Below are 227,086 nucleotides of genomic sequence, written 5' to 3'. Positions count from 1 at the left end.
GGGACAGGGACATGCCTATTTTCGGCTTCCAAATGCAACCGAGAAAGAAGGAAAAGATATGAAATCCCTGGAATTGCTGGTCGAGCGCATCATTCTCTCCAGTCGCTGGCTTCTGGTGATCTTCTATCTCGGTCTTGCCGCCTCGCTCGCCGTCTACGCCGTCTCGTTCGCCTATAAGTTCTACAAGGTCGCGATCAACGCACTCGTCTATGAAGAAGCCGACATGATCCTGGCGATCCTCGGCCTTATCGACGCCGCCCTGGTGGCGAGCCTGATCGTCATGGTGATGATTTCCGGTTATGAAAATTTCGTCAGTCGTTTCGACGAAGCCGAAGGTGAGGTTTCCTTCCTCGGCAAGCTTGATTCAGGCAGCCTCAAGATCAAGGTCGCCTCTTCGATCGTCGCCATTTCCTCGATCCACCTGCTGCAGATCTTCCTGAACGCTACTCAATACGACAACGCCAAGCTGATGTGGTTCACGATCATCCATCTCGCCTTCGTCGTTTCGGCGGTACTGCTGGGCCTTCTGGAAAGGATCATGGCGAAAAGCAAAGCCAAGGACGCTTGACGCCAAAATCGGCTATTTGCCGGCCATAGCCGAAGCGCTGCTCATCGGCGGCGGGGGTGCGGCGCAATCGGAGATCGATTGCCCGTCCTTGCAGTTGCGCGCGGAAACCAGCGCGTCCGCATCGGCAAGTTCCGTCGTCAATTTCAGCCTTAGCGCCTCCATCTGCGACATCAGATGGATCCCGCTCGGCTCGGTTCCAAGCATCACATCGACAAGTCCCTTGTCGACACCCATCGTGTCGAGGAAGCGGACCAACCGCGTCCGCTGGGCCTTGTCGAGCTTCGTCGTGTCGTATTTGCCGACGAATTTCCGCCCGATCTCCTTCTTGGAAAGCACCTTGCGCTTGCCATCCACCATTTCATATTCAGTGCGGTATTGGACGCGCACCTCGCTATAGGTCGTGGTGATCTGGTGGACGCCCAACAATGCGAAGGGGCTGGAAACACGCTGGACGCCGCCTGCGAAAAACAGCGGGCATGCCGAAAAGCAGATCGCGTCTGCGGAAAAGGCCTGTCCCTTGATCGAACCGTCCTCGGCAAAGGCTGCCGGGCAGATCGGCTCGGCATAGGGACATGCCCGCGAGCGGGTGCGGCCGACGGCGATCGAAAGCTTCTGTTTGCGGATGGTGCGCGCCATCTCCATCGCCGCCTTGACATCGCCCCCCGGCGAACTGACCACGATGGGCAATCGCCGACTGCCAAGCTGCTTCAGGAATTTCTGCAGCTTCCTCGGCGTGTCGGACATGATCTGTCCCTCGGCGGAGATCCAGTCCGGACACGTATTGTCGGCGCGGCATTGGCCCATCTCGCCGTGGACGAGCAGGAAGCGCATCGGCGTGCCGCCGGTGCCATCCGCCGCTTCGGCAAAGGCTGGCGCAACGAGCAGAAGCGAAACGGCCGTGACAATCCGCAACGCCGTTCGGCAGCACCGCATCGCAAGCTGCGGGAAAAAACGAAAATTCATGAGATATACGCCTGGAAGCGATTGCTTTGCCAAGACCGATAGCAACCGCTTTGGGCCTTCGCAAGGCATGCCGGCGCAATGGCGCATCATTTGCGAAAACGGCTGGCCCAGGGGCGTCGAAAACTGCCAGACGGAGAACGGCTGCAAGATGGAAGCAGACGGCCATGCATGCACACTGCGCAGGCACCACCTCGACCTTTTCTTCCATTCGTCGCAACACTTAGGCGGCAAATATCGCGATGCAGGACGCCCCCTCCTGTATCAAATTGCGACCTTCAGGCGGTCGCCGTCGTGGCATTTGAAGGGTCGTTTCAGATAGATTTTCGCTATTCCGAGACGCTCTTCGGTCGTCCGTCCTTGACACCGCAACACCGGCATCTGTACAGCGCCGTCGTTATAAGATCAGCGAAACAGCATTTTTTTGCGTTTAATGCCCTTTCTGGGCGAAGATTTATGTAAATACACACGTCCGAATATTAAAATATATGAAAATGAAATTATTTCTGGTCCTGTGATATTTTTGCGTCTAGCATTCACTCATAAATCCGGTATTTGATAACGATAACACGCTGTGGGCGCTTCAACCTATATGTCCTATATCATCACCGCCGAGAGACAATTGCTGCTTTCTGCCGAGCTCGCTGCTGCTCGGACACAAGCAGCGTTTGCGCTGGCGCTGGAGCAGGCGGGGTTAGCTTTTGGCTTCAGCTACATGGCATTCATGAATGCCCCGGTTCCTGACGATACCATGATGACGCCGCTGCTGATCGAAGGTACCGTGCCGGCGCAGTTCGTGCGTGATTTCGATCGTCAACAGCTGGTGCGGCGCTGCCCGATGTTGCTGCGCACGCGGGACTCGGTGCTGCCGCGCTCCTGGCATCTGTTGGAAAAAGACCTCGAACTCGACAGCGATCTTCCGCGCGAGCTCCATATGCTTTTGATCAACTACAATTGCCCAATGAGCGTGATCGTTCCGGTCAATTCACCGGATGGGCAGCGTCTTCTCTTCTGGTTCATGGGCAATCGCAACAGCCTCGGTCAAAGCGAAATCAATGAACTCACGCTGATCATGCTGCAGGCGCTGGATTCCTATAATTGTCTGAAGCGCAGCGATAGCGCCGTGCCGCATTCGCTCTCGGCCCGCGAACTCGAAGTGGTCCGCTGGACGGCCCAGGGCAAGACCTCGGTCGAAATCGGCCAGATCCTTTCCCTCTCCGACCATACGGTCAATGCCTATATGATGAACGCTATCAAGAAGCTCGATTGCGTTAATCGCACGCAGCTCGTCGCCAAGGCCATCCGCCTCAAGTTGATCAGCTAAGCAACTTTTTGCTTTCTTCAGATCGCGCCGACGTTTCATCTTTTTATTTTAGGCAGTCCGGACCGAAGACGGCTCCGCTCTCGAAATGCTCCGCTCAATATCCGCCTCGCCCTTAGCGGCCTCCAAGCACCGTTCGGATTTCGACGAGGTTTGAACGCACCCGGAGGATGTGGAAGCCCATCGTCGCGAGGTGGCTTGGCATGAACGAGCTGTCTTCGCGGCCGTTGGAAATGATCATCGGCTGAATGCGGAGCGCCGTCTGCAGCATCCCGAGCGTATCGTTCCAGAGCCTGCCGATGTTGCGTTCCGCGATCACCTGCTGAAAATCCGCGCCGGCCGCGCTCAGAATGCCGTAATTGGCATAAAGCTGGCCATAGGCAAACCAGAACCGATCGTCCGCGCGCGTGTCGAACCATCCATAGCTGTAGTTTTGCGATCGGTCCGCCAGGATATTTGCCGTGCTGCCAAGGTCGCCGGCGACATGATCGAGAAACTGCAGAAGATTATCCGCGCGTCCGTCGAAAACCACCTTGCAGTTGCTGAGATCGGTATTGAAGTTGCGCAGGTTAGTGATCGCGGCGCGATAATAGCTTGGGGTTGGCGTCTTCGGTCCGAACGGATGCAGGCCGAAATACCAGCTCGATTCGTCGAACTGCAGGTTGCCGCGCGCCTTTTGCAGATCGCCGTTGATCCCGGACGTCCCGCGCACACGGCCGAGCGTGTCGACCAATTCTGCCGAGGTGCGGCGGACCACCGAGTTTACGCCTCTCTGGAAGGATGCCTTGTTGTCGAGGAAAGGCGTGTCATCCCATGAAACGCCGAAGAACCCGAGCTTGTAGAGCAGCATCGAGGAGATCCAGGCATTCTGGTTGACGTTGAAATCGGTAAGATCGGCAGCGACATCCACGACTGCCGAGGTTTGGCACGACTTCGGCGCCGCAGCCGCAGCCTGCGCCGGCAACTCCTCTCCGGCGGAGAATTTGCGTTCGGAGAATTTGTAGACGTCGGGATAGGCCGGATTGAACCCGGACCAGATCTGCGTCTGCCAGATGAAATAGATGTAAAGCACAGCAAGCAGCGTCACGAAAGCGACGATGGGCAGCTTGATCAGCCAGTTGCTGTGGCGATACCAGCCGCGCGCGGCAAGAAACGGCCATGCGAGCCCGACGAAAACCAAGCCCAACCATCGTGCAATGGCGGCCCAGATCCGCTTCAAGAACGCTGTGATCGAGTCAAGCATGGACCAACGCCTCCAAAACCGCAACCGCGCGTCCTGCCTATACGCGAAGGACGCACCACACTGAACCTGCACACCGGCCCTTCCGAAAATCCCTTTCGATTTTCATAGGATAGGCCTTATCGCCATTCGCGTTTCAGCAAATATGTGTTCTTGAGAAAAACAACAACCGTCTGCGCCGAATTTTCGATGCCGGACAGAATCATCCCTCCGGTTGCGCATCGCCGGCGGTTTCACCCGCATCTTCGGACACGGGCGGCAGGTGAGGCTCCAGCCGCCTCTTGAACACGGCATCGACATGCGCCTTGCGCGCAGCCAGATCCTGCCCGGCCAGTATGTTTGCCTCGAAGGCCCGGATCAAGTCTTCGACCGCGGCCGTTCGCGCAGCCTCGGGGGTGTGGCTATTCGCGTTTGACGCCAACGCCTTGAGCAAGGCGATCCGTTGCTCGATATCAACAGCCGATTTGGCTGCCATGGCGCTGACGGCGGCAACCTGAACATTCAGGGATGCCGCCAGGCCCTCATAGATATCGATCAGGCGCTGCCCGGCCGTTCGGCGCGACTGAAGCCCGGCCTCCTGCCGCCGAATATCGTCCTGCTCGGCAAGCAGATCGCCATAATCCGCCTCCAAGCCGGATTGCAAATCGGCGTGGCGCGAGGAAGGACGATTGCGCCGCTGGTACATGAGTTTCTCCGTCAGGACATTGGCCCGACGCTGCACCTCCTCTATATCGAAATCGAGTTTCCGCCGATGCTCGATCACGCCTTCGAGATGGCGCTCGCAATCATGAAAGCAGCGCGACAAGGCGGGCCTTGCCTGTTTGAACAGGAGATCGAGTTCGGCCGAAACATCAAGAACCACTTCGAGCTCGGTGATGATCGTCTGAGGCTTCGAAGGCCCGCGCGCCAGCTTCCTGCCGAGCAGGCTCGCATCTTCAAGGCCGATCTTCTCGTCGAACAACCGCCGATGCTGCAGATCGGCCTCTTGCGTTGCGCGATCGAGCTCCTTCACCAGCGATGAAGCGAGCGATTTCCAGCGCTCGAGCAGCTCGACAGCCTCGCGCACCAGCACTTCCTCCATGGGAAAGTTGATGGCGCCGCTGCGTCCCTCGCCCCTGGCATGGCCGGCCAGCGTCGCGACGGCCGCGTTTGCGCTGTTGATGGCGTCATCAAGTGCCGCGCTTGCCTTGTCGAGCATGCCGTCGAAGGAATGAGGTCTGACCATGAAAGCATCTCTCCCTACCCGAGGAGTGAGACTAAAGCACGTCGCGCAAAAGTGTGTAGCGGTTTTGCGGTAACAACATGCGAAAAACCGAGAGCTTGAAGCGCACAGAGCGTACCGCCGGCGAGGAAAATGCTCGAAAGGACTATTGCGCCGCCGCCGGATTCTTCAGATAGGCGATCAGATTGTCGAGATCCCTCTCGCTCTTGAGGCCCAGAAACGTCATTCTGGTGCCCTTGACCAGGAATTGCGGCCCCGGCAGGTATTCGCGCAACAAGGCCTCGTCCCAAACCTTGCCATCGGCACCGAAGGCCTTCATCGCCCGCGAATAGGCATAGTCTGGCACGCTTGCGACGGGCCGGCCGACAACGCCCATTAATGAGGGTCCGACGCGGTTTTCCGGCACCGTCGCCGTATGGCAGGCGCCGCATTTCCTGAAAACGATGGCACCCGCAACCGCATCTCCATCAGCAAGCGCCGAAGACGCCGCGGCAAGCATGATGACGGCCGGCGCCAGGCAAAGCAGTTTCATCGTCCCCTCGATTAAATTCCTGCCGCGTCACGCCGGCCACATGCCGTCACTCGCAGACGATCGCCTCTTCCCAGTGACGGCGGCAGAGCGAGACATATTTGTCGCTGCCGCCGATCTCGATCTGCGCGCCTTCGCGCACGACCTCGCCGGCGGCATCCAGCCGCACGACCATCGTCGCCTTGCGGCCGCAATGGCAGATCGTCCGCACCTCACGCAATTCGTCCGCGATGGTCAGCAGCTCCTGCGATCCCGGAAACAAGTGTCCGTGGAAGTCCGTGCGCAAGCCGTAGGCCATCACCGGCAGGCCGAGACGATCGACGACATGGGCGAGCTGCCACACCTGCTCGCGCGTCAGGAACTGAGCCTCATCGACAAAGACGCAGTTCAGGGGCTCGCTCGCATGCATGTCTTCGACCATGACATAGAGATCATCGCCGATCTCGAACGGTATGGCATCCATCGTAAGGCCGATGCGGGAGGCGATCGTGCCGCGGCCGGCGCGATCGTCGAGAGCTGCGATGAAGGCGGCGGTGCGCATGCCGCGCTCCTGATAGTTATAGGCCGCCTGCAGCAGCATGGTCGATTTGCCGGCATTCATCGTCGAATAATGGAAATAGAGCTTGGCCATGACATTCTCCTTGAATGCTTCATGGGTGCTGCGAGATGATAAGGAAAGATATCCACGGCAAAAACCACAGGATTCAGGATCTATAGGTTTGCTAAGAATGCGCTGAAAACGATCGCGCTGAAAAATGCAGGCGTCGCAATCAGCCCCCTTAAACCGCCGCAAATACACTGTGGTCGCTTGAAAATGTCGGTTATTGATGGTTGCTTGGGAACGTTAGACTGGGAGTCACGCAATGATAAAAAAGACCCTTACTGTATTCGCTTTCGCATCAGCTCTTTCCGCACTGACACTCGGCGCCACGGCCGCCTCCGCCGCCGAGCCGGCAAGCTGTAGCACCGTACATTTCGCCGATGTGGGCTGGACCGACATCACCTCCACCACGGCGACCGCCTCCATCCTCCTGAAGGCTCTCGGCTACGACACCGACGTCAAGGTGCTCGCCGTGCCGGTGACCTACCAGTCGCTAAAGAACAAGGACATCGATGTCTTCCTCGGCAACTGGATGCCCTCCATGGCCGAGAACATCAAGCCGTTCGCCGAGGACAAGTCGGTCGAAACCGTCCGCGCCAATCTGGAAGGCGCCAAATACACGCTGGCGACCAACGAAAAGGGCGCTGCACTCGGCATTAAGGACTTCAAGGACATCGCCGCCCATAAGGACGATCTCGACGGCAAGATCTACGGCATCGAGCCGGGCAATGACGGCAACCGCCTGGTCATCGATATGGTCGACAAGAACTCCTTCGGCCTCAAGGGCTTCGAAGTGGTCGAATCCTCCGAGCAGGGCATGCTTGCCCAGGTGTCCCGCGCCGACAAGGAAGGCAAGCCGATCATCTTCCTCGGCTGGGCCCCGCATCCGATGAACACCACTTACAAGATGACCTATCTCACCGGCGGTGACGACGTCTTCGGACCGAACTTCGGCGGCGCAACGGTCTACACGAACGTCCGGGCCGGCTACCTGCAGGAATGCCCGAACGTCGGCGCCTTCGTGAAGAATCTCGTCTTCTCGCTGCCGATGGAAAACGAAATCATGGGCAAGATCCTGAACGACGGCAAGGAGCCGGAAGCGGCTGCCACGGAATGGCTGAAGGCCAATCCGTCGGCGGTCACACCCTGGCTTGCCGGCGTCACCACCAAGGACGGTGGCGACGGCCTGGCGGCGGTCAAGGCCAAGCTTGGCTTGTAACATAGGTGGATGAAGGGGCGGCTGAACCGCCCCTTTCTCTTCCGCGCATGGACTGCTTGCTTTCGCGTCCCGCCACCGCCCGGACAACGGCCGTGTGGCGTGACAGACCGTTATTCGGCGGCACCTCCGGCATCATAAGAAACAATCGGAAACGCCGCCCCCAATCGTGGGCAAAGACGTGAACTGGTTAACCGATTACCGCATTCCCATCGGGCCGTGGGCCAAAGCCGTCGTCGATTGGCTGACGACCAACGTCACATGGTTCTTCGACGGTCTTTCGTTCGTCGTCGCGCATGTGATTAACGCACTGCTTTTCCTCCTGCAGAAACCGCACCCGCTGATCGTCGTCGTCGTCTTCGCCGCCATTGCCTATTGGATGCGCCGCAGCGTTGCGGTCACGGCCCTGACATTCATCGGCCTGCTCATTACCATCAACCAGGGTTACTGGAAGGAAACGACCGAAACGCTCGCGCTGGTGCTGGCCTCCACCTTTGTCAGCATGCTCGTCGGTGTGCCTCTCGGCATCGCGGCAGCGCGGCGCCCCTGGCTTTATGCCTTCATGCGGCCGATCCTTGACCTGATGCAGACCATTCCGACCTTCGTCTATCTGGTGCCGGCCATGATCCTGCTCGGCCTCGGCATGGTGCCGGGTCTGGTCGCCACCGTCGTCTTTGCCATTCCCGCTCCGATCCGCATGACACGCCTCGGCATCATTTCCACACCGCCTTCGCTGGTGGAAGCGGCTGAATCCTTCGGTGCGACGCCGCGGCAGGTGCTTCGCAAGGTCGAGCTGCCCTTCGCCACGCCGCAGATCATGGCAGGCCTGACCCAGACGATCATGCTGTCGCTCTCGATGGTGTCTATCGCCGCCCTCGTCGGCGCGCCGGGCCTTGGCGTGCCGGTTCTGCGCGCGCTGAACAGCGTCAACGTCGCCAAGAGCTTCGATTCCGGCGCCTGCATCGTCATTCTGGCGATTATTCTCGACCGCATGTTCCGTGCCCCCGGCGAAGGAGATCGCTCATGACCGTCGCTGTCGGCTTCAAGAATGTCAGCATCATCTTCGGCGATCGCCCAGATGCCGCGTTGAAACTCGTCGACGCGGGCAAATCGCGCGATGAAATCGGCAAGACCACAGGCATGGTGCTCGGCGTCGCCAATGCCTCGCTGGAGATCGAGGAAGGTGAAATCCTCGTGCTCATGGGTCTCTCGGGCTCGGGGAAATCGACACTGCTGCGTGCCGTCAACGGCCTTGCGCCGGTCGTGCGCGGCGATGTCGTCGTCAACACCAAGAACGGCCCGATCAACCCTTACACCTGCAGCCCCAAGGCGTTGCGTGATCTGCGCATGCATACCGTCTCCATGGTGTTCCAGCAGTTCGCGCTGCTGCCCTGGCGCACGGTCGCCGACAATGTCGGCTTCGGGCTCGAGCTTGCCGGTGTGCCGGACGCTGAGCGCAAGAAGCGCGTCGACGAGCAGCTTCAGCTCGTCAATCTCACCCAATGGGCCAATCGCAAGGTCAATGAGCTCTCGGGCGGTATGCAGCAGCGCGTCGGCCTCGCCCGCGCCTTTGCGACCGGCGCGCCGATCCTGTTGATGGACGAGCCGTTCTCCGCGCTCGATCCCTTGATCCGCACCCGCCTGCAGGACGAGCTTCTGGAATTCCAGCGCCGCCTGAAGCGCACCATCCTCTTCGTCAGCCACGATCTGGACGAGGCATTCCGCATCGGCAACCGCATCGCCATCATGGAAAGCGGCCACATCATCCAGTGCGGAACGCCGCAGGAGATCGTCAAGAATCCGGCGGATCAGTATGTTGCCGATTTCGTGCAGCACATGAATCCGATCAGCATGCTGACGGCACGCGACGTCATGCAGCAGGGCGTCGGCCATTCCGCCAACGCCGGCTCCGTCACCGCCACGGCAACCGCTGCTACGCCGCTCGTCGATATTCTCGATGCTCTGACGCGCCAGCCGGGCAATATCGGCGTCGTTGACAACGGCACGATTATCGGAACGATCTCGGCGCAAGATGTGGTGGCCGGCCTCACCAGCCATCGGCGCAAGGAGTAGCCCGTTCACGGCTGCTCCTCGATCCACGGAGCAGTTCATGAGCAACAAGCCATCGGTGATCAGGGAAACGGACGAGGAAGCGCGCAATCAGGCGCGCGACCTCATGCATACGGCCGCGCATGCGGCGCTTGCCGTCATCGACCCTGAGAACGGCTTTCCTTCGGTGAGCCGCGTTCTCATTGCGATGGATACCGACGGCGTTCCCGTCATTCTGGTCTCCGGTCTCTCCTCGCATACCAAGGCTCTGGCAAAGGACCCGCGGGCTTCGGTGCTTTTCGGTGAACCCGGCAGGGGAGATCCCCTCGCCCATCCTCGCTTGACCGTGCGATGCGACGCTAAGCGCATCGACCGCCAAAGCGAAGCGCATGAACGCATTCGCGACCGCTTCCTCGATCGTCACCCGAAATCCAAGCTCTATATCGACTTTCCGGATTTCTGCTTCTTCCGTCTCGTTCCGCTTGACGCCAGCCTCAACGGAGGCTTCGGAAAGGCGTATATTTTGTCCTCAAAGGACCTGTTGATGCCTTGAGCCGAAAGCAAAATCGGTCGGCAAAAAATCATACAATAGTGCGAGAATTAGTAGGCAGGCAGCTCCGGGCGGCATCGACCATTATTGGTAGAATGCAACCCCTTCGTGACCAAAATCGGCATATTTGCGGTCGGGAGCGCTCATAATCGACCTATTTTGGGCGCATTCAGTCCGTGAAGGGCACATCAGGCGCCGTTTACGCTATTGCCGCGACGTCATACATACATACCTAAAATAGCATACTCGATACCTTAAATTTAGGTATATACAATCTTCGACCCGTCTTGGTATTGTTAGATATCGGTTAGGTGCCGGTTTAGAAACAGCACAATTTCTGATGTACGCTCCGCATTGGGAAGATTAACACATGAAGACAAGAAATTTGGCCGAACACTCCAATGTTGCGGCAGCATTACTATCAGCAATGGCGAACCCAAAGCGTCTTTTGATCCTTTGCAGTCTTGTTAAAGGCGAAGTTCCCGTTGGCGTTTTGGCCAATCAGGTCGGACTAAGCCAGTCAGCGCTCTCCCAGCATCTTTCGAAGCTGCGCGCCCAAAAGCTGGTGAAGACACGCCGTGATGCTCAAACGATTTACTACTCCAGCACATCGGAATCCGTCATCCGGGTTCTTGAAACGCTGGAAGACATTTATTGTGAGCCGGAAAAAAGTAGATCGGCTGCTTAAGAGCTTTCAAGGGCTCTGCGTCTGCCGACGAACGATCCGTGGGGACATTTAAAGACCCCGAAAGATCGACTTGCTTTCATTACCAGGTGTTTTACCATTTTTAGCTGGCAAGTCCTCGGACTTGCCAGCTTTTTTCATGTTTGCACCAAGGTAGCCGCGCAAGCGCGCTTCAGCCTGTCGAACAGGCTCCGCCTTGGTACCATCGATCCAGAGCCTCCCTCTTTGGGGCCCCATCTTTGCCTTGACGCAAAAAGGCCGGCTGATAATTTGACCAGGCAGTAAATATAATCACGTGGCGCAGCGCCGCGATCGGGAAAATGGCCCCCGAATGGCCGTTGGAGAACAGCATGTCGGACCGTTTGAATGCCACCCCTAATGATTTGCGCGCCTTCTGGATGCCGTTTACCGCCAACCGGCAGTTCAAGAAGGAACCGCGCCTGTTCGTCAGCGCCAAGGATATGTATTACACCACCCATGACGGCCGCCAGGTTCTGGATGGAACCGCCGGCCTGTGGTGCGTAAATGCCGGACACTGCCGCCCAAAGATCACCGAGGCGATCCGCCAGCAGGCCGGCGAGCTCGATTATGCCCCCGCCTTTCAGCTCGGCCATCCCAAGGCTTTCGAGCTGGCGAACCGCTTGGTCGATATCGCGCCTGACGGCCTGGATCATGTCCTCTATACCAATTCCGGCTCTGAATCGGTCGAGACGGCCCTGAAGGTCGCCCTTGCCTATCACCGCGTGAAGGGCAACGGCTCGCGCTTCCGCCTTATCGGCCGCGAGCGCGGCTACCACGGCGTCAATTTCGGCGGTATTTCCGTCGGCGGCATCGTCACCAACCGCAAGATGTTCGGCACGCTGCTGACTGGCGTCGATCACATGCCGCACACGCATCTCCCCGGCAAGAACAGCTTCACCCGCGGCGAGCCGGAGCATGGCGGCGATATCGCCAGCGAACTGGAACGCATCGTTACGCTGCATGATGCATCGACCATCGCAGCCGTCATCGTCGAGCCGGTGGCCGGCTCCACCGGCGTCCTCATTCCGCCAAAGGGCTACCTGCAGAAGCTGCGCGACATCTGCACAAAGCACGGCATCCTCTTGATCTTCGACGAGGTTATCACCGGTTTCGGCCGCCTCGGCACTCCTTTTGCCGCCCAATATTACGATGTGAAGCCGGATATCATCACGACAGCCAAGGGCCTGACCAATGGCGTCATCCCGATGGGCGCGGTCTTCGTGACCTCGGAGATCCATGACGCCTTCATGCAGGGACCCGAGCATATGATCGAGTTCTTCCACGGCTACACCTACTCCGGCAATCCGATCGCCTCGGCCGCAGCGCTTGCGACGCTCGACACCTACAAGGAAGAAGGGCTGCTCACGCGCGCGGCCGAACTTTCCGATTACTGGGCCGATGCCCTGCATTCCCTGAAGGACTGCCCAAACGTCATCGACATCAGAAACACCGGCCTGATCGGCGCCATCGAGCTCGACCCCATCGCCGGCGAGCCGACCAAGCGCGCCTTCACCGCTTTCCTGAAGGCCTACGAAAAGGGCCTGCTGATCCGTACCACCGGCGACATCATCGCGCTCTCCCCGCCGCTGATCATCGAAAAACATCATATCGACGAGCTGTTCGGCAAGCTCCGCGAGATCTTACAGAATAATATCTAGGTCGCTTTTCATAGATCACGATACGATCGGCGAACTCGAAGAGTTCCCTCTCCCCGTGCAACGGGGAGAGGGCTACGGTGAGGGGCTATCCGGAATCACGGCAAATGCAGGAAAAACACCATGACCACCAAACTCGAACGCTATATCGACCAGGGCGTTGGCCGGGAGCCTGCGGACATTGTTCTCAAGAACGGACGTTTCTTCGATCTGGTGACGGGAGAGCTGGTGGCCTCGGACATCGCCATCTGCGGTGACCGTATCGTCGGGACCTGCGGCGATTATCCCGGTCGTGAGGAAATCGATATCGCCGGCCGCATCGTCGTACCAGGCTTCATCGACACCCATCTTCACATCGAATCCTCGCTGGTGACCCCGCTCGAATTCGACCGCTGCGTCCTCCCCTATGGCGTGACCACCGCCATCTGCGATCCGCATGAGATCGCCAATGTGCTCGGCACCGAAGGCATACGCTACTTCCTCGACTGTTCGCTGGAAACCATCATGGATATCCGCGTCCAGCTTTCCTCATGCGTGCCGGCAACGCATCTGGAGACCTCGGGCGCCGATCTGCCGATCGAGACGCTCCTGCCCTTCCGCAACCACCCGAAGGTGATCGGCCTTGCCGAATTCATGAACTTCCCCGGCGTGATCCACAAGGATCCCGTCTGCATGGCGAAGCTCGAAGCCTTCCAGGATGGCCATATCGACGGCCATGCTCCCCTGCTGCGCGGCAACGATCTCAACGGCTATCTCGCGGCCGGCATCCGCACCGAGCATGAATCGACCACGGCAGAAGAGGCGCTGGAAAAGATCCGCAAGGGCATGCATATCCTCGTGCGTGAGGGCTCCGTCTCCAAGGATCTGCACGCGCTGATGCCTATTATAACCGAGCGCCTGTCGCCTCATCTGGCGCTCTGCACCGACGACCGCAACCCGCTCGACATCGCCGAACAGGGTCACCTCGATTACATGATCCGCACGGCGATTGCCCACGGCGTCGAGCCCCTGGCGATCTACCGCGCCGCCTCGATCTCAGCCGCGCGCGCCTTTGGTCTGCGCGATCGCGGCTTGGTGGCGCCCGGCTGGCGCGCGGATCTTGTCGTCATCGACAGCCTGGAAAGCTGCAAGGCCGAGATCGTCTTCTCCGCAGGCCGCCGCGTTGCCCCCGAACTCTTCGCGACCCGTAATTCCGTCGCCCCCGTCGGCCTCGACAGCGTCAAGGCCCGCCCGATCAACGCCGCCGATTTCGGCGTGCCGGTAACGGAAGGCGAAACCTCGGTCATCGGCGTGACGCCTGGCAAGATTATCACCCAACATCGCCGCTATCGCCTGCCGGCCAAGGGCAACCAGACCGATATCGACCTCGGCAACGATATCATCAAGGTCGCCGTCATCGAGCGGCACGGCAAGAACGGCAACCACGCAAACGGTTTCGTCCAGGGTTTCGGCTTGAAGAAAGGCGCGATCGCCTCCACCGTAGGCCATGACAGCCACAATATCTGCGTCGTCGGCGTCAATGAAGATGACATGGCGTTCGCCGCCAACCGCCTCAGCGATATCAATGGCGGCTTCGTCGTCGTCGAGGATGGCGTCGTGACCGGTGAAATCGCCCTGCCCGTCGCCGGCCTGATGAGCCTCGAGCCTTATGAAAGCGTGCGCGATACGCTGCACCATCTGCGCCAGGCAGCCTATGCCCTTGGCGCGACGCTGGAAGAGCCCTTCCTGCAGCTCGCCTTCCTACCCCTGCCCGTCATCCCGCATCTGAAGATATCGGATAAAGGCCTGGTCGATGTCGACAAGTTCATATTGATCGGCTGATCAGGTGAGCTTGCAGCAATAGACGTCCAATGCGGCAAGCGCCACCGCCGATCCTGCATCCGCCGTACCGAACCCCGGCACGACGATAGTTTTACCGAGCTTGACATCCTCGGGCAAAGCGACCTTCACCGGCGTGCGCGAGAGATTGAAAACGAACAGCAGCGTCTCGCCGCCCTTGGAACGTGTGAAGGCAAGGACATGTTCCTCGGTATCGAGAAAGGTCATATCGCCGTCACGCAGGGCGGCGTACTCTGCGCGGAAGGCCAGCGTCTGCCGGTAATGATGCAGCACGGAATCTTCGTCCGCCTCCTGCTTGTCGACCGCAAGCGCTGCGTGCTGGTAGGGAACCGGCAGCCAGGATTTGTCGGCGGTGGTGAAGCCGGCATGGGCGCGGCTGGCTTCCCAGGGCATCGGCGTGCGGCAGCCGTCGCGCCCCTTGAAGGCCGGCCAGAAGCGAATGCCGTAGGGATCGCGCAGATCCTCGAAGGCAAGCTCCGCTTCGGGCAAGCCGAGCTCTTCTCCCTGATAGAGGCAGATCGAGCCGCGCAGGGTTGATAGCAGTGAAATCGCGAGCTTCGCGACGCGCGGCTGCTCTTCCTCCGTCTCCGCAAAGCGGCTGACATGGCGTTTGACGTCATGGTTGGAGAAAGCCCAGCAGACCCAGCCATCGGCGACATTATCCTGAAAATCGCCGACGCAACGGCGGAAATGCGCCGGAGTGAAATCCGGCCCCAGCAGATCGAAGGTATAGCACATATGCAGCTTGTCGCCGCCGCTGGTATAGGCGGCTACGGTCTGCAGCGAGCGCGCGCCATCCCCCACTTCGCCGACGGTCGCGCGATCCTCATATTGGTCGAGCAAGGCCCGGAACCGCTTCAGGAAGCCGATATTCTCCGGCTGCGTCTTGTCGTAGAGATGGTTCTGCATCCCGTAAGGGTTGCTCTCGGGGGCATCGAGCCCGCCCGTTGCGACAAGCGCCGGCGGATTGTCCCGCAACTTCCTATCGCAGAAATAGTAGTTGACCGTATCCAGGCGGAAGCCGTCGACGCCGCGGTCGAGCCAGAATTTCACCGCCGCCAGCACCGCATCCTGAACCTCCGGATTGTGGAAATTCAGGTCAGGCTGCGAGGTGAGGAAATTGTGCTGGTAATATTGCCGGCGCACGCCGTCCCATTCCCAGCCGGGGCCGCCGAAGATCGACAGCCAGTTGTTGGGTGCCGTGCCGTCCGGCTTCGGATCGGCCCAGACATACCAGTCCGCCTTGGGATTGTCGCGGCTTGCCCGGCTCTCCACGAACCAGGGATGCCGGTCCGATGTATGCGAAATGACCTGGTCGATGATGACCTTGAGGCCGAGTTCATGCGCCGCAGCCATCATCTCGTCGAAGTCGGCAAGCGTGCCGAAGATCGGATCGACGTCGCAATAATCGGCGACGTCATAGCCCATATCGGCCATCGGCGAGGTGAAGAACGGTGCCAGCCAGATCGCATCGACACCCAATGCGGCAATATGAGGCAGGCGGCGGGTAATTCCCTTGATGTCGCCGAGCCCATTGGCATCCGTATCCTGAAACGACCGCGGGTAGACCTGATAGATCACGGCCCCGCGCCACCAATCGGCTCCCGCCGCTTTATTCGTCGATTTCATCAAATGGCCTCGATATCGCATCGGCCCCTCAGTTTGCACACTCCGCCGCAAGCGGCAAGCTGCAATCCGCCGCGTGCCAAACTCGGCTACCTGGGCGGGTAAATTCGCAGTATCAATTTTAGAGAATTACCAATATGAAAATTCACACACTAAGCAAGCCTTACTCTTTTGGGCTTGAAAGCGACGTCGCTTTCGATAACTTCGCGCATTGACCTGCACGTACAGGTCACCTGCGGATCAAAAACACCCTTGTAAAACAAGGACAAGAACTCCAGAAAGGTGGGAAAACATATGGCGCATATCACCAGAAAATTTATCGCTGCGGCTTTCGTCAGCACGATATTGAGCGTTTCGGCGCATGCCGCGACCCTCAATATCCACAACGGCGGCGACCCGACTTCGCTCGATCCGCAAAAAATTTCCGGCGATTGGGAGAACCGCATCGACGGCGATATCTTCGAAGGGCTGGTGACCGAAGATCCTAAGGACAACCCAATTCCCGGCCAGGCTGCAAGCTGGACTATTTCTCCCGATCAGAAGGTGTATACCTTCAAGCTTCGCGACGGCATCAAATGGTCGGATGGCCAACCGGTGACGGCTCAGGACTTCGTCTTTGCCTTCCAGCGCCTGATGGATCCGAAGACCGCGGCCCAATACGCCTATCTGCAATACACCATCCTGAATGCGGAAAAGATCAACAAGGGTGAAATCAAGGATCCGACCCAGCTCGGCGTGAAGGCGATCGACGACAAGACGCTGGAAATCACGCTTGAAAACCCGACACCCTACTTCCTCAACGCCTTGATGCACTACACAGCCTATCCGCTGCCGAAGCACGTTGTGGAAGCCAAGGGCGACCAATGGGTCAAGATCGGCAATATCGTCACCAACGGCCCATACAAGCCCACCGAATGGGTGCCTGGTTCGCATGTCAGCATGGTCAAGAGCGACCAGTATTACGGCGCCAAGGACATCAAGATCGACAACGTCAACTACTATACGCTGGAAGACCAGGCCGCCGCCCTGAAGCGCTATCGCGCCGGCGAATTCGATATTCTGACCTCCTTCCCGGCCGACCAGTATGACTGGATCCAGAAGAACCTTCCCGGCCAGGCGCATGTGGTGCCGTTCCTTGGCACCTACTATTACGTCGTGAACGCCACCAAGCCGCCCTTCAACGACAAGCGCGTCCGTCAGGCTCTCTCCATGGCCGTCAACCGCGAAGTCATCGGCCCGAAGATCCTCGGCACAGGCGAACTGCCGATGTATTCCTGGGTACCGCCGGGCACCGCCAATTACGGCACGCCGGCTTATGTCAGCTGGAAGGACGAGCCCTACAAGCAGAAGGTCGAAGAGGCCAAGAAGCTCTTGAAGGAAGCAGGCTTCGGCCCCGATCATCCGCTGAAGGCTCAGCTGCGCTACAACACCAACGACAACCACAAGCGCATCGCAGTTGCGATCGCCGCCATGTGGAAGCCGCTCGGCGTCGATATCGAGCTCTACAACACCGAAACCAAGGTGCATTACGATGAAATGCAGCGCGGTGAGGTGCAGATCGGCCGTGCCGGCTGGCTCGCCGACTACAACGACCCGATCAACTTCCTGAACCTGCTCTCCACCGGCGTCGAAATGAACTACGGCCGCTGGAGCAACAAGGACTACGATGCTCTGATCAAGCAGGGCAATGAAGAAACCGATCTCAAGAAGCGCGCCGAAATCTACAAGAAGGCCGAGCAACTGGCCCTCGACGACAGCGCCGCGATCCCGATCTACTACTACGTTTCCCAGAACATCGTCGCCCCGAAGGTCCAGGGCTTCGTCGACAATATCCAGGACATCCACCGCACGCGCTGGCTGTCGATCAAAGAATAATTGGGAACAGGCCCCTCCCGGACACAATCGGGAGGGGCCGTTTAAGATCATGTTTGGCTATGCTCTCCGTCGTTTGCTGTCGACAATCCCCGTCTTGTGGATTGCCGTGACAGTGTGTTTTTTCATTCTGCGCCTCGCTCCCGGCGGCCCCTTCGATGGCGAAAGGCCATTGCCGCCGGAAGTCAAAGCCAACCTCGCGGCTCACTACAACCTCGACAAGCCCCTGGTTGAGCAATACCTGATCTATGTCGGCGACGTCATGAAGGGCGATCTTGGCCCCTCCTTCGCCAATCAGGACTTCACCGTCACCCAGCAGATCATGTCCGGCTTCCCCTATACGCTGACCATCGGCGGCGCCGCTTTCGTGCTCGCGACCATCGTCGGCATCTTCATAGGCTGTCTTGGGGCGCTCTATCAAAACCGCGCGGCCGATTACTGGCTGGGCGGCGGTCTCCTCATTGGCCTGGTCATGCCGAGCTTCCTCATCGCTCCCATCCTGCAGCTCATCTTCGGCAACACGCTCGGCTGGCTGCCGGTCGGCGGCTGGGGCGACGGCTCGATCAAGTTCCTGATCCTGCCCATTATCGTCCTGACGCTGCCGCACGCGGCCCGCATCTCCCGCCTGATGCGCGGCTCGATGATCGAGGTGATGGGCCAGAACTTCATCCGCACCGCCAAGGCCAAAGGCATCGGCCCGCGACTGACGATCATGCGCCACGCGCTGAAGCCGGCCATGATGCCCGTCGTCTCCTATCTCGGACCCGCGGCAAGCTATCTCCTCACCGGCTCGCTGGTGGTCGAAAGCATCTTCGGCCTCCCCGGCGTCGGCCGCTACTTCGTCGGCGCGGCGCTGAACCGCGACTACGGCATGGTCCTCGGCACGGTCATTTTCTACATGGTCCTGATCGTGGTCCTCAATCTGCTGGTCGACATCGCCTATGCCTGGCTCGACCCGAAAGTGAGAATGCGATGATCCTCAATTCCGCCAAGAGAGAATTGCTGGAAGCGGAATTGCTTTCGGCAGAGGGGCTAGCACCCAAGGGGCGTTCCCTCACCGGCGATGCGATGCGTCGTCTCCTGCGCAACAAGGCGGCAGCACTTTCGCTGGTCATACTGGCCGTGCTGGTTCTGGTCGCTATATTCGGCCCGTATTTCCTGCCCTTCAATTATGAGGATCCGGACTGGACGTCGTTCCGCGGCGCTCCGGACTTCGCCGCTGGCCACTATTTCGGCACGGACGGCAATGGCCGCGATCTGCTGGCGCGCACACTCTACGGCACGCGCGTCTCGCTAACGGTCGCACTTGTTGCGACCCTCGTCTCGGTCGTCATCGGCGTGCTTTACGGCGCCGTCGCCGGCTATTTCGGTGGTCGCGTCGACGCGATCATGATGCGCTTCGTCGATATCATGTACGCCCTGCCCTACGTCCTCTTCGTCATCCTGCTGATGGTGATCTTCGGCCGTAACGTCTATCTCCTGTTTGCGGCGATCGGTGCACTGGAGTGGCTCACCATGGCCCGTATCGTGCGCGGCCAGACGCTGTCGATCAAGCAGCGGGAATTCATCGAGGCCGCACGCGCTTCAGGCCAGCGGTCGTTCAAGATCATCCTAAAACACATCGTGCCGAACCTCGTCGGTCCGGTCGTCATCTACGCGACGCTCACCATTCCCGAAATCATCGCGACCGAGAGCTTCCTCTCCTATCTCGGCTTCGGCGTTCAGGAGCCGCTGACGTCTCTCGGCACATTGATTGCTGAAGGCTCTGCGGGCATGGAGACGACGCCCTGGCTGCTGTTCTTCCCGGCCGGTTTCCTGGTCGCGCTGCTGATGAGCCTGCTCTTCATCGGCGACGGTCTGCGCGACGCATTCGATCCGAAGGATCGCTGACATGACAGACACCCTTCTCGAACTCAAAGACTATTCCATCACCTTCCGCACGCCTGAAGGCGAAGTGGCGGCGGTCTCGAAGATGAACCTCAAGATCGGCCGCGGCGAGCGCATCGCCATCGTCGGTGAATCCGGCTCCGGCAAGAGCCAGACCTTCCTCGGCCTGATGGGCCTGCTCGCCAAGAACGGCCGCACCAGCGGCCAGGCGCTGCTCGACGGCAAGGATCTGCTGACGCTGAAGCCGCGCGAACTCGACCATGTGCGCGGCAAGGATATGGCCATGGTCTTCCAGGACCCGATGACCGCGCTTAACCCGTCGCTGCGCATATCGCGGCAATTGACGGAGCAGCTCGAGGTCCATGGCGGCCTGACGGCGCGCGCAGCCTCGGCAGCAGCACTCGACATGCTGAAGCGTGTCGGCATCCCCGACCCGACCCGTCGCTTCAACCTCTATCCGCACGAGCTTTCGGGCGGCATGCGCCAGCGCATCGTCATCGCCATGGCGCTGCTCACCAAGCCGAAGCTGCTCATCGCCGACGAGCCGACGACCGCGCTCGACGTGACGATCCAGGCGCAGATCCTCGATCTCTTCAATGAGCTGACGGCGGAAATGCACACGGCGCTCGTCATGATCACCCATGACCTCGGTGTCGTCGCCGGCCTCGCCGATCGCGTTGCCGTCATGTATGCCGGCCGTATCGTCGAGGAAGCGCCGGTGGAGGAGCTGTTCGAAAGTCCGGCTCATCCCTATACGGCGGCGCTTCACTCGGCGATCCCGAGGCCCGACCAGGATGTCGACGATCTCACCGTCATCCCTGGACGGCCGCCGAACCTGATGCACCTGCCGCGCGGCTGTGCCTTCTCGCCACGCTGCGCGCATGTGCAGGACGACTGTCTGGATGCGGCGCCGCCGCTCGATCCGCTGGCGCCACGCCGTTGCGCGGCCTGCTTCCATCCCCTTTCGGCTAATCAGGAACGGAGCCTCGTCCATGGCTGAGCAAACGCTTCTGAAGGTCGAGCATCTGACGACCGAATTCGAGTTGCCATCGAAATCCCTCTTCAAACCGCCGATGATCCTGACTGCGGTCAACGATGTCAGCTTCGAGCTGAAGACCGGCCGGACGCTCGGCATCGTCGGTGAATCCGGCTGCGGCAAGTCCACGCTCGGCCGCTCCATCCTGCGGCTGATCAAGGCGCAGAAGGGCCGCATCCTCTGGCAGGGCAGCAACCTTCTCGATCTCACCGACGAAGAGATGCGCGCCGCACGCCGTGACATGCAGATCATCTTCCAGGACCCGATCGCCTCGCTCGATCCGCGCATGACCGTCGGCGACATCATCGCCGAGCCGCTGACCGTCTTCGAACCGAAATTGACCCGGGCGCAGCGGCAGGATCGCGTCCGCGAAATCATGGCGGCGGTCGGCCTCGTTCCCGAGATGATCAACCGCTACCCGCATGAGTTCTCGGGCGGACAGGCGCAGCGCATCGGCATCGCCCGTGCCGTCATCACCCGGCCGAAGCTCATCATCTGCGACGAACCGGTTTCAGCCCTCGATGTCTCGATCCAGGGACAGGTCATCACGCTTCTGCGCCGCCTGCGCAAGGAGTTCGGCCTCACCCTGATCTTCATCAGCCATGACCTCTCGGTCGTGCGCCTGATCTCGGACGACGTGCTGGTGCTCTATCTCGGCAAGGTGGTGGAAGCGGGCGAAGCCGCGACGGTCTTCGATCATCCGGCCCACCCGTATACGCAGGCGCTGTTCTCCGCCGCACCTATTCCGGATCCAAAGCTGGCGCGCGGCCGCGAGCGCATCCGCCTGCAGGGCGACCCGCCCTCGCCGCTCAATCCGCCGCCGGGCTGCGTCTTCTCGCCCCGCTGCTGGAAGGCGACGGATATCTGCCGCACGAAGATGCCACCGACCGAGCACGTGCGCCCAGGCCAGACGGCGGCCTGCTATCACATGGACCGGCCGTAAAGCAGATCCAGCAAAAGTGGGCGGCGGCAGCCGCCGTCCACCTTGCCCCCGCCGCCGCTTGCGCGTATGCAGCACCAAGGCAAAAATGCGGGAGGCAGTCTTGGGCGGGCGTTTTCTATCGATTGGCGAATGCATGGTGGAACTGTCGCAAGCCGATGACGGACACCTGCGCAAGGGCTTTGCCGGCGACACGTTCAACACCGCCTGGTATGCCCGCGCCTGCCTGCCGGCAGACTGGTCGATCGACTATTTCACCGCACTCGGCGACGACGCCATGTCCGACGAAATGATCGCCTTCATGGCCGGCGCCGGCATCGGCACAGCAAGTATCCGCCGCCTTCGCGGCAAGACGCCCGGCCTCTACATGATCAATCTGAAGGACGGGGAACGCTCTTTCAGCTATTGGCGCGACAGCTCCGCCGCCCGCCAGCTCGCCGCCGACGGCGACGCCTTGCGCACTGCAATCGAGGCATCCGACGTCCTCTATTTCTCCGGTATCACGCTGGCGATCCTGTCGCGCGAAGACGCTTTCACCCTGCTGGCGGAACTGCGCCGCGCCAAGGCGGCCGGCAAGCTCGTCGCCTTCGATCCGAACCTGCGTCCGCGCCTATGGTCGAGCCTGGATGCCATGCACACCATGATCGCGGAAGGCGCACGCGCGGCAACACTCGTCATGCCGAGCTTTGACGACGAGGCTGTGCATTTCGGCGACGATTCCATTGCCACCACCATTCGCCGTTACCGGCAGTACGGCGCCAACATGGTCGTCGTCAAGAATGGCGCTGAAGGTGCGACCATCGGCGATGGCATCGACGAGACACTCGTTCCCGCGGTCAAGGTCGCCAAGGTCATCGATACCACCAGCGCCGGCGACAGTTTCAACGGCGCATTTCTGGCGCATTATCTGCAGCATCAGGATGCGGTTGCCGCCGCCGGCTTCGCCGCCGAAATCGCGGCGAAGGTCATTCGGGAATACGGCGCGCTCGTTTCTCCGCAGAAGCTGAAAGTCGCCAAATAGACACTGTAATATTTCCATCATGGACACGCCTCACAATAGAGTGGGCGCGGGAATCATGTTTGAAACACCGCAATCGCTGGCACCGTCATCACGAGGATGCGGTGCGGATGGACTGTTTTGGGCATGTTGCAACGCTTGTCGGACATCGATCAAACCACCTGGACCCAGGCGGCGACACCTGTCGCAGTACCCGAACGCCTGCTTATTGTCAGCGATGCCTGGCATCCGCAGGTCAACGGCGTCGTCCGTTCGATCGAGAACACCAATCGCGAACTGACCCGCATGGGGATCGAAGTCTCCATGATTACGCCGGACGGCTTTCGCAATATCCCTTGCCCCACCTATCCAGAAATCCGGCTTTCGATCGCCAGCTATCGCAAGGTCGCTTCGAGAATAGAGGCGATGCGGCCGACCTATGTGCACATTGCCACGGAAGGCCCGCTTGGGCTGACAGCGCGGCGCTGGTGTCTGCGAAACGGCATGCCCTTTTCCACGAGCTATCATACCCGCTTTCCCGAGTATGTGGCCGCCCGCCTGCCGATACCGCAAAGCTGGCTCTATGCTTTCGTCAAATGGTTTCACAACGCCGGCTACGGCTGCATGGTGGCGACACCAAGTCTTGCAAACGAGCTCAGGCAGCGCGGCATTCATAATCTGCTGCCATGGAGCCGTGGCATCGACTCCTCGCTGTTTCGACCGCAGCCCCAGGAAGACAATCCCTTCGGTCTGCCCCGCCCGATCTTCATGACCGTCGGCCGCGTGGCGCTTGAAAAAAACCTGCCGGCCTTTCTCGATCTCGACCTGCCCGGATCGAAAGTAGTGGTCGGCGACGGTCCCGCGCGGGCGGACCTGCAGAAGCTCTATCCCGATGTGCATTTTCTGGGAGCCAAATTCGGCGAGGAACTGGCGCATGCCTATTCCCAAGCCGACGTCTTTGTCTTTCCGTCGAAGACCGACACGTTCGGCAATGCCATTCTGGAAGCGCTGGCAAGCGGCGTCCCGGTTGCAGCCTATCCCGTCACCGGGCCTGCGGATATTCTCGCCGGCGACAGGGCAGCCGGCGTCGTGGATGCCGATCTGGCAACGGCCTGCCTTGCCGCCCTCTCCTGCTCGCGCGAGGCGGCCCGTTCCCTGGCGCTCAGCTATTCCTGGGAAGCCGCCACCACACAGTTCATCGGCAACGTCCGGATCGCCAACCACCGGGGTCGGGCTCATAAGCATTGAGCCCCCACTTCATTTGGGTTCGATATTGAATCCTTTGTCATCCTGCGCCAGATAACCGAGAGCGCCCACCCGTGATCGCAAGCCCGAGCGTCTGGCCAGCGGATCTCGTTGCACCTGCCATAGGGGTGGATGTGGCTGCCGGGCTGGAAGTGCGCCGCCATCCGAAGCCGGCTTTTCAAATCCCGAAGAAATCCGTAGCTCCAGCGCCTTTTTAGGTGTACAATTATTTATCGCACGATCTACATAAGACTTCTCAGGGAGGACTTGAGATGACCGACGACCTGTTAAAGCTGGATAACTTCATCTGCTTCGCCCTCTATTCGGCCAACCACGCCATGAATCGGCTATACAAGCCGATGCTTGATGCGCTCAATCTCACCTATCCGCAATATCTCGTCATGGTGACATTATGGGAAGAGGATGGCCAGACCGTCGGTGGCATCGGCGAAAAGCTGTTCCTGGAATCGAGCACGCTGACGCCGCTTTTGAAGCGCCTGGAAGCCGCCGGCTTCATTCAGCGCATCCGCAGCAAGGAAGATGAGCGACAAGTGCTGATCCACCTTACCGACGAAGGCAAAGCGCTGAAAAAGAAGGCGGCAACAGTTCCCCCGTGCATTCTGGATGCTACGGAGCAAACGCCTGACGAACTGACACGTCTGAAGGCGGAAATCACGATGCTGCGCGAGGCGCTCAGCAAGAACGCAGCCTGAGCGAAGGCCATCCATCCGGCGCCGCTTGAGAAAATTACCGCTTCTTCTTGTTTTCGTAGGGGTTTTCCGACGAACGGAAATGAATGCGGATCGGCACGCCGGGCATGGCGAAATCCTCTCGCAGACCGTTGATCAGATAACGGACATAGGATTCCGGCAGGGCATCCGAGCGGGTGCAGGAAATCATGAAGGCCGGAGGCCGCGCCTTCACTTGCGTCATGTACTTCAGCTTGATGCGGCGGCCCGAGACCGCCGGTGGCGGATGCTGCACCTGCTGTGTCTCGAGCCAGCGGTTGAGACGCGCAGTCGAGACGCGCTTGTTCCAGACCTTATCTGTATCGACGATCGCCTGCATCAGGCGGTCCAACCCTTCGCCCGTCTGGCCGGCAATCGGTATGGCGCGAATGCCGCGTGCCTGCGGCAACAGCCGGTCGGTCTTTTCGCGCAGCTCGGCAAGGACGGCCTGGCGATCCTCGATCATGTCCCACTTGTTGAAGGCGAGCACGGCGGCACGTCCCTCGCGGATCACGAGATCGACGATCTGGAGGTCCTGCTTCTCGAAGGGAATGGTCGCATCGAAGACGATGACGACGGTTTCGGCAAAACGAATGGCGCGCAACGCATCGGCAACCGAGAGCTTCTCCAGCTTCTCGGTCACCTTCGCCTTGCGGCGCATACCGGCCGTATCGAACATCTTTATGGTGCGACCGCGCCAGCTCCAGTCGACGGAGATGGAATCGCGGGTGATGCCGGCTTCGGGACCGGTCAGCAGCCTGTCTTCGCCAAGGAAGCGGTTGATGAGCGTCGACTTGCCGGCATTCGGACGGCCGACGATCGCAACGCGCAGCGGCCGCGTCTCGTCATAGACGGGCTCTTCGTCGATCTCTTCGCCATCTTCGCCGACGGCAGGACGCGGAATGCTGACATTCGTCTCCGCTTCGTCTTCCTCTTCCGGGAAGGCGCGCTCAGGCCCGATCGCCTCGACGATCGCGTCACGCAGATCCATCATGCCTTGGCCGTGCTCGGCCGAGATAGGACAAGGCTCGCCAAGGCCGAGCGTATAGGCGTCATAGAAGCCGCTATCGGAGCCTCGCGCCTCGGATTTGTTGGCAACGAGCACGACAGGCCGGCCGCGCTTGCGCAGCATTTCGGCGAGCGTCTTGTCGATATGGGTCAGGCCCATCTTGGCGTCGACGACGAAGAGCGTCAGATCCGCCTCGTCGATCGCAGCCTCGGTCTGTGCGCGCATGCGACCCTGAAGTGATTCATCCTGTGCCTCTTCAAGACCGGCGGTATCGACGATACGGAAGCGCAGATCGATCAGTTTGGCGTCACCGGGGCGGCGGTCACGCGTGACGCCCGGCGTATCGTCGACAAGCGCCAGCTTCTTGCCAACCAGACGGTTAAACAGTGTGGACTTGCCGACATTCGGGCGACCGACGATCGCGACCGTGAAGCTCATTTAACGATCCTTCAGCCTTTTGCGACCGGAGCCTTGCCGGATGCCGTGATGAGATCGAGCAGCATCTGGGCGCGGTTAGCGACGTTGCGCGGGCTCTGCGGATCGTCGACGATCGCCTGGAACCACTGCCGGGCCTTGGCGAAATCGCCGGCCTTATAGGCGGCAAGGCCAAGAACGTCGCGCGCCGAATGGCGGAAGGCGTCGGCTGGCACCGCCAGTTCCTGCACCTCGGCGGCAACCTGATCGTAAGTGCCGGTGTCGACAAGAAGATAGGCGGCACGCAGACGCGCCGCATCGCGGACGACGACCGGGATATCCGTTTGCTTGCCGATCGCGGAGAAAGCGGCGATGGCGGCTGCCTTGTCGCCCTTCTGCGCCTGCAGCGTCGCGGCGCGCAACCGCGCCAGCACCGGATAGGAGCCGGGGCCGTTCTTTTCGATTGCCGTCAGCGCGGCGAGCGCTTCGTCAGTCTTGTTCTGGTCGGCCAGCGTCAGAGCTGCGATGAACTGGTCACCGCCGCTGCCGGCCTGATTGCCCGCCCAATAGCGATAGCCGCTATAGGCCGCGGTGCCGAGAACGGTGAGCACGGCGCCGCCGATGATCAGCCTGCCAAAACGGCGCCATACGAACCGTAGCTGGTCCGAACGCAGTTCCTCGTTCACCTCGCGGATGAAGCTATCGTCATTGAATGCCATTCTCGTCTCCGGCCCAGGCCAAATAGTTCAAAGCTTAGGTTTAGTGGGGCCTTCTACTCCATTTTGCGGCTGATGTAAGGGGGAACGGCAGAAATCGTCACATAACGAGCGGCGAAACCCCGATAATCCACGCGTGAAGCTTCCAAATGATCAAAGCCCAGGCAATGACGCCGATGACAACGGCATAGAGATCGTATTTCGCCGAGACGAACGGACGCAGGGTGGTTTCGCCGGCGCGCTCGCGCCGCTTCAGCGAAATGCGAAGGATCACGCCCCAGGCGAGGAAAGCGGCAAAGAGCAGCATCGCGGCACCATCGCCATTGGAGAGCAGGTGCGCCAAGGCCCAGATCTTCACGGACAGCACCATCGGATGCTTCGTCCTGACGGCGATGTGCCCCGCCGGCAGCAGCGAAGCGGCAAGACAGATCATCGCGAATAGCATCAGCAGGATGGTGATATGGCTCATCCAGAAAGGCGGCGACCAGATCGGCGTCATGTCCCGCGCCTGGCCGAAGCCGTAAATGAGGATGATCAGGGTCACGATGCTTGCGATCGAATAGGCGATCTTCCAGCCGGATTCGCCAATGCTTGCGATCATCGAGCTCCGCAAGCCTGGAGCAACGACGCGGATCAGATGGATGCCGAGAAAAAGAACAATGCCAAGAATAAGCAATGCCATGAATGAAGCCCCCTACGATCTTGTAATGACATCCTTATCGGCTGTGGCAAAAAAATGCCAGCATCACCGCAGCTTCGCCGCATTTGCGCGAAAGGAAGGAGGCCATCCGGAGCACGCCATCGATATCGTAGATCGACCTTCGCAAAACCGTGCTCATCAAATCAATATTCGGTGCCCATGTTTCGCTTAGTTACCTGTTTCTCCGTTGCGTTTTCTCTTGTTCTTCCTGCCGCAGCCCATGCGGACGGCAAGCCCAGGCAACTCGTCATGATTTCCTTCGACGGCGCTCACGACAATGCGCTGTGGACCAGAAGCCGGGAAATCGCTTCGCGCAACGGCGCGCACTTCACCTACTTTCTTTCCTGCACTTTCCTGATGAACAAGGCGCAGGCCAAGGCCTATCAGGGGCCGAAACAGCGTCCAGGCAAATCGAATGTCGGCTTCGCCAAGAGCGAGGACGATGTGCGCACCCGCATCGCCAACATCTGGGGCGCCCATCTGGAGGGCCACGATATCTCCAGCCATGCCTGCGGCCATTTCGACGGCAAAGGCTGGAGTGCTGCCGACTGGAGCCAAGAATTCATGGATGCGCGCATCGCTCTTCGCGACGCCTGGAAGAATGTCGGCCTTGCCGACAAGGAACCACAGGGCTGGGAAGATTTCGCCACGAACGACGTTAGGGGATTCCGCGCGCCCTACCTTTCCACCAGCGACGGCCTTGTGCCGGCGGAGAAGGAGGCGGGCTTCCAGTATGATGCAAGCCTCGTCACCAAAGGGCCTGCCCTGCCGCAGGTGGTCGACGGCATCTACCGCTTCGGCCTGCCCTTGATCCCAGAGGGTCCGGAACACCGTCCGGTCATCGGCATGGACTACAATCTCTATGTGCGCCACTCGAAGGGCGCCGAGGACAAAGCGAACGCCAAGACCTATGAGGACCGCACCTTCGACGCCTTCGAAGCCGCCTTCAACAAGCAATATGAGGGCGAGCGCATCCCGCTGCAGCTCGGCTTCCATTTCGTCGAGATGAACGACGGCGCCTATTGGCGCGCGCTCGACCGCTTCGTCAGCGACGTCTGCCACAAGCAGGACGTCGCCTGCGTCAGCTATTCCGAAGCCATCCCGCTGATCGCCGCCAGAGGCAAGTCCCAGCAAGGATGAGGAGCCGTCGGGCTAAGCCCTCGTGGTTCGAGACGGCCTTCCAGGCCTTCCCACCATGAGGGCGCCCCTGCACAAGGCTGGATATTGAACTGGCTTCGCGCAACAACGCGCTCCATCCTCACCTGAGCTTGTCGAAGGGCGAGGATGGCCCGGATGTTCTAACCAACGAAAAGTCTACGGAGCCTTTTCATCAGCCGTCGGCGTGGATGACGCCCGCTTCACGCTCCAGATAGGTCTGATCGATCTTCGGCAGGGGCTCGTCGTCGATCGCAGCTTCGAAGGCTTTCAGACGCTTGTGGATCGACAGCAGCTCGATGATCGTGGTCCAGGAACTGACGAGATACTGGAAGGAATCGCTGACCTGCCCGAAGGCCGTCAGTATCTGCTGATAGATGCCGTAGGTGATCTTTCCCGCCACGATCGTGGGCACGAGCATGATGGTCAGGAAGATGCCATCGGCCTGAACATAGAAATAGCGGGCGATGTTGAAATACAGATAGTGAAAGTACAATCGGAAATAGTTGCGCCGCACATTGGCAAAAAGTTCCGTGACGGTTGCGGGTTGAGCGCGATCCGCATGATCCTCACCGTAGACAAGCTCTTTGCGATAGGCGGCCTCGACGCGCTGATTGCGGAAATTGAGCCCTGGCAGTTTGACACCGACAATTGCGAGCAAAAGCGTGCCGAAGACAGACCAAAACAGCGACAGCCAAAAAAGCGTATGCGGAATCTGGCCGATGACTGGCAAATCCGTGACATAGCTCGAAAGCGCGAAAAGGATCGGCAGGAAGACAATCAGCGTCATCACTGAATTGATCAGGCTGCTGCCCAAGCCCTCGAGAATTGTCGAAAATCGCATCGTGTCTTCTTGAACACGCTGGGCAGCGCCCTCGATATGCCGGAGCTTTTCCCATTTCGACATGTAGAAATTGTTCATCGCCGTACGCCAGCGGAAAATATAGTGGCTGGTGAAGAAATCCGTCATCACCAGAAGAAACATCCTCAGAAACGCCAACTGCGCAAACAGGATGAACAGATTATAGAAATCCCATGCGGTCGTCGCGCCCTGCTTGGCGAGTGCGTTCTGCAAGGTGTTGCCGAACGGCAGGCGCCAGTTGTTCAAAACGACTGCGGCCTGAACCAGAAAATAAGTTACCAGAACGATCAGCGCCGAGCCCCAGATCGACCAGTTCTTCCAGGGATGATTCCTGGCTAAAATGTGCCACGCTCCGCAGAACAGGATCACGCAAAGCAGGAAGTAGCTGTAGAACCACACATTGCTGGCGACCAAGAAAAACGTCAGGTCATACGGCTCACTGCCCTCTGGCGGCGTTACGATGCCGACGCTTGCCGCGAGATTCGCTCCAAACAAATACCAGATAGCAAGGCAAACGACGGTCCAAACCAGCAGGGACGAGAAAAACAGCTTCGGCTGTGGGAAGAACGAGTGAAACACGGGAGGCGCAGCTTTCCTATGAGGGCGGTTAAAAACCACACATGACGTCAATTTGAGGCGAGCCTAGGACAGTTCGCCGGGAGCGGCAACCGCCGGAGGCCTATTCTTACGTAGATGTAATCGCTTATCCCACGATCGTGATGCAGTTGTTCAGCTGCGAAATTTCACCTATTGGATGAATTCCTTCCCCATATGGAACGCATTCCCTTTCGGACCCTCTATTCTGACTGAGCTCCCCTTGCAGAAAACTATCTTACGATATATATCTTACGACATGACTAACGATATAAACTCTCACCCTTCAAGGAGAAACGATATGAGAGGCTTCAGAGATCGCATGTTCGGAGATGGCTTTGACATGGTCGAGGCATATATCCTACGACATGGCCGAGGCCGTGAATCGCGCGGCGAGCACAGGAGAGACTTCATGAGAGGCTTCAAGGGCGGCATGTTCGGCGGCGGGTTTCGCACCGGCCGCAAGTTCGATGCGGCCGACCTGCAGCTCATCATCCTCGCTTTGCTTTCCGAACAGCCGCGCCATGGCTATGAACTGATCAAGACCTTCGAGGACCGCTCCGGCGGCTTCTACGTGCCGAGCCCGGGCGTCATATACCCCGCCCTCACCTATCTCGAAGAGACGGGGCAGGCTGAAGTCGAGGTGAGCGGCACGAAGAAGCTCTACCGCATCACCGAAATCGGCCAGAAGCGCGTCGACGACAATCGCGATCTGGTCGAGGCAACGCTCGCCAAGCTCACCTCCATCGGCGAGAAGATGGCCCGCGTCCGCGAGGTTTTCGGCGGTGACGACGAGGACGGCCGCGACAATCCGTTCGATCGCCACGGCGCCGGTGACGTCCATCGCGCCCGCCATCTGCTGCGCTCCGCGCTTCGTTCGAAATTCCCGTGGAGCAAGGCTGAAGGCGCGCGCATCGCGGCAATCCTCGAGCGCGCCGCCGCCGATATCATCCGCGGCGAAACGAAGGGCCAGGACGAGCCGAAGGCTGACGATTGAGCGACGCATGTCGCGCAAAAGTGCGCAGCGGTTTTGCGACAACGGCATGCGCAAAATCAAAGACCTGAAGCGCGGGAAGTGAATCTGAAGGATTCGCGATGCGCTTTAGGACGTCACTTATCCGGCAATGTCAGGATGATCGGCCCGTTGCGGGTGGCGATGATGGTGTGTTCGTACTGGACCGTTGGCGCCTGCGGTTCGGCATAGAGCGTCCACGCATCGTCGCCTCCCTCCGCCCAGCTCGCGCCGAGCGAGAGAAACGGCTCGACGGTGAAGACCAGGCCATCCTCCATGATCCGCGTCTCGGAAGGGTCCGCCCAGGTGGAAACCTCGGCGGGCTCTTCATGCAGGGAGCGGCCGATGCCATGGCTGGCGAGATTGGCAATCAACGTATAGCGGTTCTTCTGCGCGAAAGCGCCGACGGCCTGCCCGATCTTCGCAAGCGGCGCACCGCTCTTCACCTGATTGAGGCCGACCCATAGCGCCCTCTTGCCGTCGCGGCAGAGGCGCTCGATCTTCGGCTTGACCGGCGGCACGGCAAAAGATGCGCCGGTATCGGAAAAGAAGCCGTCCTTCTCGGCGGAAACATCGAGATTGACCAGATCTCCCGCCTGGATCACGCGCGTTCCTGGGATGCCGTGGGCCACTTCCTCGTTGACGCTGATGCAGGTCGCGCCGGGAAACTTGTAGACCAATTCCGGTGCCGATTGCGCACCGGCATCCTCCAGCACCTTTCGGCCGATCGCGTCCAGCTCCAGCGTGGTGATGCCCGGCTCCAGTGCCGCGGCCATGGCCTGCAACGCATTGGCACAGATGCGGCCGATATCTTTCAGCTTGGTCAGTTCTTCTTCGGTCGAAACGATCATTTACGGCTTCCGGCACTCTCGCTCTCTCAGCAGCGGTTTGGCGAGAGGCTCAAGGTCGCTTTCGCCCCTTCCCTTCGCGCAGTCAATGTCTTTTTGGGCTTTCTGCCAGATAGCGCGACTTTCGAATTCCGAAAGAGCTCAGGAGCGCGGATCGTCTGCCAACAATGCCCAGCGCTCGTGGTCGCACCAGACGCCGCCGATCTTCAGATATTTCGGCGAGAACCCCTCTTTCCGGAAGCCCAGCCGCTTGACCAGCGCAATGGACGGATGGTTGCCCGGCTGGATATTGGCCTCCACGCGATGCAGGCCCACCGCATCGAATGCGTGCGCCACGGCCAGCCGAACCGCCTCCGTCATGAACCCCTGGCCGGCGAAACCTACCATGCCGTGATAGCCGAGAAAGGCGCTGCGAAAACCTCCCCAAACCATCTGGCTGATATTGACGACGCCAACGATGGCGCCGGAGCCGGGATCGCGCGCCACCAGACCCAGGTTCGGCCCCGTCACCGTCTGGCCGAACCAGGCGTCGAAACCATCGCGATCGAGGAAGGGATAGGCCCAGGGCACATGATGGGCGCGGCTGGCGATATTGGCGGCGATCAGCTCGTCCGCATCGGATTGTTTGACCGGCGCGATGATCACCTGTGGCATGGCGCGCTCCATACTTATTGAGAGACGAGCCTTAGCAAATCGAATCCGAAATCAAAAGCTTCGATCAAAGAACGGAATCATTTTGCGAACCGCTTCATAACGAAGATAAAGTCCGCCCCAGGCCATTACGCCGAGATAGACGCCGAACAGCAGATGCGAAAAGATCGGGCTGCCGACCCTCAAATGCGTCGCGATTGCGCCACCGAGCAGGCCCGTCAGCAGGATGGCGCCAAGGACCGACGTTCTCGGGATTGCATAGAGAATGGCGCAGCCGAGCGTGATGATACCAAGCAGCTGGGCCAGCGCCGGATCGGCAGAGTAGCCGAGCCCCGCCATCGTCTCGGTGACGACCGGAAGCGGAACGAGCTTGATCACGCCATCGAACAGCAGGAAGGCAACGACCAGTCCGCTCAGGATCATACCGGCCACGCGCTGCGCGCGCGTAACCGAAGGCAAAGATGAATCAGCTACATAAGACATTGCCATATCCTCCGGAATTGAATCGGAAATTCAGATCTTGGCCGCCAGTGCCGCGAGCTGATCGGCGCACTGGCTCCATCCCTGATGGAAGCCCATCTTCTCATGCGCCTCGCGATCCTCCGCGGACCAATGCAGGACGGTCGCGGTATAACGGGTCTTGCCGCCACCGAGATCGTCGAGCTGGATCGTCACCACCATGAAGGGCTTTGCCGACGGCACCCAGGCGCTGGTGAAAGCGTCGGTGAAGACGATCCGCTCATTGGGAACGACTTCCAGATAGACGCCGTTACCCGGATAATCCTCGCCTTCGGGGCTGCGCATGGTGATCGAGCTTGAGCCGCCGGATCGAGCGTCGATACTGGCTGCCGATACCGTCCACGGCAGTGGCGCGAACCATTGCTTCAGAAGCTCCACTTCGGTCCAGCAACGGAAGATCTTGTCTCGTGGTGCGTCGATGACGCGGGTCAGGGAAAGCTCGTGGCGTTGGCTCTGTTCAGTCATATCTTGCTCCTCTTTATTGTTTGACGCGGCCTGCTCGGCCCATACACGAATGACGTTCGAGCCTGCCGTTTCCCGACAGCACAGACGCAAATTTTTCGATTATTTTGTAGCTGCAAGAGCATCCGCGCTCAGCCGGTCGAGCTGATATCGGATATGGGCGGCCTCGGCAGGCGAACGGGCGAGCGCAATCGCCCTGTCAAAAGCGACACGCGCCTCTTGCGCGCGGCCGAGCTGCACAAGCAGGCCACCCCTGACGCCATGAAAGTAGAAATAGCTGTCGAGCTGTGCTTCCAGCGTCGCGATCAGCGCCAGAGCCGCCTCCGGCCCCTTCAGTTTGGAGAGCGCGACCGAACGATTGAGCGTGACGACGGGTGACGGCGTCAACCGCTCCAGCATCTGGTAGAGAAGGTCGATCTGCTCCCAATCCGTATCCTCGGCACGCTTCGCCCGCGAATGCAGCGCTGCGATCGCCGCCTGCACCTGATAGGGGCCGGGCTTGCGGTGGCGGATCGCTTTGTCGAGCAGCGCCAGCGCCTCGTCGATCAGCGTCCGATCCCAAAGCGAACGATCCTGATCTTCCAGAAGGATGATCTGCCCATTGGCATCGAACCGGGCATTCTTGCGCGATTGCTGCAGGAGCATCAGCGCCAGCAGCGCCATGGTCTCCGGCTCCGAGGGAAAGATCCGCAACAGAAGCCGGCCAAGCCGGATCGCCTCATCGGCGAAGGCGGCAGCCTCGCGATGCGTTCCACCGGCCGAATAGCCCTCGTTATAGATGAGATAGATCATGGCACTGACGAGTGCCAAACGTTCGCTGCGCTCGACCGCACCTGGCGTCTCGAAAGCAACTCCAGCGGCGGCGACCCGCGCCTTCGCGCGGGTTATGCGCTGCTCCATTGCGCTCTCGCTGACGAGGAAGGCCCGGGCGATCTGCTGCACCGAAAGGCCGGAAACGATACGCAGCGCCAGCGCGATCTGTTGCGTCGCCGGCAAATCCGGATGGCAGCAGATGAACAGCAACCGGAGGATATCATCGCGATATCCGGAGCCATCGAGCCGTTCGGCCAGATCGCTCTCCACATCACTCGTATCGGAGATCGCCTCTTCATCCGGCAGGCTTTGCAATCTGGCCTGTTTGCGCACCGTATCGATGCCGCTATTGCGGCCGACGAAGATCAGCCAGGCAATGGGATCGCGCGGCGGCCCCTTATCAGGCCAGGTCTTCAAGGCCCTGAGGCAGGCCTCCTGAAAGGCCTCCTCGGCGGTGTCGAGATTGCGGAAGTAGCGCAAAAGCGCGCCCATTACCTGTGGCCGGGCGTTGGTAAGCGCGATGTCGATCCAGGCAATGTCGGTCATGTTGCAACAGCTCCCGGCCGGAAGACGTAAAGCGGACGGATTTCATAGGAGCCGACGCCGGGATTGGCCGCGGCAAGCTCCTTCGAAAAGCCAATGGCTTCGTCAAGGGTTTCGAAGTCGACGACGTAGAAACCGAGCAACTGCTCCTTCGTTTCCGCAAAGGGGCCGTCGATCACGATCGGTTCGTTCTTGCCCTTGCGCAGGGTCGTAGCCGCCGTCGTCGGCATCAAGCGTGCCACCGGGCCAAGCTTGCCGGCCTCCCTGAGCGGTTCCTGCACGGCAATCAACCGCGCCATCGTCGCGTCTTCCTGTTCCTTGGACCAGGCAAACACGGTATCTTCGTCGTTGTAGCATAGGATCGCGTAAAGCATTGAGATTCCCTTCTCCCTTTAAAGACGAAGGAATATCACCTGCTCCGACAGGCTACGTCAAAAAATATCGAAGATGACCTCAGATGTTCCCATGCCGGATCGCCAGGATACCGGCCTTCGCATCAAGCTCCGCCACAGCGCCGATAAAAACGCTTGCCGGGCTATCGCCGTGCCCGAGCGGCAAGCCGCCGAGGATCGGCACCTTTAGTTCGGCCAGATGTTCGCGCAGGATATCGATCACCGAATAAGGGCGGTCGAATTCAAAGTTAGTAAACTGGCCGATAGCGACCCCTGCCAAACCATTTAGATGCCCCGCCTTGCGCAGCATGGTCATCTGGCGGTCCACCTGACCGCGATACATATGAACGGCTTCTAGCAAAAGAACCGCGCCATTCAAATCCGGCAGCGCCCAACCGGCCGAAGTCGCAACCGTATCCAGATTGCCGCCGATCAGTCGCCCTCTGGCCGTCCCGCCTGTCGTCAGACCGAACGTCGGTTCATGCGGACGAGCTTCGATGACGATATCTTCGGTTGTCATCATCGTCCGGCATAATGCCTCACGCGTGTAGGGGCTGACACCATCGTCATTCGGTCCGCAAAAGAAGGCTCCATGAATGCCGATCTGATGGCCACTCTTCAAGAGGCTGAGATGCAATACGGTGATATCGCTGAAGCCGATGACGAATTTCGGGTCGCGCCGCACAGCGGCGAAATCCAGTTTATCGGCAATCCGATACGACCCCTTGCCGCCGCGTGTCGTGAAAACCGCCCGAACCTCTGGGTCACGGAAAGCGCCATTGATATCCGACAGCCGCTCCTCGTCCGTGCCGGCAAGATAGTCTCGTTTATGAAAGGCATGTTCACCGAAATCGACCGTAAGCCCCCAGCCTTTCAGGATTTCAGCATGCCTCAGAACCATATCCCTGTCGGGCGAACTTGCGGGCGACACAAAGCGCACTTTGTCGCCCGGCCGTAGTGGCGGCGGCATCAGCATTGGACTGACCTCTGCGCAATCGAGTGATTCTAAGCCGCGATCTTGGCACGGAATCACGACCAGCGTCAGCTACAGATTGACCGTTGGCGAGCCCTTAGCTCAAGGGTTGATGACGGCCGCAGCCGTTATCGGTGCCGGCCGCTTGGCCTTGGCATCGGCATCCACCGTCCGACCGGCCCTCCCCCTGCCCGTCCATAGCGGCAGACCGACGGATTGCGAGACGCCGGGATCTGTGGTGAACACCGGATAGCCGCGCTCGAGAAGCCGCTCGAGAACCTCGCGGTCCTTGCGCACATGCAGCCGCGCCAGGTTCTCCGTATTGTAGACATGCCCGCCGGAATCGGGATTGATGCCGGTGATGATGACCTCGGTCGCGCCATTATAGAGCGCGAAGAGCACGGCGTTGATGCCGTTGGAGCATTTGTCGTCCGCGCCGAGCTCGCTGCACTTTACCCCGCCGACCCGGTCCAGCAGCGCCATACGCTTGTAGCGATTGACGATCTCCAGCTTGTCGTAGCTGTAATTGAAGCTCCGCAACCCCTCTTCCAGCCGCTGAAGCTCTTTCCGCCAGAGCAGGACGTAGAGCATCTTGGTCCGTTCGCCGTTCAGAACGCGGCGCACCTCGACGGCATTGGTGTTCGTACCTTCGATCTGATTAAACTGGACGAGCGTCACATCGGGCGCCTCGATCCCCCAGCCCTTCGTCACCGTCTGTGAACCATTAATAGTGATGACCTTGAAGCTTTCATCGAAATCCACCGGCTTGTTCGAAACCGGCGCCGAGCCGACGACCAGAACAGGCCCATCGAACCGCTCGGCCAGCATTGGCGGCTTCGGCCGAGTCAAATGATATTTGATCTGCCGGTAGTAATGTTTCTTCAGTTCAGAAAATTGAGCAGCCATTATTCGCTTTATCGTCTCTTAAGAAGGCGTCCGCCCTCGAGGAGTGCGGTCCGGCGAAATGTGGCCTGGAATCCTCCCTGAGCCACGAACAAGACAAGTATCGCTGCGTGCCCTTATATAAGCAAAATAAAGAAATCTTACACGATATAACCTGGGGTGAGCAGCCGATGAAGGCCGATCACCCCTGCCGTGTACTCAAGGTGCGCGACACCGCATTCTTCCAGCCTTTGAGCTTCGCGTTTCGGGTCTTGTCATCCATGCTGGGCTCGAACCGCCGGTCGCGCGCCCAGGCCTTGGCGAAGCCTGCGCGATCCGGCCAGACCCCGGCGCGGCTGCCAGCAAGCCAGGCGGCACCCAGTGCGGTCGTTTCGAGGATCGTAGGGCGGTCGACCGGTGCATCGAGCAGATCGGCAAGCCGCTGCATCGTCCAGTCGGAAGCGACCATGCCGCCGTCGACGCGCAGTACCGTCTCCTGTCCGTTGCCGTTGCGCCAATCCCTGTGCATGGCATCCAGCAGATCGCGAGACTGATAGCAGACGGCCTCCAGCGCCGCCCGGACGATTTCCTCAGGTCCGGTATTGCGTGTCAGCCCGAAGATCGCGCCGCGTGCATCCGGATCCCAATGCGGTGCGCCGAGGCCGGTAAAGGCCGGCACCAGATAAACCTCCTGCAGCGGATCGGCCTTGGCCGCCAGTTCGCCGGAATCCGAGGCGCGCTGAATGGCCTTCAGCCCGTCGCGCAGCCATTGCACGGCAGCCCCTGCGATGAAGATCGAACCTTCGAGCGCATAGGTCGTCTCGCCGTTCAGCCGGTAGGCGATGGTGGTTAGCAAGCGGTTTTTCGACCGCACCATGTCCGCGCCCGTATTGAGAAGCGCGAAGCAGCCGGTGCCATAGGTGGACTTCATCATGCCGCGTTCGAAGCAGGCCTGGCCAATCGTCGCCGCCTGTTGATCGCCGGCAACGCCGAGGATCGGGATTTCCGCGCCGAAATGCGTGGCATCGGTCACGCCGAAATCGTCGGCACAATCCTTCACCTCGGGCAGGATGGCAGCGGGAACGCGTAGGATTTCCAGTAGCTCCTCATCCCATTCGTTTCCGCCGATATTGTACATCAGCGTCCGCGAGGCATTGGTCGCATCGGTAACGAAGCTCTTGCCGCCAGTCAGCCGCCAGATCAGAAAGGTATCGATGGTGCCGAAGCACAGCTTGCCTTTGGCGGCAAGGGCACGCGCGCCCTTCACATTGGAGAGCAGCCAGGATAGCTTGGTGCCGGAAAAATAGGGATCGAGCAGCAGGCCGGTGCGGCGTGTGAAGAGCTTTTCGAGGTCCTGCCGCTTCAGTTTCTCGCAATAGCCCGCCGTGCGGCGGTCCTGCCAGACGATGGCATTATGGATCGGCTTGCCCGTCTCGCGATCCCAGACGACGACCGTCTCGCGCTGATTGGTGATGCCGAGGGCGGCAATGTCCTTGGCGGTGATGCCGGCAGCCTCAATGGCCTTGCGGACGGTGACGAGAACGGAGGACCAGATTTCTTCCGGATCGTGCTCCACCCAGCCGGGCTTCGGATAATGCTGAGTGAATTCCTTCTGTCCGACACCGGCAACCTTCATCTTGCCGTCGAAAACGATAGCCCGCGTCGACGTCGTTCCCTGATCGATCGCCAAGACATAACCGCTCATGCGTTCCTCCCGCCTATTGCATCCCGAAACAACAGATACGCGAGCAAAACGAATGTGAAAAGAAAGCAAAACGAAATTTTTCGCTGAAATATGCGCTTTCCTGTTCACGGCATCGTGGCCAAAGGGCCGGCAGCATTACGATTGCCATCTCCGCGGGTTTGGGACTAGGCTGAAACGGTTTTGCACTGCAGCAGGAAGCTGCGCTGTCCAAGGAGAAGATCATGGCAAGAACAGTTGTCGTCACCGGTTCCACAAGCGGTATCGGCCTCGCCATCGCGGCCGCCTTCGCCGCCAAGGGCGATAACGTCGTCATCAACGGCTTCGGAAAGCCCGAGGAAATCAACGCGATCAAGACCAAGCTCGAAGCTTCCGGCGGCGGCAAGGTGATCTATCATCCGGCCGACATGACGAAACCTGCCGAGATCGCCGATCTGATCGCGACCGCCAACGCCACCTTTAGCAGCGTCGATGTCCTCGTCAACAATGCCGGCATCCAGCATGTCGAGAAGATCGAGGATTTCCCGATCGAGAAATGGGATCAGATCATCGCGATCAATCTCTCCAGTTCCTTCCACACCATTCGCGCCGCCATTCCGCTGATGAAGGCGAAGAAATACGGGCGCATCATCAACATCGCTTCGGCGCATGGCCTGGTCGCCTCGCCCTTCAAATCCGCCTATGTCGCGGCAAAACATGGTATATTAGGTCTGACCAAGACGGCAGCGCTCGAGCTCGCCGAATTCGGCGTGACGGTGAACGCCATTTGCCCCGGCTACGTGCTGACCCCGCTTGTCGAAAAGCAGATCCCGGATACCGCCAAGGCCCGCGGCATGACCGAGGAGCAGGTCAAGAACGAAGTCATCCTCAAGGCCCAGCCGACGCACGAGTTCGTCAAGGCCGAAGAGATCGGCGCCCTCTCGCTCTACCTTGCAAGCGACGAGGCACGTCAGGTGACCGGCACGCACGTCTCGATTGACGGTGGCTGGACCGCGGAATAACCATAGACGGTTAGGGCCGGATTCGTCTGCGCATCCGGCCCCGACAAACGAATGATAAACGGGAACGACATGAGCGACAGCATCCGCTTTATCCTCAACGGCGAGGATATCACGCTATCCAGCCTGCGCCCCACCGAGACGCTGCTCGACTTCCTGCGCCTCAAGCGGCGGCTGACAGGAACGAAGGAAGGATGTGCGGAAGGCGACTGCGGCGCCTGCACGGTGCTTGTGGGACGCCTGATCGATGGTGGGCTGCACTATGAATCCGTCAATGCCTGCATCCGCTTCGTCGGCTCGCTTCATGCGACCCATGTCGTTACTGTTGAGCATCTCGCCGCCCGGAACGGCACGCTTCATCCGGTGCAGCAGGCGCTGGTCGATTGCCACGGCTCGCAATGCGGTTTCTGCACGCCGGGTTTCGTCATGTCGCTCTATGGCCTCTGGCTAACGACGGAAAAGCCGAGCCGGGCTCAGATCGAAAAATCGCTGCAGGGCAATCTCTGTCGATGCACGGGCTACGAGCCGATCGTCAAGGCGGCCGAGCAGGTCAGCCAGAAGCGGCCGAGCGCGCTCTTCGATCCTCTCGAAAAGACCAGAGCCGATATCATCGCCCGTCTATGGGCCATGCAGGGCGGCGATACCATCGAGATTTCCGAGGGCGAGGATCGCCTCATCGTGCCCGGCTCCGTCTCGGCACTGGCGCAGGTGCTTGCCGACGAGCCGACGGCAACTGTCGTTGCCGGCTCGACCGATGTCGGCCTATGGGTCACCAAGCAGATGCGCCGGCTGAACCCGGTCGTCTTCATCAATCATCTGACCGATCTGCAGAAGATCGTCGTCGAAGACGCAGGGCTGACCATCGGTGCCGGCGTCACCTACAGTCGCGCCTTTGTTGTGATCGGCGAAAAGATCCCGGCATTCGCCAACCTCATCGACCGCATCGGCGGCGAGCAGGTGCGCAACATGGGCACTATCGGCGGCAATATCGCCAACGGCTCGCCGATCGGCGACACGCCGCCGCCGCTGATCGCGCTCGGTGCAACGGTGACGCTGCGCTCGACTGCCGGCACGCGCAGCTTGCCCTTGGAAGATTTCTTCATCGACTACGGCAAGCAGGATCGCAATCCCGGCGAGTTCGTCGAGAATATCTTCGTACCCTATCCTGCCGAAGATGCGCATTTCGCCGTCTACAAGATCTCCAAGCGCCGCGACGAGGATATTTCGGCCGCCTGCGGCGCCTTCCATCTGTCATTGGATGCTGACGGCAATGTCGAAGATATCCGTATCGCCTTCGGCGGCATGGCCGGCACACCGAAACGCGCCCGCACGGTCGAGGCAGAATTGATCGGCAAGCCCTGGACGGAGGCGACGGTTACCGCCGCACGCGATGCCTTCGACAGCGATTACACGCCGCTGACCGATTGGCGCGCCTCGGCTGAATACCGCCAGCTGACCGCCAAGAACCTTCTCATCCGCTTCTATCTTGAGACATCAGGCGCGCCGCAGGAATTGAAGCGTTTCGAGGTGCTGGCATGATGACGAATTGCGAATTTATTCGACCATATTTCCTGGACACGGCATGGCACCTTTCGCCGGACGACGGCAGCCGCTTCCTTCCCCCTTCTCCCCTCGGAGAGAAGGGGCCCGAAGGGCGGATGAGGGGGTTACGCGGCAAAGAGCAAGCATCCTTTCATCTGGTTTCGGCACATGCATCGCTTTGCGATGCATCCCCCTCATCCGGCCTGCCGGCCACCTTCTCCCCGCTGGGGAGAAGGGAAACCGCGGAGGCCTGAGCCATGGACAAATCCACCTTCGAAGAGCGTAAGGTCATCAACGGTTCGATGCATGGCTCGTTGCGCCATGATTCCGCCCACAAGCATGTCACCGGAGCCGCCGATTATATCGATGACCTTCCCGAACCGGCCGGCCTGCTGCATGGCGCGCTCGGCCTTTCCGACCGTGCTCATGCCGAGATCGCCGGCATCGATCTCTCGGCTGTCAAAGCATATCCGGGCGTCGTCTGGGTCTTCACGGGCGCCGATATTCCCGGCGTCAATGACACCAGCTCCAACGGCATGCATGACGAACCGCTGCTTGCCGAGACCAAGGTCGAATTCCACGGGCAGCCGATCTTCGCCGTCATCGCCGAAACCAGAGATGCCGCCCGGCGTGCCGCCCGCCTCGCCAAGATCGATTATCGTGATCTGCCGCATTGGAGCGATATCGACGGCGCGCTCGTCAATGGCGCACCGCTTGTCTACGAACCGATGACGCTGAAGCGCGGCGAACCCGAAACCGAGATGGCCAACGCCAAGCACCGCATCAAGGCGCAGATGCGCATCGGCGGCCAAGAGCACTTCTATCTCGAAAGCCACATCGCCATGGCGATCCCCGGCGAGGACGACGAAGTCGCCGTCTGGTCGTCGACGCAGCATCCGAGCGAAATCCAGCACATCGTCGGCCATGTCTTGGGGATCCCGTCCAATGCCGTCACCGTCAATGTACGCCGCATGGGCGGCGGCTTCGGCGGCAAGGAAACACAGGGCAACCAGTTCGCAGCGCTCGCCGCCGTCGCCGCCAAGAAGCTTGGCCGCGCCGTCAAATTCCGCCCCGACCGCGACGAGGACATGAGCGCGACCGGCAAGCGACACGACTTCCTCGTGGATTACGAGGTCGGCTTTGACGACGACGGCCGCATCAACGCCGTCGACGCCACCTACGCCGCGCGCTGCGGCTTCTCCTCCGATCTTTCCGGCCCAGTCACCGATCGCGCGTTGTTCCATGCGGATTCCAGCTATTTCTACCCGCATGTGCATTTGGTCTCAAAACCGCTCAAGACGCATACCGTCTCCAACACCGCCTTCCGTGGCTTTGGCGGCCCGCAGGGCATGGTCGGCGGCGAGCGCATGATCGAGGAGATCGCCTATGCGCTGGGCAAGGACCCGCTCGAAATCCGCCGCGCCAATTTCTATGGCCAGCCGGGCTCCGGCCGAACGCTGACCCCCTATCACCAGGAGGTCACCGATAACATCATCAACCGCGTCGTCGACGAGCTCGAACAGACATCCGACTATCAGGCGCGCCGCAGCGCCATCATCGCGTTCAACCGCTCCAGCCGCTTCATCCGCAAGGGCATCGCGCTGACGCCGGTGAAATTCGGCATCTCCTTCACCATGACCGCTTTCAACCAGGCCGGCGCTCTGGTGCACATCTATCAGGATGGCTCCATCCATCTGAACCATGGCGGCACCGAAATGGGCCAGGGCCTCTATACGAAGGTGGCGCAGGTTCTGGCCGACAGCTTCCAGGTCGATATCGACCGGGTGAAGATCACAGCGACAACAACAGGCAAGGTGCCGAATACATCGGCGACGGCCGCCTCATCCGGCTCGGATCTGAACGGCATGGCCGCCTTCGATGCCGCTCGCCAAATCAAGGAAAGGCTCGTCGCCTTCGCTATCGAGAAATGGGATGTGGGCGCGGAAGACGTGCAGTTCCTTCCCAACCGCGTGCGCGTCGGCGAGGTGGAAATTCCCTTCGCGGAGTTCGTCAAGCAGGCCTATTTCGCCCGCGTTCAGCTTTCCGCTGCCGGCTTCTACAAGACGCCGAAGATCCATTGGGATCGCAAGGCCGGCCGCGGCACGCCCTTCTACTATTTCTCCTATGGCGCCGCCTGCTCGGAAGTGTCGATCGATACGCTGACAGGCGAATATCTGATCGACCGCACCGACATCCTTCATGATGTCGGCCGCTCCCTCAACCCGGCGATCGACATCGGCCAGGTCGAAGGCGCTTTCGTACAAGGCATGGGCTGGCTGACGACCGAGGAGCTCTGGTGGGATGCCAAGGGCCGGCTGCGTACGCACGCGCCGTCCACCTACAAAATCCCCCTCGCCTCCGACCGGCCGAAGATCTTCAACGTCCGGCTGGCGGAATGGTCCGAAAATGCGGAGGCGACCATCGGCCGCTCCAAGGCCGTAGGTGAGCCGCCCTTCATGCTCAGCATATCCGTGCTGGAGGCCCTATCGATGGCGGTCGCCAGCGTCGCGGATTACCGCATCTGCCCGCGCCTCGATGCCCCTGCAACGCCGGAGCGCGTGCTGATGGCGGTCGAGGGGCTGAAGGGGATGTAATTGTCCTCCCGCCAAAGGAGGGAGCTACATTTGACGCAGCCCCCTCTGACATCTCCCCCTTGTGGGCAGGGCTATCGCATATGGAGGCGGACGAGCACCATAAGCTCCTCTCCCCTTGGGGAGAAGGGGGCCCGAAGGGTCGGATGAGGGGGTTATCTATTTGAATTCATGAATTTTGGTGGTCTTGGCGGCCACCCCTCATCCGCCTGGCGGCGCCTTCTCCCCGCTGGGGAGAAGGGGGGTGCGCACTCTCCACATATCAACGGTCTCCACTCATGACTTACAGCAGCGACCTATCGTCATAATGCGGCTCGCGCCCATCGAGAAATCCAAGGTCGCGCTTTAGGCGGTCCGGCATGTCGTCGAGATCCAGATGCAGCGAGGGCTCTGCATGCTTGACGAGGGCCTGCGCCAACGATTCCAGAAGACGAGCCAGAATACCGGGCCTTGCGGTTTCTGCTTGTTCCACGACATAGCAATCCATGACAACACCTCAGTCAGATCAGCGATATGAATTGCAGTTTGGCGCGAAAAATGCTGAAATTCCAATCGAACTATCGTCTGGATACATAAAGAGAACTTATCCATGAAGCTCTCAAAGCGCTTCCCGCTGAATGCCTTGCGCGTCTTCGAAGCCGCAGCCCGGCTCGGCAGTTTCACCCGCGCCGGCGAAGAGCTTGGCATGACGCAGACGGCGGTCAGCTATCAGATTAAGTTGCTTGAAGAGACGACGGGCGAGCCTCTATTTCTGCGCCGCCCGCGGCAGATCCTGTTGACCGAGGCCGGGGAACAACTCGCACCGAAAGTCGCGGAAGCCTTTGCTATGCTGCAGGAGGCGATGGCCTCCATCAGCGGCGACGCCGAAACGACGCTGCGCATTCATTCGACACCCACCTTCGCCTCGCAATGGCTGGCTCGTCATGTCGGATCGTTTCAGCTCAAGCATCCGAATATCGCCGTCCGGCTGGACACTTCAGCCTCGCTCATCGACTTCGCCCGGGAGGCCTCCGACATCGCCATCCGTGCCGGGCGTGGCCAGTGGCCGGGACTGCGCGCGCATCTGCTGATGAAGGTCTATTTTACGCCGATGCTGAGTCCAGCGCTCGCTGAGACGGTTGGCGGCATTCACGAGCCGGCAGATCTCCTGAAGCTTCGCATCATCGACGCAGGCGATCCATGGTGGGCCCAATGGTTTAGGGAGGCCGGCGTTCCCGACCCCGGCCTTCAGGGCCGGCCGCGCAGCAGGCTCGGCGCCCAGTCCTTCGAGGCGAGCGCCGCATTGGCCGGCCAGGGTGTCGCTATCCTCACTCCGGAATTCTATGCGGATGATCTGGCTTCTGGCCGACTGATCCAGCCCTTCGATATTCTTTCATCCGACAATACCGACTACTGGATCGCCTACCCCGAAAACAGGCGCCATACGCCGCGCATCCGCGCCTTCCGGGATTGGATCCTCGGCGAATTCGGCATGCCGCTGGAGTAATTCCAGGAAATCCGCGCAGCAGCTATCACTCCAAAACCAGCGGAAATAACGAGATAGCTGCGCCACTTTCCAGTGCTTAGTAAGCCATGTCGGGGGCATAAAAGCAGCGCGGCGTGTTTTCATCCGGGAACAGACAGAGATGATAGGCTCCGTCCGGCGAGCGCATCGTTTTCTGCTGTGGCAGATTAAAGATGTGCGCGTGCGTTACGTAGCGATGGTCGCCGGGATTGAGCGTCACTCGATAGCCGCCAGGCACGATGGTAACGGTGCGCGCCGGGATCATCTCGCAATCACCTGTCTTGCTGTCGCCATTGCAGCAATAAGGGTCGTAAGTCCAGCCGGAGGGCGCCTCATGCGCCAGGGCGAAGGCTGTAGAGAGAAGAAAAAATACGAACGCCAGAATACCTCGCATGGGCAATTCTCCGTCGAAAAAAATAGGTGGCCGCCGCGGACACGGCCCGCTCCAAGCAGCCGAAGGCATTTTATTAAAAAACTGCCACAATCTGATCTAATGCATCCTGGGCGCTAGACAAGGCCGCGGCTTTTTACCGACATATCAAACACCCCTCTTCCATACGCTCTCAACATTTTGCAAGGTGTCGAGTCGGAGGAAGAAAAGGGGAACTGAATGTATGAATACGCCATAGCGTGGGAGTGGCTCGCCTTTGCTGCCCGCTGGTTCCACGTCATAACCGCCATTGCCTGGATCGGTTCGTCCTTCTACTTCATCGCGCTCGATCTCGGGCTGGTGAAGCGCCCGCATCTTCCGCCCGGCGCCTATGGCGAGGAATGGCAGGTCCACGGCGGCGGCTTCTATCATATCCAGAAATATCTCGTCGCCCCCGCGCAGATGCCGGAGCATCTGACCTGGTTCAAATATGAAAGCTATTTCACCTGGCTTTCCGGCTTTCTGATGCTGTGCATCGTCTATTACGGCGGCGCCAATCTCTTCCTCATCGACCGGCATGTGCTCGACGTCAGCGTCCCCGTCGCCATCCTGATCTCGCTTGCCTCGCTTGCCGGCGGCTGGATCGTCTACGATCTGCTCTGTAAATCGCCGCTCGGCAACAATACCTGGGGGCTGATGATCGTGCTCTACGCCGTCCTGGTCTTCATGGCCTGGGGCTATACGCAACTCTTCACCGGCCGCGCCGCCTTCCTGCATCTCGGCGCCTTCACCGCGACGATCATGTCAGCCAACGTCTTCATGATCATCATTCCCAACCAGAAGATCGTCGTCGCCGACCTCATTGCCGGCCGCACACCGGATCCAAAATACGGCCGCATCGCCAAGCAGCGCTCGCTGCACAACAACTATCTGACGCTGCCCGTCATTTTCTTCATGCTATCGAACCACTATCCGCTGGCCTTCGGCACGGCCTATAATTGGGTGATAGCGGCGCTGGTGTTCCTGACGGGCGTCACCATCCGCCACTGGTTCAACACAACGCATGCTCGCAAGGGCCGCCCGACCTGGACCTGGATTGTCACAATCGTCCTCTTCATCATCATCATGTGGCTTTCGACCGTTCCGAAGGTGCTGACCGGCGAGAAGGAAGCCAACGCGATCGCCCCCGCCTTCCAGCAGTTCGCCTCGGACGCCCATTTCCCGGCGGTCAAGCAAATGGTCTCCGCGCGCTGTTCCATGTGCCATGCGGCCGAGCCTGTCTATGAGGGGATTGTGCGTGCGCCGAAAGGCGTAACGCTGGAAAATGACGCGGAAATCGCTATGCATGCCCGGGAGATCTATATCCAGGCCGGCCGCAGCCATGCCATGCCGCCCGGCAACGTCACCGACGTCACACCGGAGGAGCGCAAGCTGCTGGTCGCCTGGTTCGAAAGCTCCATCGGAGAAAAGAGCCAATGACCACCCTTCTGCGCGGCCGCCTGCTTTCCTTCAAGCGCCTGCCGCAAAGCCTCGATGATACCGACAGCTACGTTTATGAAAGCGATGGCGGCCTGCTGATCGAAAACGGCTTGATCGTCGCGACCGGGGCCTATGCCGATATCAAGGCGCACGCCCCGAAAGGCATAACCGAGATCGACCACCGTCCGCATCTCATCCTGCCCGGCTTCATCGACATGCACCTGCATTTCCCGCAGATGCAGGTGATCGCCTCCTACGCCGCCAACCTTCTGGAATGGCTGAACACCTATACATTCCCCGAGGAATGCCGTTTCGTCGAAAGCGCACATGCGGAGCGTATCGCCAAGCATTTCTATGACGAGATGATCCGCCACGGCACGACGACGGCCGTTGCCTATTGTTCGGTCCATAAAACCTCCGCCGACGCCTATTTTGCCGAAGCCATCCGTCGCAACATGCGCATGGTCGGCGGCAAGGTGATGATGGATCGCAACGCCCCGCAGGGCCTCCTTGATACGCCCGAGATGGGCTATGACGAAACCCGTCAGGTGATATCGGACTGGCACGGCAAGGGCCGCAATCACGTTGCCATCACGCCGCGCTTCGCGATCACCTCCACACCGGCGCAGATGGAGGCAACGGCCGCGCTTGCCGGCGAATTTCCGGACCTGCATATCCAGACGCATCTTTCCGAGAATCACGACGAGATCGCCTTTACCTGCGAGCTCTATCCGGACGCGATCGACTACACCGATATCTATGCCCGCTACGGACTGCTCGGCCCCAAGAGCCTGTTCGGCCATGCGATCCACCTTTCCGACCGCGAAGCCGATGCCATGAGCGAGGCCGGTGCGGTTGCGGTGCATTGCCCGACCTCGAACCTCTTCCTCGGCTCCGGCCTCTTCCCGCTGAAGGCGCTCGCTCGTCGCGAGAAGCCCGTTCGCATCGGCGTCGCCACCGATATCGGCGGCGGCTCCAGCTATTCCATGCTGCGCACGATGGACGAGGCCTACAAGATCCAGCAGCTGCTCGGCGAGCGACTGAACCCGCTGGAAAGCTATTATTACATGACGCGCGGCAATGCCGAGTCCCTCTCCCTCGTCGACAAGATCGGCACGCTCGATGCCGGCACTGAAGCCGACCTGATCGTCCTCAACGCGGCCGCGACGCCGGCCATGGCGCTGAAGATGGAGGTGACGAAGAGCCTTACCGAAGAGCTGTTCCTGCTTCAGACCATGGGCGACGACCGGGCGGTCATCGAAACCTATGTTGCTGGAAAGCCGATGAAATCCATCCTGCAATGAGGCAATCCCAACCCACCTCCATATAACCTTCCGGAAGGCAAAGAGCCATGACCGTGCCGCTGACCATCGCCGAATTGAAAACGCTTGCGCAGCGGCGCGTGCCGAAAATGTTCTTCCAATATGCCGATTCCGGCTCCTGGACCGAATCGACCTATCAGGCGAACGAGGCGGATTTCGCCAAGATCAAGCTGCGTCAGCGCGTGCTCGTCGACATGTCCGGTCGGTCGGTCGCAACCACGATGGTCGGTCAGAAGGCCTCCATGCCGGTGGCGCTGGCGCCGACGGGGATGACCGGCATGCAGCACGCCGATGGCGAAATGCTGGCGGCGCGGGCGGCGGAAGAGTTCGGCATCCCCTTCACGCTCTCGACCATGAGCATCTGCTCGATCGAGGACATCGCTTCGGTCACGAAGCAGCCTTTCTGGTTCCAGCTCTATGTGATGAAGGATCGCGATTTCGTCCTGAACCTGATCCATCGCGCCAAGGCGGCAAAATGCGCGGCGCTGGTGCTGACGGCAGACCTGCAGATCCTCGGCCAGCGCCATAACGATATCCGCAACGGATTGTCCGCGCCGCCGAAAATGACGGCAAAAAACCTCTGGCAGATGGCGATGCGACCGGGCTGGTGCATGGGCATGCTGAAGACCAAGCGCCATTCCTTCGGCAATATCATCGGTCATGCCAAGGATATTTCCGACATGACGACGCTGTCGCACTGGACTCATTCGCAGTTCGACCCCAAGCTCTCCTGGAGCGATGTCGCCTGGATCAAGGAGCAATGGGGCGGCCCGCTGATCATCAAGGGCATTCTTGACGTCGAGGATGCGAAGGCGGCCGTCGATACCGGCGCAGACGCCATCATCGTCTCCAATCATGGCGGTCGCCAACTCGACGGCGCCCACTCCTCCATCAGCATGTTGCCGCGGATCGTCGACGCGGTCGGCGACAAGATTGAAGTGCATATGGATGGCGGCATCCGCTCGGGCCAGGACGTGCTCAAAGCCGTCGCACTCGGCGCCAAAGGCACCTACATCGGCCGCCCTTTCCTCTATGGTCTGGGCGCCATGGGCAAGGAAGGCGTAACGCTCGCGCTAGAGATCATCCGCAAGGAGCTGGATATTTCCATGGCACTCTGCGGCAAGCAGGATATCAAGGCGGTGGATCGGTCGATCTTGGCTGACCTTTAAAAGCGCATGCCGTTACCGCAAAACCGCTGCACACTTCTGCGCGACATGCTCTAGCGCAGCCAGCCCGTCGCCAGACCGCTCGCCCACTCCTCGCGACCATTCTGCGCCGCCAGCGTCGCCATCGCCATGTGATCATAAGCCACCTGCCGGAAGACCGGCAGCCAGCTGTTGCCGGTCTTTTCCAAAATAGCGTAAGAGGCGAAGGGGTTTCCCGCTTCCACCTTGTGATGATAAGGCAGGTCATCGTCATAGGCAGGGCAGCCGACGCTGCCGGGATTGACGATCAGGCGGCCATCGCGGAGCCGGACGGCGCGCGGAATATGAGTATGCCCGCACAGGATCAGCGGAAAATCGATGCCGGCGGCAAGTGCCTCGATCTCCTCGATCGGCTTCAGATAGACCTGACCGTCCGAAGAGACGGATTCGAGCCAATAGACATTATCATCGGCTGGTGTCGCGTGGCAAAGATAGGTCTCATCCCGATAAACTGTACTGATGGGCAAGGCGCGCAGCCATTCGAGGTGGCGTTCCGTCAGTTCAGAATGCGCTGCTCGATCTGAAACATGCATCGCCTCGGGCGCCAGTTCGATCAGATATCGATCGTGATTGCCGCGCACCGTCGGCGCATTCAGTTCCAGCAGCATATCGGCCGTCTTGCCCGCCGTAAGCGGCCCGCTGAAGCAATCGCCGAGATTGACGATCTCGGTAATGCCTTGCCTGCGGATATCGGCAAGCACCGCCTCGAGCGCAAGGTGATTGCCGTGGATGTCTGCTATGGCGGCAAATCGCATGCCTCAGCTCCCGCGATAGGTGGAATAACCGTAAGGCGAGATCAGCAGCGGCACGTGGTAATGCGCCGTCGTATCGGCGATACCGAAGCGGATCGGCACGAGATCGAGAAAAGCCGGCTCAGGCAGCTTGGCGCCGCTGGCCCTCAGATAATCTCCGGCCCGAAACAGCAATTCGTAGGTGCCGGCAACGAAGCCGTCGCCGATCAGGATGGGGCCGCCATCCACACGCCCGTCGGCATTGGTCGTTACCGTCTTCAGATGCGTGCGGATATCGCCCTCGATCCTGAAGAGATCGATCACCAGGCCTTCGGCCGGCTTGCCGAGAGCGGTATCGAGTACATGTGTGGTCAGTCCGGTCATAACGTCGGCGCTCCGATGATGTAGGGCGTTTCGAAGAAATATTCCTCCAGATTGTTTCCAGGCCCGTCGCGATCGACAACAAGGAAATCGCTCTGCTCTTCGAGCGCCATTAGCGGGTAATGCCAGGTATTGACCCGATAGTTCACGCCCTGGTCGCCACGTGCCAGGAAGACCTGCGGCTTGCTGGGCCTGCCGCCCTCATCCTGCGCAACGACGACGAGGAACGGCCGGCCTTTCAGCGGCACGAAACACTGACTACCGAAAGGATGGCGCTCCATCATCTCGATGGTGAAAGGAAAGGCACGCGGCTGGCCGCGAAAGAGGTTCAGGATGACCCGCGCACCGTCGCCGATGGCCTCGGCACTGGAGAGCGCATGAAAACGCTCCGTCGTACCGCCATTGATGAACCGCATCGTTGCGGGATCGGCCTCGATCATATCGCCGAAAGGCGCGAACGCGGCCTTCGTCAGTGGAAGAATTTCAAGATGCCGTGTCATTCGATGATCATTCGCCTTCCGCGCGCCAATGGCGAATGGAATCCAGTTGAGAGAACAATTTCGGAAGAGATTTTTGCGCGATGTCCCACAGGTTCGTCACCTCGATGTCGAAATAGCCCTGCGCAATTCTGCTTCTGACGTCGTGCATCTCATGCCAAGGCAACTCCGGATGGTCAACGACAAATTCCGGATATTCCTCTCCAATGCGCGCGGCCGCCTCGCCGATCATCAGGAGTGTCATCCCGACGGCGCGCTGCTTCTCGACATTCTTGAAAAACGCGTCTTGATCAATTCCGCGAAGGAACTGATCTGCCTCGGACACGGCCCGCTGCATGTTATCAAGGTGGGCGATTAGCCGATCCAGGCTCATATGACACAGCCTCAGTTTGTGAAATACTCAATCATGAGCGGCTTGGGAAACAGCGCGCTATCAGCCCTCGGGAAGCATGGCCTGCAGGCGCAGCAATGCGATCTTTTCCACCTGGGCCGTTGCCGTCGCAAATTCCGTATCCCGGTCATTATCGATCCGCGTTTCGAAGGCAGTCAGGATATCCTCCTTGCCGAGTCCCTTGACCGCGATGATGAAGGGAAAGCCGAACTTGCTCACGTAGCCGGCATTGAGTTCGGTGAACCGCGCATGCTCCGCAGGGCTCAGCCGATCGAGCCCCGCGCCGGCCTGCTCCTTGCGGCTGTCTTCCGTCAACTCGCCGGCAATCGCCAGCCGGCCCGCTAGGTCCGGATGAGCCCGCAGCACACCAAGCCGCTCCGTCTCGCTTGCGGCACGGAAGAACCGCGCTAAAGCGGCGTGCACGCCGCCCGAGGTCAGAGGCTCGGAGATAGCACCGGCATCGTAGGCGCGTTCGGCAATGAAGGGAGAATGCTCGAAGACGCCGCCGAAGCGGCCGACAAAATCGGCCCGCGACATCATGTTAGCGCTCTCCCCCGGGCATATGATTCTCATACCAGTGGTGGGCGATCTCGATACGCTTCGGAATCCAGACCTTGTCGTGCTTCTGCACATATTCGATGAACCGCCGCAAAGCCGCAGCGCGGCCGGGGCGGCCGACCAGGCGGCAATGCAGGCCAACCGACATCATCTTCGGGCTGCCATGCTTGCCTTCTTCATAGAGCGTGTCGAAGGCATCCTTGAGATAGATGAAGAACTGGTCGCCGGAATTGAAGCCCTGCGGTGTCGCAAAGCGCATGTCATTGGTCTCAAGCGTATAGGGGATGATCAGAAATGGTTTGCCATTCAAGCCGTCGACCCAGTAGGGCAGATCATCGGCATAGGAATCCGACGAATAGAGAAAGCCGCCCTCCTCCATGACGAGCCGCAGCGTATTGTCCGACGGCTTGCCCTGGTACATGCCGTAGGGCCGCTCGCCGGTCAGTTCGGTGTGCAACCGCACGGCTTCGAGAATGTGCTTACGCTCCAGATCCTCGGAAAAATCCTTGTATTCCAGCCAGCGATAGCCGTGGCTGGCGATCTCCCAGCCTGCTTCCTTCATCGCGGCGACCGCCTCCGGATTGCGTGCCATGGCGAGCGTCACGCCATAGACGGTCGCCTGCACCTTGAGCTCTGTGAACATGCGCCACAGCCGCCAGAAACCGGCACGAGCGCCGTATTCGTAGATCGATTCCATGTTGAGATTGCGCTGGTTCGGCCAGGGTGCCGCACCAACAATCTCGGAGAGCAGGTTTTCGGAAGCCGGATCGCCGTCGAGAATGCAGCTTTCTCCGCCCTCTTCGTAGTTGATCACGAACTGCACCGCGATGCGGGCGTCACCGGGCCATTTTGGATCCGGCGTGTTACGGCCGTAGCCGATGAGATTGCGGGAATAGTTTTCCGACATTGAAGCACCTTCTCTGATCAGCGGACGGTAGCATCCGCACAGCGAAAGTCGAGACGGAAAGTGGGAAAATCACTTTCTCTTCAATGGTGGGCCGCCGCGCTATCCTACGCGATTTTCCGGGCACTGATCTTTCCCATCGGATGCAGCGAATGCACGCGGAAGGGACCGCCGGAACCATCTTCCATCATCAACGCAATATTGGATACGGGAACCGGTGCGGCAAGCACCGGCTCGAAGAAGTCGCGCAATGCCTGCTCCATGCGCTGCAGATCAGCCGGGCCGACGGTACCCGTCAACATCATCTGGAAGCGGAATTCGTCCATCACGTGCGGATGGCCCCAGCGGTGCAGATTGGCGAATTGCGTCGCCGAAAGGCCGTCCGGATCGATCCGCTCGATCTCCGCCTCGGTCAATGGCGCGCGATACTGGTCGAAGGCTTGAACCAGGGATGCCGCCAGGAAATGCATCTGCTGGCTGGGTGTGGACGGAACCAGGCCCAGCGCTCCGCCGAGCCGCGCGACCTCCAGCTGGGGAATTTCAAAAGGCGCGACCGAGCCGGAAAACCGCATGAGGTCACGCAACAGCGCAGCCTCGGACATATCGTCCGCCAGCCGGAAGGGCGCCTTCAGCAAGCCCATGAAACCATAGCGGCGGGGAACGGCGGTATAGAAGGCAATCTCATGAATACCGAGCCCTCGGACCGCAGGCGGCTCGACCATCTCGCCGGAATAGACATTGCGCCCGAGCCAATTCGCCGCCACAAGCGTCAGCGGATCGCTCGCAGACGGTGTGAAGCAGATGGCATAGCGCATAAAATCTCCCTCCAGGGCGCAACATCCAACAGGCCGAACCGGCACCGATGGCCAAGGAGATAGGTGATTTGCGTGACAGATTAACGACCCGAAAGGGGCGTGACTTCACGTTTTATGTGATATGACTGAAATATGACTTGCTAAAGTGAAACTCTGCGGCAATTTGAAACTACAAGCCATATCCGCCGCCTGCCGCACCGCCGCCTCGGCCAGCCGATGCGCCAATCCGAAACTCACCTTGAAGCCGCCCGTCAACGCAATCAACGACCGATGGTCGGGATGCGCACCCACCATGGGATCGCGATCGACCGCCTTCGGCCGCAGGCCGGCCCAGCGTTCCACCACCTCCGCACCGGCCAGCACCGGCGCCATGATGCGCGCTGCCGCCAGAAGATCGTCAAGCTGCCCATCGGTCGACAACGGGTCGTCGAAGTGATTCTCGCTCGTGCTGCCGACCGCGACCAATCCGTCCTCATGCGGAACGATATAGAGGCCATCGCGGAAGATAACCGGAAGGCTGCCGTCGACATCGGCCTTCAGCATGGCCGCCTGCCCCTTCACCGGTTGGCCAAGCGAGGATTTGCGGCCTTCCGTCAACCTGTCGAGAATCGGAAACGACCAATGGCCGGCAGCAAGGATGCAGCGATCGAAGCGGATATCGCCTTCGCTCATGGCCGCCAGTCCTCTGGCTGGATCGATGCTTTCGACGGTCACACCCTCGGCAAGTTGCACGTGCGTGGCTCCGGCAAGATACCTCCGAAGCACATTCAGCAAGGCCCGCGGAGCAACCCGCGCCGCAAGCGTATCGAAGACGAAACCGCTTTCGCCGGCGGCGGGGTCGATCCAGCCTGAAACGGGCGCCGCATCGAGCACATGCCAGTGAAATTCATGTTCATCCTGGCGCCAATGCGTTTCCGCATCTCGGGAATGCCCAAGCGCAATCTGCCTGAGATGCGGCTTCGGCAGCGGGATCAGCCGGCCGGCGCGACGGTAGCCGGCCGAAAGCCCGGTTTCTGCCTCCAATACTGCGATTTCCTCTTCCAGGGAGACGAGCGCATCGAACTGAAACAGCTTCTTGTCAGACCATTTGTTCGGCATGTGCGGCATCAGCGCACCGAGCAGACCGCCGCTCGCCCCTTGCCCGAAATGGCCGGCTTCCACGAGCAGGGCGCGAATGCCGAGACGCTCGGCATGAACGGCCGCCCAAAGGCCCATGATCCCGCCGCCGACGATCAACAGATCGACAGATGATTGACCGACGGGTCGTGTGGGATTATCGGCTCTTTCCATGACAGATCCAGTTTCCGATCGGACTGAGACGTCCGAAACCATTGTGGCAAGCCCGGAGCTCGAATGGCGCGACGGCGATATGCCCTATTCGACGGCTTTTGGCGATCATTTTTATTGCCAGACCGACGGCCGCCTGGAATGCGGGCACGTCTTCCTGGCTGGCAACGGCCTGCCCGCCCGCTGGCAGGGGCGGCAGGATTTCCTCATCGGCGAGCTCGGCTTCGGCACCGGACTGAACTTCTGCGAGACATGGCGCCAGTGGCGGCAGCAGGCAGCCCCGGGCTCACAACTGCACGTCATGTCGTTCGAACTCTATCCCATGAAAGCAGAGGAGATCGACCGCGCGCTGTCGCACTGGCCTGAAATCGATAGGGAGCGCCAGGCTCTTGCCGCAGCATGGCCGAACAACCCGCAGGGTGTCGTGTCGCTGAGGCTAGATGCAAATACGCGCCTCAGCGTCGTCTGCGGCCCGGCTCTCGAAGGCGTCAGTCGCGCCGAACCGGGCTTTGATGCCTGGTATCTCGATGGCTTCGCACCCTCCCGCAACGCCGACATGTGGTCGCCGGAATTGATGCAGGCACTCCATGACAAGACGGCTCCGAACGGCACCTTCGCCACCTATGCAGCAGCCGGTTTCGTAAGGCGAAACCTGCAGGCTGCAGGATTTATCGTGGAGCGGCGCAAGGGCTTCGCCGGCAAGCGCGAAATGCTCTGCGGCGTCAAGCCGGCCTGAGGTCGGAAGACGATTGTCGCGAGCATTCAGGCCAGTTCGCCCAGATGCTGGCGAACCCAATTGGCCTCCTCCGAGGCCGTCCGCCGAAAGTGTCGCTTGAAGTCACGGCTGAACTGCGCGGGGCTGGCATAGCCGACCGATGTAGCGACCTCGGCGATCGTCTTGTCCTGGCGCGCAAGCATCAACCGCGCCTCGTGGAGCCGCATGGCCTTTAGATACTGTATCGGGCTGCTGCCCGTCAGGGCCTTGAAATGGACGTGGTAGGAGGGAATGCTCATGCCCGCCTCATGCGCCAGCGCAGCGACCGAAATCTCCGAACCGTAGGTTTCGCGCAACCGCACCAGGCTTCGCACGATCCTCCCGGATGTGCCCCGCTGCTGCAGGGCCGAGATCATCGCGCCGCCCTGCGGGCCGACGAGCACCCGGTAATGCAGCTCGCGCAAGATGCCTGCCCCAAGAACCGCGAGTTCGACGGGATCACACAGCGCCCGCAGCATACGCAGCACGGCATCCTCGATAACCGGCTCCATTCTGCTCGATACCAGACTTCGCACCTTGCCGGCTTTCGGCTCGGAGCGTCTCATCCCCACTTCCGAGGCGATCTCTACAGCCAGAAGCATATCGAACTCGACGTAAACCGCGAGCAAGGGACGGTCTGGGCTGGCCGAGGATTCCATGCGGAACGGAACGGGTACCGATATCGCCAGATAGTGCTCCTCATCGTAGAGATAGACTTCGCCCTCAAGCATGCCCTGCTTTCGGCCCTGCAGCACGAATACCGCGCCCGGCTTGTAGAGCACGGGAACGTCATGAAGGACCGCTTCGGTTCTAAGAAGGCGCACGCCGGCAAGCCCGGTCGGGTTGTATCCCTGGCGAGGAGCAAGAAGGCCCGCCAGCTCCACCAACTCCCGACGCCTCGACCATTGGTCCTTCTTATTCATAGGATTTGGCAAGATAGTCATAGTTTTCGCGATCGCTAACAACAATTTGGAAGATTATCAGTCATAAGCATCAACCAATCAAGAAGAGAACATCTATCATGTCACAGAAGACTTTCTTCATCACCGGAGCGAATTCCGGCTTCGGCTTCGCAATCGCAGCCGCCGCGATCCGGAACGGCCATAAGGTTATCGGCACCGTCCGCTCGGAACAGTCGCGGGCAGATCTGGCAGAACGTTTGCCGGCAGCCCGGTCCGTTTTGTGCGATGTGACGGAATTCGACCGGATAGCCGACGTCGTGCGACAGGTGGAAGAAGACCATGGACCAGTCGACGTTCTGATCAACAATGCCGGCTATGGCCACGAGGGAATTCTTGAAGAGTCGCCCATCGAGGAGATGCGGCGCCAGTTCGACGTGAACGTCTTCGGCGCGGTTGCGGTCGCAAAGGCCTTCCTACCGCGCTTCCGCGAAAGGCGTAGCGGCTTCATCGTCAACGTGACTTCGATGGGCGGCATGATCACCATGCCCGGCATCGCCTATTACTGTGGAAGCAAATTCGCCCTTCAAGGCATTTCCGAAGTCATGCGTGCGGAAATGGCCCCGTTCGGCGTTCGGGTCACCGCCCTATGCCCCGGCTCTTTCAGGACAGACTGGGCCGGCCGCTCGATGGTCCGGACCGAGCGCTCGATCGCCGACTACGACGCGCTGTTCGACCCGATCCGCCAGGCGCGGCAGGCCAAAAGCGGCAAGCAGCTCGGCGATCCCGACAAGCTCGCGGCCGCCGTATTGGACTTGATCGAATCCGACGCGCCTCCGCCGCAGCTCCTGCTCGGCAGCGACGCCCTTGGACTTGTGACGGACAGGATCGAGCGTCTCAAACAGGAGATCGAAGCATGGAGATCCATTACCGTTTCGACCGATGGCTGAGAACGCCGACCAACGTAATGGCCGAAAGCTCGCCGACCTTCCCGGGTCCATCGATCTCAACCCTAGCTGTTGGAACGATCGGCCTGGAAAACGGCATCGCCGAGATAGCGCTGGATCTTCGCTTCGAGAAGTTCCGGGCTGATCGGTTTGGACAGGCAGTCGTCCATGCCCGCCTGCATGCATGCGATGCGATCGACGTCCAATGCCTGTGCCGTTACCCCGATGATCGGCACGTGCCATCCCTGCCCGGCTTGTGCCTCGAATTGCCGGATCATGCGCGTCGCCTGATGGCCGTTCATGACCGGCATGGAAACATCCATCAGGATCAACGACGGCCGCAATTGACGCCATGCGTCCACCGCCGCCTGGCCGTTCTCCACGACGAGAAAGCGAAGTCCCGTCGCCTGCAGGATCTGCGTGAAGACAATCTGATTCACCTCGTTGTCCTCGGCCACGAGAACGTCGATGGTGTTGCCAGGTATAGCCGGCGTCATCCGGTCGGCGGCTTCGATTGCGGCTGCGGCCTCCGCCTCAATCGGCAACGGCCGGGCGGTGGAGCCCGGCTGTTCGCCCGCGTTTTTCCGTCGCGACGCGCGCACGACATCAATGATCGTGTTGCGCAGGACATTGGCACGCACGGGTTTCATGAGATGCGCCTGACCATTGACGGCGGTAAAATCCTTATCGCGACTGGCGACACCCATCGATGTCAGAAATACGATCGGCAACGATTCGAAACGTGCGTCGGCGTGTACCGCACTCGCAATCTGATAACCGTTCATGCCGGGCATGCTGTAGTCGACGATGATCGCGTCGACCGATACGCCCATGTTGAACGCGGCATCCAGAATGGCAAGCGCGGTCTTGCCGTCCTCGGCCGCATGACTGTCGAAGCCCCATTGCACCAATTGCTCCGTCAAGATGCGCCGATGGATCTCATCATCTTCCACGATCAGGATCCCGGCGCGCTTCACGTTGGCCGGCAGCTCCGGAGCCTTGCCGCGCAAGGCGACCAGCGGCATGGGCAAATGGACGGTGAAAACCGATCCCTTGCCCCATTCGCTCTCGACCGACAGCGAACCACCGAAAAGATCGACGAGGCCTGCCGTAATGGCAAGGCCCAAACCTGATCCTTCAAGGCGCCGCGCAAAGGAAGAATCCGCCAGCGAAAATTTGTCGAAGATCGTATCGAGCTTCTCGGCGGGAATGCCGATCCCGGTATCTTCGATGCGGAGCACGAGCAATATGTTGTCGTCCGGCGCAGGCTGGCTGTTCAGCTCCACCAGCACATGGCCGCGTTCAGTGAACTTGATCGCATTGCCGACGAGATTGGTCACGATCTGGCGGAAGCGGCCGGCATCGCCGAGCATCGCCGCCGGCACGCCGGGAGCGATGTGCACCATCAGCTCGACATTCTTTTCCGATGCGGCGGCGGCCAGCAGCGTCGCTATGTCTTCGACAGCTTCGGCGGGATCGAATGCCATCTTGCGCAGATGCATGTCGCCGGTGTCGATGCGCGAAAAATCGAGAATGTCGTTGATGATGGTCAGCAATGCATTGCCCGACTTGACGATGATATCGACAAAGGTCTTTTGCCGCGGATCGAGATCCGTCTTGCCGAGCAGCTCCGCCATGCCCAGCACTCCATTCATCGGCGTACGGATTTCATGGCTCATATGGGTAAGGAATTCGGATTTCGCGCGGTCCGCCGCATTGCTGCGCGCCAGCAGCAGCTGCAGGTCCGCCTCGCGTTCCTTCATCTCGGTGACATCGGTGAACACCACCGTCCAGCGGCGATGCTCGCCGATCGCGGCGCCGAGCTGTATCCAGCGGTCGCCGACGACCTGGAAGACGCAGGAGATCGGCTTGCCCGCCGCAACGCTCTGCGCCCATGATTCCCGCAGACCATCGGAACCATCGCCAAAGTCACCACGTTCCGCGCAATAGTCGAACGCAGCAGACCAGTCCTTGCCGATCTCCAGGAGCTCGGCCGGGAGTTTCAGCATGTCTTTCAGCCGGTCGTTGGCCAGCAGGATCGTGCCATCCTGGACGATCAGCAGACCTTGCGACATGGCCTGCATGGCATCAGCCATCAACTCGCCGAGATGTTCCAGCGCCAGTCGGGTCTCGGTGATCTCCTTGGATTGCTGCTTCACGGACGAAATATCCGTGTAGGACATCAATGTCCGGCCATTGGAAATCTGGCGCGCATCGATGATGACGGATTTGCCGTCGGCAAAATTCACTTCCGTCTGCAGATGCGCGCCGCCCTTGCGCAGCGTGGTCAGCCACGCCTGATAAATGTCGTCGATGCTGCGGCCATCGGCGCCGAAACGTGCCAGCGAATAGTGCTTGGCGATGATATCGCGATAGGGGCGGCCTCCGAAACGCTCGTCCTTCGAATATTCCCAAATGTCGTAGAAGGCATCGTTGACGTATTCGACAATATGGTCGCTATTATGGATGAGCACGCCGATCGGCATCGAGCGGAGGATGTTATCGAGATCCTGATGCAGCGCTTCGGCACGGGCCTGCGCCTCGATGAGTTGCATCTCACGCTGCTTCAGCGCCGAAGTATCGGTGACCGAACCCACCGCATAATGCTTTCCCTCCGCCGTCGTCGTTCGGTTGAGGTGAATTTTCACCGGATGCGTCACCTGTTTTCGGTCGACGATTTCGCTTTCGAATTCGTGGCCCTGCCCGCCCTGCAGCACGGCTTCGTTTTTCACGAAGAAGTCGTCGGCGCCGACGTCGAACATTTCATGCTCGGTCTTACCGAGCATTTCCTTGCGATCGAGCCCGGTGATATCGGCATGGGCCGCATTGGCATAGACCAGTCGATGGTTGGAATCGCGCACGAATGTGGCAACCGGCAGACCTTCCAGAATGCTGCGGAAAAAGTCGGGCTCATCAGCCTCGCTTTGCACTGCCCCGGCAGAGGAGGCATCGCGCGCGACAGCCGGTACGGCGAAGAACACCCCGAATATGTAGACACGGTCTTCCGACGGGGAAAAGCTCTCGATCTCCACGCGCGAACGCTGGCGGCCCGACGCATCGAAGCAAAGCGCAACCTCCTCCGAACCGAAGACGAGGGCGCGGCGCTCCTTGTCCTCCCTATCGGCACTCTCACCGGCATCGAGAAGATCCTGGCTGCGGTTGCCGATGAAATCGGAAATATCGCGACCGAAAAAACGCGCATAGGCATCGTTGACGGCGACGTACCGAAGCTCGCTGTTCTTGATGTAGGCGGGCCTGTCCAGATTGGCGATCCGGCGGCACGCTATGTCGAGCAGTTCACCGTCCAGGGTCAAACGGAGCCTCTCTTTTCACCGCGCATGATAGTTCATGAAACGACGCTCTAGCACAAGTGGCTTTAACAAAGCCTTAACCATGTTTGGCGGCCGCGCCAACGTCGCGTTCAGACTATGCACTGTCCTATAACGGTCATCCCTTGGTCGCAAACGACGGCGGCACACGGAGGGAAACTCTGCCAAGAATCGGTCAACAGATCATTGGGAGCGAGCGCCATGAGCGACGAAGAAAGCCTGACCTTGAACGAAGCGCAGATCGCGACTGCGACGGGCGAACGGCGGCGGCGGGCCGGAGGGCGCGGCGCCGAGCGCATCCGCAAGCCGAGTGGCACGAAATATCTCAATCTGGTCAACAATCTCGCTCGCACGGAACTCCTGTCGCCTGAGGCTCTGGACGATATTCACGAGGCGTCGCTGACCATTCTCGAAGAAATCGGCATGGATATCATCCTGCCGGAAGCGCGCGAGCGCATGAAGGCGGCCGGCGCCGATGTCACGCCGGGCAAGGAACGCGTCCGCTTCGATCGCAACATGATCATGGAGCTGATCGCTTCGATCCCCTCGGCCTTCACCTTGCATGCCCGCAATCCGTTGAGAAACGTCGAAATCGGCGGCCGCAATCTCGTCTTCGCCCAGGTTGCCTCCGCCCCCTTCGTCGCCGACCGCGAGGGTGGCCGGAGGGCGGGAAATCAGGAGGATTTCCGCAAGCTCATCAAGCTCGCCCAATCTTACGACGTCATTCACATGACCGGCGGCTATCCGGTCGAGCCCATCGATATCCACGCGTCGGTCCGCCATCTCGATTGCCTCTCCGACATCGTCAAGCTCACAGACAAGGCATTCCATTGCTATTCGCTCGGCAAGCAGCGCAATCTCGATGCCATCGAGATCGCCCGCATCGGCCGCGGCATCAGCATGGAGCAGATGGAGCGCGAGCCCTCGCTCTTCACCATCATCAACTCCTCCTCGCCGCTGCGTCTCGACGGACCGATGCTGCAGGGCATCATCGAAATGTCCTCGCGCGGCCAGGTAGTCGTGGTGACGCCGTTCACGCTGGCTGGTGCCATGGCGCCGGTGACGATCGCCGGCGCGCTGGTGCAGCAGAATGCCGAAGCGCTCTGCGGCCTCGCCTTCACACAGATGGTGCGCAAGGGCGCGCCGGTCATGTATGGCGGCTTCACCTCGAATGTCGACATGAAGACGGGCGCGCCCGCCTTCGGCACGCCGGAATATATGAAGGCCGTCATCGCGGGCGGTCAGCTCGCCCGCCGCTACGGCATCCCCTACCGCACCTCCAATACGAACGCTTCCAATACGCTCGACGCCCAGGCGGCATACGAATCGGCGCTATCACTGTGGGCACTGACCCAGGGCGGCGGCAATTTCGTGCTGCATGCTGCCGGCTGGAGCGAGGGCGGGCTTACCGCCTCTTTCGAGAAGTTCATCCTCGATGTCGACATGCTGCAGATGGTCGCCGAATTCCTGACGCCGCTCGACGTCAGCAGCGATGCGCTGGCGCTCGACGCCGTGCGCGACGTTGGTCCCGGCGGCCACTATTTCGGCACGGCGCATACGCTCGCCCGCTACGAAACCGCCTTCTATTCGCCGATCCTGTCGGACTGGCGAAACAACGAAACCTGGACGGAAGCCGGGCGGCCCACGACTTACGATCATGCCAACCGTGTCTATAAGGAAACGCTCGAGCGTTATGAACGGCCCCCGCTCGATCCGGCAATCGAGGAGGAACTCGACGCCTTTGTCGCTAAGCGCAAGGCAGAGGGCGGTGTCCCTACAGATTTCTAATTGAAAATCAAAGGCTTTATACTCCAGATCATGAACGAAATTTAATTTCGCGCCGCCCTTTTTGGCCGCGACTTCGCCCCCTTTCCTGCGCAACGTCAAGCTCGGGTTTGGCTAGGAGCCAGCCTGTGTTTTGGGAAAGGGATGTCAATGTCTGTGCTTCGCACATTAACGACGGCCGGTTTGATCGCGCTGACGCTTGGCAGCGCCGCCACCGCAACCGCCACTACCGCCAACGCGTCCGGCCGCGGTGCCTTCTTCGGCGGTCTTGCCGCCGGTGTTGTGGGCGGCGCCTTGATCGCCGGGGCTGCGCGGCCCGCCTACCCGGCTTATTATCCGGCATATCCGGCCTACTATGACGGCCCAGTCTACGAGCGCGTCTATGTACGCCCCTACCCCAGCTGCTATTGGGCATGGCGTCACGATGGCTGGGGCCGCCCTTATCGCGTCGAGGTTTGCCGCTAGGATCAGGAACTGCTTTATCGAAGGCATGCGCCCTTATCAGATCTTGGATGCCGCCGGATTTCGGCGGCATTTTTGTACGCCTGATGAAAAGCTTTCGCTTACACCTCTTGACATTCCTGACGTTTAAGACCAAATGCGCCTCAGCTTTCACCTTCCGGCCGCCGCGTGAGCGTGCCCTGCGGGACAATCTGTACGCAAGAGAAGGACAAAAGCGCTTTTATGAATGAGGCCGCGCCAGGCGCTGCGGCCGATGCGCTGGGAAAGCTATTTCCAACTTACAAGTTCCCACTTCACGCGGGGTTCTTGACGCCAGAGACAGACCGGACCGCATGGTGCGATCCGGCCTATTTGCTTTGGCGCCCCGAAAGGTATTGAATTGACCGATTTTCACTCGCTTGGTCTCTCCAAGCAGATCGTCGATACACTGTCGCAGAACAACTTTGCGACGCCAACGCCCATCCAGGCTCAGGCCATCCCGCTCGTTCTCCAGGGCCGTGATCTCATCGGCCTCGCCCAGACCGGCACAGGCAAAACGGCCGCTTTCGGCCTGCCGATCATCGAGATGCTGCTGAAGGAAGCCAAGCGTCCCGATAACCGCACCGTCCGCACGCTGATCCTCGCTCCGACCCGCGAACTGGTAAATCAGATCGCTGATAACCTCCGTCTCTTCATGCGCAAGACGCAGCTGCGGATCAACCTCGTGGTCGGCGGCGCGTCGATCAACAAACAGCAGCTCCAGCTCGAGCGCGGCACCGATATTCTGGTCGCAACGCCCGGCCGCCTCCTCGACCTCATCAACCGCCGCGCCCTGTCGCTCGGCCATGTCACCCACCTCGTCCTCGACGAAGCCGACCAGATGCTCGATCTCGGCTTCATCCACGACCTGCGCAAGATCGCCAAGATGGTTCCGGCCAAGCGCCAGACCCTGCTCTTCTCGGCCACAATGCCGAAGGCGATCGCCGATCTCGCTTCCGACTACCTGACCAACCCGGTCAAGGTCGAAGTCTCGCCTCCGGGCAAGGCAGCCGACAAGGTGGAACAGTATGTCCACTTCGTTGCCGGCCAGAACCACAAGACCGAGATCCTCAAAGAAACCATCTCTGCCAATCCGGATGGCCGCGCCATCGTCTTCCTGCGCACCAAGCATGGCGCCGAGAAGCTGATGAAGCACCTCGATCACGTCGGCTTCGCCGCCGCCTCCATTCACGGCAACAAGAGCCAGGGCCAGCGCGAGCGCGCGCTCAAGGGTTTCCGTGATGGTGATGTCCGCGTTCTCGTCGCGACCGACGTCGCTGCCCGCGGCATCGACATCCCCGGCGTTTCGCATGTCTATAACTTCGACCTGCCGGAAGTGCCGGATGCCTATGTCCACCGCATCGGCCGCACCGCGCGCGCCGGTCGCGACGGCATCGCCATCGCCTTCTGCGCTCCTGACGAAATCCGCCTGCTGCGCGACATCGAGCGCCTGATGGGCATCGAGATCGCCGTTGCCAGCGGCGAGGCTCCGGCCGATCGCGGCCGTCCCGTTCGCGGCAAGAGTCGCGGCGGCCAAGGTAACGGTAATCGCGGCAATGGCGGCCAGGGCAGAGGCCAGAACGGCCAGGGACGCGAGCGCGGCGAAGGCCGCCCGCAGCGCCCGGCCCGCCGTCCGTTCTTCGACAACGAAAACGGCGAAACCCGTGGTGAGAACGGCGAGCGCCAGGAACGCCGCCAACGCGACGATCGTCCGCAGCGCGACAACAATCGCAATGCCGATTTCCGCGGCCAGCGCCGTAACGAGCCGACGCCGCGTCCGGAAGCCGACAACGATCTCGTCTCCACCTCGGACTTCCGTCCCGCTCGCAAGCAGCACAACGGGCAGTCCAGCGGCAACGGCGCCGCGCATGAGGGCGGCGCCCATCGCGGCCAGCGCCATTCCCATGGCCGTCCAACCGGCCGCCACAATGAAGAGCGCGGCGCCCAGGGCGAACAACGCAATGGCGGCAACGGCCGCATGCGCCGCCGCGGCAATGGCGGCCAGCGCCGCGAACGCGCCTGATGCAGTGAATTGAGGGGGCCGATTGGCCCCCTTTTTATCGCCGGTTCCATGGCCAATAGGGCCTGTACGCATGACTTCCGACGCGGTCGTGCGTGTAAATTCGAAACTTCATGGCCGCCTGACATTTCGATTTCGCTTAGCGAGCAATGTTTGGATGACTGTTTCCTCCAACCAGGCCCTCCCCGGCATAGCTTAGAGCGTGCATGGAGTTGGAGGGACGCACGTTGCAGAGGACGGCGACACAGCCGATGACCACAAGCCACTGGGGCCAGCTCTTGCTTCTCGGTGCGCTGTGGGGCGGATCATTCTTCTTTGCGCGCATAGCGGTGGCGGAAATTCCGCCTCTGGCGCTGGTCCTTTACCGGGTCTCGATTGCCGCGCTTGTCCTGCATGTCTGGTTGCGCATAAACAGCATTTCCTTCATGCCGGCTCTGGCCAGATCGGGTTCGTTCCTGATCCTGGCATTGCTGAACAATGTCATTCCGTTTTCTCTCATATTCATTGGGCAAACGGCGATCGGCGCGGGACTTGCCTCGGTCCTCTACGCAACGACGCCCCTCTGGACGGTCCTGACAGCGAATCTACTGACGGCGGACGAAAAGCTTTCCGCGAGCAAGCTCGCGGGCGTGGCACTCGGGATTGTCGGCGCCGCCACCATGATCGGTCCCGGTTTCCTCTCCAATTTCGGCGGACCGACATGGGCGAAGTTCGCTGTCATCGGTGCAGCGATTTCCTATGCGTTTGCAGCTGTCTTTGCTAAACAGTTTCGGGATATGAAGCCGGTGGTCGTTGCCACCGGACAGCTGACCGCATCCACCGTCTTAATGACGCCGATCGTCCTTCTTCTTTACGAGCCCAGGGATATCGTAAGCTCGAATATATCGATCTGGATGGCTGTCGGCACTCTCGCAATTCTGACGACTGCCTTCGCCTTCATTCTCTATTTCAATCTCATCGCTTCCGCCGGCGCGACAAATGCATCTCTGGTAACGCTCCTCGTTCCGGCAAGTGCAATCATCCTGAGCACTACGTTCCTCGGCGAACGTCTGGAGCCTTATGAGTTTTTTGGATTGGCCTTGATCATCTCAAGCCTGGTTGTTGTCGATGGCAGATTCTTGCGATGGCGGTGAGATATCGACATCGGCAAGACGTCCCAGCTTATTCCGGCACTACATCCGCCGCGCGCCGGTTGGTGAGATAAACGCCGATTACGACAATGACGGTGCCGATGATAATCGGCATCGTCAGCGGTTCGCCGAAGGCGATCGCAGCCTCGATGGCGACGGCGGGCGGCATCAGGTAGATCAGCGACGCGGCGCGCGACACCTGCCCGCGGCGGATGAGATAGAGCAGCAGGCCGACGGCGCCCATGGACAGGCCGAAGACCGACCAGAGCAGCGACAGGATCGCCGTCTGCGTGCCGTCAAAATGCAAACCTTCGAAGATGAAAGCCAAGGGAACGGTAACGATCAGTGCACCGACATATTGCAATGTCGCGATGGTTCGCAGATCGCCGGTCTGCAGGTGGCGCTTCTGGTAGAGCGTGCCATAGGTCACGGAGACCATCGCCAGCAGATTGACGATGAGAGGAACGGCAGACTGCCAGAGATCGGCCGTATCCGTCGTCAGGAGCTTGGGCGAGATCGCGATGGCGATACCAAGGAAACCGAGCAGGAGGCCGACCTTCTGGATCGACTGCAACCGTTCGCCGACGAGGAGCGGCGCGGCCATGGCGGTCATCAGCGGCTGCAGCGCCGCGATAACGCCGGCAATGCCGGCCGGCACGCCCTCGGCGATCGCCCACCAGAGACCCGCCAGATAGATGCCGTGCAGGAAAATGCCGGAATAGATGGCCCGGAACACGCTCGACCAATCGCGCGGCCACCGGGCGCCGACGATCGAACAAAGCAGCACGAAAGCGAGCGCCGACAGGCTGTAACGGATCATCAGAAAGGTGAAAGGACCCGCATGCTGCGACGCATATTTTGCAACGATCCAGCCGGTGGACCAGAGAAGGACGAAGATCGCCGGCGCGAGTTTATCGAGGGACATGGAAATCGGACCGATATGTTTGGCGCGTCGGAGCCGGAATCCTGGTCGAACTCGGGTTTCGCGCGGAGAGGTTGAAGGCTGATAGCCGATGGCGGTGGAGCGGTCAAAATCGATCTGCTGAAAACAGCAATCAATTTTTCTTCACGTTTGACGAGCCATTGCTGGTTTCAGGAATTTCACCCACTACCCAGACGTTCGGCCCGCAAGATAAGCAGATGCTCAAATTTTGATCCGAGCATTGCGGCAAAACCCGGCGGATGACGATCCGGCTATTCTTAAATGCCTGTAAATCCGGCATTTTTAGAGGCTGCGAAATTCGCAACGGCAACTGCGCATAGTTCTTGCATTGTAAAAACCGTTGTATTCAAATGGGTAAAAACACGGGGACCACACCTTTGGCATTTGATGAAATGATTACTGCGGATGAAAGTCCGCGCGCGCCTTACGAGAAATACTTCGAGTGGTACTCGGGCCAGGACAGGGGCCACCTCATTGCCAAATCCCGCGATGCGGAAACTATCTTCCGGAAAACGGGCATCACCTTCGCGGTCTACGGACACGCAGACTCCTCCGAAAAGCTCATCCCCTTCGACATCATTCCCCGCATCATATCAGGCCGTGAGTGGCGCAAGCTCGCCCAGGGCATCGAACAGCGGGTCATCGCCCTCAACGCCTTCCTCGACGACATCTACCACAAGCAGGAAATCATCCGCGCCGGCCGCATCCCGCGCGAGCTGATCGAGAAGAACGACGCCTTCCTGCCTGAAATGATCGGCTTTCGTCCGCCGGGCGGGGTCTATACCCATATCGTCGGCACCGATATCGTACGCACCGGCGAAGACCAGTTCTATGTGCTCGAGGACAATGCCCGCACCCCTTCCGGCGTCAGCTACATGCTGGAAAACCGCGAAACGATGATGCAGATGTTCCCTGAGCTGTTTCACCAGAACAAGGTGCAGCGGGTCGAGGATTATCCGCTGCTGCTGCGCCAGAGCCTGGCGTCACTCGCCCCTCCCGGCTGTACAGGCAAGCCACGCGTCGCCGTGCTAACGCCCGGCATCTACAATTCCGCCTATTACGAGCATTCCTTCCTGGCCGACATGATGGGCGTGGAACTGGTCGAAGGTTCGGATCTGCGCGTCATCGACGGCAAGGTGAAGATGCGCACGACGCGCGGCTATGAGGCCATCGACGTGCTCTACCGCCGCGTCGACGACGATTTCCTCGATCCCCTCACCTTCCGCCCGGATTCCGCGCTCGGCATTCCCGGCATCATGGACGTCTACCGCGCGGGCAACATCACCATCGCCAATGCGCCCGGCACCGGCATATCCGACGACAAGGCGATCTATTCCTACATGCCCGAGATCGTCGAATTCTATACCGGCCGCAAGCCGATCCTCGAAAACGTGCCGACCTGGCGCTGTTCCGAGCCCGACAGCCTGCAATATGTGCTCGATAATCTTGCCGATCTCGTCGTCAAGGAAGTCCACGGCTCCGGCGGCTACGGCATGCTTGTCGGACCGACGGCCACCAAGAAGGAACGGGCGGCCTTTGCCGAGAAGCTCAAGAGCAAGCCGAACAATTACATCGCGCAGCCAACCCTTTCGCTGTCGACCGTGCCGATCCTCGTCAACAAGGGCATTGCGCCGCGGCACGTCGATCTGCGGCCCTATGTCCTCGTCTCCGACAAGGTGCGGATCATCCCCGGCGGGTTGACCCGCGTGGCGCTGAAGGAAGGCTCGCTGGTGGTCAATTCCAGCCAGGGCGGCGGCACCAAAGACACCTGGGTTCTGGAGGACTGATCGGACATGCTGGGAAGAACCGCGAATGGCCTCTACTGGATGTTCCGTTACATCGAGCGCGCCGAAAACATTGCCCGCCTGGTCGACGCCGGCCAGCGCATGTCGCTGACGCGCAGCGACGCCGTTGACGACGACTGGGACGGCGTCCTGCAAAGCGCCGGCGTGCGCGAAGCCTATGACGAAGTGCATGGCAGGCTGACCGGCACCGACGCAATCGACTACCTGATGCGCGACCGCTCCAATCCGTCGAGCGTCATGTCCTGCATCGAATATGGCCGCAACAATGCCCGCATGGTACGCACGGCGCTGACGCGCGACACCTGGGAAGCGACCAACGAATGCTGGATCGAGCTGAAGTCGCTGCTCGGCCGGCGGCTCAAGACCGCGGAACTGCCCGAGATGATCGACGTCATCAAGCAGCGCGCCGGCCTGATCCGCGGCGCCTTTCACGGCTCCATGCTGCGCAACGAGCTCTATAATTTCGCCCGCATCGGCACCTTCATCGAGCGTGCGGACAACACGGCTCGTATTCTCGACGTGAAATATTACGTCCTGCTGCCATCTGTCTCCCATGTCGGCTCCTCGCTCGACAATGCGCAATGGGAATCGATCCTGCGCTCGGTTTCCGCGCACCGAGCCTATAAATGGGCTTACGATCCGGAATACAAGCCGGCCAACATCGCCGACTTCCTGATCCTGAACGGACAGATGCCGCGTTCGCTTGCCTATTGCTACGAGAAGATCGTCAGCAATCTGGGCTATCTCGGCACCGAATACGAGAAGCGGCTGCCGGCGCACGAAACGGCCGAAGTCATTCGCCAATCACTGCAGCGGCTTTCGATCAAGAACATCATGGATCAGGGTCTGCATGAATTCCTGGAGGATTTCGTTGCAAGCAATAACAAGCTGGGTGCCGAGATCTCCGACGGCTATCGGTTCTACGAGTAGGCGGGCGATATCATGAGACTGACGATCAGCCACATCACCGAATATCGCTATGACGAGCCGGCGCAGTTCTCCCTGCAGCGCCTGCGCCTGACGCCGCTGACCGGCGTCGGGCAAACGGTCATCGACTGGAAGCTCACGGTCGAGGGCGCCCGGCCCGAGGTGGAATACGACGACCAGTTCGGCAATCGCATCACGCTCGTCTCGCTCGACGGCCAGCAGGACGCGACGAGGATCGTCGCATCAGGCGAAATCGAAACGCGGGATCTGAATGGCGTCGTAGGGCAGCATCTCGGTTTTGCTCCGCTTTGGCTTTACTTGCGGGAATCTCCGCGCACCAAGGCCGGCAAGCTGACGAAGGAGCTGTTGCGCGGCGTTTCCGGGGACAATGAACTCAGCAAGATGCACGCGCTGATGAGGGCAATCCACGAGACCGTGGAATACAAGCCGGGCACCAGCGACACGGAGACGACGGCGGAACAGGCATTGGAGGCCAAGAGCGGCGTCTGCCAGGACCACGCCCATATCTTCCTCGCCGGCGCCCGCGCATTGCGAATCCCCGCTCGCTATGTCTCCGGCTATCTGATGATGGATGGCAAGAACGAGCAGGCGGCCACGCATGCCTGGGCCGAGGCCCATATTCCCGGCCTGGGCTGGGTCGGCTTCGATCCCGCCAACGATGTCTGCCCCGATGCCCGTTATGTCCACATCGCGACAGGCCTCTGCTATCGTGACGCCGCTCCCGTCTCCGGCATGCGGATCGGCACACCCGGCGAAACCCTTACCGTCAAGGTGACGGTGGCAAGCCAGGGGCAAAGTCAGAGCCAGAGCTAGCAGCTCCTGGAAGAAAAAGGGACGGAACTCTCGTCCCGCCCCTTTTCCAATTTCAGAAGATGAGTTTTTAGTGGCTGTCGCGATTGTTCGGGATTTCCGAGCCGCGCGGGCCGACGAGGAAGTCCAGGTCGGCGCCGGTGTCGGCCTGCATGACCGACTTCACATAAAGACCGCCATAGCCGCCGGTGAGCGGCTTGACCGGGGAAACCCAGGCGGCGCGGCGCTTTGCCAGTTCCTCATCCGATACTTCGAGCTGGATGGTGCGGGCGGGAACGTCGACGGCGATGATGTCACCGTTCTGCACCAGCGCCAGCGGGCCGCCATCGGCAGCTTCCGGAGCCGTATGCAGGATGACGGTGCCGTAGGCCGTACCGGACATGCGCGCATCGGAAATGCGGATCATGTCGGTGATGCCCTTCTTCAACACCTTCGGCGGCAGGCCCATATTGCCGACTTCCGCCATGCCCGGATAACCCTTCGGGCCGCAATACTTCAGCACCATGATGCAGTTCTCGTCGATGTCGAGATCGTCGCGGTTGATGCGGGCGTGATAGTCCTCGATGCTTTCGAAGACCACGGCACGGCCCTTGTGCTGCATCAGATGCGGCGAAGCGGCCGATGGCTTCAGGACGGCACCCTTCGGTGCGAGATTGCCGCGCAGAACGGCGATACCGCCCGACTGCGTCAGAGCCTTTTCCTTCGGAACGATAACGTCGTCGTTGTAGTTAACCACATCTTTGACGCCGGCCCAGATCGTATCGCCGGTAACGGTGATGGCGTCCTTGTGCAGCAGGCCCATCTCGCCAACCGCCTTGATGACGACGGGCAGGCCGCCGGCATAGTAGAACTCTTCCATCAGGTGCTTGCCCGACGGCTGCAGGTTGACGATCGTCGGCACTTCGCGGCCGAGACGATCCCAATCATCCAGCGACAGATCGACGCCGACGCGGCCGGCAAGCGCCAAAAGGTGCAGAACGGCATTGGTCGAACCGCCGACGGCGCCGTTGACGCGAATGGCGTTTTCGAAAGCTTCCTTGGTCAGAATGTCTGATGGTTTCAGGTCTTCCTTGACCATGTCGACGATGCGGCGGCCCGACAGTTGCGAGATGACGCGGCGGCGTGCATCGACAGCCGGGATGGCGGCATTGCCGGGCAGCGTCATGCCGAGCGCTTCGGCCATCGACGCCATGGTCGAAGCCGTACCCATGGTCATGCAGCTGCCGGCCGAGCGAGCCATGCCCTGCTCCGCATCCATGAATTCATCCAGCGACATCTCGCCGGATTTCACCATTTCTGAAAATTGCCAGATCGCCGTGCCGGAGCCGACATCCTTGCCGCGCCACTTACCGTTCAGCATCGGGCCGCCGGAAACGAGAATGACGGGGATGTCGACGGAAGCCGCGCCCATCAGCAGGCTTGGCGTGGTCTTGTCGCAGCCGCCGAGCAGCACGACGCCATCGACGGGATTGCCGCGGATCGCCTCTTCGACATCCATGGCCGCCAGGTTGCGGAACATCATCGCCGTCGGGCGCAGCGTGCTTTCGCCGACGGAGAAGACCGGAAACTCGACCGGGAAGCCGCCCGCTTCGTAGACCCCGCGCTTGACGCGCTCTGCGAGATCGCGCAGATGTGCGTTGCAGGGCGTCAGCTCCGACCAGGTGTTACAGATGCCGATGATCGGACGGCCGTCGAACGTATCGGCCGGCAGGCCCTGATTCTTCATCCAGGAGCGATGCATGATCGCGTTCTTGCCGGTGCCGCCGAACCAATCGTATGAGCGCAGCTTGCGCGGCCATTCAGCTTTCTTTTTCATGTCTCAGTACCCTTTGCGTCGCCCAGGCCGCCTCGTTCGCGCCTGGGCTTTGAAATCGATGATCAGGCTAGCGTGTAAGCCGTCTTGACGGTGGTGAAGAATTCGGCGGCATATTTACCCTGCTCGCGCGGACCGAAGGACGAGCCCTTGCGGCCGCCGAACGGCACATGGAAGTCGACGCCTGCCGTCGGCAGGTTGACCATCACCATGCCGGCTTCCGCATTGCGCTTGAAATGCGTCGCATGCTTCAGGCTGGTCGTGGCAATGCCGGAGGACAGGCCGAACGGCGTATCGTTGGCCGTGGCCAAGGCTTCTTCGTAATCCTTGACGCGGATGACAGAAGCAACCGGCCCGAAGATCTCTTCGCGGCTGATGCGCATCTGGTTCGTCGCTTCGGTGAAGAGCGTCGGCTGCAGGTAGAAGCCGGGGGTGTCGCGGCTGACGAGTTCACCACCGAAGGCGAGCTTGGCGCCTTCTTGGCGGCCAATCTCGATATAGTCCGTATCCGTCTTCAGCTGCTTGGCGTCGACGACCGGACCGATATGCGTCCCAGCCTTCATGGCGTTGTCGACGTTCAGCGTCTTCAGCTTCTCCGTCAGCGCCGCCACGAACCTGTCGTGAATGCCTTCGGTGACGATGAGGCGCGATGAAGCCGTGCAACGCTGGCCGGTCGAGAAGAAGGCGGAATTGGCAGCCGCTTCGACGGCAACCGTCGGATCGGCATCGTCAAGCACCACCATCGGGTTCTTGCCGCCCATCTCAAGCTGGTACTTGCGGCCGTGCTCGACCGAGGACAGTGCCACACGCTTGCCGGTGCCGACCGAACCGGTGAAGGTGATACCGGAAAGAACCGGGCTGTCGAGCATCGCCTGGCCGACGACCGAACCCTTGCCCATCACGAGGTTCAGCACGCCCTTCGGCAGGCCGGCGCGATGGAGAATATCGACGATTGCCCATGAGCAGCCGGGAACGAGATCGGCCGGCTTGAAGACGACGGTGTTGCCGTAGCAGAGCGCCGGCGCGATCTTCCAGGCGGGAATGGCGATCGGGAAGTTCCAGGGCGTGATGATGCCGATGACACCAAGCGGCTCACGGGTGATCTCGACGCCGATGTTCGGGCGCACGGAAGGCACCACCTCGCCTGCCAGGCGCAACGCCTCGCCGGCGAAGAATTCGAAGATCTGCGCGGCGCGGATCGTCTCGCCGATCGCCTCGGGAAGCGTCTTGCCCTCTTCGCGGGCGAGCAGCGCGCCGAGTTCGTCCTTGCGCGCCAGGATCTCGTCACCGGCCTTCTTCAGGATCGTGTGGCGCTCCAGAATGCCGGAGCGCGACCATGCCGGAAAGGCAGCCTTCGCCGCCGCGATCGCGTCCGTGACATCCTGCGCGCTTGCGCTCGCATAGAGGCCGACGACCTCGTTCGTATCCGACGGGTTGATGTTCTCGGTGCCGTTCGTCCCCGTCCATTCCCCGGCGATCAAGTTCTGATGAATGGTCATGGCGTCATGCCTTCCTGGATCGTATTGAAAATGCCCGGCCGATCCCTTGCAGCCGGGCTCGATGCATTACAGCTGGCGAACAGCCACTTCTTCTTCTGCGTCGACGGCCAGCGGATTGCGCAGCGGCAGGCCGAATTCGGCAACCTCGATTTCAAAGACGTCGCCGGCTTCCGGCTTGATGCCTTCCGCGAACGAAAGCGTCGCCGTGCCGAACATGTGGACATGCACATCGCCGGGAACACGGAAGAGGCCGTACTTGAAGTGATGATATTCAAGATTGGCGAAGGTGTGGGACATGTTCGCCTCCCCGGAAAGGAACGGCTTTTCGAAAATCACCTTGTCACCGCGCTTGATGCGGGACGTGCCGCGAATATCTTCCGGCGCAACACCGATGCGGATTTCCGGACCGAAGCTTGCCGGGCGCAGCTTGGAATGGGCGAGATAGAGATAGTTGATCCGCTCAGTGACGTGATCGGAAAACTCGTTCGACAGGGCAAAGCCGATGCGGAACGGCGTGCCGTCCCTGGCGATGACATAGATGCCGGCCATTTCCGGCTCTTCGCCGCCGTCGAGCGCGAAGGAAGGCGACACCAGCGCAGCGCCCGGGGCCGCAGCGCCGTAGCCGTTGCCCTTGTAGAACCATTCGGGCTGAACGCCCTTCTCGCCTGCCTTCGGCTTGCCGCCCTCGATGCCCATCTTGAACATCTTCATGGAATCGGTCAGCGTCTCTTCAGCCGCTTCCGTCGTCTTCTTGTGCATGGAATCGCGTGTGGCTGCGGAGCCGAGATGTGTCAGACCGGTGCCGGTCAGATGCAGATGGGCAGCATCCGGATGAGTGATCGGCGGAAGGAAACGCCCTTCGGCATAGACCTTTTCGAGATCGACCGTTTCGCCGAGACCATGTGCCTCGATGACCGATGCAAGCGATTTGCCGCTGTCGGCAGCTTCCATAGCCAAAGCATAGACGCTGCCGCCGTTGACGACTGTTTTGGCGGCCTCGCCGGGTCCATTGCGGACGGCAACGACGATCTCGCCGTTCGAACCCTTGATCTGCGAGATGAGCATGTCTTTCATCCTTTCCTAACAGACAGAGATCGGATGCAGTTTCCCGTTCCGGCTCTCAGCGAGAGCCGGACTCTGTCATGGATTTGGTTTTTAAAGTCTCGGCTGGTCGCTTGAGCGATCAGCCCTTGTTCTTGTTGTAGACGTCGATGAACACGGCGGCGAGCAGGACTGCACCCTTGATCATCTTCTGCGAGTCCGTCTGGTATCCGAGGATCGACATGCCCTGGTTCAGCACGCCCATGATCAAGGCACCGATAACGGCACCCGTCACCTTGCCGACGCCGCCGGAGGCCGAAGCGCCACCGATGAAGCAGGCCGCGATCACGTCGAGCTCAAGGCCGTCGCCGCCCTTGGCCGTTGCCGAATTCAGGCGCGTGGCGATGATGATGCCGGCGATGCTGGCAAGAATACCCATGTTGATGAAGGTGTAGAAAGTCAGCCGGCGGGTATCGATACCCGAAAGCTTCGTCGCCTTCTCATTGCCGCCCATGGCATAGATGCGGCGGCCGATCGTGGTGCGCTGCGTCGCGAAGCTGTAGAGCGCGATCAGCAACAGCATGAGAACCAGAACGTTCGGCAGTCCTCTGTAGGAGGAAATCTGGTAACCGATGAAGATGGTCGCTGCGGCAACCACCATATTCTGGCCGACGAAGAAGCCGAATGGCTCGACATCGATGCCGTGCTTCTCGTTAACGCTGCGGCGGCGCCATGCAAGCAGGAACATGACGATCGGGATGGCGATCGTCAGGAAGATCGATGTCGAACGGATGCCGCCCATATCGATGAAATCGGGAACGAAGCCGGTCGCGACGATCTGGAACGCCGGCGGGAACGGACCGATGCTGCTGCCGTTGCCGGTCGTGTTGATGATCGTGTAGGTCAAGCCGCGGAAGACCAGCATGCCGGAGAGCGTGACGATAAACGACGGAATGCGGTGGTAGGCGATGAAATATCCATGCCAGGCCCCGACCGCGGCCCCCATCAGAAGACAAATGACCGTCGCAAGCGCCAGGTTCATATGCATCTGCACGACCAGTACGCCCGCAACCGCGCCGACGAAGCCGACGACGGAACCGACCGACAGGTCGATATGCCCGGCCACGATGACCAGCAGCATGCCAAGCGCCATGATGACGATGAACGAGTTCTGCAGCACGATGTTGGTCAGGTTCTGCGGCCTGAACAGAACGCCGTTGGTGAGATACTGGAACAACAGCATGATGACGACGAGCGCAATCAGCATGCCGTATTCGCGGATGTTGTTGCGGATGTGGTCGCCGATCGAAACGACGTGGCTGCTTTCCGTGGCTGGGTTGGCCGAACTCATTGATGCTTCTCCCCTGAGCGCATGATAGCGCGCATGATACTCTCCTGGCTTGCCTCTGCCTTCGGCAGCTCGGCAACGATTCGACCCTCATTCATGACGTAGATGCGGTCGCAGGTACCGAGAAGCTCGGGCATTTCCGATGAGATCATCAGAACGCCCTTTCCGTCGGCGGCAAGCTGGTTGATGATGGAATAAATTTCGTATTTGGCGCCGACATCGATGCCGCGCGTCGGCTCGTCGAGGATCAGGACATCCGGATCCGAGAACAGCCACTTCGACAGCACCACCTTCTGCTGGTTGCCGCCGGACAGATTGCCTGCTTCCTGGAAAACACCGGACGAACGGATGCGCAGTTTGGCGCGATAATTCGTCGCCACCTGCAGCTCGCGTACGTCGTCGATGACCGTTCCCTTAGAGACGCCCATCAGATTGGCAAGCGTCGTATTGTGCAGGATATTGTTCGTCAGAACGAGGCCGAGCTGCTTGCGGTCTTCCGTCACATAGGCGAGGCCGGCGTCGATCGCCCTGCGAACGGTGCTGGTATCGACCGGCTTGCCATCGACCAGGACTTCGCCGCTGATCTTGTGGCCATAGGACTTGCCGAAGACGCTCATGGCGAATTCGGTGCGTCCCGCACCCATCAGGCCGGCAATACCGACCACTTCGCCCTTGCGCACATTGATGTTGATGTTGTGCAGAACCTGACGATCGCGGTGCTGCTGATGGAACGCATTCCAGTTCCTGACTTCGAAGATGGTCTCTCCGATCGGCACCGAGCGCGGCGGATAGCGGTCGGCGAGCTCGCGCCCCACCATGTTGCGGATGATGATGTCTTCGCTGATCTCTTCCTCGTGACAGTCCAGTGCCTTCACCGCCATGCCGTCGCGCAGCACCGTGATCTGATCGGCCACCTTGCGCACTTCGTTGAGCTTGTGCGTGATGATGATCGAGGTGATGCCCTGGTTGCGGAACTCCATGAGGAGATTGAGGAGAGCATCGGAATCGCTTTCGTTGAGCGATGCCGTCGGCTCGTCGAGAATGAGAAGCTTGACGCTCTTCGACAAGGCCTTGGCGATCTCGACGAGCTGCTGTTTGCCGACGCCAATGTCGGTCACGAGCGTGTTCGGAGATTCCTTGAGGCCGACCTTGGCAAGGAGCTGCTTGGTGCGGGTGAAGGTTTCCTGCCAATTGATCATGCCATTGGCGACGACTTCATTGCCCAGGAAGATATTTTCGGCAATCGACAGCAGCGGCACGAGCGCCAGCTCCTGATGGATGATGATGATGCCGATTTCTTCGGAATCCTTGATGGTCCTGAACTGGCGAACCGCACCATCATAGTAGATGTCGCCGTCATAGGTGCCGGCCGGGTAAACGCCCGAGAGCACCTTCATGAGAGTGGATTTGCCGGCTCCATTTTCGCCGACCAAAGCATGTATCTCGCCCTGACGGACTTTCAGATTGACATTTTCCAGGGCGTTCACACCGGGGAACGACTTGGTAATGCTCCGCATTTCGAGGATGGTATTGTCCATTGTCCGTATCCAACGCCGCGATCGAACATAGCAGACCGCGCGATCGTCTTAAATATCAAAGCCAGGGCCCGCGTTTCGGCGAGCCCTGACCGCTATGTTGGAAAATTACTTCAGCTGATCAGCCTTGTAGTAACCGCCCTCGACGAGGATCTTCTCGTAGTTGGTCTTGTCGACTGCGACCGGGGTCAGCAGGTAGGACGGAACAACCTTGACGCCGTTGTCGTAGGTCTTGGTGTCGTTGACCTCAGGCGTCTTGCCTTCCATCAGCGCGTTGACCATGTTGACGGTGACCTTGGCGAGGTCACGGGTGTCCTTGAAGATCGTGGAGTGCTGCTCGTCGGCGATGATCGACTTGACCGACGGAATTTCGGAGTCCTGGCCGGTAACGATCGGGAGCTTCACGCCGCCGGAACCGTAACCAACGCCCTTGAGCGAGGAGAGGATACCGATCGACAGGCCGTCATACGGCGACAGAACGGCATCGACGTGGGAATCGGTGTAGTAAGCCGACAGCAGGTTATCCATACGAGCCTGGGCCGTTGCCGGGTCCCAACGCAGCGTACCGACCTTGTCCATGCCCATCTGGCCGGACTTTACGACCAGCTTGCCGCTGTCGATGTACGGCTTCAGGACCGACATTGCGCCGTCATAGAAGAAGAAGGCGTTGTTGTCGTCCGGAGAACCGCCGAACAGCTCGATGTTGAACGGACCCTTGCCATCCTTGAGGCCGAGAGCGTCGACGATCGAATTTGCCTGCAGGACGCCGACCTTGAAGTTATCGAAGGTCGCATAATAGTCGACGTTCGGGCTGTTGCGGATCAGGCGGTCATAGGCGATGACCTTGATGCCGGCATCGTGAGCCTTCTGCAGGACGTCGGACAGCGTGGTGCCGTCGATCGAAGCGATGACGAGAACCTTGTCGCCCTTGGTGACCATGTTTTCGATCTGCGAGAGCTGGTTCGGAATGTCGTCATCGCCATACTGCAGATCGGTGCCGTAACCGGCAGCCTGGAGCTGCTTGACGATATTGTTGCCGTCATCGATCCAGCGGGCCGAAGCCTTGGTCGGCATGGCGATGCCTACCGTGCCTTTATCCGCCGCGAAGGCAGGTACCACCAGCGTAGCGACGCCGAACGCAGCGCCAGCCATCAATGAGATAATGGATTTCATTACTCTCTCCCTTGTTGTTAATGCGGCGGACAAAAAATGCCCGCCCGAAACTGCGGCAGGTTCCGTAGAAGGAATGGTTTACTTCTAATTGTGAGAAACGAAGTAGGTCTCCTCCACGCTCTCACGGTTTGTGAGCTGTAACCAGCGCACGATCGGCAAACTCGTATGATTTCGTATAACTGTCAAATAGAATAACTGGTAAAACATATACCAAGTTTGATATAATGTTAAAAAATAGTACTTTTTTGCCGATGAAGGGGAAATTTGGCCGCCATGGAGAAAATATATAACGATTATTTGAGCGAAGGCATTGAGATTCATTCCGACAATTTTCGCGACGACACGTTGCTGAAAGCCGGTTTGAAGCTCAATCACCTGCGAATGATCGTTACGATCGAGGATCACGGGCAAATTTCCGCGGCCGCTGAGTCCATGAACATGTCACAACCTGCGGCTTCGCGCATGCTTTCCGAAATGGAGTCGATTGTTAAAAGTCCGCTCTACGAGCGCGTCGCCCGGGGCGTCGTGCTGACCCCATTCGGCCTTGCGCTCGCGAAACGGGCGCGCAAGATCCTGCTGGAGCTGCGCGAGGCAGGTCGGGAGCTTGGCGCTTTGCGAACGGGCAAGGGCGGCTCCGTTTTTTTGGGGGCTGTGACCGCGCCGGCGATCAGCCTTGTCGTGCCGGCGATCCAGCGCGTGACACGCACCTATCCGGGCATCGAGATCAACATCGAAGTGGAAAACAGCAATGTGCTCGCGCGCGAGCTGCTGGCGGCCCGTCACGACTTCATCATCAGCCGCATTCCCGACGACCTCGATCCGCGCCTCTTTACCACCCACGAAATCGGTGTCGAAAAGGCATGCCTGGTGGTTCGCAACGGACATCCGCTGCTTGAAAAAGGTGTGGCCAGCCTGCACGATCTGGCCGGTTACGACTGGGTATTCCAACCGCCGGGCACATTGCTTCGCCGCAAGGTGGAAGACATCTTTCTCGCCGCCGGCGTGCCCCTGCCCGAAAACGTCGTCAACACCTCGTCGCTGCTGCTGACGCTGGCCGTGGTCTGCAAGACGGATGCGATCGCGCCGGTTGCCCTCGACATGGCGCAATTCATCTGCGGGCAAACGTCCCAGGCCGGCGAATCCTCTATCCTGCCGATCGATTTCGATATCGACGTAAGGCCCTACAGCCTCATCACCGCCCGCGAACGCGCCATGCCGCCGAGCGCACGGCTGCTACACGACATGATCCTGGAAGAGAGCCGGCATCTCTCGCTGAGCTGAACGAAGAAGCGCTGGCGCCATAAGCTCCGCGCCAACTTCCGCTCCTATGAAACGTGGCGTGGAGACCACGCATGCTGTTCAAGCAATCATTGTTTCAATCCGTGCTCTATCGCCTCGACAGCGAAGAGGAGCCTGCGGAAGAGGAAGAGGCCGCACATCGCATCCGCGGCCTGAACGTCAGCTTTGCCGCGACGGTGCTGGGCGGCGAGACGCCGGACGCCCATCGGCCCGACGAAGCCTATCGCGACAATCTCGGCGACACGATCATCCCGCCTGAACCGGAACCCGAATCCGCGCCGCAAGAGCCGGAGCCGCCAACCATGCCGGAATATCTGAGCCGGACGTCACGGGAAGAGATCGCCGCGGAACTCGCAATCACTCTCGAACACACACGTGAAGCCCTGCAGGAAAAACGCCGCAGCTTCGCCAAGGCCAATCATCCCGATAGCGTCGCAGCCCTGTTCCGCGAACAGGCAACGACCCGCATGACGCTTGCCAATCAGCTGATCGACGAAGCCATCCGCCGCCTCAGGCAATGATTATTTCTTGTCTTCGGTGGGCTCGTCATCTCCGGCGGCATCATCCTGCGCGGGCGCGTCGCTGGTTGCCGCAGGCGGCTGCGGCTTGAAATTCAGAAGCAGCATCCAGGCCGAATAGGCGCCGAGCGCACCCGACAGCATCGCCCAGAACGGCTGCGAGCCAAGGATTTCGACGGCTGCCCAGCCAAAACAGACGGCCACGATGAGGATGCGTACCCAAAGCGGTTTATAGAGTGGGTGGCTGGGATCGATCAGTTGCATGGGTCTCTTTTGCCTGTTCAAGAAGACTTGTCTTTAGCGCATCATCGGGAAAATTGTGAAGCGCCTGGATAAAATAAGGTGTCGCGGGCAAATTCCGGATATGCCGGCAGGGCGCTATGATTTTCGGAATTGTGAAGTCCGGGCGGCTTGACGGCTTCCCGGGAAAATGGAATGAAAATTCCGAAGAAATTGATATTCGGCTCATTTGTTCCGAATCCAGGGAGGTAAAAATGACTGTCAGATTTGGTCTGCTCGGCGCCGGACGCATTGGCAAGGTGCATGCGAAGGCCGTTAGCGGCGATGCCAACGCCAAGCTTGTCGCTGTCGCGGATGCCTTTCCGGCGGCTGCGGAAGCCATTTCGGCCGCTTATGGCTGCGAAGTACGCACCATCGAGGCGATTGAGGCGGCCAAGGATATCGATGCTGTCGTCATCTGCACACCAACCGATACCCATGCCGATCTCATCGAGCGCTTCTCTCGCGCCGGCAAGGCCGTCTTCTGCGAAAAGCCCATCGATCTCGACGTCGCCCGTGTCGAGGCCTGCATCAAGGTCGTCAATGAAACCAAGGGCAAGCTGATGGTCGGCTTCAACCGCCGCTTCGATCCGCATTTCATGGCCGTCAAGAAGGCCATTGACGAAGGCCGCATTGGCACGGTCGAAATGGTGACGATCACCTCGCGCGATCCGGGCGCCCCGCCGGTCGATTACATCAAGCGCTCCGGCGGCATTTTCCGCGATATGACCATCCATGATTTCGACATGGCCCGCTTCCTGCTCGGCGAAGAGCCCGTGGCCGTCACCGCCACCGCCGCCGTGCTGGTCGACAAGGCGATCGGCGAAGCCGGCGATTACGACAGCGTTTCCGTCATCCTCCAGACCGCGTCGGGCAAGCAGGCGATCATCTCCAACTCCCGCCGCGCCACCTATGGCTACGATCAGCGCATCGAGATTCACGGCTCGAAGGGCATGGTATCGGCCGAAAACCAGCGCCCCTTCTCGATCGAAGTCGCCAACGGCGATGGCTACACCCGCCCGCCTCTGCACGATTTCTTCATGACGCGCTACACCGAAGCCTATGCCAACGAGATCGCGAGCTTCATCGCCGCGATCGAAAAGGGTGCCACCATCACCCCCTCGGGCACCGATGGTCTTGCCGCACTGAAGCTGGCGGATGCCGCCCTGCAGTCGGTAAAGGAAGGCCGTCTGGTAAAGATCGGCTAAGCAGTCCCCTATTCCCGCAGGAATACAATCCTCCCAAAAGTCCGCCGCGAATCGCTTCGCGGCGGACTTTTTCTTTGGCAGCAAGGCCCAAGCATCTCTGCCCTTCGAGGTTGCGCCGTTCCCTCACCGAAACTTCTTGCGAATCACATAAGTACATGCTTATCTGTTCTCATGATAGAGAACGAGATATTCCGGGCTTTGGCGGATCCGACCCGGCGCGCCATTTTTGAAAAGCTGGCTGCGGGCGGCATGAACGCCAGCGCTCTGCGCGAAGGCATTGATATCAGTCAACCGGCCATGTCCCAGCATCTCGCCGTTCTGCGGGGCGCCGGGCTGGTCAGGGAAGAACGGCAGGGGCGGTTCGTGAATTATGAAGTCGATCCGGAGGGGCTGGCCCTCATCGCGCAATGGCTGGCGAAATACCGCGCCTACTGGCCCGCCCGCATCGAAGCTCTCAAGGTGTTGCTGAAGGATATGGATCAATGAATGACCTGAAGACAGCTCTGCGAAAACCTGGCGTCCAACTTGAGTACGATCTCGATGAGCCTCCCCAGAAGGTCTGGCGCGCGGTCAGCACCCCCGAACTTCGCGAAAACTGGCTGCCGAACGAAGCCCTGGCCGATCCTCAGGCAATCTCCGTCACACCGGGTAAAGAGGTGCGCTACCGCCTGCGTGACGACGCACCACCATTCCTCGAAAGTACCGTAACCTTCAGGATAGCCCCGAATGCGAATGGCGGCACGAGCCTGCGAATCATCCACGAACTGGATGATGTACGGCTTCGCACGGCTGAAAAGGCTGCGGCAAACAATAACAGCCTGACCGTCATGCGCGCCGCCTGACGGCATCGACCACACCTCAAATCTCAAGAACATTGGAGTTCGCCGATGCGCGAAGCGATGCAACTCGTCCCCATGGTTGTCGAACAATCCAGCAGAGGGGAGCGGTCTTTCGACATCTATTCCCGCCTGCTGCGCGAGAGAATCATCTTCCTGAATGGCGAGGTGAACGATGACGTCTCCGCCCTCGTCTGCGCGCAACTGCTTTTCCTGGAAGCCGAAAATCCCAAGAGGCCGATCCATCTCTACATCAATTCACCCGGTGGCGTCGTGACCAGCGGTCTCGCAATGTACGACACCATGCATTACATCCGCGCGCCGGTGCATACGCTATGCATGGGAACCGCCCGTTCGATGGGCTCCTTCCTCTTGATGTCCGGCCAGCCGGGTGAGCGCACCGCGCTTCCAAATGCCAGCATCCATATTCATCAGCCATTGGGCGGATTCCAGGGACAGGCATCGGACATCTTTATCCACGCGGAAGAAATGAGGCGAACGAAGCATCGCATGACGCGGCTTTATGCCGAGCATTGCGGACGCTCCTACGAAGAATTCGAACGCGCCATGGATCGCGACCACTTCATGACGGCGGAAGAGGCTCTGGAATGGGGGCTGATCGACCGTATTCTTCAGGTCCGCGAAGACGAACAGCCCTTGGGCCTGTCAGATTGATCGGGATGACGACCCTGCGGCCAGCCGCATTGCCAAGCCTTGCCCCGCCCTCACCTCTCAACCCGCCTGATCGCGCAGCTCGACGACCGAGGCTCCCCTCTTCACGATATCATTGTCGATGATCGAAAATGCGCGGTTCAGATGCCCTTCGAAGACAAGCGTCGGCTCGTCGGCGATGACCCGCAGCTCCGGCATGCCTTCCATGCGCACGACGTGCGATTCCGCCAGGCCTTCTGTTATGCCCTCGATCAGCAGATCATAGTAGCGTACGCCCGGCCCAGTGATGACGATCGGCATCCGCTCGTGCAGGCTCAACACACGCGAAAGACCATTGCCGAGCGCCAGACCGGCCTGACGGAAGGCCAGCACATTGCGGCGTCCGCCATGACGCGCGCTCGCGGCGATCTTATCCAGCTCGGCAATCGGAACGAACTTCGCCGGGATCGTGTCGAGCGGCACATCGAAGGCCGTGCGCAGCATGGCGTAAAAACCGGCATAGGCCTCGATGCAGCCGCGCGCGCCGCAGCGGCAAAGGCCGCCGCCCGGCACATGCATCATATGCCCGAAATTCGGCGCCGATATATGATGATTGCCTTCCTGATCCCGGCGCACGATGCCGAGCCCGATACTATGACCAAGCGAGAGCGCCGCCATTGCGCGGAAACCGCCATGCGTGCTGATTTCCTCCTGCCGCCCGAGGGCTGCGGCCACCAGCAGTGTTTCGTTGCCGAGAATGACTTGCGCCGACCATTCGTCGCGAAGCACGGCGGCGAAATCGATTTCCTCACGCCCGAAGATCGGCGACCAGCGCAGCACCGGCTCCGAGGTATCGACGAGCCCCTTGCTGCTGATCGAGATCATCAGCACCTTGTCGCGTGGCAATTGCGAACGGGTGACGATCCGGTCCAAGGCATCGCGCAATCCTGCCACGAAACGGTCGACACCCACGACATTCTGCTGCCGATCCTCGGTAAAACGATCGATCAGGCGTCCGGTATAATCGACAAGGGAATATTGCACGGCATCCGACGAGATGACGACGACGATCAGATAGCCGCAGTCACGCCGCTGTGAAAACAAAACACGCGGCCGCCCGCGGCCGCTGGCCGCCTGCTGCTCGGCCTTTTCGATGATCTGCGCCCGTTCGAGATCGGCCGTGATGACCGACACGGTCGCGGAGGAAAGCTTCGTGAAATCAGAGAGCTCCGTATGGGCGAGCGGGCCGTGCCGGCGCAGCGCCGACAAGACCAAGGCGCTGTTCTTTTGACGGACCAATTCGGTGCTCGATTTGGCCAGCATCGGCAAACTCCCTGCTCATTCAACCCTCCTCCTCCGCAGCCCCTGATAGCTTTTTCGGACGACCGATGAAACCTGGCGGCGCGGGTGTTGACAGCTGAAAAAATCTCTGACACTAAATTTCTCGACTGTCGAGAAAAAAGTCCAAAGCTTTTCTTGTCAGCATTTTCGCCGCGGCCGACGGGAGTTCAGGATACGTGCGGTCGCATTCAATCGGGAGGATCACATGAAAGCTTTCATCAAGCTGGCTGCGGGCGCGGCCATCGTTTTGACCATGCAGACGGCCGCATTCGCCAAGGATCTCGTCGTCGGCGTTTCCTGGTCGAATTTCCAGGAAGAGCGTTGGAAGACCGATGAAGCAGCCATCAAGAAGGCGCTTGCAGCAGCCGGCGCCAAATATATTTCCGCCGACGCCCAATCGTCTGCTTCCAAGCAGCTGACTGATGTCGAGTCGCTGATTTCGCAGGGCGCCAATGCCCTCATCATCCTGGCGCAGGATTCCGACGCCATCGGCCCGGCCGTTGAGAAGGCTGCCGACGAAGGCATTCCGGTTGTCGGCTACGACCGCCTGATCGAAAATCCGGCCGCCTTCTACATCACCTTCGACAACAAGGAAGTGGGCCGCATGCAGGCTCGCGAAGTTCTGAAGGCAAAGCCGGAAGGCAACTATGTCTTCATCAAGGGCTCGTCGTCCGACCCGAATGCCGACTTCCTCTTCTCCGGCCAGATCGAAGTGCTGAAGTCCGCCATCGACGCCGGCAAGATCAAGAACGTCGGTGAAGCCTACACGGACGGCTGGCTGCCGCAGAACGCGCAGCGCAACATGGAGCAGTTCCTGACCGCCAACAACAACAAGGTTGATGCGGTCGTCGCCTCCAACGACGGCACCGCCGGCGGCGCTGTCGCAGCACTCGACGCCCAGGGCCTCGCCGGTTCCGTTCCGGTTTCCGGCCAGGACGCCGACAAGGCAGCTCTGAACCGCATCGCGCTCGGCACGCAGACCGTTTCGGTCTGGAAGGACTCGCGCGAACTCGGCAAGCGCGCTGCTGAAATCGCCATCGCTCTTGCCGGCGGCAAGACCCAGGACCAGATCGAAGGCGTCCAGACCTTCAACGGCGGCCCGAAGCACGTTGCGATGAAGTCGGTCTTCCTGACCCCGATCCCGATCACCAAGGACAACCTGAACGTCGTCATCGACGCCGGCTGGATCAGCAAGGCTGAAGCCTGCCAGGGCGTCAAGGCCGGCAGCGTCGCTGCCTGCAAGTAAGCATCTGGCTGACGGGTTGACCCGAAGATAATGCCGACGCCGCAAGGGGCTCTCCGTTGCGGCGTCGAATGCGGATAAGAGGCCCGCAACTCCACCCAGAATGGAGGGACAAGGCTTCCCGCATGTGTTGCGTCATCGCATATCCGATCGGCCTGCCGGATGGCGGTCGTGGAACCGGGAAACCCGGATGGGCGAGCGATGACGTCTATTGTGACCAGCGCGGATACTGCCCAGCGATCGAGAAAGAGCATTCGCTGGCCTGCGCCCAACAGTGGGAGAACGGCAAAGCGATGGCCGACCTGACGCATTCCACAACATCGAGCGGTCCGCGCAATGCAGAGGAAGGCGTCATCACGCGCTTCCTGCGTGCCACCGAAATCGATACCCGCCTGCTCGGCATGGTCGGCGCACTGCTGATCATCTGGATCGGCTTCGATCTTTATACCGGCGGTCTGTTCCTGACGCCCCGAAATCTCTGGAACCTTTCCGTCCAGACCTGTGAAATTGCGGTACTTGCCACCGGCATGGTGCTCGTCATCGTCACGCGCAACATCGATCTTTCCGTCGGCTCGCTGCTCGGTTTCGTCGCCATGGTCATGGGCGTCGTCCAGGCGAAATATCTGCCGGCCTATCTCGGCTTCGACAGCTCCTGGACCTGGGTCATCACGCTGCTCTGCGGCCTCGCCGTCGGCACGCTGCTCGGCACCTTCCAGGGTGTGATCATCGCTTTCTTCAATGTTCCCTCCTTCATCGTCACCCTTGGCGGCTTCCTCGCCTGGCGCGGCCTTGCCTGGTATGTCACCAGCGGCCAGACGGTTGCCCCGCTCGATGCCACCTTCCGCATCATGGGCGGCGGCGCTGAGGGCTCGATCGGTGCGACATGGAGCTGGATCCTCGGCGGGCTCGCCTGCCTGTTCATCGTTCTCGGCATCGTCGGCGGGCGCCACCAGCGCAAGCGCTTCAACTTCCCGCGCCGGCCGCTCTGGGCGGAATATTTCCTCGCCGTCCTCGGCTCAGCCCTCGTCCTTGTGACGATCTACGTCTTCAACATCTATTACTGGCCTGTCGGCATCGCGAAGAAATACGCGACCGAGCACAATATCCCCTGGCCGGAAACCGGGCTCGATATCCCCTACGGCATTGCCGTGCCCGTGCTGATCGCCGTCGGCATCGGCATTGTCATGACCTTCATCGCCACCCGCCTGCGCTTCGGCCGTTACGTCTTCGCGATCGGCGGTAATCCGGAAGCGGCAGAACTCGCCGGCATCAAGACCCGTTGGGTGACGGTACGCATCTTCGCGCTGATGGGCCTGCTTGCGGCGGTTGCCGCGGCTATCTCCACGGCCCGCCTCAACGCCGCCGCCAATTCGCAGGGCACGACCTACGAGCTTTTCACCATCGCTGCGGCCGTCATCGGCGGCACCTCGCTTGCCGGCGGCAGCGGCACGATCGCCGGCGCCATGCTCGGCGCCCTGGTCATGCAGTCGCTGCAATCGGGCATGGGGCTCGCCAATGTCGATACGCCGATCCAGAACGTCGTCGTCGGCGTCGTCCTGGTCATCGCCGTCTGGCTCGACATCGTCTACCGCTCGCGCGCCAAGTAAAAGGAATTCTGAACCATGACGGATCAAACCACTCCGCTTGTGGAAATGAAGAACATTTCCATCTCCTTCGGCGGTATCCACGCGGTCGACAATGCCTCGGTGGATCTCTACCCCGGCGAAGTCGTCGCACTTCTCGGCCATAACGGCGCCGGCAAATCGACGCTGATCAAGATTCTCTCCGGCGCCTACAAGCGCGACAGCGGCGATATCCTGATCAACGGCGAACCCGCCGATATCCGCACCCCGCGCGACGCCAAGAAATACGGCATCGAGACGATCTACCAGACGCTCGCCGTCGCCGACAATGTCGACGCCGCCGCCAACCTTTATCTCGGCCGCGAGCTGCAGACCCGCTGGGGAACGCTCGATGACGTCGCGATGGAGGCCAAGGCCCGCGAGGTCATGGGGCGCCTCAACCCCAACTTCAAACGCTTCAAGGAGCCGGTGAAGGCCCTTTCCGGCGGCCAGCGCCAGTCGGTCGCGATCGCCCGCGCCATCCTCTTCGATGCCCGCATCCTGATCATGGACGAGCCGACCGCGGCACTCGGCCCCCAGGAGACGGCGCAGGTCGGCGAGCTGATCAAGCAGCTGAAGAAGGAAGGCATCGGCATCTTCCTCATCAGCCACGACATCCACGATGTCTTCGACCTCGCCGACCGCGTCTCGGTCATGAAAAACGGTCAGGTCGTCGGCCACGCCCGCACCGAAGACGTCACCAAGGACGAAGTCCTTGGCATGATCATCCTCGGCAAGGTCCCCCCGAAGGCCACCCCCGGCCCCGGCGCGATGAAGGAATGAGCCGGAACGGCCGATGACACCAAGGCCGCGCGCCCAAAGCCCGCGGCCTTATCCCAACAAAACGCCCGATCTCACGCTTTCCTGAATTTTCCGCATTGAAGCCAAGCCTTTCCTGGGCTAAGAACCAGCCATCGGACAGGCGATTCAAACCGCCCAAGGCATGCACCCGTAGCTCAGCTGGATAGAGTGTTGGATTCCGATTCCAAAGGTCACAGGTTCGAATCCTGTCGGGTGCGCCAGATTCTTATGGTCGGCAACGATTGCATCAAGAAGATCCAAAGCAAGCGAAGCTGCTCAATTGGAATCGCCGTCCCGTATGTCTTCCGAGGATAAATGCCGGCAAGCGCCAGTCACCCCACCTTACCAAGGTTTAACCCAACGGACGTCCGGCGGTAATCTTCGGCACGCTATTGTCTGATCGTACTCAGCGGCCAAGCGCCGCTCCTATTGGACATAAGGATCAAGACTATGTGGACCACCATGCGTACGCTCGTTGCCACCGGTCTGGTCGCCTTGACAATTGCAGGCACGTCAATTGCCACCGCTTCCCAGGCTGAAGCTCACAACAATTTCGGCCGCGGCCTTGCCGCCGGCATCGCTGGCGCCGTCATCGGCGGGGCTCTGATTGCCGGTGCGACCGCGCCTCACGCCTATGCCGAGCCCATGTACGCCGGCCCCGCCTATGCACCCAGCTACTTACCGCCGGCAGCTTATTATCCCCAATGCCATGTGGTCTGGCACCAGAATGCTTGGGGCGATATGTACCGCACCCGCGTCTGCGATTGATAAGCCTCCACGCCCCGGCCTGATTTCAGCTCAGGTGGATGAAATAGATCGGCGTGGGGAGACCGGCCATTTTCCGGGTCGTCTTCCCATCCGGCAGCGATAAGCTTGTGATAGCTCAATGAGCGACGCGGCGAGCGCATAATGGAATTGCGGAAACCGGCCAAAGAGGCGGTTTCACAGCTTCAACACCACTACATCCGGTTGAGATGACAGAAATCAGATCGACAATGGGTGCCTGCCCTTTGCGGGGCAGTAATCAATTCAACCCGCCAGCCGGCGGCAAGCCCCCGCCGCGCCGGCATTCGCTTTATAAGAAAACGGCTTTTCCTCAACCTAATGGTTCTTGTTCGGCCCCTTGCCGGTCGCGAAGCTGCAGGTCTTGATCTTGCAGTTCGGATCGTCGCTGGTGGGCACGCTGGCGCTGGCCATGGCGCCTTGCCCCAGGCAAGCCATCGAATTCGAGACGGTCCGATGGTACATCATCAGGCCCGGATGGTGTGAGGGATATCGCAGCACGATCGACCCTTCCTGAGCCATCTTTTCATGCACGGCTGCGCAGGTCATCGACTTGGAATTATAGGCTGACATGGCCATCGCGTTCGTGGAGAACATTCCAACTGCGGCAAGTATCATGATCGTCTTCATGGGGCTTCCTTTGGTCGCGCCGAAGGGCGCTATCGAAAATGAGATAGTCGTTGATTAGCATTGGGTTTATGACAGCGAACCGACTTCCCTTTATCGGCTGTTTGACCACTGCCAAGGGTGACCGACGCCTGTCTGGATACGACTGCGCTGGAGGTCACTATGCGTCGCACGGTGCCGGTCGGCAGGATGCGGTGCGAACGGAGATTCAGAAATCGTCCGTCACGACAGATGGGGCCCGATACGAAGACCGGGCCTCATTTCTGTGAACGTCAGCCGAGACCAAAAGCCTCAGAAGGTTCGCTCGAAGCGGAGGATACCCGAAAAGCTATCATCGCTCGGCAGATCATAGTGAACATAGGTGAACTCCGGCTCGACGAGCAGGTTCTTCACCGGATTGAATTTGACGTTGGTGGTCGCTTCGAAGATCTTGGAATCGGTATAGGCGAGCTGCAGGTTCCACTTCAGCTTGTCGTTGATCGGAACGCCGACGCCGCCCCAGACTGCCCAGTCACCCCAGCCGCAATCTGCGCCGTGAACGACGCCGTCGGAAGTCGTGCAGGCCGAGACGTTCTGGTTCGAACCGGCATATTGGTTGAGCTTGTCGCCGTCGGTATTCCACCCGCCCATCAGGAAGGCAGAGAAAACGCCGAAATCGGCATCAACGCGCGCCTTGATGGCCCCCTCTTCGACGATGGAGTCATAACCGCCGACCACGCGAAACTGCCAGGCGCCGGCTTTATAGCCGAGACCGGCAACAACATTCGGAGCGTAATGATCGCTCTTGGAGAGCTGCCAGCTTCCGCCATAGGCGCTGGTCGTCGTTCCGGAGTTGCTGTCTTCGAGCGAGATGACGCCGGTGAAGCCCGTGCCGCTGTCGTAGTTGTAGGTGATCTGGTTCAGCTCGTACGGGCCGTCATAGATCACGTCGTCCTGGATCACGTCGCCGGCGTAACCGATGAACTGGTTGTACTGCGAGTCCGTCTTGCCCACGCTGAAGCCGCCGAGGTTGATGTAGGCCCACAGCAGGTTCGTGCCGGTGGAACCGCCGTCGTTCCAATCCCAGCGCACGATGGTTTCGGTCTTCAGCGGACCATATTCGGTATCGGTTGCGGTATTGAGGTTGAGCTCGGCGCGGGTATGCCACTTGGTGCCGAAGTTGCTGGCGCGATTGTACGGATCCTTCCACTGACCTTCGGTGCGAACCTTGCCGCCGACGCGCAAGCAGGTCTCCGTGCCGGGAATGAAGAAGTAGCCCGCACCGAACGCGTCGCAGATACGGACATATTCCAGCGGCTCCGGTTCGGCGGCAACGATGGCATCGGCAGCATGTGCGCCGGATACGATGCAGAGGGCAGCGGCAGAACCGATAAGCAAACTCTTGATGTTCATGGTAACTCCATCCGTCGAATGAACTTGCGCGATGGACGAACCTGGGGGTCGCTCGACATCAAGTTCCAGTGCCTAATTCGAAGCACAAGCCTCACTTCGATTAGTAAGCTGCATTTACTATTTTCCCGTGACAAGGATTTAACTAGGCCCTCAACATATGTGACAGCACCCAGATATGGCATGTTGCTCAAACAACGCATATGTGTATGAACGATGACAACCGGGTGACAACTAGATGACAACACAGACAGTTAAACCCCGTTTGCCATGCTCCACCGAGATACATTGCTGGACTGGTGGCGACGAATTTTGGTAGACTCTTCTGCAGAGACAGCACATCCATCCACGGCAAATCGCAGGCAGGATCATCATGCCGAAGATCGATATTGCAGCCATACCCGAAGTCAAAGGCACGCGTTATCCCGCCCCATTCAATGACCCCTGCGCCGAGCGCATACGCCAGCGGCTGGGCGATGCCGGCGGCCTCATGGATTTCGGCGTCAACCTGATGCGGCTGCCGCCGGGGAACTGGTCGAGCCAGCGGCACTGGCATTCCGAGGAGGATGAATTCGTCTATATACTGGAGGGCGAACTGACGCTGATCGAGGATGATGGTGAAACCATCTTACGCGCCGGCGATTGTGCCGCCTTTCCGAAAGGTTCGGGCAACGGCCATCACATGATCAACAAATCGGCTACGACGGCTGTTTATCTTGAGGCCGGCACGCGCTCGCCCACGGATCTAATTACCTGTTCGGATGTCGACATGATGAGCTCCAGCACCGATGGACGCTTCGTGCACAAGGACGGCATGCCCTATCCGGACGGCTAAGTCGGCTCGTCGATATCAGCCGCAGCCAGCCGATGGGAAAGCAGATGGGTCGGCGCACCATGCAGCATGACTTCACGCTCGAAATGGAATCCACATTTTTCCAGCACGCGCAGGGAGGCCAGATTGACGGGGCGTACAAGCCCGATAACGCGCTTCGCCTGCAGATCGTTATGGGCGAAAGCCAGCGCCTCCCTCACCAGCTCGGTCGCATAGCCGTTTCCCCAATGATCAGGATGCAGATGATAGGAGAGATTGAGCCCCTCGAATTCGGTGGAAACGGTAACGCCCCCGAACCCGATCAGCCGCCCTTCCGTTTCGATCGCCCAACGCCCGAATCCATGCAGCCGCCAATGTGCCCGGTCACGGGCCAGGCGCCGGGCACTCTCTTTGGGAGAATCCGGCCTCGGATCCGGCCGATGGACGACCATTTCCGGCCGCAAGAACAGGGCCGTCAGAAAGTCGATATCCCCCTCCTCCGGCATCCGCAGGGAAAGGCGCGAGGTACGACGGATCATGGCGCCTCCGCTCGAAGGGTCAAACAGCTTCCGCGAGTTCAGGCGGATCGTAGCAGCAGGCATCCGTGGAAACACCCATGCGGCACCCGCTCGCCTCGAGCGCTTTCTTAACGACATCAACGAAAAGGCGGCGGAACCATACCGAGCGGCTGTCGGCCTGATCGACGCGGCGATAGAGCATCGTCACCGGATCAGCCGGCAGCTCGAAAGGCGGCTCCGAAATCGTAAGATCATGCAGTTGCGCCATGCAGCGGGCAATCGCCTCGGGAACCGTCGCAATGGCGGGAATGGCTTGTAGCGTCGTCGGCAGGGCCGAAAAGCGGGGAACGGTCGCCACCACTTGCCGGCGATGGCCGAGGCGCGCGAGAGCGACATCGACACTGGTGGATATGGAGCCTTCAAGCGAAACAGTCACATGCGGCGCGCTGGCAAAATGCTTGAGGCTCAGCGGCGCCGCGCATTTGAGATGCCGGCCATCATAGATGCAGAGCGAAGCCTGTTCGAACAGCGGCGCGCGAACATGCCAGGAAGCGGGCTCATCATGCACGGAGATACTGAATTCGAAGGCGCCCTCGTCCAGCAGCCGCACGGCATCACGCCGGTCGAAGGCAACGCTGGTCAGCCGGGCATTCGGCGCGAGCTGGCGCAGCCGCGCCGCCAGCGGCCCGAAGAAGGATGATTCGAGATTGTCGCAGAGTCCGACGCGGAATTCCCCCTGCCAACTTCCCGGATCGAAGGCCGCCGGCGGGCGGATGGCACGCTCGATACCGGAAAGCGCATCCTCGATCGCCGGCGCGATAGACAGCGCCCGCGGCGTGGGCTGCAAGCCGCGCCCGACGCGCACGAACAATTCGTCATCCAGCGTCTCGCGCAGGCGGCGCAGCGCCGCAGAAAGCCCGGGCTGGCCGAGCAGCAGCCGCTCGGCCGCACGGCTCACATTCCGCTCCTGCATCAGCACGGAGAAGGCGAGCAGCAGATTGAGATCGATCTTTCGAAGCGTGGCATCATTCATCATTATCAGTAATACCTGACATGGTTACTATCAATTTGCAATAGGGTTTGAAGGTGTACATTTTCTCGTTCCCTGCCGTTTTCAACCTCCCAAGAGGCGGCAGCCTAGAAAGGAACGATCCCGATGACTTCTTCCCAAACCCGAAGCGGGGCCGGATTGGCGTTGCTGCTGCTATGCGCCGCCAATTTCCTGGACGCCATGGACGTATCCACCATTGGAGTGGCGCTGCCCGCAATCCAGACAGAATTAGGTATGAAAGCCACCTCGCTGCAATGGGCCGTCAGCGCCTATGTGCTCGGCTATGGCGGCTTTCTGTTGCTTGGCGGCCGCGTTGCCGACCTTTTCGGCCACCGCCGCGTCTTCCTCTGGTCGCTTGCCGTCTTTGCCGCCGCCAGCATTGCCGGCGGGTTCGTCGATAGCGCTCCGACCCTGATCGCCGCCCGTCTGATCAAGGGCATCGCCGCCGCCTTCACGGCCCCTGCCGCGCTTGCCCTCCTGCTCTCCGTCTTCGGAGAAGGCAACGCCCGCGCCAAGGCGCTCGGCGTCTTCTCCTCCACCGGTGCCGCCGGTTTCGTGCTCGGCATGGTGCTCGGCGGTGCGGCGACTATCATCAGCTGGCGTGCGACCCTGGTCATGGGGGCTCCCATCGCCATCCTCGCGCTGATCGTCGCGCCGCTCGTCCTGCCCGCCGATCACAAGAGAAGCGGCGTGCGACCTCCCTTCGATTGGGCCGGCGCATTGACGATTACACCCGGCCTTCTGCTTTTCGTCTTCGGCGTCACCAATGCCGCCGCCGATGGCTGGCAGGCATTTGCAACCTGGGGTTCTCTGGTGGCAGCGCTCGTTCTGATCCTGCTTTTCCTGGTCGTCGAGTCCCGCCACCGGGATCCGATGGTGCCGCTCGCCATGTTCCGGCGTGCCAAGCTCAGCCATGCCAATGCCATTGCCGCGCTGTACCAGGGAGCCTATGTCGGCTTCCAGTTCATCGCGACACTCTATTATCAGACCGTCATCGGCTGGTCGGCCTTTGCCACGGGTTTTGCTTTCGCCATCGGCGGGACCTGCGTCATGTTCCTCGCGCCACGCTTCGCCACGATCGGCCAGAGCCGCGGAACGACGCTCCTGATGACCTTCGGCGTGGGATTGCAGGCCATCAGCTATCTTTTCTGGGTGCTGTCGGCCGGCCAGATCGATACGATCGTGCTCGTTATCGTCTCGCAGCTGTTGCTCGGTATCGGCTATGCCATGACCTATCCGTCAATCCAGGTCGCGGCCCTGTCCGAAGTCGGCGAGGATGAATCCGGCCTGGCGTCGGGCATGCTGTTTGCCTCCTTCCAGATCGGCGGCGGCATTATCCTGGCAGCGGCCTCGGCCGTCTTCAGCGCTGCACCGAGCTTCGGCTGGAATCCCTACATTGCCGGCATCGGTTTCGTGACGATCCTCGCGGCTGCCATCACGCTGCTTGCCGCCATCGGCCCGCGCTCATCCGCCGCGAGAGCCGCAAATTATCAGGCTGCAGAATAGCTTGAAACAAGCTGATCCGCCTCCCGGGCGGATCAGCTCTTCTCCGCGTCGGCGGCTTCGGCGGCGCGGCGCAGCAGCAGGTCACGCTCCCTTTGATTTTCAGCGATCGTGGCTGCCGTTTCGAAGGCCAGCCGCGCTTCGCCGTATCGACCAAGCTTATAAAGAAGATCGCCGCGAACGCTCGGCAGAAGATGATAGCCCTTCAGCGCCGGCTCGTCGCGAAGACGTTCAATGATCTCCAATGCCGTTTCGGGACCTTCGACCATGCCGACGGCAACCGCGCGATTGAGCTCGACGATCGGCGAACGCGTGAGTTCGGCAAGCTCTGCGTAAAGATCAGCGATCAGCCTCCAGTCGGTTTCATCCGATGTCCTCGCCCTCGCATGGCATGCGATGATCGCGGCTTGCAAAGCATAAAGGCCGTCGGCGCCCCTAAGCTGCTCTACTCGCCTCAGCGCTTTCAAGCCGCGCCGAATCTGCAGGCGATCCCAGCGGGCGCGATTCTGCTCGAGCAAAAGTATCGGGTTGCCGTCGGCGTCCGTCCGGGCCGCTACGCGGGATGCATTCAGTTCCATCAGGGCCAGTAACGCATGCGCCTCCGGCTCCAGCGGGGCGACGGAGGTCAACACCCTGCCCAGCCGCAGTGCCTCATTGCACAATTGCAGCCGAAGCCAGTTCTCGCCGCGTGCGGCCGTGTAGCCTTCGTTGAAGATCAGATAGACAACCTCCAGCACCGAGGCCAGGCGCTCCGACAATTCCTCGCCGTGCGGCGTCTCGTAGGAAAGCCCCGATTCCGATAACGTCTTCTTGGCGCGGACGATGCGCTGGGCGATCGTCGCTTCAGACACCAGAAAAGCCCTTGCGATCTCTTCCGTCGTCAGGCCGCAGATCATCCGCAAGGCCAGCGCCACGCGTGCCTCGCGCGAAATCAGCGGATGGCACGCCGTGAAGATCAGGCGCAGCATTTCGTCGCCGATATCATCGTCGAGAAGGGTATCTAGATCAGGCATGATCCGCTCGTCCTCCTCCATCTCCCGAACGATCAACTCGTGCTTCTGGTCAAGCATCCGGCGGCGGCGCAAATGATCGAGCGCCCGGCGCCTGGCGGTAGTCATCAGCCAAGCGCCAGGGCGTTCGGGGATGCCCGTTTCCGGCCATCGCTCCAGAGCCACGATCAGTGCTTCTTGAGTGAGATCCTCGGCCAGCGGTACGTCGCGCAGCAATCGCGCCAGGCTGGTGATCAGCCGTGGCTGTTCGATCCGCCAGACGGCCAGAATCGCCCGATGGGTGCCGGCGGGCGTCACGGCCACCCGCCCCGATGACAGGCCGAAATCATCATGCCCTTGCTTCGGCGCGAGGATCGCATACCCCCTCCGCGCCCGGCTCGAAATAGGCACGCACTTCACATGTGCCTTCCCAGCCGGGCATGAAATCCTTGTGCAGCTGCATGAACTCGACCGCGAGCGCCACGGCCTCCTCCTTGCTTTGCAGCTCGAAGATCGCATAGCCGCCGACGATCTCCTTGGCCTCGACGAAGGGGCCGTCGATCACGCTCAGCTTGCGATCCTTGATGGTGACGCGGGCTCCGGTCGCAAGCGGCATCAGCCCGGCCGTGTCGAGCATGCGGCCGGCCTTGATCTCCCGATCGGCCAGCTTGCCCATGGCCTCGGCAAGTTCCGGCGTCGGAGCCATGTGATGGGAAGAGGTGACGATAGACATGAAACGCATGGAAAAAATCCTCCGGAAGCGAGACACCGGCACCATTGCCGCTTAACAAGCCCGCTCATATTGACGACGAAGCAGTCATTCGCAAATCGACAATCGTTTCAAAAAAATCAGCTTACGGCCGGGCGCCGACAAATCCATGTCCGGCGCCGCGCAGTTCATCAAGATCGACAGCGCCCAGACGATTCGCGATTGGAAATTTGGATCGAACGATCCGATAACCCGTCGCTTCGCTTTGTTGACTTCCCATCACCATTGCAAGATGGTGAGACCCAATTGAACCTGCGGGCTTCGAAAGCTGGCATCTTCCAGGGGCGGCTTCGCAATACTCCGCAGACAACACGGAGCGGGTTTTCATGTTCGACCACATCTCGATCGGCGTCAAAGATCTGGCGCGGGCAAAGGCGTTCTACGATGCTGCATTGGCACCGCTTGGCTATGAACGTCTGACCAATTTCGACGGCACGGTCGGATATGGGGCGGAACGCGCCCAGTTCTGGGTCAGCGAGGTGGAGCGCCCCGTGCCCGCCGACCGTGGCTCCGGCCTGCATTTCTGTTTCATCGCCCCGAGCCAGGCTGCCGTCGATGCCTTCTATGCCGCAGGCATCGCCAGTGGCGGCGAAGACAACGGCAAGCCGGGCATCCGACCGGACTACAGCCAGTTCTACTATGCCGCCTTCGTCATCGATCCCGATGGCTATCGGCTGGAAGCCTATTTTCAGACGGGCGAATAGAGCGCAACCAAGGGCAACGTCGAGATCTGTTCGACCGGTCAGGATCGACCTGACCGGCATTGGTCGTGCCGTTCGATTTTCTTAAGCATTTGATCTTTCAGGCTGCTGTCAGGCTTCTGTCGTAGTGGACACTCGATAGTGGCCGCCTCAGCTTTTTTTGCAAACCCGGGCGGGCGCTCTTTTGAACTTGTTCAGACCGTGGCCGGCGTTCCCGATGTTCGATAATTCCATTGCCTATACAAAACGAACGGTCCCGGTAAGCAGATCCTTCGTCGCATTTCTGGCGCTCTTCACGCTCTGGTGGGTGCTGCTGTTCGTCTTCTATCATTTCCCCGCTATCGATCTCCTCGTCGCCAGGAGCGTCTTCACCGCGGCGCCTTGCGCGTCGATCACGCTAGCCGGCAAAGTGTGTGGCGCCTTTGCACTCGCCAAGAATCCTCTTCTCGAGATCGTGCGGGCTGTGACGCTTGCCCTGCCCTACATCGCCGCTGTCACCCTGGTTGCGAGTTTGATTTCATCCTGGCGCAAACATGGCGCTCGATGGCGCACGCCGATAACGGATCGATATGTCGCCGCATTGATATCGCTGACCATCGGCTGCGGCCTCATCGTGAACACCTTGCTTAAAAGCTATTCCGGCAGGCCGCGGCCGCGCAGCACCGATCTCTTCGGCGGTTCGCTCGACTTCGTCCAGGCAGGATCGTTTGCCGGTAAGTGCCTTGGAAATTGCTCCTTCGTTTCCGGAGAAGCGTCGTCCGGCGGCTGGCTGCTCTGCCTCATATTGCTGCTGCCGCCACATCTGCGCCTCCGGCTCGGGCTTCCGCTCGCGATCATCTCGATCATGATGCCGGTCCTGCGGGTAATAACCGGGGCGCACTACCTGTCGGATGCCGTTCTGGGCTGGCTCATGTCGTTGGTGGTCTTTGCCGCTGCCCTGGCCGTGATCGACGTCCTGCGGCTGGCAAGGTCAGCCCAATCCTGAAAAGCCGCGACTCAGCTGACATTGCGGATGCGCTTCAAGCTGCCGCGCGAGGCTGCCTTCCGCACACGGACCGCCATCTCGGCGAGCGCAAAGGGCTTCACCAGATAATCCACGGCGCCGATGCTCATGGCGGTCATCTGGTCCGAGAGCTGATCATAGGCAGACATGACGACGACCGGCGTCGTATCGCCGCGCGCTTTCATGAGCCTCAGCATGTCGAGGCCGCTTCCATCCGGCAATCGAAGGTCGAGAAGAACCACATCATGCCTACTCGACGCGGCCGCGGCCGTTGCGGATTCGAGAGTGATCGACCAGTCGACCGACCAGCCGTCCGCATGCAGATGATCCTGCACGGCATTGCCTATAGCCGGATTGTCTTCGATCAATAAGAGCCGCACGATTGCTCCCCGTTGCAAGCGGGCAGCTATGATGCCTATTTCTGACGGCGACCTGAACTCAAAGCGGGAGGCTGACAAAAAGCGAAGATAATCCGAACAGGGCTCGAAACAGCACTGCACAACGGTCCGTCATTCAGGTAAATGTCAGTATTGATCACCATGGTGGCCAACTTTGGCAGCCAAAACGCACCCTGCGGTATTGGGCACTTCCGCCCCAACCGCCAGCAGATGCGCGGAGAAGACTATTGACCAATAGAAACGCCACGCCGGACCGGCAAAAATTCAGGCCGGCCATCGGCAGTGTCACGCTTTGCTTCATAGCCGCTTTATATGTACTTCTTGTGACAAACCGGATGTTTTGGACCAAGGCATACGGCTATTTTATCGCTGAACCCGCCGCCTTCGCCGCCTTCGTAATCGGCATTTCCGCTGCCATCCTGGCGCTCTTCACGCTCTTTTCCGCCAAATACCTCACGAAGCCGGCCCTGATCTTCTTCGTGCTGGTGGCATCGGTCTCTTCCTGGTTCAACGATCAGTTCGGCGTCATCATCGACAAGGAAATGATCCGCAATGCCGCAGTGTCGACCGGAGCGGAAAGCGGACACCTGATCACGGTGCGCTTCGTGACCTATGTCCTGCTGACGGGCGTCTTACCTTCGCTGGTCATCATGTGGATCCGGATCGTCCATCGTCCCATCCTCAAGAAGCTTGCCTACAATACCGCCGTCATTCTCGCCTGCTCGGCGATCTTCGTCGTTGCCGGCACCAGCTTCTACAAGACCTATGCCGGCGTCGGCCGCGCTCATCGCGACCTGATGGATACACTTAATCCGGTCATCCCGATCACCAGCGCTGTGCGCTACGCAATCGATGCCCAAAAGAACGCCAACGTCGTCGCGCAGCCGCTGGGTACGGATGCCCGCAGGGTCGGCGCGGTCGATAACGGCAAACCGCGCGTCACGATCATCGTTGCCGGCGAAACCGCGCGCGCGCAGAACTTCTCGCTCGGCGGCTACGCCAAGATGACCAATCCGGAACTGGCAAAGCGCGATGTCGTCTACTTCCCCAATACCAGCAGCTGCGGGACGGCGACGGCAACCTCCATACCCTGCCTGTTCTCGGTCTACACGCGTGGGCAATACACCCACCGTAAGGGGCTTGAGACGGAGAACCTGCTCGATGTCCTGACCCATGCCAAGGTGGATGTAACCTGGCTGGATAATGACACCGGCAGCTACAACGTCACCGATCGCGTCTCCTATACCTACCTGCCGCCCTCTGCCGATCCGCGCTTCTGCAAGGACGGCGAATGCAGGGACGAAATCCTCGTAGATAAGATCGACGGCTGGCTGGACAAGGTGAAGGGCGACAGCGTGCTGGTGCTGCACCAGCTCGGCAGCCACGGCCCGGCCTACTATCAGCGCTACCCGGAAGAATTCCGCCGGTTCCAGCCGGATTGCCGCTCCAATGACTTCAGCTCCTGTTCCCAGGAGGAAATCACCAATGCCTATGACAATACGATTCTCTACACGGATCACATCGTCGCCATGGTGATCGACAAGCTGAAGCAGCGCTCGAACTCGGTGTCCGGCTCCGTGCTCTATTTCTCCGATCATGGCGAGTCGCTCGGCGAAAACGGCATCTATCTGCACGGCACGCCCTATATCATCGCCCCTTCACAGCAGACGCATGTGCCGATGCTGGTATGGATGGCTGACGATCTCGCTAAGGCCGCCGGCTTCGACATGGCCTGCCTTGCCAAGCAGGCCGCCGAGGGCACCTACTCTCACGACAACATCTTCCACAGCGTTCTCGGCATGATGGACGTCTCGACGAAGGTCTATGATCCGAAGCTGGATGTTTTCGCGGCCTGCCGTACGCCGTCGAACAAGCTGGCGCTCAACTGATGGACTGGTCAATGTCCGGCAGCCCTTGACGGGCTGCCGGACCATCGGGATCGGTTAAAGCCGCTTGGGCGCGCGGATCGTCCGCTCGTTTTCGACATTGCCGGTATTGAGCGTCGTATTGCGCTCGAACAACACGACCTCGCAGGTCGGCTCGGCGACCGGACAGTGCTCCACCCCATGCGGAACGATGATGTATTCGCCAGGGCCAAGGACGATGTCGCCGCCGTTTTCCTCGCGCAGCTTCATGCGCAGCGTGCCCTTGACGACCAAGAACAGCTCATCCTCTTCTTCATGATGATGCCAATGGAAAGCGCCATCCAGCTTCACGAGCTTGACCTGGAAATCGTTGATGTCGCCGCCGACGCGCGGGCTCCAAGTCTCATCGAAGGCTGCAAAGGCTTTGGTAAGATTCACCTTTTTCAGTGCGACCATGTGTTTCTCCTTGATTCAACCGCGCTCACTTCGGAGCTAATATTGGCGTGAGTACCACCGATCGCAACGCCGGCACTGCCGAATATCGCCGGTTGCCATCGGCATATCGAATTCTTCGAAGATTTCAGCCGAAACTTTCCGGGTAGTGGATGGTCGGGAGCGACACTACATGCTGTCTCAACATTATCATTTCGACACATGACAGGAAAAATCATGACGACAAACAACGTCGAATTCGGCCTGGATACTTTCGGCGACGTGACCTTCGACGATAAGGGCGCGCCGTTGCCGCATGCGCAGGTCCTGCGCAATGTCGTCGAGGAAGGCGTCCTTGCCGACCAGCTTGGAATAGACTTTTTCGGCATCGGCGAGCATCACCGTGAGGATTTTGCGGTCTCCTCGCCCGAAACGATCCTGGCCGCCATCGCCAGCCGTACATCGAAAATCCATCTGGGATCGGCCGTCACCGTGCTGAGCTCGGACGACCCGATCCGCGTGTTCCAGCGCTTCTCCAGCCTGAACGCGGTTTCGAACGGCCGCGCCGAAGTCATTCTCGGTCGTGGCTCGTTTACGGAGTCCTTCCCCCTGTTCGGCTTCGAGCTGTCGCAATACGAGCAGCTCTTCGAGGAAAAGCTCGATCTGTTCGCGGCCTTGCTCAAGAATGAGCCGGTGAACTGGCAGGGCAGCATCCGCCCGCCGCTGCGCAATCAAAAGGTTTTCCCGACCATCGAGAGCGGCCAGCTGAAGACCTGGATCGGCGTCGGCGGCAGCCCGGAATCGGTGGTGCGTGCCGCTCACTACGATCTGCCGCTGATGCTGGCGATCATCGGCGGCAGCCCCTATCGCTTCCAGCCCTATGTCGATCTCTACCACCGCGCCTTCGAACAGCTCGGCAAGCCCGTCAAGCCGATCGGCATCCACTCGCCCGGCTATATCGCCGAGACGGATGAACAGGCACGCGAGGAGCTGTGGCCCTGCTTCAAGGCGATGCGCGACCGCATCGGCCGCGAGCGCGGCTGGCCGCCCATGACGCGCGCGGAATTCGACAACGAGATCGAAAAGGGTTCGCTCTATGTCGGCTCGCCGGAAACGGTCGCCGCCAAGCTCGCCCCGGTCGTCAAGACGCTCGGCATCAGCCGCTTCCAGCTGAAATACAGCGCCGGCGCACTCGGCCATGACAAGATGCTGCGTTGTATCGAACTCTACGGCCAGAAGGTGATCCCGGCGGTGCGAGCCGCTTTGGCGGAATAGCCATAGCCAACTCTCCCGCCGACCTTTAACGCGATCAAAAGGGCGCTTTGCGATACAGCGAAGCGCCCTTTATTTGTGCTGTCATTCTTTTGCAGCAAATGCTACAGATAATCCAATTGGTAGCATTCACTACAGAAGATGTCCGATGGCAGAAGCGACGCAGAAACCTCGCACTTTCGAAGACCGCGTTCTCGATGTGATCGAGACCCTCGCACCCTCAGAGCAACGTATCGCGCGTTTCTTCGTAGATCAGAAGCAGGCCGCACTGTTGAATTCGGCCGCCCAGATCGCGCAGCTCGCCGGCACCAGCGACGCGACGGTCGTCCGCACCGCCCGCGCCCTCGGTTTCGAAAGTCTGTCGACGCTGCGGGCCGCTCTGCTTGAGGAACTGACCGGAGCGCCATCCCCCGGAACGCGGATGCAGCGCACGCTGGCTGAAACGGGCAGCCAGGCCAGCGATGTGCTTCACCATGTCATCAGCATACACGAACAGGCTTTGGAGGTTCTGCGGCGCGAGGAATTCGCCGCAAGCTTCGAACGCTGCGTCGACAGTCTCGCCAAGGCAGCCCGACGTCATGTCTTCGGCATCGGGCCTTCGGGCGCGATAGCGGATTATACCAGCCTGCAGTTCAATCGCATCGGCCTGCCGAGCAGCGCGCTCTCGGCATCTGGCATAGCGCTTGCGGATCGCCTGCTTGGGATTAGCAAAGGCGACGTCGTGCTTGTCATGGCCTATGCGCCGCTCTATCGCGAGGTCGAGGTGCTGCTGGAATACGCCGGCAAGCATGGCGCTCCGATCATCCTGATCAGCGACGATCTCGGCTTACAGATTGCCGACAAGGTGACTGAAGTCCTGCCTGTGCCGCGTGGCAACGCCGGCCACCTCGCCATGCATGCCGGCACGCTGGTGCTGATCGAATCTCTGATCGTGGCGCTAGCCGCGAAGGGCAAGGATGCTGCCATCGACCGCCTCGATCAGCTCAGCCAGCTGCGCGGTGCGCTCGATAAATCATGGAGCAAACGCGGCACGAGGAAACGCAAGTGAACCACGCCAAAGTGCAGCGCGCACGCGATATCGGCATTTGGCCAAGCCTCGGCTCATCCAAGACATGAAGAACCATCGTCCGGCAAATACCGTTCGCATTCAACGCCTTAATCGTCATTCGGGAATCAGTTCATGAACAGCCTCACGCCCATTCTCTCCACCGTGACGGCATCTTTCCTCGGCTCATTTGTCGAAGTCGTGGAAGCCTTCACCATCGTCCTTGCCGTCGGCGTCACACGAAGCTGGCGCCCGGCCCTCACGGGTGCCGCGCTCGCCCTTGCAGTGCTGGCTGCCCTCGTCCTCGTCTTCGGACCGCTGCTGGCGCTGATACCGATCGAGATGTTGCAATTCGTCGTCGGCGTTCTGCTGATCCTTTTCGGCATGCGCTGGCTGCGCAAAGCCATACTTCGCTCCCTCGGCGTCATCGCCCTGCACGACGAGGAAGCAGCCTTCTCCAAGGAGACGGCAGCATTACAGGCGCAGTCCACAGATCGCCGCGCCGATTATCTCGCCGGCCTTGCCGCCTTCAAGGCAGTGCTGCTCGAAGGTGTCGAAGTGGTCTTCATCGTCATCGCCGTCGGCGGCGCGCATGGCCTGACACTCTATGCCGGCCTCGGCGCGCTTGCCGCTTTCGTGCTCGTCATGCTGATCGGATTGCTGGTGCATCGCCCGCTCGCCACCGTGCCGGAAAACACCCTCAAATTCGTCGTCGGCCTCATGCTGACAAGCTTCGGCATCTTCTGGACCGGTGAAGGCATCGGTGCGCACTGGCCGGGCGAGGATTTCGCCCTGATCGCCATCTTCGCGATCGTCTCGCTCGCCTCCTACGCCATCATCCGCGGCCTGCGCGGCAACCCAGCAACAAAGGCAGCCCAATGACCATCCTGCGCATCGCTCTCTCCGAACTTATCGGCATGTTCATCGACGACGGCAGCCTTGCCACGCTCTGCCTTATCCTCATTCTCCTTATTGCCGGAGCGGTGGAAATCCTCGCCTTTCCACCACTCGCGGGTGGCCTTCTCTTGCTGGTCGGCTGCCTCACCATCCTGTTCTACAGCGTCCGCCGCGCCGTGAAACGATGAGATTCACAATCCTCTGCAAGAGCTTGGATTTGCAGAAGGTTGTCGGGTCAGCTGCCAATCCGCTTTAGCTCTCGACAGACGCTTTCGCAGATGCGAAGAATTTCGCACGGCAAATGCAAAGGAGAAACGGCATGAGCAGCGCCTATCCCGAAGTCTATCTGGTACGCCATGGACAGACGGAGTGGAGCCTTTCCGGCCGGCACACCGGCCGGACCGATATTCCGCTCACCGCTGCCGGCGAAGAGGCCGCCCGCAAGGTCGCCGGTCGCCTGCCTGCCATCGATTTCGCCGCCGTCTGGTCGAGTCCATCGCAGCGGGCGCAAAATACCTGCACACTGGCCGGTTTCGGCGACCGTCGCGTCGTCAAGGACGATCTGGCGGAGTGGGATTACGGCGCCTATGAGGGCATCACCACCAAGGCGATCCTTGCCGAACGTCCCGGCTGGCAAGTCTTCCGCGACGGCTGCCCGAATGGCGAATCTGCCGCCGATGTCGGCGCGCGTGCCGACCGCATCATCGGCGAACTTCGCGGCATTGCCGGCTCCGTCCTGATCTTTTCCAGCGCCCATTTCCTGCGCGTCTTCGCTGCCCGCTGGGTTGGCCTGCCGCCGGGGGGCGGTGCGCATCTGGTCCTCGACACCACGAGCATCAGCGTGCTCGGCTACGAGCATGACCTGACCGAGCCGGTCATCCGCCGCTGGAACGAAATCTGACGGACCCGCGCCTGCCCGCCAAATCTCCACAAACGCTTCGAGCGGCCCAAGGCCGCTCGAAGCTTTTTTCAAGAACCCGGTCTCTGTCGTTTACCAGGCCTTGAGACCCAGCAGCTTCTCGCCGAGCGGCGTCAGTTTGGCCGTCGTCGCATTGTGCTTTTCCCATTCGCGGGGGTCGCCCGGAAAGGCGTCGCGCTTCGGGGAGTCCAATTCCCGCCACAGACGAATGCGCTCCTCGCGCTCGGCGATATTGTCGTATTCCGCCGGATGCATGGAGATATATTGCGCCATGCGAACGCGGTTGTCCGAATGGTTGGGACGGACGCCGTGCGCCAGCAGCGAGTTGAAGATCATCAGGTCGCCGGGCTCCATGTCGATATTGACGACCGAGAGACCCGCCATGTCGGGATGCATGGGATCGCGATCCGCGGGCTGCGTCTTTTCCCATTCCTCGAAATGCTCGAAGAGCTGCGGCACGCACTGAAATCCGCCGACATCGCCATCCTGCTTCTTCAGGCTCAGAACACCCTGCACGCCGATCGGCAGGGGCCGGATCGAAGTATCGACATCCCAGTGGATGAAGCCGTTCGGATTGCCCTTCACCTTCTTCGGCGGGTTGAGATTGGCGCGATCGATCGTGACCCAGAGATCCTCGCGATCCCAGATATCGACGAAGACATCGTAAATCCGCTTTTCCATGCGGTTATCCCAGAGATACTGGTGATTATAGATCTCCAGCATGCCGGTATTGTTGAGTTCCTTCATCTTGTGCTCGCGCCGCTGCGGCGCATACCAGGTGGAAGGGTCGTTCGGGTCCTTCTCGTCAAAACGCCACAAGAGCTCGACAAGCCGCTCGACATTGACAGCAGGCACAGCCTGCCGCACGATCACATAACCCCTAGTGATCCAATGCTGCCAATCGTCCTTCGACAGCACTCTGAGCGGCAAAATCTTCCGAATATCCTTCAGTTGCGTCGTGACCGCTGACGCGGTCGGGTGAGCGTCTCGTTTCAAGGCAGGCTGCATCGGTCTCCTCCATCTCGCTGACCCTTTTGTTCTCGGGTTACGGAAGAAGTTGTAGCTCCAACAGGAGTTTCGATGTTGCCCGGCTCTGGCCACTTCTGATACTATTCTGGCTTGTCATCTATTACGGACGCTCCATGAGGCCCTATCTTGAAGTTCTGCCTCGTTCACCGGAAGCATCGTGGAGCATGCTGAACCGCCGGCTCGACGACTGCATTCCATTCCAATGGCACCACCATCCGGAATTCGAGCTGACGCTGACGCTGAATTCCATCGGTCAGCGTTTCATCGGCGATCACAGTGGCGACTATGGTGACGGCGACCTCGTTCTCGTCGGCCCCAATCTGCCGCACAGTTGGGTTTCGCATGCCAAGATCAAGGAAGAAAAGCCGCATATTGCCTTGGTGCTCTGGTTCAATCGCGACTGGCTTTTGCAGATGACGGGCGGCGCCGTCGAATTCCGGTCGATCGAAGCCATGCTGCGGCGTGGAGACAACGGCCTGCACTTTTCCGAGGCGACCTCCGCCGCCGTCCGCCCTGCCTTCGAAACCATTTTCGAAAAGCCGGCTGTCGAGCGCCTTCTGGCTTTGCTCGGCATTCTGGTGAAAGTCGCGGAAGACCGTCAGGCGACGCCGCTCGCCAGCGCGCCGGCGCAGGCTCCGGATCTCAAGGAAAGCCGTGAGCGCATCGACCGTGTGTTGACGCATATGCATCTTCACTATGCCCGCGCGATCAGCCTCGATGAACTGGCCGACATTGCGGCGCTTAGCGTCTCCGGCCTGCACCGCATGTTTCGCCGCCATACCGGCGGGACGATATCGGACTATCTCATGCGCATGCGCATCGGCGATGCCTGCGCCCGCCTCTCCTCCACCGGCCAGGCGGTCCACCATATCAGCGATGCCGTCGGCTATGCCTCGCTTGCCAATTTCAACAGGCAGTTCAGGGCACTCAAGGGCATGACGCCACGCGAATATCGGGCGATGTTTCTCAGGCGCTGACCGGCACTGCTTCGAGCAGTCTTGCAATCCTCGCCGCCGCCGCATCCGCTGCGTGCGCCTCCATGCGGGCGATGCCGAGCAACAGTCCGGGCTGCGCAGCACCCAGGTACAGCGCAGAGATGGGCCGAACCGCGAAACCATTGGCGTTGATTACACGCGCTACGGCGACATCATCGGTCTTTCCGTCGCGGAACCAGCTTGCCAGCTGCAACCCGCCGCCGCCCGCTCCGATCTCCAGCCAAGCGCAGCAATAGCGATCGAGTGCCGATACGGTCGCCGCCATGCGCTCGGCATAAATGGCGTTCATCTGCCTCAGATGTGCACGGAACCGCCCCTCGCGCATGAAATCGGCGAGGGCCGCCTGGATATGGATCGGTACGACGGTGCCTCTGAGCCGCTGCGCCGCCTCGGTCGCCGCCACCAACCGGGACGGCACGACGGCGTATGCGACACGCAGGCCGGGCGCGAGCGTCTTCGAGAAGGTGCCGACATAGGCAACGACTTCGCTGCGATCGATACCCTGCAAGGCGGCGATTGGACGCGACGCATACTGGAACTCGCTGTCGTAATCGTCTTCCAGCACGATCGCACCATTGGCCCGGGCGAATTCGAGCAAGGCGAGACGGCGCGGTAGACTCATAGTGGCGCCGGTCGGATATTGATGCGAAGGCGTAGCATAGATCAGCCGCGGCGGTGGCCCTGCACCTCGCGCAATATCGATACCCTCTGCATCGCAAGGTACCGGCACGAGACTGGCGCCGGCCATCCGCAGGATCGCTTGCGCGCTGGCATAGCCCGGGTCTTCCATCCAGACGATGTCGCCCGGATGATCGGGCTGAAGCAACACGCTCGCGAGCAACCCGATCGCGGCACCGGTCGACGGGACGATCACCACCTGTTCGGGCCGGGCGATCACGCCCCGCGTTGCAGCGATATGATCGAGGATGGCTTCGCGCAGTTCGCGGATACCACCGTGATCACTATAGCCAAGGTCGTGTACCCGCAAAGAGCGGCCCCTGGCCCCGAGATAACGCGCCCAGACTGCGTGGGGAAAGGCTGACACATCCGGCACACCCGGCTCGAACAATCCTCCGGTTTTGAATTCGGTAACGCGCGGCTGGTTCGGCAGTGGCGCAGCGGCTTGCCCTGACAATGGTGCCGATGGAAAGGCTGCGACGCGCGTTGCAGCACCGGGTGCCGATTGCAGATAGCCCTCCGCTTTTAGACGATCATAGGCATTGACGACGGTCGAACGCGCAATGCTGAGCGAGAGCGCCATTACCCGCGTCGACGGCACACGCTGTCCTGCCGGCATTTGCCCATGCAGAATACGGTCGCGCATCAGGCGATAGACTTGCCCCTCCAGGTCACCCGAATTCCGGTCGAGTGCCGGCCATTGCGCCACCGATGCCACGGAACCTCAACTGGTCTGCTAAAAATCAAGAAACTGGCTATTTATAGCCTACCTCTTTGCTGCCAGAGATCAATGCTCAATCGACGAGGAAGCCATGGCCGATCTCAACGCGCCCGATACGAAGACCTATCCGACCACCGAACGCACCCGGGTGCGGCGAAGCCCGAAGCGTGGCAGCCACGCCCATGCCGATGTCCATGCCATTCTGGATGCCGCTCCGCTCTGTCACGTCGGCTATGTCATCAACGGCGCGCCCTATGTGACGCCGACCCTGCATTGGCGGGAGGACGATTATGTCTATTGGCACGGATCATCCGCCAGCCGTTTCCTGCGCGCCGCAGAAGATATGCCGGTCTGCCTGACCTGCAGCATCATCGACGGCTATGTGCTGGCCCGCTCGGCCTTCAATCATTCCGTCAATTACCGTTCGGCCATGGTCTTCGGCACGGCCCGCCTGGTCGACGACATCGAGGAGAAGACCGATGCACTGCGCCGCTTCATCGAAGACCTGTTTCCCGGCCGCTGGGACAGTTTGAGGCCGATGACCGGTCAGGAGGTCAAGGCAACTTCTGTGCTGCGCATGAAGATCGATGAGGCCTCGGCCAAGATTCGCAACGGCCCGCCAGGCGATTTGGAGGAGGCAGATCATCCCGTCTGGGCCGGCGTCCTGCCCATCGAAAGCCGTCTGGTATCGCCACAGCCCGCCCCCGGCTTGCCCGATGGGATGGAACTGCCACAATCCCTCGCAGACCTGATACACTCCGGCCGGCTCCGCTAGGCTGTATTTGATGACCAAAGGACTTTGACATGGATCTGACGAACTGGAAGGGCGTATCCCGTCCCGAGCGCATTACTCTGGAAGGCCATTATACGCGGATAGAACCGCTCGATCCGGCCCGTCATGGCGACGATCTCTATGCCTCGGCCCGCGCGCCCGGCGCGGAAGATCGTTTCCGCTATCTCTTCGAAGACGCACCGGCTGATCGCTCTGCCTTTTCGCCCTGGCTTGAGAAAGCCGCATCCAGCGCCGATCCGCTCTTCTTCGCGACGATCGACAAGCGCACGGGCCGTGCCGAAGGCCGGCAGGCTCTGATGCGCATAGACAATACACATGGCGTCATCGAGATCGGCAGCATCCTTTGGGGACCCGCCATCGCCCGCAGCCGCGTGACGACCGAGACGCTCTATCTCTTTGCATCCTATGTCTTCGACACGCTCGGCTATCGCCGCTTCGAGTGGAAGTGCAACAACCTCAATGAACCTTCGAAGCGGGCAGCCGAACGGTTCGGTTTCGTTTTCGAAGGCATCTTCCGCCAGCACATGGTCGCCAAGGGCCAGAATCGCGACACCGCCTGGTTTGCCATGATCGACGCCGACTGGCCGCGGCTGAAGGCCGGCTACGAGCGCTGGCTGAAGCCGGAGAATTTCGATGCGGCCGGACAGCAGAAAACGAAATTGACATTCGCCTAGGCACAGTCCTGTAGCTCCGGCCTAGAGCAGCTTTCGAAAATAGACCACGCGCCTGGTTTCGACAAAACCGAGCGCTGCATGGAAGGCATGGCTCGCAAGATTGTCGATCAATGCATCCGAGGCAAACTCCGTGCAGCCGGCCTCCCGCCCCCAGGCGGCGACAGCCTCGCAAAGTGCCTGTGCCACCCCTTCCCGTCGATTTTCCGGGCGCACATAGATTCCCTCGAGGAACAGAACCGGGGATGTCTCGCAACCGTTGACGTAATCGTGCCGCAATGTTGCTTCGGCAAAACCGGTGATATGACCGGCAGCATCGATCGCCACGAAAGCAATACCGTTTTCATTGGAGCAAAACTGCGCAAGTTCCGCGCGGTGATGTTCGACCGAATGGCCGGGCCAAAGCGCCGCGCGCAAGCCAACCCACCCCTCCAGATGCTCGTGTCCCGCCTTTTCTATCCGCATGTTTCGGTCTCCCTTCCAACTGCCGTCGCCAGCGATCGGAAAAATTTCGCTTTCGACTCCACAATCATCGCGCTACATATCCCGCATACTCACGCGCAAATTTTTCGCTGATCAGAATCTGAGGATGATGGAATGACATTTCAAAGCAGTTCGCGTCTTTACGCTGCTGTTTCCTCCCTGTTGTGGCCTGCCATCCTATGCGGTGGACTAACGGGAGCCTATTTCGCCTTCCAGTCGGATATGCATCTTCTCTGGTTCAATGTCGTCTATCTTTCGACGGTGGCCATAATCGCCCTCTTCGAGCGGTTGATGCCTTACGAGAAGACTTGGCAGAAACGCGATGGCGAAACCTTCAACGATGTCGCCCATACGCTGCTGAACAAAGGCGGCGTGCAGATCGCCGCTGCGATCGGCACCTCTTTCCCCATGGCCGTTGCAACGGTTGCGCAGCCGGCACTGAGCTACCATTCGCATTTCTGGCCGGATCAGTGGCCGATGATATTCCAGGTGGCGCTCGGCCTCGTCATCGCCGAGTTCGGCCTCTATATGGCCCATCGTCTCGCGCATGAGCATCTGTCGCTATGGCGCTTCCATGCGCTGCATCACAGCGTCGAGCGGCTATGGGTCATCAATACAGGCCGCTTTCACGTCATCGATACGCTCTTCAAGATCGCGCTCGGTCAGATTCCACTCTATCTGCTCGGCGCGCCTTTGCCGGTCTTCCTCTGGATCGGTGCGGTCACGGCTTTCATCGGCCTTTTGACCCATTGCAATGTCGACATGCGCACCGGCCCGCTCGACCTCATATTCTCGACGCCGCGCCTGCATCGCTGGCATCATTCAAAAGTGCTTGCCGAAGGCAATACGAATTATGGGGAAAACCTCGTGATCTGGGACCAGCTTCTCGGCACCTTCTACAATCCGCCGCGCCCCTCCTCCACGGATATCGGCATCACCGGCAAGATCGCCAAAGGCTTCCTCGCCCAGCTCGCGCAGCCCTTCTCGAAGAAGGGCCGCAAGGAGATTATCGGCAAGAAGCCGAAGGAATTGATCCTTCAGGAAGAACAAGCCGCAAAGGCCGCCGCGGCAAGGCGGAACAGCAACATCAGGATCCGCAAATCAGGCTAGGATCGCTTTCGATAAACGCGCCGATCGCCTGGCGCACGGACGGATGCGTTCATCGATACATGCCTGTGGACAGAAACATCGCGAAAAACTCAAGCCCGGCGATTCACGTATTTCGGTTTCAAACCGAGAAAATATTGTCATTTAACGTGTATTGAAAAAGGTAGCCCAGGGGTCTACCTAGGTCCACGCAATTAATTTGGACGAAAGATTAGGAAAATCATTGAGATGGAAGGGAGGTTTACAACAGAATACCTCAAGCAACTTCACAGAATATTTTTCGTTTCCAGAGAAATAGACCGTCTTGAGCGAGAATTCATCAAGCAGGGCATAGCACATTTCCATGTTTCCGGCGCCGGACATGAGTCCACGGCGCTGCTCAACGAGTTTCTCCAAGACGACGACTGGCTGCATCTCCATTATCGCGACAAGGCATTGATGCTCGCGCGCGGCATGCCCATTCGTGAGTTCTTCTCCAGCCTGCTCGCCACAGCCAGTTCACACTCGGCCGGCCGGCAGATGAGCGCGCATCTCTCTTCCCGCGCTCTCAATATCACCTCCATCGTCGGCCCTGTCGGCAACAATGCGCTGCACGCTGTCGGCGTTGCCGCATCCCTGAAGCACAAGCCCGGCATGCCGATTGCCGTCTGCTGTGTCGGCGACGGCACCACCCAGCAGGGCGAATTCGTCGAAGCGGTCGCCGAGGCCGTGCGCGGCCAGTATCCCGTCGTCTTCGTTATCGAGGATAACAGCTTCTCCATTTCGACAAGAACGAGCAAGCAGACCTTCTTCGACCTGCCCGGCGGCCCGGCCTCCAGCTTTTATGGCGTCGAGATCATCCGCACCGAGGGTGACGATCTGCGGGCCTCGCGCGAGGCCTTTCACAAGGCGGTCCGCCACAGCCGCAACAACCGCACGCCGAGCATCGTGCTCCTCAATGTCGAGCGGCTGTCCGACCACACCAACGCCGACGACCAGAAGACCTACCGCACCCTGCTCGAAATCGAGGCCGGCTCCTCGCGTGATCCGCTGCCGAACCTGCGAGCCATGCTGCAGAAGGCAGGCACCGACGCCGACGCGCTTCGAAAGCTCGAACAGGAATTGACGGCCGAAGTCCAGGCGGAAGCCGCCCTCGCCCGCAAGGAAGACGCGCCCAAGGTCGAACCGGAGGCGAAGGCTCCCTATCCGGCTTCCTTCAAGGGAAAGACTGAATATCGCGGCAATGAAAAAACATCGACCTTGACGATGCGCGAAGCGCTGAATGCGGTCCTCGACAAACAGCTTGCCGCCAATCCCGACGTCGTCCTGTTCGGCCAGGATATCGAAGATCCGAAGGGCGACGTCTTCGGCGTTACCCGCGGTCTCAGCACGAAATATCCCGATCGCGTCCGCAATGCCGCTCTCAGCGAGTCCACCATCGTCGGCACGGCCGTCGGCCGTGCGCTGGCCGGGCAGCGCCCGGTCGCCTTCCTGCAATTCGCCGATTTCCTGCCGCTCGCCTATAACCAGATCGTCTCGGAAATGGGCAGCATGTTCTGGCGCACGGAGGGGGCATGGGAAGCTCCCGTCATTCTGATGGTGAGCTGCGGCGGCTATAAGCCCGGCCTTGGCCCGTTCCACGCCCAGAGCTTCGAGGGCATGCTGGCGCACACACCGGGTATCGACGTCGTCATGCCCTCCAGCGCCGGCGATGCGGCGGGGCTTCTCAATGCCGCCTTCGACTCACGGCGCCCCACGGTTTTCCTTTATCCGAAGGCCGTGCTCAACAATTCCGACGGCCGCACCTCCGAGGATATCGACAAGCACTTCGTCCATCCCGGCCTGTCACGCCATGTTACCCGCGGCCGCGACATCACGCTCGTCAGCTACGGCAATACCGTTTCGCTCTGCGCCAATGCCGCGAGCGCTTTCGAGGCCCAGGGCTTTTCCGTCGAGGTGATCGATCTGCGCTCGATCTCGCCTTGGGACGAGAAGGAAGTGCTGGCGAGCGCCCGGCGCACCCGCCGTCTGATCGTCGTCCATGAAGATAATCGCACCGTCGGCATGGGTGCGGAAATCATCGCGACCGTCACCGAAAAGACCGACGTGCCCGTCGTCGTGCGCAGGCTGGCGCGCTCGGATGCCCACATTCCCTTCAACTTCCGCAATCAGCTCGAAACCTTGCCCTCCTACCGCAAGCTGGTCGATCTGATGGCAGAGGTTCTCGAATGCGAAGTGACCTGGCATGAAGAAGATGACAGCGGCCCGACGGCAGCTATCAAGGCTATCGGCTCCGGCCCTGCGGACGAAAACGTCCTGGTGACGGATCTGCTCGTCAAGCCTGGCGACAAGATCGAGGTCGGTCAGCTCGTTGCCGTCGTCGAGGCGACGAAAGCCTCTGTCGAGATCTGCGCCAATATCGGCGGCGTCGTGCAGGAAGTCTTCGCCAAGGTCGGCGACCAGATCGCCACCGACAGCCCGCTTCTGACCGTCGATGCCAACCGCGATCTGAGCGAACAGAATTTTGCGCTTGCCTCCGAAATCCAGAACAAGTTCGTGCTGCGGCGCCTGAAGTCGCACGTCATCCCGGCGCTGCGCCGCCACACCGGCAGCTTCTCGGAAGTCGTCATCAACGGCATCGGCATCGCCACCGGCGCCCGCCGCGTCACCAACGAAGAGATCATCCACAATTGGCCAAATCGCCGCGCCGACGAGATTCTTGCACTGACGGGTATCAAGAGCCGCTTCTGGGTCGGGCCTGACGAAGGCACGCTGAGCCTCGCGACGAAGGCGGCTCGCGATCTCCTCAAGCAGAACCAGATCTCGATCCACGATATCGATCTGGTGATTGCCGCCACGGGCACGCCTGACATCGCCACGCCGTCGCTCGCAAGCCGCGTCGCGGTTGCCGTCGCCGAAGACGGCGTGCGGCCGTCGCTTGCCGCCTATGACATGGGCGCCGCCTGCTCCGGCTATCTCTACGCGCTGCAGCAGGCCTATGATTTCATTGCCCAGCAGAACGACGCCAAGGTGCTCATCATCACCTCGGAAGTCCTGTCGCCGCTGCTCGACATGAACGATTTCTCGACGGCGATCCTGTTCGGCGATGCCGCAACCGCCAGCCTCGTGACCAGCCGCGACATGGCGCGCAATCCGCTCTTCACCGCAAGCCGTCCGATCGTCAGCGGTCGGCCGGAACCGGGCGATCTACTCTACGTTCCGCTGCCGGACGATGGCGTCATTGCCATGAACGGCCGCTCGGTCTTCACCGAAGCGGTGCATTCGATGACCCGTTCGATCGAAAACGCCTGCGTCGATGCCGGCATCGAGCTTGCCAATCTCGATCTCCTGGTGCCGCATCAGGCCAACCAGCGTATCATCGACACGATTGCCAAGCGCAGTGGCCGCCCAGCCCTCAGCGTCATCGAGACCTACGGCAACACCAGCTCGTCAAGCATTCCGCTCGCCATGCTGCATGTTGCCGACGAACACTCCGAACCGCTCAACCTCGGCCTCGTGGCTTTCGGTGGTGGCATGACGGCAGGTGCTGCAATCGTACGGACAGTGAAATAACCTCAGTTTCATTCCCCTGGCGCCTCGAAGCCTTCAGAACGACGAACGCAACATCGCCGATTTGCCGCACTTCAGCGCTTGCGCGTGACTGAATAAAACAAAACCCCGGGCTCCCTCAGAGAGACCGGGGTTTATGAAGCTAAACAGTCGATAAAATCAGGGTTTCGGGCGGTTTCTAAACGCCTCGGCTTCGGCGTAGAACTTCTTTTCCCATTCCTTGTGGTTGTCGAGACCTTCCTTGATGAAGGGCGTGAAGATCGCCAGGTTCATCAGAGCCCAGTTGATGAAGCGGGCCGGGAATTTCAGCGGCTTGACGAAATCGACGAAGAGCACCACGCGGGTCTTGTCGGTATGGTTCCAGGCTTCATGCTCATAGGCGTCGTCGAAGATCAGCGCCTTGCCTTCCTGCCAGTGGCAAACCTGCTTGTCGACGCGAATGGCGAGCTTGTCATTCGGCTCCGGCACGATGAGGCCGAGATGCAGGCGCAGCACGCCATTATAGGGGCCGCGATGCGCAGGCAGATGTTTGCCCGGCTCGAAGATCGAGAACATCGCCGTCGTCAGGCCGGGAATCTTCTGCACGGCCGCCCAGGTATTCGGGCACGCCTTGATGTTCTGCTCGGACTTCACGCCGAAACCGAGAAGGAAGAACGTCTTCCAGCGCGTATCGGTCGAAATGGTCTTCACGTCGGTGGAGATGTCCTGGAAGGTCGGCAGCTCGCTCTGGCGCAGCAGCACCTTTTCGAGCTCTGCGCGGATGGCCGGATAATCCTTCTCGATCTCGGCCGCCCAGGGGAAGGTCGCGGTGTCATAGACCGGCGGATTGCCGAGCTTGGCATATTTCAGGTTGAGGCTTTCGGCCCAGGCAACGATGCTCATAAAAAAGCGGGTCATGGCGCTCGGACGGTCCATCGGCGCGATGCCGGCGGTGCCGAAGGTCTGTTCCGGAGCAGAAGATTGGTTGGAAGTGGGAGCAGGTGCGCTCAAGGGACTCTCCGTCATGTCTGTCTTTTGGGGCGGTGCGGTCCGGGAGGAGGTTGCCCGGGGAGTCCGCATGCGAATCCCGGAGCGAGAACAGGCTTGTCATTGGGAATGCTTTGCCGGTGCTTATCCTGATCGACGCCCGACTCCTTGTGTTATGCGGTGATCTTAATAGGCGATTATATGAGTTGATTAGTCGAATTTCGCAAGAGAGTCCGTTCGCAACAAACGGTGGTTTGTCGTGGAATGAACCTCTGCGATTCTCAAGAGGGATTCACCTCGGAATCGGCAAAAATGCGGCGAAATCTGCCGACGCCCAATCACTATGCCGTTTGAACCTGAATTATTAGCCGGACAATTGCAAGTCCTGCCATCAGAGCCCCGATCGACAGGAAAACGGACAGGCCGATATAGGCGATGGCCGGCATCCATTGGCCGCGCTCCCAGAGCATGACGCTCTCCAGCGCAAAGGTCGAAAACGTCGTGAACCCACCCAGAAGGCCTGTTGTTAGAAACAACCGCATCTCCTGCGACATACCGCCGCGAAAAGCGAAATACTCCGTCAGCAGCCCCATGATGAAGGCACCAAGCACATTGATGATCAACGTGCCGAATGGAAATTCGACCCCAAGCAGGCGGGCAACGAGCTCATTGATACCAAGGCGGAACGCGCCGCCCAATCCGGCACCGAGAAACACGACAAGATAGAGCACGACAACCTCCGCCGTCCTTGCGTCAAACCTTTCCGACCTTATGGGCATTTTCCCGCCGCGTCTTCAAGCCGCTCTCGCGAATATGGCGAAGCGGTGTATCGGCCGGGATGTTATCGGAAGCACCTTTGGCGATGCCGAGCCGCTGCGACAGATAGATGCTGGTATGGCCGCTGCAGATATAGGCAAGGAAGCATGCCACGGCGAGATAGACCGTATGCGTCGCGCCGAAGAGCTCGATGCCCATGATCATGCAGGCAAGCGGCGTGTTGGTGGCACCGGCAAAAACGGCAACAAAGCCCAACCCGGCAAAGAGATCGGCCGGGGCACCGAGAATGACGGCAAGCGCATTACCGAGCGCGGCACCGATGAAGAACAAAGGCGTCACCTCCCCGCCCTTGAAGCCGGCACTGAGTGTCACGATCGTGAAGACCGCCTTCCAGAACCAGCTCCAGTAATCCACACGGGCAGGATCGAAGAAGCCGAGGATCGTCGCATCGTCAGGGTTGGGCGACCAGACGCCAAGCCCGAGATATTGCCGCGTGCCAAGCAGATAGACGAGACCGATCAAGATCGCACTGGCGATGACAGGCCTGAGCGGCGCGTAAGCGCAGAGCCGCTTGAATGCCGCGGACGCCCGATGCGAGACCTCGCTGAACGAGCGCGCCATCAGGCCAAAGATCACGCCGGCGATGCCGGCCTTGACGAGCAGCAGTGCATCGAGATGGAAGGTGCCGGCTGGCGTGCCGGCGAGATAGCCGATCTGATACTGGATGTGCTCGATGCCCCAGGCATGGCAGGTCCAATCGGCTATGATCGCCGCCGCAAGGCTCGGGATCAGCGCCTCATATTGTATTCGCCCGATCGTCAGGACTTCGAGAGCGAAGACGGCACCAGCGATCGGCGTGCCGAAGACCGCGCCGAAGCCCGCAGCGATGCCCGCCATGAGGAGGATGCGGATCTCGGCATGACTGAGCCGGAAAACCCTCGCAAAGGCGCTGGCAATGCTGCCGCCGAGCTGCACGGCTGTCCCCTCGCGTCCCGCCGAACCGCCGACCAGATGCGTCAGAACCGTCGAAACCAGGATGAAGGGCGCCATGCGCAGCGGCACGCCGCCGCCGGGCTCATGGATCTGATCGACGATCAGATTGTTGCCGCCTTCCGATCCGCGGCCGAAGTGCTGATAGACCAGCACCATCAGGAAGCCGGCAACCGGCATCAGGAAGATCAGCCAGGGATGGTCGAAACGCGCGGCCGTCGCCTTGTCCAGGCTCCAGAGAAACAGAGCGCAAAGCGAGCCGACGACGACCGCCATCGGTACGACCAGAACTATCCATTTGAACAGGCTGCGAAACTGCTGAAAGCGATGATGAAAATAGGCGGAGGCGGACATCAGTTTGCCCCTCCCGCAAAGCCGGCGGATGGCCCCGCGGGGACGGTGGATAAATGACACGAATGGGATAACGGTAGAAAGACAGGCACGACTCTACTCCTTCGCCTCTCAGGCGCGTTGAGTAGGAGTCATCAGCTTCCCTGGAGAAATCAGAGCAGCGGTTCGGCCACCATGGCCCGGCAGAAATCCATTACCGTTATATTTTCCATACAGACACAGGCCCGCCGCTGTCAATGGACCGTGGCGAACCGCATCCGGCACAATGGCCTCAAATGGCTTTGGCAATCATCTCGATCGGCGCAAGCAGGCCGCCCTCGACCGACACGTTGACGTTGCTCATGCGCTCGCCAGCCCGCGGACCCATCAGCGTACGGACACCCTGGTCTCGCACACCGCCGGCCGCAGCCGCCCTGGCGCGCGCTTCATGTGCCAATCGGATTGCGAGAGCGCTGCGGTCCTGCTCGAGCTCGACCGTGAAGCCGGCTTCGTCAAGCAGATAGCGATAGACATCGGGGCTGCGGACGAAACTCGTTTCCGGTTCCATCGCCCAGGGCATCGGATAGGGCAGCGTTCCCTCCCGCATCTGCATGATCTCATAAAGCCCGAAACGGCCACCGGGCTTGAGAATGCGCCTGATCTCGGAAAACAGCCGAGCCTTGTCCTCGATATTCATGCCGACATGGATGAGCGTCGCCCGGTCGAAACTGCCGCTCTCGAAAGGCAATGCCAACGCGCTGCCCTGCCGAAAGGAAACCAGATCCTTGAGACCGCAGCGGGCCGTCAGCGAATTGGCGACCTGAACGAATTCTTCGGTGAGATCGATTCCCGAGACGATGCATCCATAGGAATCGGCAAAATGGCGGCCAGGCCCGCCGAGCCCCGATCCGATATCGGCAAGTCGCAGGCCGGCGGAAAGTTCGAGATCCCTTGCGAAATCAACTGTCGCAGCGTGCCGCCCCAGATGGAATTCATCGATATCGGTCAGATCGCGGATGCGCAGGTTGTCGATATCCTTGCCCTCGGCAGCAAGCGTTTGCAGGATCGCCGTTTCCAGCGATCCATGCGTATAGTGGCTGGCAACTTTTTCCTCGGTAGACATGCACGCACTCCCAAGGCTTGGCCTGAAGATGGACTATTGCATATTAAACTGCTGCAGCGCCATCAGACCTTCAGTTCGCGCCGTTCGACTTCCGTCACCATGGCAAGATCCAGCACGCGCTGCAAGTTGGCCGCATGGCGGAAGCTCGGGTCCTGGCTGCTGCCGATCATGACAGCTTCAGCGAAGCGTTGATAATTGGTCAGGACCGGCTGCACTTCAAGCACCCTCCACGTGGCCGTTTCGGTGTCATCGCCAAGGCAGCCGCGCAATTCGGAACCGTTCGGGCTATGGGAGACTTCCAGGCCGCCGCGCTCGCCATAGATGCGCAGCTTCAACTCATTTAGATGCCCTGTCGCCCAGCGGCTCGCATGCACGACGCCGAGCGCACCGTTGGCAAAATCGACCGCCATCGAGAAGCTGTCGTTCGCATCAAGCGTATATTCGCCGATACGTTCACCGGGCGCTTTCTCGAAGGTCTTCAGACGGGCGAAGACGTGATCGATATCCGTCGCGGCGCCATAAGCGGCGAAATCGAGGATATGGATGCCGATATCGCCGAGTACGCCGTTCGAGCCATGCCCGGTCGACAGCCGCCAGAGCCATTTGGATTCACTGCGCCAGTCCCCCCAGGCCTTGGAGACGAGCCAGCTCTGCAGATAGGATGCCTCCACGTGCTTGACCGTGCCGATCTCGCCGGAGATCACCATCTCTCGGGCTTTTTGCAGTTGCGCGACATTGCGATAGGTCAGGTTGACCATGTTGATGACCCCTGCCCTTTCGGCGGCTTCCGTCATCTCGAGCGCCTTTTGATAATTCTCCGCGAGCGGCTTCTCGCAGAGAACATGCTTGCCGGCGGCAAGCAGTGGCAGGGTCGTCGGATGGTGAGCCTTATCCGGCGTGACATTGGTCGCCGCATCGAATTCGCCCCAGGCAAGCGCCTCGTCCAGCGACAAAAAGCGCTTCTCGATATCGAACGTATCGCAAAAGGCGGTGAGCCTCGTCGCATCCGTATCGACGGCGCCGACGATTTCGACGCCAGGAATACGGGCGAAATGCTCCACATGGTTCTTCGCCATGCCGCCCGTGCCAACTACTATGAGACGCATATGATACCTCAGCGATAACCGGCTTCGCCGGCCTGGTGCAGTTTCGGGCCGCGTTCGACGATCGGCTCCAGTGCTTTTTCGACCGGTACGTTCGGCGCATCATGGATGCTGGCCTGGGTGCCGAGTGGGTTGTAGGCCCACTTCACGGAATTGATCAGGACTTTCTGAACCGTGCCGTTGTGATAGGTCGGATAGGTTTCGTGACCCGGGCGGAAATAGAAGATGTTGCCGGCGCCGCGGCGCCAGGTCATGCCAGACCGGAAGACTTCGCCGCCCTGGAACCAGGAGATGAACACGGTTTCCAGCGGTTCCGGAACGGAGAATTGTTCGCCGTACATTTCCTCATTCTCAAGCTCGAAATGCTCGTCAAGACCGGCTGCGATCGGGTGGCGGGGATTGATGACCCAGAGGCGCTCACGCTCACCGGCTTCGCGCCACTTCAGCGCGCAGGGCGTACCCATCAGGCGCTTGAAGACTTTGGAGAAATGGCCGGAATGCAGAACGATGAGGCCCATGCCCTCCCACACCCGCTTTGCCACACGCTCGACGACTTCGTCCTTGACGGCGCCATGATCCTTGTGGCCCCACCACAAAAGGACATCGGTATCTTTCAGACGGGCTTCGCTGAGGCCATGCTCCGGCTCCTGCAGCGTTGCAGTGGACGCTTCGATACCGGCGTCGGCGTTCAATGCCTTGGCGATGGTATTGTGCATGCCCTCCGGATAGATCTCGGCAACGACCTTGTTTGTCTGCTCATGAATGTTCTCGCCCCAAACGACGGCACGAATAGTCATTTCGGCACTCCTCTTATACCATAGAAATTGAATGGGTTTATGCAATCCAAAGCGCTTTGGGAAAGCGCCGTACTTCAAGCCTCCATCAGCCCGCCCGCGGCAAGAGATAAAGCCTCCCCGTGAATTTGACAAAGACAAAAACGACCATAGACAACACCTGTGTTTTCAGTGCGACACGGATTTTGAAAAGAGATTGACGACGAGTACGCCGGCAATGATCAGACCCAGGCCAATGACAGCGGCAAGGTCAAGTTTCTGGCGGAAAAGCACGACCCCCACCATCGAAATCAGCACGATACCGAGCGCGCTCCATATGGCGTAGGCAATGCCAACCGGGATGACGCGCAACGTCACCGAAAGACAATAGAAGGCGGCCGTATAGCAGATCACCAGAACCACCGTCGGGCCGAGGCGGGTGAACTGCTGCGACATCTGCAATGCCGTCGTGCCGACCACCTCCAGCACGATCGCGACCAGCAGCATTGCATACACGGATGCGTTCGCCATTCCATTGTCTCCGATAAGGTTAGAGCTGGGTCAGCTCGATCAGCCGGTTGATCAGCTTCTGACGGGCGCTTTCGTCCATGTCGTGGCTGCCAAGCAGGTCGGCGAGCCAGATCCCATCGGCCGCCAGTCTGACGATTGCCGCGTCCACCGAGGAATCCGTACCGATATATTCCTCACTGCGTTCGCGCACCCATGCGTGCCACCGCTGCCGCAATTGCGGCTCGGTCAGCAGCACCATCGTCACCTGCGCCCAGTCCTTCGCACCTTCGGGCTGATCGCGCAGCGCCAGGCAGGCATGCAGGTAGCCGCGGGTAAAGCGGCCATGCGGCAACGGATCGGCGCGCATCGCTTCCTCGATTGCCGCATCCAGCCGCTCCAGCAGGCTGTCGAACAGCGCTTCCAGCAGCATGTTCTTGCTGGGAAAATGATGCAGCAAACCGCCCTTGCTGACCCCGGACGCTCCGGAAACGGCGTCCAGCGTCACCGCCGTCATCCCCTTTTCGGAAGCAAGACGCGCCGCGACCTCCAGCAACTGCTGGCGAACGAACAAGGGCTGCTTCTTTCTGTGGTGCGCGGTGGACATGGCGATATAACATACCAGTTGGACGGTTTCGTCAACGGCCGACTTGATTGCCTCTGAACCTTATCGAACGTTTGTGTTCCTCCCTCCCTTAGTTTACGGAATGATGGGCCGCATCATTCTCATCGAAGATGCTTACCTTTGCGGCATCGACGGTGAAGGCGATCGGCGAGCCGGTCGTGATCGTCGTCATGCCAGGATCCGTGCCGATGATCTTCGAACCGTCCTTGAGCCGGACGTGAACGAGCGAACGGTCGCCCAGGCGTTCGATGGTCTCGACCTGCCCCCCGATATCGCCCTTCTCCGCCGTCGTAACGACCAGATGCTCCGGACGGATGCCGAGCGTCAGTCCGGAATTCGAAAGGCCATTGAGCGCAACAGCCGTCTTGATGATCGAACCATCCGGCAACCTCGCAGTCGCCAGCCCGCCTGCCTCGCCAACTTCTGCTATATTGATGAAGTTCATACCCGGCGATCCAACGAACTGGGCGACGTAACGCGTCGCCGGGCGCGTATAGATCTCGACCGGAGTCGCCACTTGCTCGATCTTCTTGTTGTTCAAGAGCACGATACGGTCGGCAAGCGTCATCGCCTCCACCTGGTCATGGGTGACGAAGACCATGGTCGCGCCCAATCGCTCATGCAGCTGCGCCAACTCGACGCGCGTACGCGTGCGCAGGCCGGCATCGAGGTTGGAGAGCGGCTCGTCGAAAAGGAAGACGTCAGGCTCGCGCACGATGGCGCGGCCGATCGCGACACGCTGGCGCTGGCCGCCGGAGAGTGCCGAGGGCTTGCGATCAAGAAGGTGCGGCATTTCCAGGATCTTTGCCGCTTCTTCGATGCGTCTTGCGATCTCATGCTTGGGCGTTTTGATATTTTTCAAGCCGAAGGACATGTTGTCTCGAACGGTCATGTGCGGATAGAGCGCATAGGATTGGAAGACCATCGATACGCCGCGCTCGCCGGGCGGCAGCTGGTCGACCCGCTTTCCGCCGATCCAGATCTCCCCGCTGGTGATCGTCTCGAGACCTGCAATCATGCGCAGCAAGGTCGACTTGCCGCAGCCCGAGCCGCCGAGGAAGACGACGAACTCGCCGCGCTCGATCGTCAGATCGATGTCGTTCAGAACCTGCACGGCACCGAAATGCTTGGTGAGGGATTTGATATTGATACCTGCCACTTTACGCCTCCTGCGGAAAATCGAACTTATCGAACTTGCCATTCGTCGCGCCCGCCCGGCGGCTTTCGCCGAACGGGGCTTCCGCATTGGTTATTTGACGGCACCTACCGCGACACCGCGCGTCAGCGTCCGTTGGAAAATAAGGAAGAAGATGATCGTCGGCGTTATGCCAAGCAGAGAAGCCGCCGCAATCGCGGTCGGATCCTGCGTATTGGCGCCTGTCAGCACGCCCATGGCAACCGAGATGGTTTGATTGTTGTTGGAGACCAGAAACACAAGCGGGATCAGGAATTCGTTCCACGTCCAGATGAAGAAGAAGGTCGCAAGCACTGCGAGCGTCGGGCGCAGCACCGGCACGATCACCATCCAGAGAATCTGCCACCGCGTCGCATTGTCGATCTGCGCAGCCTCGATGATCTCGCGCGGGAAGGTCGCCAGCACCGAAGACAGAAGATAGGTTCCGAATGCGGTATGCAGCACGCCGATGATCAGGATAACCGAGAGCATCGAGTCGAACAGGCCGACCTGCTTTGACATATAGTAGAGCGGATAGACCAATGCCTCCTGCGGCGCCATAATGGATATCAGCAGCAGGACGAGAAGCCCTTGCCCGCCTCTAACGCGTCCTATGCCGATGGCATAGGCATTCAGGAGACTGAGGACGACGGCCAGAATGGCGGTGCATCCGCTGATGAGAATACTGTTGAAGAGCTTCCGGGGGAAATCGACGGTCGCCCAGAAGTTCTTGAGTGCCGTCAGATCGAAGCTGTGCGGAAGAGCAAGCGGACCGTTGGCGGCATAGTCGGAGGGCGTCTTGATGGCGTTGACTGCCGCGAGAAAGAACGGAAAGAGCGTGCCAGCAAGGAAAACCAGCAGAATGCCCAGAACGACCCAGCGGCCGAAGCCCCTTCTTACGCGATGCTCCGTCGAAGCGATATGTGTGGAAATCGAGGATGCCGTTGCCATCTCAATGCCCTCCTTCGGCCTGCTTCGACTGCATACGCAGGAAGAGGATGCCGAGTATGATGGTCATGACTGTCTGCAGCGTCGCGATGGCTGCCGCATATCCGACGCGGTTCGTCGTGAAGAAATGGTAATATGACAGATAGGATGGAACCGTTGTCGCATTGTCCGGTCCGCCTGACGTCAGAACATAGATCGGCGCAAAGACCTTGAGGGCTGCAATCAGCGTCGTCAGCGCGACGACGAAAATTTCAGGCATCAGCATCGGGATTGTGATGGCGCGGAAACGCGCGAACCAGCTCGCATTGTCGAGCTCGGCGGCCTCGTAGAGCGAAGGATCGACGCGAGCCAATCCGGACATGAACACGACCAGGCAATAGCCCACCTGAACCCAGACGATGACGGCCGAAACCGCCCACAGCGCATAAGTGGCATCTCCCAGCCAGTTCTTCGCCATGAAATCGAGGCCGATTGCCTTGAGCACCGCATTGATGATGCCGATGGGGTTGAGAATCCATGCCCACAATACGCCGGCTGCGGTCAGCGGCAGGATCTGCGGCAGGTAGAAGCCTGCGCGAAAGAAGCTCGACCATGTCTGGCTGAATTGTGCACTGATATAATCGAACAGCACCGCCGCCAGCACCAGCCCCAATATGATGGGCACGATCGTCATCGAGATGATGAACAGCAGCGTATGCTGGATGGAACCCCAGAAAGCCGCATCGTGAAGCAGCCGCTGGTAATTCTCAAAGCCAACATATCGCGGCGGAATGACGCCGCCCTTCCATGTCGTGAAGCTGATGGCGAAATTGGCAATCAGCGGAACGAGCACGACAAGAACAAACCCCAGCACGCCGGGGATCATATAGAAATAGTACCCCGCCCTGCCGGCGCTCTTCGACTTATCCATCGAAATCCTCCAGTCCGATACGGCAAGGCGGCATGAAAGCCGTCTTGCCGTTGTGATTGTCGCCGATGGTGTTACTGCGCCGCCTGCACGTCGTCATAGGCCTTCTTCAGACGCTCCGCGAACTGATCCGGCGTGGTCGAACCGTTGACCAGACCCGTGGTCGCCTGGATCAGCAGTTCGTAGTAGCCAGGTACCGGCCAGTCCGGATAGAAGCCGAGGCCGCCCTTGCTGGAGATCTGGTTGAAGAGCTCGACATTACGCTTGCCGACCTCATCGGTGACCGAGGCCGGATCGGCGGCAATGGCAACGCCACCGAGATTGGCCTGCAGGTTCTGGTTTTCCTTGCTCAGGACGAGATCGATGAACTCGTAGGAGAGATCCTTGTTCTTGGCGCTCTTCGGCACCATGAACAGGTTGCCGGTCGAACCCACGCTGTACTTCGGGGTCGGGAAGATGAACTGGCTCCACTTGAAGTTCTTGATCGAACTTGCGAAATTGCCGTTGTTCCAGGTGCCGCTGACGAACATCGGAGCTGTGCCGGACGAGAAGAGATTGTCGGCGCCGCCGGTACCCTTCAGGCCGGTCGAGTCCTTCGAAATATAACCCTTGCTCACCCAGTCGGCGATCTTCTGAGCGGCAAACAGGAAGGGTTTGGTATCGAGCGGTGCCTTGAGCCCCTGATAATTCTTGACCCAGGTGTCGTCGGCTTGCGTCAGGGCCAGCGTATAGACCAGATGCTGCGCGTTGGAATCCACCGTACCATAGGCAAGCGGCGTAATGCCCTTCTTCTTGAAAGTGTCCAGCGCGGCTTCGAACTCGTCCAGCGTGGTCGGCACTTTCACGCCGTTGGCCTGGAACATGTCGATATTGTAGAAAACCGAAACGAATTCGCCATAGACCGGGATGCCGACAATCGGACCGGAGCCGTAGATGCCGTTGCCATCATATTTGCTGAGCTGGCTATTGGTTTCGTTGAGGATCTTGTCCCATCCGCGCGATTTGAATTGATCGTCGAGCGGCGTCAGCAGGCCCTGCGAGGCGACGAGGCCAGCCGTGGCATTGCCCTTGTTGTATTCCAGGATATCAGGCGCCTGATCCGAATTGAGAATGAGGCTGCCTGCCTTCTGCAATTGCTCGAAAGTCTTCTGTTCGAAATTGATCGTAACGTCGGGATGCTTGGCTTTCAGCTCTTCGAGCGCCTTGGTCCATGCCTTGGCCTGCGAAGTATCCGGCAGTTCGAACCACCAGACGTTAAATGTCTTGCTCTGGGCCTGCGCCACACCGGCGGCAAGCAGAAGCGACATGCCGGCGGAGATCGCCAGCTTCGAAAAAATATTCATACATTCTCCTCCACCATGCGAACCGTGACGGTATCTATCCGATGACATGGCCCGCGCTGCCATCGGCGTTTTCCTCTCGCCTGCACCAAGCGCCCGCCTATCCCAAGGGACAAGGTGCGGACGCTCGACAGTTCCTCCGTTGGGGTATCCCGTCATGCCCTAAGCGTCGATCACTCAGGACATTTCATTAACGCACAACTTGCCTCTTAAATCGATGCAGTTTTGCAAATGCATGCATTACTCGACGAAGTCCCCACCCCGGCTTGCCTTGAGATAGTTCAGGCCATGAACCTGGCCAGTCATTTCCAGCGCATCGCGATAGACGGGATCATGCCAGCCTTCGATGTCGATCGAACCGGACCAGCCGGCGAGACGCAGCTCGGAAATGATGTCGGTCCAGTTGCTGTCGCCAAAGCCCGGCGTGCGCATGAAGACGAACTTCTCCTTGCCGAAGATGCCGTGCTCCTTGATGACATCCCAGCGGATGGTCGCATCCTTGCCGTGAACGTGGAAAATCTTTTTCGCCCACTTGCGGATCTGCGGCAGCGGCTCGATCAGATAGACCATCTGATGGCACGGCTCCCACTCCAGGCCGAGATTGTCGTCCGGGGTCTCGTTGAACATCAGCTCCCAGGCATCCGGATTATGCGCGATGTTCCAATCGCCGGTCGCCCAGTTGCCGTCCATGGCGCAATTTTCGAAGGCGATCTTGATGCCCTTGTCGGCCGCACGCTTGGCAAGCTCGCTCCAGACCTGCTTGTAGCGCGGCAGGCTGTCTGTGAGCGGCTGGTTGCGGATACGGCCGGTGAAGCCGGCGACGCAGGTCGCGCCGAAATGATGGGCGTTGTCGATGCAGTCCTTCCAGCCCTGCAGCGTCTGCAGGTCCATCTCACGCTCTTCGAGCGGATTGCCGAACATGCCGAGAGTCGAGATCGTGATGTCGCGGTCGCCGATGGCCTCGCGGCAACGCTTGCCGAGTTCCGCAAGGTTCTGGCCGTTGGTGCTCTGCCAGAAGAACGGCTCGAAACTTTCGAAGCCCAGATCGGCGATCTTGGCGATGTTTTGGGCGGCATCCTCGTTCGTCGCCCTGATCATCGTGCCGATGCGGATGGCCTTTGCCGGATTTGTCATGATGTCATTATCCTTGTGCTGAAATGTCGACGCGCCGGCCGGTCTTGGCGCTCTCGATGGCGCCCAAAACCATGGCGAGGCTGCGAATGTTGTCATGGCTTGCGGTCTCAGGCGGCTTGCCGGTCTTGATCGCTTGGATGAAGGAGGCGATGACGCTGGCATGGCCGTGCGTCTCCTCCTCGTGCCTAGGTCCGGGAACCTCGATCGGAGTGAATCCATGCAGCAGGCCCGGCTCGTTGCCGGCGACAGCGGCCTCGAAATTCTCCTCGCCATCCCAGGTCAGCATGCCCTTGCTGCCGGTGAGCCGCCACTCACTTTCCCAGCTCGTGCGCCGGCCCTCGGCACACCAGGAGCCGCGATAGCTGAAGACGACGTCGTCGGAAAAATCGAAGAGCGCATGCGCCGATGCGCCATGCTTGTACCAGGAGCCTACCGGGTTCTTTTCAAGGCAATAGACCGAGAGCGGCACCTTGCCGGACACGAAGCGAGCGGCATCGAAGGTATGGATCGCCATATCGAGCAGCAGCACATTGTCCATTTCCTCGCGGAAGCCACCGAAATGCGGACCCAGGAAGAAATCGCAATGAACGCCCGTCAGCTCGCCGATCGCCCCCTCCTCCACAAAGCGTCGCAGGCGACGGATTCCGGAGATAAAGCGACGATTCTGAATGATGGCATGAACCTTGCCGGCCTCAGCGGCGAGATCGATCAGCGCTGCGCCCTCGGCGAGCGACGTAGCCATCGGCTTTTCGCTCAAGACGTGACAGCCGGCCTTCAGCGCCGTCGAAACCACGCCGAAACGAGCGGCCGGAATAACGACGTCGAAGACCAAGTCCGCCTTGGTCGCTGCAATGACCTCGGCGAGATCGGAGCCGATGACGGCATGATCGAGAGAGAATTCTTTCGCAAGATTTTCAGCGGTCGCTCGATTGAGATCGACCAGACCGACGATCTGAATGGATTCGGCAAGCGCCGGTGTCGAGGTGATGGCCCTGAGCCAGCCCTTGGACATAGCTCCGCACCCGCACAAAATGGCATTAAATTTCACGATGTCCTCCTGCGGGCCGTGCATTACCCCTCATGACACGCGCTCCGTAAACGTTTACGATACTATGCGAAAAGATTTTCCTGTGTCAATAGAGGAGGACTCTGGAAAGTGGCGCATGGAGGAAAACTGCGGCCGATGAAGGGAATTCGTCAGCTTGCCGAGCATCTCGATATCTCGATCGGCACGGTATCACGCGCATTGAACGGCAAGCCCGATGTCAACGAGGAGACCCGCAAGCGCGTTCTCGCCGCCGCCGAGCAGCTCGGCTATGTCGCCAACCAATCCGGACGCAGCCTGCGGCAGGGTACGACGAACGTCATCGGCCTGATGATCCAGTCAAGCCGGGAAACGGTTGAAAACAGCGACAACTTCTTCCTGACCGTGACGGGCGGGCTGCAGAGCGTTTTCTCGCGGCATAACCTCGATTTGATCATGCTCCCGTGTCCACATGACGAAGACCCTTATGAATATCTGAAGCGTATGGTGGCGCGGCGTATTGCCGATGCGATGATCATTTCGGAAACGCAGCGCGTCGACAAGCGCTTCGATCTGCTCGCCAAGGCAAAGATCCCGTTTGCAGCGCTTGGCCGCAGTCTTTCCGGCGCGCAGCATGCCTGGGCCGACCTCGATTTTGCCGGCGTCGCCAATGCGGCCGTCGACCGGCTCGTCGCACACGGACATCGCCGCATTGCCATCAGCGCGCCGGCAAGCGATATCAATCTCGGTTTCATCTTCGTGGAAGGCTATCGCCGGGCGCTGGAGCGGCACGGCATCCCTTATGATCCTGCTCTGGTCCTTCGCGCCAAATCGAGCGAACAGGGTGGTTACCAGGTTGGCGACGAACTGCTGGAGCTGCAAGACAGGCCGACCGCCGTGATCCTGATCTACGAATTGATGGCGATCGGCTTCTATCGGCGCGTGATGGAAGCCGGCATCATCCCTGGGCGCGATATTGCGGTCGTCAGCTTCCGTGAGGCGCCGCGCGCCAAATTCCTGCAGCCGGCGCTGACCTGCTTTCGCACGTCCGTGCACGATCTTGGCGTCGAACTGGCGGAAATCCTGCTTTCCAGCATGCCCGCCTATAGTCAGGAATACCCCAGGAAGACACGCCAAACGGTGTGGCCGCTCGAGCTCATCCCCGGGGAAAGCGATGCATTTCATCTGACGACCGAAAGATAAGGCAGCGCCGAAACGCCGCACAGCCATTCCGAGGTTGCGACTTCGCCCGTCAATTGCCATGTAGACATCGCAAACAGGGGCCTGGGCTTGAGCGAAGAAACCATCACACTTTACGAAGCGATCGGCGGCGACCGAACCGTACGGGCGCTGACTGCGCGCTTTTACGAACTGATGGATACGCTGCCGGAGGCGGCCAATTGCCGTGCCGTGCATCCGCCGAGCCTCGAAGGCTCGCAGGAAAAATTCTACGAATATCTGACCGGCTATCTCGGCGGGCCGCAGCTCTATATCGAGAAGCGCGGCCATCCTCGCCTGCGCAGTCGCCACTTCGTTGCCGCCATCGGCCCGAAGGAGCGCGATGAATGGCTGCTATGCTTCCGCCGGGCTATGGATGAAACCATCGAGAATGAAAAGCTGCGGGCTATCATCTGGGAACCGGTTGAGCGTCTGGCTTTCCACATGCAGAACAGGGAATGAGGAAAACATGAGAATCGGCGCCATAATCCGTCCGGTCACCCTGTTTATCGCCGGCATTCTCGGCGGCGGCGGTGTGGCGCTTGCCGCAGCCGCGACCCATGGTGGCGACACGCATTTCCTCGGCGCGGCTTCCACCATGAGCCTTGCCCACGCCCCTGCCCTTCTGGCGCTCTATGCCGGCTATGATCGTATCCGCACGGCGCCGGCGGCAGCTATCCTGCTAGGGTTGGGAACGCTGGTTTTCGCCGGTGATCTCGTCAACAGGCATTTCGGCGGTGGCTCGCTCTTTCCGATGGCTGCACCGACAGGTGGAATGGGTATGATCGCCGGATGGGCGGCGGTAGCGCTCGGCGCTTTCTTCAGAACCGGTGCGACCAAGGCCTGAGAGAGACCTATCTTGCCGAGGTAGGTGACGCTGCCTCAAATCCCCGGCACGACAGCAAAACCTTCGAATTGCGGCGGCCCCCAATAGAGCCGCTTGTTATCGGCCGCGTTGCGGTGGGCCATGCGAAAATGCTCGGATTTCGTCCAATTCAGAAACGCCTCTTCGCTGTGCCAGGTCGTGTGCGAGGAAAACAACGTATAGCCCTCCTCCACGCTCGATTTTCCGCGCAATAGGCGGAATTCGAGAAAACCTGGGACTTCCGATAATCGTGAATCGCGGCCTCTCCAAACCTCTTCGAATTCGCCCTCCAAACCGATGACGACCTTGAAGCGGTTCATGGCGATATACATGGCAACCTCGTTCGACGATCAGACCTTCTTGCGATGGCCTACAGTCTTATCTACGGCAGGCGCAAAGGCAACGACATTTGCGCCATTGCGGCTTGCTTCATCGAGCGGCTGCTCCGGCGCCTCTCCCGGCGGCCGCGTCCTCCAGGCTGGAAATGTCGCGACATTGGCGGCCCGCCGTTGTTCCTCGGCGCGGCGCATCAGCAATTCATAGAGTTCGGGCACCAGGCCATCGCCGTTCTGTGCGGCCAGCTTGTGCAGGCCGATCAGCAGAAACCCGTCAGGGCCATGATCGATCATCGGGAAGCATCTCGTTCGTTCATGGTCTGCAGCGCTCGCTCGAGGCTCGACTTGCTGCCATTGCGCAAAGGGATAAACGCCTTGCCGAATTTCTTGCAGCCCGTCTTCACCCGCAGGCAGGCGTCGTGGCTGATGCAATCGATCGGGCAGAACACACAGTCGACCGATGGCAGCACGGTATCGATCCGCGATACCGCTTCGCGCAGGCCGCCATCATGATGGATCAGCTCGGCGCCGAAGCTGCTGGCGATCTCTCGCAGATGCGCCACCTGGCAATCGCGCCCACCCACATAGAGGAAGCTGCGTCCATCGAGAGTGGATTTTCCGGAAACCGGTGCCGTTGTCTGCGCCTCACGGCTCTCGCGGCCAGAATCCTTCTTCCCCTTACGCGCCATGCATCACCCGCTTGCTGGTTGCTCTTATGCCCTCGACTCCATCGAGCGCGATGGCGACCATATTAAACTTGATTTTTGCAGTAAAGTATAAAGTTGAGAATTTTCATCATATTTTAAAGCAGTGCCGGCGCAAGGGCTAGCGCCCGCCGACCTGAACCGCTTGCATGAACGGCCAGGTCGGCCTGCCCCACTCCGAAGGCAACGGTGGAAATGGCGCCGCATTCCGGATCTGCTCCATCACGGCCTGATCCAATCCGGAGTCTCCGGAGCTACGTGCCACGGAAAGAGAACGAAGCTCGCCACCGGAACCAATCGTCAAGTTTATAACGAGTGTCAGGCCCTTTTCATATTTCGAGGAGACCCGTTGAACATAGCGCCGAATACGAGATTGCACTTTGCCTTTATAGTTTGCGACAGCGGCATCACCCGAACCCGTGCGGCGAGCATTTACTTGCGAACTTGCGTCGGACTGTGCGGTCTCGACACCATCGGCAGAGCCTCGCTTGGTATCCTCCCGGCTCTCCCCTCGTGACCCCGACTTTGCCTTGGCGACCTTTGCAACCGGCCTCTTGATTTCCTTCGGCTTCTCGATTGGCTTCGGTTTTTCTACAGGCGTTGCCACTGCCGTGGGCGGCTCTACCGGCTGGGCTTCGACGACCTCAGTCTCCATGGGCTGCACCGGTTCGGCGGGCTGAACCACCGTCGTCTCGGCCGGTGCCTGCGTCGCCAATATCTGCGGCTGCTCCGGCACGACTGTCATTGGTTGAGCCTGCTCGACAGGTTCAACACTTTGCACCTGCTGCGTCTCGACTTCCTGTGGCTGAACGACGTCCGGCTGCGGTGGCTGAGTCTCTTCCGGCGCTACCTCGCTTGGCTGAACCGTTTGCGGCTGCACGGCCTCGGCCGTCACCTGTTCCGGTTCGCTCTGCGGCGTCTCCTCGCCGGCGGCCATCTGATCGGTATCGGAATTGCCGATCATGATGACGCTGACAGTGTCGCCGGCTTCCTCCTGCGCCTCTTCCGGCGCCGCCACGAAGGTCAGCAACACCACGGCAACGATCGCGGCATGAAACAGGCAGGACCCCATACCGGAGAAAAGCAGTGACGTCCTATGCCCGGCAACAACGTCGCGCGGCCTTTCGGGCAGCGCGTCCATCGGCAGGTGCTCCGCCGTCTCGACGGGCGCGGCTTCGCCTGGATGATCCGGAAAGGAACTGATCTCACTAAATCGACTGTAATGCGCCACTGCTTCGCCGGCCGGCGGTCGCGGCGTGCCCTCAAGGCCGGTCAGCTCGTGGCCCGGCAGCATACTCGGATGGTTGTCATTCAAGCCGCCGTTGCCGCGGCGTTCCATGGAAACCCTGGCCGAGCGTGTCGCCATGGCTTCAGCCCTCGAAGGGAACTGATGTCTGGGAACGGGTGGTCAGCGCCGCCTTGCATTCGCCGGCTGCCGGGCCATCACAGACCGGCGTATCATTGATGATGATGCGCGATACGGTCTCGCACTTCACGCCGGGCATATCGAATTGCCGTACTCGCTTCTTGCCGAGCGGCAGGTCGCGAAAATCGAGAACGGTAACGCGATCGACCGCGTTCTTGTCGTTGAAGAAGGCGAGTTCGAAGGAAATCTTGCTGATTGGCGTCGCCATGTCGTTTTCGGCGACGAAGGTCATCATGCACCCCTTCTGCGAAGGCGCCAGTGCATTGAGCTCGACGTCGAGCTTGTGTGCGGCGGCCGGAGCTGCCGATGCAGGCGCCGCTGCCGCATTCGCATCCTGGGCGGATGCGGGAATGGAGGATGCCGCGGCAAACAGCCCCGAGATAGCGAGCGCCAGGATCGTTTTCGTCAGCATCGGCATGCCTCCTGAATATGTTTTGACGCTTACCTCCGGGCCGACGGCCCTCGCGTGTAGCGTCGAAATTTTTAAACTTGACTTTGTCAGTCTCCTATTGCGTGTTTATGAAACCATGAGTATGAGAGTCAAGATAAATTTGGTCGCACGACGGTTCGGCCCCCGATGAATTTTCAGGCAAAACTAAACAGGATGATTGCTGAGAAGCCCCCTACGCCGCCGGTGCAGTGCATGGCCGCACCGCAGGTAAGAATTGTCGAGAGCACGGATATTTTCCGGGGCCAGACCGAAATCATGATCAGGCACGAGGGCGTCATCTACCGCATGAAGATTACGCGCCAAGGCAAACTCATACTCAACAAATAGGCATGACAGATGACTGATACGACCCGACCGACCCCTGCCGAAATCCGGGCCTTCCGCGCCGAAAACCCGAAGATGCGCGAGCGCGACATCGCTGCCCGCCTCGATATTTCCGAAGCTGCTCTGGTTGCAGCGGAAGTCGGCATTTCCGCCATCCGCATCGACGCCAATGTCGATCGCTTTTTGGAGCGGATCGCCTCGCTCGGCGAGATCATGGCGCTGTCGCGCAATGAAAGCGCCGTGCATGAGAAAATCGGCGTCTATGAAAACATGAAATTCGGCGCGCAGGCGGCCATCGTGCTTGGGGAAAATATCGACCTGCGCATCTTCCCGAAGCGCTGGGTGCATGGTTTTGCCGTCACCAAGACCGATGGCGATCAGAAAAAACTGAGCCTGCAGTTCTTCGACAAGGCCGGCGATGCCGTCCACAAGGTGCATCTGCGCCCCGCCTCGAATGTTGAAGCCTATCACACCATGGTCGCCGAACTGCGCATCGAGGACCAGTCGCAGGAATTCATTGAAGACCGCTCGGGCTATGACAGCGGCGCGACGGATGGCGATGTCACCCGCGACGAACTGCGCGACCACTGGAGCCGGATGACCGACACGCACGAATTCTTCGGCATGCTGAAGAAGCTGAAGATCGGCCGTCAGGACGCAATCCGCACCGTCGGCGACGATTATGCATGGAAGCTGGATACCGGCGCTGTCGCCGAGATGATGCACGCCTGCGTGCGCGAGGGGCTGCCGATCATGTGCTTCGTGGCCAACGAGGGCACTGTGCAGATCCATTCCGGCCCGATCTTCAACGTGCAGACCATGGGTCCCTGGATCAACGTCATGGACCCGACCTTCCATCTGCACCTGCGGCTGGATCACATCGCCGAGGCATGGGTGGTGCGCAAGCCGACCAAGGACGGCCATGTCACCTCGCTCGAGGCCTACAACGCCCAAGGCGAGATGATTATCCAGTTCTTCGGCAAGCGGAAAGAAGGCTTCGATGAGCGCCCCGATTGGCGCGCCATCCTGGAGAGCCTGACGAGATCAGGCACCAGCGTTGCCGCGTGAGAGATGGTCCATGACGATGTTTAAGAACTTGAAGCGCATCAGGCTGTGGGAGGTCGCACTCACCATGGTGGTGATGGCCCTGCCGCTCGTGCCGGCCAATCCGATCTCCAGCTTCGGCAGCCTGGTGCGCCAGGCGCATGCGGCCGAAACGCCCAAGCCGGATACGTCGCGCCTCGTTTCCATCGGCGGTGATATCACGGAGATCGTCTATGCGCTCGGCGAGGAAAAGCGGCTCATCGCCCGCGATTCCACCAGCCTCTATCCGAAAGAAGCGACCAAGCTTCCCGATGTCGGCTATATGCGTGCCCTGTCTCCAGAAGGCATCCTCGCCGTCAATCCGACCGCCATCATCGCCGTCGAGGGTTCCGGCCCGCCGGAAGCCCTGGCCGTGCTGCGCAATGCCAGCCTGCCCTTCGAAACCGTGCCGCAGCACTATGACCGTGACGGCATTCTGAAGAAGATAGAGACCGTCGGCGCACTGCTCGGCGTACCGGAAAAGGCGAAGGCACTGGAAGACAAGGTTGCGGCCGATCTCGATGCGGCAATCGCTGACTCCGCCAAGCGTCCGGAGGACGAGCGCAAGCGCGTGCTCTTCGTGCTCAGCAATCAGAATGGCAAGATCCTCGCATCCGGTAGCAACACGGCCGCCGATGGCATCATCAAACTCACCGGCGCCGTCAATGCGATCAGCGGCTTTTCCGGTTACAAGTCGGTGACGGACGAAGCGATCATCGAAGCCAAGCCCGACGTCATCCTCATCATGGATCGCGAAGGGCCTCTGTCGATATCGGATGAGGACCTGCTGAAGCAGCCGGCCATTTCACTGACGCCGGCCGCCGGCCGCAAAGCGATCGTTCGCATGGACGGCCTGTACCTGCTCGGCTTCGGACCACGCACGGCCAGCGCCATTCGCGAGTTGAACGCCGCGATTTACGGAGGCTGACGTGGCATTCAACGATGCTGTGGCGGGATTGAAGCAGATGTCGCAAACCACGGCACGCCGCCGCGCGGGGGATCGCACCGCACGTGCCATCCTCGTCATCGCCGGTCTCGCTCTGGTTTCCGCCGCTGCATTTTTCTTCTCCATCATGACAGGCGCCTCGAATGCTTCGGTGTTCGACGTGATGACAGGCATGCTGGGCGGCAGCGTGGAAAGCGCACTCAGCAACCGCGACCGTATCGTCATTTTCGACATCCGCCTGCCCCGCGCCATGCTTGGCTTCCTGATCGGCGGTGGATTGGCGGTATCGGGTGCGGTCATGCAGGGCCTGTTCCGCAACCCGCTGGCCGATCCGGGTCTGATTGGCGTGTCCGCCGGCTCCAGCCTCGGCGCCGTGTCCATGATCGTCCTCGGCGGTGGCGTGCTTGCTCCGGTCGCGCATCTTTTCGGCATCTTCGCGCTGCCGCTCGCAGCTTTTATCGGCGGCCTGGTAACGACCATTCTGCTCTACAGGATAGCAACCAGGCAGGGACAGACATCCATCGCGACCATGCTGCTTGCGGGCATCGCCCTCGGGTCTCTCGCTCTCGCGGCAACAGGAATCCTCATCTACATGGCCGACGACCGGCAATTGCGCGATCTCACCTTTTGGAGCATGGGATCGCTGGCGGGCTCGACCTGGAGCAAGGTCAGCGGTGCCGGCCCTATCATCGTCCTTTCCCTTCTGCCGCTTCCCTTCATGGCACGCGGCTTGAATGCACTGACGCTCGGCGAGGCTGCTGCCTTCCATATGGGGATATCAGTGCAGCGGCTGAAGAATATCGCTGTAGTCAGCGTGGCGGCTGCAGTCGGCGCCTCCGTCGCCGTCAGCGGCGGCATCGGCTTCGTCGGTATTGTGGTGCCGCATATTCTGCGTATGGTCATCGGACCCGACCACCGCTTCCTGCTGCCGGCGTCCGCGCTGCTCGGCGGCTCGTTGCTGATCGTGGCCGATGTCGTTGCCCGCACCATCGTGTCTCCGGCGGAATTGCCGATCGGCATCCTGACGGCCGGTGTCGGCGGCCCCTTCTTTCTGTGGATGCTGCTGCGGCAGCGCTCGCGCCTCAGCCTGTGAACCTGCGATGATCGAAGTCTCCAATCTGAGCGTCCGGCTTTCCGGCAAGGCGGTCGTGCAGGATATATCCTTCACGGCCGAGGCCGGAACGCTGACTGCGATCTGCGGGCCGAACGGCTCCGGCAAGACCACTACGATGAAAGCGATCTCCGGCGAACTGGCCTATCGCGGCTCCGCGCAGGTGAACGGCGCGGAGATCGGCAGGCTGGAAGCCTGGCAGCTCGCCGAAACGCGCGGGGTCCTGCCGCAGGCAAGCTCCATCTCCTTTCCCTTCACTGTCCGTGAGATCGTTCGCATGGGTCTGACAAGGGGGCGCAACCGTCACCCCGAACAAGCGGATCGCACGGCTGCGGAGGCCCTCGCCGCCGTCGATCTTGGCGGCTTTGAAGGACGTTTCTACCAGGAGCTTTCCGGCGGCGAACAGCAGCGCGTGCAGCTTGCCCGCGTGCTCTGCCAGATTCCTGAACCCGTCGTCGACGGCAAGCCCTGCTGGATGCTTCTCGACGAGCCGGTCTCCAGCCTCGATATCAGTCACCAGATCACCATCATGACGCTTGCCCGGCAGTTCTGCCGGCGGGGCGGCGGCGTCATCGCCGTGATGCACGATCTCAACCTGACCGCACTCTTCGCCGACCGAATGATCCTGCTCAAGGACGGCCGGCTGCGGGCCAAGGGCGCCGTCAAAGACGTGTTGACGGACCGGCATCTCCAGGAGGTCTTCGGCTGCAATCTAAGGGTCAACCGCATTCCTGCCGACGGTGCCCCCTTCGTTCTAGCTCACAGTGCGCTGATCGACTGACCCTGCTTCCACCGGCCTTTCCGGAACTTTTTGCTGCACCCGCGCGTTGAAACCATGTGATCGAAATCGATGTTTCGAACGCTTGATTGTCTGGTGCGTTGGATAATTTCCGATCATCGCGACCAACAGGGTGTCCCCAGGGGCGCCGAAGCAAAGCGAAAGGGAGCTGAACATGGCTACATCCATTCTCCATTCGGTGCGCGGCAAGCGCAATGGCAGCAGCCTGCATGATGTCGAGGCAAGCATTGAGGAGCAGATCGAATCGCTGCGCGAGGAAGTTGCAGCTTTCGCCAAGCTGATCGGTGAAAACAGCGCCAAGCAAAGCAGGAAGCTACGCGCCAGCGCCGAGTCCGGTTTCGATGATCTGGCGGTTCGCGGCGAGGAGCTGCTGCGGGAGCTCCAGCGCGGCTATGCAAGGGGCTCGCGCGAAATGCGCAGGACCGTCCGGCAGCATCCCGTCGCTACCGTCGGGGCGGCGGCTGCTTTCGGCCTTGCCATCGCCCTGCTTCTATCTCGCCGCTAGGGTGGCGGGATGATCGCCCCGATCCTTGGCCTGCTTCTGTCAGGCATGTTCAACCGCACCGTTGCGCGGACCAAGCGCAACGGTATTTTCATCGCCATTGCGGCTCTTCTCCTGCTGACGGCCTATGCCTTCGCGCTGATCTCGGCGGCCATCTGGCTCGCGACGATCTACGGCGCGGCCATCTCGGCCCTGCTGATTGCGGCAGGCGCATTGCTGCTCGGACTGATCGTCCTTGTCATCATGGCGATCATCAACCAGCAGGAACAGCGCCGCGCCCGCGAACGCCGGCTGGCAATGGAGTCGATGGCAGCGGCAGCTCTTGGCCTTGTGCGCAAGCAGCCGCTGATGACCGCAGCCGTTGCAGCGGCCCTCGTATTCGGCAACCTCTTCGCCACGAGCGACGATGACGATTGACCCGCCAGCCTTCAACGCCTGCTGGGCGTTGAAGAAAATCGCGGGCAATACATCGGAGCGCGCCAAGCAGGCACAATGCCACGAATGAAATGATCCAGTGGAAGAGAAGACCCGGTCGAGAGACTGGGTTTTCTGTTAGAAGGCGAACGCCTTGGAGGTCAGCGGCGCTGACGTGGCATCCGGACCGAAATCCGCCTCGCCGGAAATATCCAGCAGTTCCTGCAGGCGCTGGCGGGCGCGGTTGACGCGGCTCTTGATGGTGCCGACGGCGCATCCGCAAATTTCGGCGGCTTCCTCATAGGAGAATCCTGAAGCGCCTACCAAGATGATGGCTTCGCGCTGATCCGGCGGCAGCTGATCCAGCGCTTTGCGAAAATCCTGCAGATCGACCGCCCCATATTGAGAGGGATGAGTTGCCATGGATTCGGTAAACACGCCGTCGCTGTCCTGTACCTCGCGGCCGCTTTTGCGCATCTGGCTGTAGAGTTCGTTTCGCAGGATGGTAAAGAGCCAGGCTTTCATATTCGTGCCCATCTCGAAATGATCCTGCTTGGCCCATGCCTTCATGATCGTGTCCTGGACAAGATCATCGGCGCGATCGTGGCGGCCGGTCAGGGAAATGGCGAATGCTCGCAGGCTCGGAAGGGCCGCAAGGAGTTCGCGCTTGAAGCTTGATTGCGTTTCCATCACGCCCACCTCCTATTCGGAGACCTTTGCGGAAGCCAGGCGCTCGGCCTGATCAAGCTTCTCGAGCAGATCGAGAAAGCGATCGGGAATGGCTTCGTCCTGCATGGCGGCATAAAACGAACGCAGCCGGTTGCCGATTTGGTTGTTGGGGTCGAGGATATCCACCGCGCGCAGGTCTGATGTCTTCTTGTCTGCGTCCTCGTGATTTTGGATAGTCATTATAGCCCGCTCGCTTCTTAATTGTCTCGCGTTCATGGATAAGCGCACCCTTTGCCTCCCGTCAGGAGACAGATTGACCTCATCCAAACATATTGCCTAACGAATCGTAAAGGATGAGATCTGCCGATTGTAAGCATTGTAATGCGACTGCCTAAAAAAAGTTCCGCCAAAGAGGAACTTTTTTACTCAATTGACGTTTGTTAGTCATTGCAGCGTCCGCGCTGTATTTAATTAGAATTTGATAAAAGGCGGGAGCCATTGATGACACTTTCGACACGCATTGCGCCGCATCTTCCCTATTTGCGGCGTTATTCACGTGCTTTGACCGGAACGCAGACGTCGGGAGACGCCTATGTTGCTGCGGTTTTGGAAGCCATCATCGCTGACATCTCCATCTTTCCGGACACGGACAGCGACCGTGTTGCACTCTATAAACTGTTCACGAAGCTGTTCGGTTCCGTGACTCTTCAGATTCCCGAGCCGATGTCGCCCTTTGCCTGGGAACAGCGCGCCTCGGTGAACCTTTCCAAGGTGTCTCCGCTTGCCCGCCAGGCATTCCTGCTTGCCTCCGTCGAAAGTTTCCGTCTCGGCGAGATCGCCGATATCCTGGACGTCTCTGAAAGCGAGGCCATGCATCTTCTCGATACGGCCTCCCAGGAAATCTCGCGCCAGGTGGCGACGGATATCATGATCATCGAGGATGAGCCGCTGATCGCGATGGATATCGAGCAGATGGTGGAAAGCCTGGGACATCGCGTCACCGGCATCGCCCGCACGCATGCCGAAGCCGTCGCTCTCTATAATGCGACAAAGCCCAACATGGTGCTTGCCGACATCCAGCTCGCGGACGGCAGTTCGGGTATCGACGCCGTCAACGACATTCTCAAGACCGCCAGCATACCGGTGATCTTCATCACCGCCTTCCCGGAGCGGCTGCTGACGGGCGAACGGCCGGAGCCGACCTTCCTTGTAACCAAGCCATTCAATCCCGACATGGTGAAGGCCCTGATCAGCCAGGCCCTTTTCTTCAACGAAACCACAAAGGTGGCTGCCTGATCGAAGTGCCCCCTCCGCAGCGGAACAAAGATAACGGCCGGACGTTGCCGTTCAGACCGGCCGGTTTACCGACTGTTATGCAGCGCGATTTAATAGGTCGGTTCGAGTTCTTGGAAATGAGAATGCCCTATCGGCGGGCTTCTCAAAATGCGAGTGAAAGGCAAGCCGGTGAATACGTCTGAACCATTACCCGGTGCGCCTTTGAGCTTGGAAGGCAAAGCGGCTCTGATGGAGCGGGCGCTTGCGAGCGCCAACGTGTCCATCCTGTTTCAGGATGTAAATTTAGCGATCCGTTTCGCCGACAACCTGCCGGACCAGCTGCGGCCATCCCTTGTCATCGGAGGCAACGACTCGCATCTGTTCGGCGAAAAGGATGGCGAGCATCTCTTGCGCCTGAAGCAGGGCGTGCTCGAAAGCGGCAAGTCCGCAACCGCCGAGGTTGAGATGGCAAGCGGCGACGGCGTTCGCGTCTATGAGCTGAAGATGGAGCGCATCGGCGGGCGAAAGGCGCAAGGTGTGCTGTCGGTCATTTCCGAAATCACCGAGAGCCGCCATCGCGAAAAAGTTCTGAAATCGCTGCTGCGCGAACTGTCGCATCGTTCCAAGAACCTGCTGGCGATCATACAGGGTATTGCCACGCAGACCGCGCGCCACACGCTTTCCGTCGACAATTTCCTCATCAAGTTCCGTGGTCGCCTGCAATCTCTCTCGAATTCGCAGGATCTCATCACGGATTCGAGCTGGCGCGGTGCGTATCTGTTCGAACTTGCGGAAAAGCAGTTCGCTCCCTACTGGCCAGATGCCGGCGTGCCGATGCCGATTTATGGAATCAATGCGCATCTGACGCCCAATGCAGCCGTGCATCTGGGGCTGGCGCTGCACGAACTGATCGTCAATTCCGCCTCACACGGCGCGATTTCGACGGGCGCCACCAGCATCACGCTGAATTGCAAGGAGGCCGAACTCGACGGCAAGAAGGCAATCGAGGTAGCCTGGTCGGAGCGCTTCTATGCGCCTTCCGATCACGAATTCGAGGATAACAGCTTCAGCCGTACGGTGCTCGAGCGCGTCGTGCCGACCTCGATGAACGGCCGCGCCGATTTCGCCATCACGGACGGCAGCATCGGCTATCGCCTTACCATTCCCGAGACTGAGTACGAGATCCTGAGGCGCCGCTGAGGCGCCGCCCGCCTTCAAGACGCGCCAAGCTGTAACACTTTGAAATTATGCAGGAGACAAAGGAAAACAGCCAGTGCGAGGGCGGCGCACTGGCTGCTTTGCACTCATCGGGAGGGGACCGTGAGTATAATCCTGAGATGTTATTGGGCGTGCATCAGGAGATGCGATCATCGTCAGGATACCGTCATAACGACGCTGGGGACCCTTGGTTCCATGCCACCCAAGAAAAAATTCACCTATTCTTCATATTCTTCCCAACGCCAAGGCGCGGATAGCGCTTCGATCGCCGTCCCGCTGGGAGAGCGAGATGGCCACCTCTTCGGAATTCTTTTCACCGTCAGCCAAATAAAGCCAGCGAAAGCATGGGTTGAACGATCACGATCGATCGAAGCCGCATGTTTCCTCACACGGTTCGCCGCACGTTCGGCGACCCACGCAAGGACAAAATTTTACCGTTTGATAAATTTTTTAAGCTGAGTTACCGTTCCAGTACTAGCCGTTTACTATAAGAGGGAACTTCAATGGGACGACTGGAAACTGGGATTCATAAAGGCAGGCTCACGCCCGCCGAATATGATGCGAACTTTTCCGATCTTCACCCGCGCCTCACCAAACACGAGGCGCTGGTCGCATCCGACCGATGCTATTTCTGCTACGACGCGCCGTGCATGACGGCCTGTCCCACCTCCATCGACATTCCGATGTTCATCCGCCAGATCTCGACGGGCAATCCCATCGGCTCGGCCAAGACGATCTTCGATCAGAACATCCTCGGCGGCATGTGCGCCCGAGTCTGTCCCACCGAACAGCTCTGCGAGCAGGCTTGCGTGCGCAACACTGCCGAAGAGCGCCCGGTCGAGATCGGGCGCCTGCAGCGCTATGCAACCGACGTGGCGATGGCGGAGAACAAGCAGTTCTATTCTCGTGCCGAATCCACTGGCAAGAAGATCGCCGTCATCGGCGCTGGCCCAGCCGGCCTTGCCTGCGCGCACCGTCTCGCCGTCAATGGGCATGACGTTACCATCTTCGATGCCCGCGAAAAGGCCGGCGGTCTGAACGAATACGGCATCGCCACTTACAAGGCGGTCGACGATTTCGCTCAGAAGGAAGTCGATTACGTCCTCGCGATCGGCGGTATCGAGGTGAAGAACGGTCAGGCGCTTGGCCGCGATTTCAGCCTCTCGGACCTCTCCCAGCAATACGACGCCGTCTTCCTCGGCCTCGGCCTTGCCGGCGTCAACGCGCTCCGCGCCGAAGGCGAGGATCTCGAGGGCGTCGCCGATGCTGTTGCATACATCGCCGAACTGCGCCAGGCCGGTAACAAGGCCGATATCGCCATCGGCCGCCGCGTCGTCGTTCTCGGCGGCGGCATGACCGCGATCGACGCAGCCGTGCAGGCAAAACTGCTCGGCGCCGAAGAGGTGACGATCTGCTATCGCCGCGGCAAGGAACACATGAACGCCTCGGAATTCGAGCAGAATCTGGCCGCCTCCAAGGGCGTCATCATCCGCCATTGGCTCGCCCCGAAGCGTATCCTCGACAAGGATGGCAAGGTCGCCGGGATCGAGGTCGAATATACCGAGTTGCGTGACGGCAAGCTCGTTGGTACCGGCGATGTCGGCGTCATCGCCGCCGACCAGATCTTCAAGGCGATCGGCCAGACGTTCGAGGCTTCAGGCCTCGGCGCGCTGCGCATGGAATCCGGCCGCATCGCCATCGATGGCGAAGGCCGCACCTCGCTCGAAGGCGTGTGGGCCGGCGGCGACTGCGTGCTTGGCGGCGATGACCTGACGGTCTCGGCCGTGGCACAGGGCCGCGACGCGGCCGAATCCATCAACCGTGCGCTCGCTGCCGCCACGCCGGCCGCTGCAGTCGCCTGAAAGGAGAACCGACATGGCTGATCTCCGCAATAATTTCGTTGGCATCAAATCCCCGAACCCGTTCTGGCTGGCGTCCGCGCCGCCGACCGACAAAGCCTACAATGTCGAGCGCGCCTTCAAGGCGGGCTGGGGCGGTGTCGTCTGGAAGACGCTCGGCGAAGAAGGACCGCCAGTCGTCAACGTCAACGGCCCGCGCTATGGCGCGATCTGGGGTGCCGACCGCCGCCTGCTCGGTCTCAACAATATCGAACTGATCACCGACCGCGACCTCTACACCAACCTGCGCGAAATGAAGCAGGTGAAGAAGAACTGGCCGGATCGCGCGCTGATCGCCTCGATCATGGTCCCCTGCGTCGAGGATGCCTGGAAGGCGATCCTGCCGCTGGTCGAGGAAACGGAAGCCGACGGTATCGAACTCAACTTCGGCTGTCCCCACGGCATGTCCGAGCGCGGCATGGGCTCTGCGGTCGGACAGGTGCCGGAATATATCGAAATGGTCGTGCGCTGGTGCAAGCAGTACACGCGCATGCCCGTCATCACCAAGCTGACACCCAATATCACCGACATCCGCAAGCCCGCCCGCGCCGCCAAGGCCGGCGGCACCGATGCCGTGTCGCTGATCAACACGATCAATTCGATCGTCTCGGTCGACCTCGACAATTTCGCTCCGAACCCGACCGTCGGCGGCAAGGGCAGCCATGGCGGCTATTGCGGCCCGGCGGTGAAGCCGATCGCGCTGAACATGGTCGCCGAGATCGCCCGCGATCCGGAAACCTACGGTCTGCCGATCTCCGGTATCGGCGGCATCACCACCTGGCGCGACGCGGCCGAATTCCTGGCGCTCGGCGCCGGCAACGTGCAGGTCTGCACGGCGGCTATGACTTATGGCTTCAAGATCGTCGAGGAGATGATCACCGGCCTTTCCGACTGGATGGACGAGAAGGGACATCGCAGCCTGGACGATATCATCGCCCGCGCCGTGCCGAATGTCTCCGACTGGCAGTATCTGAACCTCAACTATATCGCCAAGGCGAAGATCGACCAGGATGCCTGCATCAAGTGCGGCCGCTGTCACATCGCCTGCGAGGACACCTCGCATCAGGCGATCACCAACTTCGTCGATGGCGTCAGGCGCTTCGAGGTGATGGAAGAAGAATGCGTCGGCTGCAATCTCTGCGTCAACGTCTGCCCGGTCGAGAACTGCATCACCATGGAAGAACTGCCGGCAGGCGCTCTCGACAAGCGCACCGGCAAGATCGTCGACCCCAACTACGCCAACTGGACGACCCATCCGAACAATCCAATGGCTCGTCAGGCGGCGGAATAGTAGCTGTAGATATGAGCACCCGCCCGGTAATCCGGGCGGGTATTTTCTCCATTAAAACTTGAGGATAGGGTCTTCCTGAGCCGCCTGGATCTCTTCCGGCATCCGCTCTATGGCGCGCAGATAGCTTTGTGCTGTTTTGTCCGGCGAACGTTTGCCCTGCTCCCAATTGCGGAGCGTTTCCAGATCGATGCCAAAGCGGAGCGCGAACTGCTCCTGAGTAAGGCCGAGTTTCTGGCGAATTTCCCTGACGTCGACCGGACGGACGGCGATGGCCTTGACAACGAGCCCGGTCTCCTCCAGTTCGCGTGCGAGATCGCCCTGGCTTTCGACATGCGGGACGAGCATGGTTGCCTGCCCCTTTTCCATCGCTCGTTCGATAGCCTTCTTCGCCGCTAGCATGGACATCCCGCCTTTCACCAAGGCACGGACCGCAGAAATAGACCGAAACCCCTTTACGGGCTGGTCAAAATGCAGGGATATCGCGACGGGTGAACCGGACTGGCCGCGGCTTACGTCCTCGACCGGCCCCAGTCGTTCGAACCGCTCCTTCAACGACGAGTTCATGGCACTCCATTTCCTCCATGGCGATCTCCGCCAGATTCCTGAGCCGATGTGCTCCAAGGTCGTTCATTGAAATGTCCTCGCCCTGGATATGGAAACCGCGAAGATAGAGTGCGCTCCCGATCATCTGAGGCTCAGCCATCACCGAGATCACACCGTCCGGCGTATGAATTTCAACCGTACATACAGGATGATATGTGATTTCATTCACAAAATGAAAGGCAACGTCCTTCTTCATCCATATCTTTTTCATAGGCCAATGACCGACCAAAATCAATATCTATACCATAGCGCTTATCAACCAGAGAGAGCGCGAATCGATACCACACCCTTAACGGGAGAAAGCTCAGAGGATTCGAAAAATTCAATAAAATGAGGATCCGTGTGAATATGTGGTGCTCTAAGCGCGGGGTCCTCGAATCCGAAGCCCGTCGACAAAAAGCTGTTCCAGATAGCGCGCGGCATCCTCGAAGCGCCCCTCGCCCGAATGCTCCGGCCCCAAGACCGCACGCACCTGCACGTCGAAATCCGCATAATGCTGCGTGGTCGACCAGATCGAAAAGATCAGGTGGTAGGGATCGCACTTGGCGATTTTGCCAGCCTTTGCCCAGGCCCGGATGACCTCGGCCTTCTCGTCTACAAGGTCCTTCAGCGGCCCGCGCAGCTCGTCCTCCACATGCGGCGCGCCCTGCAACATCTCATTGGCGAAGAGTCGGCTTTCGCGTGGAAAATCGCGGGCCATTTCGAGCTTGCGGCGGATATAGGAGCGGATCTCGCTTTCTGGATCGCCGTTGGCATCGAAGGCGCGCAGCGGCTCCAGCCAGGTAAACAGCACCCGGTCGATCAGGGCCCGATGCATGGCCTCCTTGGTGCGGAAATAGTAAAGCAGATTGGGCTTCGACATGCCGGCGACTTCGGCGATCTGATCGATAGTCGAGCCACGAAAACCGCTGACGGAAAATACGTCCAGCGCGGCTTCCAGTATGATTTCCTCTTTCTCTTCCTGGATACGGGTGCGGCGCTGCGTCTTGGCGGCTCTGGGGATGGCCATGTGTGCTCTGTTTCTCCTTGAAATCCAAGCCTTTCGGCCGTGCCCTTATCCACCCTGCAGATGCATCGGATTTAGGCAATCACCTGAAATTTTATCGGAAATTTTCGTGCTTTTCGTCTTGAGCCGCGCCACGGAAGTTGTAATGTTTACCAATCGGTCAAATTATCCGTCAGATGTTTCTTAAAGGCAACTGGGGATTTTCCGGGCGAGAAAAACAAGAGAACGCTCCGGATAGACCAATGGGAACAATCGGGCATGCGCCTTGCGTGCGCCGGGACAAACAGGTGAGGATTGCATCATGGTGGCAGCGCCAGGAGAAAACATGCGTATCAATGGCGACCGCCTTTGGGATACGCTGATGGACATGGCGAAGATCGGCCCCGGTATCGCCGGCGGCAATAATCGCCAAACCCTAACGGATGCCGATGCCGAGGGCCGCAGCCTTTTCAAGACCTGGTGTGACAAGGCCGGCATGACCGTCGGCGTCGACAAGATGGGCACGATGTTCGCCACCCGCGCCGGCACAGATCCGAATGCGCTGCCCGTCTATGTCGGCTCGCATCTTGATACCCAGCCGACCGGCGGCAAATATGACGGCGTCCTCGGCGTGCTCGCCGCGCTTGAGGTCGTGCGTACGATGAACGACCTCGGCATCAAGACCAAGCATCCGATCGTGGTCACCAATTGGGCCAACGAGGAAGGCGCGCGCTTCGCGCCCGCAATGCTTGCCTCCGGCGTCTTTGCCGGCGTGCATTCGCTGGAATTCGCCTATGGCCGCAAGGATCCGGACGGCAAGACCTACGGCGAGGAACTGAAGCGCATCGGCTGGCTCGGCGATGAAGAGGTCGGCGCCCGCAAGATGCATGCCTATTTCGAATATCACATCGAGCAAGGCCCGATCCTCGAAGCCGAGGACAAGACCATCGGCGTCGTCACGCACTGTCAGGGCTTGTGGTGGCTGGAATTCACGCTGACCGGCAAGGAAGCCCATACCGGGTCGACGCCGATGAATCTCCGCGTCAATGCCGGTCTTGCCATGTCCCGGATCGTCGAGATGGTGCAGAATGTGGCAATGGAAAATCAGCCTGGCGCCGTCGGCGGCGTCGGCCAGGTCTTCTTCTCGCCGAACTCGCGCAACGTTCTGCCCGGCAAAGTGGTCTTTACCGTCGACATCCGCACGCCCGACAAGGAAAAGCTCGATCGCATGCGCGCCAGGATCGAAGCGGAAGCGAAAGAGATCTGCGACACCCTCGGCGTCGGCTGCTCTGTGGAAGCCATTGGCCATTTCGAGCCGGTGACCTTCGACCCCAAGCTCGTCACCTCGGTGCGCAATGCGGCTGAAAAACTCGGCTACAGCCACATGAACATCATCTCCGGCGCCGGTCACGATGCCTGCTGGGCCGCCAAGGTCGCCCCCGCCACGATGGTCATGTGCCCCTGCGTCGGCGGCCTCTCGCACAACGAGGCCGAAGAAATCTCAAAGGAATGGGCGACCGCCGGCGCGGATGTGCTGTTCCACGCAGTCGTCGAGACGGCCGAAATCGTGGCGTGACCGCCACGATTCCAGCATCGGAACCTAACACATCTGGAGCATACACCATGAGCACAGTCATCAAGGGTGGAACCATCGTCACGGCCGACCTGACCTATAAGGCGGATGTGAAGATCGAAGGCGGCAAGATCGTCGAAATCGGGCAGAATCTTTCGGGCAATGAAGTGCTCGATGCTTCCGGCTGCTATGTCATGCCCGGCGGCATCGATCCGCACACGCATCTCGAAATGCCGTTCATGGGCACCTATTCCTCCGACGATTTCGAAAGCGGCACGCGTGCGGCCCTTGCCGGCGGCACGACGATGGTGGTGGATTTTGCGCTCCCCTCGCCCGGCCAGTCGCTGCTCGAAGCGCTGACCATGTGGGACAACAAGTCCACCCGCGCGAATTGCGACTATTCCTTCCACATGGCGATCACCTGGTGGGGCGAGCAGGTCTTCAACGAGATGGAGGCTATCGTCCGCGACAAGGGCATCAACACCTTCAAGCACTTCATGGCCTATAAGGGCGCGCTGATGGTGGATGACGACGAGATGTTCTCCTCCTTCCAGCGCTGCGCCGAGCTCGGCGCATTGCCGCTCGTTCACGCCGAAAACGGCGACGTGGTCGCGCAGATGCAGGCAAAACTGCTGGCCGAAGGCAATAACGGCCCGGAAGCGCATGCCTATTCCCGCCCTGCGGAGGTCGAAGGCGAGGCAACGAACCGTGCCATCATGATCGCCGACATGGCGGGCTCGCCCGTCTATATCGTCCATACCTCCTGCGAACAGGCGCATGAAGCCATCCGCCGCGCCCGCCAGAAGGGCATGCGCGTCTATGGCGAGCCGCTGATCCAGCACCTGACTCTCGACGAAAGCGAATATGCCAATGCGGATTGGGATCATGCCGCCCGCCGCGTCATGTCGCCCCCCTTCCGCAACAAGCAGCATCAGGACAGCCTCTGGGCCGGCCTCGCCTCCGGCTCGCTGCAGGTGGTCGCGACTGACCACTGTGCGTTCACGACCGAGCAGAAGCGCTTCGGTCTCAACGACTTCACCAAGATCCCGAACGGGACCGGGGGACTCGAAGACCGCATGCCGATGCTCTGGACCCATGGCGTCAGCACCGGCCGCCTGACGATGAACGAATTCGTCGCCGTCACCTCCACCAACATCGCCAAGATCCTTAACGTCTATCCGAAGAAGGGCGCGATCCTCGTCGGTGCCGATGCCGATATCGTCGTCTGGGATCCGAAGCGCTCGAAGACCATCACCGCCAAGACGCAGCAGTCGGCGATCGACTACAACGTCTTCGAGGGCAAGGAAGTCACCGGCCTGCCGCGCTATACTCTGACGCGAGGCGTCGTCGCCATCGAGGAAGGCACGGTGAAGACGAAGGAGGGCCATGGCGAGTTCGTCAGGCGCGATCCCTTCACTGCCGTCAACCGGGCACTTTCGACCTGGAAAGAGGTCACCGCGCCGCGCAAGGTGCAGCGCAGCGGCATCCCCGCCAGCGGGGTATAAGGCTTGGGCACGGCGCTTCGGCTCATCGGCCACCTAGAGCAATTCCAGGAAAAGTGCGTAGCGGTTTTCCGTCCGGAATTGCGCAAAAACAAAAAGATGGAGCGTTTTCGCTATTCGAAGAAAAGCAAAATGGCTCTACCGCGGCACATACCGCTCCAGATCCGGCAGCAGGACGACGCTTTCCTGCTCGTTCGGATCGGTGCGGGCGATGACCGCTGTTGCCGGCCGATCGCTCAAGTTCGCGGGAAGATGCGGGACGCCGGCCGGAATATAGAACATCTCTCCCTCACGCACGACGACATGCTCTTCCAGCTCGTCGCCGAACCAGCAATGCGTCTCGCCGGAAATGGCGTAAATCGCCGTCTCGTGCGAGGCATGAAGATGCGCCTTGGCGCGGGCGCCCGGCGGTATCGTCAGGAGATGCATGCAGATCCCCGTCGAGCCCACTGTCTCGGCGGCAATCCCTTCGAAATAGTTGAGGCCCTGTTTTCCGGCATAGGTGTTGCCGGGCCGCACGATATGGCAGGTGGGCTTCGATGACAGACTCATGGCATTGCTCCCCTGGATCCAGCAGCAAGGCGTCCTCGCCTCTCAAAGCTGCAGCAATGCCAAGCAGGATAACACGCAATCCGCCCCAACCATGCGGCGAAATCAGGACTGGTAGGTGTTAATGACGTCATCCGCTTCCTCCGTCGTCTCCGCGCGGAATCTCTGTCTCACCTACGATACGAATGACGGGCCGGTGCATGCGCTGAGCAATGTCGATCTCGACGTCCGCAAGGGTGATTTCGTCTCCTTCATCGGCCCCTCCGGCTGTGGAAAGACCACCTTCCTGCGGGTGATTGCCGATCTCGAGCGAAAGAGTTCAGGCGATATCAGCGTCAACGGCATGTCGCCGGAGGAAGCACGCAAGACCCGCGCCTATGGCTATGTCTTCCAGGCCGCGGCACTCTATCCCTGGCGCACGATCGAAAAGAACATCGCTCTACCGCTCGAAATCATGGGTTATGACGGGCAAGAGCAGGCCAAGCGCATCGCCCGAACGCTGGAACTGGTGAACCTCAAAGGCTTCGAACATAAGTTTCCCTGGCAGCTGTCCGGCGGCATGCAGCAGCGCGCTTCGATCGCCCGAGCGCTCGCCTTCGACGCCGATCTGCTGCTGATGGACGAACCCTTCGGCGCACTGGACGAAATTGTCCGCGATCATCTGAACGAACAGCTTCTGAAACTCTGGAAGCAGACGAACAAGACAATTTGCTTTGTCACCCACTCCATACCGGAAGCAGTCTATCTCTCGACGAAGATCGTGGTCATGTCGCCGCGTCCGGGTCGCGTGACCGATGTCATCGAATCGACGCTACCGACGGAGCGGCCGCTCGACATTCGCGAAACGCCGGAATTCCTCGAAATCGCCCACCGCGTCCGGGAAGGCTTGCGGGCCGGACATAGCTACGAGGAATAGGATCAGATCATGAACGCACAATTCCTCCTCTGGCTTGTCGGCGCAATGGCGATCTTCATCGGTGCTGCCACAGCTTCGCGCGCCTATATCGCCAACAACAACATGTTGGTCTTGATCCTGTCGCTCGCGCTCTATTGCGTCGGCAATCTGATGATGGTGCGGCTGATGCGTGAAGGTGGGCTTGGCCTGGCGATCTCCGCCTCCTCCATCGCCCAGCTCGTCGTCGTCAATGTTATCGCCTTCATCGTCTTCGGCGAACGGCTGAGCCTGCAGCAGCTTGCCGGCGTGGGTCTTGGCATCGTCGCCATGATCCTCATGCTGCTTCCCGCGCAAGGAAGGGCATGACCATGGAAAGGGAACGGTTCTTCAAGCACAAGTTCCTGCCGATTACGACCATCGTCCTGGCGATCCTGGTCCTGTGGTATGTCTTCGCGGTCATCCTCAACGCACCGTTCCAGCGCGATCTCGACCGGCGCGGCAACGTCACCCCGACGACGACGGAATTCATCGGCAAGACGCTGTCGCAGCCGAAGCCGATCCTGCCCGCGCCACATCAGGTGGCGCAGAATGTCTTCGACAACACCTTCCTTCGCGCTCCCACGAGCAGCCGCAGCCTCGTCTACAATGCCTGGGTCACCCTGTCTTCGACGGCTGTCGGCTTCGCCTTCGGTACCGTTCTCGGCATCCTGATCGCAGTCGGCATCGTGCATGTGGTCGCCCTGGACCGAAGCCTGATGCCGTGGATCATCGCTTCGCAGACCATACCGATCCTTGCGATCGCGCCTATGGTCGTTGTCGTGCTGGGTTCGATCGGCGTTACCGGCCTTATTCCCAAGGCGCTGGTCTCGACCTATCTCTCCTTCTTCCCCGTCGCCGTCGGCATGGTCAAGGGATTGCGATCGCCGGAGGTCATGCATCTCGACCTGATGCGCACCTATAATGCCAGCGCCATGCAGACCTTCTGGAAATTGCGCGTGCCCGCATCGATCCCCTTCCTCTTCACCTCGATGAAGGTCGCGATCGCCGCGAGCCTCACCGGCACGATCGTTGGCGAACTGCCGACGGGTGCGGTCGCTGGCATTGGCGCCAAGCTCCTCGCAGGCTCGTATCAAAGCCTGACAATCGATATATGGGCGACGCTCGTCGCCGGCTCGATCCTGGCGGCCGGATTGATTGCTGCCGTCAGCATCGCGGCGCGTATCGTCGATCGTGCCATGGGGGGCCGCGCGGCATGAGGAATTTTCATTCGTCGTGGCAGGGTACGCTCTCCCTCCTTCTCTGCCTTGCGGCCCTCCCTGTGCTGCCGCCGCTCGCAGCCGATGCCGCCACGCCCTTCAGCAGCGGCACCACCTTCGTCATTTTCATTCTCATCGCCGCCGCAGCCGCCATTTCCTTCATGAACCTATCTGCAGCCCTCTGCGCGGCGATCCTCTTCTTCGCCGCGCACGCGGTCGCCTGGCTGTTGCTGGCTGGAATATCGGGCAATGAGGGCAGCGCGGCTGCATCATTCTTTATCCTCCTCGCCGCGGCGTGGCTGCTCGCCTGGCGTTGCGTTTCCATCCTGTCGGCCATCCGGGTGAAATCGACCGCCGACAGCTATACATTACGGTTGCTGATCCCCGTGATCTTCGGCGTCTGGATCATCATCATCTGGGAAGCGGTGACGCGCGGGGCCGGTATTCCTTTCATCCTGCTGCCGCCGCCAAGCGCCATCGGCGCCCGTATTGCCGGCTCCATCTCGATCCTCTGGACGGATGTTCAGCAGACGATCTTCCGATCGGTTCTGATCGGCTATATCATCGGGTGCTCCAGCGGCTTCGTCGTCGCCATCCTCGCCGACCGCTTCGCCTTCCTGCGGCGCGGCCTGCTGCCGATCGGCAACCTCGTCTCCGCTCTGCCGATCATCGGCATTGCTCCGATCATGGTCATGTGGTTCGGCTTCGATTGGCAATCGAAGGCCGCCGTCGTCGTCGTCATGACGTTCTTCCCGATGCTGGTGAACACGGTGGCGGGCCTTGCCGCTGCCGGCAACATGGAGCGCGACTTGATGCGCACCTATGCATCGAGCTACTGGCAGACGCTGCTCAAGCTACGCCTGCCGGCCGCCGCTCCCTTTATTTTCAATGCGCTGAAGATCAACTCGACCTTGGCCCTGATCGGTGCCATCGTGGCGGAGTTCTTCGGCACCCCTATGTCGGGCATGGGCTTCCGCATCTCGACCGAAAACGGTCGGCTGAACCTCGACATGGTCTGGGCCGAGATCGCGATTGCCGCGGTTGCAGGCTCCGTTTTCTACGGTATCGTCGCCATTGTCGAGAGAATGGTGACGTTCTGGCATCCGTCTATCCGCGGTGGGCAGACGTAATCCGGGGTCCCTTCCAGGGGATCAAGGCATAACTTCAGAGGGAAAAGGGTAAAGAACATGAAAAAACTGATGTTCGCATTGATGGCAGGCACGATGACGCTGGCTGCCACGCAGGCCGCGATGGCCGCCGACAAGCTGACCTTGCAGCTGAAATGGGTGGCTCAGGGTCAGTTCGCAGGCTATTTCGTCGCCAAGGACAAGGGCTTCTACAAGGAGGAAGGCCTCGACGTCGACATCAAGCCGGGCGGCCCTGATATCGCACCGGAACAGGTCATCGCCGGCGGCGGCGCCGATATCATCGTCGACTGGATGGGTGGAGCGCTGGTTGCCCGCGAGAAGGGTGTGCCGCTCGTGAACATCGCCCAGCCCTTCGACAAATCAGGCCTGGAATTGATCTGCCCCAAGGATGGCCCGGTCAAGACGGAAAAGGACTTCAAGGGTCATACGCTCGGCGTCTGGTTTTACGGCAACGAATATCCCTTCTTCGCCTGGATGCATAAGCTCGGCCTGAAGACCGACGGCGGCAAGGACGGCGTCAACGTGCTTAAGCAGAGCTTCGACGTTCAGCCGCTCGTCCAGAAGCAGGCCGACTGCATCTCCGTCATGACCTATAACGAATACTGGCAGGCGATCGATGCCGGCTTCAAGGCCGAAGACCTGACCGTCTTCAACTATAGCAAGCTCGGCAACGACCTCTTGGAAGACGGCCTCTATGTCAAGGAAGACAAGCTGAAGGATGCAAAGTTCAAGGCTGACATGGTGAAATTCGTCCGCGCTTCGATGAAGGGCTGGAAATATGCCGTCGAGCATCCGGACGAAGCCGCCGAAATCGTCATGGACAATGGCGGCCAGGATGAAAACCATCAAAAGCGCATGGCCGGCGAAGTCGCCAAGCTGATCGGCAATGGCAAGCTCGACATGAAGCTTTACGACCGCACGGTCGAAGCACTGCTTGACCAGAAGATCATCAACAAGAAGCCGTCAGGCGCCTTCACGCACGAGATCACGGACGCTGCTCTGAAATAAGTTCGGAGTACTCGTAAAGACTTGAACGCGCGGGGTTTCAGGCTCCGCGCGTTTTTTTCATTTTGTAACAGCAGCAACAAAAGGCTGGCTTTCTCGCAAAACTTGGCGGAAAAGCCCTCGACTATCAACTATTCGAATGCTGACATCACAATGCCGTGATTGCTTTGCAGGGTTGCAAAGGATAGAAATACCCGCGAAATCATTTTCTCGTGATCTTGCGTAAATTGAAAACCGCTCCCATCTAGAGGAGCGATTTTAGGATGAGGGGCCTGCAAGGCATGACAGACGGATATTACAGCGCCGCACGTCAAATATGATGCGCAAGGCCGCTGTTCCTTAAATCGATTCGATTCAAGGAATTATGCAGTAATCCGCCGGAGAAGCCGGCACGCATGCATCGATCCCCGTATTCGCGACGGAAACAGCGAAATCCATTTACCAAACGCTGAACTGGAACTGGACGCATGGCTCTCACGCCGTTTAGACTTCTGAGCACGACCGCCATCCTGCTTTCCCTGCTGGCGGCGCCGGCCGCGCTGGCCGAGCAATCCGCCGTCACGACGCCGAAGCAGAACCTGCCGGCGATCGTCATCACCACAGCCACGATGCGCCACCTGACCGACAAGGTCGTTGCGACCGGCACGGTGAAGGCCGTCGAGGATGTTTACATTCAGCCGCAGGTGGATGGCCTCTCGATCCGCTCGCTCAATGCCGATGTCGGCGACAAAGTCGAGGCGGACAGCACGCTTGCTACGCTGAACGACGATGCATTGGTCCTTCAGAAGAGCCAGATGCAGGCGACAAGGGCAAAGGGCGAGGCGAGCCTTGCGCAGCTGCGCGCGCAATTGACCGAGGCGCGCGCCAATGCCGAAGAGGCGGAATTGCAGCGCGTCCGCGCCGTCACCATGGGAGCCAAGGGCACAATGTCGACCTCCTCGGTCGAGCAGGCCAACGCCGCCGCTGCCGCCAACAAGGCGCGCGTGGTCTCGGCCGAACAGGCAATCGCCGTTGCCGAAGCCGATCTTAAGGTCACCGACAGCCAGATCGCCGACACCGACCTGAAGCTTGCCCGCACTGGCATCAAGACGCCCGTCGCCGGCACCGTCGCCTCGCGCAACGCCCGCATCGGTGCCATCGCCAATGGCAGCGGCGACCCGCTCTTCACCATCATCCGCGACAGCCGGCTCGAACTGGTCGTCGATGTGTCCGAAAGCGATATCACCAAGATCGTTATCGGCCAGAAGGCTTTCATCGCCCTCTCCGGCAGCCGCGAGAAGCTTACCGGAACCGTCCGCCTCGTCGCCCCGATCGTGGATTCCGTCACCCGCCTCGGCGCGGTCCATATCTCGATCGACGATGGCGAGAAGGCGCGGGCCGGCATGTATGGCAGCGCCGAGATCATCATTCGCCAGGAGGATGGCGTCGCTCTGCCGCTGACGGCAGTCAACAGCGAGGAAAACGGCTCCTCCGCCCGCAAGGTCGAGAACGGCGTGGTCAAGTTCGTGACTGTCGAAACCGGCATTCAGGACGCAGGCTATGTCGAGATCCTCAAGGGCCTCAAGGCCGGCGACGAGGTCGTCGCCAAGGCCGGTGCCTATGTTCGCGACGGCGACCATATCACGCCCGTGCGTGATGCGTCGCAAGCCTCCAACTGAGCGAGAACGGCAAGATGAACTTCTCCGCCTGGTCAATCCGAAATCCGGTCGCCCCGCTCCTCGGCTTCTTCCTGCTGATGGTGGTGGGCGCGCACGCCTTCTTCAATCTGCCCATCACCCGGTTCCCGAATATCGACGTGCCTGTCGTCAACGTCACCGTGACGCAGAGCGGCGCCTCCCCGGCCGAACTCGAAATGCAGGTGACGAAGGAGATCGAAGACGCCGTCGCCAGCATCAACGGCATCGACGAGATCCAGTCGACCGTCACGGACGGTCAATCGCAGACCGTCGTCATCTTCCGCCTGGAAGTGCCGACGCAGCAGGCGGTTCAGGATACCAAGGACGCCATCGACCGCATCCGCGGCAACCTGCCCTCGACGATCGATGAGCCCATCGTCTCCAAGGTCGATGTCGAAGGACAGGCGATCCAGAGCTTTGCTGTTTCTTCTCCGAACATGACGCTGGAAGAGCTGTCCTGGTTCGTGGATGACACGGTCAAGCGTGCCCTGCAGGGTCAGGCGGGTATCGGCCGTGTCGACCGTTACGGCGGCGCCGACCGTGAAGTGCGCATCGAGCTCGATCCGAACAAGCTGAATGCCTACGGCATAACGGCGCTTTCCGTGAGCCAGCAGCTGCGCAGCACCAATATCGACCTCGGCTCCGGCCGCGGCCAGGTGGCCGGCAGCGAGCAGGCGATCCGCGTGCTCGGCGATGCCCGCAATGTCGCCCAGCTCGCAGATACGACGATCGCGCTCACCAACGGCCGCTTCGTCAAGCTTTCCGATCTCGGCGCGATCAAGGATACCTATCAGGAACCGAAATCCTTCTCCCGCTTCAACAGCACGCCCGTCGTCACCTTCGGCGTCTTCCGCGCCAAGGGCGCCAGCGAAGTGACGGTCGCCAAGACGGTGGGCGACACGCTCGACAAGGTGCGGGCCGAAAACCCGAACGTTTCGATCGAGATGATCGACGACGCCGTCTACTATACCTATGGCAACTACGAATCGGCGATGCACACGCTGATCGAGGGTGCGGTACTGGCCGTCATCGTCGTTTTCCTGTTCCTGCGGAACTGGCGCGCGACGCTGATTTCGGCGGTGGCGCTGCCGCTGTCTGCGATCCCGACCTTCTGGATCATGCACCAGATCGGCTTCTCGCTGAACCTCGTAAGCTTCCTGGCATTGACGCTGGCAACCGGTATTCTCGTCGATGACGCCATCGTCGAGATCGAAAACATCGCCCGCCACATCAAGATGGGCAAGACGCCTTACCGCGCCGCCATCGATGCCGCCGATGAAATCGGCCTTGCCGTCATCGCGACGACCTTTACCATCATCGCGGTCTTCGTGCCGGTCTCCTTCATGCCGGGTATCCCCGGCCAGTATTTCATCCAGTTCGGCCTGACGGTCGCCTTCTCGGTGTTCTTCTCGCTGCTGGTGGCGCGCCTGATTACGCCGATGATGGCCGCCTATCTGATGCGCGCCGAAGACGGTGTCGACGATCATCATGACAATGACGGCCGTTTCATGCGCGGCTACAGCTGGCTGGTGCGGCAGACGACGAAGCGCTGGTACACGCGCTATCCGACGCTGCTTGCCGCCTTCGCCTTCTCAATCGCCTCCGTCGTGGCGCTGGTGATGTTCGTCCCCGGCAGCTTCATTCCCCCTGACGATTCCTCGCGCATCGTTCTCTCGGCCGAACTGCCGCCGAACGCACGGCTGGACGATACGGAACAGGCGACCAACGAGATCTACCGGCGCGTCAAGGACATCGATGGCGTTGAAAACGTCTTCGTTCTGGGTGGCGCTTCGCCGAAGGGCGACCTGGAACTGCGCCGCGCCACCGTGACGCTGACGCTCGGCAAGCTCGACCAGTCGCTGATGAAGAAGCTGGTGAACGACGTTCTTGGCTCCATACCCGGCATCGGTCCATATCTGCCGAAGGTCGCCGTGCACGGCCGTGTGCGCCCGCAGTGGGACGTGGAAAAGGAAGTCTTTGCGAAGCTTCGCTCGATCCCCGACGTCCGCATCACCAAGCTGAACGACCGTGGCGACCGCGACCTGACCTATAACTTCCTCTCCCGCAGCGAGAAGGATCTGAACCAGGCTGTGGGCATTCTGGAGGCCAAGCTGCGCACCGATCCGGCGCTCGCTAACGTCAGCGCCGACGGCGCCCTGCCCCGCCCGGAGCTGCAGATCTATCCGCGCAAGGATGAGGCGGCGCGCCTCGGCATCACGCCGCAGACGATTTCAGACACGATCCGCGTCGCAACCATCGGCGATATCGACGCTTCGCTTGCGAAGATCTCGCTCGACGACCGCCAGATTCCGATCCGCGTGCAGGCCTCGCTCGGCATGCGTCGCGACCTGGCGGCGATCCGGGCGCTGCGCATCAAGACCGCGTCCGGTACGACGGTGCCGCTGTCGAGTGTCGCCGACGTCGACTATTCGGAGGGCCTCTCCTCCATCAAGCGCAACAACCGCTACCGCGTCGTCGCCATCGGCGCCGACCTGCCGCAGGGCGTGGCGCTGGATACGGCGTCGGAACACTTCCTCAATATCGTCAACAGCGCCCAGATACCGGCAACCGTTCATCTGGCGGAAAGCGGTGACACCAAGGTCCAGAAGGAAATGCAGCAGAGCTTCGGCAATGCCATGCTGCTCGGCCTTCTCCTCGTCCTGACCGTGCTGATCCTGCTGTTCAAGGATGTGATCCAGCCCTTCACCATTCTGCTGTCGTTGCCTTTGGCGATCGGCGGCGTGGCGCTGGCCTTGATCATGACCGGCAACGCGCTTTCGATGCCCGTTATGATCGGCATTCTGATGCTGATGGGTATCGTGACGAAGAACGCCATCCTGCTGGTCGATTTCGCCATCGAGATGATGCATCAGGGCATGCCGAGGCTGGAGGCCGTCGTCGAAGCCGGCCGTAAGCGAGCCCGCCCGATCATCATGACCTCGATCGCCATGTCGGCCGGCATGCTGCCATCGGCCCTCGGTGTCGGCGAAGGCGGCTCCTTCCGCGCGCCAATGGCGATTGCGGTGATCGGCGGCATCATCGTGTCGACGGTACTCAGCCTGGTGGTCGTGCCGTCGTTCTTCCTGATTATGGACGACCTGTCGCGCCTGCTCGGCTACCTCTTCGGCAGGCTTGTCGGAAGCAAGGATGCGGACGACGAAGTCGTGACCAAGGAAGGTCTGGCCGTCGCTGTCAACGAAAACCGCCAGTCGCTCACCAATCTAGAAGAGCGGCTGGAGGCCATCGAAAACAAGGATGGAAGAAACAGGTCGGTGGGCACGAATGTGCTGAAACTGCCGCCCTTCGCGGCTGAATAGAACAGGCTCGGCAGATGTGTGGATAATGACAGGGCGGATTAAAGACCGCCCTGTTCTTTGAGGAAGCTGACGATCGTGCTGACGCCATCGCCCCGCTTCATGTCGGAAAACACAAAGGGCCGAGCCTGGCGCATGCGGGTGGCATCGCGATCCATCACCTCGAGATCCACGTCGACGAAAGGCGCCAGATCCTTCTTGTTGATGACGAGAAGGTCCGATTTGGTGATGCCGGGGCCACCCTTGCGCGGGATTTCCTCACCCTGGCACACCGAGATCACATAGATGGTAATGTCGGCGAGGTCGGGCGAGAAGGTCGCCGCCAGATTGTCGCCGCCGGATTCGATGAAGACCACGTCGAGATCGGGAAGCCGCTCGTTCAGGCCGGCAATGGCTTGCAGATTGATCGTCGCGTCCTCACGGATCGCGGTGTGCGGACAGCCACCGGTCTCGACTCCGACAATGCGGTCCGAGGTCAGTGCCTGCATCCGCACCAGCGCCTCGGCATCCTCCGTCGTATAGATGTCGTTTGTCACGACGGCGACGGAATAGTCGTCACGCATCGCCTTGCACAGCTTCTCGGTCAGCGCCGTCTTGCCGGATCCGACGGGGCCGCCGATGCCGACGCGCAAGGGTCCATGTCTCGATTTCATGCTCGCAACTCCGATAAGGCGCTAGAGCGGTTCAGCTTTTCAAGGAATCTGTGAACCGCTCTATTTCTATGTTTTCTCGCAATTCCGGACGGAAAACCGCGGCGCACTTTTCCTGGAATTGCTCTAGCATAACGAAGCGTTCGGCCGCCGCACAGCGGCGAATGACGTAGTGACGCCAGGATCATGATATTTCCCCAACAGCGCATCATGAACGGAAGAGCCGCGTGCCCTGGGTTTCATGACGCAAGCTCGCTATGTCAGCCTGCACGCTCGCTGAGCCGAGATCATCGAGGCTGGATTGCGCCACCCGTCGCGCCATAGCGGCAAAGAAACCCTCCAGCCGCGCAAGGATGGCAACGCCATCCTTCTGCCCGCCGACACCGAGCCGGATGCCGGCCGACACCATCTGCGAGGCCAGCGCATGCAGGAAAGCGGCGGCGGCCTTTTCTGCCGGGATGCCATGAGCACCCGCGATTGCACCGACCGCAACAGGGTAAGCGATCCTTGCTGGAAGCATGGAAAAAATCTCCTGCGGCCAGGCGGCAGCGGCAGAAAGAAAGGCATTTCCAAGCAACAGGGTCTCATCGTGCCGCTCCTTCGAGCCTGCCAGCGCTTCGGCCAGCTCCGCGACTGCTGCGAGCCGCTGCGCATCCGCGCCCGCCCGATGCGCCTCGACCAGCAGGACCACGTCATTCCACACCGAACCATTCTGCATGAGCGTGGAAATCCAGTCTCCGAGCCCGGCACTGTCTGCCACCAGACCGTCGTGTACGGCACGCTCGAGACCACCGGAATAGGCGAAGGACCCCACCGGAAACGCCGGCGATAGCCAGGCCATCAGCCGCAGGAGCGCCTGCAGATCGTCGCGATCATCCGTCACCGCAATGTCCATCGACGTTCAATCGTGCGCGTGATCATGATGATCATGCCCATGATCGTGATTGTGCCCGTGCCCGTGCGAATGGCCGCCATGGGAGTGATAGGCGCCGCGGGCAGGCTGGAAAGGCTCGCTCACCTCGGTCACAACTGCGCCCAATCCTTCGAGCATGGAGCGGATCACATGATCGCGCAGGATCAGGATGCGCTCTTCCTCGATCTGCGCGGACAGATGCCGGTTACCGAGATGCCAGGCGAGCTCGATCAGATGCCTGCGGTCGCGCGGGCGAATCTCGAAAAGCTTTTCGTCCGCCGCGACGATTTCGATCAGCTCGCCATCCTCGCGCACCAGCAGATCGCCGCTCGCAAACAGCACCGGCTCCTTGAGGTCGAGCATGACCATGTCGCCATTTTCGAGATGCAGCAGCTTGCGGCGAAGATGCCTGAGATCATGCGGCAGGACGACACGATCGATCGGATTGGAAGAAGGAGTGCCGGCCGGCAGATAGGAGGTGACGCGTTGCATGTCGGTTCCAAATTATGAGTTTGTCAGACCATGCAAAATAGTCATCCGCTGTGCAAGCATCAATGACACGCCTATGTGCTACATCCGCTGCACGTAGCGCTGCAGCTCCCGGGGATCGGTCGTCGCTTCCTGCTCGTGCTCGGTCGCGCAGCGATGCCAGACCTGCGACAGTCGCTCGCGCTCGTGCATGACACGATTGCGGCCGAGCGTTTTGGCAAGATAAAGGGCCTTGTCGGCCGCGGCATAGACGGTCTCCGTCTTGCGATCCCTGGTGATGTCGGCAATCCCGGCGGACATGGTGATCTTCACCGAGCCGCCGTCGACGACGATTGGGTGTTCGGCAATCCGTTCCTTGATTTCTTCGATGCGCGCAATGCGCGCGGCAGTGTCGCCACCATAAATGATCGCGCCGAATTCTTCGCCGCCGAGCCGGGCGATCACGTCATCTCCCGTAAAGGCGTCGGAAAGTATCTGCGACACCGCAACGATTACGGCGTCGCCGGATGCGTGTCCGAAGCGATCGTTGATTGCCTTGAACCGGTCGAGATCGAAGATAACAAGCGAAGCGCCGTCTGCAGCCGTATCCAGCGCCTCGGTGAAAGCGCGGCGGTTGAGGAGGCCGGACAGCATGTCGGTACGGCTCAGCCGTTCGAACTCGGCGCGGGAGACCGCAAGCCTGTGAATCGAAAAGCCCGCCAGCACTGCCACAGCGCCGGAAACTGTGCCGCCGATAATCCATGCCAGAAGAACGCCGAAGCGCATTGCCTCCAGAATCGGCAACGGCAGAAGATCGAACCATTGCAGCAGGAAAAGCATCGCCAGGATGATGGCAAGCGACATGATGACGGCGACAAAACTCATCTTAAGCGCGAAAATAAAAATCGCACGTCGCTGCTGAAAGTTACCGAGCTCGGCCTGCAGCGAAATCCATCGTTTCATGCGATTCACCTTCCTCAGCCTACCGTTTCGATCATGTGAGATAGGGGTGAAGGCGCTTCCAGGTCTTTAATGTAATGATTAAAATGCGTTGCATTTCCCAAGTTGTGAACAACCAAGAGCGCTGATCTGCAAAATCAGGGTTGCCGATGGAAATGCGAGGCGCCGGCACCGCCACACCACGCTTTCGGCAAAACCGCATTCGGCGCGCAGCATCGGAAAAACCCCGAAACCGGGGCTTTCTCACACTCGCCGGCAATCAAGCTTGGAAATGTCCTCAGAACAGGAAATAGCGCTGCGCCATCGGCAGCACCGTCGCCGGCTCGCAGGTCAGCAGCTTGCCATCGGCGCGCACTTCATAGGTTTCCGGATCCACCTCGATATGCGGCGTTAGGCTGTTATGGATCATCGATGCCTTGGAGATGCCGCCGCGCGTGTTTCTGACGGGCAGCAGCGCCTTGGCGATGCCGAGCTTGCCGGCAAGCCCGGCATCGAAAGCAGCCTGCGAAACGAAGGTCACGGAGGAGTTCGTCCGATTCTTGCCATACGCGCCGAACATCGGCCGGTAATGCATCGGCTGCGGCGTCGGGATCGAGGCATTCGGATCACCCATGGGCGCCGCGGCAATGGACCCGCCGAGCAACACCATCTCCGGCTTCACGCCGAAAAAGGCCGGATTCCAAAATACCAGATCGGCGCGCTTGCCGACTTCGATCGAACCGACCTCATGGCTGACGCCATGCGCAATCGCCGGATTGATCGTATATTTGGCGATGTAGCGCTTCACCCGGAAATTGTCGTTGTCGCCAATCTCCTGCGCCAGACGGCCGCGCTGGCGCTTCATCTTGTCGGCGGTCTGCCAGGTGCGGATCGCCACTTCGCCGACACGGCCCATGGCCTGGCTGTCGGATGAAATGATCGAGAAGGCGCCGATATCGTGGAGAATATCCTCCGCAGCGATCGTCTCCTTGCGGATTCGGCTTTCGGCGAAGGCGATATCCTCCGGGATCGACGGCGACAGGTGATGGCAGACCATCAGCATGTCCAGATGCTCGGCGATCGTGTTAACCGTATAGGGACGCGTCGGATTGGTCGAAGACGGGATGACGTTCGACTGGCCGCAGATTTTGATGATATCGGGCGCGTGCCCGCCGCCTGCGCCCTCGGTATGGAATGCATGGATCGTGCGACCCTTGATGGCGCCGATCGTATCCTCGACGAAGCCGCTTTCGTTCAAGGTATCCGTGTGGATCATCACCTGAACGTCGTATTCATCGGCAACGCTGAGGCAGCAGTCGATCGCCGCCGGCGTCGTGCCCCAGTCCTCATGCAATTTGAGTGAGCAGGCGCCGCCGAGCACCATCTCCTCCAAGGCGGCGGGCAAAGACGCATTGCCCTTGGCCGAGAGGCCGATATTCATCGGGAAAGCGTCGAAGGCTTCGATCATGCGCGCCAGATGCCAGGGGCCGGGCGTGCAGGTCGTTGCCAGCGTTCCATGGGCCGGGCCGGTACCGCCGCCGAGCATGGTGGTGATACCAGACATCAGGGCTTCATCGATCTGCTGCGGGCAGATGAAATGGATATGACTGTCCATGCCGCCGGCGGTGACGATCTTGCCCTCGCCCGCGATCGCTTCCGTGCCCGGTCCGACGATGATGTTGACATCGGGCTGCATATCCGGATTACCGGCCTTGCCGATCGCGACGATGCGGCCCTCCTTCAAGCCGATATCCGCTTTCACGATGCCCCAGTGGTCCAAGATCAGCGCATTGGTGATGACGGTATCGACGGCCCCGTTGGCGCGCGTCACCTGGCTCTGGCCCATGCCATCGCGAATGACCTTGCCGCCGCCGAACTTCACTTCCTCGCCATAGGTGGTGAAATCCTTCTCCACCTCGATGAACAATTCGGTATCGGCCAGCCGAACCTTGTCGCCGACGGTCGGTCCGAACATGCTGGCATAGGCGGCGCGGGAAATCTTGTAGGGCATGGGTCAGTCTCCTTGGGAGGCAGAGATGAGGTTCGTGTCGGCAAGGCGCCGCAGGCGGCCGAGGGATATGTAAGCCTCCGCCAGCCGTTTTTCGGCGGCAAAGGGATGTTCTTCCCAGCCCGTGTGGCTGAAACCGGTAATGGCGATATCATCGTCGGGATGGCGCAACAGCACATCGGCAATCACGATTATGCCGCTGCTCGGCACCACATAGGAGCCTGGATCGTAACCCGCCAGCGCCGCGTCCACGCCTTCGTGAACGGATTGATCGATCACGACATGCCGCTTGCCGGTCGCCTGGCAAAAGGCAGCGAACTGATCGGTATAATCGTCGCAGAAATCGTCGAGTTCCGGATGCGAAATTGCCAGCGGTGCGCGCAGTGCGGCGAATTTTCTTGGATCGCGCACGCTCCAGACTTCAGACGAGGAGGCAACGGCGGGGCTCCTGCGCCACTCGGCCGAGCCGAGCATGGCGCGTGCCGGCTGGCCCGTATTGCAGACCGCGACGACATCGGTGCGGCTGCCGCCTGCTCCCATCGAGCGACAATCGTTGAAGCGGATCACGAGATCTGCAGCATCGATGACATCCGCCGCGCCTGCCGCGATCTCACCATTACCGACGATCATCACTGCGCGCCTCAGGCTCACTGATTGCCCTCCGGCCCAGCGGCGAGATCCTTCAATTCCTTGGTTCGCTTCTTGGTCAAATCAGCTTTGCAACCGGAAACAAGCATGGGCTCCATGGAGCCGCCCCGCGCCTGAAATCCCTGCGCCTCGCACTCGCCGTCGCGATAATCCACCCAGGCGCGCTGCGCTTTGATGAGCGCCTTTTCGGCACCCTTCATGTTATTGTCGAGATCCGCATCGATGGCGACCATAGCTGCGCGCGTCTTCTTATATTGTGCGTTCAGTGCCTTGTCGGCCTCACCGAATTCGAGCACAGCACAAACGTTCAAGTCCGTCTGTGTCTCTGCCTTGGCACAATCGACCTTCGGTTCGTGCATGGTCTGCTGTGCAGAGACTGGGCCGCAGGTCAGGACTGCGACAAGGGCCGCAACCGGTGCAAGCGATTTCATCGGCATGGAGCTTCTCCTACCCTAAAGCTTGCCCATGACCAGCTGGCGGAAACCGTAGACTTCGCGCTTGCCCGACAGTGGGATCAGCGTCACCGAGCGTGTCTGTCCCGGTTCGAAGCGCACGGCGGTTCCGGCGGGAATATCGAGCCGCATGCCCTTCGCCTTGTCGCGGTCGAAGGAAAGCCCGGCATTGGTCTCGGCAAAGTGATAGTGGCTTCCGACCTGCACCGGCCGATCGCCGGTATTGGAAACCTCAAGCGTCACGGTCGGCGCTCCGGCATTGAGTTCGATGTCGCCGCTCGCGGCGATGATTTCACCTGGGATCATGGTTCTCTCCTCATGCGGCCTGGATGGGCGCACATCCCTCAGCTTTTAGAACACGCTTGGTCGAAGCGGGATATTTGGCAAGCAGCGCCACCGGGCGGATGGGACGCCGCGCGAAATCACCGCCGCAGTTCGGGCAGACGCCGTCCAGCACCGCATTGACACAATCGGCGCAGAAGGTGCACTCGAACGTGCAGATCATTGCCTCCTCGCTGTCCGGCGGTAAATTCTTGTCGCAGCATTCGCAGTTGGGTCTCAGTTCCAGCATTTCAACCTCACCGGATAGGCTCGTGGACGGTCACGAGCTTGGTGCCGTCGGGGAACGTCGCTTCGACCTGAACGTCATGGATCATCTCGGCGACACCTTCCATCACCTGATCGCGGGTAATGACATGGGCGCCGGCCTCCATGAGCTCGGCGACGGCGCGGCCGTCGCGGGCGCCTTCCACTACGAAGTCCGTGATCAGCGCGATGGCTTCGGGATGATTGAGCTTGACGCCGCGCTCCAGCCGCCGCCGCGCCACCATCGCCGCCATCGAAATCAGCAGCTTGTCTTTTTCTCTCGGAGTGAGGTTCATCGCCTACCTATGTGATTGCTGTTTGCTCAATTTACAGGTTCCAGACTTTCGGCACAGGCGCTCCATTGCGCAAGGTGGAAATGATCGGGATGAGGATTTTTCTGAGCGCGAAACCATCGGCGGCGGCAAGGCGCACGACGAGCTTCTCGCCCCAGTGGCTGGCGCCTCCCATATGCGTTTCGAGGAGCGGCCGGATACGGCCGAGATAGGCTTCCGCCTGCGGACCGACATAAAGCAGGGTCGCGAAGGCAACCTGGCCGCTCAGGACAGCCGCCTTGGCCGTTAATGCGGCTACATCGCCGTCCAGGCGCAGCTCCTCGGCATGAACCAGCCGTTCGCCGCGGCGGATGCGCCAGCGATCGCGAAACAATCCCTGCTCCATGGCCTCGCCCATGGCTTTCCGCCCAAGCAGGATCGCCTCGACGGCAAGGAATTCGGCCGTGCCGTCAAGCTCTACAGTCAACGCGCGCGAAAGCGAAGCACGATCGAAGAGGATGGTCTCCTGCGGCAGCCAATCGACCCGCGCACCGGCGCCAATCTTTATGGATGTCAGCACCTCGGCCGTACCCGCCGAAGCCTTGTAGATCTTCTCACAGGCCTGCGTCGTCACATCAATGCGCGTACCCGGCCCGGCGACGACGCTCCAATCCATCCGGTCGCCGCCGGTCAGGCCGCCGGCGGTGTTGATAATGACGGCTTCCATGGAATGGTCGAAGGTTTCCGGCAGTCTGATCTTTGCCGCACCCTCCTGAAAGAGCTCGGCAAGGCGCGTGCGGCCGCCAAGCGACTTGGCCGCAAGATGGCCGCGACCACGCGCCCTCTGCGGTCTCGTGCCTGCCGCCGTCATTGCCATCTGCCTCTCCACACATCACATCATGCCAAAGCCCCTGCATAATTCCCTAAATCGGCATCGATTTAAGGGTAAAATTATGCAGCAGATTAAAAGTGCTACAACGACCTTTGCGCGTCATGATTGACGCCCAGCCCTGCAGCCATTGAAACCCGGCAAAGAACAAACGCAAGCAATTTCTGTGCCTTATGCGATGCCACGCGATATCGGCCCATTATCAGCCATGTCAGCCACATTTTTCATCAAAAGCCAAAAAGAAAGGCAATCGCCTCAGACGGTCAGATGACGCCGGGCCTCCGGCGTATCCAGTGTCTCCGCCAGGCCTTCATGCACGATCTCGCCACGATCCATGATGTAGACGTAATCGGCGAGCTCGCGGCAGAAATCGAGATATTGCTCGACGAGCAGGATCGCCATGCCGGTGGAATCCCTGAGATAGCGGATCGCGCGGCCGATATCCTTGATGATCGACGGCTGGATGCCCTCGGTCGGCTCATCCAGCACCAGGATCTTCGGCCGCGTCACCATCGCGCGGCCGATCGCCAGCTGCTGCTGCTGGCCGCCGGAGAGATCGCCGCCGCGGCGCGAGAGCATGGACTTCAGCACCGGGAACAGGCTGTAGATATCATCAGGAATGCTGCGGTCGCGTCGGGAAAGCGGCGCATAACCGGTCTCGAGATTTTCCTTCACCGTCAGCAGCGGAAAGATCTCGCGGCCTTGCGGCACATAACCGATCCCCTGCTTGGCGCGCGCGAATGGTGCCATGCCGTTCAGTGTCACACCATTGAACGCAACCGTGCCGGCCGACAAGGCATGCTGTCCGGTGACCGCACGCAAGAGCGAGCTTTTGCCGACGCCATTGCGCCCAAGGACGCAGGTGATCTTGCCCATCTCGGCCTTGATGGAGATGCCGCGCAGCGCCTGAGCGGCACCATAATGCAGATTTGCGTTTTCGACTGTCAGCATCTCAATTCTCTTCCTTTTCCCTCACGCCCCCTCATCCCAAAACCACCTACCGCCCCAGATAGTTCTCGATTACCCTCGGATCACTGCTGACGAAATCGATCGATCCTTCCGCCAGAACAGATCCTTCGGCGAGACACGTGACCTTGACGCCGAGATCGCGGATGAAGCCCATGTCGTGCTCGACCACGACGACCGAACGCGTCTTGGCGATTTCCTTCAAAAGCACGGCGGTTTCCGCCGTCTCGGCATCCGTCATTCCCGCCACCGGTTCGTCGACCAGCAGGAGCTTCGGCTCCTGCGCCAGCAGCATGCCGATCTCCAGCCACTGCTTCTGGCCATGCGAAAGGTTGGCCGCCAGCTCGTCGCGCCGATGCGAAAGCCGCACCGTCTCCAGGATTTCCTCGATACGCTCGCGATCGGCGGGCGTCAGCCGGTAGAACAGCGTCGCGAAGACGCCGCGATTGCGGTTGAGTGCCAGTTCGAGATTGTCCCAGACGGTATGGCTTTCGAAGACGGTCGGCTTCTGGAATTTCCGGCCGATGCCGAGCTGGGCAATATCGGCCTCGTCCTTCTTCGTCAGGTCGATCTGGCCATTGAAGAATACTTCTCCCTCGTCCGGTCGCGTCTTGCCGGTGATGATGTCCATCATCGTCGTCTTGCCGGCACCGTTCGGTCCGATGATGGCGCGAAGTTCGCCAGGCTCGATGACGATCGACAGCGAGTTCAAAGCCTTGAAGCCATCGAAGGAAACGGAGACGTTGTTGAGATAGAGCATACTGTTGGGTTTGATATCGGGGATCATGGTCCTACTCCGCAGCCTGCACGGACTGTTGGGCTTCATCCTTCGCAGCCTTGGGCGGTGGGCTTGCCGGCGTATGTTTCCTTCCGAGATACTGCGCGATGGTGCCGACGATGCCCTTTGGCAGGAACAACGTCACCGCGACGAACAGGCCGCCAAGCGCAAACAGCCAGAACTCGGGAAACAGCCCGGTAAAGATGGTCTTGCCGCCATTGACCAGCACGGCGCCGATGATCGGGCCGATCAGGGTCGCTCTCCCGCCGACGGCCGTCCAGATGACGACTTCGATCGAATTGGCCGGCGCAAACTCGCCGGGATTGATGATGCCGATCTGCGGCACGTAGAGCGCGCCGGCAATACCGGCCATCATGGCCGATACGACGAAAACGAAGAGCTTCATATGCTCGACGCGATAGCCGAGAAAGCGCGTGCGGCTTTCGGCGTCGCGCACGCCCACAAGCACCTTACCGAACTTCGAGCGGACGATGGCCGAAGACAGCATCAATGCCAGCGCCAGGAACACGGCCGTGATGGCGAACAGCACGGCACGCGTGCCATCGGCCTGGATGTTGAAGCCGATAATATCCTTGAAATCGGTCAGACCATTATTGCCGCCGAAGCCCATGTCGTTGCGGAAGAAGGCAAGCAGCAGCGCATAGGTCATCGCCTGCGTAATGATCGACAGATAGACGCCGTTGACGCGCGAGCGGAAGGCAAACCAGCCGAAGACGAAGGCAAGCAAGCCGGGCGCGACGAGGACCATCAGCATGGCGAACCAGAACTGATCGAAGCCATACCAGAACCACGGCAGCTCCTTCCAATTCAGGAAGACCATGAAGTCGGGCAGGATCGGATTGCCGTAGGTGCCGCGCGAACCGATCTGCCGCATCAGATACATGCCCATCGCATAGCCGCCGAGCGCGAAGAAGGCGCCATGGCCGAGCGAGAGAATGCCGCAATAACCCCACACCAGATCGAGCGCCAAGGCGAGCAGTGCATAGGTCAGATATTTGCCGAACAACGACATCAGATAGGTCGGCACATGTAGTGCGCTCGTTTCGGGCAACAGCAGGTTCGACAGCGGCACGAGCACGGCGACGGCAAGCAGGATCGCGATCGCGATGCTGATACGGCGGTCGAGCGAGCGAAGAAGAAAGGCCGTGATCATGCTTCCACCGCCCTTCCCTTGAGGGCGAAGAGCCCGCGCGGACGTTTCTGAATAAAGAGGATGATGAGAACGAGGACGAGGATCTTGCCGAGCACCGCCCCCGCATAGGGCTCGAGGAACTTGTTGAGGATGCCGAGCGAGAAGGCCCCGACGAGCGTCCCCCAGAGATTGCCCACACCGCCGAACACCACGACCATGAAACTGTCGATAATGTAGCTCTGGCCGAGGTTCGGCGAGACGTTGTCGATCTGCGAGAGCGCGACACCCGCCATGCCCGCGATGCCCGAGCCGAGCGCAAAGGTGAAGGCGTCAACCCAGGAGGTACGGATCCCCATCGATGAGGCCATGCGCCGGTTCTGCGTCACCGCCCGCATCTGCAGCCCGAAGGCCGAGCGCTTGAGAAGAAGCAGGAGCGCAACGAACACGCCGAGCGAAAAGACGATGATCCAGAGCCGGTTCCAGGTGATGGAGAGATAGCCGAGGTCGAAGGAGCCGGACATCCACGAGGGGTTGCCGACTTCCTGATTGGTCGGCCCGAAGATCGAACGCACCGCCTGCTGCAGGATCAGCGAAATACCCCAGGTGGCGAGCAGCGTTTCGAGAGGCCGGCCGTAAAGGAAGCGGATAACGCCGCGCTCGATGACGAGGCCGACGGCACCGGTGACGATGAAGGCGACAGGCAGGGCGATCGCCAGCGACCAGTCGAAGAGTTCGGGATAAGAGGTGCGGATGATGCTTTGAACGACGAAGGTCGAGTAGGCGCCGAGCATCACCATTTCACCATGGGCCATGTTGATGATGCCCATGACACCGAAGGTAATCGCAAGGCCGATGGCGGCCAGCAGCAGCACCGAGCCGAGCGACAGGCCATACCAGACATTCTGAACCGCATCCCAGAACTTCAATTGATCCTGGATGCCCGCAATGGCGGCGGTAACATCGGGCTTCAGGCTATCATCGACGGAAACCGACGAGAGAATGCCGATGGCATCGCGGCCGCCTTCGTTCTTGATCGTCTCGATTGCCGCCTTTTTTTCTTCGATCGGACGGTCCGAGCCGAGCACGGCAACCGCTTTTGCGCGTTCAAGCACACCGCGAATGTCCGTGTCCTTCTCGGACTGCAGCGCCGTCTCGACGGCGTCAAGCGAATCCGCACTCGGCGCCTTCAAAACGGATTGCGCCGCCTCGAGCCTCGTAGCGCGATCCGGGCTCATCAGCGTCAGACCGCCGAGAGCCGCGCGAACCGCACGGCGCAGATTGTTGTTGATCTTGATCTTGCCGAGATTGTCCTTGCCTTCCTGGCCGACCACCTGCCCGCTCACGGGATCCAGCAGATCCATCATGTCGCCAGAGGATTTGGCGATGAATACCTGATTGTCGGATTTCCTGACATAAAGATCGCCGTCGGAGAAGGCCTGCAATGCCGGTACGACCTTGGGATCACCTGACTTCGCAAGGCTCTGGACGATATCGCCGGCCTTCTGGAAATTGGCCTGGCCGAGCGAATTGATCAGGCTATGGGCGTCCTCCTGGGCGCGCAGGCTTGTCGCCATCAGCACCAGCATCAGACAGAAGCAGGCGACCAGCGCCAAGGCCATGCGGTAAACGAATTTGTCGAACATTGCGCTAGTCCCCTCAAGCTGCCGCGGCCAGAAAATCCTGCCCGCGGCGATCTTGTGTCGGCTGGTATCAGGAGCCCTTGCCGCCGCACTTGCCGGTGGTGACGTTGAAGTTGCCGCAGTTCAGCGGCATGCGCCAATCCGAGATCAGGTCCTTGCTATCAGGCAGGTAGTCGGACCATTCCTTGCCGACCACGGCCGGGGTCTGCGACACGACGTCGAACTGACCGTTTTCCTGCACTTCGCCGATCAGGACTGGCTTGGTGATGTAGTGGTTCGGCATCATGGTGGCGGTGCCGCCGGTGAGGTTCGGTACCGCGACACCGACGAGCGCGTCGATCACCTTGTCCGGATCGGTCGTGCCGGCCTTCTCGACGGCCTTTACCCACATGTTGAAGCCGATATAGGCGGCTTCCATCGGGTCGTTGGTCACACGCTTGTCATTCTTGGTGTAGGCATGCCACTCCTTGATGAAGGCGGCGTTGGCGGGCGTATCGACCGACTGGAAGTAGTTCCAGGCGGCGAGATGTCCCACAAGCGGCTTGGTGTCGACACCGGCAAGCTCTTCTTCGCCGACCGAAAAGGCGACGACCGGAATATCTTCAGCCTTGACGCCCTGGTTGCCGAGCTCCTTGTAGAAGGGAACGTTGGCGTCGCCGTTGATGGTGGAGACGACGGCCGTCTTCTTGCCGGCCGCGCCGAAGGCCTTGATCTTGGAGACTTCCGTCTGCCAGTCGGAGAAGCCGAACGGCGTGTAGTTGATGATGATGTCTTCGTCCTTGACGCCCTTCGATTTCAGATAGGCTTCGAGGATCTTGTTGGTCGTGCGCGGATAGACATAGTCGGTGCCTTCGAGCACCCAGCGCTGCACGCCTTCGTTCTTCATCAGGTAGTCGACGGCCGGAATTGCCTGCTGGTTCGGGGCGGCGCCTGTATAGAAGACGTTACGCTCGGACTCCTCGCCTTCGAACTGTACCGGATAGAACAGGATCGAATTCAGTTCCTTGAAGACGGGCAGCACTGACTTGCGCGACACGGAAGTCCAGCAACCGAACACGGCGGAGACCTTGTCCTTCTGGATCAGTTCGCGGGCCTTTTCGGCAAAGAGCGGCCAGTCGGAGGCCGGATCGACGACGACGGGCTCGAGCTTCTTGCCGAGAACGCCGCCCTTCTTGTTCTGCTCGTCGATGAGCATCAGCATGGCGTCCTTCAGCGTCGTTTCCGAGATCGCCATGGTGCCGGACAGCGAATGCAGGACGCCGACCTTGATGGTGTCGTCGGCTGCGAAAGCGCCGTGGAATGCTGTCGTGGACATGATGGCGCCGAGCAGCGCGCCGGAGACGAGAGTCTTGAGTTTCATCTATGGTTCCCCTCTTTTGTCTGCCGCAACGGCCGGTAAACAAGGATTAACCGTTGCCTTCAGCGACTATCCGGCAGCCCCTTGGGAAACCACATACGTAATATGACGTAGGCGCCGGGGCGAAATGTGCAGCTTTGTGCACTCTCATGCCCTTAAGCACCGTATCGATCCGTGTTACGACATCTCTGGACCGCCGGAACGACCAAGGCGGGACGACTGAAGGGCAAGCATGGCTGCGCGGCAACGCATCATTCCGGTAAGACGCGAATATAATCGCTGGGTCGCAAACCAGACGCTGGAAGACTACGCCCTGCGTTTTACCGCCAAGAGCGCACGCCAGTTTTCCTCGCAACGCATCTCGCAAACCGCGATCGGCGCCATTTCCTTCCTGGCGCTGGAGGCGATCGGCGGCACGATCACGCTGTCCTACGGCACGACCAACGCTTTCTACGCGATCATCGTCGCCAGCCTCGTCATGCTGGCCGTCGGCCTGCCGATCAGCCGATACGCCATCCGCCACGGCGTCGACATCGATCTTCTGACCCGCGGCGCAAGCTTCGGCTATATCGGCTCGACCATCACTTCGCTGATCTATGCCAGCTTCACCTTCATGCTGTTTGCGATCGAAGCCTCGATCATGTCCGGTGCGCTCGAGCTGACACTCGGCATACCCGTGTGGATCGGCTACATCGTCAGCGCCGTCATGGTGATCCCGCTCGTCACCCATGGCGTGCGCCTCATTAGCCGGTTCCAGCTGCTGACGCAGCCCTTCTGGATCGTTCTCAACATCCTGCCCTTCGTCTTCATCGCCTTTGCCGACTGGGAAAAATTCGATCTCTGGCGCGCCTTCGCGGGCATCCATCATCCCGCGAGCGCACCAGGCACCGCCGCCCCCTTCGATCTGATCGAGTTCGGCGCCGCCTCCGCCGTCATCCTGGCGCTGATGTCGCAGATCGGCGAACAGGCCGATTTCCTGCGCTTCCTGCCGCCGGACGGCCATCGCAAATGGCGCCATCGCCTCGCCATCTTTCTCGCTGGACCGGGATGGGTCATCATCGGAGCGCCGAAGCTGCTCGCCGGTTCCTTCCTCGTCGTCCTGACGCTGACCTCTGGCGTGCCGGCCGACCGCGCCGCCGATCCCGCGCAGATGTATCTGACCGCCTTCGGCTACATGATCCCCTGGCACAATGCCGCGCTGCTCCTGATGGCAGCCTTCGTGATGATCTCGCAGCTGAAGATCAACGTCATGAATGCCTATGCCGGCTCGCTCGCATGGTCGAACTTCTTTTCGCGGCTGACACACAGCCATCCAGGCCGCGTCATCTGGCTGGTCTTCAACGTCGCCATCGCGCTCTTGTTGATGGAGCTCGGCATCTACCGGCTGCTGGAGGAGACGCTCGGCATCTTCTCGATCATCGCCATGGCCTGGCTCTGCACCATCTCCGCCGATCTCTTCATCAACAAGCCGCTGGGGTTGGCCCCGCCCGGCATCGAATTCAAGCGCGCGCATCTCTACGACATCAATCCGGTCGGCCTCGGTGCGATGGCGCTTTCGGCTACCATCGCTCTCATCGCGCATTTCGGCGCCTTCGGTTCGATCGCCGCCTCGCTTGCACCCTATATCACCCTGATCGTCGCACTCATCGCCTCGCCCGCCATCGCCTGGATCACGGGGGGCAAGTACTATCTTGCTCGCAAACCGCGACAGAGCTGGAAGAACCTGACCACCATTACCTGTTCCGTCTGCGAACACCCGTTCGAGCCGGAGGATATGGCGTGGTGCCCTGCCTATGCCGCGCCGATCTGCTCGCTCTGCTGTTCGCTCGACAGCCGCTGCCACGACATGTGCAAGCCGAAGGCGCGCCTCAATACGCAGGTCGCTACCGTCGCAAGGACCCTGCTGCCGGAAAGCATCGTGGCGAAGCTCGCCACGCGCCTCGGCCGCTACGGCATTGCCGTTGCCGTGGCGCTGACCGCCGTGGGAGCGATCCTGGCAATGATCGCGCATCAGGTCGGGGCCGCTTCTCCGGAGACGGCCGCCGTCGTCAATCGCACCATTCTCATCGTCTTCTTCGTCTTTGCCGTCATCGCCGGCGTCGTCTGCTGGTTCTATGTGCTTGCCCATGACAGCCGCGTTGTCGCCGAGGAGGAATCCTCACGCCAGAACACGCTGCTCTTGAAGGAAATTGCTGCGCACAAGAAGACGGACGCTGCCCTGCAGGGTGCCAAGGAAGCGGCGGAGGCGGCAAACCGCGCCAAGAGCCGCTATGTCGTGGGTCTCAGCCACGAGCTGCGCACGCCGCTCAATGCTGTGCTCGGCTATGCGCAGATATTGGAGCGCGACGAGACCATTCCGGCGCCCCGGCAATCCTCGCTGAAGGTCATCCGGCGCAGCGCCGAGCATCTTTCAGGCCTGATCGACGGGCTGCTGGATATTTCGAAGATCGAGGCGGGCCGTTTGCAGGTCTATTCCAACGAGATCAACATCCAGGATTTCCTCGACCAGATCGTCGACATGTTCCATCCGCAGGCACAGGCCAAGGGGCTGACTTTCATCCACGAACGCTCTCCAGCGCTGCCCGACTATGTCCGCACCGACGAGAAGCGGCTGCGCCAGATCCTGGTCAACCTGCTTTCAAATGCCATCAAATTCACCGATGAAGGCAGAGTCCGCTTCGAAGTGAGCTACCGCAACCAGGTCGCCACCTTCACGGTTTCCGATACCGGTCGCGGCATCGCGGCAAAAGATATTACCCGTATCTACGAGCCTTTCCAGCGCGGCGAGGCCGACAGCGTCAGACCCATGCCGGGGCTTGGCCTTGGTTTGACGATCACCCAGCTGCTGACGAATACGCTCGGCGGCGAGATTTCGGTCACAAGCGAGAAGGATGTCGGCTCGACGTTCAGAGTGCGCCTGATGCTGTCGGCCGTGATTCGGCCGATGAAACCGCCGGCGCAGGAGCAGCGCATTGCCGGCTACGAGGGGCCGCGCCGTACCATCGTCGTTGTCGATGACAATGAAGATCATCGCGAGCTGATGCGCGAGATACTGTCGCCGCTCGATTTCATCGTGCTGACGGCGGCCGGCGGGCCGGACTGCCTGACGCTGATCGAGGGCATCAAGCCGGATCTGTTCCTGGTCGATATTTCCATGCCCGGCATGAATGGTTGGCAGCTCGTCTCGCGGCTTAGGGAAAACGGCCAGACGGCGCCGATCCTGATGCTGTCGGCCAATATCGGCGATGCCGCCGCCGCGACCGACAGCGACGACAGCCACAACGACGCCATCTCCAAGCCGGTCGATATCCGCCAGCTGCGCGACAAGCTTGCGCTGCACCTCGGGTTGAAATGGCTCTATGCCGATGCCTCCGCCCCGGTCGCGCCAAAGCCGCCACCGCCCCTGAAGAGCCCAGGGATAGAACATGTCCGCGAACTGATGCGACTCGGCGAGATCGGCTATATCAGAGGCATCGAGGCGAAGCTTGCGGATCTCGCCAAGCTGGACGAGAACAGGCCCTTCACCGACGCTTTGCGCGCTCATGTCCAGGCCTTCGATCTCGACGGGTTCCTGAACGTGCTGCACGGCTTCGATACTGAAAAGGTAGAACAGATTGGCTGAGCCCACCCTTCCCCGTGACATAGTCTTGCTGGTGGACGATTCGCCCGAGGCGCTCGGCTTCCTGACGGATGCGCTCGAGCAATCCGGCTTCTCCGTACTGATCGCCACGTCCGGATCGGCGGCACTGAACATCGTCGAACGCATCACGCCCGATCTCATCCTGCTCGACGCCGTCATGCCAACGATGGATGGTTTTGAGACCTGCCGCCGCTTGAAGGCCAATGCGGGCATCGCCCAGATCCCCGTCGTGTTCATGACCGGACTGACCGAGACCGAGCATGTGGTGCATGCGCTCGAATCGGGCGGTGTCGACTATCTCACCAAACCGATCAATATCGATGAGCTGCGCGCCCGCATCCGCGTGCACTTGCGCAATGCCCGCTCCGCCCAGAGCGCCAGAGTGGCTCTCGACGCTGCCGGCCGCCATCTCCTGGCGGTCAAGGGCAATGGCGCCATCCATTGGTCGACGCCGCAGGCGACCCGCCTCATCAATGCCGCAACCGGCAGCGACGACGGGCTTGATCTCGCCTCGAAACACATTGCCGCCTTCATGCTGGAACGGGAACGGCTCGGTGCGGCACGCGACAATCTTCTTTCGATCAGCAATGGCGGTCAGGCCGCATTGCAATTCACCTTCCTCGGAGCCATCGGCCCCGACGAATATCTGTTTCGCCTGACGGCCACCAGTCAGCGCGCAGACGACGAAGCCTTGCGCCAGCACTTCGCGCTGACGCAACGCGAATCCGAAGTGCTGCTGTGGCTCGCCAAGGGTAAATCGAACCGCGACATAGGCGAAATCCTCGGGCTGTCAGCCCGCACGGTGAACAAGCATCTGGAACAGATCTATGTGAAGCTTGGCGTCGAGAACCGCGCATCGGCCGCCGTCAAGGCAGCGCATGTTCTGCATGAAGTGTAGGCACCGTCACGCCCTCTCTCGGCTTGCGGCAGGAAGAAGCTATATCACCCGATCCGGCGGCTGGTGCCCGGCAAAGAAGGCGGTGATATTGTCCACGACCTTCATGCCCATGGCGGTGCGCGTCTCTTCGGTGGCGCTGCCGAGATGCGGCAGGAGGACGACATTGTTCATCGCCCGCAGACGCTCGGGTACATGCGGCTCCGCCTCATAGACATCGAGGCCGGCGCCGCGGATCGTCCCCTTCTCCAGTGCGGAAATCAGCGCCGCCTCGTCGACGACATCTCCCCTTGCCGTATTGATCAGGAAGGCGCCGGGTTTCATGGCTGCGAAGCGGGCCGCATTCATCAGGTGACGGTTTTCGGCACCGCCGGGGCAATGAAGGGAGACGAAGTCCGAGACTTCGAGAACATCCTCCACCCTCTGCAGTTGCACGGCGCCATAGCGCGCGGCCTCCATCGGATCGATGGCGGAGCGGTTGTAGAAGACGACATCCATGCCGAAGCCGAAATGGCAGCGTTGCGCGAACGCCCTGCCGATGCGGCCGAAGCCGATGATGCCGACTGTCTTGCCGGTGACTTTGGTACCGACGAGATGCGTCGGCCGCCAGCCGGTCCATGCCCCGGCCCTGAGTTCGCGCTCCCCTTCTCCGCCGCGCCGGGCAACGGAAAGCAGGAGCAGCATGGCGATATCGGCCGTGCAATCCGTCAGCACGCCGGGCGTGTTGGTGACGACGATGCCCTTTTCCTTGGCGGCGGCGACATCGATGTGATTGAAGCCGACACCGAAATTGCCGAGGATTCTTGTGCGGATTACCTGACCTTCGAAGAGCGCGGCCGGAAGCTTGTCGGATACGGTCGGCAGGACGCCGTCATAGGTGAGCAGCGCCTCGCGCAGCTGCCCCGCATCGAGTGCTGCGTCATCCCTGTTCAAAGTGGTGTCGAAACGCTCCGAGAGCACGGCCTCGACCGCGGCCGGCCAGCGCCGTGTAACGAGAATACGGGGTTTGCTCATGCTGCCTTCCTCCTGCCGATACAGGGGCAGATTTAAAGCAGCTTTTGCACGAAGGAAACGGCGAACCGACTTCGGAACTATGAAAACGGCATGAGAAAAGCCCGGCCGATGGCCGGGCTCCTAAGATCAGCAATGCCCGTAAAGGCGATGCAAGAATTACTTCGAGATTTCGTCGTAGTTGTACTTGCCGTCGGAGCCCTTGGCCCACTTGTACATGACGTAATCCGGACGGGTGATATCGCCCTTGGCGTTGAAGCCAAGCTCGCCGATGGCGGTCTTGAACGGACCCTTTGCCTTCAGAGCGTCCGCAACAGCCATCGGATCGTTGGAACCGGCAGCCTTGGCAGCGGCAGCGATGACCTGCAGAGCCGAGTAGGAGTAGAGCGTGTAGCCTTCCGGCTCGTAGCCTGCAGCGCGGAACTTGGCAACCAGATCCTTGGAAGCCGGGTTCTTGCGCGGATCCGGCGCGAAGGTCATCAGCGTGCCGTCAACGGCGTCGCCGGCGATCGAAGCCAATTCGTTCGAGACGATACCGTCACCGGACATGAAGTGAGCCTTTACGCCCTGGTCGGCCATCTGACGCATGATGAGGCCGGCTTCGGTATGCAGACCGCCGTAATAGACGAAGTCGACGCCAGCCTGCTTCATCTTGGCGATGAGGGCGGAGTAGTCCTTGTCACCGGGGGTGATGCCTTCGTAGAGAACCTCCTTCACGCCGGCGGCGTTGAGGTTCTTCTTGGTTTCGTCGGCAAGGCCCTGACCATACGGGGTCTTGTCATGAACGACGGCAACCTTGGCGCCCTTGAAATTGTCGGCGATATACTTGCCGGCAACTTCGCCCTGCTGGTCGTCGCGACCGCAAGTACGGAAGGTGTTCCACAGGCCGCGTTCCGTGAACTTCGGATTGGTCGAAGCGGGAGTGATCTGCAGGATGCCGTTTTCGGCGTAAACTTCGGAAGCCGGGATGGAAACGCCCGAGTTGAAGTGACCGACAACGAACTTCACACCGTCTGCGACGAACTTGTTGGCAACTGAAACGCCCTGCTTGGCGTCGGAGACGTCGTCGCCGAGTTCGATCTTGACCTTTTCCCCATTGATGCCGCCAGCCGCATTGATATCGGCAGCGGCCTGCTCGGCACCCTTCTGGAGCTGCGCGCCGAACGCAGCATTCGGGCCTGTCAAGGGACCGCCAACGCCGACAATGATGTCGGCCTTAGCAACGCCGCCGAATGTGATCATCGCCGACAGAGCCACCGCCGACAGAAGATACTTCTTCATATTGTTACTCCCAATTTTTTAAGCGGGTTCCGTTTGATTTGCCCTGCGCGATACCCACCAATCATCACGCCGGTAAAGCTTGTATTCCGAACTTTGGAAGCATCATCCTGTCGTCGGTCTTTCGTTTTTATGAGGCAGGATGACGCAACTTCTACATACAGACTGTGCCTAGTTTCGGCACGCTGTCAATTCTTCTTCTTCCAGGAAAAGGCCGAGGTCTTTTCATAGAGCCAGTAATAGTTATTCACCATCTGATCGGTACGCCGATACCGGTATCCCGCCGTCGCAAAGACGAGCAGAAGAACGATGTCGATGATGTAGATGGTGGGATCGAACACCGGCCCTTCGAATAGCGAATGGTGCAGAAACTGCAGGCCAAGGCCGATCAGAAAGCTGTAGATGACGACAAGAGGATAGGTTTCCCAGTTGGAGGCGACAGCGCGGCCTGCGCGCCATGCGGTCCAGAAGCCGAGAATGACGATAACCGCGCGGATGACCATGCGGCCGCCGGTATCGCTGTCGAAGAGAAGTCCCTGCATGTCAAATTCTCCGAGGAACGAAACTCAATGATGTCCGCCTTCGAGATAGGCGGCGCGCACTTCCGGATTGGCGAGCAGTTCCTTGCCCGAACCGCTCATCGTCACACGGCCGTTGACCATCACATAAGCGCGGTCGGATAGCTTGAGCGCCGCAAAGGCATTCTGCTCGACAAGAAAAACCGTCAGCCCCTGGGTCCGGTTCAAGACCTTGATAGCCTCGAAGATGCCCTTGACGATCAAAGGCGCAAGACCGAGCGACGGCTCGTCCAGCAACAGCAGCTTGGGACGCGCCATCAGCGCGCGGCCGATCGACAGCATCTGCTGCTCGCCGCCCGAGAGCGTACCGCCGCGCTGCGACTGGCGCTCCTTGAGGCGCGGAAACAGCGTGAAGATCTTCTCGACGTCCTCGTTGAAATGCTTGAGCTTGTCGAGGCTCGCGCCCATCTGCAGGTTTTCATAGACCGTCATGCGCGGAAAGATGCGCCGGCCTTCAGGCGACTGGGCGATGCGAAGCCGCGCGATCTCGTGCGTCGGCATGTGGGTGATATCGCGGCCGTCGAAGGTGACCGATCCGGTTCGGGCCTGCGGGCTGCCGCAGATCGTCATCATCAGCGTCGATTTGCCGGCACCGTTGGCACCGATCAGACTGACGATCTCACCGCTGTTGACTTCGATATCGACACCGGCAAGCGCGCGGATATTGCCGTAGTAGGTTTCGACACCCGCGACCTTCAGAAGTGGTTGCCCCGCCATCAATTTTCACCCTCTTGGAGGTGTTCGACTTCGGCAATCACCTCTTCCACTTCCTCATCCTCGACACCCAGATAGGCAGCGATCACCCTCGGATCGTTCTTGACCTCATCCGGCGTACCGTCGGCGATCTTCTGTCCGTATTCGAGCACGATGACATGGTCGGAGATTTCCATGACCACAGACATGTCGTGTTCGATCAGCAGGATCGACGTGCCGGTATCCTTGCGGATGCTGCGCAGGAATTCATTCAGAACCAGGGATTCGCGAGGGTTGAGACCGGCCGCCGGCTCGTCGAGGCAGAGCAGCTCGGGGCCTGTGCACATGGCGCGGGCAATTTCCAGACGGCGCTGAGCACCGTAGGAGAGATCACCAGCGGGATCGTCGGCGCGGTCTATGAGATCGGCTTTCTCAAGCCAGAAGCGCGCGAGCTCGATCGCATTCTTCGCTTCGCTGCGATACCGGCCGATCCCGAGAAGACCGAGGATCGTGTAACCGGAGGCGCGCATCAGCTTGTTGTGCTGCGCCACCAGCAGGTTCTCGAGCACTGTCAGGCCCGAGAACAGGCGGATATTCTGGAAAGTGCGCGCCACCTTGGCCTCGCGCGTGATCCGAAAATCCGGAAGCCGTTCCAGGAGATATTCCTTGCCGGTTTTTTGATGCAGGCTGATCATGCCCATCGTCGGCTTGTAGAAGCCGGTGATGCAGTTGAACACCGTGGTCTTGCCGGCGCCGTTAGGGCCGATCAGTGCCGTGATGTCGCCGCGCTTCGCCTCGAAGGAGAAGTCGTTGATCGCCATCAGGCCGCCGAACTTCATCGACAGGTGATCGACCTTCAGCAGGATGTCGTCGGGGGTTGCGGTCACAGCGTTCATCAGCCGTGGCCCTCCTTGGTGAAGCTGCCGGAGATCGCTTTTCGCTCCTTGAGGAAAGCGGTCGGCTCACGCGTGCCGACAAAGCCGCGCGGCTTGAAGATCATCACGACCACCATGGCAAGGCCAAAGATCAGCATGCGGTAGAGTTCCGGTGTGAAGTCCGGGCCGAAGCCGGGAATGATCGTCGTATCGCCGAAGACCAGCCCGGTCTTTAGGAAGCTCATGTTGCGCAGCAATTCGGTGCCGCCAACCATGGCGATCGCAGCAATCGCGATGCCCTTCAGCGATCCCATGCCGCCGAGAACGACGATGGCGAGGATCACGGCGGATTCGAGAAAGACGAAGGATTCCGGCGAGACGAAGCCCTGACGCGCGGCGAAGAAGGAGCCGGCAAAACCGCCGAACATCGCGCCGGTTGCGAAAGCCGTGAGCTTCGTCGTCACCGTATTGATGCCGAGCGAGCGGCAGGCGATTTCATCTTCGCGTAGCGCTTCCCACGCACGTCCGATCGGCATGCGGCGCAGCCTGATGGTGACATAAGCGGTCAGCATGCAGAGCAACAGGATGACGTAGAACAGGAAGATCTTGTACCAGGCCGACGAGATCGGCAGGCCAAAGCTACGGACGAAGTTGTGCGGATCCTTCATATCGAAGGTGTAGAAGCCAAAGAACGATGCCTTGGTGATGTTGGAGATGCCGAAGCTTCCCTGCGTCACGTCGGTCCAGTTGGTCAGCACGATGCGGATGATTTCGCCGAAGGCCAGCGTGACGATCGCCAGATAGTCACCTCGCAGACGCAGGACCGGAAAGCCCAGGATCATACCCCAAAGCGCTGCAAGAAGGCCCGATATCGGCAGAAGCAGCCAGAAGGACAGACCGAAATGCATCGACAACAGCGCGTAGGAATAGGCACCGACCGCGTAGAAGGCGACATAACCGAGGTCGAGCAAGCCGGCGAGGCCGACAACGATATTCAGGCCCCAGGCGAGCATAACATAGATGAGGATCTGAATGCCGAAATTGTCGACATAGGTCAGCGATCCCTGCGGGCCTAAGATCGCCACCGCCGCCAACGGATAGATGAGCAGGAGGACGAGCGCGATCTTATTGAAATGCCTGGTGGCGAAGCTGGGTTCGCCCTCCACCTCAACGACCTTGGCCTTGGCGGCCTTTCGCGCGGCCAGATAAGGCTGAACGAAGACCGTCATGATAAAGCGACCGACGGCAGCGATTGCAACGATGATCGCCAGAAGGCCCCAGCGCTGCACGATGATCAGCTTGTTGTCCATGTTCTGTTCGGTCTTGAGACCGATGTAGAGAACGAACATGCCGAAAGCGATCAGCGCGGTCCAGAAGGCGTCCGTAATCCCTTTCTGGACAAGGCCGGGTGCGGTCTTGCCTGCAACGAAGTTTGAATGTGCCATGGCGTTATACCTTTTCGACTTCCGGCCGGCCGAGAATACCCGTCGGCTTGAAGATCAGCACGTAGGCCAGGATGCCGTATGTTGCGACGTCCTTGTACGCGATAGCGAAATTGCCCGACCAGAACGACTCGATAAGACCGATCATCAACCCGCCGAGGACTGCGCCCGGCAGCGAGCCAATGCCGCCGAGAACCGCGGCGGTGAAGGCCTTGACGCCCGGCACGAAGCCGTCCGAAAAGTTGGCGACGCCATAATACATCAGATACATCGTGCCGGCGACGGCAGCCAATGCCGCACCCATGATGAAGGTCACGGAGATGGTGCGGTCGACATTGATGCCGAGCAGAGCCGCCATCTTGCGATCCTGCTCGGTGGCGCGCTGGGCGCGGCCAAGCGCCGTCTTGTTGACCAGATACCAGAAGGCGGCAAGCAGCACGACCGTGATGATGTAGATGACGATCTGCTTCAGCGACACCGAGACGCCGCCGAAATTATAGACATCGCCCACAAGCGTCGGGATCGGCTTGTTGCGCGGACCCTGAGCGACCTGGATGAAGTTCGACAGCACGATCGACATGCCGATTGCCGTGATCAGCGGCGCAAGGCGGAAAGAACCGCGCAGCGGACGATAAGCTACACGCTCGATCACCCAGTTCCACAGGCTCGTCATCAGCATCGCGACGATGAGCATGACGAGCAGCATGATCGCCACCGGCAGGCCGGCGAAGAGCGAAACGAGGACCAGATAGGCGATGAGAGCGGCAAAGCCGCCAAGCATGAAAACATCACCGTGGGCAAAATTGATCATGCCGATGATGCCGTAAACCATGGTGTAGCCAATGGCGATCAGGCCGTAGATCGACCCGAGAGTCAGCCCGTTTAAGAGCTGCTGGATAAAATAATCCATATATCATTTCCCCTGGATGCGGCGTCAGCCCACCGCATCTCTTATTGCTTTTTTAGGTTCCTTCGCGAAGGCCCGTGGCCGCGATTCCATACTGTTTTCGAAGGAAATGTGAAGCCAAAAAGGCAAGAAATTGACAAATTCTTTTCAAATCGCTGTGGGCTGACGCGAATCCGACCAAAAATGACACAAAAGCGGCAGCTCGTGGCTCAAAAACAGCCAAAACGACCGAACTTCGAATCTTCGCTGAAAAGCTTTTATCAGCGACAGACCCTATCTCGGGCCTGCCGTCCTTGCGCTCGACGATATCTGTCAGGCGCGCATGCGTGCGCCATCGGCATCGAACAGAGGTTCAGCCTGCAAGCTCGCCGGCAGAAGCTCGCCGAGCAATTCAATTGACCACCCCTGCGCCTCGTCGGCGATGTCCTTCGGCACATAGCCGACGGCAACCGAAAGCCCGGAGGCGTGGGCGTAGCCGCCCGACGTAACCCAGCCGCAGACGGCGCCATTGTGATAGATCGGCTCGTCGCCGATGACATCGGCGTCCTTTGCCGAGAGAATGAAGCTACGCAGCCGCAGCACCCCGCCTTCCGCTTTCTCCTTGGATGCAGCCGCCTTGCCAATGAAATCGGCCTCCTTGGACAAGGCCACGAAGCGGTTCAGTCCCGCTTCCAGCGGCCCGTAAAGCGGACGATATTCACGCGCCCAGCTGCCATAGGATTTGTCGAGACGAAGCGCGTTCAATGCCCTCAGACCAAAGAGCCGGATGCCGAATTCGGCCCCCTCCTCCATCAGGAGGTCGAAGATGTAGCGCTGATATTCCGGTTTCATCCAGATCTCATAACCGAGATCGCCGGTGTAGGAGACCCGGCCGACGATCGCCGGCGCCATGCCGAGATCCATGCGGCGGATCGACATGAAGGGAAACTCTGCGGTGGAGAGGTCCTGATGGGTCAGCTTCTGCATGAGCTTGCGGGCATTCGGACCGGCGACCGACAGGCCAAGCAGCGAAAGGCCGAGAGCCTGCAATTCGACCGAGCCATCCTTCGGCAGCAGGCTTTCGAACCAACGCATATGATAGGCCTCGGCAATGCCGGAGCCGATGAGAAGGAAATCCCCCTCGCCCAGTTTCGCCAGGGTGAAATCGCCGATCAGCTTGCCGTCATGCTTCAGCATCGGAGCCAGCGTCATGCGGCCGATGGCGGGAATGCGGCAGGTGAGCAGCGTATCGAGGAAGGCTTCCGCGCCCGGCCCCTTGACCGAATATTTGGCAAAGCCCGAAGTTTCCATCAGGCCAACGCTCTCGCGCACGGCCTTCGCTTCGGCGCCGACGACATCGAAGTCGTTGGAACGGCGCCATGAGAATTGGTCGACCTCACCCTTCGGCGCGAACCACAGCGCCTGCTCGAGACCGTAATAAGCGCCGAAGACGCCGCCGGCCTGCTGCAGTATGTCGTAGATCGGCGTCGTCAGCAGCGGACGCGCCGCCGGCAGCTCCTCGTTGGGATAGCGGATCGAGAAGCGACGGGCATAATTCTCGCGTACCTTGGCATTCGTATAGGCGAGCGTCGCGTAGTCGCCATAGCGGGAAACATCCATGGCGAAGACATCGAAGCCCGGATCGCCGTAGATCATCCAGTTGGCGAGCGCGAGACCCACACCGCCGCCCTGGCTGAAGCCGGCCATGACGGCACAGGCCGACCAATAGTTCCTCAAGCCGCGCACCGGCCCGACGAGCGGATTACCATCGGGCGAGAAGGTGAAGGGTCCGTTGATGATCCGCTTGATGCCGGCATTGTTGAAGGCCGGGAAATGGCGGAAGCCGACTTCCAGTTCCGGGGTGATGCGCTCGATATCCTCGGCCAGCAACTCGTGGCCGAAATCCCACGGCGTCGTCACCGGCGACCATGGACGGCAGGCCTTTTCATAGGTGCCCATCAGCATGCCCTGCCGCTCCTGGCGCAGATAGATCTCGCCGTCGAAGTCGACACAATGCATCAGCTCCTTGCCCGTCGTCTTGTTGAAGTCGATGACCTCGGGCATGTCCTCGGTGATGAGATACATATGCTCCATGGCGAGCACCGGCAGCTCCAGCCCCACCATGCGGCCGACTTCGCGCGCCCAGAGACCGGCGGCATTGACGACATGCTCGGCGATGATCTCGCCCTGGTTGGTGATGACGCGCCAGGAGCCATCCTCGCGCTGCACCAGCTCCTCCACCTTGGTATGGAGATAGATTTCAGCGCCGTTCTTCTTGGCCGAACGGGCATAGGCATGAGTTGTGCCATAGGGATCGAGGTGGCCTTCGACGGGATCGTAAAGCGCGCCGACGAACTGATCGGGATCAAGGAGCGGCATCATGTCGTGCGCTTCCTTCGGCGTCAGCAGCGTCGCCTCCAAACCGTTGTAGCGGCCCTTGGCGAGAATGGATTTCAGCCAGTCGAAGCGCTGCGGCGTGGCCGCCAGCATCAGGCCGGACGTCAGATGCAACCCGATATCCTGGCCCGAATATTCCTCGATCTCCTTATAGAGTTCGACCGTATATTTCTGCAGCTTGGCGACGTTCGGATCGCCATTGATCGTATGCATGCCGCCGGCGGCATGCCAAGTCGAGCCGGATGTCAGTTCGGAGCGTTCGAGCAGCACCACATCCGTCCAGCCGAATTTCGTCAGGTGGTAGAGCACCGAACATCCGACGACACCGCCACCGATGACGACGACCTTGGCATGGCTTTTCATTGGGAATCCCCTGTTTTCGGCACGAAGCCGCCGGGTGTCTTCCCGCGCGACCGACCGTATTTGAGAGGAAACCTAGAGGCTATCCGGAAGGCCAAATAGCCCGAACTGCGAAACCGATATGTCTGTTTGCGCCATCGCAATTGTTCGGATCGCGCCATCTGCTATCGGCAACGGAATCCGGCTGCAAGCCATTCCATGTCCGGCGACATAAGGTTTTTCAATCGGCGAAACCGGCCGTCAGCGCGAACTCCCGCCCCATTTCCATGATCTCTTCGAAGACGCTGCCGGCATAGGAGCGCGGCACGATGATTTCGAAGCGATCGAGGCCGGTGCGCGCGACATTGGCGCCGACATGGCAGCACAGCATGCTCGCTGACTGTCCCTCGGCAAAGACCTGCGGATGCAGATCGACAGCCACGCATTTGGCAAGGATTCGGCGAACGCTGGGACCGGAAATGCGCAGCAGCACACGGCCATCGCTCTGCTCGAAGAAGGAAAGCCGGGCCGGATCGAGCTTGAAGAGATCCCGCGCCACACTATCGGCGCCAAGCGCCTCCGACACGACAAGCCATTCCCTCGGTCCGACGTTGCGAACAGATACGTCCTTGATCGCCTTCAAGCTCGCCAAGACATCATCCTGATCCCCGGCCTTGCCAAGCACCGAGAAGATCACCGGACGACGCAGCACAGCGAGATGATTCGGATTTGCGGCCGCCTCGAAGCCCGAAATATGATCTTCCAGCACGTGCCTGTTCTGAAACGCGACGCTCATCAATCCATCACCCCAAAAGTTTCTTGTTGTCGGGATCGACAAAGACCGGACTGCAGATTTCCGCCCCCACTTCCTCGCCGCGCAATCCGTCCCAGACGATCACATGCTCGCCAATCCGCTCCCGGCCCGACTTCAGGAAAGCGAGCGCGATGGAATGACCGAGCGTCGGCGAGAAACAGGCCGAGGAGACATGACCCTGATCGTTCACGGTCGATGGCCGTGCGCCTTCCTTCAAAAGATGCGCGCCGGCGTGAATTTCCTTCGTGGTATCGAGAGGCTTCAGGCCCACGAGTTGCCCGCGATCGGCGGCCGTCAGACCAAAGCGGGTCGAGAGCCTCTTGCCGATGAAATCCGGCTTCTGCGCCGCCATCATCCGTCCGAGCCCGACATCGTCAGGTGTGGTGCGGCCATCCAGTTCATTATGGGTGACATGACCCTTCTCGATACGCAGCACGTTGAGGGCTTCGACGCCATAGGGGCAGATGCCATGCACCTTGCCGGCCTCCATGATGGCATCGGCAACCGCCTCGCCGTAGCCGGCCGGCACCGCCAGTTCATAGGCGAGCTCACCCGAGAAGGAAATGCGGAACAGGCGCGCCCTGAGCCCACCCTTCAGCATGATTTCGGCTGCCGCAAGGAAGGGGAAGAACGCGTCGGAAATATCGTCTTCCACGATCTGCTCCAGCACCAGCCGCGCCTTCGGGCCGGCAATCGCCATCTGCGCCCATTGATCGGACGAGGACACGAAGCAAACGTCGAGCTGCGGCCAAAGCGTTTGAGCGCAGAATTCCATATGCGTCATCACCTCACCGGCCATCGCCGTCGTGGTCGTCATGAAAAAGTGGTCGGGCGTCAGCCGACTCGTCGTGCCATCATCGAAGACCATACCGTCTTCGCGCAGCATCAAACCATAGCGCGCCTTGCCGATCGGCAGCTTGAGGAAGGCGTTGGAGTAGAGCCGGTTGAGGAACTCCGCCGCATCCTTGCCGAAGATCTCGATCTTGCCGAGCGTCGACACATCGCAAAGCCCGACATTGTTACGGACATTCAGCACCTCGCGGTCGACGCTGTCGCGCCAGCCCTTCTCGCCCGGCCGGGCAAACCAGGACGAGCGATACCAGAGACCAGCCTCGACGAAGGCCGCGCCATTCTTCTTCGCCCAGCCATGCAGCGGCGATTCCCTGATCGGCTGCGCATGCTTGTCGCGCGCGGTTCCCGCCAGTGCGCCAAAGGATACCGGCGTATAGAACGGCCGGAATGTCGTGGTGCCGACGGCGGCCGGGCTGACACCGCGCATGCCGGCGATGATGCCGGCGGCGTTGACATTGCCGAGCTTGCCCTGGTCCGTTGCCATGCCGCTGGTCGTATAACGCTTGGCATGCTCCACATGACCGAAGCCTTCACGCAAAGCGAGGCCCAGATCCTTGCTGTGGACGTCATTCTGGAAGTCGACGAATGCCTTGTCCTTGGCACCCGGCACATGCCAGATCGCGGCGAAGGATGGATCATACTCACCCTCCACTTCGGGCAAGTCAGCCGCATAAGCCGTGCGGCCCAGGTTTTCGACAATCTTCCGTGCCTTGTCCGCGCCGTCGGCAAGACAGCCGGAAACGCTCTCGATACCCGCAGCCGAACCGGCAATCTCCAGCTCTCCAGAAACGATTGGCGCCATGAAGGCCTGCTTCTCGTCCGACCAGACCGGCTTGGCGCCGCGCTGGCACGCAAGATGGATGATCGGCGACCAACCGCCCGACATTGCCAGTGCATCGCAGGCGATCAGCTCATCCAGCCCACCGCGATCGGCGATGACGCCGCTGATGCGATATTTGCCTTTGGTCGCGTGGACGCTTGCCGTATGAACCACGCGCACGCCCTGAGGAGCAGCATCCGCCGATGCGGCACGCGTGTCGAGGATTGCCGAAATCTCGACGCCTGCAGCGGCGAGATCGGCCGCAGTTCGGTAGCCGGAACCGCCATTGGTGAAAACCGCCACCTTCTGCCCGGCAACGACGCCATAACGGTTGAGGTAGCTGCGCATGGCGCCGGCCATCATCACGCCCGGGCGATCATTACCGCCGAACACCAGCGGCCGTTCTTCCGCACCCGAGGCGAGGATGGCGCGCTTGGCGGCGATGCGCCAGAGCCGCTCGATCGGCAGGTCGGGCGATGGCATCGCTACATGCTTCTGTACCTTCTCGACCGCGCCGAAGACATTGCCGTCATACCAGCCGAACACGGTGGTCCGCGGCATCAAGGTCACGTTATCGAAGCTCTGCAGCTCCTCAAGCGTTGCCTGCACGAACACGTCAGCAGAAGCGCCGCCGATCGTCAGCTTTTCCGACAATAGCGAGCCGCCGAGCCGAAAGCCTTCGTCGGCCAATACCACGCGCAAGCCCGCGCGGGCAGCGGTCAGAGCCGCCATGAGCCCCGCCGGACCGGAGCCGATCACAAGCAGGTCGCAATGCGCCCAGGCCTTCTCGTAACGGTCCGGATCGGCCTGCATGACCGCCTTGCCGAGGCCGGCAGCGCGACGGATCAGCGGCTCATAGACCTTTTCCCATAAGGCGGCCGGCCACATGAAGGTCTTGTAGTAGAAGCCGGCGCCGAGGAAGGGCGAGAACAAGCCATTGATCGCGCCAAAATCATACTTCAGCGACGGCCAGCGGTTCTGGCTCACTGCACTCATGCCCTGATAGAGCTCAGCGACGGTCGCGCGCGTATTCGGCTCGGTGCGGCCATCCTTGCCGATGGTGACGAGCGCATTCGGCTCGGCCGAGCCTGCGGTCAGAACACCACGCGGCCGATGGTATTTGAAGCTGCGCCCGACCAGCATCTGATCGTTGGCAAGCAAGGCGGCGGCGAGTGTATCGCCTTCCAGACCCTTCATTTCCTTGCCGTCGAATTGGAAGGAAAGCGGGCGGCTCCGATTGACGAGCCCGCCTGTCGACAGTCGATAGGCCGTCATCGTGCCGCCTCCCTCGCCTTGTCCTCGGCATCGGTAACGGAAAAGACCTCGTGCGTGACATTGCTGCGCTCGACGACCAGCCAGCGGCGACATCCCGCGCTATGATGCCAGTACTCTTGAATCCGGCCGCGCTCGTTGTCGCGGACAAAGACATAGCGGTTCCAGTCTTCATCCGGTGCAGTCGGCGCCGGGCGAACGACGGATGCGCCGCGAATGGAGAATTCTTCCTTGGGTCGCACGCCGCAATGCGGGCAGATGATCAAGCTTGCCATTGGTATTGTGCCCTCAATGCAGGTTCGGCTGCGGACCCTTGCCGCCTTCGTCGATCGCAAAGCCGCGCTCGAAACGGTCGAGGCGCAGAAGGCGGCTGACATCGTGGCTCTCGCCCTTGGCGATCAGATGCGCGAAGCAAAAGCCCGAGGCGGGCGTCGCTTTGAAGCCGCCATAGTTCCAGCCGCAATTCAGATAAAGATTTTCGATGGGCGTGCGATCGATGATCGGCGAACCGTCCATGCTCATGTCCATGACGCCGCCCCAGGTGCGCAGCACGCGGACGCGCGACAGGCCGGGGATAAGCGCCACCCCCTCCTCCATGGTATGCTCGACGGTCGCAAGATTGCCGCGCTGCGCATAGGAGCTGTAGTAGTCGATATCGGCGCCGAAGACCAAGCCGCCCTTGTCGGACTGGGATATATAGAAGTGTCCTGCGCCATAGGTGATGACATTGTCGATAACAGGCTTCAGCCCCTCGGAAACGAAGGCTTGCAGCACATGCGTTTCGATCGGCAATTCCAGATCGGCCATATTGCCGAGGATCGATGTATGGCCGGCGGCCGCGAGCGCCAGCTTGTTGCAGCCGATGAAGCCACGGTTCGTTTCCACCCCTGTCACTGCACCACCCTCGTCGCGGCGGATGCCGATTACTTCGCATTGCTGGATGAGATCGACGCCGCGGCTGTCGGCGCCACGCGCATAACCCCAGGCGACCGCATCGTGCCGCGCCGTGCCGCCGCGCCGCTGCAGGAGGCCACCAAGAATCGGAAAGCGGGCATGATCGAAGTTCAGATAGGGCATCATCCGGCGGACCTGCTCGCGATTGAGCAATTCGGCATCGACGCCGTGCATGCGCATGGCATTGCCGCGCCGGGCATAGGCATCGCGCTGGCCATCGGAATGGAACAGATTGACGATGCCGCGCTGGGACACCATGGCATTATAGTTGAAATCCTGCTCAAGCCCTTCCCAGAGCTTCATCGAGAACTCGTAGAAAGGCTCGTTACCGGGCAGCAGATAGTTGGAGCGGATGATCGTCGTGTTACGCCCGACATTGCCGGAACCGATATAGCTCTTTTCCAGCACTGCGACATTGGTAATGCCGAATTCCTTGGCGAGATAATAGGCCGTCGCCAAGCCATGTCCGCCACCGCCAACGATGATCACGTCATAATGTGGTTTCGGCTCCGGCGTCCGCCACAGCGGCTGCCAATGGCGATTGCCTGAAAACGCCTGTTTTAGAAGCTGATAAGCCGAATAACGCATGCATTCATCCCGATCACGACCCGGCCGCACATTCGCACATGCAATAAAAACGACAAGTCCCGAAAGGACGAAAAAGCTTCGCAAACAGAACAAGATCTTTTCCGAATGCGCAGTGACGGGCACGGTCTGCTCTCGGAAGAATACATTGCCAAGCTGCCGAAAAGCCCGCCCACTCGGAAAGCCACACGGGGCGCTGTTGCTAAACCTTTGCTTACACGTTAAGGCGAAGGAAGGGGCATCGGAAGTCTAAACTTCGCAATCGCAACTTCTTATATATAATGTCCGGAGAGTTCAGGCGCGGACTGTGCGCGGAAGACGAAGAAGCAGATGCTTGCAACATTCGAAAAGGCGGCGCTCGAGGCAGGAAAGGCCATTCTGGAGGTCTATCGTGCCGGCTATTCCGTTGCCTTGAAGCAGGACTTGAGCCCCGTCACGCTGGCGGACGAACGCGCCGAAAACATCATTCTCCGGCACCTCGAACGCGATTTTCCCCATATCCCCGCCATTGCCGAGGAGCAGGTTGCCGCCGGCAAGATTCCGGACGTACGCGGCCGCGCCTTCTTTCTGGTCGACCCGCTCGATGGCACCCGGGAATTCATCGAGCATCGTGACGAGTTCACCGTCAACATCGCCTATATCGAGGATGGTATTCCCCTCATCGGCATCGTCTATGCCCCGGCACTTGGTGTCGCCTTTACCGGTGAACCCGGCAGAGCCCGCAAGCTGATCGTCGACGAGCAATTTTCCGTTGCCGACCGCCTGACCATCGCCGTGCGCGAACCACCCGCCAAACTGACCGCGCTAGCCAGCCGCTGCAACAGCAATGCGAAAACCGAAGGCTTTTTGACGGACAATGCGGTTTCCGGCTGCACATCGATCGGTTCGTCGCTGAAATTCTGCCTGCTCGCCGAGGGTAAGGCCGATGTCTATCCACGTTTCGGCCGGACCATGGAATGGGATACGGCAGCCGGCGATGCCGTGTTGAGGGCGGCGGGCGGCATGACGGTAACCGTCGAAGGCGGCCTTCTGACATACGGCAAGACCGATCAGAGTGAGGATTGCGACTTCGCCAATCCGCACTTCATCTGCTGGGGTGGACAGAAGCAAGGCGTGTCGGCGTAAGTTTATTTTTGCAAGTAAAAACAATTCTTGCACCTGCTCCCGAGCCGCAGAGCAGCAAATCAGCTACCGAAATTTCGGCCCTAAAGCGTAAGTTTTCACTGACGAAAAATCATAGAGTGAATACGATTCACCCTGAAATAACAGGGACTTTCAGGTGTTTTGCTCAGGCGAAACATACGCAAATCACCTCTCCGCCACATTGATTAAATTTATTAGCAAAGTCTTACCATGTGCTTAGGCAATTTTTAAATGTGGCAAGATAGAGTGCCTCTCGTGGTCTTGAGTGTGTGTAGAGAGTCCAATGACCGAAATGATACGTCCCCGAGTGAAGTATGTCATCGGCCCCGATGGCAGCCCGCTGACGATAGCAGACCTTCCGCCGCCGAATACGCGCCGCTGGGTCATTCGTCGTAAGGCAGAGGTTGTCGCCGCCGTGCGTGGTGGTCTGCTCAGCTTGGAAGAAGCCTGCGAACGTTATACGTTGACCGTCGAAGAGTTCCTCTCCTGGCAGTCGTCCATCAATACCCATGGCCTTGCCGGCCTCCGGACGACCCGCATACAGCAGTATCGCCACTGACAGCAGCGACAGCACCACCTTAATTTGCTTTTGTGTTCGGGCCTCTTTCCAGCAAAGAGGCCCGAATTATTTGTCGCACTGCTCTCTGAGAATGTAGCGCGCTTGGCAGCAAAGGGCTTGGCTCGGCGTTTTTCGACACCAATTTAAACGGAGACGATCCGTTAACAATCTCGATGGTTGGCATACGTCGGAGCACATGCAATCCTCGTCATCTGCAACGCGTTAAGGGAAAAAATCATGGATATCCGCAACGAAAACAATGCATCCGGCGGGCGGTATGTCGCGACCGTCGAAGGCCACGAGGCAGAAATGACGTTTTCCCGCACCTCCCCCAAGCTGATCATCATCGACCATACCGGTGTGCCGGATGCCCTGCGCGGCAAGGGTGTCGGCCAGGCTCTGGCCCTTCACGCCGTCGAGGAAGCACGCCGCGGCGGCTGGAAGATCATTCCGCTCTGCCCCTTCTTCAAGGCGCAGTCGCAACGCCATGATGACTGGCGCGACGTCGTCAATCTCTAAGCGCGGCGGCAGCAGGAACCGTGCGCACACTCACGTAATGCTTCATGCGCATATTAATCCGTCCAGATAGACGGATTACTTTTCAAAATGCAAAAGCTGCGCATGGCCGGCCCCGTCACGGCCAGTCATGCGCAGCTTTCATGCGCCCTTCGTAAATCGCCCGCATTGCGAAGATTACCCTCATATCGGGATGAAGCTAAACCCGATCCCGAAAGGGGCGCGAACTTGCGTTGTCAGGCGCGTGCCCGCGCCGAACCCAAACCATCACGCTCCTCGAGCGCGGCAGCCTTGGCATATTCCGCCTGCATTTCCTCGAGCGAACTTTCCAGCGTTTCTTCCTGAACCTGCAGCTCACGGATCGACACCTGCAGATTGTCCGCGCGCTGGCGGGCCGCCTTGGCAAAAGTCGGGTAAGCAAAGTGGTTAGGATCGGAAATGCCGGACTTCTTCTCTTCCAGCACGATCTGGCTTTCCAGTTCCTTCGTCATGCGGTCAAATTCCGCCATCATCATCTGCAGTTGCTGCAGTTGACGGCGTTTTTCGTTCACCTGAAACTCTTTCAGGCGAACAAGGCTCTCACGTGACTTCATACGCATTACTCCCGTGATGCGAGACCCCGGCTCTCGATATTCCCGCCCGCCGAACCGCTTTGAGACGGCTTGGTTAAAAAAATTTCCAGCGATCTTAATAAAAGCCTACCGCTGGTAACCTTTCGTTTACGGGCATCGTTAATGATAGGCGCAATGATTTAAGGCTCGGTAAATGTTGCGGTCGGATTTCGACATGTTGTCATTGATGAGTCGGATGAATCACTTGGCGTGAGTTCTTAATGCGATACTTTAGGAGAAGGTTTTACTGATTGTCGTTGGAAAACAGTGCAATGGAAAAATTATTTAATAAATTCGATACGACTTGCCAGAGTGAATCAGAATTTGTTAACCATTGCATGGCAGCTTCCAAATCAACCAGTGATTTGATCGGTATCGCGTAAGGGGGCTGACGACCTTTCGGCGGCGGTAAAGGGGACAATTATGCGGGTTCTACTCATTGAAGACGACAGCGCGACAGCGCAGAGCATCGAATTGATGCTCAAATCCGAAAGTTTCAACGTCTATACCACCGATCTCGGTGAGGAAGGCGTCGATCTCGGAAAGCTTTACGACTACGACATCATTCTTCTCGATCTCAACCTTCCTGACATGTCCGGCTACGAAGTGCTGCGCACCCTGCGCCTTTCGAAGGTCAAGACGCCGATCCTGATCCTCTCCGGCATGGCCGGCATCGAGGACAAGGTTCGCGGACTCGGCTTCGGCGCCGACGACTACATGACCAAGCCCTTCCACAAGGACGAGCTGGTCGCCCGCATTCACGCCATCGTCCGCCGTTCCAAGGGCCATGCCCAGTCGGTGATCATGACCGGCGAGCTCATCGTCAACCTCGACGCCAAGACCGTCGAAGTCGGCGGCCAGCGCGTGCATCTGACCGGCAAGGAATACCAGATGCTGGAGCTGCTCTCGCTGCGCAAGGGCACGACACTCACCAAGGAAATGTTCCTCAACCATCTCTATGGCGGCATGGACGAGCCGGAACTGAAGATCATCGACGTCTTCATCTGCAAGCTCCGCAAGAAGCTGGCCAACGCCGCCGGCGGCGCCAACTATATCGAAACCGTTTGGGGCCGCGGCTATGTGCTGCGCGAGCCCGACAGCAGCGATTTCGCCGAAAGCGCCTGAGCCAAACCTGCCTTTACCGCCGATACACGGAAATCCCGCCTCCTCAGGCGGGATTTTTTTTGGCGCTGCAATGGAGCGCAAAAGAACAGCCGCCTCGAAGGACGGCTATCGCTGCTTGATATGCCTCGTTAAAATTTACGCGGCCGCGGCACGATTGCCGAAGATGGCCGTCAGGATCTTGCGATCGAATGGTTTCAGCAGAAAATCGGTGGCGCCCGCGCGCTTTCCGGCCATCAGCTTGCGAAGGTCAGCCTCGATGACGCAGTAGTAGATCTTCACGTCCTTGCCATTGGGCATTGCCCGGATGCTGGCGATGAGCTCGAGCGCCCCTTCCATGCCGGCATCCACGATCAGATAATCAGGCATTTCGGCTTGGCAGCGCATCAGCGCCTCACGTGCATCGCCGGCTTCGCTCACGAGAAAATCCAGCTCGGACAGGATTCGTTTGCCGACCTTCCGTACGACATCCGATGTATCCGTTATCATGAACCGCTGCATCTATGAGCTCCCTGGCATCAGCCGCCATCATCCAATGCCGGCTTCAAATTGAAACGATAGGAGCAGCAAGCTAAGGATTCGTTACCGCTACATGATCAATTGAGCGGACAACCCCAAGATTGCACAGAATTTTCAATGCACGAAAAAATAAACCCGCCGCCGATGCTCGACCGCGGGTGAAAGACACCGGTGAACCGATCCGTTTATTGTGCTGCCATGGACGCCACGAAGGTCAATTCCTCCGGCGTCGCATTGTAGGAAAGCTCCATGCCGCTCTCTTCGGCAAGAAGAACCGTGTAGTAAGGCTGGATCGAATGTGCATCGATCGCCTCCTCCAGGGTACCCGAGCAGATTTCGGCAAATTTCGGTGGCACGCGCATCAGCCGCCCCTTCACGGTGATCGTGAACTTGGCGTCGAATTCCGGATTTTCGAGCGTCACGTCAATATTGCCACCGCGCGGAATGGCGCCATAGGCAACGAGGAAGAGATTGAGCAGCAGCTTGACGCGATTCTTGGCGATGATGGCGCGCGGGCCGATCCAGTTGACCTCGGTCTTCTTCTCGGCAGCGGCGAAATCCTTGGCCGCCCGCTCCGCTTCGCCCGTGTCGATCGAGGCCCCGACCGAGCCCGAAGCGCCGAAGGCAAGGCGCGCGAATTTCAGGCGGACGGAAGCGTTGAGCGCGCTTGTGCGGATCAGATCCATGGCATCGGCGTCAGCACCACCCTCGTCGAGCAGCTCCAGGCCATTGTTGATCGCCCCGACCGGAGAGATCACATCATGGCAGACGCGGCTGCATAGCAGTGCGGCCAGATCCGGTCCGGTCAAAGTGAGATTCGGGTTCTTCGACATTCATTGTCTCCTGAATGCTGGCAAGGCAAAATGCAGTCGAGTCCACGTTGCCACGGTAAGGTTGCCCGAGGGTTGTCGCAGCCAGTGTACCGCGCGCCATAATGACACCATATTTGGTAAACCGATTGTTAAGACCATCGACGCAAAATGCACTCATCACCATCAGACTTTTTCGCACGCGAATCGGCCTGCGATAGATGGGCGGAATGGTCTGAATATGGGGGCGTGCCATGCGTGGCGCATTCAGCCGAATGCGTTGCTTATTCGTCCCCGTTGCACCGACCATGATGAACGGATGACTTTCATGCGCTATGAACTCCTCAAGAGAATGCCAAGCCCCGGCACCAGGACGCTCGGCCTCGGCCTGATCCTGGCCATTGTCGCATTCGTGAGCTTCGCCTTGCCGGTCCGCCAGGCTTCTGCCGCGCCCACCAATCAGTATTCGGCGCAGGAAATCGTCGATGCCGGCCATTCTTTCTTCGGTTCCACCAGCGGCGGCCTCGCCAAGGTGGTCGAGCGGGCCTTCCAGCAATATGGCTTGCCGAATGGCTATATTCTCGGCCAGGAGGGTTCTGGGGCGTTCCTCGCCGGCCTGACCTACGGCGAGGGCCAGCTCAACACCAAGAACGCCGGCGAGCATCCGCTCTACTGGCAGGGTCCGTCGCTCGGTTTCGATTATGGCGGCCAGGGCACCCGGGTCATGATGCTGGTCTACGACCTGCCGAGCATTGACAGCGTCTATACGCGCTTTGGCGGCGTCAGCGGCCAGGCTTTCGTGGTTGCCGGCTTCGGCATGACCGTGCTGAAGAACAACAACATCGTCCTCGTGCCGATCCGCACTGGCCTTGGCGCCCGCCTTGGCGTCAACCTCGGCTATCTGAAGGTTACGTCCAGCCCGACCTGGAATCCTTTCTGATCCCGGGCCTCATATGGTCTCCCAGGCGCCCAGCCTTGGCCCGCGCAAATCGCGGGCCTTTTCTTTCCGTAAATTCGTCCTCGTGCCGATAAACCATATCCGCGTTAAACGCTTGCCCGCATGGCTAACCCATGATTAATCATTTTATCGAGATCGAACATAACTCCAGGATACTGGCCGCGTCGTGATTCAATTTGCTCTCTTGTTCGGATTGGGCTTTCTGACGGCCGCTCTTCTGGTCTTTCTCACCGCGCCGGCAATCCATAGCCGCATCGTCTGGTTCACCGAAAAGCGCCTGAAGGCGACCATGCCGCTGAGCCCTCAGGAAGTGCGCGCGCAGAAGGATATGGCGCGCGCCCTCTTTGCGGCCGAAAACGCCAGAACCGAACACGCCCTGAGCCAGGAGCGCGACAAGACCGTTGCCCTGCAGATCCATAATGGCAAGCTTCAGCAGGAAGCGAGCCGCCTCTCCGCCGGAAACGCGGAGCTGCAGACACGCATCGACGATCTGGAAGCGGAAGCGGGTGAACTGCGCTCCCGCCTGAGGCAAGAGGAGAGCTATATCAGCCAGCTCAAATCGGGCATCCATGCTGCCGAGCAGGCCAGTGCCGAAAAAGAAGCCGATATCGACGGGTTGCGCAAGCGGATGACGAAGATGGCCGCCGACACGGACAATCTCAAGATCGATCTCGCAACGCGCGAAACCGAAATCGAAAGCCTGAAGCTGCGCATCAATACATTGCGGGACGAGCGTGATACGCTGCGCCAGGAGCTGAGCGCGGCAAACCTGCGCGCTGCGGATGCCGCACAGGCGCTGCGGCAGGAAAGCGACAAGAACAAGCGGCTCGAGGAGCGCCTCAATCGCGAGATCGCCGGCAGCGCCGACAAGGAAACCGCGATCGAGCGGCAGGCTCAGGATGTCATCCGACTGAGGGAGCGGCTCGAAACCGCCGTCAGGGAATCCAAGGAGGCCGGCAAGGCGTTGCGCGCCGCCGGTCTAACGCCACCGAAAAAGCCGGCAAGAACGCCGAAACTTTCAGCCGCCGCGGTGATCGCGACCGCCGATGATCAGGCAAAATCTGCAGAACCGCCGCAAATGGCAGAACCGGAACGGACAGTGGAAGACGAGATCGCCGAAATGACGGAAGAGGTCCGCAACCGGGCTACGGCTCTTTCGGACCGTTTGGCAAAGACCCGCTCGCCCGCGCATGACGACGCCATGCGCGAGGAGATCGCGAAGATCGCTGCCAATATGGTGGCGCTGACGGCGCTGAAGGAGGGCGATAGCTCTCCGATCTTCGATCTCCTGCCGAAGGATAGAGAACCCGCCGAGCCGGGTGCGCGCCTCAGCCTTGCCGATCGCGTCGCGGCCATGCTGCCGAAGCATCCCTGACCGCCCCGTTCAGATGCGGCCGTGCTTCGCTGCCATCTCGTAAAGTGCGATGCCGCTGGCCGTCGCGACGTTGAGACTGTCCAGCCCCGGCGCCTGCGGAATGCGCACGCTGTCGAAGGCGGACAGGATACTCTCCGGCAAACCGTCCCCTTCCGTGCCGACGACAAGCGCCATGCGCTCCGAAGCCGTGACGTCGCGAATATCGACCGCCCCGCGCGGCGAGAGGCTCCAGATCGCAAAGCCATGCTCGGCCAGCGCCGCAAGCAGCTCCACGCTGCACGATTGCCGGCGGTAGGGCACGGTCAGGATCGAACCGACCGAAACCCGCAGCGCCTTGCGATAGAGCGGATCGCAGCAGCTCTCGTCGAGCAGTACCGCAGCCGCGCCGAAGGCTGCCGCATTGCGGAACATCGAACCCATATTGTCGTGATTGGAAATGCCGCAGCCGACGAGCACGAGCGCGTGCTTCGGGAGGCGATCGAGAAGGCCGCTCATCCCGTCTTCCACCGTTCTGCGTCCAATTGCCAGAACACCGCGATGGAGATGGAAACCGACAATGCCGTCGAGCACCTCGGCTTCGGCGACATAGATCGGGACATCCGACGGGAAGGTGTCGATGATGTCGCTTAGGCCGGCAACGCGGTTCTTGAGGAGCAGCACCTTTTCGGCGGTGAAATCGCCACCCGCCGAATGAGCGCTGGCAAGAAGCCGCAGCACGACAGTGCCTTCCGCAACAAAGCGGTTCTCGCGACCTGTCAGATCGCGCTCGCGGATATTGCGGAATTCGGCGATACGCGGATCGTCGGGATGCGTGATCTCGATGAGCCGCTCACTCGCCATCGTCAGGCCGTCAGTTGGACAGCGATACGGTCGCCACGATGCGACCGATACCGTAGTCGAAGACGATGGCTTGGCGCTGGCCGCCGGCAAGCGTGCCGTAGAACAGGATCTGGTTGCCCGACAGCGCCGTGGACTGCACCGTAAAGCCCGCCGGCAGCAGTGCCGTCACCGCAACCGGGGCATCGGACGGAATGCCGGACGCCGCCTGCCCTGCGGGCTTGGCCGCTGGCTTCATCGTCTTGTAGACAACCGCACCGAAGACAGCCATAAGGCTCACCACCATGACGGCCGCAGAGACGATCTGCAGGCGGATCATCTTGCGTCGGACTTTCTCCAGGGCCGGATCGAGGGGTTTTTCCTCTTGATCGTCTGGCTCGAGATTCGTCATCGATGCGTCCTTGCTTCCTGAAGAGCGCTTTGAGCGCCGGAGAATAGATTTGAGCGACCCCTTTAAAGAAGCCGCGGGCATTAGAAAAGTCCTAACCGTCGATGAAAATGCCGAAGGACGGCTGGATTCATGGCTGACGGCCGAGATCGGCGAGGAATTTTCCCGCAGCCGCGTGCAGGCGCTGATCAAGGACGGCGCCGTTACGCTCAACGGCGCGCCGGTGACCGACGCCAAGCGCAAGGTTCGCCTCGGCGACGTCTACGAGATCACCCTGCCCGAGCCGGAAGACCCGACGCCGCTGGGCGAGGATATTCCGCTGGACGTGCTCTACGAGGACGACGATGTCATTGTCATCTCCAAGCCCGCCGGGCTGGTCGTTCATCCCGCCGCCGGCAATTGGACCGGCACGCTGGTCAATGCACTGATCCATCATTGCGGCAGCAGCCTTTCCGGCATCGGGGGCGTTCGCCGTCCAGGGATCGTGCATCGGCTGGACAAGGATACGACTGGCGTGATGGTCGTCGCCAAAAACGATATCGCCCACCGGCATCTGTCGCTGCAATTTGCCGATCATGGCAGGACGACTTCGCTGGAGCGTGCCTATCAGGCCATCGTCTGGGGGCGCCCCCGCCAGCTTGTCGGCACCATCGATGCGCCCCTCGGCCGGTCGAGCAGCGACCGCACCCGCCGAGCCGTCAAGCGTCCGGATTCACAGGAGGCCGATGAGGCCATCACGCATTACGAGGTGCTGGAGCGCTTTCACGAGACGCCGGACTCGACTGCACTCGCCTCGCTGATCGATTGCCATCTGGAAACCGGCCGCACCCACCAGATCCGCGTGCACATGGCGCATATCGGTCACCCCCTGCTTGGCGACGCCGTCTACGGCGGTGGTTTCAAGACCAAGGCCAATCTTCTGCCGGAGACCGCAAAGCAGGTCGTCAACCGCTTCACCCGCCAGGCCCTGCATGCCTACATGCTGCAATTCGAGCATCCCCGTACCGGCGAGGTCATGCATTTCGAGGCGCCACTGCCTGGGGATATGGAAGAACTGGTTGAAGCTCTCAGGGGCTAGGAGTTCGTCTCCGGAGCGAGCGGCTGGACGTTCACGGCCTGCCGCCCTATAATGCCAGATATGGAGGACCGAAGTCCGAGCGCTTGTGTCTATCGAAAATGCGACCGCGTTTTCGAGGTCTATGTGACCGAGTTGCCTGTTGCCGGAGCATTCGGGAGGATAAACCCAAGGGCGAAGTCACGGCGGGACCGGCGGTCACGCTGCAATAACACTTGCGTGACCACATCCTTGAATCACCATTTCGCCGTACTTATCTTTACATTGGTTCAGTGCGGGGTCCTCGGACCCGTACGCCTTGGTCCGCTTCGAAGAAGGCGCGCAAAATACGCCCCCAGGAGGAACCAAATCTCGAATAGGAGGGTGCAAAATCATGGCCCGTAATACCTTACCGTCTATTGCTGCCGGAGAAGCCGGCCTCAATCGCTATCTCGATGAAATCCGCAAGTTCCCGATGCTGGAACCGCAGGAAGAGTACATGCTCGCCAAGCGCTATGCGGAACATGCCGACCGTCAGGCCGCGCATAAGCTCGTCACCAGCCATCTGCGCCTCGTGGCGAAGATCGCCATGGGCTATCGCGGCTATGGCTTGCCGATCGGCGAAGTCGTGTCGGAAGGCAATGTCGGCCTGATGCAGGCCGTGAAGAAGTTCGACCCGGAACGCGGCTTCCGCTTAGCCACCTACGCCATGTGGTGGATCAAGGCTTCGATCCAGGAATATATCCTGCGCTCCTGGTCGCTGGTGAAGATGGGCACGACGGCTAACCAGAAGCGCCTGTTCTTTAACCTGCGCCGGCTGAAGGGCCGTATCCAGGCTATCGACGATGGCGATCTGAAGCCGGAACACGTGGCCGAGATCGCCACCAAGCTGAACGTCTCGGAAGAGGAAGTCGTTTCGATGAACCGCCGCCTTTCCGGCGACGCTTCGTTGAACGCCCCGATCAAGGCTTCCGAGGGCGATTCCGGCCAGTGGCAGGATTGGCTCGTCGATGATCACGACAGCCAGGAAGACGTGCTGATCGAACAGGACGAGCTCGACACGCGCCGCCGCATGCTGGCGCGCGCCATGGGCGTGCTGAACGATCGCGAACGCCGCATCTTCGAGGCACGCCGCCTCGCCGATGAGCCGGTGACGTTGGAGGATCTCTCGTCTGAATTCGACATTAGCCGCGAACGTGTCCGCCAGATCGAAGTTCGTGCCTTCGAAAAGGTCCAGGAAGCCGTTCAGAAGGATGCGCTGGAACGCGCCAAGGCGCTTCGCGTCGTTGAAGCGACGGCCTGAAGCCTGTCTTCGGATAGATTTCTCTATAGGTGAAAATCAAAAGGCGGGCTGCGCAAGCCCGCCTTTTGCATATCCATCGATTTCAGAAAGCCTTACTGACCGTTCGAGGCGACACCGCCAAGTGCCTGCCATTCCGAAATCGCCTTGTTGAAGGCATCGGTGCCGGTCGGGCCTTTTTCCATCGTCAGCAGGGCGCGCCGGCCGTTGCGATAGACGACCGGAATATCGATCCAGTTACGGCTCTTCAAGAGATCGAGATTGGTCTTGCGCGCATCGGGGAAATCGTTGAGCGCGACCATATAGACATCATCGGTCACCTTGGCCGGCACCGCGATCAACGCATCGCCACGATCCTGCTCGGTCGCCTTCAACGCCACACGCTGGACATTATCGATCGCTCCGCCTTCGAAAGTCGGGGGAACCTGGAACGCCAGCTCGATCAGATGGCTCGCCGGAAGCGAGGAATCCGAATTTCGCGAAACGGTGATGGTAGCGGTCAGGCCGCGATCCGGAACGGTGATAAGACCCTGTACTGAAGGCTCCGGCCGGCCATCGGCCCCCTTGCCTTCCTGAACGGACCAGGTGACCGTGCCCTGGAAGGCGGATGGCGACGTTTGACCAAGGCGCTCCTCATAAAGGAAAACCTTCTGCCCGTTGGTAGCCGTCGCCGTCTGCTGCGTCACAGGCGGCGGCTGGTTGGCAGGTGCCTGCTGTTGCTGGCTGGCCGGGGGTGTCTGCTGGTCCGCGGAAGCGGATGGGTTCGGCGCGGTAGTCGCAGGTGCCTGGGTCTGCGCGGCAGCAGCATTGTTCGCCGGCGGCGTCGCCGTCGCGGAGGGTGCGGCGGAAGCGACATTCTGCTGCGCAACGGACTTGCCCTCGACGACACCCGGCTGACCGGTGGGGGCAGGCCCTTGATCCTCTTCCGTGCCATTGGCCAGAAGACGCTGCGTGAACTTCGTGTTGACCGTATTCGGGTCGCTGGTCACCGCGGCAACATCCGTATTGCCCACACCCGACGGCTGCTGGCTCGCCGGATTGTTCGGCTGCGGCGCGGCCGCCTGCTGCTGGGCGGGGGCGGAAGCGTTACCGTTCTTCGGTGCATTGTTGCCTGCCGTATCAGCCGCAGGTGGCGTTGCCCCATTCTTCGTTGCCGAGCTGACGAGTTTCGTCACCATGTTGTTGAGCGCATCACGGTTCAGCCAGGCCGCATAGCCACCGCCTCCAACGACCGCAAGTCCCACAAGCGTGACGATAATGCCGGTAATGTTGAGCCGACGGCGCTTCGGCTCCATGCGGAAACTGCGGCCCTGCAGTTTTGCCGCCATGCCCTGGTCGAGATCAGGCGGACCGGAGGAGCCACCACCGCGCTCGTCTTCCGCGCGCTTATCGAAGCCGGCAAGCTCCTTGAGTTCGCGCCAGCCATCGCTGGCAGCATCGGCATCAGGCGCCGTCTTGCTGGGAGAATGCACATCCGCAAAGAGATCGACGTCGTCAAAGGCGTTTTCCGGCATCTGCTGGACCGGCTTGGCAGCGGTAGACGAAGACTGCAATTCCTCGAAGACATCGGCATCCCAGACGAAGCCCTTGTTGATGGCCGGCGCCTTTGCGGTCTCGGATGCCTCGACGGGATGGCCGAACGGCGTCTCCGCGAAAGCTGCGGCCGGCATGACCGGCTCGGGCGCGGAATGACGAGTCGGCGCATCCACCTCGGCCCAGATCTGCTCGACCTGGCTTATGACGTCGTCGACCGGCGTATATTGCGCGCGTTGGTCGGGCGCGGCCTGGACAGGCTCAACGGCAACCGCCGGCGCTTCCTCCACGTGATGTTGCGGCTCGTCCTGATAAACCGGCTCGACCGCCGGCGCCTCATCTATCTCGGCATGGTGCTCGGCGCCGGCATGTTCAGCAGCAGGAACATGGAGTTCCTCTTCACGATGCGGCTCGCTCCATTCCTCGGCTACCTGATGCTCATGTGCATGGTCCTGCTCCACATACGAAGCAGGCTCTTCGTGAGCGGGCTCCTCACGGACAGGTTCTTCGTGGGCCGGCGGGGCAACGTCCGGTTCCTCATGGGCATGAGCCTCGGCCGGAGCCGCTGCAGGCTCTTCCACATCCGCTTCGGCATGGACGTCCTCAGCCGGATGTTGCTCGTGAACAGGCTCGGGCGCGACATCCTCGTGCACCGCAGGCTCTTGCACCTCGGGCGCTTCCGCGATCGGTTCCTCCGCTCCGGGAAGGGCCTCGGCATGCTCGGCCTCGACCTCGACGATTGCGGCCTCGAGCTTGTCGAGCTGACGGCGCAGCATTTCCTCGGGGGGGCGCGGCTTCATGCTCTCGAGCTGCCGCTGCACGGCACCGCGAGCTCGATCATAAACCTTGACCCGCATTTCGGGAGTATTTTCGGCCAGGCCGTCAACGGCCCGTCGAATAACTGCTACAAAATCCGCCATCAGTACTTTCTCATGATGCCCGGCGGGCAGCCGGGCCGGGATTCGTCATAGATACGCGACTTTAGCCCTCAAAGGGGTCAGTCACAAGTATGGTGTCCTCGCGCTCCGGACTGGTCGAAAGCAGTGCTACCGGAGCCCCGATCAGCTCTTCCACCTGGCGGACATACTTGATCGCCTGCGCCGGCAGATCGGCCCATTTGCGCGCACCGACGGTTGATTCCTTCCAGCCTTCGAGCGTGATGTAGATCGGCTCGACGCGAGCCTGCGCCGCCTGGCTTGCCGGCAGGTAGTCGATTTCCTTGCCGTCGAGCGTATAGCCGACGCAGATCTTCAGCTCGTCGAGGCCGTCCAGAACGTCGAGCTTGGTAAGCGCGATACCGGTGATGCCCGAAGTCTTCACCGTCTGGCGCACCAGCACGGCATCGAACCAGCCGCAGCGGCGCGGACGGCCGGTGTTGACGCCGACTTCGCGGCCGACGGTCGATAGATGCTGGCCGATCTCGTCATGCAGTTCGCAGGGGAACGGTCCCTCGCCGACGCGCGTCGTATAGGCCTTGGTGATGCCGAGCACGTAGCCGAGCGCCGTCGGGCCAAGGCCGGAACCGGCCGCTGCCTGTCCGGCGACCGTATTGGACGAGGTCACGAAAGGATAGGTGCCGTGGTCGTTATCCAGCAGCGCGCCCTGGGCGCCTTCGAAAAGAATGCGGGCGCCGGCCTTGCGCTGCTCGTCGAGCAGCCGCCAGACCTGATCGATATAGGGAAGAATATGCTCTGCAACGGAGCTGAGCTCATCGTGCAGGGCATCGAAGGAGATCTCGTCGACGCCCATGCCGCGGCGCAGCGCATTGTGATGGGTCAGAAGCCGGTCGATCTTGGCCGGCAGCGTTTCCGGCTCGGCAAGATCGCCGACGCGGATGGCCCGGCGGCCGACCTTGTCTTCATAGGCGGGGCCGATACCGCGACGGGTCGTGCCGATCTTCGTGCCGCTGTTGGAGGCAGCATCTTCGCGCATGGCGTCGAGATCACGGTGCAGCGACAGGATCAGCGGTGCGTTCTCGGCAATGCGCAGCACATCGGGGGTCACCGCGACGCCCTGGGCGCGTAGCTTTTCCACCTCGGCGACGAAATGGTGGGGATCGACGACGACGCCATTGCCGATGACGCTGAGCTTGCCGCGCACCAGCCCGGAGGGCAGCAGCGCCAGCTTGTAACTGACACCGTCGACAACAAGCGTATGACCGGCATTATGACCGCCCTGAAAGCGCACAATCACATCGGCGCGTTCCGAAAGCCAGTCGACAATCTTGCCTTTGCCTTCGTCGCCCCATTGCGAGCCGATCACTACAACGTTCGTCATTTATCCATTCCCGCTTCCTGCGCGCAGCCGCGCGCCTTGCTCAAACCCGCGCATCTATAAAGCTTTGTTTTTGGGAAAGCGACCCTGTTGTCTCAGGAGATTCGGCTTTTTGCATGACGAATCAGCCCCTCCAACAGGAATTTTCCCGGCCAGCGGCTGGGCGCACCCCGCCAATAACCCTCATCCAGCTGACTGCCCCTCCTCATAAAAGACCGGACTTGCGCGCGACGACATGGAAATATTCGGGCTCTGCCAAGACCGTCGCACCGGTTATACTCCGATGCCGTGATTATTCTTCCATCGAAGATCGGCGGCTCCCGCTCCCGGTTAGCACTAGAAGATTGTGGCTAACCGAGCTCGAGCGTGGTCACGCCAAAAACGCGATCGAGAGGTATTTCCGGCGCCTTGCCGCGATACATGCGAGCCGTTTCGAAAACCGGCGACAGGCCGCAATCTTCCGCAAGCTTGATGGCGTGAGCATTCTCCGCCGGCACATCCAGATAGACCGGCGCGCCCTTGGCCTTTGCAAGCAGCCTGCTCAGCAAGGCAAGTGCCACGTCCGGCTTATTGGCGAACAGCGGGCCGATCTTGTAGCCTTCGAAACAGCGCCGGATCGTGCCATAGCCGCGAACCCTGCTGCCGCCACCCACGATGAAGGATGCGCGCCTCTCCGGAGCACCGCACCACGCACGAATGAAGGAGTGGCGCAGACCGGGGAAGATTTCCGCATCGTAGTGCACCAATCCGTCAAGCTTGCCGTCGATTACCGGCACCACCTGCCTTGCCTGCTGCTCCTCCACATCGGGCACCTTTGGGATGCCGCCGTAGCGCAGGGTCCGGTACGCGGTCTCGAAGCCGTGGCGGCGATAATTTTCCTGTTGCGCGACGACGCCGTCCAATCCGACCGTGCGATTGCCCGCAAGCATCATGCCCTTGTTCCAGAGCTGCTTGCCGTATCCTCTGCCGCGAAGCTCCGGATGAAGAATGTAAAGACCGAGAAACGCGAAAGCCTCGCCGTATCGAACGACGGAGATGCAGCCGACAGGCACCTCTCCGACCGCACCGACCAGAAAGCCGGATGGATCTGCTTCCCAAAAGGCGGGAGCATCATCGACCCCGGGGTTCCATCCCTCTTGCCGAGCCCATTCCAGAGCAAGCTCCAGCTCACCAGCCCGCATTGTACGCACGGCAAAAGTCGACTTCATGCAATAGTCCCGAACCGCCCATTATACAGCCGCTCCCCACGGAACGATTGCGCCCAATTCATCATGCGGCAACATGATGCCAATCACAAGCGACAGCAATGATAAGCTGGAAATACAAAGGCTTCGTTTCACGCCGAGCACAAAGAACAACGCCAGTGGAACCACAGCAAGACAAACCGCCTTTTGTGACACTTCTATTGCAATTACTCCGGCAGGGTCGTCGCATATAGGCGTCCCTCGCGATCCTGTGTATAAGCACATTCAATCGCCAATGCCGGTTTCGTGCTTTCTCGTGGGATCCGGCGCCAGCAAAAGGAATGAAGTTTCATGCGCATCACGATGATCGGCTCGGGTTATGTGGGACTGGTGTCCGGCGTCTGCTTTGCCGACTTCGGCCACGACGTCATTTGCGTCGATAAGGACGCAAGCAAGATCGAGGCACTGCGGCGAGGCGAAATACCGATCTTCGAACCGGGCCTGGAGCAGCTCGTTGCGGACAATGTCCGCGCCGGCCGCCTCTCCTTCACCACGGACGTCGAAACCAGCGTCGCCGACAGCGACGTCGTCTTCATCGCGGTCGGAACACCTTCAAGGCGCGGCGACGGCCATGCCGATCTCTCTTACGTTTATGCTGCCGCCCGCGAAATTGCCGAGCATGTCAAAGGCTTCACCGTCATCGTCACCAAATCGACCGTACCGGTCGGCACTGGCGACGAGGTCGAACGCATCGTACGCGAAACCAATCCGCAAGCCGACGTCGCCATCGTCTCCAATCCGGAATTCCTGCGCGAGGGTGCCGCGATCGAGGATTTCAAACGACCGGACCGCATCGTCATCGGCCTCAACGACGAGCGCGCCCGCGGCGTCATGACCGAAGTCTACCGGCCTCTCTACCTCAACCAGGCACCGTTGCTCTTTACCTCCCGCCGCACATCGGAACTGATCAAATACGCCGCCAATGCCTTCCTCGCTATGAAGATCACCTTCATCAACGAGATGGCCGATCTCTGCGAGAAGGTCGGCGCTAATGTGCAGGAAGTCTCCCGCGGCATCGGGCTTGACGGCCGTATCGGCCCGAAATTCCTGCATGCCGGCCCAGGCTACGGCGGCTCCTGCTTCCCGAAGGATACGCTGGCGCTCGCCAAGACGGCGCAGGATTACGACAGCCCCGTGCGCCTGATCGAAACGACCGTGTCGATCAACGACAACCGCAAGCGCGCCATGGGCCGCAAGGTGATCGCGGCCATGGGCGGCGATATCAGGGGCAAGGCGATTGCGGTGCTCGGCCTGACCTTCAAGCCGAATACCGACGACATGCGAGACAGCCCGTCGATCTCGATCATCCAGACACTGCAGGATGCCGGCGCCACGGTGACCGGCTACGATCCAGAGGGCATGGAGAATGCCCGCCTGGTGATCGACAACATCACCTATGCGGACGATGCCTACAGCGCCGCACGCGATGCCGACGCGCTTGTCATCGTGACGGAATGGAACCAGTTCCGCGCACTGGATTTCGCCCGGCTCAAATCCGTCATGAAGGCTCCGGTCCTCGTCGACCTCAGAAACATCTATCGCCATGACGAGGTCACAAAGCACGGCTTTGCCTATACTAGCGTCGGCAGACCCTCGAACGACGCCACACTTTAGAGCGTTTACGCATTCCGAACGGAAAACCGCTACGCACTTTTCCTGGAAATGCTTTAAGCAAAGGCCGATCAATGCGCTATCTCATCACCGGCACCGCCGGCTTTATCGGATTCCACCTCGCCAGACGCCTGCTCGACGAGGGGCATTTCGTGGTCGGTTTCGACGGCATGACGCCCTATTACGACGTTAGGCTCAAGGAGAAGCGAACCGCCATCCTCGCACGCTCCAACGGTTTCAAAGCCGTCACCGGCATGCTGGAGGACAAGGCGGCGCTGGATCACGCCGCCGAACTCGCCGAGCCGGATGTGATCGTCCATCTCGCCGCGCAGGCAGGCGTCCGCTACAGCCTCGAAAATCCGCGTTCCTACGTCGATTCCAATCTCGTCGGTTCGTTCAACATCCTGGAATTGGCAAGAAACCTGCAGCCGAAGCACCTGCTGCTTGCCTCCACCTCGTCAGTCTATGGCGCCAACGAAAAGATCCCCTTTGCCGAAAGCGACAAGGCCGACGAACAGATGACGATCTATGCGGCGACCAAGAAGAGCATGGAGCTGATGGCACATAGCTACGCCCATCTCTTCCGTGTGCCCACGACAGCCTTCCGCTTCTTCACGGTCTATGGCCCCTGGGGCCGTCCGGACATGGCGCTCTTCAAGTTCGTCGATGCCATCAAGAACGACAGGCCGATCGAGATCTACGGCGAAGGCAAGATGAGCCGCGATTTCACCTATATCGACGATCTCGTCGAAGGCATCGTGCGTCTCATCGGCGTCGTGCCGTCGGAGGAAAACCGCGTGGTATCGGATGCGGTCATCGACACCCTGTCGAAGAACGCTCCCTTCCGCGTCGTCAATATCGGCGGCGGCCAGCCCGTCGGCCTGATGAGTTTCGTCGAAACCATCGAGACGATGCTCGGCAAGAAGGCGATCCGCAAGATGCTGCCCATGCAGCCCGGAGACGTCCACAACACCTATGCCGTGCCGGACCTCTTGATAGCGCTGACAGGCTTCAAGCCGCAGATCGAAGTCGAAGAAGGCGTGCGGCGCTTCGTCGAGTGGTATCAGGAAAACTATTGAGCAAAATGACAGGCATCGTCGAAACGGAACATTGGATCGAGAGCGGCGCCGGGCGCCTCTATGCAAAATCGTGGACACCGGATGCCGGGACCTCCCTGCCGCCGATCATCCTCTTTCACGATTCCCTTGGATGCATCACGCTCTGGAGAGATTTCCCGGAGCAGCTCGCTCATTCCCTCGGCCGTCAGGTGATCGCCTATGATCGGTTGGGCTTCGGTCGATCCGATGCCCGCACGGACGTTTTGCAGCAGAACTTCATGGCCCTGGAGGCCGGGCAGGCTGTGCCGCTGCTATGCGAGCAGTTCTCCATCCAGGAGTTCGTCGCCTGTGGGCATAGCGTGGGCGGCGGCATGGCAGTTGAAACGGGAGCACGCTTTGGCGAACGCTGCCGGGCCGTGATCACCATCGCCGCTCAGGCTTTCGTGGAGGAGAGAACCCTGCAGGGCATCAGGAGCGCGCAGCAGGAATTCAGATCGACCGAGACCTTCGCCCGGCTTGCGAGATATCACGGCAGCAAGACCGATTGGGTGCTGCGCGCATGGATCGACACCTGGCTTGCTCCCGAACGCGCCGAGTGGAGCCTCGACCCTGCGCTTGAAAAGCTACATTGCCCGGTGCTTGCCATTCACGGTGACCGTGACGAGTATGGTTCCGAGGCCCATCCACGCCGGATTGCGGCCGGACGTGGGTCGCTCCATATCCTGCCGGACACCGGACATTCGCCGCATCGCGAACGCCCTAGCCTCGTTATGAAAGCCATCGAAGACTTTCTGGCGTGAAGCGATGAGAAGGCCGGCTTACTCGGCCTGACCGGCGGAATGATAGGCCCGGTCGAAATAGATGAGTCCCTGTCCGCCATCGCGCTGGCGGATGGCATCGACCTCGCAGAACAGAATGTCATGCGTGCCGCCATCGGCCCGACGCACAATCCGGCAATCGAACGACACGAGAGCATCTTCGAGCACCGGCGCACCGGTGGACAATTCCGACCAGGAAGCGGCTGCGAAACGCTCGGCGACCGGGGTCTTGCCACCGAAGAGACGCGACAGATCTTCATGCGCTTCCGACAATACGTTAACGCAGAGCACGCCATTTTGCGTGACGGCGGGATGAACGGAAGCGCCGCGGTTCAGGCAGACGAGCAAGGTCGGAGGACTGTCGGTGACACTGCAAACCGCAGTCGCCGCAAAGCCGGCAAGCCCGGCTGGACCATCGGTCGTGACGATGTTCACGGCTGCCGCCATCCGTGCCATGGCGTTACGAAAATCGGCGCGCGCAATATCTGGATCGGCGACGGGCACCGCCCTCTCGATTGCCACGGAGGTTTTCATGTTCATTCCCACAGTCCCCTAACTCGCGCCGGATAACCCACACTATCTGGAGGATCGATGCGCCTCAAGAAACGACATTTTACGGAAGCGGCTCTTCGCGAGCAATTAGTTCCCCATAAAATCTATAAACAAAGGAAAATAACCAAGGCAGGAACCGAAGCTGTGAGGATATTCCGAAGCAGGTTTCAGGTTCGGGTGGAAATCAGAAGAAACATCGGCCGCTCGCGCTCGATTGCCCAATCCGGATGGACGGCGAGCTCCTCGTCGCTCGGCGACCATTCCTCGACATGCGCAATGGCGAAGCCCGATTTGATCAATAGGTTCAATGTCGTGCCCATCGTCCGATGCTGCTTGACGACGCCTTCGGCGAGCCAGTTCGTCACCCGCGGCCCCTCGATCTGATAGGCGCTGAGCGGCCAGACCTTGTGACCCTCGGCATCATCTAGCCATTCCGGCCGCCGTGGCGCCATATAGATCGGATGCTCGATCGAAAAGATTAGCCGACCGCCCGGCTTCAGCGCTTGACGGATCGTCGCCAGAAGGCGTGCAAAGCCTTCGATATAGTGGAAGGCCAGGGAACTATAGACGAGATCGAAGGTTGCCTCGGGAAGCTGAAGTTTCTCCAGATCGGCCCGGTCATAGCGAATGCATGCATCCGCCGTCTCGGCGCGAGCCCGCGCCAGCATCTTCTCGGAAACGTCGAGGCCCAGCACGCTGGCGGCCCCCTGCCCGACAGCCCACCGGCAGAACCACCCGAAACCGCAGCCGAGATCGGCGACGTCGAGGCCCTTCATGTCAGGCATCAAGGCACGGATGGCGGGCCATTCGGCCCGTCGATTGAGCGCTGCAGGCGGCTATAGCCCTCAAAGAAGGCCGGATCGTCGTAGATATTCTGGGTCATATTCGTCTTCTATCCTCTGCGCGGCCCGGAAGTGACCGTATCGGAGGCATAGTTCGTTTCCTCTTCGCTTAGACCATAAACATGCCGACGGAAAGCCGGTTGAAAGGGAGGTTCGGCCGGACCGGTCAAGCTGCCGGCTTTGGCCGCGATAGCCACTGCGAGTAGGGCTTTACGCCGAAATCCGGATCCGCCGCCTCATCGAGCACATGGATGAATTCGATCGAATGCCCGTCGGGATCCGAAAAATATTGCGACACGGCCGGCACCCAACCGCCAACGACCGGCTCATCGAGCGGCTCGCCATTAAAACCCTTCGGCTGGACGCCATAAGCCTTCAATGCAGCAGCGGAGCCGAGTACATCGGCAAGAGAGGTTCTGAACGCGATATGAAGGCGCATCTTGAGAGGGGAGCTGCCGGTTTCCCACAGGCCGAGCATGCCCATGCGTTTATCGTCGATCCACAGGAAGGCGACATTCCTGCTCTCGATGACGGTTGCAAGCTCCAGCTTCAGGACGTCGCGATAGAAAGCGATTGAGCGCTGAAGATCGGCAACCGTCAGATGTGTCTCGTAAAGGCCCAGAATGCGGGGCATCGACGGATCGGCCGAATGCTCGGCATGACCGGTCGTCATCACATCACCTTCGCCGCCGTGACCTCGACCTCGACCAGAAACTCGGACCGTGTAAACCCGCCGACGATCAGCAGCGTGGAGACCGGTGCAGGATTTTGGACATAGCGATCGCGCACGGCCATATAGGCGGGAAAATCCTCGCGCGTGGTCACGAAGCCGCCGATACGGATGACGTCGGCAAACCCCATGCCGGCCTCCTCGAGGATAGCACCGATCGCTTTAAAACACAGTTCGGCCTGGCCGGTAACATCAGGCGGAATGCGATCGTCGATACCGATGCCGAGCTGGCCGGACGTGACCAGCAGGCTGGCGCCCGGCGGCACCAGCAGGCCGTGATTGTAATTGCCGAAAGGGCGGCGGACGGATGGGGGATTGAATACCTTTTTCATCGATACCGACTCCTAGTGGACCGGACCGATTTCAGCATTTTGATTGTATGCCGACAAGCCGTTCAATGCGCTTGCGCTGAAATATCAGCCCGATTTCGGCGCACTTCCAACAAGATATGTCCGAAAAGTGCTGCAAGCACAATCGGCCCGCCGATGAGCGTTGCCGTCGACGGACGCTCGGCAAAGACCATCCAGACCCAGAGCGGCGTCAGAGGCACTTCGAGCGCTGTCAGCAGGGCGGCATCCGAGGCCGGAACCAGCCGCGAGCCGAATGTATAGAGACTGAGACCCATCGCATTCTGGATGATGCCGAAGGCGATGATCAGCCCGAGATCCTGTCCGGAGATCGAAAGCGGCGAGGCAAACCAGAAGGTGATGAAAGAGCACAGCCAGGCGGAAAGCGCCATGGCCGGCAGCATCGGCACATTGCGATGCTGCCGCATGACGACGGCAAGGCAGGCGACGGTCAGCGTCATCATCGCGGCCAGCCCCTTGCCGAGCCAGCTGCCGGCATCGCTCACATGGCCGGAAAGCATGACGAGCACGCCGATGAAGGCAACGCCACTGGCAATCAGCGTCCTCATGTTGGGACGTTCGCGGATGAAGAGAAAAGCGACACCCGCGGTGACGAAGGGCACGGTCGCATAGATGACCATGGCATCGGCGACCGACGTATAATAGATCGAGCCAATGCCGCTGATCATGGATGCGGTGGAAAAGATTGTCGCCGCCAGCGAAGGACCACCCATGGAGCGCAGGATGCGAAAAGCGTTGCGGCGCTCGATATAGAAGAAGAGCGCAAAAACGCCGAGGCCGGAGACGATGCCGCGGCAGAACAGAATGGTCATGAGATCGGCATGGATCGCCCGCACGAAAAGGCCCGATGTCGACCAGGCAAGCGCCGAGAGCGCGACATAAGCCACACCCAACCTATATTGCTGCTGTTCCCCCGCCGTCACGATGAAATCCCCTGCCCCGTCGAGGCAGATCATTAGCGGGTGGCCATGATGCCTACAAGCTGAGCTTGCGTCGCAGCGTGTCGCTGACGCCGGAAGATCACGAGGGTTGCAGGAAGGTCACGCCACACCCTGCCGTGAGCAAACAAGAGGCGTCGTCTCAGCGTTATTATTGGCAAGACCGCTTTGATCTTGCACATCTTTACGATCGCTCTACCGTTCTGGCGGCTTCATCGAAGGAGAATCAATTGCGCCTGCTGTCGGCCACCTTGTTTGCGTGCGGCTGCGTCAGCCTGGTCGACGGCCCGCTATGGCCGCCGGCGCAAACCTATGTCGACAAGACGGTGCAATGCAGCCAAAGCGACAATCCCGGCCGCTGCGAACACACACGCGACAGCTGGAAGGCCGATTATGAGGAAGCCATCGCAGGCGAGTATCGCGCGCAGAAGCATGTCGCCCTGTGCCTGAGCACCGGCTGCGACGAGGCGATCCAGCCCGACAAGATGCTCGGCTGCGCTTGGCGCATGGTCATTGCCGAATCACAACATGCTCTGCCTGACAGCATGGATGTCGCAAATCTCAACCGCTTCTGCGGAACAGGCTATCTCGACGAGAACGGAAAACTCGCAGCCGCCTCGCAAGCGAAGGCGATGCTGCGCCTCATCGGCAAATAGCAGGCCACGCGGCAGGAGCTGTCTGCCGCGTGGCTTGGTCATTTTTCGAGCTTACGCGTAGGGCACAAGGAATTTGCCGATGGCCTCGATCTCGTTAGGGCGAATATCGTGACCGCCCGGATGCCATTCGAGGGTGACCTCTGCAGCCTGCCGCGCAAAGTAATCGGCGAGCGACTTGGTGACCGGCGCCGGCGCGATCGGATCGCGCTCACCCGCGGTGATCAGCACGCGCTTGCCTGCCAGCCTGGCATTGTCCTTCGGCTGAAAGGGGATCAGCGGATGCATCAGCACCGCCGCATCGAACAGATCGCCATGCTCGATCAGGACGTTGGCGAGGATATTGGCGCCGTTGGAAAAGCCGAGGCCGAGCACCTGCGATGCGCCATATTCCGCCGCCAGTTCCGAGACATATTTCGCCATCTTTTCCGTCGCCCTGGCAAGATCGGCCATGTCATAAACGCCCTCGCCTGTGCGGCGAAAGAAGCGCGCCGCGCCATATTCCGAGACATCACCGCGCGGCGAGATGATGGTGACGTCCGGTAGCAGCCGGGCAGCGAAATCAAAAAACTGGTTCTCGTCGCCGCCGGTGCCATGGAAGGTGAAGAAAATAGGCTTTCCGGGTGCACCGGCCTTCAGCCGGTGCACATAAGTCGTATCCGTCATGATCTTTCTCCTGGATTAGCCTTCCAGCGGTTCGAGATGCTGCTCGATCAGCCCACGCAGATGCGCATGTTGTTCTGGCAGTTTCAGCGCCTCGCCAAGATGGGCCGTATCCTCATCGCGGTTGAAGCCAGGTTCGTTGGTGGCGACTTCGAACAGCACGCCGCCCGGCGTGCGGAAATAGATCGCCCAGAAGTAATCGCGGTCGATGACCGGGGTCACCTGATAGCCCGTATCCATCAGCGCCTTGCGCACCTCGAGCTGCTTTGCGCGGTTCTCGACGGCAAAGGCGACATGGTGGACGGAGCCGGCGCCCGGAAGCGCCCGATTGATGTTCGGCATCGTCTCGAGGTCGACATAATCGGCGCCGTTACCGCCGGGAATGGCAAGCCGCTTGATGCCATCATGTGTATCGACGACTTCGTAGCCCATGTACTTCAACAACTCGGCCGTGGCGCCTTCATCCCTGAGCCGCATGGCGACGGAATGGAAGCCTCTGATGGCATGCTCGGCATCGACCCCGTTATGCGTCCAAGGCTGCCGCTTGTCGTCCTTGACCTCGACGAGCGCGAAACCATCGCCATCCGGACCGGCAAAATGCAGGCGCTTCTGGCCGAAGGATTCGTCGGCCTTCAAGCCCTCGACGCCATGCTGGCCGAGCCGCTCGGTCCAATAGCCGATGGAACCTTCCGGAACGGAATAGACTGTGTTGCCGACTTCACCGGTGCCCGGGCGGCCGCGCGCCATCTTCGGGAACGGGAAATACGTCATGATGGTGCCGGGCGTGCCGATCTCGTCACCATAGTAGAGGTGATAGACATCGGGAGCGTCGAAATTCACCGTCTTCTTGACGCGGCGCAGGCCGAGCGTGTCGGTGAAGAACTTGTTATTGGTCCGGGCGTCTTCCGCCATCGAGGTAACGTGGTGAAGACCTTTGATCTGGTTAAGCATCTTAAACCCCTTGTCTCGCCTGCACCGGCAGGCGTTTCTCATGGGCAGAAGATGGTCTTGTCGGCCGCGTTTCGATAGCCCCGAATAGCCAAACGGATTGTCTTCAATGAGTGAACGATAAATTCGGATCGTTCACTGATGTAAGCTACGATCCGGAAAGCAGCGCCTTACTGAGCATCCGGATTGCTTGGCAGTGCCCAATCGATCGGATCCCGGCCATGCGCGACCAGATAGGCATTGGCCTTGGAGAAATGCCGGCAGCCGAGAAAACCGTTATGAGCCGATAGCGGCGACGGATGCGCCGCCTTCAGCACCAGATGGCGCTCGGTATCGACGAAGGCGGCTTTCTTCTGCGCATAGGAACCCCAGAGCATGAAGACGACGCCGTCGCATTCATCGTTGACCCTGCGGATGACGGCGTCGGTGAAGCGCTCCCAGCCCTTGCCCTGATGCGAGGCGGCCTGGGATTCCTCCACCGTCAGCACGCTGTTGAGCAGAAGCACACCCTGCTTTGCCCAGCTTTCCAGAAAGCCGTGGCGGGCCGGCGGAATGCCGAGATCGGTTTCCAGTTCCTTGTAGATATTGACCAGCGACGGTGGGATGCGCACGCCGGGGCGCACGCTAAAGCAGAGCCCATGCGCCTGGCCGAAACCGTGATAGGGATCCTGCCCGAGAATGACCACCTGCACCTCGTCGAGCGGTGTCAGATCCAGCGCCCGGAAATACTCGCTGCCACGGGGAAAGATCACCTTCCCGCGCTGCTTTTCCTCGACAAGGAAAGATTTGAGCTGCTGCATGTAGGGGCTTTCGAACTCCTGCGACAGCGCCTCTTTCCAGCTCTCCTCAAGCTTGATGTTCGCTTCCGCCATCGTTTCCGGCCTCCGTCTGTTTTCAGCATGTCGATTGAGGATGAAAGCGCCGGCGTGTCAAGAAAATGGCGGACGCCGCGGCGGGGAGATCACAGTTTTCGGGAGGTGGTGGGGTCTGGTTCCAAGCTCGTCTCGTAAATGACGTAATCACAACAGCAGGACACGCAAGCGTTGACAAGGCGGTTCGCTTCCGCCAATGAAAGCCATCCCAATTTTCCGACCGGTGTCTCATGCTTCCCTTGCATTCCCTTGGCGAGCGCATCGTTGTGCTCGGCCCCTCCAATGCTGGCAAGTCAACCCTGGCGGTTGCACTCTCCAAGAAGCTCGGCTTTCCGACCGTGCATCTCGATCAGCTTCATCACCTGCCTCATACGGACTGGAAGCAGCGCCCCGAAGCAGAATTTGCCGCGCTCCACGATGCAGCGATTCTTGGCGAACAGTGGATCATGGAAGGCAATTATACGCGCCTGATGCCGCAACGTTTGGCTCGCGCGACCGGCGCCATCCTCATCACCTCCAATCATTGGCTGCGCTTTTCCCGCTATCTCAAGCGGACCCTGATCAACCGCTCAGATCGAGCAGGCCATCTCGAAGGCGCCAAGGACAGCGTCAAATGGGAGATGATTCACTGGATACTCGTGAAGACCCGCAACAGTGGCGCCAAATACGCAAAAATTCTTCAGGAAGCTAATTTGCCGATGGTGGAATGCCACACAGCGGAGGCGCTCAATGGCCTTTATCGGGCTTGGGATCTGCCGAGCAGGCGATAGGCCTCATACCGAAATGGTCTTCGAGTTAATACACGCGGTCTACAATCACCCCTTGATCCGTACCATCTGCGGATCATAAAGCGGCTTCAGCGACACCCGACACGGCACTCGGCTCTGCGCGACATCGAGCTCGTAGCGGCCGGACAGCACGAAATCCTCCGTCACGCCGCCGGGATCGCGGACATAGCCGTAGCCGATCGCCTTGCCGATCGTGTAGCCATAGCCGCCGCTCGATAGCCAGCCGACACGCTGGCCATCGCGATAGATCGTCTCGCGGCCGAGAAGCACGGTTTCGGCATCGTCGGGCACGAAGCAGGCGAGCATCTTCTTGACGCCCAAGGCCAGCTGGCGCTCGATCGCCTCCCTGCCGCGGAATGCGACGTCCTTCTTCGTCTTCACCGCCCAGGCAAGCCCTGCTTCGATCGGAGTATGATCCGGCCCAATATCCGAACCCCATGCACGATAGCCCTTCTCCAATCGGCAGCTCTCGATGGCGCGATAGCCGGCATTGATAAGCCCGTATTCGCGACCAGCCGCCATCAGCACGTCATAAACGCTAGTGGCATATTCCACCGGCACATGCAGCTCGTAACCGAGTTCGCCGACATAGGTGATGCGCAGCGCCCTGACGGGGCAGCCGGCGATGCCGATAGTCTTCACCTTGCCGAAGGGGAATGCGGTGTTCGAAACATCCGCCGAGGTCACGGCCTGCAATATCTCGCGCGACTTCGGCCCCATCAGCGACAGGACCGAATAGGCGGAGGTGACGTCTACCAGTTCCGCATGCATCTCGGGCGGAATATTGCGAGCGATCCAATCGAAATCACGCGTTGCGAAGCCGGTGCCTGTCGTGATGTAGAATTCATTCTCGGCGATGCGGCCGACAGTAACGTCGCATTCGATGCCGCCACGGTCGTTCAGCATCTGGGTGTAGGTCAGTGCGCCAACAGGCTTGACGACGTCGTTGGAAGCGATCCATGAGATCGCCGCCTCGGCATCCCTGCCCTTCAGCACGAATTTCGCAAAGGAGGTCTGATCGAAAATGACGGCCGCTTCGCGCACCGCCTTATGTTCGCGGCCGACGGCATCGAACCAGTTCTGCCGTCCATACGTGTACTCGTCCTTCGGCTCCTCGCCCGCAAAGAGATCGGCAAACCAGTTCGGCCGTTCCCAGCCGAGCTTTTCGCCGAAGCAGGCGCCCTGCGCCTTCAGCCGATCGTAAAGCGGCGACTTGCGGCAGGGCCGGCCGCTGGAATGCTCCTCGAAGGGCCAGGCCATGGTGTAATGCTTGCCATAGGCCTCCAGCGTGCGGGTGCGCACCCAGTCGGTGTCGAAATGCGGGCGGCCGAAGCGCCTGATATCGACAGGCCAGAGATCGTAGGGCGGTTCGCCCTTGGCAACCCATTCGGCGAGCGCCATGCCCGCCCCGCCGGCGGATGCGATGCCGAAGGCATTGAAGCCGGCGCCGACGAAGAAACTCCTCAGTTCCGGCGCCTCGCCGAGAATGAAATTGCCGTCGGGCGTAAAGCTCTCCGGGCCGCACAGCAGCTGCTTGATGCCGGCCGTCTGCAGCGCCGGCACACGCACCAGCGCCTGCTCCATGATCTGCTCGAAGTGGTCGAAATTGCTGTCGAGCAAGGTGTAATGAAAATCTTTCGGGATGCCGTCGAGTGCCCATGGGATAGGATCGGGCTCATAGCCGCCCATGACCAGCCCGCCGACCTCTTCCTTGTAATAGGTCAGCCGATCGGGATCACGCAGCGTCGGCAAGTTGGACGGCACGCCGAAGGATTCGGTGATGAGGTATTGGTGCTCGACGGAGACCAGCGGCACATTGACGCCAAAACGGCTTGCAAAAGTTCGCGTCCATTGCCCCGCGCAGACGACGACGCGCTCGCATTCGATACGGCCTTTCTCGGTGATGACGGCACGGATCCGGCCCTGGTCGATCTCCAGATCGAGAACTTCGGTATCCTCGAAGATCGACACGCCGCTCATGCGGGCGCCTTTCGCCAGCGCCTGGGTGATATCGGAAGGATTGGCCTGACCGTCCGTCGGCAGGAAGGCGGCGCCGACGAGATCGTCAACATCCATCAGCGGCCAGAGATTGAGCGCTTCCTGCGGCGTCAGCAGGTGCATCTGCAGGCCGAAGGACTGCGCCGTCGTCGCCTGCCGCTTTACCTCGGTCCAACGCCCCTCGTTGCAGGCAAGGCGCAGGCCGCCATTCATCTTCCAGCCGGTGGCAAGCCCCGTCTCCGCCTCGAGCTTCTTGTAGAGATCGACGGAATAGCCGAGCATCTGTGTGATGTTGGCGCTGGTGCGCAGCTGGCCGACGAGGCCGGCAGCATGGAAGGTCGTGCCCGAAGTCAGCTTCTTGCGCTCCAGCAGCACGGTATCGGTGAAGCCGAGTTTGCCGAGATGGTAGGCCGTCGAGCAGCCGATGATGCCACCGCCGATGACGACGGTCTTTGCGGTAGCCGGCAGTTCCTTCATGACATTACCTCAAGAATGGCGATAATCCTGCCAGGCGCTCTCGAAGCGCCTGAGATTTTCAACTGTATAGGAAGAATAATCGAATTCGATGTCGGAATGGATTTCCGAAACCATGCTCCACATCGTCTCGCGCAGGAGTGAGGCGCATTTCATCGCCTGATAGCGCCGATGCAGTTCATCGCCGACGGGAGCCTCGAAATAGGCCTCCAGCATCGCCTCTTCCTGCGCCTCGGAGAATTCATTGTTGGAGGCAAGGCCGCCCAGATCGAACAGCGGCGTGTTGAACCCCGCATAATCCCAATCGATCAACCACAGCCGCTTGCCGTCGTCGAGGAAATTCGCCGCCAGCAGATCATTGTGGCCGAAAGCGATCTCGAAAGGACCCGCTTCGCGTTCGAGCCGCTCTGCCGTCTCCAGAAAGGAAGGCAGCATCGCTCGGTGCCGGCTACCGCCGGCCTCGAGAACGGCCGCATAGTCCCTGACCACATGGAAGACCCAGAAGATCGCCGCCTGCCCACGAAAATACTTGCCGACGTCGCGATGACAGGACCGGACGAGCGGCACGGCACGGCTCATCATGGCTGGATTTCTCATATCATCGGCCGACAGCGGCCTCGCATCGATATAGTCGAGCACCAGTATGCCGGGTTCATGATGGATCACAGCAGGCGAAAGACCGGCCGCATGGGCAGCCCTGCTCGCCGCCAATTCATTGGCGCGGCTGATGTGGTGAACGGGAATATCCGCCCCAAGCCGGACGACGAAACGCCGGCCTGCGTTGCCGACCAGATAGTTGCGATTGGTAATGCCGCCCGCCAGCGGGGCGATCTCGATCGCCCCGTGCCAGATGCCCAGAGAGTGGATCCTGTCTTCCGGCGTCGCAGCCATTCCCCCTCCGGTACCACTGCTGAGCATCCTTCGGATGAGAAAGGTCCCTTACAAACGCGAAGCTGTCAAGGGCACCCCACAAAATGAAACGAAGATTTGGCTTTTTGTTGGTTTCGAGAGGCCACTCGAATTGGATGAGCTATGGATATCGCGAATACGGCGCTTCACCATAGGTGAGATTTGTCTTAAAAACTCAAGCGCGAGGCAATCGGATCAAGCTGTGCGAACTGGCGCCTCTGGCGGCGTCAGGGGTCAGTTATTGTGGACGCCAGGCACATTTCGGGATCATACCCTCAATAGGATCAGCAACCATGTCGGGCATATCCCAGCCACCGCTTCACTCCAATCATCGCGAACGCGAGATTCTGGAGGAACTGCGCCTGGCCGGCGGCGCGAGCCGCATCCAGTTCCTGGCCGAACGGCTCGGCGTTTCCGAAGAAACCATCCGCCGCAATATCCGCAGCCTGGAGGCCAACGGGCTCGTTACCAAGGTGCATGGCGGCGTCCACATCAAGGATTCGATGATCGAGCCGCCGCTGCATCTGCGCATGAACGAGAACGCGGAGGCCAAGCGGATGATCGCCGCTTCGGTCGCCGCCATGATCGAGGATGGAGACGCACTCTTCCTCGATGTCGGCTCGACCACCGCCTTCATCGCCGTCGCGCTGCAGAAGCATCAGAACCTCTTCGTCGTCACCAATGCCGTCGCGGTCGCTCACGCGCTTGCCACTCGCAATGGCAACCGCGTCTTTTTCGCCGGCGGCGAACTGCGCGGGCATGACGGCGGCGCCTTTGGCATGGAGGCCGCCAATTTCCTGCGCCGCTTCAACATACGCCATGCCATCCTGTCGGTGGGCGCCATCAACGCCACCTCCGGCTTCATGCTGCACGATTTGGAGGAGGCGGAATATTCCCGGGAAGCGGCCGGCCGCGCCGAAAACTGCATCATCGTCGCCGACAGCGCCAAGTTCGGACGCAGCGCGCCCATTGTCCTCAACGAACCGTCAGCATTCGATAAGTTGGTCACCGACGATACACCGCCATCAGACATTCGCGCCATGCTGGAGCGCAACAACATCGAACTCGTGGTCGCCAATCGGCAGCGGGCCGAGCGGCGATAGATTGAAAGTGATGCTATCGGCATCGCCGGCATCCGCTTCCGGAATGCATTGAATCTCCTCAATCCTTGCACATCGCCTCAAGCGTCAGCGCCGCCTTGCTCGCATGACGCTCCTTGTGACGCAGCAGCCGGAAGCTGCGGACGGGCAGATCGAAGGTTGCTTGAACAAGCAAACCCTGTCCGAGATAGGCGCTTGCCGCAGCACTGGAAACAGCCGCAGCGCTTTCCCCGGCACAGACGGCGGACAGCACCGCCTCATTGGAGGGGAGGACGAGCGCCACGTCGAGATCTCGCGGGTTTGCACCGAGCCTGGCGACCGCATTCTCGAATTCCGAACGCGTGCCCGAGCCCTCCTCGCGCATCACCCAGGAGGTGCCGGTGGCGAGGTCGGCCGCGGTCAACCGCCGACCATCAGCCCAGGGATGATGCGGCGGCACGACGATGACGAGCGCATCCTGAGCGACGGTCTTCATCGACAGCGCCGGCGCATCTACTTCGCCTTCGATGAAGCCCAGCTCGGCCGCACCGTCGATAACGGCTTCGGTTACGGTTCGCGTATTGCCGATCGTCAGATCAAGTTCGATGCCAGGATAGTCGCGATGAAACCGCATCAACAGAGGCGGCAGCCAGTAGCTGGCGATGGTCTGGCTCGCATAGATGCTGAGCCGGCCGCGCTGCAGCCCACCCAATTCAGACAGCATGAGTTCCGCCGAGCGCACGCGGGCGAGCGTCGCCTTGGCTTCACCCAGGAAGGACCGTCCCGTCTCCGTCAGCTCGATCCGCCGGCCGACGCGATGAAACAGCTCCACGCCGTAATAGGCCTCGAGATTCTTGATCGCCGAGCTGACGGCCGAAGGCGTCAGATGGATGGCTTCGGCGGCATTGGTCAGATGTTCGCGCTCGGCGACGGCGACGAAAATTGCGAGCTGCTCGAAGGTCATGGGAAATCATTCTAATTTATCGAATGAAACATAGGATAATATTCGATGGATGTCGACATCGACAGATGAGACTTTCCTGCCGTCACCGAAGCATACCAAACGAACGACGG

General features: G+C 60.2%; 221 protein-coding genes, 1 tRNA gene, 2 pseudogenes and 1 riboswitch. Of the genes and pseudogenes, 101 read left to right on the top strand and 123 right to left on the bottom strand.

Translation table 11 applies throughout. The features are described 5' to 3' along the window. Positions 1–58: 58 nt before the first annotated feature. Positions 59–568: a TIGR00645 family protein gene (locus FHT84_RS14225; protein ID WP_112340651.1), complete on the top strand. Its 510-nt coding sequence runs from the start codon at positions 59–61 to the stop codon at positions 566–568. A gap of 12 nt (positions 569–580) precedes the next feature. Here the strand turns inward: FHT84_RS14225 and FHT84_RS14220 are convergent, their stop codons facing one another. Further along, entirely contained in the window at positions 581–1,531 is a 951-nt protein-coding gene (locus FHT84_RS14220) for a hypothetical protein (protein ID WP_112340728.1), read from the bottom strand. Positions 1,532–2,120: 589 nt separating this feature from the next. Here FHT84_RS14220 and FHT84_RS14215 point away from each other — a divergent pair. After that, on the top strand, positions 2,121–2,852 hold the full coding sequence (locus FHT84_RS14215; RefSeq protein WP_112340650.1) for a LuxR C-terminal-related transcriptional regulator: 732 nt from the start codon (positions 2,121–2,123) through the stop codon (positions 2,850–2,852). A gap of 112 nt (positions 2,853–2,964) precedes the next feature. Here FHT84_RS14215 and FHT84_RS14210 read toward each other — a convergent pair whose 3' ends face one another. From FHT84_RS14210 to FHT84_RS14195, 4 genes are all read right to left on the bottom strand, one after another. Next, entirely contained in the window at positions 2,965–4,092 is a 1,128-nt protein-coding gene (locus FHT84_RS14210) for a DUF2333 family protein (RefSeq protein WP_112340649.1), read from the bottom strand. Between the two features lie 199 nt (positions 4,093–4,291). Continuing rightward, entirely contained in the window at positions 4,292–5,314 is a 1,023-nt protein-coding gene (locus FHT84_RS14205) for a hypothetical protein (RefSeq protein WP_112340648.1), read from the bottom strand. Positions 5,315–5,456: 142 nt separating this feature from the next. After that, positions 5,457–5,843 carry a cytochrome c family protein gene (locus tag FHT84_RS14200; RefSeq protein ID WP_112340647.1) on the bottom strand — a complete coding sequence of 129 codons (387 nt, stop codon included), beginning with the start codon at positions 5,841–5,843 and terminating at the stop codon, positions 5,457–5,459. Between the two features lie 46 nt (positions 5,844–5,889). Then, positions 5,890–6,471, bottom strand: a complete 582-nt coding sequence (locus tag FHT84_RS14195; protein ID WP_112340646.1) for a thymidine kinase — start codon at positions 6,469–6,471, stop codon at positions 5,890–5,892. Positions 6,472–6,703: 232 nt separating this feature from the next. On the opposite strand from FHT84_RS14195, the gene FHT84_RS14190 reads away from it, so the two are divergent. The 7 genes from FHT84_RS14190 (at position 6,704) to ade (ending at position 14,438) form a co-directional block, all read left to right on the top strand. Next, positions 6,704–7,660 carry a choline ABC transporter substrate-binding protein gene (locus FHT84_RS14190; RefSeq protein ID WP_112340645.1) on the top strand — a complete coding sequence of 319 codons (957 nt, stop codon included), beginning with the start codon at positions 6,704–6,706 and terminating at the stop codon, positions 7,658–7,660. A gap of 178 nt (positions 7,661–7,838) precedes the next feature. Next, entirely contained in the window at positions 7,839–8,684 is an 846-nt protein-coding gene (choW, locus tag FHT84_RS14185) for a choline ABC transporter permease subunit (RefSeq protein ID WP_112340727.1), read from the top strand. Beyond that, entirely contained in the window at positions 8,681–9,730 is a 1,050-nt protein-coding gene (gene choV, locus FHT84_RS14180; protein ID WP_112340644.1) for a choline ABC transporter ATP-binding protein, read from the top strand. The genes choW and choV overlap by 4 nt, the downstream gene beginning before the upstream one ends. A gap of 37 nt (positions 9,731–9,767) precedes the next feature. Further along, on the top strand, positions 9,768–10,259 hold the full coding sequence (locus FHT84_RS14175; RefSeq protein ID WP_112340643.1) for a pyridoxamine 5'-phosphate oxidase family protein: 492 nt from the start codon (positions 9,768–9,770) through the stop codon (positions 10,257–10,259). Between the two features lie 367 nt (positions 10,260–10,626). Next, positions 10,627–10,944, top strand: a complete 318-nt coding sequence (locus FHT84_RS14170) for a metalloregulator ArsR/SmtB family transcription factor (RefSeq protein WP_004116664.1) — start codon at positions 10,627–10,629, stop codon at positions 10,942–10,944. Between the two features lie 347 nt (positions 10,945–11,291). Beyond that, entirely contained in the window at positions 11,292–12,620 is a 1,329-nt protein-coding gene (locus FHT84_RS14165) for an aspartate aminotransferase family protein (RefSeq protein WP_112340642.1), read from the top strand. 120 nt (positions 12,621–12,740) lie between these two features. Further along, positions 12,741–14,438: an adenine deaminase gene (gene ade / locus FHT84_RS14160; protein WP_112340641.1), complete on the top strand. Its 1,698-nt coding sequence runs from the start codon at positions 12,741–12,743 to the stop codon at positions 14,436–14,438. Here the strand turns inward: ade and FHT84_RS14155 are convergent, their stop codons facing one another. Beyond that, positions 14,439–16,085, bottom strand: coding sequence for an alpha-glucosidase family protein (locus tag FHT84_RS14155; protein ID WP_112340640.1), 1,647 nt, complete (start codon positions 16,083–16,085; stop codon positions 14,439–14,441). Positions 16,086–16,376: 291 nt separating this feature from the next. Between FHT84_RS14155 and FHT84_RS14150 the strand changes: the two genes are divergently transcribed. The 8 genes from FHT84_RS14150 (at position 16,377) to FHT84_RS14115 (ending at position 24,772) form a co-directional block, all read left to right on the top strand. Continuing rightward, positions 16,377–17,957 (top strand): peptide ABC transporter substrate-binding protein, encoded by a 1,581-nt coding sequence (locus FHT84_RS14150; RefSeq protein ID WP_112340639.1) that lies wholly within the window; start codon positions 16,377–16,379, stop codon positions 17,955–17,957. 49 nt (positions 17,958–18,006) lie between these two features. After that, complete coding sequence (locus FHT84_RS14145) at positions 18,007–18,930, top strand: ABC transporter permease subunit (protein WP_112340638.1); 924 nt, start codon at positions 18,007–18,009, stop codon at positions 18,928–18,930. Next, positions 18,927–19,844 carry an ABC transporter permease subunit gene (locus FHT84_RS14140; protein WP_069612725.1) on the top strand — a complete coding sequence of 306 codons (918 nt, stop codon included), beginning with the start codon at positions 18,927–18,929 and terminating at the stop codon, positions 19,842–19,844. Before FHT84_RS14145 ends, FHT84_RS14140 begins: the two co-directional genes overlap by 4 nt. Before the next feature lies 1 nt (position 19,845). Then, positions 19,846–20,841: an ABC transporter ATP-binding protein gene (locus FHT84_RS14135; RefSeq protein WP_112340637.1), complete on the top strand. Its 996-nt coding sequence runs from the start codon at positions 19,846–19,848 to the stop codon at positions 20,839–20,841. Next, entirely contained in the window at positions 20,834–21,820 is a 987-nt protein-coding gene (locus FHT84_RS14130; protein ID WP_112340636.1) for an oligopeptide/dipeptide ABC transporter ATP-binding protein, read from the top strand. The genes FHT84_RS14135 and FHT84_RS14130 overlap by 8 nt, the downstream gene beginning before the upstream one ends. A 100-nt stretch (positions 21,821–21,920) precedes the next feature. Continuing rightward, complete coding sequence (locus FHT84_RS14125; protein ID WP_112340635.1) at positions 21,921–22,838, top strand: sugar kinase; 918 nt, start codon at positions 21,921–21,923, stop codon at positions 22,836–22,838. Positions 22,839–22,961: 123 nt separating this feature from the next. Next, on the top strand, positions 22,962–24,062 hold the full coding sequence (locus FHT84_RS14120; RefSeq protein ID WP_112340634.1) for a glycosyltransferase family 1 protein: 1,101 nt from the start codon (positions 22,962–22,964) through the stop codon (positions 24,060–24,062). Between the two features lie 269 nt (positions 24,063–24,331). Beyond that, a complete protein-coding gene (locus FHT84_RS14115) occupies positions 24,332–24,772 on the top strand; it encodes a MarR family transcriptional regulator (RefSeq protein WP_112340633.1) in 441 nt (146 codons plus the stop codon). A 34-nt stretch (positions 24,773–24,806) separates the two neighbouring features. Here the strand turns inward: FHT84_RS14115 and der are convergent, their stop codons facing one another. The 3 genes from der to FHT84_RS14100 all read right to left on the bottom strand — a co-directional run bounded on the left by der (position 24,807) and on the right by FHT84_RS14100 (position 27,608). Continuing rightward, entirely contained in the window at positions 24,807–26,234 is a 1,428-nt protein-coding gene (gene der / locus FHT84_RS14110) for a ribosome biogenesis GTPase Der (RefSeq protein WP_112340632.1), read from the bottom strand. Between the two features lie 11 nt (positions 26,235–26,245). Further along, complete coding sequence (locus FHT84_RS14105; protein ID WP_183762939.1) at positions 26,246–26,929, bottom strand: tetratricopeptide repeat protein; 684 nt, start codon at positions 26,927–26,929, stop codon at positions 26,246–26,248. A gap of 97 nt (positions 26,930–27,026) precedes the next feature. Beyond that, the gene (locus tag FHT84_RS14100; protein WP_112340630.1) at positions 27,027–27,608 is read right to left on the bottom strand and encodes an NnrU family protein; all 582 of its coding nucleotides are present in this window, start codon (positions 27,606–27,608) and stop codon (positions 27,027–27,029) included. A 177-nt stretch (positions 27,609–27,785) separates the two neighbouring features. Here FHT84_RS14100 and FHT84_RS14095 point away from each other — a divergent pair, with 177 nt between their 5' ends. Further along, complete coding sequence (locus FHT84_RS14095) at positions 27,786–28,766, top strand: polysaccharide deacetylase (RefSeq protein WP_112340629.1); 981 nt, start codon at positions 27,786–27,788, stop codon at positions 28,764–28,766. A 190-nt stretch (positions 28,767–28,956) separates the two neighbouring features. Here FHT84_RS14095 and sbmA read toward each other — a convergent pair whose 3' ends face one another. Further along, on the bottom strand, positions 28,957–30,222 hold the full coding sequence (gene sbmA, locus FHT84_RS14090; protein WP_112340628.1) for a peptide antibiotic transporter SbmA: 1,266 nt from the start codon (positions 30,220–30,222) through the stop codon (positions 28,957–28,959). Between the two features lie 427 nt (positions 30,223–30,649). On the opposite strand from sbmA, the gene FHT84_RS14085 reads away from it, so the two are divergent. Continuing rightward, a complete protein-coding gene (locus FHT84_RS14085; RefSeq protein ID WP_112340726.1) occupies positions 30,650–31,234 on the top strand; it encodes a PadR family transcriptional regulator in 585 nt (194 codons plus the stop codon). A gap of 113 nt (positions 31,235–31,347) precedes the next feature. On the opposite strand, the gene map is transcribed toward FHT84_RS14085, so the two are convergent. From map to glpK, 9 genes are all read right to left on the bottom strand, one after another. Then, a complete protein-coding gene (gene map / locus FHT84_RS14080) occupies positions 31,348–32,100 on the bottom strand; it encodes a type I methionyl aminopeptidase (protein ID WP_112340627.1) in 753 nt (250 codons plus the stop codon). 138 nt (positions 32,101–32,238) lie between these two features. Beyond that, positions 32,239–32,751, bottom strand: a complete 513-nt coding sequence (locus tag FHT84_RS14075; RefSeq protein ID WP_112340626.1) for a GNAT family protein — start codon at positions 32,749–32,751, stop codon at positions 32,239–32,241. 51 nt (positions 32,752–32,802) lie between these two features. Next, on the bottom strand, positions 32,803–33,231 hold the full coding sequence (locus tag FHT84_RS14070; protein WP_112340625.1) for a DoxX family protein: 429 nt from the start codon (positions 33,229–33,231) through the stop codon (positions 32,803–32,805). A 30-nt stretch (positions 33,232–33,261) separates the two neighbouring features. After that, positions 33,262–33,732: an SRPBCC family protein gene (locus FHT84_RS14065; protein WP_113251075.1), complete on the bottom strand. Its 471-nt coding sequence runs from the start codon at positions 33,730–33,732 to the stop codon at positions 33,262–33,264. A gap of 99 nt (positions 33,733–33,831) precedes the next feature. Continuing rightward, positions 33,832–35,088: an RNA polymerase sigma factor gene (locus tag FHT84_RS14060; protein ID WP_183762936.1), complete on the bottom strand. Its 1,257-nt coding sequence runs from the start codon at positions 35,086–35,088 to the stop codon at positions 33,832–33,834. Next, positions 35,085–35,459 carry a YciI family protein gene (locus FHT84_RS14055; RefSeq protein ID WP_112340622.1) on the bottom strand — a complete coding sequence of 125 codons (375 nt, stop codon included), beginning with the start codon at positions 35,457–35,459 and terminating at the stop codon, positions 35,085–35,087. Before FHT84_RS14055 ends, FHT84_RS14060 begins: the two co-directional genes overlap by 4 nt. 79 nt (positions 35,460–35,538) lie before the next feature. Continuing rightward, on the bottom strand, positions 35,539–36,447 hold the full coding sequence (locus FHT84_RS14050; protein WP_112340725.1) for an LD-carboxypeptidase: 909 nt from the start codon (positions 36,445–36,447) through the stop codon (positions 35,539–35,541). 105 nt (positions 36,448–36,552) lie between these two features. After that, positions 36,553–37,356 (bottom strand): membrane-anchored protein, encoded by an 804-nt coding sequence (locus tag FHT84_RS14045; protein WP_112340621.1) that lies wholly within the window; start codon positions 37,354–37,356, stop codon positions 36,553–36,555. Positions 37,357–37,534: 178 nt separating this feature from the next. Beyond that, complete coding sequence (gene glpK, locus FHT84_RS14040) at positions 37,535–39,037, bottom strand: glycerol kinase GlpK (protein WP_112340620.1); 1,503 nt, start codon at positions 39,035–39,037, stop codon at positions 37,535–37,537. A gap of 221 nt (positions 39,038–39,258) precedes the next feature. On the opposite strand from glpK, the gene FHT84_RS14035 reads away from it, so the two are divergent. The 3 genes from FHT84_RS14035 (at position 39,259) to xdhB (ending at position 44,168) form a co-directional block, all read left to right on the top strand. Further along, positions 39,259–40,035: a 3-hydroxybutyrate dehydrogenase gene (locus FHT84_RS14035; protein ID WP_112340619.1), complete on the top strand. Its 777-nt coding sequence runs from the start codon at positions 39,259–39,261 to the stop codon at positions 40,033–40,035. 69 nt (positions 40,036–40,104) lie between these two features. Further along, positions 40,105–41,571: a xanthine dehydrogenase small subunit gene (gene xdhA, locus FHT84_RS14030; RefSeq protein ID WP_112340618.1), complete on the top strand. Its 1,467-nt coding sequence runs from the start codon at positions 40,105–40,107 to the stop codon at positions 41,569–41,571. A 260-nt stretch (positions 41,572–41,831) separates the two neighbouring features. Then, complete coding sequence (xdhB, locus tag FHT84_RS14025; RefSeq protein ID WP_112340617.1) at positions 41,832–44,168, top strand: xanthine dehydrogenase molybdopterin binding subunit; 2,337 nt, start codon at positions 41,832–41,834, stop codon at positions 44,166–44,168. 280 nt (positions 44,169–44,448) lie between these two features. Here the strand turns inward: xdhB and FHT84_RS14020 are convergent, their stop codons facing one another. Further along, the gene (locus FHT84_RS14020) at positions 44,449–44,652 is read right to left on the bottom strand and encodes a hypothetical protein (protein WP_112340616.1); all 204 of its coding nucleotides are present in this window, start codon (positions 44,650–44,652) and stop codon (positions 44,449–44,451) included. A gap of 102 nt (positions 44,653–44,754) precedes the next feature. On the opposite strand from FHT84_RS14020, the gene FHT84_RS14015 reads away from it, so the two are divergent. Continuing rightward, positions 44,755–45,651: a LysR substrate-binding domain-containing protein gene (locus tag FHT84_RS14015; RefSeq protein ID WP_113251073.1), complete on the top strand. Its 897-nt coding sequence runs from the start codon at positions 44,755–44,757 to the stop codon at positions 45,649–45,651. Positions 45,652–45,727: 76 nt separating this feature from the next. Here FHT84_RS14015 and FHT84_RS14010 read toward each other — a convergent pair whose 3' ends face one another. Further along, complete coding sequence (locus FHT84_RS14010; RefSeq protein WP_112340614.1) at positions 45,728–46,063, bottom strand: hypothetical protein; 336 nt, start codon at positions 46,061–46,063, stop codon at positions 45,728–45,730. Positions 46,064–46,279: 216 nt separating this feature from the next. Between FHT84_RS14010 and puuD the strand changes: the two genes are divergently transcribed. From puuD to FHT84_RS13995, 3 genes are read left to right on the top strand one after another with little or no spacing between them, the layout of a single operon-like run. After that, entirely contained in the window at positions 46,280–47,518 is a 1,239-nt protein-coding gene (gene puuD, locus FHT84_RS14005) for a urate hydroxylase PuuD (protein ID WP_112340613.1), read from the top strand. Then, positions 47,515–48,822, top strand: coding sequence for a guanine deaminase (gene guaD / locus FHT84_RS14000; RefSeq protein ID WP_112340612.1), 1,308 nt, complete (start codon positions 47,515–47,517; stop codon positions 48,820–48,822). The genes puuD and guaD overlap by 4 nt, the downstream gene beginning before the upstream one ends. A 47-nt stretch (positions 48,823–48,869) precedes the next feature. Next, the gene (locus tag FHT84_RS13995) at positions 48,870–50,009 is read left to right on the top strand and encodes an alpha-hydroxy acid oxidase (RefSeq protein ID WP_112340611.1); all 1,140 of its coding nucleotides are present in this window, start codon (positions 48,870–48,872) and stop codon (positions 50,007–50,009) included. A 50-nt stretch (positions 50,010–50,059) separates the two neighbouring features. Here FHT84_RS13995 and FHT84_RS13990 read toward each other — a convergent pair whose 3' ends face one another. The 8 genes from FHT84_RS13990 to FHT84_RS13955 all read right to left on the bottom strand — a co-directional run bounded on the left by FHT84_RS13990 (position 50,060) and on the right by FHT84_RS13955 (position 55,612). Then, positions 50,060–50,800: a metallophosphoesterase family protein gene (locus FHT84_RS13990; RefSeq protein WP_112340610.1), complete on the bottom strand. Its 741-nt coding sequence runs from the start codon at positions 50,798–50,800 to the stop codon at positions 50,060–50,062. A gap of 3 nt (positions 50,801–50,803) precedes the next feature. Beyond that, a complete protein-coding gene (gene uraH / locus FHT84_RS13985) occupies positions 50,804–51,160 on the bottom strand; it encodes a hydroxyisourate hydrolase (protein WP_112340609.1) in 357 nt (118 codons plus the stop codon). After that, entirely contained in the window at positions 51,157–51,657 is a 501-nt protein-coding gene (locus tag FHT84_RS13980) for an ureidoglycolate lyase (protein ID WP_112340608.1), read from the bottom strand. The genes uraH and FHT84_RS13980 overlap by 4 nt, the downstream gene beginning before the upstream one ends. 7 nt (positions 51,658–51,664) lie before the next feature. After that, positions 51,665–52,027: a HepT-like ribonuclease domain-containing protein gene (locus FHT84_RS13975; protein WP_112340607.1), complete on the bottom strand. Its 363-nt coding sequence runs from the start codon at positions 52,025–52,027 to the stop codon at positions 51,665–51,667. 60 nt (positions 52,028–52,087) lie between these two features. After that, the gene (gene uraD / locus FHT84_RS13970) at positions 52,088–52,585 is read right to left on the bottom strand and encodes a 2-oxo-4-hydroxy-4-carboxy-5-ureidoimidazoline decarboxylase (protein ID WP_112340606.1); all 498 of its coding nucleotides are present in this window, start codon (positions 52,583–52,585) and stop codon (positions 52,088–52,090) included. Position 52,586: 1 nt separating this feature from the next. After that, positions 52,587–53,510, bottom strand: a complete 924-nt coding sequence (puuE, locus tag FHT84_RS13965) for an allantoinase PuuE (RefSeq protein ID WP_112340605.1) — start codon at positions 53,508–53,510, stop codon at positions 52,587–52,589. Positions 53,511–53,614: 104 nt separating this feature from the next. Beyond that, positions 53,615–54,322, bottom strand: a complete 708-nt coding sequence (locus FHT84_RS13960; RefSeq protein WP_112340604.1) for a DUF1045 domain-containing protein — start codon at positions 54,320–54,322, stop codon at positions 53,615–53,617. Positions 54,323–54,427: 105 nt separating this feature from the next. Then, a complete protein-coding gene (locus tag FHT84_RS13955; protein ID WP_183762933.1) occupies positions 54,428–55,612 on the bottom strand; it encodes an FAD-binding oxidoreductase in 1,185 nt (394 codons plus the stop codon). Here FHT84_RS13955 and mnmD point away from each other — a divergent pair. Further along, the gene (mnmD, locus tag FHT84_RS13950) at positions 55,611–56,345 is read left to right on the top strand and encodes a tRNA (5-methylaminomethyl-2-thiouridine)(34)-methyltransferase MnmD (protein ID WP_112340602.1); all 735 of its coding nucleotides are present in this window, start codon (positions 55,611–55,613) and stop codon (positions 56,343–56,345) included. The two genes, FHT84_RS13955 and mnmD, sit on opposite strands and share 2 nt — an antisense overlap. Positions 56,346–56,371: 26 nt before the next feature. On the opposite strand, the gene FHT84_RS13945 is transcribed toward mnmD, so the two are convergent. Further along, positions 56,372–57,301 (bottom strand): AraC family transcriptional regulator, encoded by a 930-nt coding sequence (locus FHT84_RS13945; protein WP_113251146.1) that lies wholly within the window; start codon positions 57,299–57,301, stop codon positions 56,372–56,374. A gap of 83 nt (positions 57,302–57,384) precedes the next feature. Between FHT84_RS13945 and FHT84_RS13940 the strand changes: the two genes are divergently transcribed. Then, on the top strand, positions 57,385–58,212 hold the full coding sequence (locus FHT84_RS13940; RefSeq protein ID WP_112340601.1) for an oxidoreductase: 828 nt from the start codon (positions 57,385–57,387) through the stop codon (positions 58,210–58,212). Positions 58,213–58,274: 62 nt separating this feature from the next. On the opposite strand, the gene FHT84_RS13935 is transcribed toward FHT84_RS13940, so the two are convergent. Further along, the gene (locus tag FHT84_RS13935; RefSeq protein ID WP_183762930.1) at positions 58,275–61,523 is read right to left on the bottom strand and encodes a response regulator; all 3,249 of its coding nucleotides are present in this window, start codon (positions 61,521–61,523) and stop codon (positions 58,275–58,277) included. A 216-nt stretch (positions 61,524–61,739) separates the two neighbouring features. On the opposite strand from FHT84_RS13935, the gene FHT84_RS13930 reads away from it, so the two are divergent. From FHT84_RS13930 to FHT84_RS13915, 4 genes are all read left to right on the top strand, one after another. Continuing rightward, entirely contained in the window at positions 61,740–63,326 is a 1,587-nt protein-coding gene (locus FHT84_RS13930; protein ID WP_112340599.1) for a trimethylamine methyltransferase family protein, read from the top strand. A 147-nt stretch (positions 63,327–63,473) separates the two neighbouring features. Continuing rightward, a complete protein-coding gene (locus FHT84_RS13925) occupies positions 63,474–63,788 on the top strand; it encodes a hypothetical protein (RefSeq protein WP_112340598.1) in 315 nt (104 codons plus the stop codon). Between the two features lie 376 nt (positions 63,789–64,164). After that, positions 64,165–65,826 carry a DEAD/DEAH box helicase gene (locus tag FHT84_RS13920; protein WP_112340596.1) on the top strand — a complete coding sequence of 554 codons (1,662 nt, stop codon included), beginning with the start codon at positions 64,165–64,167 and terminating at the stop codon, positions 65,824–65,826. 248 nt (positions 65,827–66,074) lie between these two features. Continuing rightward, entirely contained in the window at positions 66,075–66,956 is an 882-nt protein-coding gene (locus tag FHT84_RS13915) for a DMT family transporter (RefSeq protein WP_113251071.1), read from the top strand. 28 nt (positions 66,957–66,984) lie between these two features. On the opposite strand, the gene FHT84_RS13910 is transcribed toward FHT84_RS13915, so the two are convergent. Continuing rightward, on the bottom strand, positions 66,985–67,878 hold the full coding sequence (locus tag FHT84_RS13910) for a DMT family transporter (RefSeq protein WP_112340594.1): 894 nt from the start codon (positions 67,876–67,878) through the stop codon (positions 66,985–66,987). Positions 67,879–68,273: 395 nt separating this feature from the next. On the opposite strand from FHT84_RS13910, the gene FHT84_RS13905 reads away from it, so the two are divergent. Genes FHT84_RS13905 through FHT84_RS13895 form a run of 3 tightly spaced genes read left to right on the top strand, consistent with a single transcriptional unit; the run spans position 68,274 to position 71,462 of the window. After that, entirely contained in the window at positions 68,274–69,683 is a 1,410-nt protein-coding gene (locus FHT84_RS13905; protein WP_069612769.1) for a circularly permuted type 2 ATP-grasp protein, read from the top strand. A gap of 6 nt (positions 69,684–69,689) precedes the next feature. Continuing rightward, positions 69,690–70,631, top strand: coding sequence for an alpha-E domain-containing protein (locus FHT84_RS13900; RefSeq protein ID WP_112340593.1), 942 nt, complete (start codon positions 69,690–69,692; stop codon positions 70,629–70,631). 12 nt (positions 70,632–70,643) lie between these two features. Then, complete coding sequence (locus FHT84_RS13895) at positions 70,644–71,462, top strand: transglutaminase family protein (protein ID WP_112340592.1); 819 nt, start codon at positions 70,644–70,646, stop codon at positions 71,460–71,462. Positions 71,463–71,529: 67 nt separating this feature from the next. Here FHT84_RS13895 and araD read toward each other — a convergent pair whose 3' ends face one another. The 6 genes from araD to chvE form a co-directional block, all read right to left on the bottom strand. Then, a complete protein-coding gene (araD, locus tag FHT84_RS13890; RefSeq protein ID WP_112340591.1) occupies positions 71,530–73,275 on the bottom strand; it encodes an L-arabinonate dehydratase in 1,746 nt (581 codons plus the stop codon). 62 nt (positions 73,276–73,337) lie between these two features. Further along, on the bottom strand, positions 73,338–74,771 hold the full coding sequence (locus FHT84_RS13885) for an aldehyde dehydrogenase family protein (RefSeq protein ID WP_112340590.1): 1,434 nt from the start codon (positions 74,769–74,771) through the stop codon (positions 73,338–73,340). Positions 74,772–74,837: 66 nt separating this feature from the next. Further along, on the bottom strand, positions 74,838–75,836 hold the full coding sequence (gene araD1 / locus FHT84_RS13880) for an AraD1 family protein (RefSeq protein WP_113251534.1): 999 nt from the start codon (positions 75,834–75,836) through the stop codon (positions 74,838–74,840). 118 nt (positions 75,837–75,954) lie between these two features. Next, positions 75,955–77,163: a multiple monosaccharide ABC transporter permease gene (gene mmsB, locus FHT84_RS13875; protein ID WP_112340589.1), complete on the bottom strand. Its 1,209-nt coding sequence runs from the start codon at positions 77,161–77,163 to the stop codon at positions 75,955–75,957. Further along, on the bottom strand, positions 77,160–78,698 hold the full coding sequence (gene mmsA, locus FHT84_RS13870; RefSeq protein ID WP_112340588.1) for a multiple monosaccharide ABC transporter ATP-binding protein: 1,539 nt from the start codon (positions 78,696–78,698) through the stop codon (positions 77,160–77,162). The genes mmsB and mmsA overlap by 4 nt, the downstream gene beginning before the upstream one ends. Positions 78,699–78,803: 105 nt before the next feature. Next, complete coding sequence (chvE, locus tag FHT84_RS13865; protein WP_112340587.1) at positions 78,804–79,868, bottom strand: multiple monosaccharide ABC transporter substrate-binding protein; 1,065 nt, start codon at positions 79,866–79,868, stop codon at positions 78,804–78,806. Positions 79,869–80,141: 273 nt separating this feature from the next. Here chvE and FHT84_RS13860 point away from each other — a divergent pair, with 273 nt between their 5' ends. Next, positions 80,142–81,149 (top strand): LysR family transcriptional regulator, encoded by a 1,008-nt coding sequence (locus FHT84_RS13860; protein ID WP_112340586.1) that lies wholly within the window; start codon positions 80,142–80,144, stop codon positions 81,147–81,149. Positions 81,150–81,220: 71 nt separating this feature from the next. Next, on the top strand, positions 81,221–81,688 hold the full coding sequence (locus FHT84_RS13855) for a hypothetical protein (RefSeq protein WP_183762927.1): 468 nt from the start codon (positions 81,221–81,223) through the stop codon (positions 81,686–81,688). On the opposite strand, the gene FHT84_RS13850 is transcribed toward FHT84_RS13855, so the two are convergent. Next, positions 81,689–81,949, bottom strand: a complete 261-nt coding sequence (locus tag FHT84_RS13850) for a hypothetical protein (protein ID WP_112340584.1) — start codon at positions 81,947–81,949, stop codon at positions 81,689–81,691. Positions 81,950–82,179: 230 nt separating this feature from the next. Between FHT84_RS13850 and iolG the strand changes: the two genes are divergently transcribed. From iolG to FHT84_RS13830, 4 genes are all read left to right on the top strand, one after another. Then, positions 82,180–83,172, top strand: coding sequence for an inositol 2-dehydrogenase (iolG, locus tag FHT84_RS13845; RefSeq protein WP_112340722.1), 993 nt, complete (start codon positions 82,180–82,182; stop codon positions 83,170–83,172). 171 nt (positions 83,173–83,343) lie between these two features. Further along, positions 83,344–83,658 (top strand): metalloregulator ArsR/SmtB family transcription factor, encoded by a 315-nt coding sequence (locus FHT84_RS13840; RefSeq protein WP_112340583.1) that lies wholly within the window; start codon positions 83,344–83,346, stop codon positions 83,656–83,658. Then, positions 83,655–84,014 carry an SRPBCC domain-containing protein gene (locus tag FHT84_RS13835; RefSeq protein ID WP_112340582.1) on the top strand — a complete coding sequence of 120 codons (360 nt, stop codon included), beginning with the start codon at positions 83,655–83,657 and terminating at the stop codon, positions 84,012–84,014. Before FHT84_RS13840 ends, FHT84_RS13835 begins: the two co-directional genes overlap by 4 nt. 45 nt (positions 84,015–84,059) lie before the next feature. After that, positions 84,060–84,683: an ATP-dependent Clp protease proteolytic subunit gene (locus FHT84_RS13830; RefSeq protein ID WP_112340581.1), complete on the top strand. Its 624-nt coding sequence runs from the start codon at positions 84,060–84,062 to the stop codon at positions 84,681–84,683. 57 nt (positions 84,684–84,740) lie between these two features. Here FHT84_RS13830 and FHT84_RS13825 read toward each other — a convergent pair whose 3' ends face one another. Continuing rightward, positions 84,741–85,982, bottom strand: coding sequence for an ROK family transcriptional regulator (locus FHT84_RS13825; protein WP_112340580.1), 1,242 nt, complete (start codon positions 85,980–85,982; stop codon positions 84,741–84,743). Positions 85,983–86,205: 223 nt separating this feature from the next. Between FHT84_RS13825 and xylF the strand changes: the two genes are divergently transcribed. The 5 genes from xylF to FHT84_RS13800 all read left to right on the top strand — a co-directional run bounded on the left by xylF (position 86,206) and on the right by FHT84_RS13800 (position 90,434). Further along, positions 86,206–87,246 (top strand): D-xylose ABC transporter substrate-binding protein, encoded by a 1,041-nt coding sequence (xylF, locus tag FHT84_RS13820; RefSeq protein ID WP_112340579.1) that lies wholly within the window; start codon positions 86,206–86,208, stop codon positions 87,244–87,246. A gap of 290 nt (positions 87,247–87,536) precedes the next feature. Further along, positions 87,537–88,850 (top strand): sugar ABC transporter permease, encoded by a 1,314-nt coding sequence (locus tag FHT84_RS13815; RefSeq protein WP_112340721.1) that lies wholly within the window; start codon positions 87,537–87,539, stop codon positions 88,848–88,850. Between the two features lie 15 nt (positions 88,851–88,865). Continuing rightward, positions 88,866–89,648: an ATP-binding cassette domain-containing protein gene (locus FHT84_RS13810; RefSeq protein ID WP_112340578.1), complete on the top strand. Its 783-nt coding sequence runs from the start codon at positions 88,866–88,868 to the stop codon at positions 89,646–89,648. 162 nt (positions 89,649–89,810) lie between these two features. Further along, positions 89,811–89,887, top strand: a tRNA-Arg gene (locus FHT84_RS13805). Between the two features lie 229 nt (positions 89,888–90,116). Then, positions 90,117–90,434: a hypothetical protein gene (locus tag FHT84_RS13800; protein ID WP_112340361.1), complete on the top strand. Its 318-nt coding sequence runs from the start codon at positions 90,117–90,119 to the stop codon at positions 90,432–90,434. 333 nt (positions 90,435–90,767) lie between these two features. Here the strand turns inward: FHT84_RS13800 and FHT84_RS13795 are convergent, their stop codons facing one another. Continuing rightward, the gene (locus tag FHT84_RS13795; protein WP_112340362.1) at positions 90,768–91,079 is read right to left on the bottom strand and encodes a hypothetical protein; all 312 of its coding nucleotides are present in this window, start codon (positions 91,077–91,079) and stop codon (positions 90,768–90,770) included. 288 nt (positions 91,080–91,367) lie between these two features. After that, positions 91,368–92,468 (bottom strand): porin, encoded by a 1,101-nt coding sequence (locus tag FHT84_RS13790; protein WP_112340363.1) that lies wholly within the window; start codon positions 92,466–92,468, stop codon positions 91,368–91,370. Between the two features lie 370 nt (positions 92,469–92,838). On the opposite strand from FHT84_RS13790, the gene FHT84_RS13785 reads away from it, so the two are divergent. Beyond that, a complete protein-coding gene (locus FHT84_RS13785; RefSeq protein WP_112340364.1) occupies positions 92,839–93,300 on the top strand; it encodes a cupin domain-containing protein in 462 nt (153 codons plus the stop codon). On the opposite strand, the gene FHT84_RS13780 is transcribed toward FHT84_RS13785, so the two are convergent. Next, positions 93,297–93,815 (bottom strand): GNAT family N-acetyltransferase, encoded by a 519-nt coding sequence (locus tag FHT84_RS13780; RefSeq protein WP_112340365.1) that lies wholly within the window; start codon positions 93,813–93,815, stop codon positions 93,297–93,299. The two genes, FHT84_RS13785 and FHT84_RS13780, sit on opposite strands and share 4 nt — an antisense overlap. A 19-nt stretch (positions 93,816–93,834) precedes the next feature. Continuing rightward, positions 93,835–94,830, bottom strand: a complete 996-nt coding sequence (locus FHT84_RS13775; protein WP_112340366.1) for a LysR family transcriptional regulator — start codon at positions 94,828–94,830, stop codon at positions 93,835–93,837. A gap of 120 nt (positions 94,831–94,950) precedes the next feature. On the opposite strand from FHT84_RS13775, the gene FHT84_RS13770 reads away from it, so the two are divergent. Beyond that, positions 94,951–96,351 (top strand): MFS transporter, encoded by a 1,401-nt coding sequence (locus FHT84_RS13770; RefSeq protein WP_112340367.1) that lies wholly within the window; start codon positions 94,951–94,953, stop codon positions 96,349–96,351. Between the two features lie 32 nt (positions 96,352–96,383). Here the strand turns inward: FHT84_RS13770 and FHT84_RS13765 are convergent, their stop codons facing one another. Continuing rightward, positions 96,384–97,655, bottom strand: a complete 1,272-nt coding sequence (locus tag FHT84_RS13765; RefSeq protein ID WP_112340561.1) for an RNA polymerase sigma factor — start codon at positions 97,653–97,655, stop codon at positions 96,384–96,386. Positions 97,656–97,686: 31 nt separating this feature from the next. Continuing rightward, entirely contained in the window at positions 97,687–98,079 is a 393-nt protein-coding gene (locus FHT84_RS13760) for a YciI family protein (protein WP_113250552.1), read from the bottom strand. Positions 98,080–98,432: 353 nt separating this feature from the next. On the opposite strand from FHT84_RS13760, the gene FHT84_RS13755 reads away from it, so the two are divergent. Together FHT84_RS13755 and FHT84_RS13750 are read left to right on the top strand one after the other, a co-directional pair. After that, positions 98,433–98,810 carry a VOC family protein gene (locus FHT84_RS13755; RefSeq protein WP_112340370.1) on the top strand — a complete coding sequence of 126 codons (378 nt, stop codon included), beginning with the start codon at positions 98,433–98,435 and terminating at the stop codon, positions 98,808–98,810. A gap of 214 nt (positions 98,811–99,024) precedes the next feature. Then, positions 99,025–99,792: a phosphatase PAP2 family protein gene (locus FHT84_RS13750; RefSeq protein WP_112340371.1), complete on the top strand. Its 768-nt coding sequence runs from the start codon at positions 99,025–99,027 to the stop codon at positions 99,790–99,792. 11 nt (positions 99,793–99,803) lie between these two features. Here the strand turns inward: FHT84_RS13750 and FHT84_RS13745 are convergent, their stop codons facing one another. Further along, positions 99,804–100,190, bottom strand: a complete 387-nt coding sequence (locus tag FHT84_RS13745; protein ID WP_183762925.1) for a response regulator — start codon at positions 100,188–100,190, stop codon at positions 99,804–99,806. A 245-nt stretch (positions 100,191–100,435) separates the two neighbouring features. Here FHT84_RS13745 and FHT84_RS13740 point away from each other — a divergent pair, with 245 nt between their 5' ends. Beyond that, positions 100,436–102,097, top strand: coding sequence for a phosphoethanolamine--lipid A transferase (locus FHT84_RS13740; protein WP_112340373.1), 1,662 nt, complete (start codon positions 100,436–100,438; stop codon positions 102,095–102,097). Between the two features lie 54 nt (positions 102,098–102,151). On the opposite strand, the gene FHT84_RS13735 is transcribed toward FHT84_RS13740, so the two are convergent. After that, on the bottom strand, positions 102,152–102,529 hold the full coding sequence (locus FHT84_RS13735) for a cupin domain-containing protein (RefSeq protein ID WP_112340374.1): 378 nt from the start codon (positions 102,527–102,529) through the stop codon (positions 102,152–102,154). Between the two features lie 213 nt (positions 102,530–102,742). Between FHT84_RS13735 and FHT84_RS13730 the strand changes: the two genes are divergently transcribed. The 5 genes from FHT84_RS13730 to FHT84_RS13710 all read left to right on the top strand — a co-directional run bounded on the left by FHT84_RS13730 (position 102,743) and on the right by FHT84_RS13710 (position 106,620). Beyond that, positions 102,743–103,780, top strand: a complete 1,038-nt coding sequence (locus FHT84_RS13730) for an LLM class flavin-dependent oxidoreductase (RefSeq protein ID WP_112340375.1) — start codon at positions 102,743–102,745, stop codon at positions 103,778–103,780. 145 nt (positions 103,781–103,925) lie between these two features. Next, positions 103,926–104,825, top strand: coding sequence for a MurR/RpiR family transcriptional regulator (locus tag FHT84_RS13725; RefSeq protein WP_112340376.1), 900 nt, complete (start codon positions 103,926–103,928; stop codon positions 104,823–104,825). A gap of 132 nt (positions 104,826–104,957) precedes the next feature. Further along, complete coding sequence (locus tag FHT84_RS13720) at positions 104,958–105,704, top strand: COG4280 domain-containing protein (protein ID WP_112340377.1); 747 nt, start codon at positions 104,958–104,960, stop codon at positions 105,702–105,704. Then, complete coding sequence (locus FHT84_RS13715) at positions 105,701–105,907, top strand: hypothetical protein (RefSeq protein WP_112340378.1); 207 nt, start codon at positions 105,701–105,703, stop codon at positions 105,905–105,907. The genes FHT84_RS13720 and FHT84_RS13715 overlap by 4 nt, the downstream gene beginning before the upstream one ends. A gap of 131 nt (positions 105,908–106,038) precedes the next feature. Beyond that, positions 106,039–106,620 carry a histidine phosphatase family protein gene (locus FHT84_RS13710; protein ID WP_112340379.1) on the top strand — a complete coding sequence of 194 codons (582 nt, stop codon included), beginning with the start codon at positions 106,039–106,041 and terminating at the stop codon, positions 106,618–106,620. A gap of 90 nt (positions 106,621–106,710) precedes the next feature. Here FHT84_RS13710 and FHT84_RS13705 read toward each other — a convergent pair whose 3' ends face one another. Further along, positions 106,711–107,646 carry a phytanoyl-CoA dioxygenase family protein gene (locus FHT84_RS13705; protein WP_112340380.1) on the bottom strand — a complete coding sequence of 312 codons (936 nt, stop codon included), beginning with the start codon at positions 107,644–107,646 and terminating at the stop codon, positions 106,711–106,713. A gap of 134 nt (positions 107,647–107,780) precedes the next feature. Here FHT84_RS13705 and FHT84_RS13700 point away from each other — a divergent pair, with 134 nt between their 5' ends. Beyond that, entirely contained in the window at positions 107,781–108,644 is an 864-nt protein-coding gene (locus tag FHT84_RS13700; RefSeq protein ID WP_112340381.1) for an AraC family transcriptional regulator, read from the top strand. Here the strand turns inward: FHT84_RS13700 and FHT84_RS13695 are convergent. Beyond that, the gene (locus FHT84_RS13695; protein ID WP_112340382.1) at positions 108,634–110,058 is read right to left on the bottom strand and encodes a PLP-dependent aminotransferase family protein; all 1,425 of its coding nucleotides are present in this window, start codon (positions 110,056–110,058) and stop codon (positions 108,634–108,636) included. The two genes, FHT84_RS13700 and FHT84_RS13695, sit on opposite strands and share 11 nt — an antisense overlap. A 94-nt stretch (positions 110,059–110,152) precedes the next feature. Between FHT84_RS13695 and FHT84_RS13690 the strand changes: the two genes are divergently transcribed. Beyond that, complete coding sequence (locus FHT84_RS13690; RefSeq protein WP_112340383.1) at positions 110,153–110,836, top strand: pyridoxamine 5'-phosphate oxidase family protein; 684 nt, start codon at positions 110,153–110,155, stop codon at positions 110,834–110,836. Positions 110,837–110,865: 29 nt separating this feature from the next. Continuing rightward, entirely contained in the window at positions 110,866–111,528 is a 663-nt protein-coding gene (locus FHT84_RS13685; protein WP_112340384.1) for a GNAT family protein, read from the top strand. A 21-nt stretch (positions 111,529–111,549) separates the two neighbouring features. Here FHT84_RS13685 and aac(6') read toward each other — a convergent pair whose 3' ends face one another. Continuing rightward, positions 111,550–111,990: an aminoglycoside 6'-N-acetyltransferase gene (gene aac(6'), locus FHT84_RS13680; RefSeq protein WP_112340385.1), complete on the bottom strand. Its 441-nt coding sequence runs from the start codon at positions 111,988–111,990 to the stop codon at positions 111,550–111,552. 132 nt (positions 111,991–112,122) lie between these two features. Between aac(6') and FHT84_RS13675 the strand changes: the two genes are divergently transcribed. Together FHT84_RS13675 and FHT84_RS13670 are read left to right on the top strand one after the other, a co-directional pair. Continuing rightward, positions 112,123–113,118 carry a sterol desaturase family protein gene (locus FHT84_RS13675; RefSeq protein ID WP_112340386.1) on the top strand — a complete coding sequence of 332 codons (996 nt, stop codon included), beginning with the start codon at positions 112,123–112,125 and terminating at the stop codon, positions 113,116–113,118. 225 nt (positions 113,119–113,343) lie between these two features. Next, positions 113,344–116,667 (top strand): thiamine pyrophosphate-dependent enzyme, encoded by a 3,324-nt coding sequence (locus tag FHT84_RS13670; RefSeq protein WP_112340387.1) that lies wholly within the window; start codon positions 113,344–113,346, stop codon positions 116,665–116,667. Positions 116,668–116,823: 156 nt separating this feature from the next. On the opposite strand, the gene FHT84_RS13665 is transcribed toward FHT84_RS13670, so the two are convergent. From FHT84_RS13665 to FHT84_RS13600, 14 genes are all read right to left on the bottom strand, one after another. After that, entirely contained in the window at positions 116,824–117,669 is an 846-nt protein-coding gene (locus tag FHT84_RS13665; RefSeq protein WP_112340388.1) for an aspartyl/asparaginyl beta-hydroxylase domain-containing protein, read from the bottom strand. Between the two features lie 302 nt (positions 117,670–117,971). Next, positions 117,972–118,361 (bottom strand): fluoride efflux transporter CrcB, encoded by a 390-nt coding sequence (gene crcB, locus FHT84_RS13660; RefSeq protein WP_112340389.1) that lies wholly within the window; start codon positions 118,359–118,361, stop codon positions 117,972–117,974. A gap of 22 nt (positions 118,362–118,383) precedes the next feature. Next, positions 118,384–119,751 (bottom strand): voltage-gated chloride channel family protein, encoded by a 1,368-nt coding sequence (locus FHT84_RS13655; RefSeq protein ID WP_112340390.1) that lies wholly within the window; start codon positions 119,749–119,751, stop codon positions 118,384–118,386. Between the two features lie 115 nt (positions 119,752–119,866). Then, positions 119,867–119,955: riboswitch (Fluoride riboswitch) on the bottom strand. A gap of 64 nt (positions 119,956–120,019) precedes the next feature. Then, on the bottom strand, positions 120,020–120,850 hold the full coding sequence (locus FHT84_RS13650; RefSeq protein ID WP_112340391.1) for a methyltransferase domain-containing protein: 831 nt from the start codon (positions 120,848–120,850) through the stop codon (positions 120,020–120,022). A 62-nt stretch (positions 120,851–120,912) separates the two neighbouring features. Continuing rightward, entirely contained in the window at positions 120,913–121,956 is a 1,044-nt protein-coding gene (locus FHT84_RS13645; protein WP_112340392.1) for a Gfo/Idh/MocA family oxidoreductase, read from the bottom strand. 8 nt (positions 121,957–121,964) lie between these two features. Beyond that, a complete protein-coding gene (locus FHT84_RS13640; RefSeq protein ID WP_183762922.1) occupies positions 121,965–122,750 on the bottom strand; it encodes a ThuA domain-containing protein in 786 nt (261 codons plus the stop codon). Positions 122,751–122,915: 165 nt separating this feature from the next. Further along, positions 122,916–123,257, bottom strand: a complete 342-nt coding sequence (locus FHT84_RS13635) for an SMR family transporter (protein ID WP_112340394.1) — start codon at positions 123,255–123,257, stop codon at positions 122,916–122,918. Between the two features lie 19 nt (positions 123,258–123,276). Beyond that, on the bottom strand, positions 123,277–123,840 hold the full coding sequence (locus tag FHT84_RS13630; protein WP_183762919.1) for a TetR/AcrR family transcriptional regulator: 564 nt from the start codon (positions 123,838–123,840) through the stop codon (positions 123,277–123,279). 88 nt (positions 123,841–123,928) lie between these two features. Beyond that, positions 123,929–125,017 carry a sn-glycerol-3-phosphate ABC transporter ATP-binding protein UgpC gene (ugpC, locus tag FHT84_RS13625; RefSeq protein WP_112340396.1) on the bottom strand — a complete coding sequence of 363 codons (1,089 nt, stop codon included), beginning with the start codon at positions 125,015–125,017 and terminating at the stop codon, positions 123,929–123,931. 90 nt (positions 125,018–125,107) lie between these two features. Continuing rightward, on the bottom strand, positions 125,108–125,983 hold the full coding sequence (locus FHT84_RS13620) for a carbohydrate ABC transporter permease (protein WP_112340397.1): 876 nt from the start codon (positions 125,981–125,983) through the stop codon (positions 125,108–125,110). Between the two features lies 1 nt (position 125,984). Continuing rightward, positions 125,985–126,890 carry a sugar ABC transporter permease gene (locus FHT84_RS13615; protein WP_183762916.1) on the bottom strand — a complete coding sequence of 302 codons (906 nt, stop codon included), beginning with the start codon at positions 126,888–126,890 and terminating at the stop codon, positions 125,985–125,987. Positions 126,891–126,961: 71 nt separating this feature from the next. Continuing rightward, positions 126,962–128,230, bottom strand: coding sequence for an extracellular solute-binding protein (locus tag FHT84_RS13610; RefSeq protein ID WP_183762913.1), 1,269 nt, complete (start codon positions 128,228–128,230; stop codon positions 126,962–126,964). A gap of 237 nt (positions 128,231–128,467) precedes the next feature. Then, complete coding sequence (locus tag FHT84_RS13605) at positions 128,468–129,361, bottom strand: sugar phosphate isomerase/epimerase (RefSeq protein ID WP_069611663.1); 894 nt, start codon at positions 129,359–129,361, stop codon at positions 128,468–128,470. A 7-nt stretch (positions 129,362–129,368) separates the two neighbouring features. After that, on the bottom strand, positions 129,369–130,409 hold the full coding sequence (locus tag FHT84_RS13600; protein WP_183762910.1) for a Gfo/Idh/MocA family oxidoreductase: 1,041 nt from the start codon (positions 130,407–130,409) through the stop codon (positions 129,369–129,371). 135 nt (positions 130,410–130,544) lie between these two features. Between FHT84_RS13600 and FHT84_RS13595 the strand changes: the two genes are divergently transcribed. The 3 genes from FHT84_RS13595 (at position 130,545) to FHT84_RS13585 (ending at position 132,450) form a co-directional block, all read left to right on the top strand. Next, complete coding sequence (locus FHT84_RS13595) at positions 130,545–131,588, top strand: substrate-binding domain-containing protein (protein ID WP_112340401.1); 1,044 nt, start codon at positions 130,545–130,547, stop codon at positions 131,586–131,588. A gap of 87 nt (positions 131,589–131,675) precedes the next feature. Continuing rightward, positions 131,676–132,065 (top strand): group II truncated hemoglobin, encoded by a 390-nt coding sequence (locus FHT84_RS13590; protein ID WP_092711997.1) that lies wholly within the window; start codon positions 131,676–131,678, stop codon positions 132,063–132,065. Between the two features lie 7 nt (positions 132,066–132,072). Next, positions 132,073–132,450: a DUF423 domain-containing protein gene (locus tag FHT84_RS13585; RefSeq protein WP_112340402.1), complete on the top strand. Its 378-nt coding sequence runs from the start codon at positions 132,073–132,075 to the stop codon at positions 132,448–132,450. Positions 132,451–132,485: 35 nt separating this feature from the next. On the opposite strand, the gene FHT84_RS13580 is transcribed toward FHT84_RS13585, so the two are convergent. The 5 genes from FHT84_RS13580 to FHT84_RS13560 all read right to left on the bottom strand — a co-directional run bounded on the left by FHT84_RS13580 (position 132,486) and on the right by FHT84_RS13560 (position 135,345). Next, complete coding sequence (locus FHT84_RS13580) at positions 132,486–132,800, bottom strand: antibiotic biosynthesis monooxygenase (protein ID WP_112340403.1); 315 nt, start codon at positions 132,798–132,800, stop codon at positions 132,486–132,488. Positions 132,801–132,818: 18 nt separating this feature from the next. Beyond that, positions 132,819–133,097: a hypothetical protein gene (locus FHT84_RS13575; protein WP_112340404.1), complete on the bottom strand. Its 279-nt coding sequence runs from the start codon at positions 133,095–133,097 to the stop codon at positions 132,819–132,821. Continuing rightward, a complete protein-coding gene (locus FHT84_RS13570; RefSeq protein WP_112340405.1) occupies positions 133,094–133,492 on the bottom strand; it encodes a DUF2325 domain-containing protein in 399 nt (132 codons plus the stop codon). The genes FHT84_RS13575 and FHT84_RS13570 overlap by 4 nt, the downstream gene beginning before the upstream one ends. A 136-nt stretch (positions 133,493–133,628) precedes the next feature. Next, the gene (locus FHT84_RS13565; RefSeq protein ID WP_169645321.1) at positions 133,629–134,873 is read right to left on the bottom strand and encodes an energy transducer TonB; all 1,245 of its coding nucleotides are present in this window, start codon (positions 134,871–134,873) and stop codon (positions 133,629–133,631) included. Positions 134,874–134,877: 4 nt separating this feature from the next. After that, positions 134,878–135,345 carry a hypothetical protein gene (locus tag FHT84_RS13560; protein WP_112340406.1) on the bottom strand — a complete coding sequence of 156 codons (468 nt, stop codon included), beginning with the start codon at positions 135,343–135,345 and terminating at the stop codon, positions 134,878–134,880. 192 nt (positions 135,346–135,537) lie between these two features. Between FHT84_RS13560 and FHT84_RS31760 the strand changes: the two genes are divergently transcribed. The 7 genes from FHT84_RS31760 to FHT84_RS13525 all read left to right on the top strand — a co-directional run bounded on the left by FHT84_RS31760 (position 135,538) and on the right by FHT84_RS13525 (position 140,566). Continuing rightward, on the top strand, positions 135,538–135,711 hold the full coding sequence (locus FHT84_RS31760; protein WP_112340564.1) for a hemin uptake protein HemP: 174 nt from the start codon (positions 135,538–135,540) through the stop codon (positions 135,709–135,711). A gap of 9 nt (positions 135,712–135,720) precedes the next feature. After that, entirely contained in the window at positions 135,721–136,776 is a 1,056-nt protein-coding gene (locus tag FHT84_RS13550) for a ChuX/HutX family heme-like substrate-binding protein (protein ID WP_112340407.1), read from the top strand. A 10-nt stretch (positions 136,777–136,786) separates the two neighbouring features. Then, entirely contained in the window at positions 136,787–137,719 is a 933-nt protein-coding gene (locus tag FHT84_RS13545; protein ID WP_112340408.1) for an ABC transporter substrate-binding protein, read from the top strand. Positions 137,720–137,756: 37 nt separating this feature from the next. Next, positions 137,757–138,830 carry an iron ABC transporter permease gene (locus FHT84_RS13540; RefSeq protein ID WP_183762953.1) on the top strand — a complete coding sequence of 358 codons (1,074 nt, stop codon included), beginning with the start codon at positions 137,757–137,759 and terminating at the stop codon, positions 138,828–138,830. A gap of 7 nt (positions 138,831–138,837) precedes the next feature. Beyond that, the gene (locus FHT84_RS13535) at positions 138,838–139,629 is read left to right on the top strand and encodes a heme ABC transporter ATP-binding protein (protein WP_112340410.1); all 792 of its coding nucleotides are present in this window, start codon (positions 138,838–138,840) and stop codon (positions 139,627–139,629) included. 172 nt (positions 139,630–139,801) lie between these two features. Beyond that, positions 139,802–140,152 carry a DUF883 family protein gene (locus FHT84_RS13530; protein WP_112340411.1) on the top strand — a complete coding sequence of 117 codons (351 nt, stop codon included), beginning with the start codon at positions 139,802–139,804 and terminating at the stop codon, positions 140,150–140,152. A gap of 9 nt (positions 140,153–140,161) precedes the next feature. Beyond that, on the top strand, positions 140,162–140,566 hold the full coding sequence (locus FHT84_RS13525) for a hypothetical protein (RefSeq protein WP_112340412.1): 405 nt from the start codon (positions 140,162–140,164) through the stop codon (positions 140,564–140,566). A gap of 135 nt (positions 140,567–140,701) precedes the next feature. Here FHT84_RS13525 and FHT84_RS13520 read toward each other — a convergent pair whose 3' ends face one another. After that, positions 140,702–141,253: an RNA polymerase sigma factor gene (locus FHT84_RS13520; protein ID WP_112340413.1), complete on the bottom strand. Its 552-nt coding sequence runs from the start codon at positions 141,251–141,253 to the stop codon at positions 140,702–140,704. Between the two features lie 12 nt (positions 141,254–141,265). Beyond that, complete coding sequence (locus tag FHT84_RS13515) at positions 141,266–141,472, bottom strand: NepR family anti-sigma factor (RefSeq protein WP_112340414.1); 207 nt, start codon at positions 141,470–141,472, stop codon at positions 141,266–141,268. Between the two features lie 261 nt (positions 141,473–141,733). Between FHT84_RS13515 and FHT84_RS13510 the strand changes: the two genes are divergently transcribed. The 4 genes from FHT84_RS13510 to preA all read left to right on the top strand — a co-directional run bounded on the left by FHT84_RS13510 (position 141,734) and on the right by preA (position 146,914). Beyond that, the gene (locus FHT84_RS13510) at positions 141,734–142,528 is read left to right on the top strand and encodes a response regulator (protein ID WP_112340415.1); all 795 of its coding nucleotides are present in this window, start codon (positions 141,734–141,736) and stop codon (positions 142,526–142,528) included. A 147-nt stretch (positions 142,529–142,675) separates the two neighbouring features. After that, positions 142,676–143,707, top strand: a complete 1,032-nt coding sequence (locus FHT84_RS13505) for a sensor histidine kinase (protein ID WP_112340416.1) — start codon at positions 142,676–142,678, stop codon at positions 143,705–143,707. A gap of 521 nt (positions 143,708–144,228) precedes the next feature. Further along, complete coding sequence (locus tag FHT84_RS13500; RefSeq protein WP_112340417.1) at positions 144,229–145,587, top strand: NAD(P)-dependent oxidoreductase; 1,359 nt, start codon at positions 144,229–144,231, stop codon at positions 145,585–145,587. Positions 145,588–145,600: 13 nt separating this feature from the next. Next, positions 145,601–146,914 (top strand): NAD-dependent dihydropyrimidine dehydrogenase subunit PreA, encoded by a 1,314-nt coding sequence (gene preA / locus FHT84_RS13495; protein ID WP_112340418.1) that lies wholly within the window; start codon positions 145,601–145,603, stop codon positions 146,912–146,914. 51 nt (positions 146,915–146,965) lie between these two features. On the opposite strand, the gene FHT84_RS13490 is transcribed toward preA, so the two are convergent. The 3 genes from FHT84_RS13490 to FHT84_RS13480 form a co-directional block, all read right to left on the bottom strand. Beyond that, positions 146,966–147,319, bottom strand: a complete 354-nt coding sequence (locus tag FHT84_RS13490; RefSeq protein ID WP_183762907.1) for a helix-turn-helix domain-containing protein — start codon at positions 147,317–147,319, stop codon at positions 146,966–146,968. Between the two features lie 58 nt (positions 147,320–147,377). Continuing rightward, positions 147,378–147,713 carry a hypothetical protein gene (locus tag FHT84_RS13485; protein WP_162737020.1) on the bottom strand — a complete coding sequence of 112 codons (336 nt, stop codon included), beginning with the start codon at positions 147,711–147,713 and terminating at the stop codon, positions 147,378–147,380. Between the two features lie 162 nt (positions 147,714–147,875). Further along, on the bottom strand, positions 147,876–148,526 hold the full coding sequence (locus FHT84_RS13480; RefSeq protein WP_112340420.1) for a TetR family transcriptional regulator C-terminal domain-containing protein: 651 nt from the start codon (positions 148,524–148,526) through the stop codon (positions 147,876–147,878). 298 nt (positions 148,527–148,824) lie between these two features. Here FHT84_RS13480 and FHT84_RS13475 point away from each other — a divergent pair, with 298 nt between their 5' ends. Continuing rightward, entirely contained in the window at positions 148,825–150,078 is a 1,254-nt protein-coding gene (locus FHT84_RS13475) for a Zn-dependent hydrolase (protein WP_112340421.1), read from the top strand. Positions 150,079–150,125: 47 nt separating this feature from the next. After that, complete coding sequence (hydA, locus tag FHT84_RS13470) at positions 150,126–151,580, top strand: dihydropyrimidinase (RefSeq protein WP_112340422.1); 1,455 nt, start codon at positions 150,126–150,128, stop codon at positions 151,578–151,580. 135 nt (positions 151,581–151,715) lie between these two features. On the opposite strand, the gene FHT84_RS13465 is transcribed toward hydA, so the two are convergent. After that, positions 151,716–152,129, bottom strand: a complete 414-nt coding sequence (locus FHT84_RS13465; RefSeq protein WP_112340423.1) for a cupin domain-containing protein — start codon at positions 152,127–152,129, stop codon at positions 151,716–151,718. 121 nt (positions 152,130–152,250) lie between these two features. Between FHT84_RS13465 and FHT84_RS13460 the strand changes: the two genes are divergently transcribed. The 7 genes from FHT84_RS13460 to FHT84_RS13430 all read left to right on the top strand — a co-directional run bounded on the left by FHT84_RS13460 (position 152,251) and on the right by FHT84_RS13430 (position 161,423). Further along, positions 152,251–153,042, top strand: coding sequence for an ABC transporter ATP-binding protein (locus FHT84_RS13460; RefSeq protein ID WP_112340424.1), 792 nt, complete (start codon positions 152,251–152,253; stop codon positions 153,040–153,042). A gap of 9 nt (positions 153,043–153,051) precedes the next feature. Further along, positions 153,052–153,387, top strand: a complete 336-nt coding sequence (locus tag FHT84_RS13455) for a hypothetical protein (RefSeq protein ID WP_112340425.1) — start codon at positions 153,052–153,054, stop codon at positions 153,385–153,387. Between the two features lie 2 nt (positions 153,388–153,389). Beyond that, entirely contained in the window at positions 153,390–154,277 is an 888-nt protein-coding gene (locus FHT84_RS13450; protein WP_112340426.1) for an ABC transporter permease, read from the top strand. After that, positions 154,274–155,407: an ABC transporter permease gene (locus tag FHT84_RS13445; protein WP_112340427.1), complete on the top strand. Its 1,134-nt coding sequence runs from the start codon at positions 154,274–154,276 to the stop codon at positions 155,405–155,407. The genes FHT84_RS13450 and FHT84_RS13445 overlap by 4 nt, the downstream gene beginning before the upstream one ends. 57 nt (positions 155,408–155,464) lie before the next feature. Continuing rightward, positions 155,465–156,433, top strand: coding sequence for an ABC transporter substrate-binding protein (locus tag FHT84_RS13440; RefSeq protein WP_112340428.1), 969 nt, complete (start codon positions 155,465–155,467; stop codon positions 156,431–156,433). A 464-nt stretch (positions 156,434–156,897) separates the two neighbouring features. Next, positions 156,898–158,088, top strand: coding sequence for an efflux RND transporter periplasmic adaptor subunit (locus tag FHT84_RS13435; RefSeq protein WP_112340429.1), 1,191 nt, complete (start codon positions 156,898–156,900; stop codon positions 158,086–158,088). 14 nt (positions 158,089–158,102) lie between these two features. Beyond that, positions 158,103–161,423 (top strand): efflux RND transporter permease subunit, encoded by a 3,321-nt coding sequence (locus FHT84_RS13430; RefSeq protein WP_113250544.1) that lies wholly within the window; start codon positions 158,103–158,105, stop codon positions 161,421–161,423. 38 nt (positions 161,424–161,461) lie between these two features. Here FHT84_RS13430 and ureG read toward each other — a convergent pair whose 3' ends face one another. The 16 genes and pseudogenes from ureG to urtA form a co-directional block, all read right to left on the bottom strand. Next, positions 161,462–162,073 carry an urease accessory protein UreG gene (ureG, locus tag FHT84_RS13425; RefSeq protein ID WP_112340431.1) on the bottom strand — a complete coding sequence of 204 codons (612 nt, stop codon included), beginning with the start codon at positions 162,071–162,073 and terminating at the stop codon, positions 161,462–161,464. Between the two features lie 205 nt (positions 162,074–162,278). Further along, on the bottom strand, positions 162,279–162,953 hold the full coding sequence (locus tag FHT84_RS13420; RefSeq protein WP_112340565.1) for an urease accessory protein UreF: 675 nt from the start codon (positions 162,951–162,953) through the stop codon (positions 162,279–162,281). An 18-nt stretch (positions 162,954–162,971) separates the two neighbouring features. Then, the gene (ureE, locus tag FHT84_RS13415) at positions 162,972–163,475 is read right to left on the bottom strand and encodes an urease accessory protein UreE (protein WP_113250543.1); all 504 of its coding nucleotides are present in this window, start codon (positions 163,473–163,475) and stop codon (positions 162,972–162,974) included. 78 nt (positions 163,476–163,553) lie between these two features. Beyond that, positions 163,554–164,414 (bottom strand): GGDEF domain-containing protein, encoded by an 861-nt coding sequence (locus FHT84_RS13410; RefSeq protein ID WP_113250542.1) that lies wholly within the window; start codon positions 164,412–164,414, stop codon positions 163,554–163,556. Between the two features lie 274 nt (positions 164,415–164,688). Further along, complete coding sequence (gene ureC / locus FHT84_RS13405) at positions 164,689–166,401, bottom strand: urease subunit alpha (RefSeq protein ID WP_112340435.1); 1,713 nt, start codon at positions 166,399–166,401, stop codon at positions 164,689–164,691. Between the two features lie 3 nt (positions 166,402–166,404). Beyond that, complete coding sequence (locus FHT84_RS13400; RefSeq protein WP_112340436.1) at positions 166,405–167,028, bottom strand: Urease operon accessory protein; 624 nt, start codon at positions 167,026–167,028, stop codon at positions 166,405–166,407. A 17-nt stretch (positions 167,029–167,045) separates the two neighbouring features. Continuing rightward, positions 167,046–167,483, bottom strand: coding sequence for a lysozyme inhibitor LprI family protein (locus tag FHT84_RS13395; protein WP_245430245.1), 438 nt, complete (start codon positions 167,481–167,483; stop codon positions 167,046–167,048). Between the two features lie 15 nt (positions 167,484–167,498). Next, positions 167,499–167,804 carry an urease subunit beta gene (locus tag FHT84_RS13390; RefSeq protein WP_112340437.1) on the bottom strand — a complete coding sequence of 102 codons (306 nt, stop codon included), beginning with the start codon at positions 167,802–167,804 and terminating at the stop codon, positions 167,499–167,501. Positions 167,805–167,814: 10 nt separating this feature from the next. Beyond that, entirely contained in the window at positions 167,815–168,069 is a 255-nt protein-coding gene (locus tag FHT84_RS13385; protein WP_112340438.1) for a DUF1272 domain-containing protein, read from the bottom strand. Positions 168,070–168,076: 7 nt separating this feature from the next. Continuing rightward, entirely contained in the window at positions 168,077–168,379 is a 303-nt protein-coding gene (locus tag FHT84_RS13380) for an urease subunit gamma (protein ID WP_112340439.1), read from the bottom strand. A 31-nt stretch (positions 168,380–168,410) separates the two neighbouring features. Then, the gene (locus FHT84_RS13375; RefSeq protein ID WP_113250541.1) at positions 168,411–169,232 is read right to left on the bottom strand and encodes an urease accessory protein UreD; all 822 of its coding nucleotides are present in this window, start codon (positions 169,230–169,232) and stop codon (positions 168,411–168,413) included. Positions 169,233–169,499: 267 nt separating this feature from the next. After that, on the bottom strand, positions 169,500–170,195 hold the full coding sequence (urtE, locus tag FHT84_RS13370; RefSeq protein ID WP_112340441.1) for an urea ABC transporter ATP-binding subunit UrtE: 696 nt from the start codon (positions 170,193–170,195) through the stop codon (positions 169,500–169,502). A gap of 46 nt (positions 170,196–170,241) precedes the next feature. Then, positions 170,242–170,997 (bottom strand): urea ABC transporter ATP-binding protein UrtD, encoded by a 756-nt coding sequence (urtD, locus tag FHT84_RS13365; protein ID WP_112340442.1) that lies wholly within the window; start codon positions 170,995–170,997, stop codon positions 170,242–170,244. Positions 170,998–171,073: 76 nt separating this feature from the next. Continuing rightward, a pseudogene (urtC, locus tag FHT84_RS13360) lies at positions 171,074–172,162 on the bottom strand (urea ABC transporter permease subunit UrtC); the annotation flags it as partial. After that, entirely contained in the window at positions 172,159–173,727 is a 1,569-nt protein-coding gene (gene urtB, locus FHT84_RS13355) for an urea ABC transporter permease subunit UrtB (RefSeq protein ID WP_245430253.1), read from the bottom strand. The gene urtB and the pseudogene urtC, both read right to left, overlap by 4 nt. Before the next feature lie 124 nt (positions 173,728–173,851). Then, positions 173,852–175,141 carry an urea ABC transporter substrate-binding protein gene (gene urtA / locus FHT84_RS13350; RefSeq protein WP_112340445.1) on the bottom strand — a complete coding sequence of 430 codons (1,290 nt, stop codon included), beginning with the start codon at positions 175,139–175,141 and terminating at the stop codon, positions 173,852–173,854. Between the two features lie 229 nt (positions 175,142–175,370). Between urtA and FHT84_RS13345 the strand changes: the two genes are divergently transcribed. Beyond that, a complete protein-coding gene (locus FHT84_RS13345) occupies positions 175,371–178,760 on the top strand; it encodes an ATP-binding protein (RefSeq protein ID WP_112340446.1) in 3,390 nt (1,129 codons plus the stop codon). Next, a complete protein-coding gene (locus tag FHT84_RS13340) occupies positions 178,753–179,676 on the top strand; it encodes a response regulator transcription factor (RefSeq protein WP_112340447.1) in 924 nt (307 codons plus the stop codon). The genes FHT84_RS13345 and FHT84_RS13340 overlap by 8 nt, the downstream gene beginning before the upstream one ends. 39 nt (positions 179,677–179,715) lie before the next feature. Here FHT84_RS13340 and FHT84_RS13335 read toward each other — a convergent pair whose 3' ends face one another. The 12 genes from FHT84_RS13335 to FHT84_RS13280 form a co-directional block, all read right to left on the bottom strand. Beyond that, on the bottom strand, positions 179,716–180,687 hold the full coding sequence (locus FHT84_RS13335) for a D-glycerate dehydrogenase (protein ID WP_112340448.1): 972 nt from the start codon (positions 180,685–180,687) through the stop codon (positions 179,716–179,718). Positions 180,688–180,843: 156 nt separating this feature from the next. Beyond that, the gene (locus FHT84_RS13330) at positions 180,844–181,965 is read right to left on the bottom strand and encodes a branched-chain amino acid ABC transporter substrate-binding protein (protein WP_112340449.1); all 1,122 of its coding nucleotides are present in this window, start codon (positions 181,963–181,965) and stop codon (positions 180,844–180,846) included. A gap of 185 nt (positions 181,966–182,150) precedes the next feature. Then, positions 182,151–182,504, bottom strand: coding sequence for a DUF6867 family protein (locus FHT84_RS13325; protein WP_112340450.1), 354 nt, complete (start codon positions 182,502–182,504; stop codon positions 182,151–182,153). Positions 182,505–182,528: 24 nt separating this feature from the next. Then, positions 182,529–183,257 (bottom strand): ABC transporter ATP-binding protein, encoded by a 729-nt coding sequence (locus tag FHT84_RS13320; protein ID WP_112340451.1) that lies wholly within the window; start codon positions 183,255–183,257, stop codon positions 182,529–182,531. Beyond that, positions 183,257–184,129, bottom strand: a complete 873-nt coding sequence (locus FHT84_RS13315) for an ABC transporter ATP-binding protein (protein ID WP_112340452.1) — start codon at positions 184,127–184,129, stop codon at positions 183,257–183,259. The genes FHT84_RS13320 and FHT84_RS13315 overlap by 1 nt, the downstream gene beginning before the upstream one ends. After that, entirely contained in the window at positions 184,129–185,553 is a 1,425-nt protein-coding gene (livM, locus tag FHT84_RS13310; RefSeq protein WP_112340453.1) for a high-affinity branched-chain amino acid ABC transporter permease LivM, read from the bottom strand. Before livM ends, FHT84_RS13315 begins: the two co-directional genes overlap by 1 nt. 4 nt (positions 185,554–185,557) lie before the next feature. Then, entirely contained in the window at positions 185,558–186,460 is a 903-nt protein-coding gene (locus tag FHT84_RS13305) for a branched-chain amino acid ABC transporter permease (RefSeq protein WP_112340454.1), read from the bottom strand. Between the two features lie 309 nt (positions 186,461–186,769). Continuing rightward, positions 186,770–189,196: an FAD-dependent oxidoreductase gene (locus FHT84_RS13300; RefSeq protein ID WP_112340455.1), complete on the bottom strand. Its 2,427-nt coding sequence runs from the start codon at positions 189,194–189,196 to the stop codon at positions 186,770–186,772. Between the two features lie 217 nt (positions 189,197–189,413). Continuing rightward, positions 189,414–189,968, bottom strand: coding sequence for a sarcosine oxidase subunit gamma family protein (locus tag FHT84_RS13295; RefSeq protein ID WP_113250539.1), 555 nt, complete (start codon positions 189,966–189,968; stop codon positions 189,414–189,416). Between the two features lie 7 nt (positions 189,969–189,975). Next, positions 189,976–192,933 (bottom strand): sarcosine oxidase subunit alpha family protein, encoded by a 2,958-nt coding sequence (locus FHT84_RS13290; protein WP_112340457.1) that lies wholly within the window; start codon positions 192,931–192,933, stop codon positions 189,976–189,978. After that, entirely contained in the window at positions 192,930–193,205 is a 276-nt protein-coding gene (locus FHT84_RS13285) for a sarcosine oxidase subunit delta (protein ID WP_112340458.1), read from the bottom strand. Before FHT84_RS13285 ends, FHT84_RS13290 begins: the two co-directional genes overlap by 4 nt. A 13-nt stretch (positions 193,206–193,218) precedes the next feature. Further along, positions 193,219–194,472, bottom strand: a complete 1,254-nt coding sequence (locus FHT84_RS13280; protein WP_112340567.1) for a sarcosine oxidase subunit beta family protein — start codon at positions 194,470–194,472, stop codon at positions 193,219–193,221. A 327-nt stretch (positions 194,473–194,799) separates the two neighbouring features. On the opposite strand from FHT84_RS13280, the gene cysQ reads away from it, so the two are divergent. The 3 genes from cysQ (at position 194,800) to FHT84_RS13265 (ending at position 196,690) form a co-directional block, all read left to right on the top strand. Next, the gene (gene cysQ, locus FHT84_RS13275; RefSeq protein ID WP_112340459.1) at positions 194,800–195,594 is read left to right on the top strand and encodes a 3'(2'),5'-bisphosphate nucleotidase CysQ; all 795 of its coding nucleotides are present in this window, start codon (positions 194,800–194,802) and stop codon (positions 195,592–195,594) included. 301 nt (positions 195,595–195,895) lie between these two features. Beyond that, the gene (locus tag FHT84_RS13270; RefSeq protein ID WP_004107124.1) at positions 195,896–196,171 is read left to right on the top strand and encodes a DUF1153 domain-containing protein; all 276 of its coding nucleotides are present in this window, start codon (positions 195,896–195,898) and stop codon (positions 196,169–196,171) included. Between the two features lie 237 nt (positions 196,172–196,408). Further along, positions 196,409–196,690, top strand: a complete 282-nt coding sequence (locus tag FHT84_RS13265; RefSeq protein ID WP_112340460.1) for a GNAT family N-acetyltransferase — start codon at positions 196,409–196,411, stop codon at positions 196,688–196,690. Positions 196,691–196,923: 233 nt separating this feature from the next. On the opposite strand, the gene FHT84_RS13260 is transcribed toward FHT84_RS13265, so the two are convergent. Then, positions 196,924–197,280 carry a flagellar export protein FliJ gene (locus tag FHT84_RS13260; RefSeq protein ID WP_112340461.1) on the bottom strand — a complete coding sequence of 119 codons (357 nt, stop codon included), beginning with the start codon at positions 197,278–197,280 and terminating at the stop codon, positions 196,924–196,926. 441 nt (positions 197,281–197,721) lie between these two features. Here FHT84_RS13260 and ctrA point away from each other — a divergent pair, with 441 nt between their 5' ends. Next, entirely contained in the window at positions 197,722–198,423 is a 702-nt protein-coding gene (gene ctrA / locus FHT84_RS13255) for a cell cycle two-component system response regulator CtrA (protein WP_069611718.1), read from the top strand. Between the two features lie 135 nt (positions 198,424–198,558). Here the strand turns inward: ctrA and FHT84_RS13250 are convergent, their stop codons facing one another. Together FHT84_RS13250 and FHT84_RS13245 are read right to left on the bottom strand one after the other, a co-directional pair. Next, the gene (locus FHT84_RS13250) at positions 198,559–198,921 is read right to left on the bottom strand and encodes a response regulator (protein ID WP_183762904.1); all 363 of its coding nucleotides are present in this window, start codon (positions 198,919–198,921) and stop codon (positions 198,559–198,561) included. A 203-nt stretch (positions 198,922–199,124) separates the two neighbouring features. Continuing rightward, on the bottom strand, positions 199,125–199,772 hold the full coding sequence (locus tag FHT84_RS13245; protein ID WP_112340463.1) for a histidine phosphotransferase family protein: 648 nt from the start codon (positions 199,770–199,772) through the stop codon (positions 199,125–199,127). A gap of 304 nt (positions 199,773–200,076) precedes the next feature. On the opposite strand from FHT84_RS13245, the gene FHT84_RS13240 reads away from it, so the two are divergent. Beyond that, a complete protein-coding gene (locus FHT84_RS13240) occupies positions 200,077–200,688 on the top strand; it encodes an EipA family protein (protein WP_112340568.1) in 612 nt (203 codons plus the stop codon). Between the two features lie 184 nt (positions 200,689–200,872). After that, positions 200,873–202,081 (top strand): hypothetical protein, encoded by a 1,209-nt coding sequence (locus tag FHT84_RS13235; RefSeq protein WP_183762901.1) that lies wholly within the window; start codon positions 200,873–200,875, stop codon positions 202,079–202,081. Positions 202,082–202,090: 9 nt separating this feature from the next. Here FHT84_RS13235 and FHT84_RS13230 read toward each other — a convergent pair whose 3' ends face one another. Then, positions 202,091–202,921 carry an RNA methyltransferase gene (locus FHT84_RS13230; protein ID WP_183762898.1) on the bottom strand — a complete coding sequence of 277 codons (831 nt, stop codon included), beginning with the start codon at positions 202,919–202,921 and terminating at the stop codon, positions 202,091–202,093. Positions 202,922–202,931: 10 nt separating this feature from the next. After that, positions 202,932–203,309: a hypothetical protein gene (locus FHT84_RS13225; protein ID WP_112340466.1), complete on the bottom strand. Its 378-nt coding sequence runs from the start codon at positions 203,307–203,309 to the stop codon at positions 202,932–202,934. 49 nt (positions 203,310–203,358) lie between these two features. On the opposite strand from FHT84_RS13225, the gene FHT84_RS13220 reads away from it, so the two are divergent. Together FHT84_RS13220 and rpoH are read left to right on the top strand one after the other, a co-directional pair. Beyond that, entirely contained in the window at positions 203,359–204,384 is a 1,026-nt protein-coding gene (locus FHT84_RS13220; protein ID WP_183762896.1) for an RluA family pseudouridine synthase, read from the top strand. A 370-nt stretch (positions 204,385–204,754) separates the two neighbouring features. Beyond that, a complete protein-coding gene (rpoH, locus tag FHT84_RS13215; RefSeq protein WP_112340468.1) occupies positions 204,755–205,663 on the top strand; it encodes an RNA polymerase sigma factor RpoH in 909 nt (302 codons plus the stop codon). Positions 205,664–205,755: 92 nt separating this feature from the next. Here the strand turns inward: rpoH and FHT84_RS13210 are convergent, their stop codons facing one another. Further along, positions 205,756–207,330 (bottom strand): hypothetical protein, encoded by a 1,575-nt coding sequence (locus tag FHT84_RS13210; protein WP_246698536.1) that lies wholly within the window; start codon positions 207,328–207,330, stop codon positions 205,756–205,758. Here FHT84_RS13210 and FHT84_RS31435 point away from each other — a divergent pair. Continuing rightward, positions 207,292–208,164, top strand: coding sequence for a hypothetical protein (locus FHT84_RS31435; RefSeq protein ID WP_246698535.1), 873 nt, complete (start codon positions 207,292–207,294; stop codon positions 208,162–208,164). The two genes, FHT84_RS13210 and FHT84_RS31435, sit on opposite strands and share 39 nt — an antisense overlap. A gap of 10 nt (positions 208,165–208,174) precedes the next feature. On the opposite strand, the gene FHT84_RS13205 is transcribed toward FHT84_RS31435, so the two are convergent. Together FHT84_RS13205 and FHT84_RS13200 are read right to left on the bottom strand one after the other, a co-directional pair. Continuing rightward, positions 208,175–209,470 (bottom strand): adenylosuccinate synthase, encoded by a 1,296-nt coding sequence (locus tag FHT84_RS13205; RefSeq protein WP_183762890.1) that lies wholly within the window; start codon positions 209,468–209,470, stop codon positions 208,175–208,177. 347 nt (positions 209,471–209,817) lie between these two features. Further along, positions 209,818–210,675, bottom strand: coding sequence for a GNAT family N-acetyltransferase (locus tag FHT84_RS13200; RefSeq protein ID WP_183762887.1), 858 nt, complete (start codon positions 210,673–210,675; stop codon positions 209,818–209,820). A 327-nt stretch (positions 210,676–211,002) separates the two neighbouring features. Here FHT84_RS13200 and FHT84_RS13195 point away from each other — a divergent pair, with 327 nt between their 5' ends. The 3 genes from FHT84_RS13195 to FHT84_RS13185 all read left to right on the top strand — a co-directional run bounded on the left by FHT84_RS13195 (position 211,003) and on the right by FHT84_RS13185 (position 214,180). Continuing rightward, on the top strand, positions 211,003–212,325 hold the full coding sequence (locus FHT84_RS13195; protein ID WP_112340472.1) for a UDP-glucose/GDP-mannose dehydrogenase family protein: 1,323 nt from the start codon (positions 211,003–211,005) through the stop codon (positions 212,323–212,325). 71 nt (positions 212,326–212,396) lie between these two features. Beyond that, the gene (locus FHT84_RS13190; RefSeq protein ID WP_183762884.1) at positions 212,397–213,401 is read left to right on the top strand and encodes an NAD-dependent epimerase; all 1,005 of its coding nucleotides are present in this window, start codon (positions 212,397–212,399) and stop codon (positions 213,399–213,401) included. Between the two features lie 5 nt (positions 213,402–213,406). After that, positions 213,407–214,180 carry an alpha/beta hydrolase gene (locus FHT84_RS13185; protein WP_183762950.1) on the top strand — a complete coding sequence of 258 codons (774 nt, stop codon included), beginning with the start codon at positions 213,407–213,409 and terminating at the stop codon, positions 214,178–214,180. Positions 214,181–214,198: 18 nt separating this feature from the next. Here the strand turns inward: FHT84_RS13185 and rutF are convergent, their stop codons facing one another. The 5 genes and pseudogenes from rutF to FHT84_RS13160 all read right to left on the bottom strand — a co-directional run bounded on the left by rutF (position 214,199) and on the right by FHT84_RS13160 (position 217,613). Then, positions 214,199–214,738: an NADH-dependent FMN reductase RutF gene (gene rutF, locus FHT84_RS13180; protein WP_181592280.1), complete on the bottom strand. Its 540-nt coding sequence runs from the start codon at positions 214,736–214,738 to the stop codon at positions 214,199–214,201. Between the two features lie 179 nt (positions 214,739–214,917). Next, positions 214,918–215,633: pseudogene (locus FHT84_RS13175) on the bottom strand (class I SAM-dependent methyltransferase). A gap of 125 nt (positions 215,634–215,758) precedes the next feature. Continuing rightward, on the bottom strand, positions 215,759–216,265 hold the full coding sequence (locus FHT84_RS13170; protein WP_183762881.1) for a VOC family protein: 507 nt from the start codon (positions 216,263–216,265) through the stop codon (positions 215,759–215,761). Next, the gene (locus FHT84_RS13165; protein ID WP_183762878.1) at positions 216,265–216,654 is read right to left on the bottom strand and encodes a RidA family protein; all 390 of its coding nucleotides are present in this window, start codon (positions 216,652–216,654) and stop codon (positions 216,265–216,267) included. Before FHT84_RS13165 ends, FHT84_RS13170 begins: the two co-directional genes overlap by 1 nt. A gap of 62 nt (positions 216,655–216,716) precedes the next feature. Beyond that, a complete protein-coding gene (locus FHT84_RS13160) occupies positions 216,717–217,613 on the bottom strand; it encodes a DMT family transporter (RefSeq protein ID WP_183762875.1) in 897 nt (298 codons plus the stop codon). 245 nt (positions 217,614–217,858) lie between these two features. On the opposite strand from FHT84_RS13160, the gene FHT84_RS13155 reads away from it, so the two are divergent. After that, positions 217,859–218,284, top strand: a complete 426-nt coding sequence (locus FHT84_RS13155) for a hypothetical protein (protein ID WP_183762872.1) — start codon at positions 217,859–217,861, stop codon at positions 218,282–218,284. Positions 218,285–218,335: 51 nt separating this feature from the next. Here FHT84_RS13155 and FHT84_RS13150 read toward each other — a convergent pair whose 3' ends face one another. The 3 genes from FHT84_RS13150 to ung form a co-directional block, all read right to left on the bottom strand. Beyond that, positions 218,336–218,947, bottom strand: a complete 612-nt coding sequence (locus tag FHT84_RS13150; RefSeq protein WP_183762869.1) for an alpha/beta hydrolase — start codon at positions 218,945–218,947, stop codon at positions 218,336–218,338. 15 nt (positions 218,948–218,962) lie between these two features. Beyond that, positions 218,963–219,895: a VOC family protein gene (locus FHT84_RS13145; protein WP_183762866.1), complete on the bottom strand. Its 933-nt coding sequence runs from the start codon at positions 219,893–219,895 to the stop codon at positions 218,963–218,965. A 167-nt stretch (positions 219,896–220,062) separates the two neighbouring features. After that, positions 220,063–220,764, bottom strand: a complete 702-nt coding sequence (gene ung / locus FHT84_RS13140; protein WP_113351624.1) for a uracil-DNA glycosylase — start codon at positions 220,762–220,764, stop codon at positions 220,063–220,065. Between the two features lie 338 nt (positions 220,765–221,102). Here ung and FHT84_RS13135 point away from each other — a divergent pair, with 338 nt between their 5' ends. Beyond that, positions 221,103–221,534, top strand: a complete 432-nt coding sequence (locus FHT84_RS13135; protein WP_285166078.1) for an AAA family ATPase — start codon at positions 221,103–221,105, stop codon at positions 221,532–221,534. 45 nt (positions 221,535–221,579) lie between these two features. On the opposite strand, the gene FHT84_RS13130 is transcribed toward FHT84_RS13135, so the two are convergent. Both FHT84_RS13130 and FHT84_RS13125 read right to left on the bottom strand, forming a co-directional pair. After that, positions 221,580–224,027 carry an FAD-dependent oxidoreductase gene (locus FHT84_RS13130; RefSeq protein WP_183762860.1) on the bottom strand — a complete coding sequence of 816 codons (2,448 nt, stop codon included), beginning with the start codon at positions 224,025–224,027 and terminating at the stop codon, positions 221,580–221,582. A 9-nt stretch (positions 224,028–224,036) separates the two neighbouring features. Continuing rightward, positions 224,037–224,915 carry a choline/ethanolamine kinase family protein gene (locus FHT84_RS13125; RefSeq protein ID WP_183762857.1) on the bottom strand — a complete coding sequence of 293 codons (879 nt, stop codon included), beginning with the start codon at positions 224,913–224,915 and terminating at the stop codon, positions 224,037–224,039. A gap of 311 nt (positions 224,916–225,226) precedes the next feature. Here FHT84_RS13125 and FHT84_RS13120 point away from each other — a divergent pair, with 311 nt between their 5' ends. Next, a complete protein-coding gene (locus FHT84_RS13120; protein ID WP_112340485.1) occupies positions 225,227–226,036 on the top strand; it encodes a DeoR/GlpR family DNA-binding transcription regulator in 810 nt (269 codons plus the stop codon). Positions 226,037–226,094: 58 nt separating this feature from the next. On the opposite strand, the gene FHT84_RS13115 is transcribed toward FHT84_RS13120, so the two are convergent. Then, on the bottom strand, positions 226,095–226,976 hold the full coding sequence (locus tag FHT84_RS13115; RefSeq protein ID WP_183762854.1) for a LysR substrate-binding domain-containing protein: 882 nt from the start codon (positions 226,974–226,976) through the stop codon (positions 226,095–226,097). Between the last annotated feature and the right edge of the window lie 110 nt (positions 226,977–227,086).

It is taken from the genome of Rhizobium sp. BK289, assembly GCF_014193575.1.
GTDB lineage: Bacteria > Pseudomonadota > Alphaproteobacteria > Rhizobiales > Rhizobiaceae > Rhizobium > Rhizobium tropici_C.
Note: the sequence above shows the minus strand (reverse complement) of the source record. Positions and strands in the feature narration are given on the sequence as shown.

What these genes read in the sequence shown, in the direction of transcription:
- FHT84_RS14105 (WP_183762939.1), bottom strand. Translation starts at nt 26,929, where the DNA reads ATGGCATTCAATGACGATAGCTTCATCCGCGAGGTGAACGAGGAACTG.
- FHT84_RS13620 (WP_112340397.1), bottom strand. Translation starts at nt 125,983, where the DNA reads ATGGCAACGGCATCCTCGATTTCCACACATATCGCTTCGACGGAGCAT.
- FHT84_RS13990 (WP_112340610.1), bottom strand. Translation starts at nt 50,800, where the DNA reads ATGCGATTTGCCGCCATAGCAGACATCCACGGCAATCACCTTGCGCTC.
- FHT84_RS13505 (WP_112340416.1), top strand. Translation starts at nt 142,676, where the DNA reads ATGCGAGTGAAAGGCAAGCCGGTGAATACGTCTGAACCATTACCCGGT.
- FHT84_RS13485 (WP_162737020.1), bottom strand. Translation starts at nt 147,713, where the DNA reads ATGAAGAAGGACGTTGCCTTTCATTTTGTGAATGAAATCACATATCAT.
- FHT84_RS13700 (WP_112340381.1), top strand. Translation starts at nt 107,781, where the DNA reads ATGAGGCCCTATCTTGAAGTTCTGCCTCGTTCACCGGAAGCATCGTGG.
- FHT84_RS31435 (WP_246698535.1), top strand. Translation starts at nt 207,292, where the DNA reads ATGGCCGAACGGCGTCTCCGCGAAAGCTGCGGCCGGCATGACCGGCTC.
- xdhB (WP_112340617.1), top strand. Translation starts at nt 41,832, where the DNA reads ATGGACAAATCCACCTTCGAAGAGCGTAAGGTCATCAACGGTTCGATG.
- rutF (WP_181592280.1), bottom strand. Translation starts at nt 214,738, where the DNA reads ATGAACATGAAAACCTCCGTGGCAATCGAGAGGGCGGTGCCCGTCGCC.
- FHT84_RS13395 (WP_245430245.1), bottom strand. Translation starts at nt 167,483, where the DNA reads ATGCCGATGAAATCGCTTGCACCGGTTGCGGCCCTTGTCGCAGTCCTG.
- chvE (WP_112340587.1), bottom strand. Translation starts at nt 79,868, where the DNA reads ATGAAATCCATTATCTCATTGATGGCTGGCGCTGCGTTCGGCGTCGCT.
- FHT84_RS13690 (WP_112340383.1), top strand. Translation starts at nt 110,153, where the DNA reads ATGGCCGATCTCAACGCGCCCGATACGAAGACCTATCCGACCACCGAA.
- FHT84_RS13325 (WP_112340450.1), bottom strand. Translation starts at nt 182,504, where the DNA reads ATGCAGGGACTTCTCTTCGACAGCGATACCGGCGGCCGCATGGTCATC.
- FHT84_RS14015 (WP_113251073.1), top strand. Translation starts at nt 44,755, where the DNA reads ATGAAGCTCTCAAAGCGCTTCCCGCTGAATGCCTTGCGCGTCTTCGAA.
- FHT84_RS14085 (WP_112340726.1), top strand. Translation starts at nt 30,650, where the DNA reads ATGAGAGGCTTCAAGGGCGGCATGTTCGGCGGCGGGTTTCGCACCGGC.
- FHT84_RS13460 (WP_112340424.1), top strand. Translation starts at nt 152,251, where the DNA reads ATGACGTCATCCGCTTCCTCCGTCGTCTCCGCGCGGAATCTCTGTCTC.
- FHT84_RS14115 (WP_112340633.1), top strand. Translation starts at nt 24,332, where the DNA reads ATGACCGACGACCTGTTAAAGCTGGATAACTTCATCTGCTTCGCCCTC.
- FHT84_RS13655 (WP_112340390.1), bottom strand. Translation starts at nt 119,751, where the DNA reads ATGTCCGCCTCCGCCTATTTTCATCATCGCTTTCAGCAGTTTCGCAGC.
- FHT84_RS14120 (WP_112340634.1), top strand. Translation starts at nt 22,962, where the DNA reads ATGTTGCAACGCTTGTCGGACATCGATCAAACCACCTGGACCCAGGCG.
- FHT84_RS14140 (WP_069612725.1), top strand. Translation starts at nt 18,927, where the DNA reads ATGATCCTCAATTCCGCCAAGAGAGAATTGCTGGAAGCGGAATTGCTT.
- FHT84_RS14170 (WP_004116664.1), top strand. Translation starts at nt 10,627, where the DNA reads ATGAAGACAAGAAATTTGGCCGAACACTCCAATGTTGCGGCAGCATTA.
- uraD (WP_112340606.1), bottom strand. Translation starts at nt 52,585, where the DNA reads ATGATGTCGCGGGCCGATTTTGTCGGCCGCTTCGGCGGCGTCTTCGAG.
- FHT84_RS14065 (WP_113251075.1), bottom strand. Translation starts at nt 33,732, where the DNA reads ATGACTGAACAGAGCCAACGCCACGAGCTTTCCCTGACCCGCGTCATC.
- FHT84_RS14035 (WP_112340619.1), top strand. Translation starts at nt 39,259, where the DNA reads ATGGCAAGAACAGTTGTCGTCACCGGTTCCACAAGCGGTATCGGCCTC.
- FHT84_RS14020 (WP_112340616.1), bottom strand. Translation starts at nt 44,652, where the DNA reads ATGGATTGCTATGTCGTGGAACAAGCAGAAACCGCAAGGCCCGGTATT.
- FHT84_RS13115 (WP_183762854.1), bottom strand. Translation starts at nt 226,976, where the DNA reads ATGACCTTCGAGCAGCTCGCAATTTTCGTCGCCGTCGCCGAGCGCGAA.
- FHT84_RS13710 (WP_112340379.1), top strand. Translation starts at nt 106,039, where the DNA reads ATGAGCAGCGCCTATCCCGAAGTCTATCTGGTACGCCATGGACAGACG.
- araD (WP_112340591.1), bottom strand. Translation starts at nt 73,275, where the DNA reads ATGAAAAAGAAAGCTGAATGGCCGCGCAAGCTGCGCTCATACGATTGG.
- FHT84_RS14215 (WP_112340650.1), top strand. Translation starts at nt 2,121, where the DNA reads ATGTCCTATATCATCACCGCCGAGAGACAATTGCTGCTTTCTGCCGAG.
- FHT84_RS13190 (WP_183762884.1), top strand. Translation starts at nt 212,397, where the DNA reads ATGCGCTATCTCATCACCGGCACCGCCGGCTTTATCGGATTCCACCTC.
- FHT84_RS13320 (WP_112340451.1), bottom strand. Translation starts at nt 183,257, where the DNA reads ATGGCGGGGCAACCACTTCTGAAGGTCGCGGGTGTCGAAACCTACTAC.
- FHT84_RS13915 (WP_113251071.1), top strand. Translation starts at nt 66,075, where the DNA reads ATGACCACAAGCCACTGGGGCCAGCTCTTGCTTCTCGGTGCGCTGTGG.
- FHT84_RS13785 (WP_112340364.1), top strand. Translation starts at nt 92,839, where the DNA reads ATGCCGAAGATCGATATTGCAGCCATACCCGAAGTCAAAGGCACGCGT.
- FHT84_RS13530 (WP_112340411.1), top strand. Translation starts at nt 139,802, where the DNA reads ATGGCTACATCCATTCTCCATTCGGTGCGCGGCAAGCGCAATGGCAGC.
- FHT84_RS13330 (WP_112340449.1), bottom strand. Translation starts at nt 181,965, where the DNA reads ATGAAGAAGTATCTTCTGTCGGCGGTGGCTCTGTCGGCGATGATCACA.
- FHT84_RS13860 (WP_112340586.1), top strand. Translation starts at nt 80,142, where the DNA reads ATGGAGAAAATATATAACGATTATTTGAGCGAAGGCATTGAGATTCAT.
- livM (WP_112340453.1), bottom strand. Translation starts at nt 185,553, where the DNA reads ATGGCACATTCAAACTTCGTTGCAGGCAAGACCGCACCCGGCCTTGTC.
- FHT84_RS13800 (WP_112340361.1), top strand. Translation starts at nt 90,117, where the DNA reads ATGTGGACCACCATGCGTACGCTCGTTGCCACCGGTCTGGTCGCCTTG.
- urtA (WP_112340445.1), bottom strand. Translation starts at nt 175,141, where the DNA reads ATGAAACTCAAGACTCTCGTCTCCGGCGCGCTGCTCGGCGCCATCATG.
- FHT84_RS13205 (WP_183762890.1), bottom strand. Translation starts at nt 209,470, where the DNA reads ATGACGAACGTTGTAGTGATCGGCTCGCAATGGGGCGACGAAGGCAAA.
- FHT84_RS14055 (WP_112340622.1), bottom strand. Translation starts at nt 35,459, where the DNA reads ATGCTTTACGCGATCCTATGCTACAACGACGAAGATACCGTGTTTGCC.
- FHT84_RS13515 (WP_112340414.1), bottom strand. Translation starts at nt 141,472, where the DNA reads ATGACTATCCAAAATCACGAGGACGCAGACAAGAAGACATCAGACCTG.
- FHT84_RS13165 (WP_183762878.1), bottom strand. Translation starts at nt 216,654, where the DNA reads ATGAAAAAGGTATTCAATCCCCCATCCGTCCGCCGCCCTTTCGGCAAT.
- FHT84_RS13980 (WP_112340608.1), bottom strand. Translation starts at nt 51,657, where the DNA reads ATGACACGGCATCTTGAAATTCTTCCACTGACGAAGGCCGCGTTCGCG.
- FHT84_RS13835 (WP_112340582.1), top strand. Translation starts at nt 83,655, where the DNA reads ATGAATGACCTGAAGACAGCTCTGCGAAAACCTGGCGTCCAACTTGAG.
- xdhA (WP_112340618.1), top strand. Translation starts at nt 40,105, where the DNA reads ATGAGCGACAGCATCCGCTTTATCCTCAACGGCGAGGATATCACGCTA.
- FHT84_RS13790 (WP_112340363.1), bottom strand. Translation starts at nt 92,468, where the DNA reads ATGAACATCAAGAGTTTGCTTATCGGTTCTGCCGCTGCCCTCTGCATC.
- FHT84_RS13130 (WP_183762860.1), bottom strand. Translation starts at nt 224,027, where the DNA reads ATGAAGGAACTGCCGGCTACCGCAAAGACCGTCGTCATCGGCGGTGGC.
- FHT84_RS14200 (WP_112340647.1), bottom strand. Translation starts at nt 5,843, where the DNA reads ATGAAACTGCTTTGCCTGGCGCCGGCCGTCATCATGCTTGCCGCGGCG.
- FHT84_RS13975 (WP_112340607.1), bottom strand. Translation starts at nt 52,027, where the DNA reads ATGAGCCTGGATCGGCTAATCGCCCACCTTGATAACATGCAGCGGGCC.
- FHT84_RS13520 (WP_112340413.1), bottom strand. Translation starts at nt 141,253, where the DNA reads ATGGAAACGCAATCAAGCTTCAAGCGCGAACTCCTTGCGGCCCTTCCG.
- FHT84_RS13200 (WP_183762887.1), bottom strand. Translation starts at nt 210,675, where the DNA reads ATGAAGTCGACTTTTGCCGTGCGTACAATGCGGGCTGGTGAGCTGGAG.
- FHT84_RS14145 (WP_112340638.1), top strand. Translation starts at nt 18,007, where the DNA reads ATGTTTGGCTATGCTCTCCGTCGTTTGCTGTCGACAATCCCCGTCTTG.
- FHT84_RS13855 (WP_183762927.1), top strand. Translation starts at nt 81,221, where the DNA reads ATGCTGTTCAAGCAATCATTGTTTCAATCCGTGCTCTATCGCCTCGAC.
- FHT84_RS13385 (WP_112340438.1), bottom strand. Translation starts at nt 168,069, where the DNA reads ATGCTGGAACTGAGACCCAACTGCGAATGCTGCGACAAGAATTTACCG.
- FHT84_RS13300 (WP_112340455.1), bottom strand. Translation starts at nt 189,196, where the DNA reads ATGAAAAGCCATGCCAAGGTCGTCGTCATCGGTGGCGGTGTCGTCGGA.
- FHT84_RS13295 (WP_113250539.1), bottom strand. Translation starts at nt 189,968, where the DNA reads ATGAGCGTCGCGTTTCAGAACAGGCACGTGCTGGAAGATCATATTTCG.
- puuE (WP_112340605.1), bottom strand. Translation starts at nt 53,510, where the DNA reads ATGTCGGAAAACTATTCCCGCAATCTCATCGGCTACGGCCGTAACACG.
- FHT84_RS13720 (WP_112340377.1), top strand. Translation starts at nt 104,958, where the DNA reads ATGAACAGCCTCACGCCCATTCTCTCCACCGTGACGGCATCTTTCCTC.
- FHT84_RS13775 (WP_112340366.1), bottom strand. Translation starts at nt 94,830, where the DNA reads ATGATGAATGATGCCACGCTTCGAAAGATCGATCTCAATCTGCTGCTC.
- FHT84_RS13245 (WP_112340463.1), bottom strand. Translation starts at nt 199,772, where the DNA reads ATGTCGAAGAACCCGAATCTCACTTTGACCGGACCGGATCTGGCCGCA.
- FHT84_RS14165 (WP_112340642.1), top strand. Translation starts at nt 11,292, where the DNA reads ATGTCGGACCGTTTGAATGCCACCCCTAATGATTTGCGCGCCTTCTGG.
- FHT84_RS13900 (WP_112340593.1), top strand. Translation starts at nt 69,690, where the DNA reads ATGCTGGGAAGAACCGCGAATGGCCTCTACTGGATGTTCCGTTACATC.
- hydA (WP_112340422.1), top strand. Translation starts at nt 150,126, where the DNA reads ATGAGCACAGTCATCAAGGGTGGAACCATCGTCACGGCCGACCTGACC.
- FHT84_RS14210 (WP_112340649.1), bottom strand. Translation starts at nt 4,092, where the DNA reads ATGCTTGACTCGATCACAGCGTTCTTGAAGCGGATCTGGGCCGCCATT.
- glpK (WP_112340620.1), bottom strand. Translation starts at nt 39,037, where the DNA reads ATGAGCGGTTATGTCTTGGCGATCGATCAGGGAACGACGTCGACGCGG.
- FHT84_RS14155 (WP_112340640.1), bottom strand. Translation starts at nt 16,085, where the DNA reads ATGAAATCGACGAATAAAGCGGCGGGAGCCGATTGGTGGCGCGGGGCC.
- FHT84_RS13585 (WP_112340402.1), top strand. Translation starts at nt 132,073, where the DNA reads ATGAGAATCGGCGCCATAATCCGTCCGGTCACCCTGTTTATCGCCGGC.
- FHT84_RS13635 (WP_112340394.1), bottom strand. Translation starts at nt 123,257, where the DNA reads ATGGCGAACGCATCCGTGTATGCAATGCTGCTGGTCGCGATCGTGCTG.
- FHT84_RS13270 (WP_004107124.1), top strand. Translation starts at nt 195,896, where the DNA reads ATGACCGAAATGATACGTCCCCGAGTGAAGTATGTCATCGGCCCCGAT.
- FHT84_RS13830 (WP_112340581.1), top strand. Translation starts at nt 84,060, where the DNA reads ATGCGCGAAGCGATGCAACTCGTCCCCATGGTTGTCGAACAATCCAGC.
- FHT84_RS14010 (WP_112340614.1), bottom strand. Translation starts at nt 46,063, where the DNA reads ATGCGAGGTATTCTGGCGTTCGTATTTTTTCTTCTCTCTACAGCCTTC.
- FHT84_RS14060 (WP_183762936.1), bottom strand. Translation starts at nt 35,088, where the DNA reads ATGACCGACATTGCCTGGATCGACATCGCGCTTACCAACGCCCGGCCA.
- FHT84_RS14220 (WP_112340728.1), bottom strand. Translation starts at nt 1,531, where the DNA reads ATGAATTTTCGTTTTTTCCCGCAGCTTGCGATGCGGTGCTGCCGAACG.
- preA (WP_112340418.1), top strand. Translation starts at nt 145,601, where the DNA reads ATGGCTGATCTCCGCAATAATTTCGTTGGCATCAAATCCCCGAACCCG.
- FHT84_RS13260 (WP_112340461.1), bottom strand. Translation starts at nt 197,280, where the DNA reads ATGAAGTCACGTGAGAGCCTTGTTCGCCTGAAAGAGTTTCAGGTGAAC.
- FHT84_RS13210 (WP_246698536.1), bottom strand. Translation starts at nt 207,330, where the DNA reads ATGCCGGCCGCAGCTTTCGCGGAGACGCCGTTCGGCCATCCCGTCGAG.
- FHT84_RS13640 (WP_183762922.1), bottom strand. Translation starts at nt 122,750, where the DNA reads ATGACTATTCGTGCCGTCGTTTGGGGCGAGAACATTCATGAGCAGACA.
- FHT84_RS14135 (WP_112340637.1), top strand. Translation starts at nt 19,846, where the DNA reads ATGACAGACACCCTTCTCGAACTCAAAGACTATTCCATCACCTTCCGC.
- ureG (WP_112340431.1), bottom strand. Translation starts at nt 162,073, where the DNA reads ATGAAATCGAGACATGGACCCTTGCGCGTCGGCATCGGCGGCCCCGTC.
- FHT84_RS14070 (WP_112340625.1), bottom strand. Translation starts at nt 33,231, where the DNA reads ATGTCTTATGTAGCTGATTCATCTTTGCCTTCGGTTACGCGCGCGCAG.
- FHT84_RS14195 (WP_112340646.1), bottom strand. Translation starts at nt 6,471, where the DNA reads ATGGCCAAGCTCTATTTCCATTATTCGACGATGAATGCCGGCAAATCG.
- FHT84_RS13250 (WP_183762904.1), bottom strand. Translation starts at nt 198,921, where the DNA reads ATGCAGCGGTTCATGATAACGGATACATCGGATGTCGTACGGAAGGTC.
- FHT84_RS13825 (WP_112340580.1), bottom strand. Translation starts at nt 85,982, where the DNA reads ATGCTGGCCAAATCGAGCACCGAATTGGTCCGTCAAAAGAACAGCGCC.
- FHT84_RS13280 (WP_112340567.1), bottom strand. Translation starts at nt 194,472, where the DNA reads ATGCGTTATTCGGCTTATCAGCTTCTAAAACAGGCGTTTTCAGGCAAT.
- FHT84_RS13225 (WP_112340466.1), bottom strand. Translation starts at nt 203,309, where the DNA reads ATGACGAATCTCGAGCCAGACGATCAAGAGGAAAAACCCCTCGATCCG.
- rpoH (WP_112340468.1), top strand. Translation starts at nt 204,755, where the DNA reads ATGGCCCGTAATACCTTACCGTCTATTGCTGCCGGAGAAGCCGGCCTC.
- FHT84_RS13670 (WP_112340387.1), top strand. Translation starts at nt 113,344, where the DNA reads ATGGAAGGGAGGTTTACAACAGAATACCTCAAGCAACTTCACAGAATA.
- FHT84_RS13540 (WP_183762953.1), top strand. Translation starts at nt 137,757, where the DNA reads ATGTCGCAAACCACGGCACGCCGCCGCGCGGGGGATCGCACCGCACGT.
- puuD (WP_112340613.1), top strand. Translation starts at nt 46,280, where the DNA reads ATGTATGAATACGCCATAGCGTGGGAGTGGCTCGCCTTTGCTGCCCGC.
- FHT84_RS13665 (WP_112340388.1), bottom strand. Translation starts at nt 117,669, where the DNA reads ATGACGGAGAGTCCCTTGAGCGCACCTGCTCCCACTTCCAACCAATCT.
- FHT84_RS13815 (WP_112340721.1), top strand. Translation starts at nt 87,537, where the DNA reads ATGGCCGACCTGACGCATTCCACAACATCGAGCGGTCCGCGCAATGCA.
- FHT84_RS14190 (WP_112340645.1), top strand. Translation starts at nt 6,704, where the DNA reads ATGATAAAAAAGACCCTTACTGTATTCGCTTTCGCATCAGCTCTTTCC.
- FHT84_RS13230 (WP_183762898.1), bottom strand. Translation starts at nt 202,921, where the DNA reads ATGGCGAGTGAGCGGCTCATCGAGATCACGCATCCCGACGATCCGCGT.
- FHT84_RS14095 (WP_112340629.1), top strand. Translation starts at nt 27,786, where the DNA reads ATGTTTCGCTTAGTTACCTGTTTCTCCGTTGCGTTTTCTCTTGTTCTT.
- FHT84_RS13850 (WP_112340584.1), bottom strand. Translation starts at nt 81,949, where the DNA reads ATGCAACTGATCGATCCCAGCCACCCACTCTATAAACCGCTTTGGGTA.
- uraH (WP_112340609.1), bottom strand. Translation starts at nt 51,160, where the DNA reads ATGACCGGACTGACCACACATGTACTCGATACCGCTCTCGGCAAGCCG.
- FHT84_RS13265 (WP_112340460.1), top strand. Translation starts at nt 196,409, where the DNA reads ATGGATATCCGCAACGAAAACAATGCATCCGGCGGGCGGTATGTCGCG.
- FHT84_RS13145 (WP_183762866.1), bottom strand. Translation starts at nt 219,895, where the DNA reads ATGCTTAACCAGATCAAAGGTCTTCACCACGTTACCTCGATGGCGGAA.
- der (WP_112340632.1), bottom strand. Translation starts at nt 26,234, where the DNA reads ATGAGCTTCACGGTCGCGATCGTCGGTCGCCCGAATGTCGGCAAGTCC.
- FHT84_RS31760 (WP_112340564.1), top strand. Translation starts at nt 135,538, where the DNA reads ATGATTGCTGAGAAGCCCCCTACGCCGCCGGTGCAGTGCATGGCCGCA.
- FHT84_RS13305 (WP_112340454.1), bottom strand. Translation starts at nt 186,460, where the DNA reads ATGGATTATTTTATCCAGCAGCTCTTAAACGGGCTGACTCTCGGGTCG.
- FHT84_RS13595 (WP_112340401.1), top strand. Translation starts at nt 130,545, where the DNA reads ATGAAGGGAATTCGTCAGCTTGCCGAGCATCTCGATATCTCGATCGGC.
- ureE (WP_113250543.1), bottom strand. Translation starts at nt 163,475, where the DNA reads ATGCAACGCGTCACCTCCTATCTGCCGGCCGGCACTCCTTCTTCCAAT.
- FHT84_RS13940 (WP_112340601.1), top strand. Translation starts at nt 57,385, where the DNA reads ATGTCACAGAAGACTTTCTTCATCACCGGAGCGAATTCCGGCTTCGGC.
- FHT84_RS13500 (WP_112340417.1), top strand. Translation starts at nt 144,229, where the DNA reads ATGGGACGACTGGAAACTGGGATTCATAAAGGCAGGCTCACGCCCGCC.
- FHT84_RS13630 (WP_183762919.1), bottom strand. Translation starts at nt 123,840, where the DNA reads ATGTCCACCGCGCACCACAGAAAGAAGCAGCCCTTGTTCGTTCGCCAG.
- FHT84_RS13150 (WP_183762869.1), bottom strand. Translation starts at nt 218,947, where the DNA reads ATGACGGATACGACTTATGTGCACCGGCTGAAGGCCGGTGCACCCGGA.
- FHT84_RS13345 (WP_112340446.1), top strand. Translation starts at nt 175,371, where the DNA reads ATGGCTGCGCGGCAACGCATCATTCCGGTAAGACGCGAATATAATCGC.
- FHT84_RS13240 (WP_112340568.1), top strand. Translation starts at nt 200,077, where the DNA reads ATGCGCTATGAACTCCTCAAGAGAATGCCAAGCCCCGGCACCAGGACG.
- FHT84_RS14075 (WP_112340626.1), bottom strand. Translation starts at nt 32,751, where the DNA reads ATGCCACAGGTGATCATCGCGCCGGTCAAACAATCCGATGCGGACGAG.
- urtD (WP_112340442.1), bottom strand. Translation starts at nt 170,997, where the DNA reads ATGATCCCCGATATCAAACCCAACAGTATGCTCTATCTCAACAACGTC.
- ung (WP_113351624.1), bottom strand. Translation starts at nt 220,764, where the DNA reads ATGGCGGAAGCGAACATCAAGCTTGAGGAGAGCTGGAAAGAGGCGCTG.
- FHT84_RS13895 (WP_112340592.1), top strand. Translation starts at nt 70,644, where the DNA reads ATGAGACTGACGATCAGCCACATCACCGAATATCGCTATGACGAGCCG.
- FHT84_RS14175 (WP_112340643.1), top strand. Translation starts at nt 9,768, where the DNA reads ATGAGCAACAAGCCATCGGTGATCAGGGAAACGGACGAGGAAGCGCGC.
- FHT84_RS13645 (WP_112340392.1), bottom strand. Translation starts at nt 121,956, where the DNA reads ATGCGTCTCATAGTAGTTGGCACGGGCGGCATGGCGAAGAACCATGTG.
- FHT84_RS13930 (WP_112340599.1), top strand. Translation starts at nt 61,740, where the DNA reads ATGAGCGACGAAGAAAGCCTGACCTTGAACGAAGCGCAGATCGCGACT.
- FHT84_RS13435 (WP_112340429.1), top strand. Translation starts at nt 156,898, where the DNA reads ATGGCTCTCACGCCGTTTAGACTTCTGAGCACGACCGCCATCCTGCTT.
- FHT84_RS13580 (WP_112340403.1), bottom strand. Translation starts at nt 132,800, where the DNA reads ATGTATATCGCCATGAACCGCTTCAAGGTCGTCATCGGTTTGGAGGGC.
- FHT84_RS13315 (WP_112340452.1), bottom strand. Translation starts at nt 184,129, where the DNA reads ATGAACGCTGTGACCGCAACCCCCGACGACATCCTGCTGAAGGTCGAT.
- xylF (WP_112340579.1), top strand. Translation starts at nt 86,206, where the DNA reads ATGAAAGCTTTCATCAAGCTGGCTGCGGGCGCGGCCATCGTTTTGACC.
- FHT84_RS13490 (WP_183762907.1), bottom strand. Translation starts at nt 147,319, where the DNA reads ATGTCCATGCTAGCGGCGAAGAAGGCTATCGAACGAGCGATGGAAAAG.
- mmsB (WP_112340589.1), bottom strand. Translation starts at nt 77,163, where the DNA reads ATGAGTTCGGCCAACCCAGCCACGGAAAGCAGCCACGTCGTTTCGATC.
- FHT84_RS13810 (WP_112340578.1), top strand. Translation starts at nt 88,866, where the DNA reads ATGACGGATCAAACCACTCCGCTTGTGGAAATGAAGAACATTTCCATC.
- FHT84_RS13390 (WP_112340437.1), bottom strand. Translation starts at nt 167,804, where the DNA reads ATGATCCCAGGTGAAATCATCGCCGCGAGCGGCGACATCGAACTCAAT.
- FHT84_RS13605 (WP_069611663.1), bottom strand. Translation starts at nt 129,361, where the DNA reads ATGACAAATCCGGCAAAGGCCATCCGCATCGGCACGATGATCAGGGCG.
- FHT84_RS13610 (WP_183762913.1), bottom strand. Translation starts at nt 128,230, where the DNA reads ATGAATATTTTTTCGAAGCTGGCGATCTCCGCCGGCATGTCGCTTCTG.
- FHT84_RS13685 (WP_112340384.1), top strand. Translation starts at nt 110,866, where the DNA reads ATGGATCTGACGAACTGGAAGGGCGTATCCCGTCCCGAGCGCATTACT.
- FHT84_RS13380 (WP_112340439.1), bottom strand. Translation starts at nt 168,379, where the DNA reads ATGAACCTCACTCCGAGAGAAAAAGACAAGCTGCTGATTTCGATGGCG.
- FHT84_RS13545 (WP_112340408.1), top strand. Translation starts at nt 136,787, where the DNA reads ATGACGATGTTTAAGAACTTGAAGCGCATCAGGCTGTGGGAGGTCGCA.
- FHT84_RS13400 (WP_112340436.1), bottom strand. Translation starts at nt 167,028, where the DNA reads ATGATCGTCGGTAATGGTGAGATCGCGGCAGGCGCGGCGGATGTCATC.
- FHT84_RS13120 (WP_112340485.1), top strand. Translation starts at nt 225,227, where the DNA reads ATGTCGGGCATATCCCAGCCACCGCTTCACTCCAATCATCGCGAACGC.
- FHT84_RS13375 (WP_113250541.1), bottom strand. Translation starts at nt 169,232, where the DNA reads ATGGCAATGACGGCGGCAGGCACGAGACCGCAGAGGGCGCGTGGTCGC.
- map (WP_112340627.1), bottom strand. Translation starts at nt 32,100, where the DNA reads ATGATCGTTTCGACCGAAGAAGAACTGACCAAGCTGAAAGATATCGGC.
- FHT84_RS13285 (WP_112340458.1), bottom strand. Translation starts at nt 193,205, where the DNA reads ATGGCAAGCTTGATCATCTGCCCGCATTGCGGCGTGCGACCCAAGGAA.
- FHT84_RS13185 (WP_183762950.1), top strand. Translation starts at nt 213,407, where the DNA reads ATGACAGGCATCGTCGAAACGGAACATTGGATCGAGAGCGGCGCCGGG.
- ureC (WP_112340435.1), bottom strand. Translation starts at nt 166,401, where the DNA reads ATGCCCTACAAGATTTCCCGCGCCGCCTATGCCAGCATGTTCGGACCG.
- FHT84_RS13725 (WP_112340376.1), top strand. Translation starts at nt 103,926, where the DNA reads ATGGCAGAAGCGACGCAGAAACCTCGCACTTTCGAAGACCGCGTTCTC.
- FHT84_RS13735 (WP_112340374.1), bottom strand. Translation starts at nt 102,529, where the DNA reads ATGGTCGCACTGAAAAAGGTGAATCTTACCAAAGCCTTTGCAGCCTTC.
- FHT84_RS13535 (WP_112340410.1), top strand. Translation starts at nt 138,838, where the DNA reads ATGATCGAAGTCTCCAATCTGAGCGTCCGGCTTTCCGGCAAGGCGGTC.
- FHT84_RS13125 (WP_183762857.1), bottom strand. Translation starts at nt 224,915, where the DNA reads ATGGCTGCGACGCCGGAAGACAGGATCCACTCTCTGGGCATCTGGCAC.
- FHT84_RS13445 (WP_112340427.1), top strand. Translation starts at nt 154,274, where the DNA reads ATGAGGAATTTTCATTCGTCGTGGCAGGGTACGCTCTCCCTCCTTCTC.
- FHT84_RS13675 (WP_112340386.1), top strand. Translation starts at nt 112,123, where the DNA reads ATGACATTTCAAAGCAGTTCGCGTCTTTACGCTGCTGTTTCCTCCCTG.
- FHT84_RS13925 (WP_112340598.1), top strand. Translation starts at nt 63,474, where the DNA reads ATGTCTGTGCTTCGCACATTAACGACGGCCGGTTTGATCGCGCTGACG.
- FHT84_RS13960 (WP_112340604.1), bottom strand. Translation starts at nt 54,322, where the DNA reads ATGCGCTATGCCATCTGCTTCACACCGTCTGCGAGCGATCCGCTGACG.
- FHT84_RS14050 (WP_112340725.1), bottom strand. Translation starts at nt 36,447, where the DNA reads ATGCCGCCGCCACTACGGCCGGGCGACAAAGTGCGCTTTGTGTCGCCC.
- ctrA (WP_069611718.1), top strand. Translation starts at nt 197,722, where the DNA reads ATGCGGGTTCTACTCATTGAAGACGACAGCGCGACAGCGCAGAGCATC.
- FHT84_RS14130 (WP_112340636.1), top strand. Translation starts at nt 20,834, where the DNA reads ATGGCTGAGCAAACGCTTCTGAAGGTCGAGCATCTGACGACCGAATTC.
- FHT84_RS13525 (WP_112340412.1), top strand. Translation starts at nt 140,162, where the DNA reads ATGATCGCCCCGATCCTTGGCCTGCTTCTGTCAGGCATGTTCAACCGC.
- FHT84_RS13450 (WP_112340426.1), top strand. Translation starts at nt 153,390, where the DNA reads ATGGAAAGGGAACGGTTCTTCAAGCACAAGTTCCTGCCGATTACGACC.
- FHT84_RS13560 (WP_112340406.1), bottom strand. Translation starts at nt 135,345, where the DNA reads ATGCTGACGAAAACGATCCTGGCGCTCGCTATCTCGGGGCTGTTTGCC.
- FHT84_RS13570 (WP_112340405.1), bottom strand. Translation starts at nt 133,492, where the DNA reads ATGGCGCGTAAGGGGAAGAAGGATTCTGGCCGCGAGAGCCGTGAGGCG.
- FHT84_RS13780 (WP_112340365.1), bottom strand. Translation starts at nt 93,815, where the DNA reads ATGATCCGTCGTACCTCGCGCCTTTCCCTGCGGATGCCGGAGGAGGGG.
- FHT84_RS13730 (WP_112340375.1), top strand. Translation starts at nt 102,743, where the DNA reads ATGACGACAAACAACGTCGAATTCGGCCTGGATACTTTCGGCGACGTG.
- guaD (WP_112340612.1), top strand. Translation starts at nt 47,515, where the DNA reads ATGACCACCCTTCTGCGCGGCCGCCTGCTTTCCTTCAAGCGCCTGCCG.
- FHT84_RS14225 (WP_112340651.1), top strand. Translation starts at nt 59, where the DNA reads ATGAAATCCCTGGAATTGCTGGTCGAGCGCATCATTCTCTCCAGTCGC.
- urtB (WP_245430253.1), bottom strand. Translation starts at nt 173,727, where the DNA reads ATGCTGGTGCTGATGGCGACAAGCCTGCGCGCCCAGGAGGACGCCCAT.
- FHT84_RS13615 (WP_183762916.1), bottom strand. Translation starts at nt 126,890, where the DNA reads ATGGATAAGTCGAAGAGCGCCGGCAGGGCGGGGTACTATTTCTATATG.
- FHT84_RS13475 (WP_112340421.1), top strand. Translation starts at nt 148,825, where the DNA reads ATGGTGGCAGCGCCAGGAGAAAACATGCGTATCAATGGCGACCGCCTT.
- mnmD (WP_112340602.1), top strand. Translation starts at nt 55,611, where the DNA reads ATGACAGATCCAGTTTCCGATCGGACTGAGACGTCCGAAACCATTGTG.
- FHT84_RS14150 (WP_112340639.1), top strand. Translation starts at nt 16,377, where the DNA reads ATGGCGCATATCACCAGAAAATTTATCGCTGCGGCTTTCGTCAGCACG.
- FHT84_RS14205 (WP_112340648.1), bottom strand. Translation starts at nt 5,314, where the DNA reads ATGGTCAGACCTCATTCCTTCGACGGCATGCTCGACAAGGCAAGCGCG.
- FHT84_RS13575 (WP_112340404.1), bottom strand. Translation starts at nt 133,097, where the DNA reads ATGATCGATCATGGCCCTGACGGGTTTCTGCTGATCGGCCTGCACAAG.
- FHT84_RS13910 (WP_112340594.1), bottom strand. Translation starts at nt 67,878, where the DNA reads ATGTCCCTCGATAAACTCGCGCCGGCGATCTTCGTCCTTCTCTGGTCC.
- FHT84_RS14045 (WP_112340621.1), bottom strand. Translation starts at nt 37,356, where the DNA reads ATGGCTGCTCAATTTTCTGAACTGAAGAAACATTACTACCGGCAGATC.
- FHT84_RS13770 (WP_112340367.1), top strand. Translation starts at nt 94,951, where the DNA reads ATGACTTCTTCCCAAACCCGAAGCGGGGCCGGATTGGCGTTGCTGCTG.
- FHT84_RS13885 (WP_112340590.1), bottom strand. Translation starts at nt 74,771, where the DNA reads ATGACCATTCATCAGAACTTGATCGCCGGGGAATGGACGGGGACGAAC.
- FHT84_RS13335 (WP_112340448.1), bottom strand. Translation starts at nt 180,687, where the DNA reads ATGAGCAAACCCCGTATTCTCGTTACACGGCGCTGGCCGGCCGCGGTC.
- FHT84_RS13290 (WP_112340457.1), bottom strand. Translation starts at nt 192,933, where the DNA reads ATGACGGCCTATCGACTGTCGACAGGCGGGCTCGTCAATCGGAGCCGC.
- FHT84_RS13480 (WP_112340420.1), bottom strand. Translation starts at nt 148,526, where the DNA reads ATGGCCATCCCCAGAGCCGCCAAGACGCAGCGCCGCACCCGTATCCAG.
- FHT84_RS13795 (WP_112340362.1), bottom strand. Translation starts at nt 91,079, where the DNA reads ATGAAGACGATCATGATACTTGCCGCAGTTGGAATGTTCTCCACGAAC.
- FHT84_RS13550 (WP_112340407.1), top strand. Translation starts at nt 135,721, where the DNA reads ATGACTGATACGACCCGACCGACCCCTGCCGAAATCCGGGCCTTCCGC.
- FHT84_RS13760 (WP_113250552.1), bottom strand. Translation starts at nt 98,079, where the DNA reads ATGCGTTTCATGTCTATCGTCACCTCTTCCCATCACATGGCTCCGACG.
- FHT84_RS13430 (WP_113250544.1), top strand. Translation starts at nt 158,103, where the DNA reads ATGAACTTCTCCGCCTGGTCAATCCGAAATCCGGTCGCCCCGCTCCTC.
- FHT84_RS13465 (WP_112340423.1), bottom strand. Translation starts at nt 152,129, where the DNA reads ATGAGTCTGTCATCGAAGCCCACCTGCCATATCGTGCGGCCCGGCAAC.
- FHT84_RS13755 (WP_112340370.1), top strand. Translation starts at nt 98,433, where the DNA reads ATGTTCGACCACATCTCGATCGGCGTCAAAGATCTGGCGCGGGCAAAG.
- FHT84_RS13440 (WP_112340428.1), top strand. Translation starts at nt 155,465, where the DNA reads ATGAAAAAACTGATGTTCGCATTGATGGCAGGCACGATGACGCTGGCT.
- FHT84_RS13705 (WP_112340380.1), bottom strand. Translation starts at nt 107,646, where the DNA reads ATGCAGCCTGCCTTGAAACGAGACGCTCACCCGACCGCGTCAGCGGTC.
- araD1 (WP_113251534.1), bottom strand. Translation starts at nt 75,836, where the DNA reads ATGCTCATCTCGCAGATCAAGGGTTCGAACGGCGAGATCGTCGTTGCC.
- FHT84_RS13840 (WP_112340583.1), top strand. Translation starts at nt 83,344, where the DNA reads ATGATAGAGAACGAGATATTCCGGGCTTTGGCGGATCCGACCCGGCGC.
- FHT84_RS13565 (WP_169645321.1), bottom strand. Translation starts at nt 134,873, where the DNA reads ATGGCGACACGCTCGGCCAGGGTTTCCATGGAACGCCGCGGCAACGGC.
- iolG (WP_112340722.1), top strand. Translation starts at nt 82,180, where the DNA reads ATGACTGTCAGATTTGGTCTGCTCGGCGCCGGACGCATTGGCAAGGTG.
- FHT84_RS13410 (WP_113250542.1), bottom strand. Translation starts at nt 164,414, where the DNA reads ATGAAACGATGGATTTCGCTGCAGGCCGAGCTCGGTAACTTTCAGCAG.
- urtE (WP_112340441.1), bottom strand. Translation starts at nt 170,195, where the DNA reads ATGCTGACAGTCGAAAACGCAAATCTGCATTATGGTGCCGCTCAGGCG.
- FHT84_RS13650 (WP_112340391.1), bottom strand. Translation starts at nt 120,850, where the DNA reads ATGTCTACCGAGGAAAAAGTTGCCAGCCACTATACGCATGGATCGCTG.
- FHT84_RS13715 (WP_112340378.1), top strand. Translation starts at nt 105,701, where the DNA reads ATGACCATCCTGCGCATCGCTCTCTCCGAACTTATCGGCATGTTCATC.
- mmsA (WP_112340588.1), bottom strand. Translation starts at nt 78,698, where the DNA reads ATGGACAATACCATCCTCGAAATGCGGAGCATTACCAAGTCGTTCCCC.
- FHT84_RS13750 (WP_112340371.1), top strand. Translation starts at nt 99,025, where the DNA reads ATGTTCGATAATTCCATTGCCTATACAAAACGAACGGTCCCGGTAAGC.
- FHT84_RS13510 (WP_112340415.1), top strand. Translation starts at nt 141,734, where the DNA reads ATGACACTTTCGACACGCATTGCGCCGCATCTTCCCTATTTGCGGCGT.
- FHT84_RS13995 (WP_112340611.1), top strand. Translation starts at nt 48,870, where the DNA reads ATGACCGTGCCGCTGACCATCGCCGAATTGAAAACGCTTGCGCAGCGG.
- FHT84_RS13170 (WP_183762881.1), bottom strand. Translation starts at nt 216,265, where the DNA reads ATGACGACCGGTCATGCCGAGCATTCGGCCGATCCGTCGATGCCCCGC.
- choV (WP_112340644.1), top strand. Translation starts at nt 8,681, where the DNA reads ATGACCGTCGCTGTCGGCTTCAAGAATGTCAGCATCATCTTCGGCGAT.
- FHT84_RS14100 (WP_112340630.1), bottom strand. Translation starts at nt 27,608, where the DNA reads ATGGCATTGCTTATTCTTGGCATTGTTCTTTTTCTCGGCATCCATCTG.
- FHT84_RS13195 (WP_112340472.1), top strand. Translation starts at nt 211,003, where the DNA reads ATGCGCATCACGATGATCGGCTCGGGTTATGTGGGACTGGTGTCCGGC.
- ade (WP_112340641.1), top strand. Translation starts at nt 12,741, where the DNA reads ATGACCACCAAACTCGAACGCTATATCGACCAGGGCGTTGGCCGGGAG.
- FHT84_RS13455 (WP_112340425.1), top strand. Translation starts at nt 153,052, where the DNA reads ATGAACGCACAATTCCTCCTCTGGCTTGTCGGCGCAATGGCGATCTTC.
- FHT84_RS13955 (WP_183762933.1), bottom strand. Translation starts at nt 55,612, where the DNA reads ATGGAAAGAGCCGATAATCCCACACGACCCGTCGGTCAATCATCTGTC.
- cysQ (WP_112340459.1), top strand. Translation starts at nt 194,800, where the DNA reads ATGCTTGCAACATTCGAAAAGGCGGCGCTCGAGGCAGGAAAGGCCATT.